Origin of the sequence: Anaeromyxobacter sp. SG66, assembly GCF_022690805.1 — a bacterium.
GTDB lineage: Bacteria > Myxococcota > Myxococcia > Myxococcales > Anaeromyxobacteraceae > Anaeromyxobacter > Anaeromyxobacter soli.
The window spans coordinates 1-183,058 of record NZ_JALCZC010000002.1; the positions used below are offsets into that span (position 1 = coordinate 1).

Consider the following 183,058-nt stretch of genomic DNA (forward strand, 5'->3'; position numbering starts at 1 on the left):
GACGCCGCGGAAGCGGCGAAGCCGCTCGCGGCGTCGCACGGGACCCGGCGAGCAGGGGTGGGCCCCCGACGAGCTTTGCTCGGCGGGGCGGGGGCGCAGCCCCCGTTCGACGTTCAGTGCAGCTTGTCGGCCTCGCTCTTCAGCTCGTTCCAGGCGGCGTCGAACTCCTTCTTCAGCGTCGGCTGGCGGTCGGCGCCCGCGTCGACGATCTCGTCGATGCGGTGATCGAGCTCGTCTCGGAGCGCCGCGAGGCGCGCGGCCCGGGGTTGCGACGAGGCGGACGGCGTTTGCTGCGGCTCTGCTGGGTTCGCCATGGGAGCTCCTCTTCGTTTCCTGGTCACTGCTCAATTGCGCCGTGCGGGCAGGCGACGCTCGAACAAGGTGGGCGTCGCGGGGGGGAGGATGGGATCGCCTGCACGGGCATGCCGCCGTCCTGGCGAGCGCCCGGTGAGTCCCTCGCGGTGCGTGGCGGCGCCGGCCTCGACAGGAAATGGACTGGGCCTCGCCGCCGAGGCTCGTCGAGGAGGGACAGCGCATGGCCGAGGAGAGGATCGTGCTCGTCACGGGCGCCACCGGGAGGCAGGGCGGCGCCACGCTCCGTCACCTCGCGGAGCGCGGCGGCTTCGCGCTCCGGGCGATGACGCGCAAGCCGGAGGGGGACGCTGCGAAGGCGGTCGCGGCGCTCGGGGCGGAGGTGGTCCGGGGCGACCTCGACGACGCCGCGTCGCTCTCGCGCGCGCTCACAGGCGCGTGGGGGGTGTTCGCGGTGCAGAACACCTGGGAGGCGGGCGTCGAGCGGGAGGAGCAGCAGGGGAAGCGCCTCGCGGAGCTGGCGCGGCGCCAGGGCGTGCAGCACTTCGTCTACAGCTCGGTGGGCTCGGCGCACCTCGCGACCCGGATCCCGCACTTCGACAGCAAGGCGCGGGTGGAGGAGTCCGTGCGGTCGCTCAGGTTCCCGTCGCACGTGATCCTGCGGCCGGTCTTCTTCATGGATAACCTCGTCTCGCCCGAGTTCCTGCAGGGAGACGCGCTCGTGAGCGCGCTCAGCCCGGCGACGAAGCTTCAGATGATCGCCTCCGACGACATCGGGCGGTTCGCGGCGCAGGCGTTCGTCGAGGCGGAGAAGTGGAGCGGCTCCGAGACGGACCTCGCGGGCGACGCCGTGACCCTGCCGGAGGCGGCGGAGGCGGTGAGCGGGTTCGTCGGGCGGAAGGTCGCCTACCGGCAGATCCCGATGGAGGTCGTGCGGGCGAACAGCGAGGACTTCGCGCTCATGCTGGAGTGGTTCGAGCGGGTCGGCTACTCGGCCGACATCCCGGCCCTCGAGGCGCGCTGGGGCATCCGGCCCCTGACGCTGCGGGAGTGGGCAAGCCGGCAGCGCCGCCGCTGAGGCGAGAGGCCGATCCCCGGAGCGTGGGGCCATCGCGCCCGGGCAAGGCGGCGGGTTTTCGATTAGGCTCTCGCGCCTTCCACTCCACCTTCACCTCCGAGCGCCATGGCCCAGTACGTGATGTCGATGCTCCGCGTGAGCAAGGTCGTCCCGCCCAAGCGGCAGATCATCAAGGACATCTCCCTCTCCTTCTTCCACGGCGCCAAGATCGGCCTCCTCGGCCTCAACGGCGCCGGCAAGTCCACCGTGCTGCGGATCATGGCCGGCGTGGACGAGGAGTTCGACGGCGAGCTGCAGCGCCAGAACGGCATCAAGATCGGCTACCTGCCCCAGGAGCCGAGGCTCGACGGCGACCGGAGCGTGCGCGAGGAGGTCGAGTCCGCCCAGGGCGAGGTGGCGGAGGCGCAGAAGCGGCTCGAGGCGGTCTACGCCGCCTACAGCGAGCCCGACGCCGACATGGAGAAGCTCGCCGAGGAGCAGGCGCGGCTCGAGGCGATCATCGAGAGCGCGGGCGCCGACACCGGCAACGCGCTCGAGATCGCCGCCGACGCGCTGCGCCTGCCGCCCTGGGACGCGACCATCAAGCACCTCTCCGGCGGCGAGAAGCGGCGCGTGGCGCTCTGCAAGCTCCTGCTCTCGAAGCCGGACATGCTGCTCCTCGACGAGCCGACGAACCACCTCGACGCGGAGTCGGTCGAGTGGCTCGAGCAGTTCCTCACCCGCTTCCCGGGGACGGTCGTGGCGGTCACGCACGACCGCTACTTCCTCGACAACGCCGCCGAGTGGATCCTCGAGCTCGACCGCGGCCGCGGCATCCCGTGGAAGGGCAACTACTCCTCCTGGCTCGACCAGAAGGAGCAGCGGCTCGAGGTCGAGGCCAAGCAGGAGAGCGCGCGCATCAAGGCGATGAAGCTCGAGCTCGAGTGGGTGCGGCAGAACCCGAAGGCGCGGCAGGCGAAGAGCAAGGCGCGCCTCGCCCGCTTCGAGGAGCTCTCCAGCGTCGAGTACCAGAAGCGCAACGAGACGCAGGAGATCTTCATCCCGGTGGCCGAGCGGCTCGGCGACAAGGTCATCGAGTTCAAGGGCGTCACGAAGGGCTTCGGCGACCGGCTGCTCATGGACGACCTGTCGTTCATCGTCCCGCCGGGCGCGATCGTCGGGATCATCGGACCGAACGGCGCGGGCAAGTCCACGCTGTTCAAGATGATCACCGGCGCCGAGAAGCCCGACGCGGGCGAGGTCGCCCTCGGCCAGTCCGTGAAGCTCGCGTTCGTCGACCAGAGCCGCGAGAACCTCGCGAGCGACAAGACCGTCTTCGACGAGCTCTCGGGCGGGCGCGACGTCATCCAGGTCGGCCGCTTCGAGATGCCGAGCCGCGCCTACATCGGGCGCTTCAACTTCAAGGGCGCCGACCAGCAGAAGATTGTCGGCGCGCTCTCCGGCGGGGAGCGCGGCAGGCTCCACCTCGCGAAGACGCTCATGACCGGCGGCAACGTGCTGCTCCTCGACGAGCCGTCGAACGACCTCGACGTCGAGACCCTGCGCGCGCTCGAGGACGCCCTGCTCGAGTACGCGGGCAGCGTCATGGTCATCTCCCACGACCGCTGGTTCCTGGACCGGATCGCGACGCACATCCTCGCCGCCGAGGGCGAGTCGAGGTGGACGTTCTTCACCGGCAACTACCAGGAGTACGAGGCCGACAAGCGGCGGCGGCTCGGCGAGGAGGGGGCGAAGCCGCGGCGCATCCGGTACAAGCCGATCAGCCGGTAGGCGCGCGGCGCGGCGCGCCTCACCGCGCGGGCGGCCGCGCAGCGCCGGGCCGGCGGCCGGGGCGAGCCGCTACTGCGTCTGCGCCCGGAAGTTGATCGTCCCGGTGGTGTGCGTGAAGTCCACGACGATGGTCCAGTCGCCCGCGGCGCCGGCCACGGTCGACACCGAGCCGGTCGCGCCGTCGAGCGCGCCCTGGTAGACCTGCGCGCCGGCGGCGTCACGCAGCGTGAGCGTCACGCTGCCGGCGCTGACGGCGCTCGAGCGGTCGACGGAGGCCATCGTGCCGGTGTTGTGCCACGTGTACGAGAGCGTCCCGTCGCCGTTCGCCACGCCCGTGAGCTGGAAGCCGAAGCTGTCGGCGACGTTCGTGATCTGCGGCTGGTACTGAGGCTGGACCGGCGCCGAGCCGGAGTCCGACCCGCCGCAGGCCGCGAGCGAGACCGCGAGGATCGTGGCGAGGGCGACGGACGGCAGGCGCAGGCGCATGAGTGACCTCCAGTGGAGGTCCCACGCTAGCGGCTCGATTGACGGGCATCAAGGGAGCGGAGGTGCGCGGAGAGCGCACCTCGCCGGCGCCACCCGCGCCCCGTGACGTCGCGTCCCGCGGGGCGCCCCGCGCGGCCGCTCAGTTCCGCGCCGGACCGACCGGCTGCGACGCGGAGTCCCCTCCGAAGACGTCGTGCACGTAGTCGTGCGACGAGAGCGCGGCCGGAGCGAGCGCGCCCGTGCGGACGCCCTCGACGATCTCCGGGCGCTCGAGGTCGAAGATCGCGTCCAGGATCTGCCCGCGCTCCCGCGCGTTCGCCTGCCCGACCACGAACAGCACGCGCGCGCTGTGCTGGACGTAGCGGGGCGAGAGGAGCTGGCGCTTCAGGAGCTCCATGATCACGTCGGCCTTGGAGCGGTCGAAGCGCGGCGGGTCGCCCCGACGGTCCTGCTCCGCGAAGAACTCCCGCGTCCACTCGAAGTGGTAGTCCCAGACCTTCTGGAACAGGTCGCGGGTGAAGCGCGTCCCGGCCTTGATCGGCTCCGCGTTCGCGCCGATGACGACGCCGTCCTCGGTGAGGGTCTGCCGCTGCAGGTGGCCGTCCTTCGTGATCGGCGCCTGGTGCTGGACCAGCGTCCACAGCCACGACACGTAGATCCGGTACGTGGCGAGGTCGTTCATGAACCGCTGCCGGAGCTCGTAGTCGTCGATGGCCGCGGCGAAGTTGCCGTTCAGGATCTGGAAGCCGTAGTTTGCGGCCATGTAGAACGAGTGCTGCACGTGCTCGATCGTCACGTCGCCCCTGGGCGGCGCGTAGATCGCCTCCCAGCGCTCGGCCGAGAAGATCTTCTCCGGCGCGTCGAGCTGCTCCTTGCGGACGATCGACGGCGTGATCCTGCCCTGCGCGTCGAGGAGCCCGCGCGACTGGAAGAGCTGCCGCTCGGCCGCGTCGAGGCCGCTCGCCACCGTCGGCACCGCCTTCCCCTTCACGTCGATGGTCTCGAGCTTCGCCTCGACGAGCGCCTGGAGGCCGGACAGCTCGGCGCGGAGCGGGCCGTTGCCCGCGGCGACGTACTCCGCCTCCGGGCTCGCCACCCAGCTCTGCCGGAAGGCGTCGTGGAGCGTGCCCTTCACCTTGCCGGCGAGGATGTCGGCGAGCGTCGGCTGCGCGTCCGCCGCGAGCGGCGCCTCGGGCATGAACATGAGGCCCAGGATGCGCTCGCGGAGCTTGTCGATCGTGATGGCGCGCAGCGCCACCGGGTTGTAGCGGGAGCGCCCGTACGGATCGCCGCCCTGGTAGATCATGACGGCGGCCATCCCGCCGATGGGCGCCGCGTTCGTGAGCGCGCCGCCCTTCATCCCCGCCATGAGCATCATGAGCGCGGCGTAGCGCTGGTAGGCGATCATGATCGGCGTCGCCATCCCGATGCTCTGCGGGTCCGGGAAGATCCCGGCGGGATCGTCCTTCCAGAGCTCGATCATGCTGCCGAGGTAGTCCCAGCGGCCGACGTTCATGCCGAGCAGCCGGCGGCGCAGCACCCACGCGATGCCGGGGAGGTAGCGGCCCGCGTTCCCCTCCTCGTACAGCATCTTCACCTTGAGCGTGCCCGCGGGGACGCCGATGAGCCCCTCCAGGCGCGAGAGCAGCCGCTCGACGATGAGCGCCTCGCGCGGCGTCTGGAGCTTCGGGATGTAGTAGTAGACGCCGCTGCCGGCGCGGGTGAGGGCGTCGTAGTTGTTGAGGGCCCACAGCGTCGTGATGACCACGAGCCCGGGCGCCGGCTCGCCGTCCACGAGGACGTGGTCGTAGCGCAGGTGCAGGCTCGGCGGCCGGGCGAGCCGCGTCGGCCACTGCGCCGGCGGCTTCGTGATCTGGTACGCGCGCTTCTTGCCCTTCTTCACCACCTCGTACGGGCGGCCGGTCCAGCGGCCCTCGTGGATCTCCTTCGCGTTCGCCATCGCGGCGAAGATGCCCACCGGCTGGTTCGTGGGGGTGCCGTCGGGCTGGAAGTGCGGCGGCGACGCGTCCTCGAAGTCCGGCATGTTCATCGGCGCCGGCGAGTTGAGCGCGTTGAACGCCATGTCGAGCGGGTGCCACGGCCCGGTGAGCTCGAGCCCCGGGTTCTTCGTCGGGTGGACGTGGTCGGGGATGGGCACCTCGTCGTTGAGGCGCCAGCGCCGCTCGCTCTCGCGGCCGAGGAAGTTGTCCACGAGGCCCTGGACGATCTCGCGGTACGTCCAGGCCTTGCCGCTCACCGGATCCTCGAACGTCTCGTCCCAGCGCGGCCACGCGTACTTCGTGCGGGCCGGCGCCGGGTCCTGCAGGAGGGCCCGGCGCGCGGTGAGGGCGGCGGCGATCGCGGGGCGCAGCTCGCGGGTCAGCGTCGCGATCGTCTGCTCGACGTCGATCTCGCGGCCGTTCACGCGCTGGGTCCCGAAGAGCTGCGGGAACTGCTGGAGGATGTCCGGACGGATCATGGGCTCTGGTCCTCTCTCTGCAGGCGCGCCTGCGCGATCAGGTGTAGTGGCACACACGCGCGCCATGGGCATGGACCAGGAAGGTTGGGTCCCTCGCGCCAGGCCGCGGCGGAGTCCGGCGAGACCCTTCCGGGCCCACCGGCCGGAGGCGCCGGGCTGCCAACGAGGTGGACTCCGCCCGCCCGCCGCCCCATTGCGCGCTGCGCGCGGCGACGGCCTCGTTACCTTCTGCCACCGTCGGGCGTGATCGCCCCCCATGACCACCATGGCTGCGAAGGCCCCAGCTCTCGAACCGAAGAACCGCGCGCTCGGACAGGCGCTCGACGGGCACCGGCGTGCGGTGTGGGGCATCTGCTACCGCATGACCGGGGTCGCGGCGGACGCGGACGACCTCGTCCAGGAGACGTTCACGCGCGCGCTCACGGCGCGCCCCGATCGGTCGGGCGAGCCGCTGCGGCCCTGGCTCGCGCGGGTCGCCGTCCGGCTCGCGATCGATCACCTGCGCCGCCGCCGCGTCCGCGGGTACACGGGCCAGTGGCTGCCCGCCCCGGTCCCGACGGACACGCCGGACCTGGAGCCGACGCCGGACGCGCGCTACGACGCCGCGGAGTCGGCCTCCTACGCGTTCCTCGTCGCGCTCGAGCGGCTGACGCCGCTGCAGCGCGCGGTGCTCCTCCTCCGCGACGTGCTCGGCCACTCGGTGCGCGAGGCGGCGGCGGTGCTCTCCACCACGGAGGGGGCGGTGAAGGTCGCGCACCTCCGCGCGCGGCGCGCGATGGAGGGCTACGACGCGGCGCGCCTGCCCGCGTCTCCGGCGCTGGAGGCGCGCACGCGGGCGGCGCTGGAGGCGTTCGTCGGGGCGATCCTCGCGGGCGACCTGGCCCGGGCGGAGGCGCTCCTCGCCGCGGACGCGCGCGCCGTCTCGGACGGCGGCGGCGAGTACCTGGCGGCGCCGCGGGTGCTCGAGGGCGCGCGCAACGTCGCGCGGTTCTTCGTCGGGGTCACGCCGCGAGGCGGCGGCGAGCGGAGAGCGACCTGGGTCCGGCTCAACGGCCTCCCCGCGCTCGTCGTGGACCTGCCGGCGGGCGGGCCGCGGGTCGCGCCCCGCATCGTGCTGCGCGTCGATCTCGACGCCGAGGGCCGCATCGCCCGCATCCACGCCATCGCCGCGCCGCGCAAGCTCACGGCGCTGCCTCCAGCTCCGCCGGCGCAGCCGGCTGCTCGCTGAGCGCGCCGATCGTCGCCGCCCAGCCCTCGCGCACGCTGGGATAACGGGGCGCCCACCCCGCGGCCTCGCGCAGCTTCCAGTTGGAGATCCTGAGCGAGCGCGCCAGGAGCTCGCCGAGCGAGCCGGAGACGAGCTTCACCCAGGGCGGAAGCAGGCGCGGCGGCGGGACGCCCAGGGCGGCCGCGAGCAGGTCGAAGTACTCGCGGCGGCGGACGGGCTCGTCGTCGGCGACGTCGTAGACGCCGGGGGGGACCCTCAGCGCCGCCACGACCGCCGACGCCGCGTCGTCGTGGGAGATCGACGAGATGAAGGCGTCGCCGGCGCCCGGCAGGGCGGCGAAGCCCCGCCGCGCCGCGGCCAGGAGCGGCCGCAGGTGGGAGGCGTCCGGGCCGTAGAACGCGGCGAAGCGGAGCACCACGCCCGCTCCCCCATGGCTCGCGAAGCGGGCCGCGGCGCGCTCGGCGTCCAGGACCGAGCGGTTGTAGCGGACCGGCCGGATGCGGGAGCGTTCGGCCACCCACGCGTCCCCGGCGTCCTCGTAGACGAGCGCGAAGGACTCCTGGACGAAGCGAGACGCCCCGCCGGCGAGCGCCGCCTCGCAGAGGTTCGCGGAGGCCTCGCGGCGGAGGCGGTCGTTCTCGCGCCACGCGAAGGGCAGGAGCATCCGCCCCGGCGACGGGATGTGCGTCGCGAGGTTCACGACGATCTCGTGGCCCGCGACGGCGCGCCGGACGGCGGCTGGGTCGAGCAGATCGAGCGCGATGGCGTTGGCCCCGGCGCGGACGAGCCGCTCGCGCGCCTCCGGCGCCCGCGCCACCGCGGTGACCTCGTGGCCGGCCGCGAGCAGCGCGGGGACCACCCGCCGGCCGATGACTCCCGTGGAACCCGTGATGAAGATCCTCATCCTGCCTCCTTGCGCCACCTCACGAGCGAGGAGGCGCGAAGGTTACGCGAGGCCCCGGCCGAGCCCCCGATCCGACCGGCCTCGAGGCCGTGCGGGATGAGCCCGGGGTCGCGGGACCGACGCGTCCGTGCTCGACCTCCGGCGTGCGCGCCGCGAGGGTCGCGGGCGCGTACACGGCGGTGACGCGGGTGGGGCCGCGCGCGCGCCGCGCGCGCCGTAACCTCCGGTGCCGCTCGCGCGTGGACACGGCATGGCGAGCACGATCGATGCGGAGCGGCCGGTCGGAGCCGGCGAGCGGCACGGGCGGCGGTTCGCTGCCGGCGCGCGTCCGGTTCGCGCCGGCGTCGTGGCGGGCACGTTCCTGGGCTCGAAGCTCGCGTCGCTCCTCGGGCTCCTGCCGGTGGGCGTCTGGACCGTGAACCACCTGTGGGACAACCTCGCCGCGCTGCGCGGGGGGGCGGCGTGGGAGCGCGCGGTCACCGAGCACTCGAGCCCGGCAACGCAGGCGGTGACGCTCGCGGTCGTGCTCGTGCCGCTCCTGCTCCACTCGGGCTGGGGCCTCGCGCGGCTCCCGCGGACGCGCGTGCCGCGCCACGTGGGCCGGTTCGCGACCCTGCGGCACGGCCTGCACCGGCTCTCGGCGCTGGGCCTCCTCCTGTTCCTGGGAGCTCACCTGTGGCTCGCGCTCATCCGGCCGCGCCTCCTCGAGGGCGGGCCCGAGCCGTTCGAGCACCTGGCTCACCAGATGCGGTTCCACCTGCCGACACTCATCGTGTACGTGCTCGGGGTGCTCGGGACGGCGTACCACCTCGCGAACGGCCTGCAGGCGGTCGGGGTCGGGTGGGGACTCCGCTTCGGGCGCGGGACGATGTCGCGCCTGAGCCTCACGTCGGGGGCGGCCTTCGTCGTGCTCCTCGCGATGGGGTGGACCGCGGTCTGGGCCCTGTGGCGGGCGGGGGGAGGGTGACGCTCCCGCCGTGCCCGCCTCACCGGCCTCGCCGCGAGCCTTTCGCACGCCGGCGCCGCGAGGCCGTCGCCGCGGGCCTCGCGCTCCGCCCGCGGGGGCGCGCGGGCCGGGAGAGCTCGAGCTCGATGCCGAAGATCTCCGCCAGCCGATCGTCCGCGACGAGCGCGGCGCCTGGCGGCGCCTCGGCCGCGACCGTCCCGGCGGCGCCGGCCTCCTCGACGAGCTCGGCCACCTCCACGCCGCGCAGCGTGAAGAGCAGCTCCGGGGCCTGGTCGAGGCGCGCGCCGACGCCGTAGAGCACGGCCGCGAGGTGCTTGCAGAGCCGGGCCTCGTCGGGACACGAGCAGCGCAGGTCGAGCTCTGCGCTCGTCGGGAACAGCCCGCGCTCGCGATCGCACAGCACCTCCATCACCGCGGAGGAGAGCCGCCCGGAGAGGAGCTCCACGACCGTGGCGATGCGGCCCGCGCAGGCCCGCCTCACGGCGCGCCAGCGCGCCGGCGACAGCGGGCGGATCCGCACCTCGGCCTCGTAGAGCTCGGTGCCGCTCACGAACGCGCTGACGAGCCCGCGCGAGATCGCGAGGTGCACGACCGAGCCGTTCCGCGCGTAGGCGCGGCCGCGCGGCAGGCGCGTCGCGAGGTCGGCGAGAGACTCGAGCTGGTCGCACCAGGCCCTGCCCCAGAACGTGGTGGCGAGGTCGCGCCCCTCGAGGACGACGGGCTGCGGCACGACCCCCTTGCGCACGAGGCGCTTGCGCGCGAGCTCGGCGCGCAGCCGGCGCTCGGCCGCCGTCACGTACTCGGGGAACCGGTCGCCGTCCTCGAACGCCACCGTGCGATCTTAAGCGGCGACCGGCGCGCGAGGCGAGCCCGCCGGGGCAGGAGCGCAGCCCGGGGCAGCCCCCTCATGATCAGAACTCCGCGCTGCGCAGATCGAGCGACACGAGGCGGAGGAGCTCCCGGTCGTCGAGCTCCGTCAGGCGGATCTCGTCCGTCCCCTCGAGGAGCTCCTGCGAGAGCCTCCGCTTGTCCTCGAGCATCGCGTCGATGCGCTCCTCGATCGTGCCCCGGCAGACGAGCTTGTGCACGAGCACGGCCTTCCTCTGGCCGATGCGGAACGCGCGGTCGGTGGCCTGGGTCTCGACGGCGGGGTTCCACCACCTGTCGAAGTGGACGACGTGCGAGGCCGCCGTGAGGTTCAGGCCCGTGCCGCCGGCCTTGAGCGAGAGGACGAAGAACGAGACGGTCTCGTCCTCCTGGAACCGCCGCACGAGCGCCGCGCGGTCCTTCACGGGCGTCTGCCCGTGCAGCACGAGCCCGGGGCGCCCGAAGGCGCTCGCGAGGAAGCGCGCGAGCGGAGCGGTCATCTCGCGGAACTGCGTGAAGACGAGCGCCTTCTCCTGGCGAGAGGCGACGGTCTCCGCGATCTCGGCGAGCCGAGCGAACTTCCCGCTCGCTGCGGGGGCGTACTCGCCGTCCCCGAGCCACTGCGAGGGGTGATTGCAGATCTGCTTCAGCCTGAGGAGGTACGCGAGGACGACGCCGCGCCGGCGCGCCCTGTCGCCGGAGGACACGGCCGCGAGCTCGCGCGCGAGCGCCTCGACCGACTCGGCGTAGAGCGCGGCCTGCGCCCGCGAGAGGGCGCAGAAGGCCTTCACCTCCGTCTTGGCGGGCAGGTCGGCGATGACCGCGCGGTCCGTCTTGAGGCGGCGCAGGAGGTACGGGCGGACGAGGGCCCTGACCGCGGCGTACGGCGAGGGCTGCGCGGCGCCGTCCAGGGCCGGCGCCGGAGGCGGGGGCGCGGCAGCGGCCGACGCGGTGCGCTTCAGGAACGCCGCGAACTCCTTCGCCGAGCCGAGGAGCCCCGGGTTCACGAAGTCGAAGATGGACCACAGGTCGCCCGGGCGGTTCTCGACGGGCGTGCCGGTCAGGGCGAAGCGGACGCGCGCGCGGATCGCCTTCACGGCGCGCGACTGCCGCGCCGCCGGGTTCTTCACCGCCTGCGCCTCGTCGAGCACCGCGAGGCCGAAGTCGGCCTGCGTCGCCCACGGCAGACGGGCGACCGCGCCGTACGTCACGACCACGAGGTCGTGCGCGGCGAGGGCGTCGGCGTCGAGGGCGGCGAGCGTCTCGCGCGGCGTGGCGGAGGGGTGCGCGACGAGCACCCGGAGCGACGGGGCGAACCGCTCGGCCTCCGCCTTCCAGTTCGCGAGCAGCGACGCGGGCACGACGAGGAGGTGGGGCCCTTCGAGGAGGCGGCGCCGCTTCAGGAGCAGGAGCAGCGCCAGGATCTGGACGGTCTTGCCGAGCCCCATGTCGTCGGCGAGGCAACCGCCGAGGCCGAGCCGCGCGAGCGTCCAGAGCCAGCGGACGCCCTCGCGCTGGTAGGGGCGGAGCGTGGCGTGGAGCGCGGCGCCGGGGTCGGCCTCCTCGGCGCCGCGGGCGCCCCGGAGCGACGCGAGCGTCTCCTCGAGCCACGCGCCCGCGCGGACCCCCGTCCACTGCCGGTTCGGGTCGAGGAGGACCACCTCCGCGCCGAGCTCGGCGCCGGCCACGAGGCGCATCGCCTCCACGAAGGAGACGCCCTCGGCCGCGGTCCGCTGCGCGTCCTGGAAGCGCTGGAGGACCAGGTCGAGCTGCTCGCGATCGACCTCGACCCAGCGCCCCTTGAACAGGACGAGCCCGCTGCCGGCGGCCCGCAGCGCGCGCAGCTCCGCCTCCGTGAGCTCGGCCTCGCCGAGCGTCAGGCGGACGTCGAAGTCGAGGAGGGCGTCGAGCCCCAGCGCTGCGGGCTTCGTCTCGCCGACGCGCATCGTCACGCGAGGCCGCGGCGCGTGCCGTCCGCTCCACCACGCGGGGACGCGCACGAGGACGCCGCTCTCCTCCAGGGCGGGCACCTCGCGCAGGAAGAGGTGCGCCTCGGCGGGGGTCCAGGCGAGGGGCTGGAAGAGCGCGCCGGAGTCGGCGAGGGCCTTCACGAGAGGGCTCCGCTCGGACGCGCGGTGGACGGGCTGGAGCAGCGCGAGGAGACGGCGCCGGTCGGCGGCGGAGGACGCCTCGCGGACGGCGTCGCCGAGGCGGCGGTGACGGGGCCTGCCGCTCGGGGCGAGGCCGGTCGTGTACGTCGCGAGGAACGCGAAGGGACGCTCGGGGTCCTGGCGGTTCTCGGCGAGGTGCAGGTGCACGCGGCCGACGACGCTCCAGGCCGGGTCACGCTCCGCGAGCCAGGCCTGCACCGTCCCCGCCGCGCGGGCGATCTCCTCGCGCCAGGCGGCGAGCGTGTCCGCCCAGAGCGAGCGCAGCACGGCGGGGGAGAGGTACTCGCCCCCGAGCAGCGGAGGCGCGGACGCGGCGAGCTGCTCGAGCTCGCCCGGGCTCGGCTCCGGATCGGCGTCCTCCCGCCGCTCCTCGAGGTCCGGGACGGCGCAGAGCGCGGCGACGAACGCGCGCGCGAAGTCGCGCCAGAACGCGAGCGCCGGCGGCAGCGCGGTGCGCGCCTCGCGGGCGCCGAGGTGGAGGAGGCCGGGGCCGTGGCCCCGCTCGAGCGCGGCCCGGATGCGGCGGGCGACGGCCTCGCCCAGGGCGTCCACCGGCTCGCCCGGGCGCAGGACGAGATGACCTGACGGGGTCAGCGCGACGGTGAAGGGCTCCACGGCCGCGGAAGATAGCGCGCTCGGGGGCCGCTCGCGCCTTCGCCGCGCACGCGAGCGCTGCTCGCTCCCGAGCGCGGAGGTACGATGCAGCGCATGCGGATCCCGGACGCCGTGCGCCGCCTCCTCGCCGTCGCGCTCCTCACCGCGGCTGCCTGCGGAGGCGGAAACGACCCGGCTCCGGGCGGCGACGCCACGCCGCCGCCGCTGGGCGCGCCGATCTCGCGCACCGAGGGCGCTGCGATCGCGGGGGCCGCGGGGTGGACCTGGATCCCGTTCGAGGACGCGTTCTGCACCGACGCGGCGCTGCAGCCGTCGGGGGAGTACCAGTTCGGGACGAGCACGACCGGACTCGCGCTGAGCTGGGGCTCGCCGGCGAGCACCGACCTCGTCGTGTTCCTCCAGGGCGGCGGCGCGTGCTGGGACTTCTTCACCTGCGGGGGTGCGCCGGAGCTCGTGCCCAAGACCGCGAGCAGCGGTCCGTTCGGGCCGGACGAGTTCGCGCGCGACATCTACGCGAAGTACCCGCGCTCGTGGGTGAGACGGGAGAACCTCCCGGCCGCCCTGCGCGACGCGACGATCGTGTTCGTGCCGTACTGCACGGGCGACGTTCACAGCGGCGACGCGGTCGCGACATACGCCTCACCCATCCAAGGCCGGCCCTCGGTCACGTGGCACCACGTCGGGCACGCGAACGTGCTCGCGTTCCTGAAGCGGCTCGGGGCCACGTTCCCGAGCCCCGCGAAGCTCGTCGTGTCCGGCTCCTCGGCGGGCGGCTTCGGCTCGCTGTCGAGCTACTCCGCCGCTCGACGCTACTGGCCGCACGCCAAGGGTTATCTCGTGGACGACTCCGGCCCGCCCCTCGCCGGCGCCGCGATCCCCGCGAGCACGCGCGACACCTGGTACGCGCGCTGGGGCATGGGCGCGTCGCTCGACGGCTTCTGCCCGGGGTGCCGGACGGACCTGTCGCAGGGCCTGCGCGAGCTCGCCGAGCGCTACCCGGGGGACCGCATCGCGCTCCTCTCGCACCTCCAGGACCTCACCATCCGGGGCTTCTTCGGGACGTTCACGCTCCTGCCGAGCCCGGCGTTCACGCCGATGCCCGCGGACCGCTTCGAGGCGGAGCTCCGCCTGCTCGGCACGAGCGTCATGGATCCGGCGACCTCGAACGCGAAGTACTTCTTCACCACGGGAGACGCGCACCCCACGCTCGAGGATCCGACCGTCGTCACGACGCCGGCCCCGGGGCTCGAGGCCTGGCTCGAGCTCATGCTCGCGGACTCGGCGGCCTGGGAGAGCGAGACGGACTAGGGCTCAAAGGGGGGCGCGACGCCGTGCTGCGCAGCCGACGGCGTGCCGGTCCGGGGCCGCGTGCTCAAGCTCGCCTGGACCGGGCTCGCTCGCGCGTCACCCGACCCCGGCGCCGTGCGTCTCTCCGGAGGAGGGCGAGGCGGTGGAGCGGATCGGCGATCACGCGGTCGTGGGGAACGGCCGGGCGGCCGCGCTCGTGTCGCGCGGCGGCACGGTCGACTGGCTGTGCTGGCCGCGATTCGACAGCCCTTCGATCTTCGCCGCGCTCGTCGACGACGGCGCCGGGCGCTGGACGCTCGCCCCGGCCACGCCGTTCCGCTCGGAGCGCCACTACCTCCCGGAGACGAACGTCCTCGTGACGCGGTTCATCACGGCGACGGGCGCGCTGGCGGTGACGGACTTCATGCCGGTCGCCTCGCAGAAGGAGCAGCGGCGGCTGCTCCTCCCGGACCACGAGCTCGTGCGGATGGCCACGTGCGAGCGCGGCTCGGTGGAGCTCGAGACCGTCTTCGAGCCACGGCCCGACTACGGCCGCGTGCGGCCGCGGCTGCGCGACGCCGGCGGGCTCGGCCTCCGGGCCGAGACACGGGCGGGCCTCCTCACGCTCCGCGCGGATCTCCCGCTCGCGATCGAGCCCGCCGGGCGTGCGACCGGGAGAGCGGTCCTGCAGGCCGGCGAGACGCGGCACCTGTCGCTCTCCTACGCCGACGAGTGGCCCGCGATCCTGCCGCCGCTCGGAGCGCCCACGCGCGAGGCGCTCGCGCGCACCGTTCGCTGGTGGCGCGCCTGGGTCGGGCAGCTCCGCTACGACGGGCCCGGCCGCGACGCGGTGGTGCGCAGCGCGCTCGCGCTGAAGCTCCTCGTGTACGCGCCCTCGGGCGCGGTCGTCGCGGCGGCGACGACGTCGCTCCCCGAGCGCGTGGGCGGCGATCTCAACTGGGACTACCGCTTCTGCTGGCTGCGCGACGCGGCGCTCACCGTGCGCGCGCTCTTCGGGCTCGGCTTCCGCGACGAGGCCGACGCCTTCGTGAGCTGGCTCCTCCACTCGACGCGGCTCACCCAGCCCGAGCTGCGGGTCCTCTACGACGTGCACGGCAACGCGCCACCGCGCGAGCGCACGCTCGAGCACCTCGCGGGCCACCGCGGGTCGCGACCGGTGCGGGTCGGGAACGGCGCCGCGGATCAGCTCCAGCTCGACGTCTACGGCGAGGTGATCGACGCGGTGACCCACTTCGTCCGGAGCGGCGGGACGCTCGACCGGGAGACGCAGCGGATGCTCTGCGCGCTCGGGGACGAGGTGTGCCGGAGCTGGCAGGGCGCCGACGAGGGGATCTGGGAGCCGCGCTCCGGGAAGGGGCACAACACCCACTCGCGCGTGCTGTGCTGGACCGCGCTCGACCGGCTCCTCGAGCTGCACGCGAAGGGGCACCTCTGCAGCGCGCCGGTCGAGCTGTTCGAGCGGAACCGCGCCGCCATCAGGCGCGACGTGGAGGAGCACGCCTGGAACGCGCGGCTCGGGAGCTACACCGCACGGCTCGGCGGGGAGGAGCTCGACGCGGCGCTGCTGCTCCTCGCCTGGTACGGGTTCGAGGACGCGCGCTCGGCGCGCATGCGCGCGACGTTCGCGCGGATCCGCGAGCGGCTCGGCGCGCGCGACGGCCTCCTCTACCGCTACCGGAGCGGCGACTCTCCCGGCGAGGGCGCGTTCGGGATCTGCAGCTTCTGGGGCGCCGAGGTGCTGGCGCTCGGCGCGGGCAGCGCAGCGGAGGCGCGCGAGACCTTCGAGGGGCTCTGCCGGCTCTCGAACGACGTGGGGCTCTTCGCGGAGGAGCTCGACCCCGGGACGGGCGAGGCGCTCGGCAACTTCCCCCAGGCGTTCACGCACGTGGGGCTCATCAACGCGGCGCTCTCGCTCGAGCAGCGGCTCCGGGGCGAGGCGCCGCTCACGCACGCGGTCCCGCCGCGCGCGGCGCTCGAGGAGGCGGACGCATGAGCGTCGGGAGCTGGCTGTTGTGGGGCTTCGTCGCGACGATCGTGCTCACGACGATCCTGGCGGGCACCCAGGGGCTGCGCCTCACGCGCATGAACCTCCCCTACATGCTCGGCACCATGTTCACCCCGAGCCGCGATCGCGCGAAGCTCCTCGGGTTCGCCGTCCACCTCGTGAACGGCTGGCTCTTCTCGCTCCTGTACGTGGCCGCCTTCGAGGCCTGGGGCCGGGCCACCTGGTGGCTCGGCGCGGCCATCGGCGTCGTGCACGCCGCCTTCGTCCTCACCGCCGGCATGCGGATCCTGCCCGGCCTGCACCCCAGGATGGCGAGCGAGACGCACGGCCCCACGGTGACGCGGCAGCTCGAGCCGCCCGGCTTCCTCGCGCTCAACTACGGGGTCCGGACGCCGCTCGGCGCGCTCGCGGCGCACGCGGTGTTCGGCGCGATCCTCGGGGCGTTCTACCGGCTCGCCGGCGGGTGAGCGCCCGCTGAGCGCGCGGGGGCGCTCAGCGCGCGGGCGCCTCCGGCGGGAGCGCGACGAACACGCCGAGCACGCCGATGAGGTTCCCAGCCTGGTCGCGCAGCGGCACCCGGCTCGCCAGGCAGTCGATGTCCCGGCCCGACGCGTCGCGCAGGGTCTCGCGCGCGTCGAGCAGCGGCGCTCCGGCGTCCATGACGCCCCGGTCCCGCTCCAGGAGGCGCGCGCGCTGCTCGTCGCTCCAGCCGAGCTGCGCGTCGGTCTTCCCGACGATCGCCTCGGCGGAGGGGAGGCCGAACCGCTGCGCGAAGCGGTCGTTGCACCCGAGGTAAACGGAGCGCCGGTCCTTCCAGTAGATGGAGTGCGGGACGTTCGAGAGGACGCTCTGGAGCAGCTCGCGCTGCTCGCGGACGTTGCGGAAGCTCGCCTCGACCCGCTCGGCCATGTGATCGAACTCGGTGGCGAGCTGCCCGATCTCGTCCTTCGAGCGCAGGCCGATGCGGCGCGACAGGTGCTTCTCGTCGTCCGCGATGTCCCGGGACAGGCCGACCAGCGTGGCGAGGGGCCGCGTGAGGGTGGCGGCGAGGAAGCTCACCCCGGCCACCGCCAGGATCACCACCACGAGCGACGCCAGCATGATGCGCCGGACGAGGGCGCCGACCTGCGCCTCGGCGGCCGCGGTCTTCTCGGCGATGGCGACCTCGATGTCGTCCACGTACCGGCCCGTGCCGATGATCCAGTCGAGCGGCCGGTAGCGCTTCACGAACGAGAGCTTCGGCGCCGCGGCGCCCGGGGTCCCCTCCGCCGTCGGCTTCGGCCAGGAGTACTCCACGAAGCCCTCGCCGGTCCTCCAGGAGATGTCCCGGAACGCCGAGAACAGGTTCTGGGCGCGGCCGTTCACCGCGAGCTCGAACTCCTTCGCGTCCATCGTCCGGCCGTCGAGCTCGGGCCGGATCGGATGCATCACCATGCGCGGGACCGGCGTCTCGGCGGTGCTGATCCAGAAGTACTCCGAGCCGTAGCGGATCTTGCGGATGCCCGAGGTGATCTCGGCGAGCTTCTCCCGCACCGCCTCGTCCACGTAGATGCCGGTCCCCACCACCCAGCCCCACTCCTTGAACAGGCGGACGTAGGAGAACTTGGGCATGCGCGGCAGGAGCGCGTTCCCGTCCGGCTCGGGCCAGCTGTACCGGATGAAGCCCGCCCCGCGCGCGGCGGTGAGCTCGACGGCGAGCTGGAACAGGTTACGGTCGTCGTCGCCCGCGCAGTCGAACTCGGGCGCGTCGAGGACCGTCCCCTCGAGCCTCGGGACGAGCGGGTGCATGAGCATCGTCGGGTAGGGCCGGCCGACGGTGTTGATCCACAGGTACCCCTTGCCGCCGTCGAACCGCATCGCGCGGAGCGTCTCGAGCGCGTCCGCCTGCGCGCGCGCGACCGACACCTCGCCCCGGCGCGCCCGCGCGAGGTGCTCGCGGAGGGTCGCGCCCGCGACGTCGAGGATCGCCTCGAGCCGCTGCCCGTACTTCTGCTCGAGGTAGCGCTCGTCCGCGGCCTCCCGGTACTGCGCGTCGATGAGCGCGTAGACGGTGTTCACCTTGTCGGTGAGGTCCTGCTTCACCTGCGCGGTCTTCTCGGCCCGGATGCGCGCGATGTCCTCCGCGGCCCGCGAGCGGATGCTCCCGACGGCGTAGCCCGCGAGGACACCCGCGGTGACCAGCACCGCGACGGAGATGGCCAGCTGCAGCTTGAGCTTCAGGGTCAAGAGCGCTCCGGGACCGGCGGTGGCGGGATTCTGGCCGACCCGCGAAGGCGGATCAACGAGGGGTTGTGGAGGCGCGTCGTGGGCTGGGATAATCGCGGGCGCTCGACAGATCGTCGCAGGCCACGCACGCCACGAAGGACGGGGGCAGGCAGAGCTCGAAGGAATCGGGGAGCCGATTCGTTCACGGGCGCCGGGGACCGCCGATGCTCGATCGCCTCCTCCACTTCGTGACGGGAAGCCCGGCGTTCCAGTTCTTGCGCTCGGTCACGCCGTTCGACTTCCTCCCGGACGCCGACCTCGAGCGCATCAGCGACGCGCTCTCCATCGAGTACCACCCGAGGGGGAGCACGCTCTTCGCCCAGGGGCAGTCGGCGGTGACCGACGTCTACGTCGTCATGAAGGGCTCGCTCGAGCTCCTCGACGACGCGGCCGCGCCCGGCTCCCAGGGGCGCGCCGCCGGCCTCGGCCAGACCTACGGCGGGGCGTGCGTCCTGACGAACGGCGGGATCGCCCTGTTCACGGTGCGTGCGGTGGAGGACACGTTCCTCTACGCGGTGCCGGGGGCGCTGTTCCTCGAGGCGTGCGCGAGGCACCGCGAGTTCCACGACTTCTTCGCCGAGAGCCTCGGGCCCCGCATGCTCGAGCGCGTGGGGGCGCGGCTGCGCCAGAAGTGGCTCCTCACCTCGCCCGATCCGGACTCCGTCGGCTTCAGCCGCACGGTCGGGGAGATCTGCGATCGGGAGGTGGCCTGGTGCTCGCGAGAGGAGTCGGTGCGGGAGGTCGCGCAGCGGATGGCCGTGCGGCGCTGCCACACGCTGCTCGTGCGCGACGCGGGCGGCGCGCTCGTGGGGCTCGTGAGCGAGCGGGACCTCGTCACGCGGGCGCTGGCGAGCGGCCTCGACGCGGCGCGGCCCGTCTCGGAGGTCATGACCCCCGCCGGCGAGGCGATGGCGGCCGGGTTGCCGCTCGCCGCGGCGATGGAGGTGATGGTGCGCTCCGGCGTTCGCTCGCTGCCGGTCGCCGGAGAGGGTGGGGAGATCGTCGGGCTGCTCGCGGACGACGATCTGCTCGTCGCGCACGGGAGCTCTCCGCTCGAGTACCTGCGGGACATCGCGCAGACCCGGCTCCGCAAGGACCTCGCCGAGAAGCGGGCGCGCCTGCCCCGGCTGGTCCGCGCGCTCATGCTCGAGGGGGCGCGGGTGGACAGCCTCACCTGGCTCATCAGCGCCGTGTCCGACGCCACGGTGAGGCGCGTGCTCGACCTGGCGCTCGCCGAGATGGGCCCGCCCCCCGCGCCGTTCGTGTTCCTCGCCCTCGGCAGCGAGGGGCGGCGAGAGCAGACCCTCGTGACCGACCAGGACAACGCCCTGGTGTTCGCCGACGTCCCCGGGCGCGAGGCGGAGGAGTACTTCCCGCGGCTCGGCGAGCGCGTCTGCACCTGGCTGAAGGAGGTCGGGGTCGAGTACTGCGACGGGGAGGTGATGGCGAGCAACCGGGAGTGGTGCCAGCCGCTGTCCGTCTGGAAGGAGTACTTCCGCAAGTGGGTGAGGGTCCCGGAGCCGGAGGCGGTGCTCAACTCCAGCATCTTCTTCGACTTCCGGGAGGTGCACGGAGACCTCGCGCTCGCCGAGGAGCTCCGCGGCCACGTGACCCAGCTGCTCGCGCCAAGGCCCGGGATGTTCTTCAACCTCCTCGCGCAGGCGGTGGTGGACAAGGAGCTGCCCGTCGGCCTCTTCGGGCGGATCTCGGTGGAGACGCGCGGGAGCCGGGAGGACGTGTTCGACATCAAGCAGCCCATCGCGCGCATCTGCGAGCTGACGCGGCTGCAGGGCCTCTGGAACGGCATCGGCGCGACGAGCACGCTCGAGCGGCTGCGGAAGCTCTCGCAGCAGGGCGAGGTGGACGCGCGGGTCTGCCTCGACATGAAGCACGCGTACTCGTTCCTCATGCAGCTGCGGCTCGCCCGGCAGGTGGCGGCGCTCGGCACCGGGGGCGTGCCGGCCGACAACCTCATCAGCACGCACGAGATCTCCACCCTCGAGCAGCGGTTCCTCGAGGAGACCTTCGGGCTCATCGGACGTGCCCAGGCGAGCGCGCGCAGGAAGTTCCTGCGCCAGGCGTGAAAGGGAGCGCAATGAGCCGAACCACCGGGATCGCGGCGCTCCTCCGGCTCGTCCGGCGCAAGGCCACCGGCGCGGCCGCGGAGGTCCGCTACGCGCGGCGCAAGACGCTCGGCGCGGAGGAGTGGACGCAGCCGATCCGGACGATGACGTTCACGGTGCTCGACTGCGAGATGACCGGGCTCGACCCCGCCAGGGACGAGATCCTCTCCATCGGCGCGGTGCGGATCCGCAACGGCCGGATCGTGATGAGCGAGCGCTTCTACCAGGTGTTCAAGCCGACCGAGGCGGTCTCGCCGAAGGAGGTCATCCTCATCCACGGCCTCGGCCCGGACGAGGTCAGCCGCGGCATGCCGCTCCTCGACGCGCTCGACCGCCTGCTCGCCTTCATCGGCGACAGCGTCGTGATCGGCCACTTCACGGCGGTCGATCTCGGCTTCCTGAACGCGGCGCTCGCGTCGCGGAAGGAGCGGTCGATCAAGAACCCCGCGCTCGACACGCGCCTCCTGTACGGCTGGTGGCGCCGGCGGACGTCGCCTGCGAGCCAGGCCTCGACCGACGCCGCCCTCGAGGACATCGTCATCGAGATGGGGCTGCCGCGCTACCCGGCGCACCACGCCTTCTACGACGCGCTCACCACCGGCATGGTCTTCCTGAAGCTGCTGGGGGACTTCGAGGCCTCGGGCGCCGTTCAGTTCCGGACGCTGTACCGGGAGGCGGGGGTGTACTGACGCGCGAGCGGGGAAGGATCACGTGCTGGCGAGCAGGGGCGGGGCGCAGCCGGCGCGCTCCCCGGCGAGATCATCCGCCGATCGCGTGCCGGTGTGCATGGAGGACGTGCTCGGCGATCTCCGCGACGCCCACGCCCCGGGTGACCTGCGCGAAGACCACCGGGCCGTCGCCGCGCATCCGCGCGGCGTCGCGGGCCATGAGGCCGAGGTCGGCGCCGACCGCCTCAGCGAGATCCGTCTTGTTCACCACGAGGAGATCGGCCTGCGTGATGCCGGGGCCGCCCTTGCGCGGCACCTTGTCCCCGCCCGCGACGTCGATGACGTAGATGGTGTAGTCGGCGAGCTCGCGGCTGAAGTGCGCGGCGAGGTTGTCGCCCCCCGACTCGCAGAACAGGATCTCGGGGTCGTGCGCCAGGGTGAGCTCCTCGAGCGCGAGCAGGTTCGCGGTCACGTCCTCGCGGATGGCCGCGTGCGGGCACCCTCCGGTCTCGACGGCGCGGATGCGCTCGGCGGGCAGCGCCTGGTTCCGGACCAGGAACTCGGCGTCCTCGCGGGTGAAGATGTCGTTCGTCACGACCGCGAGGGAGCGTGAGTGGCGCAGCGCGCGGCAGAGCGCGAGGACGAGCGCGGTCTTCCCGCTCCCGACCGGACCTCCCACTCCGACCGTGAAGGCGCGCCGCCGGAGGTCGCCGCGCGCGTGAGGGGCGCCGCGGTCCCGGAACGAGCCGGGCCCGGGGGCGTGATCGTGACCGGAGTGGAGCGAGAGCGCGTTCATGGTCAGCTCTGGAAGAGCCTCGAGTAGAGGCGGTCCTGGTGGGACTGCAGGAGCTCGAGGAGCGGCGAGGCCGCCGCGGCCTCCTCGGGTGGCCGACCGGCCGTCGCGGCGAGGACCGCGTCCGCGACCGCGCCGGCGCGGACGAGGGCGGCCTGGGCCTCGAGCGGACCGCAGAGGCCGAGCCGCACGCCGGCGGAGACGATCCCCCGCGCCGCGAGGAACAGGTGCAGCCGCGCGGCCTCCTCCTCGGACGCGCCGAGGCGGCCGAGGACCACCCCCGACACCGGGGCGAGGTGCCCCGCGAGGCCGGCGTGCCGCACCTCCTCCTCGAGCTCCCGCGCGGCGGGCCCGAGGGAGACCGCGGCCCGGAGCAGCGCACGCCCCTGCGCGCGGCTCGCGCGGTTGGCGACGTGCCCGGGGATGGCGGCGTCGCAGCGGGCGTCGAGCTCGGCGAGCCGCTCCGGCGCGCGCAGCGCCGCGACGACGAAGGGGACCGCGAGCGAGCCCGCCTGCCAGAGCGACTCGACCACGAAGGCGTCGAGCCCCGCGACGCCGGCGCAACGCCCGAGCTGCACGGCCGCCTCGAGCCCGCCGGAGTGGGCGAAGCCGCCGGTGGGGAACGCCGAGTCGGCGAGCTGCCAGGAGAGCCAGGGGGTCATCAGAAGAGGAAGTAGCGCTGGGCGAGCGGGAGGCGGGCGGCAGGCTCGCAGCGGAGGAGCACGCCGTCCGCGCGCACCTCGTACGTCTCCGGATCTACCTCCATCCGCGGCAGCGCGTCGTTGAGCTTCATGTCCTTCTTGCCGAGGGCGCGGCAGCCGTGCACGGCGACGAGCCGCTTCGCGAGCCCGAGGCCTTGCACCTCGCCCGCCTGAAGCGCCGCCCGCGACACGAACGCCACGCTCGTCGCCCCGAGCGCGCGCCCCAGCGCGCCGAACATCGGGCGCGCGAGGACCGGCTGCGGCGTCGGGATCGAGGCGTTCGGGTCGCCCATCTGGGCCCAGGCGATGAGCCCTCCCTTGAGCACCAGCTCGGGCTTCGCGCCGAAGAACGCGGGCCGCCACAGGACAAGGTCCGCGAGCTTCCCTGGCTCGACCGAGCCGACCTCTTCCGCGAGGCCGTGCGCGATGGCGGGGTTGATGGTGTACTTCGCGACGTAGCGGCGGATGCGGAGGTTGTCGTTGTCGCCGCGTTCCTCCGCCAGCCGGCCGCGCTGCCGGCGCAGCTTGTCGGCGGTCTGCCAGGTGCGGGTGACGACCTCGCCCACCCGGCCCATCGCCTGCGAGTCCGAGCTCATCATCGAGATCGCCCCGAGGTCGTGCAGGACGTCCTCGGCCGCGATCGTCTCGCCCCGGATCCGGCTCTCCGCGAACGCGAGATCCTCGGGGAGCGTGGGGTCGAGGTGGTGGCAGACCATGAGCATGTCGAGGTGCTCGTCGACGGTGTTCACCGTGTACGGCCGGGTCGGGTTCGTGGAGGAGGGGAGGACGTTCGGCTCGCCGCAGACGCGGATGATGTCCGGGGCGTGGCCGCCGCCCGCGCCCTCGGTGTGGAAGGTGTGGATCGTGCGGCCCGCGAACGCCGCGATCGAGTGCTCGGCGCAGCCGGACTCGTTGAGGGTGTCGGTGTGGATGGCGACCTGCACGTCGAGCGCGTCGGCGACGCGCAGACAGGCGTCGATGGCGGCCGGGGTGGTCCCCCAGTCCTCGTGCAGCTTCAGGCCCACGGCCCCGGCGCGGATCTGCTCCGCCAGCCCCTCGGGCGACGCGGCGTTGCCCTTGCCGAGGAGCCCGATGTTGACGGGGAGCGCGTCCGTGGCCTGGAGCATGAGGCCGACGTGGCGGGCGCCCGGCGTGCACGTCGTGGCGTTCGTTCCCGTCGCCGGACCGGTGCCGCCGCCGAGCAGGGTCGTGACGCCGCTCGCGATCGCCTCGTACGCCTGCTGCGGCGAGACGAAGTGGATGTGCGTGTCGATGCCGCCGGCGGTGAGGATGAGCCCCTCGCCGGCGATGCACTCGGTGCCCGGGCCGATGGTCATCCCCGGCGTCACCCCCGCCATCGCGTCGGGGTTGCCCGCCTTGCCGATGGCGCAGATCCGGCCGCCCCGGACGCCCACGTCGGCCTTGAAGACGCCGCCGTGGTCGAGCACGAGCGCGTTCGTCACCACGAGGTCGAGCACCTCGTCCGGCGGTGCGCCGGCCGCCTGGCCCATGCCGTCGCGCAGGACCTTGCCGCCGCCGAACACGCACTCGTCGCCGTACACCGTGAGGTCCCGCTCGACCTCCAGCACGAGCGACGTGTCGCCCAGGCGGACGCGATCGCCGGTCGTCGGGCCGTACACCTGGGCGTACTGTCGCCGATCCATTCGCCGCGTCATCTCAGCGCTCCTCCGCGTGGGCGAAGCCGCGCCGGCGGGCCTCCGCCACGACGCGCTCCCGGCCCTCCTCCGTGACCGGCCCCGGCGCGAGGGCGTTGCCGCCGCGGACCACGCGGCGCCCGCCGATCTCCACGAGCGCGACCGTGCGCGTCTCGCCGGGCTCGAAGCGGACCGCCATCCCGGCGGGCACGTCGAGCCGGCGGCCGTACGCGCGCGCCCGGTCGAAGCGCAGGAGCGGGTTCACCTCGGCGAAGTGGTAGTGGCTCCCCACCTGCACCGGGCGGTCGGCGAGGTTCGTCACGGCGAGCTGGATCGCCTCGCGTCCCTCGTTCAGCACCACCTCGCCGGGCGCCGGCAGCACCTCCCCCGGGCTCGCCTCCTCCGGTCCGCCGGGAGCTTCCTCCGCGAAGGCCGACAGGGGCGGGACCGGGAGGAAGGATCCGTAGAGCGCCAGCGCGAGGTCGCCGTCCTCCGCCGCGATGGGGTGGTGGACCGTGACGAGCTTCGTGCCGTCGGGGAACGTCCCCTCCACCTGCACCTCCGCGACGAGCTCGGGCACGCCCGGCAGCACCTGCCGCCGCCCGAGCATCCGCCGGCCGAGCGCCATCAGCTCGGCGACGCGCCGCCCGTCGCGCGCGAGCTCGAGGAGCTGGGTGGCGACGAGCGCGACCGCCTCGGGGTGGTTGAGGCGCAGGCCTCGCGCGAGCCGTTTCTGCGCGAGGACGCCGGCCTGGTGGAGCGTGAGCTTGTCGATCTCTCGTGGGGTCAGGTGCATCGTGCCTCCGGGTTCACGGAATGTGCGTAAACGGATCCACGCCGGTGACGGCCGCGACGAATGCGAGGCGCTCGCGCACGAACGCGAGCCCGTCCTCGATGCTCCGGCTCGCGATGCGCACGAGGACGCCGTCGCCGAGCGGGCTCGCCGCCGCGAGGACGGGCGAGTCCGGGGTGGCCGGCGACGACGCGAGCCGCTCCTGGAGCGCGCGGGCGTGGCGCGCGCTCGCCGGTCCGAGCGCGACCACGGTCGCGAGGAAGTCGACGCCGGAGAGCCGCTCGCCGAGGGGAGGACCTTCGCCGGGCACGAGGCGGAGCCCATCCGCCAGGATCGTCCGGCCGCCCATCACGACCTCGACGCGCGAGCGGTACTCGTCGAAGGCCCAGCGCTCGCCGCGAGCGACGCGGCCCGCGACCAGGGCGTCGAGCCAGAGAAGGCTCGCGCCGGGCGCGAGCTCGAGCCGTTGCTCCTGGCGGTACCGCGCGCTCGCGAAGCAGCTCACCGGCTGCGGCAGGACCGCGAGGACGGCGCCCGGGCCGACGCGCGCCCCGAGCCGCTGCGTCGCGATCGCCCCGCGCGAGCGGTAGATCTTGGTTCCCGCCTGCGTGGAGAGGAGCGCGGTAGAGTCCCCTCCGACCTCGACCTCGAGCGACACCTCGTCTCCCGCGAGGAGCCCGCCGCCATGGCTCGCGGAGATGATCCAGGCGCAGCGCCCCCGCGGAGAGGGCGAGAGGAGCTGGAGAGGGCTCGACGCCATGCACGCGACGATGGCGCTCGCGCCGCCCACGCGCGCCGTCGCGACCCGTCCCGCGCCGGCGCGGAGCCCGTGTTCCGGGCGCGGCTGCCCGATGGACGTGCAGCGTGCCTCGGGGAGATCGAGGATCGGCTCGGAATCCAGGCAACGCATCGGACACGGGCGGCATCGTGCAGGGCGCGCGCCAGTCCCCGGCCTCGCCAGGCGGGCTCACGCCAGGAGCCGCTCGATCACCGCCGGGTCGGGCGGCTTCGCCACGTGCCCGTCGAAGCCGGCGTCCGCGGCGCGCCGCAGGTCGTCCGGCTGCGCGTAGCCGCTGACGGCGATGAGCCGCACGCCGTCCGGGCCGGCGGCGCGGAGCGCGCGCGCGACGTCGTAGCCGCTCATCCCGGGGAGCCCGAGGTCGCACAGCACGACGTCCGGGGGGCTCGCCAGCGCCCTCGCGAGGGCGGTCGGGCCGTCGTAGGCCACCTCGGTGGTGTGGCCGAACAGCTGCACGATCTCCGCGAGCGAGTCCGCGGCGTCCGGGTTGTCGTCCACCACGAGGACGCGGAGGCCGTGGGGCACCGGAGTGATCCCGGCGGCCACCGCGACGGGCACGCTGGCCTCCGCGGCGAGCGGGAGGCGGACGACGAGCTCGGCGCCTCGTCCCGGCCCGGCGCTCTCGGCGCGGACCGTCCCACCGTGCAGCTCGGTGATGCCCTTGACGAGCGCGAGGCCGAGCCCGAGCCCGCCGTCGGTCCGCGCGAGCGAGCGCTCCGCCTGCACGAACGGCTCGAAGATCCGCTCGAGCTGGTCCGGCGCGATGCCGACGCCGGTGTCGCGGACGCGGAGCTCCGTCGCGTCCGCGCTCGCGCGAACCGAGACGGTGACGGCGCCGCCGCGGGGCGTGAACTTGGCCGCGTTCTGGAGGAGGTTCCCGAGCACCTGCCCGAGCCGCGTCGCGTCGCCGCTCACGAGGACCGGTCCGGCGGGGAGCTCCAGCGCGAGCTCGAGGCCTCGGCCCGCGAGGACGGAGCGAAGATCCTCGGCCGTCCGGCGCGCGATCCCGACGACGTCCACCCGAGCGCAGCGCAGCTCGATCTTGCCCTTCGCGATGCGGGTCACGTCGAGCAGGTCGTCCACGAGCCTCGTGAGGTGCTCGGTCTGCCGCTCGATGACCGCCCGCGCCCGGCGCGCCTGCTCTCCGGCGGGGTCGGCGTGCTCGAGGATGTAGATCGAGTTGCGGATGGGGGCGAGGGGGTTCCGCAGCTCGTGCGACAGCACGCTCAGGAAGGCGTCCTTGCGCCGGTCCACGTCGCGCAGCGCCTCCTCCGCCTTCCGCTGGCGGAGCGCTCCCTCGGCGAGCTCGCCGATGAATCGCACGAGCGCCCGGTCATAGGCGACGATGTTCTCGACGGCGGCGTGGTCGAAGACCGGCACGCGATCGAGCGCGGCGAGGTACGCCGCCTCGTCGTACCCGAACTGCTTCGCCTGCTGGACGAAGAAGCCGCGGTCCGCCGACTCCTCCACGTAGAAGAACTGGCCCAGGAAGAGCGTCGCGAGGTGCTCGCCCGCGACGACGATGGGGACGCCGATGTCCCGCAGCCCGTTCTTGCACAGGTACTCGCAGGAGGAGCCCTCCGCGAGGTGGCCCTTGATGTAGTCGTCGCTCTCCCGGCAGCGCTCGAGCGAGCGGGGATCCGCCCGGTGGAAGTGGACGCAGATGTCCTGCCAGCCGCAGCCGACGAGGACGGAGCCGTCGAAGGCGTCGATGATGCCGATGGGCATCCCCGTGGCGTTGTAGTTCGCCTCCGCGAGTCGCTGGACGACGGACATGTCCAGGAGCTCGGCCAGCCGGACGGAGGGTATTGAGGTTGGCGCCATCGGAGCATCAATCAAAAAAGGTGCGGTGATATTCCTACATTGCGACATGTAATCTCCGTCCGTGCAAGCAGGCGGGTCACGGGCAAGCGGGGAAGGTCCTGCGGACGCGGGTCACGACGCGCAGCGTCATGGGGGTTGCCGCGCACGTCCGGGGGTAGAAGCGCGCGCTCGGAGTGAAGCCCCTTGTAGGCTGGGGCGGAGCCTCGACCCGGGCGCATCGGGAGCTGCGGGCGCGGCCTAGCTTGCAGACATGAAGCGCGCGCTCGCGGCGGGGCTCGTGGTCGGGACGGGGTTGGGCGTGCTGGCGCGTCGCTTCTGGGACCGCCGGACCCGCTACGGCCCCTGGGGCTCGCTCGGGCTCGGCCTGCCCGGAGGGGTGGACGGGGTCGGCCTCGCCCTGACGCAGACGACCGCGACGTCGCTCGTCGACGGGAACCGCGTCGCGTGGAGGGACGACGCCGAGGTGTTCGACGCGCTGGAGGAGGCGATCGGCGACGCGCGCCGCAGCGTCCACGTGGACGTGTACATCTGGAAGCCGGGGGGCGCGGGAGATCGCCTGGCGGACCTCGCGTGCCGCAAGGCGCGCGAGGGCGTGCGGATGCGGATCCTCGTCGACCCCATGGGGAGCACCGGCTTCGACGAGGAGCTTCGCCCCCGGCTGAGCGAGGCCGGCTGCGAGGTGCGCTACTTCAGGCCGCTCAAGAAGCGGCCCTTCTCCCTGACGGGACGGAACCACCGCAAGCTCGTCGTGGTCGACGGGCGGGTGGGCTTCACCGGGGGTTTCGGCATCGCGCCCGAGTGGAGCAGCGGCGCGCCCGGCTCGCCCGTGTGGCGAGACTCGAACGCGGAGATCGAGGGGCCCGTCGTGCAGCAGATGCAGGTGGCGTTCGCGAACCACTGGATCGAGACGGGGGGCTGGATGCTCCCCGCGGTCGAGCTCGAGCGGCCGAGGCCGGCGGGGGAGGCGCGCGCCGCGTACGTGACGAGCACCGACGTCATCGGCCTCTCCCACGCGCGCTGGGTCACGCACATCGCGCTCGCGGCGGCGGAGCGGCGGGTGTGGATCGCGAACGCCTACTTCGTCCCGCCGCCGGCGGTGCTCGGCACGCTGTGCGCACGGCGCGAGATGGGGATCGACGTGCGGCTGCTCCTGCCCGGGCCGTACCAGGATCATCGCAGCGTGACGTTCATCCAGCGCCGCCATTACCCGCGGCTCGAGGCGAGCGGGGTGACGGTCTACGAGTACCTCCCCGCGATGATGCACGCGAAGACCATGCTCGTCGACGACCGGCTCTCCCTGGTCGGCTCCATGAACCTCGACTTCATGTCGATGGAGTGGCTCGAGGAGGGCGCCCTGGTGGTGGACGACCGCGCGTTCGCGCGCGCGTTCGAGGAGCGGTGGCAGGAGGACATGTCGCGCTCGCGGCAGGTGACCGGGCTGGGCGCGGAGGACGCGAACGGCCGCTTGCGACCCGCCGAGACCTCGACCTCGCCGCGCGCGCTCGTTAGCTCGACCAACTCGAACCAAGGAGGAGCGCCATGGCCACGGTGAGACCCATCCCGGAGGGGATGCACACGCTCACGCCGAACCTCGTCATCCGGGGAGCGGCGCAGGCGATCGAGTTCTACAAGCGCGCGCTCGGGGCGCAGGAGGTGGCGCGGATGCCGGCGCCGGACGGGAAGAGCATCTGGCACGCCGAGCTGCGCATCGGCGACTCGATGTTCTTCCTGAACGACGAGATGCCGGGCATGGGCACCGGGGCGCCGAGCGCCGCCGCGCCGGTGCCGGTGACGATGTGGCTCTACGTGCCCGACACGGACGCGGCGTTCAAGCGCGCCGTCGACGCCGGCGGGAAGCCGACGATGCCGCCCGCCGACATGTTCTGGGGCGACCGCTGCGCGGGCGTCGCCGACCCGTTCGGCTACATGTGGTCGTTCGCGACGCACCAGAAGGACCTCACGCCGGAGGAGATGCGGCGGGCGGGCGAGGAGTTCGCGAGGTCGATGGGCGCGAACCGCTGAGGCTCGGCGCGGCGCGGGCGCCGCCGGGAGGGGCGCTCGCGCCGTGACGGGACGTCAGCGCGGCCGCTCGAAGGCGCGACGCGCCCGCTCCGCCCGCGCGCGGAAGGCGCAGCCGTCGAGGTGATCGTTCACGATCCCGACCGCCTGCATGAAGGCGTAGAGGGTGGTCGGCCCGACGAAGGTCCAGCCCCGCTTCCGGAGGTCCTTCGACATCGCCACGGACTCGGGCGTCGTCGTCATCGCGCGGAGGTCCGCCCAGGCGAGCCGCTTCGGCCGCGAGGCGGGAGCGGGCTCGAAGCGCCAGAAGTAGGCGGCGAGGGAGCCGAGCTCGTCCCGGAGCGCGCAGGCGCGGCGGGCGTTGTTCACGGTGGACTCGATCTTGCCGCGGTGGCGCACGATGCCGGCGTCGGCGAGGAGCCGCGCCACGTCGCGCGCCCCGAAGCGCGCCACCGCCTCGAGGTCGAACCCGGCGAAGCCGCGCCGGAAGGCCTCGCGCTTGCGCAGGATGGTGAGCCAGGAGAGGCCGGCCTGGAAGCCCTCGAGGCAGACCTTCTCGAAGAGGCGCACGTCGTCCGCGGTGGGCTGGCCCCACTCCTCGTCGTGGTAGGCCAGGTACTCCGGAGCGGAGGCGCCCCACACGCAGCGGAGCTTTCGATCGGGGCCGGGGGTCAGGCCTTCGGGAGGGGTGGGCATCGCGGGCATGAGTCCTAGCGCGGAGGGAACGGACGGGCACGGCCCGGCGGCATCATGGGTCGGTTCCCGGCGCCGCTCGTCGAAAGGTGTTACGAAAGGGAGATGACCGCGTTCATCGCAGCCCTGCTGATGAACGCGATCCCCGGCTGGCGCGAGCTGTCGCGCCGTTCCTGGTGCACGAAGCAGCGAAGCCGCCTGCGCTCGCCCGATCGGAAGATCGTGTGGGTGCACGACGGCGAGAAGATGCCGTGGGCGCTCTGGGGCGTGGACCACGGCTTCTTCGAGCTCGAGTGGGCGGGCCGGCTGGCGTACCTGCGAGCGGTGGCGGCGGCGGTCGAAGCGCCGCTCGCGACGAGCTGAAAGCGGTCGCGATCCGCGGCCGTTCCTGGATCACCGCAGCACGCGCGACGAGCGTGGGCGCCTCTGCGCCCGGCCTGGACCCGTCCGCGCCGAGAGGACGTCGAATGGGAAGCCGATTCAGCAGCGGAAAGGGAAATCGCTTCAACGTGAAGCTCCCCGTGACCGAGGACCCGAACGGCAAGGAGACCGAGGCGCTGCACGTGAAGGAGATCGCCGAGAAGGACTACGAAACCGAGGTGGTCGCGACGGCGCTGCCGGTGGTGCTCGACTTCCACGGCGGCAAGGAGTCCAAGGCCTGCGAGACGCTCGCCCCCAGGTTCGCGGCGGTGGCGGAGCGTTACGCCGGGAAGGTCCGCTTCCTGAAGGTCAAGCGGGAGGCGAACCCGCGGCTCGCGGCGACGCTCGGCGTCACCGTCAGCCCGACGCTCGTCTTCCTCCAGGGCGGGAAGGAGAAGGGGGAGCGGTTGAGCGGTGAGGACATCCAGCGGACGGCGCTCAAGGCGCGCGTCGAGGCGATGCTGGGGACCCCGGCGGCGAAGTGACGGACGATCCGTCCGCCGCCTGCTTCGAGTCCCTCTGCAACGAAACCCGCGCACCATCGAGGTGAACCATGAGCTTCAAGGATCTGTCGAACAAGAGCGTCTCGCCGCACGTGGACACGCCGGCCCAGGCCGAGGCGAGGGCCCAGGCCGCCGCCGACCAGAAGACCAGGGCGGATGCCAAGGCCGCGAAGAACGCCACCCAGCGTGAGGCCAGGGCGCAGGAGGCCGCCGCGAAGCCGGCCCCCGCCGCGAACGAGGCGAAGGGCGGGCCGCCGCGCACGTAGCGCGGTGAGCGCCTCGCCACCGCGAGGCGCGGCGACTCGCGGCCGGCGGCTCTCGCGCTCGCGAGGGACCGGTGGCCTCGGCGCGCTTCGTCCCGGACGAGCGCGACCGGAGCCCGCGCCGCCGGGGCTCGCCTCGCCGCGAGCTACCCCTCCGCGACCCGCAAAGCTCCCGTCCGCTCCGACGCGAGCGCGAGACCGGGCTGCACCGGCCCGTCGCGGCCGTCCGTGCGGAAGAACCCGACGAGCTCGCGGAGCGCCTCGGCCTGCGCCGCCATCTGCTCGGCGGTCGTGGCGAGCTCCTCCGCCGCGGAGGCGTTGCGCTGCGTCACCTGGTCCACCGAGGCCATCGCGCGGTTGATCTGCCCGACCGCCGAGGTCTGCTGGGTGGAGGCGGCCGCCACGTCCTGCACCAGCGCGGCCGTCCGCTGGATCGCGGGCACGAGGCGCGCGAGCCGCTCGCCCGAGCGCTCCGCCACCTCCAGGCTGGTCGTGGCCACCCCGCCGATCTCCTTCGCGGCCTTCTGGGCGCGCTCCGCGAGCTTGCGCACCTCGCTCGCGACCACGCTGAACCCCCTGCCGTGATCGCCGGCGCGGGCGGCCTCGATCGCGGCGTTCAGCGCGAGCAGGTTCGTCTGGTAGGCGATCTCCTCGACGACGCCGATCCGCTCGGCGATGGAGCGCATCGCCGCGACGCTGTCGCGCACCGCGTCGCCGCTCTCGCGGGCGTCGCGCGCGGCGTCGAGCGCCACCCGCTCCGTCTCGCGGCTCCCGTCCGCGTTCTGCGCGATGGAGGCGCTCATCTCCTCGAGGCTCGCGGTCGTCTCCTCGACGGACGCCGCCTGCTCTCCCGTGCCGTGCGAGAGCGCCTGCGACGTCGCGGCGACCTGCCCGGAGGCCGCGAGCAGCCCGTCGGCGCCGGCGCGCAGCTGCCCGAGGACGCGCCCCAGGTTCTCGGTCATCCCCTGCATGGCGCGCTGGAGGTCCGCGATCTCGTCGTCCGACCGCGGCGCGTGGCCCGCGGCGGCGTCGCTCGCGAGGTCGCCGTCCGCGACGCGCCGGGCGAGCCTCGAGAGCTCGACGACCGGCGTCGCGACGCGGCGGTGCAGCAGGAACGCGAGCACCGCCCCGACGGCGAGCGCCGCCGCGAGCGCGGCGGTGAACAGCGCGCCGCGCCGGTGCGCCGTGTCTCGCGTCGCCGCGAGCGTCTCCTGGACCGCCGCCGCCTCGTCCGTGCGGAGCCGCTCCAGACCCGCGACGGCCGCGGCGGACGCCGCCTTGAACGCCTTCGTCCGCTGCCCTGCCTCGAGCCACTCCTGGTCGGCGGTGGCGCGCACCATGCGCTCGCCGTCCTCGACGACGGCGCCGAACAGCCGCTTCGCCTCGGCGGAGGCGGCCGTCGCGCCGCCCGCCGCCTCGAACCGGGAGAGCGCCTTCCCGAAGCCGTCGCGCGCGGGGCCGAGGTCCGCGAGGTCCGAGGTGCCGGCCGCGGCCTGGCCGGCGAGGAGCTGGAGCGCGGTCCGCGCGAACAGCTCCAGCTCGCTCGCCGCGACGGCGCGCTCCACGGCGGCGGGGACGGCCGCGCCGAGCTGCGTGGCGGTGGCCTGGTTCGAGGCGAGCCCGAACGTGCCGAGCCCCGCGACGACGAGCAGGAGCCCGGCGAAGGTGGCGGCGACGCGTCTGCCGAGGGTGAGTCGCAAGGCGTCCTCCCGTTCAGCGCGCGACCGGCAGGCCGTCCGCCTGCCAGCGCAGCATCCCGCCGTCGAGCCGCTTCACCTCGGTGCGCCCGAGCTGCCGGAGCAGGCGCGCGGCGATCGGCGCCTGGTGCCCGGCGTGATCGACGATGACGATGGCGCGGCCGGGCTCGACCTGCTTCAGGCGCGCCTCGATGTCGTCGAGCGGGATGCTCACGGCGCCCTCGAGGTGGAACGCGCCGAACTCCTGCGCGTCGCGGATGTCCATCGCGAACGGCGGGCGGCTCGAGGCGAGCGCCGCCTGGAGCGCGGCGGGCGCGATCGCGGGGGCGTCGAACGCCCGCATGCGCTTCCCCGCCGTCGGTCGGCCGGACTTCCCCCAGCCCGGCAGCCCATCCCTGTACTCGGCGACGTTGGTGTACCCCGCGGCGGCCGCGGCCTTCGCCGCCACCACGGTCTTCGTGCAGTTCGGGCCGTTGCAGTAGAAGACCACGAGCCGCGCGCGGTCCTTCACGAGGCGCGGCAGCTCGGCCTCCACCGCGCGCGCGGGCACGAGCACCGCGCCCGGGATGCGCGACTCCGAGAACTCGACGCGGGTCCGCGCGTCGACGAGCGTGAAGTCCCAGCTCGCGGGGGCGCCCTTCATCCGGGCGGCGAGCGCCTCGGTGGAGATCACGCGGTGCTCCTCCGCGCGCGCACCGGAGGCGAGCGCGGCGAGGACGGCGGCGAGGATTGCGATGCGCATGGTGCGGCTCCGTGGGGAGGGGAGGCGGAACGAGGCGCCGCGGCCGTCCCTCGGGGCGGCCGCGGCGCGGGTGCGGCGAGGACGGCGAGGGCTACCGGACGAGCGGGCCGGCGAGCCCGAAGATCGTCTGGACCTGCGACGGTGAGTAGATCTTCTGGTTGGAGCTCGCGTTCCAGCCCATCATCGAGAAGCGCAGCACATAGGCGTTGTAGCCGAGCGACACGAGGCCGCCGAGCGCCATGGAGGCGGTGTGGCCGGTGTGGCAGACGAGGATGAGCGGCGTGCCGTCGGTGGGAAGCTGCGCCAGGTTCTCCGAGCGGAAGAGCGCCGCGAGCGGCATGCTGATCGCGCCGGGGATGTGGCCGGCCGCGTAGTCGGTGGCCGGCCGGACGTCGATGACGAGCTGGTTCGCGCCGGCGTCGATCCGCGCCTTGAGGTCGGTGGCGAAGACGGTGCGGGCGCCGCCCGTGGCCGCGAAGAACTCGGCCAGGCGCGCGGCGGTGTTCGCGTAGATGCCGGGCGGGACGTCGAGCGGGCGGCCCGCGGACACGGAGGACGCGTACTCGCCCGCCCCCACCTCCTGGGCGAGCACGGGAGCGGCGAACGCGAGGGCGGCGAGGACGGCGACGAGCTTTCTCATGGGGTCGATCTCCTGGGCGCGGCTCGCCGCGACGGCGGGGATGAGCCGCGGTTCGCGCGGGAGTAGTGCACACGTCGCGTGTGGGTTGGAATGCGCGCCGGAGTGTTCATTTCCGTACGGTGAAAGGTCCCGAAATCTGCGCAGCGTTAACGGGTTAACGGTTCGTTAACGTTAACGCGCGCGGCAGGAGCGGCGCCCGCGCGGGCTCGGGCGCGCTCACTCAGCGTGCAATCGGCGTAGAGGGCGCGGGGACGCGCCGGCCGCGCCTCAGCCCTCGTCGGGGAGGGCTCCCTTCTGCGCGGAGGACTCGGGCTGGCTCCAGCCCTCTTCCTCGCGGGGATCGATGTCCTCCCACCCCTCCGCGCGCTCGCTCGCGGGGCGGTCGCTCGCTCCGCGGCGCTGCTCCCGCTCGCGCTCCGGCTCCGGCTCCTGCCGGCTCGGAGTGGCCCTGTCGTTCTCCGGCGCCCCAGCCATCGCTCACCTCCGCGAGCCGGCGCTCCGACCGCCGCCGGCTTTTGCCTCGTCTCGGCGCGCCGCGAGGTTCGCGGGCGCGAGACCCGTCCGCCTCGGGATCTATCGCGGCGCCTGCGGCCGCACCCCGAAGATGCGGGAGAGCTCGAACGCCGGGGTCTCCTCGAGCTGGTCGTAGCGGCACTCGCGCGGCGAGCGGTCCGGACGCCAGCGCAGGAAGTGGGTCGCGTGCCGGAAGCGATCGCCCTGCAGGTGGTCGTAGGCGACCTCGCAGACGCGCTCCACCCGCAGCGGCTCCCAGGAGAGGTCCTTGCCGCGGTTCCAGCGGCTGCTCGCGCCAGGCATGCGCTGCGCGGGCTCGGCGTCCGCGTCGGCCCACTCCGCCCAGTCGCGCCAGGGGTGGCCCTCCATCGCGTTCTCGCGCAGGGGCGAGAGCTCCTCCACGAGCTCCTTGCGGCGCGCGGTGGTGAAGCTGCTGCAGATGCCGACGTGGTGCAGCTTGCCGGCCTCGTCGTAGAGCCCGAGCAGGAGCGAGCCCACCATCGTGCCGGGCCCGTTCTTGTGCCAGCGGAAGCCGGCCACCGCGCAGTCGGCGGTGCGCGCGTGCTTCACCTTCACCATCGCGCGGACGCCGGGCTGGTACGTCGAGTCGAGCCGCTTCGCGACGACGCCGTCGAGCCCGGCCCCCTCGAAGCGCGCGAACCAGTCCTGCGCCACGGCGCGATCCCGCGTGGCGGGCGTCAGGTGCACCTGGGGCGCCGCGCCGGCGAGGCGCTGCTCGAGCAGCGCGCGCCGCTCGGAGAGCGGGGACGCGCGCAGGTCGCGGTCGCCCAGGGCGAGCAGGTCGAACAGCACGATGCCCGCGGGGCTCTCCTGCGAGAGGAGCTTCACCCGGGACGCCGCGGGGTGGATGCGGAGGAGGAGCGCCTCGAAGTCGAGGCCCGCCGGGCCGGCGATGACGATCTCGCCGTCCACCACGCACCGCTCGGGGAGGCTCGCGAGGAGCGGCTCGGCGAGCTCGGGGAAGTACCGGTTCAGCGGCTTCAGCTCGCGGGACTGGAGGTACACCTCGGGACCGTCGCGAAAGACCAGCGCGCGGAAGCCGTCCCACTTCGGCTCGAAGAGCCAGCGGTCCCCCTCGGGCAGGCTCTCCGCGGCCTTCGCCAGCATCGGCTCGACGGGGGGCGCGATCGGATAGGCCATCGCGGGGAGATAACGCCATGGGCGTGGCGAAGCGCGAGCCGCTCGAGCAAGAACACCCGCCAGAGCCATGTCACCGCGCAAGAAAGAACACTTGCAGATCGCCGGACGGGAGGTCGCCATCTCCAATCCGGACAAGCTCTACTTCCGCGAGGCGGGCGTCACCAAGCTCGAGCTCGTGCAGTACTACCTGAGCGTGGCCGAGGGCGCGCTGCGCGGCGTGCGGGGCCGGCCGATGGCGCTGAAGCGCTACGTCGACGGGGCCGAGGGCGAGTTCTTCTTCCAGAAGCGCGCGCCGGAGTCGCGGCCGCCCTGGGTCGAGGTCGTCGAGCTCAGGTTCCCCTCGGGTCGCAGCGCCGAGGAGATCGTGGTCCGGGACGCGGCGCAGCTCGCCTGGGTGGTGAACCTGGGCTGCATCGACCTCAACCCGCATCCGGTGCGCGCCGCCGATCTCGAGCACCCCGACGAGCTGCGCGTGGACCTCGACCCGATGCCGGGCGTGGAGTGGGACCAGCTCCGGCGCGTGGCGCTGCTCGTGGACGAGGTGCTGCGCGAGCACGGCCTCGTGGGCTGGCCGAAGACGAGCGGCTCGCGCGGCATCCACGTGAACGCGCGCCTCGAGCCGCGCTGGACCTTCACCGACGTTCGCCAGGCGGCGCTGGCGCTCGCCCGCGAGGTGGAGCGGCGCGCGCCGGAGCTCGCGACGAGCAAGTGGTGGAAGGAGGAACGGCACGGCGTCTTCATCGACTACAACCAGAACGCGAAGGACCGCACCGTCGCCTCCGCGTACTCGGTGCGGCCCACGGCCGACGCGCGGGTGTCCGCGCCCATCACCTGGGCCGAGCTGCCCGCCTGCGACCCGGCCGACTTCACGCTGCGCACGGTCCCGGCGCGCTTCGCGCGGCTCGGGGACGTGGGGGCCGGCATCGACGACGCGGCAGGCTCGCTCGAGCCGCTGCTCGAGCTCGCGGCGCGCCAGCGTGCGGACGGCCTCGGCGACGCGCCGTGGCCGCCGCACTACGCGAAGGGAGCCGAGGAGCCCGCGCGCGTCGCGCCGTCCCGGCGCAAGGGGGCGCCGCGCCGCCCGAGCCATCCGCTCGCCGTCGTCGCGCGCGCGGCGAGGAAGGAGGACGCGCTCGAAGGTCTCGAGCGCTGGAAGGCGCGCCACCCGGAGGCCGCCGCGCGCCTCGCGCCCGAGGACGTGCTCGTGGACGCGATGCGCGGCCGGTACACGACCTGGACCCGCGTGCGCGTGAATCTGAGGAACGTGCCGGAGGGCGAGCGGCCTCGCGACGAGCCGCCCGACCCGGACTTCGACCAGGCGATGTGGGATCCGCGCCAGTGAGGCCCGGGCGATCCTCGCGAGCCGTGCCTAAGACGCGTCCTCGAGATCGCCCGCGCCCTGAGGCCGCGGTCGTCTCACCTGCCCGGGGCGAGCTCCCCCTTGCGGAGCGCGCCGGCCTGCGCCGAACCCCCCGCGCGGCGTCCGAGGCGCCGAGCGCACGGGCTCGCCTGGAGGTCCCCGTGCGCTCGTGCACGCCTTCACGCGTTCGTCACCTGCGGTCGCGTGCACTCCCGCCGGCGCGGCGCTACGCTCGCCCGTCGAGGCGCGAGGTCATCGCGGAGGACGGATGGAGAGCCCGGCGCACGCCGTGCCCAAGGAGGTGCTCACCCCGCGCACCGGCGCCGACGTGGCGCCGGCCGGCGGAGCCGCGGGCGTGGCCGCCGACGCCGCCGCGGCGGTCGCGCGCGAGCTCGCGGCCCCCACCGCCAAGCTCGACCCTGCGCTGCTCGTCAACCGCGAGCTCTCGCTCGTCGCGTTCCAGTGGCGCGTCTTCGACGAGGTCCGCGACCCCGCGAACCCGCTGCTCGAGCGGGTGCGCTTCCTCTCCATCGTGTCGTCGAACCTCGACGAGCTCTTCATGATCCGCGTCGCCGGCCTCGAGCAGCAGGTGGCCTCCGGGGTGACGGAGCCTTCGTCCGACGGGCTGACGCCGCTGCAGCAGCTCGCCGAGCTGCGCCGCGAGACCTTGCGGCTCAACCGCGAGCTCGGCGTGGCGTGGCAGGACGAGCTCCTGCCCGCCCTCGACGCGGCCGGCCTCCACGTCCTCGATCACTCCCAGCTCGACCCGAAGCAGGCCGCGTGGGCGCGCGCCTACTTCGACGAGATGGTGATGCCGGTCCTGACGCCGCTCGCCTTCGACCCCGGCCGTCCGTTCCCCCACATCTCGAACCTGAGCCTCAATCTCGCCGTGGTCGTGGAGGACGAGGGCGTCGCCCGGTTCGCCCGCATCAAGGTCCCGGACACGCTCCCGCGGCTCGTGCCGATCGGCCGATCCAGCGCGGGCTTCGACGCGTCGGGGACGGCCCGCCGGCACCACGCGTTCGTCTGGCTCGAGCAGCTCGTCGCCGCGCACGTGGACCGGCTGTTCCCCGGGGTGCGCGTCAAGAGCGTGCACCCGTTCCGCGTCACCCGCGACGCGGAGATGGAGCTGCAGGAGCTGGAGGCAGCGGACCTGCTCGCCTCGGTCGAGCACGGGGTGCGCGAGCGCCGCTTCGGCTCGGTGGTGCGGCTCGTCGTGACGCCCGGCATGCCCGAGCCCGTCCGCGACCTCCTCGTCCAGAACCTCGAGATCCAGCCGCGGAACGTGCACGTCCTCGAGGGGCCGCTGGGGCTGTCCGGTGTGGGCGCGCTCGCCGCCGTGGAGCGCAGCGATCTCAAGTTCCCGCCGCTGTCCCCCGCCGTCCCGCCCGCCTTCGCGCGAGGCGACGAGGACGTGTTCGCCGCGATCCGGCGCCGGGACGTGCTCATCCACCATCCGTTCGAGTCGTTCGGGCCCGTCGTCGAGTTCCTGAGGGCCGCCGCGCGGGATCCCGACGTGCTCGCCATCAAGATGACGCTGTACCGCGTCGGGCGGAACTCGCCGGTCGTGGAGGCGCTCCTCGAGGCGAACCAGAACCGCAAGCAGGTGGCGGTGCTCGTGGAGCTGAAGGCGCGCTTCGACGAGGAGAGCAACATCGGGTGGGCGCGGGCGCTCGAGGCCGACGGCGTCCACGTCATCTACGGGCTCCTCGGGCTGAAGACGCACTCCAAGATCGCGCTCGTCGTCCGGCGCGAGGGCGACCGGCTCGCGCGCTACGTCCACCTGTCCACCGGGAACTACAACGCGGTCACCGCCACCGCGTACACGGACCTCGGGCTCTTCACGGCGGACCCCGAGATCGGCGAGGACGCGACGCAGCTCTTCAACTACCTCACGGGCTACGCGCACCCGAAGGTGTTCCAGCGCCTGCTCGTCGCGCCGGTGAACCTGCGCGAGCGGCTCGTCGAGCTCATCGACCGCGAGATCGCCCACGCGCGCGCCGGCCGCGGCGGGCACCTCGTGTTCAAGGTGAACGCGCTCGCCGACGAGCAGATGGCGGAGCCGCTCGTCCGCGCGGCCCAGGCGGGCGTCAAGGTGGACCTGCTCGTGCGCGGGATCTGCTGCCTGCGCCCGGAGGTCCCGGGCTACACCGAGAACGTGCGCGTCACGAGCATCGTGGGGAGGTTCCTCGAGCACAGCCGGATCTTCTGGTTCCGCAACGCCGGGGCGGAGGAGGTCTACCTCGGCAGCGCAGATCTCATGCGCCGGAACCTGTCGAGGCGGGTCGAGGTGCTGTTCCCGGTCAGGGATCCCGCGCTCGTGCGCCACCTGCGCGACGGCGTGCTGTCCCTCTACCTCGCCGACAACTGCCGGACGCGCCGCATGCGGCCGGACGGTGAGTACGAGCGGCTCCGTCCGGCCGAGGGCGAGCCGCAGGTGGACGCGCAGGCGCGGCTGCTCGCCTCCCCGTCGGCCCCGGTCGCGCCGGACGCTCGCGACTGATGCGCCCGGCGCTGCGCGGCGCGGATCACTCACCCAGCGCGGCGCCGTCCACGGACTCCACGCGGATGTCCGCCACGCGCACTTCCCCCACGTCCGGCTCGAGCTCGCGCGCGAAGAGCTCGGCCGCCTCGCGATCATCCCAGGCCAGGACGTGACCGACGTGCTCTGCGCCTTCGGCGCCATACGAGCAGACGAAGACGGATTCGCGCAGCATGCGAGCTCCTCGGGCGAGAACGAGGCCCGGTTCTAATCCGCGTCGCTCCGGGCGCGCCAGCCCTCGAGGTGTCCGCGCCGACCGTCACGAGTTCGTCACGCGTCCGTCGCATCGTTGCCGTGCCAGCGGGCCGTCGGCCACGGGCGAGCGTGGGCTCCCCCGTTCTCGGAGCAACGATCGGGTCATCGCCCGGCCGGGTTCCCGTGCCGACCGCCGGCCGTGCTCCGCGCCGTCCGGCCATCGAGCGCCCCGCTCCGCCGATCGCAGCGAAGCGGCGCCGTGCCCGGCGTGAGACGGCCGAGGAGGTCGCGGCGCGCGCGGACCGCGTCGCGCGTGCGGGCCACCCGCGATGATCCTCTGCGATCGGCCGGCGCGCGTGATGTGTCGGGCTTATTCGCGAGGATCGCGCTACACTTCATAGATGAATCCCCCGCGCGCCAGCTTCGCCGTTCGAGCGCACGTCGTAGGCATCGAGCAGATCGAGAAGAATCGCTACGTCGTCACGGTCGACGGGCAGCGGTTCGCGAGCTTCTGCTCCGAGAGCCGCGCGCGGGCGGCGGGCCGGCTCGAGGCGCGGCGGCTCGACTTCGTCGCCCACGAGGCGTCGGGCTCGCGGCGGTAGCGCAAGGGCGCGCGAGGCGAGCGGGGGAGAGCGGGGACGCGCTCCCCTCGTTATGTCCGGGCGATGCCAGAGAGCGTCACCGAGCTCGAGGAGCACCGCGCGGCCGTCACCGGGCACTGCTACCGGATGCTGGGCTCGGCCGTGGACGCCGACGACGCGGTCCAGGAGACGATGGTCCGGGCGTGGAGAGGCCTCGAGCGCTTCGACGGGCGCTCCTCGCTGCGCACCTGGCTCTATCGCATCGCGACGAACGTCTGCCTCGACGCGCTCGCCGATCGCTCCCGGCGAGAGCGTCCCGTCGAGGAGGGTCCCGCCGGAACGGTGGACGACCCGCTCGTCGAGCACCCTCGCACGCACTGGCTCGAGCCGGTCCCCGACGCGCACGTCGTGCCGTCGGACGCCGGCCCGGCGGAGCGGGCGGTGCTCCGCCAGAGCATCCGGCTCGCGTTCGTGGCGGCGCTCCAGCACCTTCCCCCGAGGCAGCGCGCCGCGCTCCTGCTCACGGAGGTGCTCGGCTGGTCCGCCGCGGAGGTGGCCGAGAGCCTCGACACCTCGATCCCGGCGGTGAACAGCGCGCTGCAGCGGGCGCGCGCCACGCTCGCCGCGCGCGACCTCGGCGAGTCGAGCGGCTCGCTCTCCGCAGCGCAGTCCGCGCTGCTCGCTCGCTACGTCGAGGCATTCGAGCGCTACGACGTGAACGCGCTCACCGCGCTCCTGCACGAGGACGCGACCCTGTCCATGCCGCCCTACACGCTGTGGCTCCGCGGCCCGGCGGCGATCCGCGACTGGCTCCTCGGCCGGGGCTGTGGCTGCCGCGGGTCGCGACTCGTCCCGACGGCGGCCTCCGGCTCGCCCGCGTTCGCGCAGTACCGTCCCGCCGAGCACGGGGGCCACGAGGCGTGGGGGCTCATCGTGCTCGAGCTCGAGGGCGATCGCGTCTCTGCCTGGACCTCGTTCCTCGACACCGCGACGCTCTTCCCGAGGTTCGGGCTTCCGCTCGTGCTCCCTCCGTAGGAAGCGGCGCGGAAGGGCGGCTCGGTGCGGCGGGCGCTCGCCGGTAGCTTCGCGCACCGGCTCCTGCCCTGGCCGACGGCATGAAGGCCGATGTCTGCCGGAGGTGCCGATCGGGGTGCACCGATGAGTCGGCGGCGCGCACGCGGTCCAGGGATCAGACGACATCGGGGTCGAGCTCGACGCGACGCGCGACTCCGACGAACCCCTGGAGGCAGACATGGCAACGAGGCGTCCCCGCAAGCTCTTCGTGAACCTGGCCGTGCGCGACCTGGACCGCTCGAAGGAGTTCTTCACCAAGCTCGGCTTCGAGTTCGACCCGAGGTTCACGGACGAGAAGGCCACCTGCATGCTCGTCGGCGAGGACGCGTACGTGATGCTCCTCACCGAGCCGTTCTTCAAGACGTTCACGAAGAAGGGCCTCTGCGACACGCTCCTGCAGAACGAGGCGCTCTGCGCGCTCTCGTGCGAGAGCCGCGCCGAGGTGGACGAGCTCGTGAAGAAGGCGGTCGCGGCGGGAGGCAAGCACGCGATGGAGCCGCAGGATCACGGCTTCATGTACGGCTGGAGCTTCTACGACCCCGACGGCCACCACTGGGAAGTGCTGTGGATGGACCCCAAGGCGCTCGAGCGCTGAGGAAAGGACGGATGCGATGAAGGGAATCACCCCGTTCCTGTGGTTCGACGGTAAGGCCGAGGAGGCCGCGAGGTTCTACACGTCCGTCTTCAAGGGCTCGAAGCTCGGAGCGATCACGCGCTACGGAGAGGCAGGCCCCGGGCCCAAGGGGTCGGTGATGACCGCGACGTTCGAGGTCGCCGGGCAGGAGTTCATCGCCTTGAACGGCGAACCGATCTTCAAGTTCACGCCGGCCATCTCGTTCGTCGTGAACTGCGAGACGCAGCAGGAGGTAGACGAGTACTGGGAGAAGCTCTCCGCGGGCGGCTCGACGAACCAGTGCGGCTGGCTCACCGACAGGTACGGGGTGTCCTGGCAGATCGTGCCGACCGCGATGGAGCGGCTCATGTCGGACCCGGATCCGGCGAAGGCGAACCGCGTGATGAAGGCGATGCTCCAGATGACGAAGCTCGACATCGCGGGGTTGGAGCGGGCTTACCGGCAGGGATAGTCGAGCCCGGCTCACGCCGTTGCTCGGAGAGTGGGAGCTCTCCGAGCAACGGCGCACTCGAGCCCGAGCCGCACGAGCGCTGACTAACGGTGACGTGGCGGTGCGGCGTGAGGGCCCGCGGCGACACCGCCCCCGCGGTGCGGCGCGGGCGCGATACCGCGCGAGGGGAAGCTGCCGCCGGACGGGGGCGGGGCGGGGCGCGCACCGAAGTAGGGGCCGGGACGGCCACCGTACGAGGGCCAGACGCCGCGATGTGGCCCAGGCCCGTAGTGCCACTGCCCCGGGTACCGCCACCAGCCATGCCCGTACCAGCCGAAGCGCGCCGCGCCGTAGAACCCGAAGTACGGCCACGGTCCGAAGCCCCAGACCCACGGTGCGACGACCCATGACCAGCCGTATGACGGATAGTAAACGTACATGTACGGCGCGCCGTAACCGGAAGGCGGCACATAGGTGAAGGCGTCCGCGTACGGCATCCAGATCCAGCCGTACTGCGCCGTGTAGACCCATTGGCCTTCCGGAACCGAGGAGGGCGGCGGCGGAAGCTTCGACGGAGCGGGCGGAGGAGCCTCTTCGAGCGGGGCGGTCGGAGGAGAGGGCGATTCCTGCTCCGTCTGCAGGCCGGACTCCCCAGCCTGCGCCAGCTCGGGGACCGTGGTGATGAGCGGACCCGCGCGTGCTGCGAGATCCGCGCCTTCGTCGTTCCCACTGGCGAGGCCGGGTAACAGCGCGAGCGCCGCGCTGAAGACGACAGCTCGAGGGTGCTTCGTCATGACCTCCCCGCCTGAAAGCATAGCGGGCAGCTCTCCTCCATGCAGTCTCGTTTGGCCGATGAGAGGGCGCAATTCGCCGCGGCGGGCGTGGGCCGCGAGAGCCGTGGCCAAGTTGGCTGTTGCGGGCAGGGCGCGCGCTTCGCATCTCTCCGCTCCGGAGGGCGTGCCATGCGGATCGGGATCATCGGCTCGGGGAACATCGGCGGGACGGCTGCGAGGCTGTTCACGGACGCGGGCCACGAGGTCGCGCTCAGTCATGCGAGCGGTCCCCACTCGCTGCGTGACCAGGTCGCCGCGCTCGGACCGCGCGCGAGGGCCACGACCGTCGAGGAGGCGTCGGAGTTCGGCGAGGTCGTGCTCATCGCCATCCCGTGGCGCAACCGGCGGGAGCTCCCCGCCGAGCGGCTGCGGGGCAAGATCGTCGTCGACGCGATGAACCCGTATCGTCCCGACTTCAAGCTCTACGAGCTGGGAGACTCGACGTCGAGCGAGGAGGTCGCGCGGGTCATCCCCGGCGCGCGGCTCGTCAAGGCGTTCAATCACCTGTACGCGAACGACCTCGCGACGCGTGGCAGGCGCGACCTTCCGCCCGAGGAGCGGGTCGCGCTGCTCATCGCCGGGGACGACCCGGACGCGAAGCGGGTGGTCGCGAACCTCGTCGAGGAGATCGGGTTCGCTCCGGTCGACACGGGCTCCCTCCGCTACGGCGGGCGCCTCCAGGAGCCGGGCAGCCCACTCTACGGCCGCATCGTGTCCGGCACCGACGCCCAGGCGGCGCTCCGGCGGGGAGGCGACGCGCGCAGCGGGAGCAGGTCGGGAGCCGCGCGGCAGCACTAGGTCTGGACTGCTCAGTGTCGCGGGAGCTGAGCACAGTAATCATGGAGACAGACCAGGAAGGAGACGCACGTGGTCCGGGCCGCCACGAGGTCATTCGTCGAGAGCATTCACGGCGTTCGCTATCAGGTGAAAGACGTCGCTCGCTCTGTAGCGTTCTATACGCAACATCTCGGGTTCAAGCTGGAGCACCAGCAGCTCCCCGCGTTTGCGAGCGTCTCTCTGGGTGACGCGCAGGTTCTGCTCAGCGGTCCAGGCGCGTCAGGCTCGCGGCCGATGCCGAATGGGCAGCAGCAGGAGCCGGGCGGCTGGAACCGCGTAGTGCTGAAGGTCGCGGATCTTCCCGTTTTCATCGCTGAGCTGAAGAAGGCAGGGGTTCACTTTCGCAACGAGATGGAAACCGGCCCTGGCGGTCGACAAATCCAAATCGAGGACGCAGATGGGAATCCCATCGAGCTCTTCGAGCCTGCTCGATGATGCCGCGCGTGATCGTGACCAGCGGAGCGGTCGGAGCGCTCGGGACCGCTCTCTGTCGCTACCTCGTGGAGCGCGGGTACCGGGTGGCCGGCGTCGGGCTCGCCCGTCACGCGGAGCGCCTCCGCAAGCTCGAGCAGGAGCTCGGGGCGCGTTTCGCCGGCTTCCCGCTCCAGGAGGACTCGACCGCGGCCTGGGACGCGGCCCTCGGCGCGGTGAGCGCGCGCCTCGGCCCGATCTCCGGCGCCGCGCTGGTCGCGGGCGGCTGGCGCGGTGGCCGGCGCTTCCACGAGGAAGGCGACGAGGGCACCTGGCGAAGCATGCTGGACGAGAACCTCGAGTCGGCCCAGCGGGCGCTTCGCGCGCTGCTGCCGCGGCTGGTCGCGCAGCACGCGGGCAGCGTGGTCGTGATCGGGTCCCGCAACGTCGAGCGGCCGTGGTCGGGCGCCGGCGCCGCCGCCTACACCGTCGCGAAGAGCGCCGTCGTCGCGCTCGCACGCGTGATCGCCGCGGAGGTCCTGGACGCCGGCGTTCGGGTGAACGCCGTCCTCCCCAGCACGATCGACACGGCCGCGAACCGCGGCGCGATGCCGGACGCCGACGCGGCGCGCTGGGTGGAGCCGGAGTCGGTCGCCGCGGTCATCGAGTTTTTGCTCTCGGACGCGGCACGGGACGTGAGCGGCGCGGTCGTGCCGGTCTACGGGCGCGCCTGAGAAGTCAACGAGCACGCCGCCGGGAGGCAGCGCGAGACCGCCGTCAGGAGGACAGCCAGGAGCGGAGCTTCGCGTACACCTCGGGTCGGCTCAGGAGGTCGAGGTGCTTCGTCCCATGGGCGATCCACCGGTGCGCCTCCGGGAACCCGAGCGTCAGCTCCGGTCTCGCGTGCACGCCGAGCGCGCTGTCGACGGGGACGAGGCCGTCGGTCGGGCGCTTCCTCGCGGCGCCCTGCACGGCCGCGCTCCCGGCGATCGCGTAGCACCGCGCGCCCTGCGGCAGCGGGAGCGGGACGCGGTCGTCGCGACCGTGCGCGAAGCGGTCGCGGCCTTCCCAGTGCGCGTCGAGGACGTTGCCGTGGCGCATGTCGGTGACGCCGGCGCTCCGGAGCTTGCCGAGCCGCGCGAGCGGCGCGCTGTACCGGCTGACGCCGAGCAACAGGTCGATCCAGTGGCCCCCACGCTCGAGCGGTGCGCCGTGGTGGGGCGTGCCGAGGCAGACGAGCGCGCGCAGCTTTCGCCGCCACGCGTGGCCCTCCGCCTCGCCGAAGTGGCACGCGCTGCGCGCCACGAGTCCGCCCATGCTGTGCGCCAGGAGGACGAGATCGTCGACCGGCGTGGGCCAGGCCGCGACGAGCTGCTCGAGCAGCCCGGCGAAGGCGCGCCCATTCACCGACACGTGCAGGCCGGAGTTGTAGTGGAGGTAGATCGGCGTGAACCCGAGATCGCGGGCGAGCGCCGCGCCGTGGTCGTGCCCGCGCCGGGTCCACTGGCGATCGTTCACGCACGAGCCGTGCACGAGGACGAGGAGCTTGCCGGTCGCCCGCGGGAACGCGAGCCGCAGCGCGTCGGGGTGGAGCTCCAGCGGGCGACCGTCGCTGCGGAGCCGCATCTCGATCGCGAGCGGGTTCCCGCTCGCCGCCAGGTAGTCGCCGAGGACACCGTTCAGGGCGGCCACCACCGCTTCACGTCCGAGCCCCGGCGGGCGCTCGCCGAGCAGCGGCGCGGCGAGGGGCTCGAGCCGGGCGAGGGCCGCGTCGATCCCGTCGCCGACGAGCCGCGTCACCCCGCGCACGCTCCCGTAGACCGGGCGGGTGAGGAGCTGGACGGGGCGCTCGAGCGGGCGGCCGAGGACGGCCGGGCCGGCGCCGATTCCGTGGTGCATCGCCTCGACGACGTCTGCGATGCGGTTCGTCGCCTCGATCACGAGACGACTCGCGCCCCGCAGGTCGAGGATCGGGCTGCGCGGTGCCTTCGGGGATCGTTCGCGCGGCGGCATCGCAAAGACGATAACCTACGGCTTCTCGATTGGCGCTCAACTCGGCGCGAGGTCGCGGCGAGCCGGCGGACGCAGGGCCCAGGACCCGCCGACGAGGCCGAGCTGGATCATCGGGTAGACGAGTGCGACGGCGCCATCGCCGACGGCCAGATGGGAGACGACTGCTCCCGTGTAGTTGAAGACCGCGCCGGCGTATGCCCACTCCTTGAGCCGGGGAAAGCGCGGGACGAGCAGCGCCACCGCGCCGAGAACCTTCCAGACTCCGAGGATGACCAGGAAATAGGCCGGGTAGCCCAGGTGCTCGATGACGCCGCGGACGTACGGTATTCGCAGGATGTCCCACACTCCTGCCAACGCCAGCTCCGTGGCGACGAGCAGGGTGGTGACCCAGTACGCGATGGCGCGCCTTCGCGAGGCGGCGCGGCTGTCGAGGTCCGGCATGACTCCTCCGACGTCAGGCGGATGAACGCTTCGCTCGGCGTCCGTGCCGCCCTGGGCGCAAGGGGAGCATTGGGCGTGCCGGTCCACCTCCTCGCACCAGGTGGATGACGGGCCGGCCTATCGGCGTCCGGGGTCGGGACCGTCGCCTTTCCGACAGGGACGTAAAGAATCCCTACGCGCCGAGAACGTGGATCACACGCTCGCCAACACGGTCGCCGTGCCGTTCATCATCACACTCGGCCGGTGTGCCGCGACGGCGTAGGCAGCGGCACGCCCAGCTGCTTCTCGAGGCGAGGCTGCCTGTAGCCAGCGTACGTGAACTTGCGCTTGATCTTGCCGGCGTCGTCGAAGTGGAAGACGTCCACGCCCTCCCAGCCGAAGCGATTGCCCACGAGCGCGCCGACGATGACCCGCCGGATCTTCCACGCGAGGCGCCTGGGCTTGCCGTGTGCGAGATCGTGGCGGCACACCCAGCGGATGACGATCTTGCGAGCCTTCTCGTCGACGACCCGGTCGCACTCGTCGAAGCGCATCGCGCCGTACACGAGCTCGAACTGCGGCACGAGCTCTTCTCGGATCGCGGCGCGCCCGACCCGCTCGGTGCCGCTGCCGGGGCGGTACACCGCGTCGTCTGCGAAATGCGTCATCACGCCATCGAGATCGAGCGCATTGAACGCGTCCATGTAGCCGTCGAGGGTTTCCGTGATTGACGGTACAGAAAGCACCATGACGGCCTCCCTCGGTGGTCGCCCAGGATTTTACGCCTCGTGCATTCGAGCGGTGTCGAGGCGGGAGGGAGCCGGAGGGGGCCACTCGAACGCGTTGGTTCCGTGAATGTCGTCACGACGTGGCGGCCGGCGCACCGCGAACGGCCGCGGCAACGCCCGGTCCTATCCTCCCTGCGAGGCGTTCTCAGAGCGCTCGGCGCCGCTCGCCCGCGAGCGTGGTGAGCCGCCGCCGGACGAAGCCGATGTGCTCCCGCAGCACGTAGAACTGGTCGGCGAAGGCGACGGGGAGCTTGAGCGCGTCGGCACGGCGCTCGATCGCGTCGAGCCGGTCGAGGAGCCCGGCCTGGTGCTCGGCCGCGTGGTCCAGCACGTCTCGCTCGAGCTCCAGGAGCGATCCGTAGATCCGGTACAGGCGGGCCCGGACGCGCCAGGCGTAGACCTGGGGCACGAGCCGGAACACCGGGACGAGGAGGAGCACGAGCGGCACCAGCACCATCAGGAAACGATCGGCGAGGCTCGCCGCCCAGAACGGCAGCATGCGGTAGAGCCAGCGCTTGCCGGACTCGTAGTAGCGCCGGGCATCGGCGCTGAGCGGCAGATCGTGCTCGCGGGCCACCGGGAACTCGCCCGCTCTCTGCAGCAGGAACGGACGGCCGTGGACCTCGCGCATCGTCTCGATCAGCAGGTCCGAGATGGCCGGGTGCAGGTCGGCGCGCGCAACCAGCTCCACCGACGACGCGACCAGATCGAGGTCCGTGGCGGGCATGTTGTGGGCGAGATCGTAGGCGCCCATCGGGATGACGACGCGATCGAGGTCCTGGAACTTCCTCAGGTACGCCTCGACCTGCGACAGCTGCAGCACGTGCACGCCCGGGCGCTCGATGATGCTGCGGATCACCCGCGGCGACGCCGAGTCGCCCATGAGGAAGGCGGCGTCGACGTAGCCCTGCTCGAGCGCGTCTCCGACGAGGTCGTCGTCGAGGTCGAGCATCGTGGTGGGCCCTCCGGGCTCGATGCCGTTGGCCTTGAGCAGCGCGAGCGCGAGCACCCGGGTACCGCTGCCCTCCGGCCCGATGACGAGCCGCTTCCCGGCGAGCGCCGAGAGCCGGTCGGGCGGCGCCGAGCCGTGCACGAGGATGTAGAGCGGCTGGCGCGAGATGGTGCCGAGCGAGGCGAGCTCGCGTCGCCGCTCTCCGGGCTGCGGGTCGGGCAGCTTCACCCCGACCTGGACGAAGCCCACGTCCACGCCGCCGTCCGGATCGGCGAGCCGCCTTAGGTTCTCGAGCGAGCCGTTCGACGGCCTGACCTTCAAGGTGACGCCGTTCGCGGCGAACGCCTTCGTGTAGCGCTCTGCCGCGCGCTGGAAGCTCGAGCCGTCGGGCCCGGTCGAGATCGTGATCGTGGACGGCGCCGCCGGGCGGACGAAGTGCAGCACCGCCCAGATCGCCGCCGAGAGCGCCAGCGCGACCGGCACCACGGTGACGAACAGGTCGCGCGAGGAGACGCGCAGGAAGCGGGCCCAGCGGTGAGGCTTCTCGATCTTGTCCATGGCGGCTCTCGCGCGTTTTCTCAGAGCCGCGGGCCGCCCGCAAGCCCGGGGGCGCAAAGCGCGCCCCGGGCTCCCGCTCACCATACCGAGACGACGAACGCGGCGGCGGTGGCGAGCCAGCCCAGGAGCAGGATCGGGCCGAGCGGGTAGACGTGCGGGATCTCCAGGCAGAGATCGCGGCGGGCGCAGGTGAGCTGCCGCCTGCCGAGGAGCTGGCACCGGAGGCACTGGAGCGCGCCCGGGCTCCGCTCCCGAGCCGTGCCGAGCGCCGGCCGCGTTCGAGCGAAAGTCCCGGCTCCGCCGAGCACCCCCGTCGGCGCCACGCCGGCTCCGTCAACCGTGGGACCCGCGGTGCTCGCCACGAGCTCCACCCACGGCGTGCAACCGTCCACCCCCGTCGGGGGGCACATCCCGTCCGCCTCACCCCAGCTGCCCCGATCCACCAGCACCCGTGTCGCCATGGTCGCATCCTCCTCGGTACGACGTGAGGATGCTCGGCGACTGGTCGTTGAAAAAGGACCGGATCCGACATTATCGATGTGCCAGTGCGCACCTGGTCTCTCGCCCTCGCGGTCGACCGCGCCGACCCCGCGCCGGTGGTGCGTCAGGTCGCGCGCGGGATCGCCTCGCACGTCGCCGCGGGGCGGCTCCGCCCCGGCGAGCGACTCCCCGGCTCGCGCGAGCTCGCGCGCATCCTCGGCGTGCACCGCAACACGGTGGTGGCCGCCTACGCCGAGCTGCTCGCGGAGGGATGGGTGCAGTCGTCCGGCGGCCGCGGAACCTTCGTCTCGCCCGAGATCCCGGCCGCGCTCCGGCGGCGGGCTGGCGGCTCGGGAGCTGGACATCGGAATCCCGGCTTCGCGCTCGGGCCGGCGCCCTCGCCGCGGAGCGCGATCGCGGCGCAGCCCGGCGTGCTCAGCCTCGTGAGCGGCATCCCGGATCTGCGGCTCGTGCCGGTGGACGCGATCGCGCGCGCCTACCGCCGGGCCCTGCGGCGCCCCGGGATCCTCGGCTACGGCGACCCCGCCGGCGAGGAGCGGCTCCGGACGGCGATCGGCCAGATGCTCCGCTCGACCCGCGGCCTCGAGCCGGATCCCGCCGGGCTCATGGTGACGCGCGGGAGCCAGCTTGCGCTCACCGTGACGGCGCGGGCGCTCTTCCGCCCCGGGGACGTCGTCGCGGTGGAGGCGCCCGGGTACGCCGCGGCGTGGGACGTCTTCCGGGCCGCGGGCGCGCACGTGGTGCCGCTCCCGGTGGACGAGGAGGGGCTCCGGGTGGACGCGCTCGAGGCGCTGACCCGGCGCGGGAAGGTGCGCGCCGTCTACCTGACGCCGCACCACCAGTACCCGACCACCGTGACGCTCCCCGCCGCGCGCCGCATCGCGCTCCTCCGCCTCGCGGCGGCGGAGCGCCTCGCCGTCCTCGAGGACGACTACGACAGCGAGTTCCACTACGACGGCGCGCCGGTGCTGCCGCTCGCCGCGAACGACCCGGCCGGCGTCGTCGTCCACGTCGGGACGCTGTCCAAGATCCTCGCGCCCGGCCTGCGCATCGGCTACGTGCACGCGGCGCCCGAGGTGATCCGGTGCCTCGCCGAGCACCGCCGCTACGTCGACCGCCAGGGCGACCGGGCGCTCGAGCTCGCCGTCGCGGAGCTGATCGAGGACGGGGAGCTGCAGCAGCACGTCTGGCGGATGCGCCGCCGCTACGCCGCGCGCCGCGACGCGCTCGCCGAGGCGCTGCGCGCGCGGCTCGCTGGCGCGCTCGAGTTCGCGGTGCCCGCCGGTGGCATGGCGCTGTGGTGCAGGACGGCGCCGGACCTCGACGCCGATCGCTGGGCCGAGGAGGGCCCGCGCGCGGGCGTGCTGCTCCACGCTGGGAGCGACTTCACGTTCGAGGGCGAGCCCTATCCCGCGCTGCAGCTCGGGTTCGCGCTGCTGGAGGAGCGAGAGCTCGGCGAGGCGGTGCGACGGATGGCGGTCGCGCTCGAGGCGGCGGGCGGGCCGGGGCATGCGGGGAGCGGCGGTCGCACGAAGGGGCGGCGGGCGTGACATGAAGGTCGGCCCGTCGATTCCGCTGGCGCGCCGCTCGTCCGGCGCGACGGCACCGGCCGCCGCGCTACGCGGCGGCAGTCGTCGCGAGCCGGATGCCGGCGCCGATCAGCACGACGCCCGCGATGAGCGACGGCCCGATGACCTCGCCGAGGGTCACGGCGGAGAACAGGATGCCGAGGCTCGGAGCCGCCAGGAGCGCCGTGGACATCGTGCTCGCCCGAAGGTGACGACCCGCCTCCACGACCGCCCAGTAGCCGAAGGCGGTCGCGACCGGCCCGACATAGGCGAGCGACGCCGCGCCGCCCCAGCCGATGGGCGGCAGAGAGCCTTCGCTCAATGCGGCGATGGGGAGGAGCAGGATGGCGGCGGCGAGCGCCTGCCAGGGAGCGAGCGCGAGCGCGGTCGCGGTAAAGTGGTGCCGGCGGACGAAGACGATCGAGATCGCCCAGGCGGCGGCCGCACCCATGAGCATGCCGTAGGCCAGGAGCTGACGGCTCCCGTCGGGATGCAGTGAGGGAGCGGCGATCGCGACGACCCCCAGCAGCCCCGCGCACACGCCGAACAGCCCCGGGCGCGACGGCCGCTCGTGAAGCCACCACGCGGACAGCGGCAGGACCCAGATCGGCGTCGAGAACGCCAGGACCGACGCGCGACCCGGGGGCAAGACCGTCAAGGCGAGCCCGGTCAGCGCCGAGTACGCGCCCATCTGGAACACGGCGGAGACCGCGATGAGCGGCCAATCCGACCGCGGTGGAACGGCGAGCTCGCGGCGGAGCGCGACGAGGCCGAACAGGCAGGAAGCGGCGAGCACGTAGCGCAGGACCCCGAACCAGATCGGCGGCACGGTCGTGACGCCGATCTTGATCACGGGCCAGCTGATCGCCCAGGCGAGGACGAGCAGCGCGAGCAGCAGGTGAGGGCGAGCCATGCGCTTCGTGGCCATGCGTTCGGCTCGAGGTCGCCGGAGCGTACGATGCGCTACCGCGCGGCGAGCCCTGCCGAGCCGGCGGGGAGCCCGCTCACGAGCTCGACCTGCTCGAGCGCGCCGTCGCTCTGGACCCCGTAACCCGAGATGGAGCCGTCGCGCCCGTTGCGCACGTAGAGGTACCCGCTCCCGCGGCTCATGGCCAGGTCGGCCGGGGCGTCGCCGGCCGAGGCCGCCACGCCGCTCGCATCGAGGAGCGCGAGCGTGCCGTCCGGAGCGATGGCGAAGGCGGAGATGTCGTCGGCGCCCGTGTTGGCGGAGTACGCGAAGCGGCCGTCGGCGGTGATCGCGATCCAGCAGGCGGCGATCTGGAAGTTCGGAGCGGACGCGGTGACCACGTCGAGGACATCGTCGCTCAGCCGGTAGGACGAGACGGTGCTCCCTCCCGCCTCGGAGACGACGAGCAGACCCCTCCGCGTGAACGCGAAGCCGAAGGGCGTCTGGCCGCTCGACTCGACCACCCGCGGGCCGTCGAGATTGCCGCCCTCGCCGACGGCGTAGACGCTGAGCCGGTTCGTGTTCTTCTCGGTCACCACCAGGAAGTCGCCCCCCGGATCGAACGCTATCTCGGCGGGTGCGCTGTCGGCTGCGCTGAGCGGCCGGGTGGAGCTCGGGATGGGCTGGAGGTCGCCGTCCTGGCCGATCCGGAGCCCCGTCACGCTGTTCGGCACGCCCGCGTTCACCACGAAGACGAGGTCGTTCACCACGGTGACGCTGATGGGCACGTCGCCGCCCGACGGAGCGCGGTCGACGAGCCGGAGCGAACCGCTGTCGGACACCGCGAAGATCGAGACGTCGTCGCTGCCGGCGTTGACCGCGAGGGCCCAGCGGCCGTCGCGCGAGAAGGTGAGCGCACCCTGCGAGCCGAGCGCGGCGCCGGTGCCGGTCCCGCCGGTCGAGAACGAGCCGGCAGGGGAGAGCGTGCCGTCGGGCGCGCGCGCGAACGTCACCACCGCGTTGCCGGCGGGATCGTTCGAGAGCGCGTAGACCGTGCCGGCATCGCCGGCGGATGCGGTGCCGGGCGCCTCCCCGGTCGTGGAAAGAACGGCTGCGGCGGCTTCCGCCTTGCCGCCCGACGCGATGAGGGTGGAGACGACGAGGGCTGCGAAGAGGGAGCTTCGTGGGTGCATGGTACCGACCTCCAGTTCGGGGTTCGGCTGAGCAGTGTGTCCCCGGGGTGGCGCGTTACAGGACGCTGCGCGGCGAGGGACGGGCCGAGCGAGCCGCCCACCCGACGACGTGGGTGCGAGACGATGGCGGGTTGACGCGGGGCGAGACGCCGCGTGAGTGCACGAACCGGAGCCGCTCCGTGCGGGGACCCCCGATGTGCTCCCGGGCGTGCAACCCGGATGCGCTACGCTTCGTCGTGTCCTTCGCTGCCGCACAGACCCGTGCGCAGCTCGCGAGACCTGCGGAAGCGATTCTCTCCTGCGAGCAGCTGCGCAAGGTCTATCGAATGGGCGAGGTCGACGTCCGCGCGCTCGACGGCGTGGACTTCCGGCTGCACGAGCGCGAGCTCCTCGTGCTGCTCGGCCCCTCCGGCAGCGGCAAGTCCACGCTGCTCAACATCCTCGGTGGCCTCGACGTCCCCACCTCCGGGCGCGTCTTCTTCGCCGGAGAGGACATGACCGCCGCCGACGAGGAGGCGCTGACGCAGTACCGGCGGCGCCACGTCGGGTTCGTCTTCCAGTTCTACAACCTGGTCCCGAGCCTCACCGCGCGAGAGAACGTCGCGCTCGTGACCGAGATCGCCGAGGACCCCCTCGAGCCGGAGGAGGCGCTGGCGCTGGTCGGGCTGGGCAACCGGCTCGACCATTTCCCGGCGCAGCTCTCGGGGGGCGAGCAGCAGCGCGTGGCGATCGCGCGGGCCGTGTCCAAGCGGCCGTCCGTCCTGCTCTGCGACGAGCCGACCGGCGCGCTCGACTTCCGCACCGGCATCCTGGTCCTGGAGGTGATCGAGCAGGTCAACCGCGAGCTCGGGACGGCGACCGCGCTCATCACCCACAACGCACCCATCGCCGACATCGCGGACCGCGTGGTGACGCTCGGAGACGGACGCGTGCAGAGCGAGCGCAGCTCCGGCCGTGTCGCCCGGGCGCGCGACCTGCGCTGGTGACGCGATGCTGATCTCGGCGCTCAACCGCAAGCTGCTCCGCGACGTCGGCCGCCTGAGGGGACAGGTCCTGACGATCGCGCTCGTGCTCGCGGGGGGCATCACCAGCTTCATCGGGCTCCGCGGCACCTACGCCGCGCTCCTGCGCGCGCGCGACTCCTACTACGATCGGGAGCGGTTCGCGCACGTGTTCGTGCTGCTCGAGCGGGCGCCCGAGTCCATCGCCCGGCGCATCGAGGTCCTGCCGGGCGTCGCCTCGGTCCAGACGCGCATCTCCAAGGAGGTGTTGCTGCCGATCGAGGGGAGGTCGCGACCGGCGTCGGGCCGGCTGCTCTCGCTCCCCGCCGCGGGCGAACCCGCCACCAACGCCATCCACCTGCGCAGCGGGCGCCTCCCCGAGCGCGACCGCGACGACGAGGTGGTGGTGCTCGAGGCCTTCGCGACGGCGCACGGGCTCGAGCCGGGTCACCACGTCCCCGCCGTGATCAATGGCAAGCTGCGCAAGCTCCGCGTGGTCGGCGTGGCGCTCTCGCCGGAGTTCATCTACGCGCTCAAGCCTGGGTCGATCGCGGAGGACGCGGCCGGCTACGCCATCCTGTGGATGAACCGAGCGCCGCTCGCGGCCGCCTACGAGCTGGAGGGCGCGTTCAACGAGGCGAGCCTCCTCCTGCAGCCGGGCGCCTCCGAGCCTGCCGTGTGCGCCGCGCTGGATCGGCTGCTCCTGCCGTACGGCGGCGACGGGGCCATCGGCCGCAAGGACCAGCAGTCGAACAAGATCCTCACCGGCGAGCTCGCGCAGCTGGAGGCGCTGGCGGGCATGGTGCCGATGATCTTCCTCGGCGTCGCCGCCTTCCTGGTGAACATGGTGCTCGGGCGGCTCGTCACGCTGCAACGCCCGGAGATCGCGACGCTCAAGGCCATCGGGTACGGCAACCACGCCCTGCGCGCTCACTACGCGGGGCTGGTCGCGGTGGTGCTCGTGCCCGGCACCCTGCTCGGCCTCGCCGGCGGCTGGTGGATGGGGGACGCCGTGCTGGGCCTCTACACGAGCGTGTTCCGGTTCCCCGAGGCGGCCTTCCAACCGAGCTTCTCGCTCGTCGCCACGGGCATCCTGATGAGCGGCGTCGCGGCGCTCGCCGGCGCGCTCGCCGCGGTCCGCGCGGCGGTGCGGCTTCCGCCCGCGGAGGCGATGCGGCCGCCCTCTCCCGCCCTCTATCGCAAGAGCCTCGTGGAGCGCCTCAGGCTCTCTGCGCTCGTCGGGCCGGCGGGCATGATGATCGTGCGCGAGGTCGAGCGCCGCCCGCTGCGCACGCTCCTCTCGTCCCTCGGCATCGCCGGCGCGCTCGCGCTCGTCGTGCTGGGCCGCTTCGGCATCGACTCCCTCGACAGCTACCTCGAGGCGACGCTGCGGCGCGAGCAGCGCCAGGACCTGGCGGTCTCCTTCGATCGGCCCGTCTCGCCGCGGGCGCTGCGGGAGCTCGCCGCGATGCCGGGAGTGCGCCAGGTGGAGGGCGTCCGCGCCATGCCGGTGCGGATCCGTCACCTCCATCGCACGCGCGACACCGTCCTCATCGGGCTGCCGGCCGGCGCGACGCTGCGCCGCCTCGTCGAGCGGGGCGGCCGGGAGGTCGCGCTGCCGCCGGAGGGCATCCTCGTCACGAGCAAGCTCGGCGAGGTGCTGGGGCTGCGCGCGGGCGACCAGGCCGAGGTGGAGATCCGCGAAGGCGCCCGGCCGGTGGTCCGACCCGTCATCGCGGGGTTCGTGGACGAGTCGGTGGGCCTGCAGCTCTACGCGCGCGAGGAGCTCGTCGCGCGGCTGGAGGGCGATCTCGGGGCGCTCGGCTCGGCCCTGCTCACGGTCGATCCGCTCGAGGCTGCTGCGCTGCAGGAGCGGCTCCGTCGGGTGCCCCGGGTCATCGACGTCTCCGAGGTGCGCGAAGACACCCGCCGCCTGCGCGACATGAACGCCTCGATGATGAACGTCTGGACCACCGTCGCCATCGTGCTCGCGGCCACGGTCATCTTCGGGGTCGTCTACAACAACGCGCGCATCGCCCTCGCGACCCGGGCCCGCGACCTCGCCAGCCTGCGCGTGCTGGGGTTCTCCCGGCACGAGATCTCCTGGATCCTCATCGGCAGCATGGCGATCGAGATGGCCATCGCCATCCCCATCGGCCTCTATCTGGGCCTCGCGTGGGGGCGGCTCTTCATGCGGTCCGTCGACCAGGAGCAGTTCCGCTGGGAGGTGTACGTCGCGCCCAGCACGTACCTCATGGCGGCGGCCGTCGGGCTGCTCGCGGCCGCGGCGAGCGCGCTGTGGGTGCGCCGCAACGTCGACAGGCTGGATCTGATCGGCGTCCTCAAGACGCGGGAGTGAGCATGGGTGCCATCGGCGAGCAGAGCACGCAGCCCACCCAGCCGCTCCCGGCCGACGAGCCGGCGGGTGCGCCGCCCGCGCCAGCGCCACCGGCGCTGCGCGGCACGCCCGGGGACGAGGCACGACACGCCCGCGAGCATCGACGGAAGCTCATGCGCGGGGCCCGGCAAGGGCTTCTCCTCGTCCTCGTCCTCGCTGCCGCCCTCGCCACGGTGCGGGCGCTGCGGCCGAGCCCCGTGCCGGTGGACGTCGCCACCGCGGCGCGCGGCAGCCTCGTGGTGGCGATCGAGGAGACCGGCATCGCCCGGGTCAAGGACCGTTACGTCGTCTCCGCGCCCGTCACGGGCACCGTCTCGCGCCAGCTCCTCGAGCCCGGAGACATGGTCGGCGAGCGGGACGTGGTGGCGGAGATCGCGGCGGTCCCCTCGCCCCTGCTCGACGCGCGGACGCGCTCCGAGGCGCAGGCGAGGCTGAGCGCCGCCGTGTCGGCGCTCGGGCAGGCGCAGGCGCAGGAGGGACGCGCGAGGGCGGCGGAGGGGCTCGCCCGGGAGGATCTCGCTCGCGCCCGGTCCCTGGCGGCGGGCGGATCGCTGCCGAGCCAGGGCCTCGACCGCGCCGAGTTCGAGGCGCGGATGCGCACGCAGGAGCTCTCCTCGGCGGTGTTCGCGGTGAAGGTCGCGGCCGAGCAGGTGCGCGTCGCGCGTGCGTCGCTGGGCGGGGAGGGCGCCTGGCGCGAGCGGCACGTGGACGTGCTCGCCCCCGCCTCCGGCCGCGTGCTGCGGGTGCTGCAGGAGAGCGAGGGCGTCGTGCAGGCCGGCACGCCGCTGCTCGAGGTCGGCGATCCGGGGGCGCTCGAGCTCGTCGTCGATCTGCTGACCACCGACGCCGTCCGCGTCCAGCCCGGGACGCTCGTGACGATCCTGGGATGGGGTGGCGACCGCGCGCTCGCGGCCCGCGTGCGCAGGGTCGAGCCGTCCGCGTTCACCAAGCTCTCGGCGCTCGGGGTGGAGGAGCAGCGGGTCAACGTCATCGCCGTCTTCACCGATCCGCGAGAAGCCTGGAGCGCGCTGGGCGACGGGTTCCGCGTCGAGGCGCGGTTCGTGCTGTGGCGAGGCGACGACGTGCTGAAGGTCCCGCAGGGCGCCGCGTTCCGCCAGGGCGACGGGTGGGCGGTGTTCCGCGTGGACGGCGGCAAGGCGCGATTGACGTCGGTGCAGATCGGACACCGCGGCGAGACGGAGGTCGAGGTGCTCGGCGGCGTCGACGCGGGCGCGGTGGTGGCGGTGCATCCCGGCGATCGGGTGAAGGACGGCGGCAGGGTAGAGGTGCGCCGGTAGGGCGAGAGCGCACCGGACCTACACCCCCCTCCAAGTACCTGTTGCCGCGAGGCACACGCGCAGCACGCGTGGCCGCTCCAAGTGCGCGATCTTGCTCGGGTAGGCTCGCTGGCTCGAAAGCTGCTGAGCCTGCCCGGAGAGAATACGCCCCGGTGGCAGCTCGTCGGATCTCAGGAGGACAGAATGCGCTACCTGCTCGTTGCATCGTCGCTGCTGCTCGGATCGCTGACCTTGGCCACCTCGGCCCAGGCTCAGGTCTCCGTTGGCGTCGGCATCGCGATCCCCAGCATCCAGATCGGCATCAACGTACCGGCCTATCCGGAGCTCGTCCCCGTGCCGGGGTATCCCGTCTATTACGCCCCTCGAGCGAGCTCGAACTACTTCTTCTATGACGGCGCCTACTGGGCGTTCCAGGGCGACGAGTGGTACGTGAGCAGCTGGTACGACGGACCGTGGTACGTGGTGGAGCCCGCGCATGTGCCGCTCTACGTGCTGCGCGTCCCGGTGCGCTACTACCGGCAGCCTCCCCCGTACTTCCGCGGGTGGCGCGCCGACGCGCCGCCACGCTGGGGCCACCGCTTCGGCCACGACTGGGAACGGGGTCACCGCGGGTGGGATCGATGGGACCGCCGCGCCGCCCCGCGCCCCGCGCCGCTGCCCGTCTACCAGCGGGGCTACGTGGGTGACCGCTATCCTCGCGCGCCCGAGATGCAGCACTCGATTCGCTCCGAGCAGTATCGCTATCGGCCGCGTGAGGAGGTGACGCGGACGCGCTTTGAGCCGTACGGCCGGGACCGAGGGCCCGAGCGGGCGCAGCCGTATCCGCAGCCGTCCGATCACCAGCGCTGGTCGGCTCCGCCGCCGCAGAACGATGATCGCGGGGACTTCCGTGGACGGCACGACGACGATCGTCGGGACGACCGTGGGCGCCACGACCACGGCCGGCGGCACGAGGACGAGGGGCGCGGGCGCGGTCACAGGGACTGACGCGCAACTGGAGTGAGCTTCACGCGGCGGGGAGCCCGGGGCACGGGGCTCCCCGCTGTCGTTTCGTGATCGGGGATCCCGGACGAGGCGGGAGCGTCGTCCGTCTATGTTCAGTGAAGCTGACGCGTGGCATCGGCTCCGAGGGCGCAGCACCGCTTGTACTTCTTGCCGCTTCCGCAGGGGCACGAAGCATTTCGGCCCGGACGCGGCTCGCGCGTCGCGGGCCGCCGCGCGGACTTCGCGGAGGGAAGCGCGTCGGGGCCGGGCTGCCACAGTCGAGCTGTCTCGCGCTCGATCCGGTCGATATGCGCGCGCTGTGCAACGGTCAGCGCCCCACCGAGCTCCTCGATCGCGTGCGCGATCGCGCTCACCTGCTCCGCCGCGCAGATGGCACAGTCGGCCTTCGCGACCAGGTCATCGGACTCGAGCGCGCGAACGAGGTGTGGAATCGCCCGGGCGTCGCCGTACCTCGCGAGGAAGGCGGCGCCACCGACGGGACTCTCGTCGAGCACTCGAACGAGAGCAGCGAGAATCCGATCGTCGCGAGCCTGCGTTCGGACCAGCGCCATCGCGAGCCGGGTGCGCTCCGCGACATCTCGCGCCGCGTGGAAGGAGGCGAGGAGGGAATCCAGCGATGGCTTCGGGCGAGTCGGCATGAGATCTCCGGCGAAGAGGTGAGCCTCCCGCGTCGTCCAATCTGCGGACGAAGGGTCCGCGGTCCCGACGGCGTGTCCGCCGCCATTCCGGTCCTGGAACGCGAAACGACTCGGACGGCGGGTGCATGAGCAATTCGCGTGCCGTCGGCAAACGACAGGACTGTGCTGACCTCGCGAACTGCGGTTATGATTCAAAGGGATGACCGTACGGATCCACATGCCGGAAGAGGCGCTGGCGGCGTTTTGCCGGAAACATCGCGTCAGCAGGCTCGCGCTGTTTGGATCCGTTCTACGAGACGACTTCCGGCCAGACAGCGATGTGGACGTTCTCGTCGAGTTCCAGCCAGGGGCCCGGGCCGGGTTCCTGAAGCTCGCCGAGATGGAGCTCGAGCTCGGCGCCATGCTCGGCCGGAAGGTCGATCTGAGGACACCGGGAGAGCTGAGCCGGTACTTCCGCGACGAGGTTCTAGCGAACGCCGAGGTCCAGTTTGCGACCTGACGACGTCATCCGGCTGCGGCACATGCTGGACGCCGCGCGCGAGGCGATGTCGTTCGCGGCTGGACGCTCGCGGGGCGATCTCGAGCGCGATCGCATGCTGGTCTTGGCGATAGTCAAAGACGTCGAGATCATCGGCGAGGCTGCCGCGCGGGTCAGCCCTGCGATGCAGGCATCACACCCGGAGATCCCGTGGGCGCAGATCATCGCGACGCGCAACCGTCTGATTCATGCGTACTTCGACGTGGACCTTCAGGTCGTCTGGGACACGGTGACGGATGACCTCCCGCAGCTCGTCCGTCTGCTGGAGCCTTTCGTGCCGTCGTAATGCGGCAAGGTGCGAGAACCCGCGCTGAGCGACTTCATTCACGGGTGCCGTCACGGACGACCCGCCCGCCGAAGCGACGAGTCCTGGTCGTCCGGGAAGCCCGCGTAACCTTCGGCTGCGCTCTCATCGTGCATGCGTCGAGGCTAGCGGCAGTACGGACACGCTCGATCGCCGCCATTGTCAACGTGAGCCGCGTGTCGTGTGGTGCGTCCTACTTCCCGCCCGAAAGCCGCTTCCACGCAGCCAGGTACCGCGCCATCCGCTCCGCGTCCGCGTCCCCGAACGTCGCGAGCCTGCGAACGTCCATGTTGTCGAGGAGATCTGCGCGCTTCACCGTCGCGGCGAGCTCATCGAGGGAAACGCGCTCGATGAACGCTGCGTAGTCCTCTCCGGGCCGCTTCGTCAGCGCAACGATCGCGGTCACCTCTCGCTCTGGGTACCCGCGCCGTCGCAGTTCGTCGGGCGTGATGTCCGTGTCCTCGAGCACGTCGTGGAGCACGGCGACGCGCCGCGCCTCGTCGGTGGTCATCGCGAGCATGACGCGGAGCGGGTGGAGGATGTACGGGGCGCCGCCCTTGTCGACGGCGTTCCGGTGCTTCCCGGCCGCGAGCGCGACTGCGTCCGCGACGGTGGGGGTCTGCATGGCGGGTCTCTCCTGTGTGCGGGTCAAATCTCGGCTGCCGGCAATCCACGGGCTCATTCCGCGTCACCTCCGAACTCGCGGACGAAATGCTCCTGCGCGGCGTTCTCGATCGCGCGACCGCGGGCTGCGCGCACGATGGCGATGGCCTCCGCGGGAGGCGTGCCGCGCGCGACGAGGCAGGACGCAGCGATGGTCCCCGCCCGCCCGACGCCGCCCCAGCAGTGCACGACCACGTCCTGCCCCCGCTCGAGCGCGTGCAGGATGCGGCCCACGAGCCGGCGGGCAGAGGCGAGATCCGTGGGCGCCCACATGTCCGCGATGGGATAGTGAATCCACCGGAGCCGCTCCCGGCGCGCCTCGCCGTCGAGGTCGCCGAGCTCCGCGATCTCGAACCGCTCGAGCAGGGTCACGAGCACCTTCGCACCGTGCACCCGCGCGATCGCCTCCACGTCCTCGCGCAGCCGGACGTCGGAGTCGGGGTCTCGTCCCGCCACCCAGCGGCCGGGCGCGCGCGTCAGGCCGAGCCGGCCCGGAAGAGCGAGCGCGGAGGCGGGAAGGTAGTCGACGCGAAGCGCGTACGGTTCCATGAGGTCTCCTTTCTCGTCGAGAGTGGGGCGAGGCCCGAGCCGACGCATGGCTCAGGCCGACGCCGGGCCGGGGATCGCGAACGCGGGCTCCTCCTGGAGCGCCGCCGCCTCGAGGCGCGCCTGCTCGGCGCCGGCCGCGTCCCCGGTCGCCTTGGCGACCGCCGCCTTCGCCTCCCACGCCTCGCGCGAGGCGGGGTGGAGCAGCGTGACGGCGTCGGCGAGCGCACGCGCCTCGGCCGGCTTCCCGGTGGCGAGGTGGTAGCGCACCATCGCGAGGTGCGACGGCACGTCGACGGTCCCACCCCGCTGCAGCAGCGCGTAGAGCCGATGCGTCGACGCGTCGTCCGCGGGGCGCTCCGGGTCGGCGAGCGCCGCCTGGATGCGGCCGGTGATCACCTCGAACGAGTGGCGGAACGGGGGCGCCAGCGGGTCCTTGCCGATGGCGATGCTGATCTGCTCGAAGGCCCTCTCCATCTCTCCCGAGTAGTCGCAGGCCACCGCGAAGGCCCAGTGCAGGTGGGCGGAGTCGAGCCCCACCTTGCGGGCCTCGGCGAGGACCTCGCGGTACACGCTCACCGCCTCGTCCGCCCGCCGCTGTTCCACGAGGTCGTAGGCGCGGCGCATCTCTCCCAGCAGTCGGTCCGTCGTCTTCCTGGGGGGCATCTCGTCGTCTCCTCGTGCGCCGTCGCGGCGTCGTCGGTTGCGGACCGGTCGATGCCGGCCCGGTGAACGCTTCAGGACTGCCGTGCCGGACGGGCGGGTGAACCCGCCACGTGCCCGGGGCGCTCGTCGCGGACGAGGGCGGTCGCGCGCGCGAGCGCCGCCTGCGCGCCGTCGAGGTCGCCACGTCGAATGCAATCGCATGCGATGGCGAGGTGCGAGGCGACGCCGAGCGGATAGCAGATCATTGCGCAATCGTCTTTCCCGGGACGCACGGGTCCCGTCCCGCTGCCGGGCAGCGGGTTCGATGGTCTGGGCGAGGACAGGGGCGCCGGCAGGAACACCCTACACGGCGCACGGACAGGCCGAACCGGGCGCAGGGTGCCCGGGCGACCCGTACGGCCGACGTGGCATCGCTGCGCCCGTGGGGCGCCGCGACGATCACGCCCGGGGTCCCGGTTACGTCGCTCTCTCGTGGGTCATGGGGCCTCCATCGCAGGCGGCATTGCCACATCCCCGGGAGGCCGGGAGCTGGCCGAGGGTCATCGGGCCGCCGCCCTCGCCTCGTCTTGATGGAATGACGTCGAACATCGGAGGCACGTATCTATACCATTCGTCGCGAAATGTCAATCTACCGAGCAATCACGCCCAATAGGGAGCTCACAGTTCGTCCCGGTGTCCCGCCCTCCCGGGACGAGCTGCAGAGCCAGCCGCTTCCCGGCCGGTGAGGTCCGGCTGCCCGGCGACTCCCATCACGACCCGCACCTCGTGCGTCCCGCCATCGTCGACGAGCGGGATCGCCCGCGGATCGACCGCCACGCCGTCCAGCTCCGCGAGGGCGACCCCGCGGCACCGCCGCTCGAAGTTGTCGACCGTGATCTCGTACCGCGTCGACCCGAGCCGCCACGTGATCCCGTAGCCGGGCCAGGACGCCGGGATGCAGGGATCGAGCTCGAAGGTCTCGCCGTGCCTCCGGAGCCCGAGGATGCTCTCGAGCCCGGCGCGGTACATCCAGCCGGCCGATCCCGTGTACCAGGTCCACCCCGCGCGACCCGCGTGCTCGGGGTGAGCGCAGACGTCCCCCGCTACGACGTAGGGCTCTCCGCGGTAGTGCGCGACGTCCGCGCCGGTGCGGGTGTGGTTCACCGGGTTCAGCATGTGGAACAGCTCGGCCGCCTCGTCGCCGCTCCCGAGCTTGGCGAGCGCCATCACGATCCACGCGGCGGCGTGCGTGTACTGGCCGCCGTTCTCGCGTACGCCGGGCGGGTAGCCCTTGATGTAGCCGGGCTCCTGCCTCGACCGATCGAAGGGCGGTGTGAGCAGCACGACGACCTGGGCTCCTCGACGCACCAGGTGCGTCCGGACCGAATCCATCGCGCGGTCGGCGAGACGCGCCGGGGCGGCTCCGGAGAGCACCGCCCAGGACTGGGCGATCGAGTCGATCGAGCACTCGTCGTTCTGGGCAGAGCCGAGCGGTGAGCCGTCGTCGTAGTAACCGCGCCGGTACCACTCCCCGTCCCAGCTCCGCTCGAGCGCCCCGGCGAGCCGGGCCGCCTCGGCGCGGTAGCGCCCCGCGCGATCGGCCTCGCCGCGCGCCGCGCAGAGCGGGGCGAAGTCCTCGAGGACCGCGTGAAGGAAGAAGCCGAGCCAGACGCTCTCGCCGCGCCCCTCCCTGCCCACGCGGTTCATCCCGTCGTTCCAGTCGCCGCTCCCCATGAGCGGCAGGCCGTGGACGCCCGAGGTGAGCCCGCGCTCGAGGGCGCGCACGCAGTGCTCGAAGAGCGAGGCGTCCTCTTCCGAGACGCGGGGCTGGGCGTAGGCGTCGTGAGCGCCCGGCGCGAGCGGCTCACCTTCGAGGAACGGGACGCGCTCGTCGAGCACGCCGGCGTCGCCCGTCGTGCGGACGTAGTGCGCCACCGCGTACGGCAGCCAGACGAGATCGTCCGAGCAACGGGTGCGCGTCCCGCGCCCGCTCGGCGGATGCCACCAGTGCTGCACGTCTCCCTCGCTGAACTGCCGCGCCGCGGCCCGGAGGAGGTGCTCGCGGACGAGCGCCGGCCGCGCCATCGCGAGCGCCATCGCGTCCTGGAGCTGATCCCTGAACCCGAACGCGCCGCCGGGCTGATGGTAGCCGGTCCGCGCCCACATCCGGCAGGAGAGGTCCTGCTGGAGGAGCCACCGGTTCATGAGGACGTCGAAGGAGTCGTCGGGCGTCCGGATCTGCACCGCACCGAGGGTGTCCTCCCACGTCCGCCTCACGGCGGCGAGCGCGGCGTCCGCGGCCTCGGCGCGGCCGTGGCGTCCGATGAGCTCCCGCACCTGCGCCACGTCTCTCCCCTCGCCGAGGAGGAACACGATGCGCCGGGTCTCGCCCGGCTCGAGCTCCATGGCGACGTGCAGCGCCGCGCAGGGATCGAGCCCCGCGCCGAAGCGAGCGGGGAGCTCCACGAGGCCGAGGGCGGCGGGGCGTGCCAGCGAGCCGTTCCGGCCGAGGAAGGCGGTGCGGTCGCCGGTCGCCGAGCGGAGCGCCTCGCTCGCGTGCGCGAACGCGATCCGGCCGGCGAACTCGTGGTTCCAGGCGTTCGTCGCGAGGACCGCGCCGGTCTGCGCGTCCTTCCGCGTGACGACGTGCTGGTTCTGACCGGCCTGCGGGGGGCCGAGGACCCACTCGCTGTACGCGAAGACGGAGAGGCGTCGCGGCGCGCCGCTCTCGTTCGTGAGCGTGAGGAGCGAGAGCTTCACCGGATCCGCGCCGTCCACGAACACGTCGAGGGCGTGGCGCACGCCGTTCGTCGCCCGCTCGAAGCGGGTCACCCCCGCCGCGTGGCGGATCACGAACCGGCCCGACGCGCCGGTGCGGGGCAGCGGCCCCGGCGTGGGCGACCACGCCTCGCCGCTCTCGTCGTCGCGGAGGAGGATGGCCTCGGAGGTCGGATCGCTCACCGGATCGTTGGCGAACGGCGTGAGCCGGTTCTCGCGGCTGTTCTCGGACCAGGAGAAGGACGACCCCGACGCCGTGACGACCGTCCCGAACACCGGGCTCGCGATGACGTTCGCCCAGGGGAGCGGCGTCTCCTCGGCCCCCTCGAGGACGATGACGTACTCCCGCCCGGCTTCGGCGAAGCCCCCCGTGCCGTTCCAGAGCGCGAGCGGCGGCACCTCGGGAGGCGCGCCGTGCTCGGGCGCCGAGCCGCGCCTCGCAGGCGGGGCGAGCGCGAGCGCTGCAGGCTCCGCCGGCGGGGGCGCGTGGCGCTCGAGCTGCTGCGCGAGCGATCCGGCTCCTCCCAGGAGGATCGCGCGGGCCACCGACGAGAGCAGGAGGCGTTCGGCCTCGCTCATCCGGTCTCCGCGCAGGAGGTACGCGCCGCCCGGCTTGTGCTTCCACGTCCGCCCGGGCCCCTCGTCGAGGAGCGCCGCGAGCCGCGCGTGCATCTCGTCGAGGTAGCTCACCGGGTGCTCGTTCAGGAGCACCACGTCCGCGCGGAGCCCCTTGAGGCGCCAGTACTCCTGGGCCTGGAGGACCTGGCGGACGAGGGGGAGATCCGCCTCCGAGACGATGCGCACGAGCAGGACCGGGAGGTCGCCAGAGACGCCGTGTCCCCAGAGCCCCTCCTGGCCGAGCTCGTTCCGGGCGAGGATCTCCGGCCCCGGCCGCAGCGACGCGTCGGCGTAGAGCACGCGCGAGGCGAGGCGCTCGAAGAGGAGGGCCTCCTCGCTCGAGATGCCGAGGTGGTGGAGCCTGCTGCGCGCGTGCGCGAACGCGAGCGCGAACGTGCGCGCTGCGGCGGTCGGGTCGTGGTAGCGCTGCGCCAGCGCGAGCGCCGTCTCCCGGCTCGTCGCCATTCCGGTCGCGAACGACAGCCTCACCACGCCGCCGGGCGCGAGCCGCACGCGCTGTCGCAGGCTCACGATGGGATCGAGCAGGATGCCGGTCGTGCCGGAGAGCGCGCGGCCGTCGAGCGCCTGCGGATCCTCCGGGTCGCGACCGCGGCCGAGGAAGCGTTCGCGGTCGCTCTCCCACTCCACCGGTCCCTGCGTCCGGCCCTCCTGGCCGATGACGTGCACCGCGAAGACCTCGGCGTCGTCCGGGGCGCGGCGCCGCCGCCGGCAGACGAGCGCGTTGCACTCCGGGACGTACTCCGACTCGACGAAGAGCTTGCCGAAGGCCGGGTGGGCGAGGTCGTCGGCGGTCGGCGCGAGGACGATCTCGGCGTAGCTCGTCACCTCGAGCTCGCGAGGGCGGTCGCCGAGGTTCGTCACCTCGAGCCGGCGTACCTCGACGTCGTCCTCGGGCGAGACCGCGACGTCGAGCCGGGTCGCGAGGTCGTCGTCCCTCCGCTGGAACGTCGCCTTGTCGATCGTGAACGTGACGACGTCGTCCCCGCCCTCCCGCGCGGTCGGCTGGTGCGTCGCGGACCACACCCGACCGCTCCGGACGTCGCGGAGGTAGAGGTACTGACCCCCGAGGTCGCGCGTCGCGTCCCGGCGCCAGCGCGTCACGGCGCGCTCGCCGCAGAAGCTCGCGCCGCCACCCGCGTTCGTGACGACGGCGGTGTAGCTGCCGTTCGAGAGGAACTGCGCGTGCGGGAACGTGGTGTCCGGCGAGCGGAAGCGGCGGGCGGCCGCCGGCGGCACCGGCGTGGCGACGCGCGCCGTCTCGTCCGGACGGGGCAGGATGACCGCCGCCTGGCGCGGCACGCGCTCCTGGAGGAGCAGCTCCGTCGCCTGCACGCGGCGATCGGCGTGGAAGCGCTCCACCATGCGGTTCCCCTGGAGCGCCCCCGCGATGGCCGCGAGCGTCATCCCCTGGTGGTGGGCGAGGTACGTCCGGACGATGGTGCCCGAAGGGCGGGCGCGCGCCGGGGCCGCGTCGGACTCCTCCGGATGCCGTGGCGTGTAGTCCACCGCGTCGAAGTAGCCGTACGCGCCGAGGAGGCCTTCGCGCTCGAGGCGGCGCAGGTTCTCCGCCGCCGCGGTGGGGTGGACGAGCGCGGCGAGCGCGGTCGCGTAGGGCGCGACCACGAGCTCGTCGGCGAGGCCCCGCTTCAGGCCGAGCCCCGGGACACCGAACGCCTTGTACTGATAGTTGCCGTGGTGATCGACGAGGTCGTAGGCGGACTCGGAGATCCCCCACGGTGCTCCGCGCGTCGCCGCGTAGTCCCGCTGCCGCCGCACCGCCATCCGGCAGCTCTCGTCGAGCAGGGTCTCCGGAAAGCTGCGCATGAGGAGCAGCGGCATCAGGTACTCGAACATCGTCGCGCTCCAGGACAGGAGCGTCGGGCTGCCGTGCACGCTCGTCACCGCGCGGCCCAGATGGAACCAGTGCTTCTCCGGCAGATCGCCCTTCGCGATCGCGATGAAGCTCGCGAGGCGGGCCTCCGAGGCGAGGAGATCGTAGTGGGCGGGATCGAGCCGCCCGGGCCCCTCCGCGTCCGCGGCGCGGTAGCCGATGGCGAGCAGGTTCCGGCGCGGGTCGTAGAGGAAGCCGAAGCTCATGCCGTCGGCGAAGGCCGCCGCGCGCTGCGCCAGGCTCTCCAGCCGCTGCAGCGGATCGCTCGGGCCCGCCTCGGCCGGCGCGGGGCCGCGCCCGAGCGCGCGCAGCCCCTCGGACACCGCGATGAGCGCGCCGGCGAGGTTGCCGCTGTCCACCGTCGAGACGTAGCGGGGCGGGAGCGGCGCGAGCGTCTTCGTGTCGTACCAGTTGAAGAGATGCCCCTCGAGCCGCTCCAGGCCCTCCATGGTCGTGAGGGTGGCGTCGATCCGCTCGATGAGCTCGCCGGTGGGGACGATGCCGAGGTCGTGCGCGGCGAGGGTGGAGAGGAGCCCCATGCCGATGTTCGTGGGCGAGGTGCGGTGCGCGATCCGCTCGGGCGCCTCCTGGAAGTTGTCCGCGGGCAGGTGGTGATCGCCCGGCCCCATGAACGCCTCGAAGTACTTCCAGGTCGTGCGCGCGACGCCGAGGAGGAAGCGCCGGTCCTCCTCGCCGAGCCCGGGGTCCCGCTCCCCGATCGGCTGCGAGAGCCGATGCGCGACGAGCGGCGCGACCGCCCACAGGAGGAGCAGCGGCGCGGCGGCGAGGAGCGCCCCCGGCCGCCACACCGCCACGAGGGCCGCGCTCGCGAGCGCGATCGCGGGGCTCGCCGCCATGGCGACGAGGAACGATCGTCTTCCGAGCCCGGTCCCCCGCGCGGCGCTCGCGGCGGCGGTCTCCCACTCGAGCAGGCCACGCCGCGTGATCGCGAGGCGGACCAGCGTGACGGCGATGGCGTGCACCATCTCGTAGGCCTGGTTCGCGAGGAAGGTGACCTGGAGCAGGACCCGCGCCGCCGTGGCCGCCCCGTCCTCGTACAGCCCGCGCACGAACGCCCGCATCGGCTGGTGCCGCCTCGGTCCGCCGAGGGCCTCGAGCGCGAGCGGGAAGAGCGGGAACGCGAGGGACGTCACGATGGCGGCGGTCCAGAGCACGGCGCTGCCCGGGAGCACGGTCCACGCGGCGAGGAAGAGGACGAGCGTCGCGGGCGCGAGCAGCGCACGCCGCAGGTTGTCGAAGATCTTCCAGCGCGCGATGAGCGGGAGGCGGTTCCGGGCGAGGCCCTGCGTCGTCCGCACGAACGGCAGGAGCCAGCCGAGGATCTGCCAGTCACCGCGCGTCCAGCGGTGCTGGCGGCGGGCGTGGGCGAGGACGCTCGAGGGGTAGTCGTCGACGACCTCGACGTCCGTCACGAGCCCGGTGCGGGCGTGGAGGCCCTCGAAGAGATCGTGAGAGAGGAGGGTGTTGTCCGGGACGCGCCCCGCGAGCGCCGCCGTGAAGGCGTCCACGTCGTAGAGCCCCTTGCCCGTGAAGCTGCCCTCGCCGAAGAGGTCCTGGTAGGTGTCAGAGACCGCGGTCGTGTACGGGTCCAGGCCGGTGTGGCCGGCGAAGATCCGGGCGAAGCGCGAGCCGGCCGCGCTCGACGTCGTGACGCTGACGCGCGGCTGCAGGATCCCGTAGCCCTCGGTGACGCGGCCGGAGCGGGGGTCGAGCACGGGGCGGTTGAGCGGGTGCGCGATGACGCCGACGAGCTTCTTCGCGCCGTCCCGGGGGAGGCGCGTGTCCGAATCGAGCGTGATGCAGTAGCGCACGCTGGGCAACACGCCGACGTCGCCGACCTGCACGTCGTAGCTCGTGTCGGTCATGCCGCGGAGGAGGCGGTTCAGCTCCTCGAGCTTTCCACGCTTCCGCTCCCAGCCCATCCACACGTCCTCTGCCGGGTTCCACTGGCGCGTGCGGTGGAAGAGGAAGAACCGATCGTTCTTCCCCTCGCCCAGCCGGGCGTTCAAAGCCTCGATCCCGCTCCGGGCGGCGGCGAGGATGGCGGCGTCCCCGGGCGCGTCGCGGCCCGCGGCGTCGGTGAAGTCCCCGAGGATCGCGAAGTGCACGCGGGGATCGAGGTTGCCGAGCGCGAGGACCTCGAGGTGCTCGAGCTGCCGCTCGACGCCCTCGACGCACGTGAGCAGCGTCGGGACGACCACGAGCGTGCGGGCGTCCTCGGGGATCCCCGCGGTGAGGTCCAGGCGGGGGAGCCGTCGGGGCGGAGCGAAGCGCGCGGCGAGGCGCTGGACGAGCGCGATGGCCACCTCGCTCGCGGGCAGGAGGAGGAGCAGCGCCACCCCGAGCTGCGCCCACGTCGAGCCGCCCGCGTGGCGCGCGTACGCGGCTCCCGCGAGGGCGAGCGCCGCCGTCGCGAGCGCGATGGCGCCGAGGTACGCCGCGGTCGCGTGCGCGAACGCGAGCCGCCGCAGGGACTTCCGCGGACCGGGCCGCCAGGCCACGTCGGCCTCGAGCTCGCGGCGTCCCTTCCCGATGAGGTGGTACCCGACGTGCGCGGCGCGCGCGCCGGGACCCTCGACCTCGGCGGCCTCCCGCGCGCTCTCGACCGCGCGCAGCGCGACGCGAACCTCGGCCTCCGCGGTGCCCCCGGCGAGCTCCTCGACCGCCTGCCGGTAGCGATCGCGGGAGAGGAACTCCATCCGCGCGTGGACGCCGGCGGGATCCCGCTGCAGCACCCGCTCCACCAGGCTGACGCTCTCGACGAACTCGGTCCAGTCGAGGGTGGAGCAGAGCCGCAGGCTCGTGATGACGTTCGCGACGGACACCTGGGCAACGGCCTCGCGCTGGTGCTCGCTCCGGATGGCCTCCTCCGCGGTCTGTCGGTCGAAGGCGAGGTGTGCGTCGAGATCGCCCCGGACGGCGGAGAGGCGCGGCCCGTACTCGCGCAGGCGCTGGAGGAGCTGCACGACGAACGCGGGGTGGAGGACGCGCGGCAGCGGCGGCGCGGAGCCCTTCCCCTCGGTCTCGAAGCGCGCCACGTACGCGTCCGCCAGGCGGCGGGCCGCGCGGGCGACGAGCGTCTCGTCCGCGAGCCGGCGAAGGTTCTCGACGAGCGCCAGCTTCAGCATGCTCGGCCAGGCCCAGAGCTCGCCGAGGGTGAGCGGCGCCACCGTCTGGAACGCGTCGAGCCAGCGCTGGAGCTGGGCGCGATCGAGGCGGCTGTCGCTGTGGCGGATGAGCTCGACGGCGAGCGCGTAGACGCGGGCGCTCCCTGCCTGCTCGCGGGCGGCGAGCTTGGGCAGCTCGCGGTAGTAGCGCCGCGGGAGGTTCTGCCGGACGTCGCGGATCTCGGACGCGACGAGGTGATAGTTGTCGAGGAGCCACTCGGCGGCGGGGGTCACGAACTCGGCGCGGCGCACGTCGCCGGCGAGTGAGCGGTAACCGTCCCGCAGGACCCGGACGTTGTCCTCGAAGCGCGGCAGGACGGTCCGCGCCGAACGGCCCGACGGATCCACCGTGAAGCGCGCGGCGAGCGAACGGGCGCGCTCGTCGAGGCGCTCGAGGCTGAGCAGCTCGTCGCGGAACGGCAGCAGGGGCGAGGCGAACGCGCCGCCGCGAGACCTGCGGAAAAAGGACGACTCGAACCTGGACGAACCGAACAACGCCCCTCCCGACCGGCAGCGGCGCGTCATCGGGACGATGCGGCGGGGCTGATGACATCAGTCTAACGGGACGTTCGGCGCGGCGCCCCTGCGATATTCGCTCCGGCGCGGTTCGCCGGAGGCAGGCAAGCGCGGTGGGTTGCCTCGTTCGGCTCTAGCTGACGATCCCGAACATCACTGCGGCGCGGCACTGGCGGCAGAGCCGCGCCGAAGTGCGTGCGCCACGAGTCTCGAGAGCCCGTGCGCAGCTGAGACGACGAGAAGAGGCGGCAGCGCCGCGCGCCGACGCATATACATCCAGCAGCAGTCGCCCCTCACCCGCATCTCGCTCGCGCCGTGGCGGCTCCCGGGAGCCAGCACATGGCGACGACTCACGCTCAGCGCGATCGCGCGAGCTCGGCTGCGCACGTCGCCGAGGACGCCACGCTGAAGAACGGGGCGGTGCTCACCCCGGACGACCTCGCTCGGCTGCTCGACCTGTCTCGAGCGCTCGCCGTTGCCTGCGAGCACGCGGACATCGCCCTCATCGCGGCCGAACGAGCGGGCGCGCTCACCGGCGCGTCCGTCACGCAGGTCATGGAGCTGCGCGATGACGCCACGCTCGCGTTGGTCGCCGAGGCGACGGGAGCTGCGGCGACACGTCGCGACGAGGAAGAGGCCTCGGTCGGCTCGACGGGTCCAGAGCAGCATGCCGCCCGCGCCGGCGCGCCGCTCTGGATCAGCTCGCTGGCGGAAGCACCGCAGCACTACCCGGGCATCGCGTTCGACGCGCTCACCGGGGGACCCTTCGGCGCGTCGTGGGCATTCCTGCCTCTCGTCGCGGACGATGAGACGAACGGAGTCCTGACCCTCTCGTTCGACGCGGAGCAGGAGTTCGACCCCCACGCGCGCGCATTTCTTGGCGAGGTCGCGGCAGCATGCGGGAACGCGCTCGCGCGAGGAAGTCTCTTCACCCAGGAGCGCGCACGCGCGAACGCCTCGGAGAAGGCGCTCGCTGCGTGCGGGGTCCGGCAGCGCCGCAGCGACAAGCAGTTCGAGGATCGCACTCACCTGTACGAGCGGGAGCGCTTCGCGCGAGCGCGCGCCGAGGCGGAGGCGGTGATCGCGGTGCACGCGGCAGACGATCTCGAGCGCGTCCAGCCATTCACCACCGCGCTGTTCGGCGCGGAGACCGCGAAGGACGTCGTCGCTGCGCTCGTGGACTTCGGTCCTGACGCATTCGGCGCTCTCGGCGTGGAGTTGACGCGGCGAGAGGTCGCTGGCGGAGGCCGAGACGGAGCGGGGCCGCAGGGTGCCGAGGCGGAGGTGGCAAGCCTCGAGGAGCCGCTCTGGCTCGATCCGAAGGAGCTGGCCGTGCGCTTTCCGGAGACCTCCGCGGCGTTGCTCGCCCGCGGCGCCGGCGCCTGGCTGGGAGTCCCTGTTCCGGACGAGGACCGCGACCACGCGGTGCTCTCGATCGCGTTTCCGAAAGAGCGTGCGTTCACGCCAGGGGACCGAATGCGCCTCCTCCTCCTCGCGAGCGAGAGCGCGTCGGTGCTGGCGCGATGCGCCGCGCGCGAGGTCGCCATGGCCCACGCGGACACCGCGAAGCCTGCGAGCGCGTTCGTGGTGCAGTACGAGGAAGACGGCGTCACGGGGCCGGTGACGCGCGTGCTGGGGGTCTTCTCCTCCGAGACGACCGCGCGCGAGGCGTTGCGCGAGCTCGACCTCGCGCGTTCCCTCGTGTGTCACGCGTCGATCACCTCGTGGAGCCTCGACGTGACCCGTCCGCTGACCTCGGTCGAGATCGACCTTCCGGGGTGACGGCGCGCACGCCGCGGCGGGGACCACCTGCCGCAGCGGAGCTCAATTCCCGGGCGCGAAGCAGGCGTCGCCAGCGCGGGCGCGCGACGTCGCGACGCCGCGCAGCTCGTCCATGAGCACCTTGACCGGCACGACGCCCTCGACGCGATAGGCGTTGCTGCCGACGGTGTAGAGCGGCTCCTCGTCCTCCGGGTTGTAGCCCGCCGAGCTGAGCAGCCCGTTGCAGATGCAGAAGTAGTGAGCGCCGTCCTCCTTCGCGAGGCAGCGATTGAACTTGCCGTCGCCGTCCTTGAGCAGCACGTACCCCTTGTTGCAGGCCGGCTTGCGCCTCCCCTCCAGCGTGGCGCGGAACATCGGCGACTGCTTCAGGACCCTGAACGGCAGGCCGCACGGCGATCCGGGATCGCGGGTCACCAGGATGTCGTCCTGGGTCGCGTTCACGACCGCCTGCTTGTAGGCGTCGTCGGCGGTGCTCTCCTCCGTCGCGAGGAAGCGCGTCCCCATCTGCACCCCGTCGGCGCCTTGCCGGAGGATGCTGACGATGTCGTCGTGCGTGAAGATGCCGCCGGCGGCGATCACCGGGAAGTCACCGTGCCGGAGCGCCATGTCCTTCACGGGCGGGAGTAGGGCCTCGAGCGTATTCGAGGGCAGGCCGATCTCGTCGAACTTGAAGCCGAGGTGGCCGCCCGCCAGCGGGCCCTCGAGCACGACGGCGTCCGGGCGGTAGCCGAGCTTCTCCCACTTCTTGATGATGATCTCGAGGGCGCGAGCCGAGGAGACGATCGGGATGAGGGCGGTGTCGCGCGGCGCCTGGATGGCGGGCAGCGACGTCGGCAGACCGGCGCCGGAGATGATGGCGTCCGCGCCGGCGTCGATGGCGCCCCGGACCGAGTCGGCGAAGTCGCGCTGCAGGGCGACCATGATGTTGATGCCCGCGAGGCCGCCCTGGGACCTGGACGCGGCGATCTCCTCGCGCACCGCCTCGTACGTGCCGACCTTCCTGCCGAGCCGCTTCGAGACCACCCGATCGATGGCCGCGCTCGACACGACGCCGAGCCCGCCCTCGCGGGCGACCGCGCCGGCGAGGGGGTGAAGCGACACGCCGACGCCCATGCCCCCCTGCACGATGGGCACGTTGAGCTTCTTGCCCTTCACGAAGAGTGGCGGAAGGACGGGCCGGGATCCCGGGCGAGGCTTCGTCCCCGGGGTTGCGTCTTCGATTCGCATGTCCGCTCCGTGCTGGTGAGGCGAGTCGATGCCGCGGCGGCTCGGAGCGCCCGGCGCAGGCCGGAGCGCCGCGGCGCGTACGGGTTACTGCGGAGTAGGTTACCATACCGTAACAAGCGCACCCCGCCCGGCGCAAGGGGCACACCGACGGGGACAGCGTTTAGGCGCCGTTACGATTGAGTAGGTTACTTAGTGGTAATACGATCCTCCCATGTCTGAACGGGGTCGACGACTCACCGCGGCGGCCCGTCGCGCCCAGCTCATCGACGTGGGGCGCGCGGTGTTCGCGAAGCGCGGGTACGAGGCGACGTCGGTCGAGGAGATCGCGGAGCACGCGAAGATCTCCAAACCCATCATCTACGAGCACTTCGGGGGGAAGGAGGGGCTCTACGCGGTCGTGGTCGATCGCGAGATGGAGTACGTGGTGCGGCGGATCGCCGAGGCCATCGGGACGGGCTCGCCGCGTCAGCGCGTCGAGCGCTCGGCGCTGGCCTTCCTCACGTACGTGAGGGATCACCCCGATGGATTCGCCGTCCTGGCGCACGGTGCGCCTGCCGCCTCGGCGACGGGTGGCATGTCGAGCCTCCTCAACGACGTGGCGGAGCGCGTCGGCGACATCTTCACCGCGACGTTCAAGGACGCTGGATACGACCCGAAGGCCGCGCCCATCTACGCGCACGCGCTCATCGGGATGGTGACGTCGGTCGGCCAGTGGTGGACCGAGACCCGCGAGCCCAGCGTCGACGAGGTCGCGAATCACCTCGCGGCGCTGGCGTGGATGGGCCTGCGCCACCTGCCCAAGAAGCCGACGCTCGCCGTGAGGACGTGATTCGTGGACGACGACTTCGTGCCCAACCGGCGCGAGGTCTCGAGCCTGCTCCGCGGCGCTGCGCGCCTGCGCGTCTTCCGAGAAGGCGCGCGAGGTGACGCCCTGACAACGGCGACGTCCGTCAGGAGACGCGCCTGCTGCGACGGACCGTCACGAGCTCGGCGATGACGACCTGCGCTGCCGCGGCGAGCGGCACCGCGACCACGGCCCCCACCACGCCCATGAACTCCACCAGGAACAGGATGGCGAGGAGGGTCACGAGCGGGTTCACGTGCGCCGTGCGGCGGTAGATGAAGGGCGCGAGGACGTTCCCCTCCAGCTGTCCGTAGATCACGAAGTAGATCGCGGCCGCCAGCGCGGTCCATGCGCCGCCGGTGACGAGCGCGAAGAGCGTGATGACCGTGCCGACCACGAGCGGGCCCGCATACGGGACGAGGCTCGAGGTGCCGCTCAGGATGCCGAGTGGAAGGAAGAACGGCACCCGGGCGATGACGAGGAACGTCGTCGTCAGGACCGCGTTGATCGCGCAGATCCCGAGCAGGCCGCCGAGGTAGCCGCCCACCGAGCGGTAGACCTTCGCCGCCATGCGCTCGTACCGCTCGCGATGGACGGGGGTCAGCTCCGCGAGGAGCGCCCTCACGAGGTCGCGCCCGAACACCAGCATGAAGATGGCGAGGAAGAGGAAGGCGAGGAGCCCTCCGAACGCGGTGACCGCGCCGCCGATCGCGGAGAGGAGCGGGTTCACCGCCCCGACCGCGGCGGGGCCGGACTCGCGCAGCCGCTCCTGCAGGTGCAGCCCGGCGTCGAGGCGCAGGAACCAGGGGGTGTGCTGCAGCTTCTCCCAGAGGGCTGGCAGCTCGGCGGCGAGCGCCCTCCCTTGATGCACCATCGGCGGAACCAGGAGGAACCCCAGCCCGACGAGGAGCGCCGTCACCACGACCATCACGGAGGCGATCGCCCAGCTCCGGCGCAGGCCCCGGCGCGCAAGCGCGTCGACCGCATGATCCATCGCGACCGCCGCCATCGCGCTGCCGAGGACGAGCGTCAGGGCGACCCGGGTCCTCATCAGGAAGAAGACGAGGCCGACCACCAAGACCACCCCGAAGCAGACGGTGAACACCGTCGTGAGGCTCACCTGGGACCGGGGATGCTGCGGCTCGGCAGTCGCCATGGCGTGAACCCTGGGGTGTCGCACCTCAGGTCCTCGGAGGTGCGCGGTCACTGCGTGTCATACGCCCTGAGCCTGTGCCGAGCGGAACGAACTTGCTCCGGTCAGCAGGGGCTGGTTCTCGCCGCCCCGAACGTCGTACGCACCAACACGCTCCGCGAGCGCCTCGACTCCGGCCGGGCAGGCCTGCGGTCGCTCTCCTGAGCTGCCCGCCGCTTGCCGTTGCGTGCTGCGCCGGACCGTGAAGCCTCGTCCCCGGCCAGTGCCTTCGGGCTCGACCTCGGCGAAGCCCCCGGCTCGCGGTAGAGATCGCGGCGGAACCGTGCCGAAACGCCGCAGTTGCGGTCCGTTTCGTCCTCGCCCCGTCCTTCGCGTGGCCACCCGTCGCATGCCTGTGCAAGGAGTCGGGCCCGTGCTCATCCGAGTAGGAGACGACGGCGAGGTGAGGCCATGAGCCCGGTGAGTGACGCGTCGAGATGGGTCACGCGGCTGCTGCGCTTCGCAGGGCGAACCCTGCGCGCGTTCTCGCGCAACCGCGGCATCCTGCTCGCCGGCGGGGTTGGGTACAACGCGCTGCTCTCGCTCGTGCCCTTCCTGACGCTGGTGGTGGCCGCGCTCTCGATCGTGTTCGACGAGGCTCGCATCATCGACATCCTGCGCCCGGAGCTCACGGCCCTCGTTCCTCAGCACGCGGACGCCGTCCTGCAGGCTGCGCGGACGTTCCTCGAGACCGAGGCGCCGACCCGCGCGCTCAGCGTGGTGAGCATGCTCTTCTTCAGCTCGATCGCGTTTCGAATGCTGGAGCAGGCAGTCGCCGCGATCTTCCACTCGTCGAGCCGCGCCGCGCACCGGAGCTTCTGGGTCTCGGCCCTGCTTCCCTATCTGTTCATGCTGGTGCTGATGGTCGCGCTCCTGGGCGTCACCGTGCTCACGGCCGCCGTCGACGCCCTCGGCGAGCACCACCTGCGGATGTTCGGCCTGCAGCGCCCGCTCGCGTCCGGGATCAAGCTGCTCCTGCGGGCGTCGGGGTTCCTGGGGCTGGTCGCCGTCTTCGCCGGCATCTACCGCGTGTTGCCGGTGGTCAGGATCTCGGCTCGGCGCGCGTTCGTCGGAGGCCTGGCCGCGGCGGCGCTATGGCGGCTCACCGCGCTGTTCGTGGTCTACTTCTTCACCAACCTCTCGATGGTCAACGTGCTCTACGGATCGCTCGCGACCGTCGTCGTTGTCCTGGTCTCGCTCGAGATCGTCTTCGTCATCCTGCTCCTCGGCGCGCAGGTCATCGCCGAGCTCGAAGCCAGCTCCGCCGCGGGAATGCGCTGGTACGAGAAGGCGGGCGAGGAGACGGGGCGGGCCTAGACGGCGCCCGCCGCTGACGAGGGCGACGCACCTCACTCGAGAGCACGGTCGCCGCGTCAGGTGGCGTGTCTTTGATGGTGCCGTGGTCGCGGACGTGGACCCTGGCCTGAAGCAGTTCGGGACGCGCATGCACATTGCGCTGACGCGCGCGCTGATGGCGGCGCGGATCGTGGCGCCTCATCCCGGACAAGGGCGCTGGCCGGGACTGGGGTGAACATGAACGAGACGGCGGGCGCGCGAATTGCGTCCCACGCCCGCCGACGCCTAACCGGCATCGTCGGGCCCTCCCCGTGCTCGGCGTCCTCTCGCGAATCAGATCACCCGTCAGCACCGCGCGTGCCTGCACCACGGGTGGGTCACGCGGGCCTCGGATTCGCGATATCGCACATCGAAAATCTGGCAGCCCGCGCGGGCGCACCGGGCGCGCAAGCGACCGATAATCGGTCCACTCGCCGCGGGCACGCCTGGTGCTGACGTGACCCGTCCGATCGCACGCCTCCGGGGATCCGCCCTGGCGCGATGTGGTCAGGAGGCGAGACCGCGGCACACGTCCCCACGCCGCGCCCGCCGCGTTCTCATCCGGACGCGGCGCGCGCGGCGCCCCCTTTACGGCGCGGCGCGGCCTCCGCAGCGGAGGTCGGCGCCGCCGAGATCGGAGACGCAATGCAGATGAACCGGATTCTCAACTCGCTCGCCGTCGGTGCGCTCGTCGCCGGGTTGACCACCAGTGGATGCGGTGACGGCAGCTCCCCGCCCGCGGCCAACGCGCAGGTCACCGCGGCCGTCCGCTCGGCCGCGACGGAGCTGTCACCTGGGGTCGCGCCCGAGCGGGCGGTGAAGACGTTCATGGACGTCCTCAATGAGCTGCGCATGGTCCCGGCGCTCGCCCCGCTCTTCGAGAACTACCGGGTCCCGCGGCCCGTGGCGCTCGAGGGTGACCACGGGAGCACCGGCCTCGTGCCGCTCCTCAGCGTCATCAAGGTCACCCGCGACCGCGAGGGGAACGTGGCGGTCACCAACCGCGAGACGGGCGGGCTGATCTTCTCGGCACCTCTCACGGACCTCGCCTCCGGCGTGTTCCATGCGGAGAACCTTCCGGCGGCGGTGACCCCTCCGACGGCGTGCGCGTACACCTACTCGGACTGGAGCGCCTGCCAGCCGGACGGGACGCAGACGCGGACGGTGATCTCCTCCGGCCCCGAGGGCTGTACGGGTACGCCCGTCCTCACGCAGTCGTGCACGTACGGCCAGCCCCCGGTGACCTGCTCGAGCTTCACCTACTCGGACTGGGATGCGTGCCAGGCCGACGGGACGCAGACGCGCACCGTGCTGACGTCGTCGCCCGAGGGCTGCACCGGCGGTAGCCCGGTGCTCTCGCAGCCGTGCACCTACATCCCCCCGGCGACCTGCGCGAGCTTCACCTACTCGGACTGGAGCGCCTGCCAGTCCGACGGGACGCAGACGCGCACGGTGCTGACGTCCTCGCCCGAGGGTTGCACCGGCGGAAGCCCGGAGCTCTCGCAGGCCTGCACGTACACGCCGCCCGCCGTCGAGTGCGCCTCCTTCACCTACTCGGACTGGAGCGCCTGCCAGCAGGACGGCACGCAGACGCGCACCGTGCTCACCTCGTCGCCGGACGGCTGCACCGGCGGCACACCCATCGTCCAGCAGGCCTGCACGTACACGCCCCCGATCGACGGCGCCGCGCTGTACGGCCAGTCCTGCGCGAGCTGCCACGGGCCGCTCGAGACGAGCAACCTGAAGGGCAAGGGCATCACCGTCCAGATGATCAAGGACAGGAACATGACGTTCGGCCTGACGGACGAGCAGCTGCAGGCGATCGTCAGCGTGATCGGTCGTTAATCGCCGGCGGAGCCGCGCGAGGCGGTCCGGGTCGCTCCACGAGCGGCCCGGATCGCCGCGCGCCTTCCGGTTAAACGACCTCGCTCGCTTCGACGCTGGTGCGTGCCTGGCCTTCGGATTCCTAGAATTACGAAACGCAATCGGCAGGCGGGCCAATCAGCACAATCGTGATTAGGCGTGGACGGGAGTTGTGGCGCAGGTGTACGCGACGGAACTCCCGTCCACGGCGGTCGCCGGACTTCGATTGGACACGCGGCCGTCAATGAGATCGTTCACGCTCACGGCCGTGCGACGGTGCAGCCGAACGTGAGGAGGCGTCATGAACCACCGAAAGCCGCCACGACAAAGAGTCCCGGACGCGGAGCTCGCGGGCTCAGGTGCGACTGGGGGACGCGATCCTCCCACAGCTGCTGGCGCTCCGGTGAGACCCGGAGAAGGAACAGCTCGCTCGCCTCACAAGGAGAACCGCGAACTGCGCGACGATCGGGAGATCCTAACAGAAGAGCGGCGGCCCTCTTCGCGAAGCACCAGAAGTGAAGTTCGCATGACGCGGAGAAGGCCTTCGACCGCACACGAAGCTCTGGAACGTGCTCGAGGTCTCGCGCGCCGGGTTCTACGCCTGGTGCGGCCGGCCGTCGTGGAAACGTAACCGCCCGACTGACGCCGTGCGGCGACCGTGAGCCGGCCGCGATCCTCGCCGTTCTCGCCGAGGCAAGGGGATGCGAGACGACGGCCGCGCGCGGTGGACGAAGCTGGTTGCGGGCTTCGAGTCAAGATCTGACGCAGCGTGGGTTCGCAAGCGAGCCGCGAGATCTCGCTGACGAACCTGCGGCGCTGGATCTACCGACTGCGGATGGAGTCGCGGCTGCTCGTGATGGACGAGCAGGAGCGCTCCGATCAAGGCGCCACCTGCTGAACGCGGAGGAGGGCTCGCGGCAGCTTTCGAGACGATACCGCGACAAAAGTTGCTGCGACCTTCCCGCCGCCATGCGAGCCTACGGCCGCCGCTGAAATGCCCGGCCGGTAAGGACTGGGTGTGTGCAGTGTCCACTGAGGGAAAACCATGACCGACGCGCGAGGGTCCCTTTGGCGAAAGTGGGACCTGCATGTTCATACTCCTGCGTCCTTCCACTGGAAAGGCGCGCGATTCTCGAATATGTCCCCGGCGCAGTCCGACGAGGCGTGCAAGGCCATCATCGACAAGGTGAATGCGTCTGACGTCGCAGTGTTTGCAGTCGTCGATTACTGGACGTTCGACGGATATTGTCGCATTCGAGATTACGAATCGCGATCCGGATACAAGCTGGCGAAGACGCTCCTGCCGGGGATGGAGGTGCGTGTCGAGGCCCCGACGGAATACCGGCTGAACGCCCAGATCATCTTTAGCGACCGCGCAACGCAGCAGGAACTGCGCGACTTCAAGTCGAACCTTCGCGTGCTGTTCCCGACCGGGAACCATCGTCCTCTTTCGGATGAGGCGCTAATCACGCTGACCCATGAGCTTGGCGAAGACAAGTTGAAGCAGCTCGGCGCCACTGAAGCGCTGCTGAAGGATGACGCAGGCCGACTAGTGCTCGGAGCGAAGGCTGCGCTCGTCACACGTCAGTCGCTGCATGAGGCGATCGCGCCCCTGCGCCGAAGCGGGAAGGCTGTTGTAGTTCAGCCTTACGATACTTCGGGAGGGGTCGAGAAGCTCGATTGGAAGACGCAGCCGGTGCTGGACGGCGTGTTTCTGCACTTCGCAGACATGTTTGAGACTCGTGACCAGGACAGTGTCGATCTGTTTCACGGCGCCGTTACGCCGAAGAACGAGAAGTTCATCCAGAACTTCCTCAAGGCTATAGGAGGGAAACCGAAACCGGCCGTATGCGGGAGTGACGCGCATGCTGTCGCTGATTACGGCCTGTTCCCGGGAGGGCGTGCCTGTTGGATAAAGGCCGATGCGAATTTCTTGGGGTTGTTGCAGACAATCAACGAGCCCGGCGCGAGAACATTCATAGGCGATGAGCCGCTGCACCTCAAAGAAGTGCGGCGGCGACCGATGAGGTATCTTTCTTCTGTCGAAGTCAGAAAGATCCCCGGTGCCACTGAGCCGGATGCTTGGTTCGATGCCCTGATCCCGCTGAATCACGAACTAGTTGCGATCATCGGTAACAAGGGCAGCGGGAAGAGCGCTCTCGCTGACATTGTCGGACTGCTCGGCGCATCCCATAACGAACGGCACTTTTCGTTCCTGCGTGACGCGAAATTTCGCAACCCTAAAGACAACAAGGCGCGCAGCTTCCGTGCGACCGCCACGTGGGAATCGCAGGAGACCACCACCCGCACTCTTGATTCACGTACCGGCCCGGGAGAAGTCGAGCGAGTTACGTACTTGCCTCAGAGTCGGTTGGAGGAAATCTGCAACGAGCTCGACGCAGGCGTGGGTAGCGCATTCGATTGCGAGCTCAAGGCCGTGATCTTCTCTCACATTCCCGTTGACAAGAGGCTTGGAGCTAAGTCGATCGATGAGTTGTTGAGCATTCGCAAGGGACCTCTCGACGACCGCATCCAGCAGCTTCGAGTGCAGCTCTCGCCACTAAACGAGAAAATCGCGACACTTGAGCAGGCCCTTACCCCCGAGTATCGAGCGAATCTGCAACGGAGGATCGAGGCTAAGGAAAAAGAGCTCGCGGCGCACGACGCGCTCCGCCCAGTTGTTGTCGAGCCACCGGAGAAGAACCCGGAGACGAAGGCGGCCGCTGAGAAGCTCATGGCCGACATTGAGGAGTCGCGACAGCGCGCTGCTGCGCTGGACGACGCGCTAGAGAAGTCGCGTCGTACCCTCGATGAGTTGCAGCGCCTGACCGAGAGAGCTCGGCAGGTACGCACACGGCTCGAGAACCTCCAGCGCCAGTTCCAGACATTCACGAACGCCGTCGCCGAAGACCTGGCGGCTCTCGAGATCCCGTTCGACGCGGTCGTCGACGTGAAGGTGTCGTTCCATGCAATCGACGAGAAGCTTGCGGCTCTCGTAGCTCGAAGTGCCGAACTCGAGCATGAGCTGGATGCCTCGCGTCCAGACTCATTCGCTTCACGCCGGGCAGCCGAGAGCGTCACGTTCGCGGCTCTCGAAGCGAAGCTCGAAGGTCCCGCGAAGGAGTACGAGCGGTACCGCACTGAACGCGAGGCATGGCAGGCAGCACGGGCGACGCTTGTCGGAAATGCACAGCTGGCAGGCTCGCTCGAGTTCGAGAAGGCGCGCTTGGCCGCGCTCGAGGTGGTGCCCGAGCGTCTCGCAGCTCTGAAACAGAAGCGGCTAGAGCTCTCGTTGCACGTCTATGACGCCATCACCGCAATCGCGCAACTGTATGAGGACGTGTATGACGCCGTTCAGCGGTTTGTGCAGGAGCAGCAAGGCGTCCTGCGCGAATTCCCGCTAAATTTCAGTGTGGCTATCCGCGAGAGCGGGCTGGAGGATGCTCTGTTCGCGCACCTGAATCGTGCGGCGACAGGATCGTTTGCAGGGCTGGAGGATGGTGCGCGGATGTTGCAGGGGATACTCGCTCGCCACGATCTCGGCTCGGCGGCGGGTGTCACTGCTCTTCTTCAGGAACTCGATGATCACCTGCACAGAGATCACCGCGTGGAACCGAAGCCCGTCACAACGCTGCACGCGCAGTTGCGAAAGAATCACAAACCGGAGTCGGTGTACGACGTAATCTTCGGGTTGACGTACTTGCTCCCGACCTACTCGTTGCGTCTCGGTAGCAAGGAGTTGTCGCAGTTGTCGCCGGGAGAGCGCGGTGCGGTGCTGCTCGCCTTTTACTTGCTCATCGATCGCAGTGACACGCCGCTAGTCATCGACCAGCCCGAGGAGAACCTCGACAACGAAACCGTTTACAGGCTTCTCGGGTCGTGCCTGCGCGTCGCGAAAGCAAGGAGACAAGTAGTTATGGTGACGCACAACCCAAATCTAGCTGTCGCGTGCGACGCTGAGCAGGTGATTCATGCCCGGCACGTGTCGGACGGTGGTAACAGGATTGAGTACAGCAGCGGGGCGATTGAGAACCCGGCCATCAACGCGGCGCTGCTGAACGTGCTCGAGGGCACGCGGCCCGCGTTCCAGAATAGAGAGTCGAAGTACTTCGACTGAGCAGGCGCGCGATAGCTCAGGGCCGCTCGCGCGAACGGCGGGCACCGCAAGCAGTGGCGGTGTCGGCGCTCCGTCGCGGCGGAGGCTGAGCGGTTCGCGCCAGAGCGCCTCCGTGTGCTCGAGCATGCGTCGGCGCGCGCGGTCGCCGTCGACCTAACCGCCTATTGTCTCCGCGGTCGAGTGGGGGCTGCGTCGACCGCCCCGAGCCAGACGTCCGCGTCGTTCCCGGCGAGCGGAGTGCGACGACGTCTGGCTCTGCGACGGACTGGTCAGAGCCCGATGGTACACGCATGCCGTGCCCACTGATCCGGAGATCTCGCAAGAACGGCCCTCCCGCCGCGACATCGTTGATGCGATCACGCATGAGATAGTTGACCAGGAAGCCATCGCCAAGCAGGGCGGCTGGACGCCGTGGGCTCTGCTCGCGTCAGGCGCCGCAGCGGTGTGGCTGCTGCTTGACCAGTTCAAGAGCGCGCGACCAACGCTGAGTGCCGCCGCCCTCGCTTACCTGAGTTGCTGGCTCGCGTTGCGTTCCGTTGCGCATCTGAAAGAGCTGATCAACATCAAGATGCCTGGAGCTGAGCACGACCCGCGAGTCTTGCTGACACGTCGGCTCCTCCAGTTCAGCCTGGAGGTCATCGCAACCATCCCCGCGTCCGTGTTGGCGGTTGTAGCGCTCGCGTTGACGCGGAGTGTTGTGCCGCGGTGGGCGAGCAACGGAGGCCTCGTCCTGGCATCGTTGGAACTGTGTGACGTCCCAGCCTTTATGGCGGTCAGTTGGAGCAATGTCCCCGCGCCGATGGGAGGAAAGCCGGCCCTCCGACGGTTCATTACTGCCGCGATGTTCACCTCTGTCGCGATCAGGCTCGTATTGGCGGGAGGTGTTCTTGTGGCGGTAAGTCGCGCCGCAGCGGCACCGCAGGGAATGACGGTCGAGGCAGCCCGCGTGGGCCTTCTGTGCGCCGCGTTCTGCTTTCTTCTCGAGAGGTTCGCTGCGACGCTTGGCAGTCGAGGCACAACTGATGAGCTCGTGGCGCTCCGCCGTTCAGTGCTCCTCCGCGACCTTGATGTACCGGATGCCATCCGCGCGTTCGAACAGCTACTCCTCGGCGTTCGGCTGGCTGACTACTTCGGAGAGCAAGTGCAGTCGCTTGTGGCCCGGGCACAGTCGGTGAGTGCGTTGACAATACGGCTAGTCGATGCTTGCGACCAGGGTTGCGGCTCGACGCCGGCTATGTCGAAACCAGGTGAGCTTCAGGTGCAGGCGGGTCGCGCCCTGGAGGAAGCCAAGGAGGTGCAGTCTCGAATGAACCGCCTCGCGTCCCGTGCGGAGTTACTTAAGGCAGTCGGCGACATTCCCGAGTCGACTCTGTCTACACTCCGAACGCTCGCACTCGATCTTGGCGAGGCGCGGAAGCGGCTCGAGTCGATATGGCCGAGCTGACCGTTTCGAGCCGTAAGCTCATTTCGCAGCGGGCGACCGACGGCCGAGCCGTCATCGGCACTTGATCACGACGGGTGTTCTATGGAAGCGGCTACGGCTTCGTCTCGAGAGGGAGCAAGTGTCGCGGAATGCGGATGCTGTTCCCAACTCGGATCGTGGCGAGTTCACCGGACTGGACGAGCTTGTACACCGTAGCCGTCGACATTCTCAGGATCGGCGTCACCTCGCGTATGGTGAGCAGCTGGTCTTTGCTGCTCGCCCCAAGTGGCAGTGGGTCCGGGGCTCGCCTGGTCCCAGCAGCAAACTAGCAGCAAACACGTTCGTTGTCAGTGGTGCCGGCTGGGCCGCCTGGACAGACGCGGGAACGCGCTCCCGAATGAGTGCGATAGCACGAAGCGCTACAATCGGAAAATGGCGCGAGGAGCATTTCCGGACAAGCGGTCTAAGATTTACGCCCGTCCGCCCGACCATACCGTCACGTGGTGCAACGCCGATGTGCCTCGGTCAACGTACCCGCTGGTCACAGCTGCGGAACCCCTATCGTCTCGAGGTAGCGATCGATCGCGTCGTAGTGCTCGGGGGGCCGAGTGTGATCGCGCGCGTTCCCGGGCGGCACAAAGATCACCATGCCTTGTCGCGCGCGCGTCAGCAGGACCCTGTACGCGTTCACGAGGTACCGCTGGTTCTCGAGCGATCTTACGTGCGTCCAGCGGTTGCCGCGGAAGTCGTGGTGACTCCAGCCTGAGCCGCTGACGCGCAGGTCGGCATCCCACGCGACGCACGTCCAGTCGAGCTCGAGGCCCTGGACCTGAAATTCCGTGGCGGCGTCCTCGAGGTAGAAGCTCGAACGCGTGTCATCTCGGCCGCTGAGGAACCAGTGAATGGGATCGACTGCGGCGCGGACATCGATCGCGTGGGGCTTAAGCCGCTGAGCCTTCGACGAGGTGAGAAGTCCGTACCGTTCGGAGCCGCGCGCGCGGTTCCGCGTCCAGTCCTTCGCGGCCTTGAGGTCTCGGGTCCTGAGTATCGGGTATCGCTCCGAGAACTTCGAGAAGGCGGACCTCGCGGCAGGCACGTCGGAGTCGAGCAGCGCTTTGACGAAGGATGAGACGTTCTCGGCTCGGAACGCGCGCATGGAAACCGCGAGGTGGAGGCAGTCGTCGAAGCTCGTTCGCGGTCGGGAGCGGGCTCGCTCGAGTGCATGCCCCGCCGCGTACTCACTGTCGGTGAGGCGAGAGGAGATGTGCATGTCCCACCCGGGAAACCGGGCCTGCACCGCATCGAGCCAGGCGTCGATGCCGGCCTCGCCCGTGTTGATTTCCTGGCCTCCGCCCACGAGGCAGACGACCACCGCCCAGTCGTGACGGTCCATGTATGAGACGAGGAACTCAGGCTCCGACTGGGAGAAGTGGTCGATTCCCTTCTTCTGCCGCATGAAGCGCGCGGTCATTTCCGCCGTCCACGCGCGCTGAGCTTCGTCGAAGATCGCGACGTGCTCCGCGGGAGGCCTCGTCGCCTCGGCGATCGCGTCGTCGCGGAAATGGTGGACGTTTTGGATGAACGCCTTGACGCTCTCGCCGACGTGCTTCTTGCGCGCCTTCTCACCGAGCTCCCGTCGACGGGCTACCTCGTCCCGTGTCAGCGCCTCGCGGAGGACCGCCACGAGTGGACCATTGCCGGAGAGGTAGACCGCGGGCGCCGTCCCATCCCCATCGTTTCGCCGCGTCGCGACGTTCAGTCCAACGAGTGTCTTGCCGGCGCCGGGGACGCCGGTCACGAAGCATATGACCTTGCGGCGCGTCCGGCGCGCCTCGTCCACGAGCGCTTCGATGTGGCGCGACGTGACGCGAAGGTTTTCCGCGCCAGCGTCGTGGCGGGCGATCTCGTCGACGGAGTGCTGTGCGTACAGCGCGCGTGCCGCCTCAACGATGGTCGGCGTGGGCCGATACGGCGCCGAGAGCCACGTGCGGAAATCGAGCGCGCTCGTTTCGAGTCCAGCTTTCGAAGCAAGCACCGCGTCGATGACCTGCCTCAACTTCGCCGTGGTGGAACAGAGCGGGCGATAGACGCCATCCGGATCCCGAGAGAGCGACAGCGGCGGTCCCGAGCACGCCTCGGTCGCGACGAGCACCGGGACGATATCCGCGCGATGGCTCGCTTCGTGAAAATTCTTCAGGTCGAGCGCGTAGTCCCAGACCTGCTCGACCGCGGCGGCATCGAACTGTGCGGACCCGACTTTGAACTCGATCGCGAAGACGACGGGGCCAGCGAGGAGGACGACGTCGATCCGCCGTCCCATGCGCGGGATGGTGAACTCGAACGCGACGGTGCCGGTGATGCCGCGGAGTGCCCGCCGGAGGACGTCGATCTGCTCACGCCAGGCCGCGACCTGGGTCTGCACCACGTCCCCACCGGCATTCACGGTGAGGCGACCGATGACGGTGTCCCCGCTCGCGGAGATGAACTCCTCGACGGGGGCGTCATACCACGCTCGCGATGTGGCCCGTTGGTCGGAAGAATTCGGCATCGGGATCATGGTGCCAGGTCGGAAGCAGGTCGGAACGTCGCGTGCGGGTCAGCAGAGACTCTTGATCACGAGCCCTTGCGCGTCCCGCTGGTCTTGCATCGCGGAGAGCGCCTTCTCTCGCCGGCGACATGTGCGTCACGCCGGCAGTGGCTCAGAACTGTCTAGTGAGCGGCGGCCAGGGTTCCTGTAAAGTCAGCGCTAAGCTGTAGCACGGCGACGGACACCTGTTGTCTGCTGGCGTGGCGAGCATGGCGGCACGCGATGACCTCCCCGTTCGACTCAGCTCAGCGCGTCGCCTCCAACTCCCTCGCCTTCGCCATCCGCGACGCCTTCCCGGTCTCCCCCGGCCACACGCTCGTCATCACGAAGCGCCCGGTCGCGACCTGGTTCGACGCGACGCGCGAGGAGCAGCAGGCGATCCTCGATCTCGTCGATCTCGTGAAAGGTGACCTCGACGCGCAGGAGCCGCGTCCCGACGGCTACAACGTCGGCTTCAACGCCGGCGAGGCAGCGGGACAGACCGTGATGCACCTCCACGTCCACGTCATCCCGCGGTACCGCGGCGATATGGACGACCCGCGGGGTGGCGTCCGGCACGTGATCCCGTGGAAGGGGAACTATCGGAAGGAAGCGCCCGCGCCGCTCGCGGTCGGCGGCGAGTGCGATCCGTTCCTTGCGCACCTCACGCCGCTGTTCGCGCGGGCGACCGACGTCGCGGTCGTCGCCGCGTTCGTGCAGGACAGTGGCCTCGATCGGCTCCACAACCTCGTCTCGTCGGCGATCTCGCGCGGCGCTCGTGTGCGCTTCGTCACCGGCGACTACCTCGCGATCACGCAGGCCGAAGCGTTGAGCCGGATGCTCGACTGGGAAGGCGCACTCGCGCCAGGGTTCCAGGCACGCATCATCGAGTGTGAGCGTTTGCCGGGGCGGACGCGCTCGTTCCACCCGAAATCGTGGCGGTTCGAGGGCCCTGGTGTCGGCGTCGCGTTCGTCGGCTCGTCTAACGTGTCCGAGTCGGCGCTCGTGAGCGGCGTCGAGTGGAACCTGCGGGTCGACCGCGGCACCGATCCCGCCGCTTACGACCGGACGAAGCACGAGTTCGACGCGCTGTGGGCGAGGGCGCGATCGCTCACGCTGGAGTGGGTCGCGAGCTACGCTTCGCGCGCGCGGAAAGCCGCGCTGCCGCCGCCGCCCGGCGAATCCGACGACGAGGCGCTGCCCGCCGCGCCGGAGCCGCACGAGGTGCAGCAGGAGGCGCTCGCGGCGCTGGCGGCGAGCCGCGCGGAGCAGCGCCGCCGCGCGCTGGTCGTGATGGCGACCGGGCTCGGCAAGACGCTCCTCGCCGCACTCGACGCCGAGGCGTTCCTGCACGAACGCGGCGGGCCCATCCGCGTCCTCTTCCTCGCGCACCGCCGCGAGCTGCTGGCGCAGGCGGCCGAGACGTTCCGGCGCGTCCTGCGCCGCACGATGCCGGAGCTGCGGGTCGGCTGGTTCGCGGAGGATCGCTCCGAGTTCGACGCCGACCTCGTCCTCGCGTCGGTCCAGAAGCTGTCGCGTGCCGAGCACCTCGACCGGCTCGCGTCGCAGCGCTTCGACTACGTCGTCGTCGACGAGGTCCACCACGCCGACGCGGCGAGCTACCGGCGCATCCTCGCCCGCCTGTCGCCCGGTTTCCTGCTCGGGCTCACGGCGACGCCCGACCGCGCCGACGAGGGCGATGTCCTTGGGCTCTTCGACGACCACCTCGCGTTCCGCGCCGGCCTCGACGTCGGCATCGAGGCCGGGCGGCTCGTCCCGTTCGCCTACTTCGGGCTGAAGGACGTCGTCGACTACGCGAACATCCCGTGGCGGAACCGCCGATTCGATGCCGACGCGCTCGCGGCGGCGGTCCAGACCGACCGCCGCATGGAGCGGCTGTGGGACGCGTGGGGCGAGCACCGCGGGACGCGGTCGCTCGTGTTCTGCGCGACGATCGCGCACGCCACGTACGTGCAGCGGTGGCTCGCTGCGCGCGGCGTCCGGGTCGTCGCCGTGCACTCGCAGCCCGGATCCGCGGATCGCGAGGAGGCGCTCCGGGGGCTCGCGGGGGGCGAGCTCGACGCGGTCTGCGCCGTCGACCTCTTCAACGAAGGCGTCGACGTGCCGCTCGTCGACCGCGTCGTGATGCTGCGTCCGACGGAGTCGCCGGTGGTGTTCCTCCAGCAGCTCGGCCGCGGGCTCCGGGTCGCAGACGGGAAGGAGAAGCTCACCGTCATCGACTTCGTCGGGAACCACCGCGTCTTCCTCGACCACGTCCGAACGCTGCTGTCGTTCGGCGACGCGATGGTCGGCCTCGCGGCGTTCCTCGAGAGCGGCACCGCCGAGCTGCCCGCGGGCTGCTCGGTGGACGTGGAGCTCGAGGCGGTCGAGCTCCTCCGAAAGCTCCTCCCGACGGGCGGGAGCGAGGTGCAGCGCGTCTATCGTGAGCTCTACGCGTCACGCGGCGAGCGGCCGACGGTCGGCGAGCTCTTCCGGATGGGCTACGCGCCGGGGACGCTGCGCGCGGCACACGGCAGCTGGTTCGAGTTCGTCGCCGGGGAGGGCCACCTCACCGATGTCGAGGCGCAAACCGTCGAGGCTGCGCGCGACTGGTTCCGCGAGCTCGAGACCACCGCGATGACGAAGTGCTTCAAGATGGTCGTGCTCGAGGCGCTCGTCGAGGCGGAGGTGCTGCGCGACGGCATGCGCCTCGCCGAACTCGCGCGGCGCAGCCACGAGCTCCTCGCGCGCTCACCGGAGCTGCTCCGCGACGTGGACGGCGTGAAGGAAGCGGCCGACGGCGCCTCGGCCGAATGGCGCGCGTACTGGCGCAAGAACCCCATCGCCGCCTGGACTGGCACCGCCGACCGGCCGGGGCGTTGGTTCCGCGTGGAGGAGGACCGACTCGTCCCGCGGCTGCCGATTCCAGACGGTCTCGAAGTTACGTTCGCGGAGATGACTCGCGAGCTCGTCGACTACCGCCTCGCCCAGTACCGCCGGCGTGGGGAGGCCGAGACTGGCGGCGACGCGTTCGAGTGCAAGGTCCTCTGGAACAAGCGCGATCCGATCTTGAAGCTGCCAGCGCGAGCGACGCGCCCCGATTTGCCGTCGGGCGAGCTCGACGTCCGTCTGCAAGACGGCCGCCCGTGGCGTTTCCGGCTCATGCGCGAGTTCTGCAACGTGGCCCGGCCTGCGGGCTCGGATCGCAACGAGCTGCCCGACCTGATGCGCCGCTGGTTCGGACCCTCCGCAGGGAGGCCGGGAACTGCGTTCCGCGTCCGGTTCTACCGGTCTCCCGACGGCTGGTGGGTCGAGCCCGCGGGGCAGGTCATCGAGCTGCCTCGGCGAGGGAACATCGTGGCGTTCCCCACTCTGCGCGCAGCCGCCGGTGCGCCGGACGGCCCGATCGCGAGCGCGCCAGAGGCCGAGGAGGTGCGTCTCCCCGTGAATGCGACCGGCGACGATCTGTTCGCGGTACGCGCTGCCGGAGACTCGATGGACGGCGGCCCGCACCCGATCCACGACGGCGATTGGCTCGTATTCCGGCTGGCGCGCGGTGCAGGGCTCGGGGCGATGGAGGGCCGCGTAGCGCTGCTCCAGACCGGCATCACCGGCGACCACGCGTACCAGGTGAAGCGCGTGGTCCAGGAGGGCGGCCGCTGGCGGCTGCGGTCCGACAACCCGGCGGCGGAGTCGTTCGACGCTACCGCGGAGACGATGCCCATCGCGCGGCTCGTCGAGACGGTGCGGCCGGAGTCACTCGCGCCGGCAGCGGGCGAGAAGCTCGGGTCCGCCGAGCTGCGGAACTGGTTCGCGATGGATGGTGAGCCGCGTACCGGACGCGTCGAGGGGCACCTGTTCATCGTGGTTGAAGGCGCGGGCTCGCTCACCGCGCCCGACCGCGTCGCCGTCCGCGTGCCGGACCGCAGGCCCGCTGAAACCGCGTTCGTCCTCGGGCGACGTGCCGCGGACTCCTGGCGCTACCTCGGCGTGGGGCGGTGGAACGAAGCCGAGAGCGCGTGGGCGATTCCGGACGTGCACTTCGAAACCTGGCGTGCGCTGGGGGCCGGGCGCAGCGCGTCGCGGCGGCTGCCCGCGGGTGCGCTGGAGCGCGCTGCGTCGTGCGTCGAAGCGGCGCTCACGGAGTCGCGCAACCGCAACGGCTGGATCGAGCGCAACGGCAAGCGCATGCGCGTGCTCGGGCTCGCCCCGAAGGGCGGGCTACGAATCGACGGCGGCGACCGCGGATTCGCCGAACGAACGGTGTCGCTAAACGATATCGCCTGGTGCCTTGTCGCGAAGGACGACATCGCCGAGAGCGGCGGCGTGCTGGACGAGGCTCGCGTGAACCGGCTCCGCTACCTCGAGGGCACGCCCAAGGGATCGACGAGGTGGATCGATACGGGGTGGGCGTTGTTGGTCGTGTGAGGTCCGTCACAGTCAAGTGACGGAGCGTCCGTGGTGCGTGTCTTCCGCACCAACACCGCTCGCCGCGTCGCGACGGCGGAGTCTTGATCGCGCGCATCATCGCGCGTGGTTCCCGCGCGCGAGCGGCAGCGCTCGTGTCTGCTGCTGGTGTAGCATCCGCTCCCTCGCACGGGTGAGCCCTGTGGGCGCCCATGCAGGCGGGGGGCACATGGACGTCTTCGCGCTTCGCGACCAGGTCGTCGGCGAGTACAGCCGGTTCGCCACGTCGTTCACCACCATCCGCGCGGAGGACCTCCGGCAGCGGATCGACGCGATCTACGCGGACGCGCGGTACTGGCCCGAGCCGCTCATCCAGATCAACCCGAACTACAAGCGCGTCACCAGCGTCCAGAAGCTGGTGGACGCGGGCGCGCTCCAGCCGCTCTGCGCCGACATCTTCCGCGCCGGACAGACGAAGGAGAAGCCGCGCGGCGACTCGCTCACGCTCTACAAGCACCAGGAGCAGGCCGTCGCGCTCGCGGCGCAGCGCGAGAGCTACGTCGTCACCACCGGTACCGGGTCCGGGAAGTCGCTCTGCTTCTTCATCCCGATCGTCGACGCCGTCCTCGCCGAGCGGCGCACGGGCGGTCCGCGGCGTACCCGCGCGATCGTCATCTACCCGATGAATGCGCTGGCCAACAGTCAGCGCGAGGAGCTCGACAAGTACCTCGCGAACGTGAACGGCCCACGCCCGGTGACCTTCGCCCGCTACACCGGGCAGGAGGACCAGGAGGAGCGTCGTCGCATCGCCGAGGATCCGCCGGACATCCTGCTCACGAACTTCATGATGCTCGAGCTGCTGATGACCCGGCAGGACGAGCTCGACCGCAAGGTGATCGGCAACTGCGAGGGGCTCCGGTTCCTCGTCCTCGACGAACTCCACACGTATCGCGGCCGTCAGGGCGCGGACGTGGCGCTTCTCGTCCGCCGCGTCCGTGAGCAGCTCGCGCCCGAGCACCTCCAGTGCATCGGCACCTCCGCCACGATGGCGAGCGAAGGGACGCTGGAGGACAAGAACCGCGTCGTCGCGCGCGTCGCGTCGAAGCTCTTCGCGGCAGAGATCCCGGAGAGCAACGTCATCGTCGAGACGCTCGAGCGCACGACGGACGCCGCGCAGACCGACGTCTCGGTACGTCCGAAGCTCGGGCCGGCGATCGACGCCGGCCTGCCGCGCGACGTGAGCGACGCCGCGCTGCGCACGCACCCGCTCGCGATCTGGGTCGAGACGCGGCTCGGCATCTCCTGGTCGGAGGTGGACCAGCGCTGGCAGCGCGCACGCCCGCTCACCGTCACCCAGGCGGTGGCCCAGCTCGGGGAGGAGTCCGGCCGCGACCCCGCGGCCTGCCGGAACGCGCTCCGCGAGCTGCTGCTGGTGTCGAGCCTGCCCGAGGTGGATCGACGCGGCGCCGGGAGCGACCGGAGCTTCTTCGCCTTCAAGCTGCACCAGTTCATCTCCGGCGCGGGTCACGCCTACGCAACGCTCGAGAAGCCGGGCGAGCGCGCCGTCACCGTCGAGGCGCAGCAGTTCCTCCCGGGCGCGCCCGAGAAGCGCCTGTATGCGGTCCACTTCTGCCGCGACTGCGGCCAGGAGTATCACCCCGTCCGCCTCGCTTCCGAGGGCGCCGACCGGCGGTTCCTCGCGCGCGACATCGACGACGCGCCGGTCCGGCGCGAGGACGACGGCGCCGCCGCTGCGGACAGCGATGACGGGCCTGATGACGCCGAGGTCTTCGGGTTCCTCACGCTTCACGCCACCGATGAGGCGTTCGAGTTCCAGGATCGCGACGAGGACTACCCCGACAACTGGATCGAGTACGACGCGCAGGGCAACGCCGTCCGCCTGAAGCCGCATTACCGTCGCTCGCGCGCGCAGGGTGTCCTCGTGGACGCCACCGGGAAGGTTGGCTCCGGCCTGCGCGCGTGGTTCATGCCCGGGAAGTTCCGGTTCTGCCTGCGCTGCGGAGCAACGCAGGCGACCGCCGCCCGCGACCGGAACCGCCTCGCCTCGCTCTCCGCCGAGGGCCGCTCGTCGGCGACGACGGTGCTCGTCGCGAGCGCGCTCCGATGGATGCACGGGGAGGGCTCCGGGCTCACGCCGCCCACGCGCAAGCTCCTCGGCTTCACCGACAACCGGCAGGACGCAGCGCTCCAGTCGGGCCACTTCAACGACTTTCTCTTCGTGAGCCTCCTGCGCGCCGGGTTCCTGGCGGCGCTCGACGCCGCAGGTGAGCAGGGGCTCTCGAGCGAGCAGCTCGGTGAGGCGCAGCAGCGTGCGCTCGGGTTCGATCGGCGCAATCCCGAGATCCGCGCCGAGTGGCTCCTCGAGCCGTCACTGCGCGGCCTCAACCTGGAGGAGGCGGAGCGCACGCTCCGGCAGGTGCTCGCGTACCGCATCTGGTTCGACCAGCGGCGCGGCTGGAGATACACGAACCCGAACCTAGAGCAGCTCAAGCTGCTGCGCGTGAGCTACCGCGGCCTCGAGGACCTCGCCGCGGACGAGTCGCTGTACGCGGACGCTCCCGACCTCCTGCGGGACGCGAAGCCGGCCACGCGCGAGAAGGTGTACCGCGCGGTGTTCGATCACCTGCGGAAGTGGATGGCCATCCGGAGCCAGGTGCTCGAGCCGACTGCCATCGAGCAGATGCTGAGCCGTTCCCACGCGCGGCTCCGGATCCCCTGGGGCTTCGGCCCGGACGAGCAGCCGCGCCGCGCCCGGTGGCTCTTCGTCTCGGCGCCGACACGCGCGACGACGCAGCTCCGCGACGAGGACCTCATCGTGCGAGGCGGGTCGCGGAGCGCCCTCGGGCGCCTCCTGCGCGACCCCGATCTCTGGGACGAGAACCCTGCCGTCCGGACGCTGAAGGCGAAGGAGCTCGACGCGCTCGTGCTCGCGCTCCTCTCCGCGGCGAAGGAGCACGGCCTGGTCTCGCAGGAGGTGACCTCCTTCGACGACCAGCTGGGCTGGCGGCTCGTGGACGCCGCCATCGTGTTCAAGCGCAACGTCCCGGGCGAAGAAGACCCGTCGAACGCGTTCTTCCGCGCGCTGTACCAGAGCCTCGCGGCGCTCCTGAAGCTCCCCGGGCACCCGCTGTTCGGCTTCGAGGCACGGGAGCACACCGCGCAGGTGGAAGGCGAGAAGCGGCAGGTCCGTGAGAAGCGCTTCCGGTTCGGAGACAAGGAGCGGGAGGAGCTCGCGGCGGGCGAGGCGCACCTGCGTGAGCTGGGCGAGGCGAACCGCTTCCTGCCCGTGCTGTTCTGCTCGCCGACGATGGAACTCGGCGTCGACATCTCGGCGCTGAACGCCGTCTACCTGCGCAACATCCCGCCCACGCCCGCGAACTACGCGCAGCGGAGCGGGCGCGCGGGCCGCAGCGGCCAGGCGGCGCTGGTCCTCACCTACTGCTCCTCGCAGAGCCCGCACGACCAGTACTTCTTCCGCGACCCCAAGGCGATGGTGCACGGCGAGGTCCGCCCCCCCCTCCTGGAGCTCGCGAACCGCGAGCTGGTCGAGAGCCACCTCCAGGCTGTGTGGCTCGCCTGTACGCGGCAGCCGCTCGACGCATCAATCTCGCAGCTGCTCGTCCTAGACGATGCCGCGCGCGAGCGGCCCGTCCGGCCCGAGCTGCTGAAGGAGATGGGGCAGCTGCGCGTCAACGCGGAGGCCACCACTCGGATCCGCCGCGTGCTCGATCTCCTCGCTCCCGACCTCACGGCGGAGGACGCGCCCTGGTACCCCGGCCGCGATGCCTTCACCGCCGAGGTGGCCGAGGGCGCACTCGCGCGCTTCGACGCGGCCTTCGACCGCTGGCGCGACCTGCTCCTCGCCGCAGAGGCGCAGCGGGACGCAGCGCGGAAGACGATCGACAGCTTCGCGGTGCCGCAGCGCGAGAAGGACGCGGCGCGGAGCCGGCACGCGCAGGCGCTCGATCAGATCCGGCTCCTGCAGCAGGGCACGAGCAGTCTCTCGAGCGACTTCTACACGTACCGCTATCTCGCGACCGAGGGGTTCCTGCCGGGCTACAACTTCCCGCGCCTGCCGCTCATGGCATACGTGCCGGCGACGACCGACGGGAGCGGGCGCCAGACGTACCTGCAGCGGCCCCGGTTCCTGGCGCTGTCGGAGTTCGGGCCCCGCAGCCTCGTCTATCACGAGGGGCGTGCGTATCGCGTCGTCCGCGCGCTGCTGTCGCTCGGGAGCAGGGAGGCGGTCGCACCCGACGCGCAGCTGCCCACCAAGTTCGTGCGCATCTGCCGCGTGTGCGGCGGCGGCCACTTCGGGCCGGAGCGCGGCACGTGTCACGCGTGTGGAGCATCGCTCGCGGATGCGGAGGTCGTGAATCACGTCTTCCGCATCGAGAACGTCGCCACGCAGCCCGCCGAGCGGATCACCGCGAACGACGAGGAGCGCCAACGCCAGGGCTTCGAGCTGCAGACGACGTTTGAGTGGGCGGTCCGGGACGGTCAGATCGACGCCCGCCCCGGCATCGCCGCCGACGCCGACGGAGAGGCGCTCCGGCTTGCGTACGGCCCCGGCGCGACGATCACGCGCCTGAACAAGGGCTTGCGCCGTCGCGCCAACAAGCGCCAGCTCGGGTTCCGCATCGACCCCGTCTCCGGCTACTGGGCGAAGAACGACGACGAGGACGGCGAGGGGAACGGCGAGGCCGCGGCGCCGCCGAGGCAGTGGATCGTCCCCAGCGTGCAGGACCGGAAGAACGCGCTGCTGGTGCAACCCGCGGGCGAGGCGCTCACCGCGGAGACGCTCGCGACGGTCCAGCACGCGCTCCTGCGCGGGCTGGAGGCGGTGTTCCAGCTCGAAGAGGGCGAGATCCTCGCCGAGCCGATGCCGACGCGGGACGAGCGAAGCGGGTTCCTGCTCTACGAAGCCACCGAGGGCGGCGCGGGCGTGCTCACGCGTCTCGTCGCCGACCCGGCGAGCATCGCCGAGGTCGCCCGCAAGGCGCTCTCGGTGATGCACTTCGACGTCGAGGCGTTGCCCGAGGAACCCCAGGCGCTCACCGACATCGCCGGTACGGCGTGCGTCGCCGCCTGTTACCGATGCCTCATGTCGTACTTCAACCAGCCCGACCATGAGCTCCTGAACCGGCGCGACGACGCGGCGAAGGCGCTGCTGCTCCGGCTCGCGCGCTCGACGACGACCTTGCGGGCGGGGCGCGCGGCCGACGATGCCCTGGAGCCGTCAGCCACCGTGGAACGGACCGGCGAGCTCGCCCGGTGGCTCGCGCTCGCGGCGGCGCGCGGCCTGCCCCCACCCGACCAGACCCCGCTCGTCGGCGACACCGCAACCTTCCCGCTCGTCTGGCGCGAGCACTACGCGGCCGCGGCGGTGGGCCGCCCCGTGCCCGGCGCCACGGGACGGCTCGCCGACACCGGCATCGAACTCGTCACCTTCGAAGGACCCGAGAGCGCGTGGGAGGAGCCGTTCCAGCGGCTCTCCTCGCTGCTCGGACGCTAGCGCATGGCCCAAGCCCAGTTCAGCCCCGGAAACCTCGTCCGCGCCCGCGGGCGCGAGTGGATTGTCCTCGTCGGCAGCGACGCCGAGACGCTGAAGCTCCGTCCCGTGTCGGGCTCGGAGGAGGACCAGACGCTCCTCTATCTCCCGCTCGAGCGCGAGCCGGTGACGCCAGCGACGTTCCCTTACCCGGCCGCTGCGCAGCTCGGCGGCCAGGACGCGGCGGTCCTCCTCCGGGACGCGCTGCTCCTATCGCTTCGGCGCGGCGCCGGGCCGTTCCGCAGCTTCGGGCAGCTCGCGGTCGAGCCGCGCGCGTACCAGCTTGTCCCGCTCCTGATGGCGCTGAAACAACCTACGGTCCGGCTCCTCATCGCCGATGACGTGGGCATCGGAAAGACGGTGGAGGCGGCGCTCATCGCGCGCGAGCTCCTCGATCGCGGCGAGGTCGAGCGGTTCACGGTGCTCTGCCCGCCGCACCTCGTCGAGCAGTGGACGGCGGAGCTGGAGAACCGGTTCAACCTGCGCGCCGCACCGGTGACCGCCGCGAGCGCCGGCCGGCTTGAGCGCGGGCTGCCGATCGGCACCAGCATCTTCACGGCGCATCCGTTCACGGTGGTGAGCCTCGACTACATCAAGAGCGAGCGGCGCCGGGCGGACTTCCTCCGCGCCTGCCCCGAGCTCGTAGTCGTGGACGAGGCGCACACCTGCGCCTCCACGGGCGCCGGGCGGCACCAGCGGCACGCGCTCCTGAAGGCGCTCGCCGAGAGCGGGCGGCACCTCGTCCTCCTCACCGCGACGCCCCACAGCGGCGACGACGAGGCGTTTTACCGGCTCCTCGGGCTCCTCGACCCCTCGTTCGAGCGGCTGAAGGAGCTCGCGGGCGCCGAGCGGGACCGGCTGCGCGAGCGGCTCGCGCTCCACTTCGTGCAGCGCCGCCGGCCGGACATCGCCGAGTGGAAGGAGGGGAACCTCTTCCCGCGCCGGGAAACGAAGGAGCTCACCTACCAGCTCACGGGAGCGTGGAACCGGTTCTTCGAGGACGTGCTCGACTACTGCGCCTCGGTCGTGTCCGCCGCGGGCGGCGACGAGAAGCGCCAACGGCTCTCGTTCTGGGGGACGCTCGCGCTCATGCGCTGCGTCGCCTCGAGCCCCGCCGCGGCGGCGCAGGCGCTCCGCACGCGCGCGGGCCTCGACGCCGGTGAGGACGAGGAGGCGCTGCAGGAGCGGCTCTTCGACGGCGCCTCCGACGCGCTCTCGGAGGACGACGTCGAGCCGCCCGCTGCGAGCGAGGCCGCGGTGCTGGGGGACCTGATCGCGCAGGCGGAGCGGCTCTCGGGGCAGTCGGGCGATCCGAAGCTGAAGCTCCTCACCGATCACCTGCAGGAGCTCCTCACGGACGGCTTCGCCCCGGTGGTGTTCTGCCGCTACATCGCGACCGCGCACTACCTCGGCGAGCACCTGAAGGACCGGTTCAAGGGAGTGACCGTCGGAGTCGTCACCGGCGAGCTCGCGTCGGAGGAGCGGAAGGACAAGGTGGAGCAGCTTGGGGACGCCGAGCGCCGGCTCCTCATCGCGACCGACTGCCTGTCGGAAGGCATCAACCTCCAGGAGCACTTCGACGCGGTCGTGCACTACGACCTGTCCTGGAACCCGACGCGCCACGAGCAGCGGGAAGGGCGCGTGGATCGCTTTGGGCAGCAGTCGAAGGTCGTGCGTGCAACGCTGCTCTACGGGGCGAACAACCCGGTGGACGGCGCGGTGCTGGAGGTGATCCTCCGGAAGGCCGAGAAGATCCGGCAGGAGCTGGGCGTGCCGGTGCCGCTGCCGGACGAGGGCCACACGCTCACCCAGGCGCTCATGAAGGCGGTGCTACTCCGCCACGCGAAGGGCGGGCGTCAGCGCGTGCTCGACTTCAGCGAGACGCCGGAAGCGACCCGGCTCGATCGGAGCTGGACGGATGCCGCCGAGCGGGCGAAGGCGAACCGAACAGTGTTCGCACAGCGACGCCTCAAGCCGGAGGAGGTGCTGCCGGAGTGGAAGAAGACGCTCGAGGCGATGGGAGGCGCCGAGGACGTGAAGCGCTTCACGCACCGCGCACTCTCCCGGCTCGGCTCGGGCCTCGAGGAGCTGCGGCGCGGCGCGCACAAGGCGGCGCTCGCGACGCTCCCCGAGGATGTGCGCGAGCGGCTCGAGGCCGAGGGGATCACCGGCGCGCCGCTCGTCTCGTTCGGCTACCCGCCGGCACCGCGCTGCCGGCCGATCCAGCGGAGCCACCCCCTCGTATCGATTCTCGCGGAGACGCTGCTCGAGCGGACCCTCGCCGACGCCGCGCACGGGAACGGCGACGGGAAGCAGGATGCGAGCGTCCTTGGTCGGACGGGATGCTGGGTCTCGGACGCCGTGAAGGAGCGCACAACGGTGGCGATCCTGAGGCTCCGGCACCAGCTCACGGAGCACCGGGGTGGCAAGGCCTCCACGCTGCTCGTCGAGGAGGCCGCCGCGCTCGGGTGGGCGGGCGCGCAGTCGCCGCGCGTCGTCGAGGGGCTGGACGCGCTCACGCTGCTCGTCCCTCCTCCGGCCGCGGACCCGCCCGCGAACGTCACCTCACGCGCCGTCGCACAGGCGCTCGAGCTCCTCGCCGCGCGCGCAGGGGAGCTGGACGCCTTCGCGCGACGTCGCGCGGACGCGCTCCTCGCCGACCACCGGCGCGTCCGGAGCGCCGCGGAGGCGACCGGCCGGTACGCGGTGCACGCGCTCCTCCCGGCCGACGTCATCGGTCTATTCGTCCTCCTCCCCAAGGTGAGCTGACCATGGCTCCGCGTCGAAAGCCCCGCGCCCGCGAGGCGCAGCTCGCGTTCGAGGCCCTCGCGATCGAGGGCGGCCTGCTCTCGCCCGAGTGGCTCGCCAAGGTGGCCCAGCTCGAGGCGGAGCAGCAGAGCCCCGACGACTACCGGGTCCTCAAGGGCCTGAACCTCCGCGACGAGATCGGCCGTTACTGGCGGATCGCGCAGGCAAAATGGGTGCACTTCCGGACCGGGCTCTCCGCCGTTCGTGCTGAGCGTAGCGAGCCGCAGGCGAGCGGAGTCGAAGCACGAAGCCAGGTGTTGGCAGACACCTTCGTCCTCGAGCTCCTCCGCGACGCCTTCGGCTTCGTTTCCCTCGAGCGCTCCGAGCCGGTGGTGGTCGGCGACCAGACCTACCCGCTCCGCCACCGTGCGCTCGGAGGGCGGGTCCCGGTGGTCGTCGCGCCCGCCGAGCTGGGCCTCGACACGCTCGCGCCCGCGTTCGGCGACGGGACGCGCCGGCGGAGCGCGTTCGGGCTCGCGCAGGAGCTGCTGAACGCCGACGAGAACGCGCTGTGGGGGCTCGCGAGCGACGGAGTCGCGCTCCGGATCCTCCGCGACAACGCGAGCATGACCCGACCCGCCTGGATCGACGCCGATCTGGGCCGGATCTTCGCCGAGGAGCGGTACGCGGACTTCGCCGCGCTGTGGCTGCTCCTGCACGAGTCGCGGTTCGGGAAGCGCGAGCACCCGGTCACCGACTGCGCGCTGGAGCGCTGGCGCGTCGCCGGTCGCGAGGAGGGGACCCGCGCGCGCGAGCACCTGCGCGAAGGCGTGGAGGAGGCGCTGGTGGCCCTCGGCCGCGGCTTCCTCGTGCATCCCGAGAACCAGGCGCTGCGGAGCGCGCTGCACTCCGGCGCGCTCACGAAAGATGCCTACTTCCAGCAGCTCCTGCGGCTCGTCTACCGACTCATCTTCCTGCTCACGGCGGAGGAGCGCGGCGTCCTCCACCCCGCCAACGCGGACGAGCTCGCCCGCCGGAGGTACGAGACCGGCTACGGGCTCCGCCGGCTGCGCGATCGCTCCGTGAAGCGCAGCGCGCACGACCGGTTCTCGGACGTGTGGGAGGGGCTCGGGATCGTGCTCCGCGGTGTCGCCCGCGGCGAGCCGCGGCTCGGGCTGCCCGCGCTCGGCGGACTCTTCGACGAGGATCAATGCCCGGACCTCGACGGCGCGAGCCTGGAGAACCGCGCGCTCCTCACTGCCGTGTTCCGGCTCTCCTGGCTCCGGGAGGAATCCGGCCTCTCGCGCGTGAACTGGCGCGACATGGGGCCGGAGGAGCTGGGGAGCGTCTACGAGAGCCTCCTCGAGCTGGTTCCGCAGATCCCGCAGGACGAGCGCGGCTTCTCGTTCGCCACCGGCGACGAGACGCGCGGGAACGCCCGCAAAACGACCGGCAGCTACTACACCCCCGACAGCCTGGTACAGGTGCTGCTCGACAGCGCGCTCGAACCGGTGGTGGAGGCGGCGATCGCCGCGCACCCGGAGAAGCCGGCGGAGGCGGTGCTCTCGCTGAGCGTCGTCGATCCCGCCTGCGGCAGCGGCCACTTCCTGCTCGCCGCGGCACGACGGCTCGCCACCCATGTCGCGCGGCTGCGCGCGAACGGTACGCCGTCCGCCGCGGAGTACCGGCAGGCGCTGCGGGAGGTGGTGAGCCGCTGCGTCTTCGGCGTAGACCTGAACCCGATGGCGGTGGAGCTGTGCCGGGTGAGCCTCTGGATGGAGGCGGTGGAGCCCGGCCGGCCGCTGTCCTTCCTCGACTCGCACATCCAGCAAGGAAACGCGCTGCTCGGGACCACGCCGGAGCTGATGGCGAAGGGGATCCCCGACGAGGCGTGGGAGCCGATCGAGGGCGACGATCGCGCGACGGCGCGGACGCTGAAGAAGCGCAACAAGGCCGCCGCGGAGGGACAGCGCGGCTTCGGCGCGCACTGGTCGGGAAAGGTGAAGGAGGAGGAGGCGCAGGTCACGCGCGCGGTCGCCGAGCTCGACGCGGCGCCCGACGCCAGCCTGGCAGAGGTCGCCGGAAAGGAGGCGCGCTGGAGCGAGCTCCAGGCTTCCGCCGCGTTCCGGCACCAGAAGTCGCCGACGCGTGGTGCGCCGCGTTTGTCTGGCCCAAGCCGCCGATCGAGGCGAAGAAGGCGCCGCCCCCCGTGGTCGAGGGCGCGCCGACGAACGACCTCTGGCGCCAGCTCCGGGACGGGCAGGGGACGCCGCCGCCGGTGACGGTGCAGACCGTCGAGAAGCTCGCGCGGGAGTACCGCTTCTTCCACTGGCATCTTGCGTTTCCGCAGGTGGTGGCCAAGGGCGGGTTCGATGTGGTGCTGGGGAATCCGCCTTGGGAGCGGGTGAAGCTTCAGGAGCAGGAGTTCTTTGCTTCGCGTGACCATGCAATCGCATCAGCACCGAATTCAGCTACACGTAAGCGCCTCATCGCGGCCCTCCCTCAGAACCATCCTGAACTGTGGGGGGAATGGTGCGTGGCGAGCCGCCAGGCGGAGGGGGAGAGCCATGTCATCCGGCACTCCGGGAGGTACCCGCTGTGTGGCAAGGGAGACGTGAACACATATGCGGTGTTCGCGGAGCACAATACGAGCTTGCTACGCCCTGCTGGGCGCGCAGGGTTTATCGTTCCGAGCGGGATCGCTACTGACGACACGACAAAGGACTTTTTCGGTCTGCTGGTGCGCCACTCGCGGTTGGGGAGTCTTTACGATTTCCGCAATCATGATCGGTTGTTCTATGATGTTGGCCACAGGCGTTTCAAGTTCTGCCTGTTGACCGCATTGGGCCGGTCGATCGCGGCACCTCGCGCCAAATTCGTATTCTTCGCCGAATCTGCGGCCGACGTTCGGGATCCAGGGAGGCTGTTCACGCTTTCGCCTGACGATATTGCACTCCTGAACCCCAACACTGGAACGTGTTCAACGTTCAGGTCTGCTCGTGACGCTGAGCTCAACCTTGCGCTGTACAGGAGGGCGGGCATCCTCTGGCGCGAGTCCGGCGAGCAGCATTGGAATCCGTGGGAAGTGCGCTTCATGGCGATGCTGCACATGTCTGCGGACTCAGGGCTCTTCAGGACTCAGGCGGACCTCGCAAAGGACAGGATGCAGCGTGACGGAAGTCGCTTCGTCGGAGAACGTGGTGTCCACCTCCCGCTTGTCGAAGCCAAGATGGTGCATCAGTACGACCACAGGTACGGGGATTATGCGGACAAGAAGCCAGGGTCGCTAGACACACAATTGCCGGATGTGCCGGAGGAGCGACTGAGGTCGCCCAACTATGAGCCGTTGCCCCGCTATTGGGTGGCAGAGACTGAGGTGCGGAATCGCCTTGCCGGCAGGTGGCAACGCGGGTGGCTTATGGGGTGGCGCGACATCTGCCGCAGTACGGACGAACGCACGGTGATTGCTTCTGTGATCCCGCGCGCCGCCGTGGGAGATAAGTTCCTCCTCATGCTTCCTGCGGCTGATGTGGCTGCAGCGGTGTGCTTGTATGGCAATCTGTGCAGCTTCGTTCTCGATTACGCGGCCCGCCAGAAGGTCGGTGGAACCAGTTTGAAGTACTTCACGATGAGGCAGCTTCCTGTGCTGCAGCCAGCCGTGTACGCGACTACAGCGCCGTGGCAGCCCAAGGTCTCCCATTGTGAGTTCGTTTCTTCGCGCGTTCTGGAGTTGAGTTACACCGCGTGGGATCTTGAGCCATTTGCCAACGATACCGGCTACTCCGGCCCGCCGTTCCGCTGGGATCCCGAGCGCCGCTTCCTGCTCCGCGCCGAGCTCGATGCCGCCTTCTTCCACCTGTACGGCATTTTGCGCGAGGACGCGGACTACATCCTCGACACCTTCCCGATCGTCCGGAAGAACGACGAGAGAGCTCACAGCGAGTACCGCACGAAGCGCGTGATCCTCGAGATCTACGACGCGATGGTCGAGGCGATCCGCACCGGCCGCCCGTACCAGACCCGCCTCGATCCGCCGCCAGCCGATCCGCGCGTCGCCCACCCGCCACGGACGACGGGGTCGCGCTCGTGAGCCGGAAGCAGGTGGATGGGCCATCCGCGACGCGCTGGGCGCGCTTCAGGAGGCTGCTGGCCTACTACCTCGAATGCATTCGGGAGGATCAGAGGCCCGGTTCGCGGCTCGCGGTTCAGGCGGCCCGCCCCGACTACGTCGTCCTGCAGCATGCGAAGGAGTGGAGCCTCCTCGAGGGCGCGGCTGCCGAGCCGCGCATCCGCCCGTCGGAGATGCATCTCGTCTCCCGAACGCAGCTGCGCCGGAACAGTGCGCAGCTGTTCTACGGGTATCCGGTGCTGGCGAGCTGGGAGCCGGACGCGGACGGGAACCCAGCGCCGTTCCTGCTGCCGATGTTCGAGCAGCCGGTGGAAGCGCATGCCGGGAACGGGTACCCGGCGTTCCGGCTCGTTCCCGACTGGCCGCGGGTGAACCGCGAGGCGCTCCAGCGGCTCTTTGGGTCCACGGAGGAGCAGAACGAGGTCCTCGAGCAGCTCGGGCTGGTCGAGTGGTCGAGCGATCTCCCCGAGGTGAGGCTCGCGGACGTGGTGCGGAAGCTCGCGCAACTTCCGGTCGAGCTGCCGGTGATCGAGCCGCTCGACCCCGAGGGCCTCGTGACCGCCGCGTGGCCTGGTACCCTGGGCAAGACCGGGCTGCTAAACCGCGGGATCCTCTTCGCGGCGGAGCCGTCCCGCTACACCGCGGGGCTCGAGCGCGAACTGAAGGAGCTCGCGGCCGTTCCGGACGCGATGCTGGACCGCACTGCGCTCGCGCCGCTGTTCTCCGACGATTGCCGGGCGGCGGCCGCGCCGGACCCGGTCACGCTCGTCGAGGTCCGCGGGTTGAACGCCGAGCAGCGGGGGGCCTGCGAGCGCGCGCTCCGGCAGCCGCTGACGGTGGTCACCGGACCGCCCGGGACCGGCAAGTCGCAGGTGGTCCTCAACGTCCTCGCGAACGCGTTCCTGCACGCGAAGCCGGTGCTGTTCTCGAGCCGCAACCGGAAGGCGGTTTCCGTCGTCGAGGAGCGACTGAACGGGCTCGTTCGCGCGCCGATCGTGCTCCGGCTCGGCAGCCAGGATGGGCTCGCGGAGCGCCTCGTGCACGCGCTGACTGGGCTCCTCTCGACGGCCGCGCACCCCATCGCCGGCGCGCTCCTCGCGCCGATGTACGAGGAGTATGCGCGTGTCCTCGAGCGGCGGAATCGGCTCGAGGCCCAGCTCGACGAGATCCGGCAGGCCCGGAACGAGGCCGGCCGGCTCGACAAAGTGCTCGACGAGTGGCGCCTGCGGTTCTCGGAGGAGGAGCTCGCGACCCTTGCCGGCGCCACCGGTCTGCCGTCGAGGGAGGCCCTGGATGAAGCGCTCCGGCTGCTCGCGCGGCACGCCGGCGGCTCGGGTGGGATGCTGCAGGCGATCCGGCGTCCGTTCGACCTCCGCCGCGCGGCGCGCCTCCTGACGGACGCGCGCGGTCCGCTCGAGCGCCTCGCGCGGCCGAAGCAGCGGCTCGACGCGGACGCCGTGGAGCCGTGGAAACGATACGCAGAGGCGCTCCGCGAGGCGACGCTCGCTGCCGACGCGGTGTCTTGCTACCGCCGAGCGCTCGAGGGGCTCGTCGGGCTCGGCGCCGTGGACGCCCTCGCGTTCGAGTGGAACGAGGCGCGCCACAAATCATGGAACCTCGGCCGGAACATCCTCGAGACGCAGCGCTCCGGCCTCGGGCTGCTGCTCGACGGGGAGACGCGGCAGATAGCCGGGCAGCTCCGCGCGGTCGCGCAGCGACTCCAAGACCAGCCCACCGGCAGCCGTACAGCGTCGCAGCTTCGCAAGCAGATCCGCGAGCTCCTGCCGCGGGTCACGCGCTTCCTGCCCGCCTGGGCGGTCACGAACCTCTCCGCCCCTGGCGCGCTGCCATTCGAGGCCGCGATGTTCGACCTCGCCGTGATCGACGAGGCGAGCCAGTGCGACATCCCGTCGGCGCTCCCGCTCCTGTTTCGGGCGCGGAGGGCGGTGGTCATCGGCGACCCGCAGCAGCTCCGGCATATCGCGACCATCCCGCCGGCGCGCGAGAACCAGCTCGCCTCGAAGCACGCGCTGACGGAGGCCGCGGACCAGCCCTTCACGTTCATTAACAACTCGCTGTTCGATCTCGCTGCCGGCACGCGCGGCGCGGACATGGTGGTGCTCCGGGACCACTTCCGGTCGCACCCCGACATCGTCGGCTTCAGCAACGAGCACTGGTACCGCGGTGGCTTGCGGGTGGTGACCGACCTGTGCGGGCTGGAGCTGCCTCCCGGCGCGTCGCCGGGAGTGCAATGGACGCAGGTGTCAGGGGAGGTCTTCCGCCCCGAGGGCGGAGGCGCCATCGCGCCGGCGGAAGCGGATCGCGTGGTGTCCGAGGTCGTCGCGCTCGTGCGGAGGACCGACTTCAAGGGCACCGTGGGCGTCGTGTCGCCGTTCCGGGGCCAGACGAACCGGATTCGCGAGAAGCTGGCCAGGCTCCTCGATCCTGCCGCCCTTCAGCGGGTCGATCTCATCGCCGACACCGCGCACGGGTTCCAGGGAGACGAACGGGACGTCATCGTCTTCTCGCCGTGCGTGGGCTCCCCGATGCCGCACGGGGCGCGACGATTCCTCGCGAAGACCGCGAACGTGTTCAACGTCGCGGTGACCCGGGCGCGCGCGCAGCTGCACGTCGTCGGCGACCTCGAGGCGTGCATGGTGTCCGGGATCCCGCACGTCGAGGCGTTTGCGCGACACGTCGAGCGGCTGCGCCGCCGCGCGGAGACAACGGACCCGTCCGTCGGCCCGTTCGAGCGGCGGCTCGAGGAGGCGCTGCGCGCGGCGGGGCTCGCGCCGGTGCCTCAGTACGCCTTCGGCCCGTACAGGCTCGATCTCGCGGTGGTCGAGGACGGTCTCCGGATCGACGTGGAGGTGGACGGCGTGCACTTCCACGAAGAGCTCGACGGGTCGCGGTGCCACGAGGACCTGGTCCGCGACGCCTACCTCTCCCAGCGCGGCTGGATCGTCGTCCGCTTCTGGGCTGTCGAGGTGCGCGACCGCCTCGAGTCCTGCGTACAGCGCGTGCTGGACGTGAGGTCGCGGCCGACGACCCGCCGGCCCCGGACCCCGCCCGTCCGTCCGCCGCCCCGGGAGCCCGTCCAGTGAACCGGACCACCATCCCAGCCGCGCTCCTGGAGAAGGCGGCGCTGGATAACGGTTTCGACCGCGAGCTGGGCGCGGGCGCCGGATGGGTCCGCTTCGACAGCACGCATGCGCCGCTCTCGATCTGGCTCGCCACGAACGACGAGGGCCCGCTCGTCGCGCTCTCGCGAGGGGACGTGGCGTACGCACTTGCCGAGCACGGCTTGACCTCCTCCGTAGCGTTGCCGCCCGGCGCGGTTGCCGCGCGCGTCGTCGCAGACGTCCCCGCGCTCCACCGGCTCCTCCGGCGCGCGTACCAGCTCGCGCGGACGCTGCCGAACGGGCTGCTCCATGCCTTCCAGCAGAAGACCGCCGAGCTGCCGAGGACGACCGAGGCGCAGCGGCTCGTCGTCCAGCGGGTAGGGCAGGATCTCTTCCGCGCCGGGCTCGTCGAGTACTGGGAAGGTCGCTGCGCGGTGACGGGCGTCGCAATCCCGGAGTTGCTCCGGGCGAGCCACATCAAGCCGTGGGCGGTGTGCGAGACCGACGCCGAACGGCTCGACGTCTTCAACGGGCTTCTGCTCGCCGCGAACTATGACGCGGCGTTCGACGCCGGGCTCGTGACCTTCGATGACGACGGGCGGCTCGTCCGGTCACGGCAGGTGTCCGCCGTCGATCTACGCTCGATGGGGATCGTTGAGGACGCCCGGGTCGCGCGGCTCACGGCCGAGCACCAGAGATTTCTCGCGTGGCACCGCGAGCATGAGTTCCGGAACGAGTGAGTTGACCCGATGGCCGAGTGCATCGCCGAGTACTGTGAGGTGGGGTTCGACCGGGACGCGGCAGCGCTCCGAAGTGCAGCTGGGGTGCGCGTCTCGATCGTCAGCCTGCTCCCTTCCTCGCATCCGGTGGGCAGCGCGCACGCGCGCGTGTTCGAGGACTTCCCGCGCAAGGAATGGTTCTTGTGGGGGTTCTACTTCCAGGCCCTGCTGGACCAGGCGCTGTACAGCGCCGCGCGTATCGATCTCGCGAGGTGCGAGCAGCCTTCTCCGCTGAAGCTTGGCGGGATCTTGGCCGCATACCATCTGAACCTGCACCCCGCGCTCCTGCTGCTCGCGGCCGCGACGCATTACGTCACGCCGGACGAGGTGCACCGCGCGATCGACGAGTTCGCGCAATTGACTCAGATCCAGCTAGACCGCGCAGAGCGCGTCATCGCGAGGGTCTCAGCGGAGCGCGGCGTCAACGAGGAGCGGGTCTGGTCCGAGATGAGCACAGGAGTTGCGCTCGCGTTCCTCCCCCGCGGTCTGCGGCCGTATTCGACGGCCCGCCCGAACGAAGCGCTGTACCGGTCTTGGACGGAGTTGGTCGCGCGAGCAGTGAACACGCGCGGTGAGGCGAGGTAGGAAGACTCCGCGTCCCGCAGCTCGGGGACTCGTGCCGCAGGCTCGTGAGCAGGCGAAGCAAACGCTGACGTGGTGTACGATGCGCGCCACAGCTGCTGCGCGGATCCGTCTGGATGAGCGAGGGGGACGCCATCGAAGTCACGATTGATGCGCCGTTCTGGCGAACGGCGCTCGGCGTCACGCTCGCTGAACTCCTCGAGGACTGGAAAGAGAGCGGCTGGATCGATCTGCCGCCGGGCGGTGACCCGTCGCCGACCCGGCTCACGATTCGACCGCAAGCTTCCCGCGACGCGTCGCTCGCAGGGCTGGAGCAAGCGTCCGACGAGGAGCTGGATCGTGCCGCCCGGAACTCGGACGTCCTCGCGCGACTGACGGGGGCTCCGGGCGGGACCGCGCGCGTCTCATCCACGTCGTACATCGGCGCGAGGTCGTTTCGATTCGAATCGACGTGGGAGCCCAGCTCAGCCCAGTCCCCCTCGCCGCACGTCCGCATCCGCGGCGAGGCGGTGCATCCGGAACGCCTTTGGCTGGACGAGGTGCTTGCGCAGCAGCCGGAAGCCGGGATCGACGGGGGGCACGCGCAAGTCGCCCTGCTCGCACGGCTGCGCCGCGCGGCCGACAAGCTAGACCGGTATGGCAGCGCCGTCCGGCTCACGTTTGACGAACACCTCCGCAAGCTCGAGATCGTCACCGTAGATCGCGTCTCGCTCGGCTGGGAGCCGCGGCAGCATGAAGGCTCCCGGCGATACGGCATGGGGGCATGGTTCACGAACGAACTCGGTGAACGCGAGGAGCTTCCAGTCACGGGAATCGATCGTGAGCAGCCGATCGTCCGGCTGGACCGAAATCGCGTTGCCGTCGTGACCGAAGACAACGCCGAGATCATCCGCAACGTTCGTCGCAAGGCGCTCGACAGGACAGAGTCGCGCGCTGCCGAGCTCATCGCCGATCCGCTGAAGCTTATCCCGGAGGGCGTCTCCACCGCAGGGATCGACCTGTCGGAGTACGGCGCACGCGTGGCGGGATTCGTCCCCATCCTCCGCGTCGGGCGACCCGCGGATGTTCAGTCGAGCGACGTCCTGTGGTTCCTGGAAGAGGAGGCGACCGGGCCCTTTCTCCGGATCACCGTCCGCGGCGACGACGCCGGCGCGACGCGTGTTCTCGAACTCGCAACGCCCGCCGACGCAGCGCGGTTACGCGACGAAATCGTGGAGGAGCTTCGGAAGGAATCGCCAGGCGTCATCGACCATGGCGGGCTGAAGGTCGTTCCGACCGAGGCTCTTCGCGGCGTTCTCGAGGCCGCGATCGAGCAGGTCGCCGCGAAGCGGAGCGACGCCCGCGCGAGTGGTGGCGGCTCGGCACGCCTCGGCGTGGTCATCGACGAACGGGTTGCTCTGGAAGGCGAGACCCGGAACGACCAGGCCAACGAGGTCCCTTGGACGAGGCTCGACGAGCTGCTCGCGCCCGGCGTCCAGCTGAAGAGCCACCAGCGCGAGGGGCTCGCGTGGATGTGGCGCCACTTTCGCGAGGGTGCTCCCGGAGTCCTGCTCGCGGACGAGATGGGACTCGGGAAGACGCTGCAGGTCGCGTGCTTCCTGGCCCTTCAGAAGTCGCTCTGGGATGGAAACCCGAAACCGGCGCTCGTAGTCGCGCCGGTGATGCTCCTCGAGAACTGGTCCGAGGAGCTCGCCCGTTTCTTGCGGGCCGAGGGGTGCCAGCCAGTCGTGACGCTGCATGGGCCGGCGCTCCGCGAGCTGAAGCGCAAGGACGGATCCCTCGATGTGTCTGCGATCGACCCGAACGCGACCGTTCTGACGAACTACGACACGCTCGATCGCCATCAGGTGTCGCTCCTGAAGGTGGATTGGCGCGCCGTCGTCCTCGACGAGGCGCAGTACATCAAGAATCCGGAGACTTTCAGATCGCGCGCCGCGCGCGCGCTGAAGCGCGATTTCGGCATCTGCTCGACGGGAACGCCCGTCGAAAACCGGCTGCTGGACCTCTGGACGCTCTTTGACTTCCTCAGTCCGGTACGGCCGCTGGGTACTCAGGCGGAGTTCAAGCAGCGGTTCGAGGTGGAGGGGCGGGCATCCCCGAAGGCGGTTGCGGACGCGCTGGAACATCCGTCCGAGGGATCGTTGCTACGCCGCCGCACCAAGGCGGGAGTGCTTCATGACCTCCCGCCGAAGACGTACGCGGTGCATCGCGCCGCGATGACGGACGAGCAGATGGCGCTGGAGCGGGTCATCGTCCAGCCCGGCGCCGGGACGGAGCGCGGGACTCTCGAAGTCCTCTCGCGGCTCCGGAGCCTGTACCAGCACCCGTGGCTGCTCCGGCCGACGCTCTTCGGCACCGACGACGAGGCTCCGCCAGAGCTCGACGACATCCTCGCCGCGAGTCCGAAGCTGAAGCTTTGCCTAGACATCCTGGACGGTGTCCGAGAGCGGCGCGAGAAGGCGCTCGTGTTCTCGCCGTGGATCAAGATGCAGCAGTTGCTCGTGTACGCGCTGCGGCTGCGCTACGGCGTCCACGCGCGGATCGTGAACGGAGAGGCGAACCTACGTCGCCAGGCGCTCCGGTACATCGCGCAGTTCTCCGAGGCGGACGGTTTTCATGTTCTCGTCTTGAGCCCGCTCGCCGCCGGAGCCGGGCTGAACATCGTCGCCGCGAACCACGTGATCCACTACGGGCGCTGGTGGAACCCGGCCAAGGAAGATCAGGCGACGGACCGGGCACATCGGATCGGCCAGAAGCTGCCGGTCACGGTGCACTACCCGATCCTCCACCACGCCGGCGATCCGGAAGGCGGGTTCGACGTCGCGCTCCACGGTCTTGTCGAGCGCAAGCGCGCGCTGGCACAGGATTTCCTCTCACCCGATGCGGATGTCTCCGTCGCGGACGTTCGCGATGTGCTTCGTCAGCAGAACGAGAACGTGCAATGACAGAGGTGCTTCACTTTCTGAGGGACCAGTGGACCCTCGTCGTCGCCGTCGGATTCCTGACCGCGCTGTTCGGCTGGTCATGGCGGTCGCTGGCCAGTCTCCCGACGCTCCTTCGGGACTCCTCGCAAGAGTTGGCCGACGCCATTCGTCGTGGCGTCCGCGGCGAGCCCGCGGCCGTGCAGCGGGAAGGCATCGGGGAGCTGATCGACGATGCCGTAACTGCCCTCCGGTCGAAGGAGACCGGGCATTACGAGGGGCGCATCGTCCTCTCCGAGCCGCTCGACGGTTTGCTCCAAGAGTGGGCAGAGGAGGCGAAGAGCAAGCGTGCGGCGCTCGTGTGGGGCGCGTCGTACACCGGCATCGCGCTCGTGTTCACCTTCGGGCTCATCGCGTGGGTGCTGTTCGTCGACGTGCGACATGCGATCAGCGCCGGTGCGACGCAAGCCCCTGCTACGGGCGAGGCCGTGCGAACGAGCGCGGCGCAGGCGACGGCGCTCGCCGATGCCGTCGCGAAAATGGGGTTCAAGTTCGTCATCTCATGCGCCGGTATCGTCGCGGCAATCGCGCACGGGTTCGTGCTGCGTGCGACCGACGCTCGCCTCGCCGCAGGTGTGCGCCGGCTACGGGAATTCCTCTCGGCGGACTTCATCCAGCACCGAGAGGTCGAGCTCCGGATGCGCGAGCAGCACTCGCGTGAGCTCGCGGTCCTGACCGAAGCGGTGCGTGAGTCGACGCGGGCGGTGCGTGACTCCTCCACGTCGATCACGGGCCGCCTCGAGCGCCTCCAGGCGATCGAGGTGAGCGTGAAGGACCTCGGCGAGGAGGTCACCCGAACGCTCGGCACGATGGTCCAGGACGCGATGGCGGACCACATCAAGACGTTCCTCGGCGACATCCGCGACGAGGCCGAGAAGATGCGGACGCAGATGGAGACGTCGCTGCGAGGGAATCTGGGGGAGCTCGCGAAGCAGCTTGGCACGTCGCTGGACGGCATTCAGAAGACCCTGCAGTCGCAGTCGAGTTCGGATCTCGAGAAGCTCCTCGGGAAACTGCAGGACGTCGTCACGGGCGGATTCTCGAGCGAGACCCGGAACATGGCGGGCTTGGTCGAGCAGCTGCAGAGTGTGATCTCGCAGTTGTCGAACGAGCTCGGCGGGGTGGGATCGCTGCTCCGTGACACGCTGGACGGGTTCCAGCAGCAGCACAACGAGCAGCAGGCGCTGCTCGCGTCCGTGACGAGCTCCACACAAGAGAACGTGAAGCGGCTCGGAGACGACCTCGTGAGAGAGGGCTCCGATGCCATGACTCGCGTGCTGACGGAGACCAACGCGCGGATCCTGCGCATCATGGCTGCGCTCGATGACGCCGCGACTACGAGCGCGGGCCGCAGCAGCGCGAGCGTCGCGCAGTTCGAGGCGCTCGCAGGAAAGGTCAAGGGCGTTACCGAGGATCTCGGGGCCTCGGCCGAGTTGGTGAGCGAGTTGATGCGCCAGGTCCAGGGGGCGCTGCAGGCGTCGAGCTCGGGCGTCTCGCAGATCGCGGACGCCGCCACCAAGCTGAAGGCGGCCGCCGACACCGCGAGCGCGACGATGCGCGCTTCGGACGACGCCCGGCGTGCGCTCGAGGCGTCCCTGCAGCAGCAGGCGCACCTTACGGCCCGGAACGCGTCGTCGCTCGAGAAGATGGAGAGCGTCTGGCCCCAGCTGCTCCAGGACGTCGCGCGCACGGTCGAGAGCACCACCGGAAACATGCTCGGCTCGTGGGAGAAGCTGTCCGACAAGCTCGCCGCCGCGACGACGCTCTATGGACAAACCGTGGGCGACCGGGTGGACGACCTCCAGGAGGCCGTCGCCAAGATGACGGAGCACGTGAAGCGACTTCCCGAGGCGCGGAGATAGCGGTGCGCCGCCCACGGAAGCTCCCGGACTTCGGGCATTCGATGACGGATCTGATGGCGAGTGTCGCCGTCACGTTCCTTTTGTTGGCGGCGATCTTCATGTTGCACGCGAGCGAGGCCAACCGCGCGCTCCAGACGAAGCTGCAGAGCGTGGATGACGTCCAGCAGAAGTCGGTCGTCGCCCTCGGAGAGCTCGTGTCGAAGCTGCACGCCGAGCCCAAGCTGCGCGATGCCGTGCAGACGGATCCTCACGACCGCTTCGTCCTGAGCGTTGAGTTTCCTGAGGACGCTCTCTACTTCCGGGTTGGAAGCGATGAGATCGTCGCGGACGACGTGGACGCGCTGCTCGAGCCGTTGAGGCGCGTGGTTCAGCTAGTGTGCGACGTCGATCAGCAGCTCACGAACAGCATCGTCCTCGAAGGACACACCGATCCGCAGGGTAGGCGAGGCGATGACGGGTATCAGTACAACGTGGGCCTGAGCGCCCGGCGCGCCCAGAAGGTGTACTTCGCGGTTCGCAAGAGGCTGCAGGACGACGAGAAGACCCGCGGCTGCATGGACACCCGGTTCACGGTTGCGGGGCGCGGCCCGGTCGAACCGAAGCGCTTCGCTGGCCGCTGGGACGCCCTAAATCGCCCGGCGGATGATGCCGCCGACCGCCGCGTCGTCCTGAAGGTCAGGTTCACTTCCGGCGGTGAGGCGCTGGCGCGCGCGGGGACGACGCCGTGACACCGGACGACGTTGCGGCCGCGCTTCGTGCTGCGCGCGATCGTGTGCACAACATCGGCCTCGACACCGGCCGGCGGCTGGATCAGACGCGAGAGGCGTTCGAACGACGCATTGCCACCGTTGGCCTCGCGGGGCGGCCGCGTGCGCCCAAGCCGGTCGAGGACCTCGCCGTCGTCGTTCGTCGCGTCCAGGAGGCGATCGCGCGTGGGACTGCGGAGGAAGTCACGCCGCGCGACGCGCGCGTCCTCGCGCGTAATTTTCGGTCAGTTGAACCTGACTTGCTCCGGGCGGTGCTCGCCGCCCGGCCGGGCGCATGGGACCGCTACCTCGCGACGCTGATGCGCGAGCGGCTGACGCTGCCTCCGCATGTCTGGTCCTCCTGGGCTCGGCTCGCCGGGGAAGCACCGGCAGATGTGGCGCTCTTCAACGGCACAATCAACAAAGCCGATCTGCTCGCGCCTGACCATCGGGCATCCGCGGATGCGGTAGCGCACGGAAGCCGCACCGTTGAGAGCTTCGCGCAGCTCGTTCGGCGCCTCTGTTCTCCAGGTCTGCTTGACCGGTCCTGGCCCTACACCTGTCTCGTCTTCGCCGCCTGGGCGAGGCTCCGGGGCGATCGATGGCCGTGGCTGTGGGCCGAGGTGCAGACGGACGTCTGTGTCGAAGCGATGATGCTGCCGCGTGTCGGTGAATCCTCGTGGTTCCGCAGCGCAGGACACGGGACACAGCCCTTCCCAGTCCGGATTCCGGAGACGATCGAGGCGAACGTCGCGTTCGCCGACGCATGCCTCGCGTTCCACCTTGGCGGCGGCACGGTGAATGAGGTCGCCGCCGACCAGCTGATCCGTATCCTTATCGCCGCGTGGGGCGATCCCCGGAGCGGCTGGCATGCGAAGACCAGCCCACAGGCGCGCGGGTGGAAGCAGTTCAAAACGATCGCGCCGACGACGTACGACAAGCTGCTCGAGCGGCTTTTCGCCGAGGATCTCGACCTGTTCTTCGAGACGATCGACTTCGACAAGGAGCGGCGCAAGTTCTGGCGGAAGCACCTCAAGAAACTCGTGGCAACGACGTTCTACTTCTCAGCGTCTACGAGGGAACTGCTGACGCGGAGGTTTCCGCCGCACAGCGACATGCATGAGAAGGCGAAGAGCGCACTCTCTCGCGCGCGGGATCTGACCGGCAGCGGCGGCCTCGATGCGCTCGTGCTGTTCTTCAAGAACGGTGTCATCGTCGAGTTCTCGAAGACGGGCAACGCGGCGTATCGCTACACGCACGAGGCGTTCGCGACGCTCACCCGCAAATGCGGCCCCCGCGCGACCGCGTCCGCCCTGAAGGACCAGCGGCTGGGAAACCAGATGTCGCACTGGGGCCCCTGGCAGGCGGAGTTCGAGGACGCGGTCACACGGATTACCTAACCCGAGGTTCGCGGCGGAGGGACTGTGGGAGACACCAGCCGGAAGCGGATGGGGGAGCTCGTCCGAAAATTGTTCGAGATCCTTATCGATCACCCGGAAGGCATGGCCGCGAAGGACGCGCTCGCGGCGACAGCCAACGCGGTGACGATGACGGAATGGGAACGTGGCGCCTACGCCAACGGAGCCCGCCGCTTCGAGAAGAATGTCCGGTTCGCGACGGTCGACACGGTGAAAGCTGGGTGGCTCGTGAAGACGAAGGGCACCTGGGTCGTGACCGACGCAGGGAAGGCGGCGTTCAAGAAGCACCGCGACCCCGAGCAGTTCTACCGCGAAGCGGTCCGGCTCTACCGCGAGTGGAAGAAGGCGCAGCCTAGTGAAGGCGGCGGCGACGATGCCGAAGAGACCGACGGACCGCCCGACGCCGAGCGCGCAGTCATCGAGTCGTTCGAGGAGGCTGAGGAGGCGGCGTGGCGTGGCATCGAGAACCTCCTGCAGAAGATGCCGCCGTACGACTTTCAGGAACTCGTCGCCGGGCTCATCCGGGCGATGGGGTACCACGTCGACTGGATCGCGCCGCCCGGGAAGGACGGGGGCGTCGACATCCTCGCCTTCACCGATCCCCTCGGGACCAAGCCGCCTCGCGTGAAGGTCCAGGTCAAGCGGGTGGACCGTAAGATCGACGTTGCCGACCTGCGCTCGTTCCTCGCCGTCCTCGGCGAGGGTGACGTCGGCCTGTTCGTGAACACCGGCGGGTTCACGCGCGACGCTCAGGATGAGGCGCGAAAGCAGGAGAAGCGGAGGGTTTCGCTTCTCGACATGGAGAAGCTGTTCGATCTCTGGGTCGAACACTACGGTCGACTCGACGAGTCCGCGAAGCGGCGGATGCCGCTGAAGTCAGTGCGGTTCCTCGCGCCGGCGGAGTGATCCACCGCCGAAGTCCGACCCGAGTGGCAAGCATCGGCGTGAAGAGGTCTTGGCGAACCAGTCACGGCGTTGTCGTGAGGGCACCATGCTCGACCATCGACGGAAGAGAGCAGAGGTACCGATAATCGAAATCCGGAGTCGCGATTATTGGTTCAAGGTCATCGAGATGCTCCAACAGAATTGGGCGCTCGTCGATGACGACGCGAGCGGATGCGCGACCATCTTCTTCTTCGACGACGGGGCCGGTGTCTTCGACCGACTCGTTCTCCCGAGCATGGCTGACGCGGACCGGGCGCTCATCAGGAACGGGTTCTCGCGCTTCGCAGAAGATCCCGAAGCGCAGACATTCATACGGGCTCCGGAGCCGCCGTTTCGGGAGCGCTCGCACCCGAACGGCCGAATCTACTCGTCGGGCCGGTTCTGGAAGTGATGTGCCGGAGGAGATCACTCCGATGACGACGCGCCATGCGCTCTACTACTGCGGACCTTTTGAGACGAACCGGCATTTGCTGGGGCGCGCCGCGGTGACGCCGAACTCGTACGTGAAGAAGGACGGTTCGACGCGAGCGATCCGCCGTCCCGAAGTGCCCGGGATCGCCTTTGGATACATGCAAGATTCCAGCGCTCCGAGCGACGGCTCGCGGGGGGTCTATTACGCCGTAGCCGCAGACGACCTCCTCCTCGCGTCGCCCGTCCGAATTCGCGATGGTGGTGAGCACCTGGGCGTGGGGAAGGATGGTCCGAGGTGGTTCGCTCCGAACCCGACGCGCATCGAGGACGAGCCGGCGCAGCGGCTTCTGCGCGAGATGGCGGAGCGCAACCCACGACAGCGCGAGTCGCTCCTCGCGCTTTGGGCCGCACTGCCGGAGCGTTCCGCCGGAACCGAGCGGGAGAAGTCGTCGACGATCGACGCGTTCGTCCCGCCGGGGAGCCTGTACGACCACCTCTCGCGCGCGTACCACGCTGCACTGTTCTCGCTAAACCAGCTGGGACCTGCTCTGAAGCCGCCGCGCGATCCCGGTCCCGGCACGGCGATGTACCCGGTCGATTTCTTCGATCGTGAGGCCGCTGACTACAACCCGACCCCGCAGCGTCGGGCGGAGCGGGCCAACCGGAAGGCCCTCGCAGAGCTAATCGCGACACGGCTGCCGCATCCGCGCGTCAAGGACAACTGGGGGTCTGGGGCGAGCGTGTACGAGGCCGCTGGCCAGATCTTCGCACTCGCGGCGCGGCTGGCGCGCGACAGCGGTGTTGATCCCGAAGTGCACCGGGCGCTTCACCCGCCGCTCGTGCGCGGCGAGTTGCCCTCCCCCCGCGAGCCGGATCGCGACGTCAACGAAGCGCTGCGCGAGTTCGATCAGAAGACCGCTGGGCTCCCACGCTCCACCGAGGCGGAGCGCCTCACGGTGCAGCGGATCGGACAGGACGTGTTCCGCGCGAGGCTGATGGCGTGGTGGGGTGGTCGGTGCCCGCTCACCGGGATGGACGAGCCGCGGCTACTCCGGGCCGGGCACATCAAGCCCTGGGCGGAGTGCGACTCGGACGCGGAGCGGCTCGATCCGTTCAACGGGCTCCTGCTGGCTCCGCACCTCGACGCGGCGTTCGACGCGGGGCTCATCACGGTCGACGACGACGGCGGGGTGCGTGGCGCCGGATCACTCTCTGCCGCCGCGCGGCAGGCGCTCGGCATCGACCGCCGCCTAGTCGTGCCCGGACTCGGGCTGGCCCACCAGCGATATCTCGCGTGGCACCGTGAGCACGTGTTCGAGGGGATCGCGTGAGCGCTACGAACCGCGGCGGTCGCCGCTCGCCGGCGGACTACTATGCGACGCCGGAGTGGTGCGTCCGCCGCCTCCTGGAGGCGGTCGACTTGCCCGGAGGGAAGTGGCTCGAGCCAGCCGCGGGCGACGGCGCGATTGTGCGCGCCGTGCGGCGCCCGGACGTCACCTGGGACCTGTGGGAGCTTCGCGACGAGGAGCGCTGGCGTCTCGCTTCAGCGGCGCCGGGTGCGGCGATCACGACGGGGGACTTCATCGAGGCTGCGCGCCGCGGTGCGTTCGAGCGGCGCCGCTTCGCGGTCGCGATCACGAATCCACCGTTCCGGCTCGCGCAGGAATTCATCGACGCTTCTCTGACGTGCGCGGATACCGTCGTGATGCTGCTCAGACTGAACTATCTCGCATCGAAGTCGCGCTGGAGCTTCATGAGCACACACGCGCCCGACGTGTACGTGCTTCCGAATCGCCCTTCGTTCACCGGGGGTGGAACCGATTCGATAGAGTACGCGTGGTTCGTGTGGGGGCATGACCGGCGACGCCGCGGGACGGTACAGGTCCTGGGGCTTCGCGAGGACGAGTAACGCACGAGGTCTTCAGTGCGTGGGAGGAAGGCCGATGCCCAGACCGACGCCGGCCGTGTCGCTCGAGACCAAGGAGATCCCGCAGGCGGACATGCTCGACACCGTGTTTCGCGTGCTCGAGCTCACCGCTGCCGGCGCCGAGATCACGCCTCAGGCACTCGGCGTCGTCGAGCGACAGGTCCTGTACTACGTGCACGCTGCGAAGGTGCTGGGGTTCCTCGACAAGGACGGTGAGCCTACCCCGGCCGGATGGCGCTGCCTTCCAGTGAATGCTGCCGCGCGGCTTCGCTGCGCGGCCGACGGGTTCGAGCGAAGCACCTGCGGAACGGCCTGGGCGCGCTGGGCGGGCAAGCGCAGCGTGGCAGACGTCGATCCCGCCTCAGCCGCCGAGTTCCTCGAGTCGGTGAGCCCGCTGTCATCGAGCACCGCGGAGCGCCGCGCGCAGACGCTGAAGGCCTGGCACGAACAGCTCTGGCCGCGAGCGGCACATGGACCGAGGCGCAGGCGTGAAGGGGGGAACGGGTGGGGACGGCACGCGTCTTCGAGATTCAGCAACTCCGGCAGGTAGTTCGTCGCGGTGACGTCGTCGAGGAAGTGCCGCAGGCTCTCGCGTGGTCGCCGGCCGCGGACGACGCGCTCGACGAAGCTCTCGTAAGCCTGAGCTGCGATGCGTTCAGGTTCCAACTCCGTGTCGAGAACGCGGTCCGGGATGTGGGGTTGCCGTGGGCGATCCTGCAGTTCACGCGAAACTACCGGCTGGCGGGCCATCTGAGCCAAGTTCGAGACGATCGGCGCGAGCTTTCCTTCTCCTCCATGTCGCTGACCGGGAACCACGACGTCCTCGCGGATGGCATCCCACCGGTTTCGACGGTGTTCGCGTTCACCAGAGCCGCGCTCGAGCGCGCCGCGGCGCGCAGTCCGCTGCTTGCGCCAGCGTGGGATGCGCTCGAGCGAGCTCCGGAGAACGCGCATTACCTATGCGTCGCGGATCCGACGGACCTGGAGTGGGTGCAGCGGCAGGAACTCGTGGACGACGACCTGTTCCGAGCGCAACTCGGGCATTCGGTCCCGACATGGCGCGGGTGGGGGGAGAAGGCATGACGCTGTCCGTCGCGAGGCTGGACGAGTGGTTCGTCGTCGTGGACGGCCGTACGCCAGTCAAAACTCCGGGGGGCACGCCAGTCGTATCGCATCACCGCGAGCTCGCGGAACACATGGCGCGGGACATCGCCGCGACCGGGCGAGATCCGACACACCGCACGAACATGTTCGCGCTTCAGGCCGGGTATCTCGATTTCGGCCTGACGGTGCCGCGGAGTGACCTCGAGGTCCCGGTCATCCAGATGTGGAAGTCTGACATCTTCGTGAACCGGCCTGCGGATCCGGAGCTGATGATGCCGCTCATGGCGCTGTGGGGCCTGGAGCGTCTCGGGCGTGCCGAGTTCGAGGAGGCGGTCCACCGACTCACGCTTCGCCAGCTGATGGTGCTCATGCAATGCGGCGCTCAGTACCAGAGCTCCGCGATCGGCCTGGAGCTGCTCTCGTCCGACCGCGATCCGACCGGCCTCGCGCTCGGCGCTTGCGCCCGGTACTGGGCGTACCTGAACCGGAACCTGACCCTGGCCAATGGCTATCTCGGGTTCGGAGGAGACGGCGGCCGGCACGATTCCGTCGACCGGGACGACGACTACTGCGATGAGCGGTGCTGCGTCGAGGACGGCCCGCCTGAAGACCTGCCCGAGCACTGCCCAATTCATCGTGTGTTCGTCACGATGCGCAAATGGGCGGCATATCCGGAAGAGCTTCCGGCCTAGCTGGGACCACTGGCGCCCACAAGAATCCGTCTCTTCCCCCGGTCATGCGGGCACCGTAGACGCCTTTCGTCAGGTGTCGACGAACGCGGATCCCTCCCAGCGACGCTCGCGTCGGGCGTCGCGGGTCAGGCCGCTTCGGCGTTTACCGCATCGGGGTGCGGAGCCCACACGTGCAGGCGGACCCGGAGGTCCGCGACCAGCCGCTCCGGAAGCGTGACGAATCGGAGACCTTCCTCGGTCCCCTCGGCGCCATTTGCGGCGTCGTCTCCACCGGCGTCGTCACCGACGACGTCGCCTCCGGTCAGCACCTCGAACACCTGCGCGCGAAGCCTGAGCTCCTCGTACATCCGCTCGTCGTACGTTCCGGCGAGGAACGGCACGCCGACGTCGAGGAACGGTCCGGTGCCCGACGGGTTCAGGGCCCGCTCGCGGAACGTCTTGCTGCCGATGCGATCGACACGGCCGGTCCGCTGCTCGAGGACGGCCGGGTTCCATGCGAGGTCATAGTGGACGACGAACCGGCAGTGCCGATGCAGGTCGATCCCCTCGGCGCCTACGGACGTGCAGACCAGGATGTCGGGGAGCAGCGGCGTGTTGAACCCGGCGAAGGCGCGCTCGCGGCCCTTCGGGTCGCCGCCCTTCACGAGCGCCACGAATCGCTGGTCGCGGAGTTTCGTCGCCTCGAGCAGCGTTGCCCGGGCGGATCCTTCCCAATCGTGTCGCCCACTCGCCGCGCAGAGGTCCTCGAGGAACACCTCGAGGCGGTGCCCCATGCTCTCGCGTTGGCGCGGCAGCGGCTTCCAGAGCTCCTCGACGAGGAGCTCGCCCCATGCCTTCTCGTGCCGCTCGGAGCGGCTCGGCAGCAGCCGCACGAGGACCGAGTCGCGCAGCAGCGCTCGCCGCAACGCCTCGCACGCGTGGAGTCGCTCGGCCCAGTCGAGCAAGCCGTCCCGGACGGTCAGCGCGGCGAGGTGCTGGTGAAGCCGACGGACGACATCCCGAAGCTGCTCCGGAACGTCGGACGGCGGCCCGCCGAACCAGAGGCTCGGGCCGCGGGCCGGGACGTCCAGAACCGACACGTCTCCCGCCCGCCGGGCGCGATCGCGGCGTTCCGCGAGCCGCCGCGCAAGTGCGTCCACCCTCGCCGGCGCGGGGTCCTCGTCAGTGACGGGGTACCTGGTGTGGACTCCGCGCATTGCGACCGCCTCGCCGCCGTCGTCCCCCTCGATCTCGTCCGAGTACGAAACGCCGTACGGCCGCTCCAGCCAGTCCGGGCTTGCAATCGCGCGCAACGCGCTCTTCACCACACCGGAGACGCGGTCCCCCAGTAGCCGGGTGGCGATCGTGTGGTCAATGGCGCGCTGCAGGAAGACGCGGTCCGTGCGCTCCTCGTCCAACGAGATTCCGTGACGTAGGCAAGCGCGCGCGAGGACCGGGAGATCCGCAGGCTGCAGCTCGAGCTCCTCGGAACGGAACGGCCAGTCGCCGAGCACTCCTCCGCCGCATGTCGCGAGGGACCACAGGACGCGGTCGAGCCCGAGCGGTGCGAGGTCGCCGTCGCGCCTGGTCACGCGCCCGCGGAGTGCCTTCAGCGCCTTCTCGCCTCCGAGACAGCGCTTTCGCCGTTCAGCGAGCTCGCGAGAAATCCGGTCGTGGAGAACATCGCGGATGCGCTCGGCGGTATTCGTCCGAAAACAGAAGATCAGCGTCTTCTCGCCCTCGTGCCACGCGGCGAGCGCGCGCTCCACGACGGCGGCGAGCTTCGGGTGCCGTGCATCGTGACGGCGGTCCACCATCTCCAGAAGCAGTGCGAAGTGCTCCGCGCTGTCCCTATGGGACGCGAGCCACTCCTTCACCTTCTTGCCCTCCGCCGACTCGAGGAGGGTGGAGTAGCAGCCGGTGAGCGCCGAGCCGAGCGAGGAGCGTCCCCGGTTCCGGTTCGCCTCGGACACACAGCGCATAAGGAGGTAGTGCGGCAGCTCTCCCTCGCCGGTCACGTTCATCCCCGCCGCAGCGTGCAGGACGTGACGGTCTGGGCGGGCGTCCGCGAGCGCCGGGTGGTCGTATTCCTGCCCCGAGCGCACGATTCGGTGATCGGTCTTCCTCCGGTGCCGAACGACGAGGTGTCCCATCTCGTGCGAGAGGTCCCGGTTGTGCGCGTACAGCCGGAGCGCCTCCGCCAGGAACGAACGCACGACCGGATCGAGCTGCGATGTCGCCACCGCGACGACCTGCTCCAGCTCGGCGGCGTTCAAGGCGCCGGGCGCCGCGGTCAGGTGATCGATCTCGGCGCGGGCGTCGAGGAGGGGCGCGGATCCCCAGTGTTCCGCGAGCGCTGCGGAAGGGACCGCGTGTAGCTTTGCCCAGGTCTTCGCGAAACGTCGGCTCGAGAGATCCGCCTGCTCGAGCACCGGCCGGAGCACCTCCTCACGATGCTTTCGCAGCCGTTCGATGCGTCCCGCGGTGGTGGTGCGGTCGCCCGCGGGCTGGAGCGCCTCCCCGATGCGGAGGATCTCGAGCATCTCGGCGGGCCGTAGTTGGAAGGGAGTTGCAGTGAGCAGGAGCGCGCGCCGCGTTCTCGAGGCGAGGTGCTCGGCGAAAAGGTCGTATCCGTTCGTTCCGTGCTCGGGGCCGTTCTTCCAGTTGTGGGCCTCGTCGACGACCACGAGCGGCACCGGGCTTCGGAGCAGCTTGAGCAGCACCTCCCGATAAACCCAGTTGAGCTCGTCCGTGACCCTGTCGAAGAGGCGCTCGCGGTCGCGCACGTACGGCTCGGAGATCTCGCGGCATATCTCCAGGATCTTCTGAATGCGCGACGGCGCACCGTCCGGCGAGGACCGGTCGAGCCGGCCGAGCGCCTCCACCGCCTCGTCCTCGCTGCAGGGGATCTCGGTGAGGTGCGCCTCGTCGACCTCGACGCTCCGCCCCCACCCCTCCGGCGCTCCGCGTAGCAGGCGCTCGCGACGGTCGTGCCGGAAAGCCGTGCCCCAGTACCGGAACAGTGCCGCGAGCAGGAACCTGCGCTTCGCGTCGTACAGCTGCAGCTTGCGGGGGCCGAACACCGTCATGGGGGCGACGATCACTCGCGCAGCGTGCTTCCCCCGCCTCCCGAGCGCGGTCACGAAGTCGTCGAGCCGATCGCATCGCTTCGGCTTGAACCACACCTGCGCTTCCGCGCGGTGCTCCGGGAGCACGCAGCGGCCCACGAACTCGGAGACTTCCCGCTCCCATTTCCGAAGCAGCGACTCGTTCGGCGGTCCGAGGATGACGACCTTCTGATAGCAGCCCTCGAGATCGGGCGGTGCGGAGCCGGTCGTCAGCCTCTCGAGCACGGAGTAGGCGACCGCGAGCGCGACGAAGGTCTTCCCCATTCCGACCTCGTCGGCGAGGATCTGGACCTCCCACCGCCGCCGCGAGTCGTCATGAAAGAGACGCTCGAGGAGCGCTCCGGCCGTCGCATGCTGTCGTGCAGCGTCCTCCGGGTTCTTCATGCGCGTCCGGTCCAGCCCGAGATCGAACGCATCGCTCGTCGAGATCACGCTCGGCCACCCCGCCTTAGAACGGCGTCCACGTAGCGCTTGAAGCTTTTCGATCCGAGCACGTCCGGGTGCGCCGTCACGAGGTCCTCCAACATCTGCTCGATGGACGTCCATGCCGACGCGACGTACGCGCGCCACGGCGAGTCCTCCTGGACGAGCGACGCGGCGTCACGCAGGCACGCGGCGATCTCCGCGAGCTGAAACCCTGCCGCAGTCGGAGTCCTCTCCGCGGCAAGCGCCGCCTGCTTCACCTGGCGCGCGAGCGCGACGGGGCTCACCGGTCCGTTCAGCGCGATCCGCATCGACGGCTCCGTCGCCCCGCTGGCACGCCGGAGATCGTCTCGAAGACCCTGGAGCGCCTCGACGAACTCGCGGACTTGGTACGCCTGGATGCGGGAAGTGTCGACGCGGGATTCGCAAGGGGGGTCGGGGACGTCCGGCCCGTCGTCGTCGCCGTCCCACTCGGGCGGGCGCGGGTACACGTCGGCGAGCGTGATCCGGCCCTGGTAATACGCGAGCAGCGTTCGCTCGTCGGGCGTGCCCCCGCCGGCGACCACCGGCAACTCGGCGCGCGCCGTCAGGTCGACGTTGACCGGGAACTCGGATGGTTCAGAGGAGGCCCACCACGCGACGCGCACGCGCGGATCGAGGAGAAGCCTCCGGAGTGCCTCCGGCATGACCTGCAGGTGGTTCACCTCCGGCGCACCGACGCCCGCCGAAAGCAGCTCCAGGTCGCCCGACCCGTCGCGCAGGGAGAACGTCCCGGCGAGCTTCGCGGGGTCGATGCGGACCACGAGCTCGAGCTCGGCAGGGGACGTGGTCGACGGTGCCAGGCGGACGTCGAGCAGGAACGTCGGAACCACCGGTTCCGGTTCAGCGGCCGCCGCGGGCAGAAGCGTCGCGGAGGTGAGCTGCACGGGAACACCGGTGGTCGGCGGGAGCAGGGCCTTCCCGAGTGCGCAACCTTCACGCGCGATCCGGATGCCCGCCTCAATGTTTGCCTTCGGGCCGAAGCCCCAGCCAGGTCCGGTGAAATTGGCCGACCCGGCGTAGGCGAGCTCCCACGCGCCGCCGTGCAAGATGACGATTTTCGCGTGCAGCTTCCGGAGCTTCCGCACGTCCGCGAGCCCGTCCTCGTCCTGCGGCAGCGGATTCACGGCGTGCACCCGCACCGAAACTCCGAGCGCGCCCGGGTCGAAGTCGCCGAGCGCCGGCAGCCGCGGCCTGAAGCCGCTATCGCCGACGGGCTCTGCGTCGACGAACAGGTCGACCTTGGCGTTCGCCGCGAGTGCGTCGCGGGCTCGCAGCTCCCGGACGAGTGTCGTGATCGGGCCGTGCTCGCCCTCGCCTGACCAGAAGGGGCTCACGATCGAAAGCCGCTCGACGCGATCCGCCGCGGGCCATCCCGCGAGGAACCGCGGCCACAGCGCCGCATCGCCGCCGCTCCAGAGGAACTCCACGGCGGCAGGTTCATCCGATGCCCAACGCTCCACCCGCGCGAGCGCGAGTGACCGGACTTTCTCCGCGGACTCGGACCACCAAGGCGCGAGGTAAGTCGGAGCGACGCTCAGCGCGTCACGAACGACGGCGGCGATCGCGGGCACCTTCTCGGTCGCGACGAGTGGCAGGGCGACCTCACGGTTCTCGCGATACCCGGACTGCGTCAGGTTCGCGCTCGCGACCTGCAGCGACACGGCGTGCTCCCGCACGACGACGAGCACCTTCGCGTGGAGCAGCTCGCCCTGCGGTCCGATCGCCGGACGGACGTCGAGCCGGAGGGATCGCGGGCGTCCCGAGTACCGACGCTGATCGAGGAGGACGGCGCCCGCGTCGAGCGCCGCGAGCGCGTTCTCGAGCGCGATCCGGGCGGTCCAGCTGCGATCGTTCCACGCGCCCAGCGCGAGCAAGGCCGGGAGGAGCTCGCTCTCGAAGAACTGCGGGTCGAACTCGTACGTCGTGGCAAAGAAGCCCAACACTTCGCCGTGCTCGGGAGCCGGCGCGAGCCGCTCGAGCAGGCGCCGAGGCTCCGCGGAGCTGCGGCGGCCGCTCACTGCGTCACCTCGTCGCCGGCGAAGAGCAGGGCGTCGGCGGACGCGGTCCGGTACTCGTGCGGCCGCACGTCATCGGGGCTGCGCGGCTCGCCCCTCACCTCCGACGCTCGTGCCAGCGTCAGCGACACGCACGTTCCCTGCACCTCCAGCCAAGGAGACTTCCGCCGTCCGCGGTCGAACTTCCCGTGCTGCACGTCCGCGTGGCGGGACAGCACCGCCAGCGCGATTTCCCCGGCGGAGCCGCCGGACCGCGAGGCCGCCGCGAGGAATGCTCTCACGTCCTGCATTCTCACCAAGCCCGTCTGGAACCCGGGAGCGGTCGCGGCGGAGATGCACGACTCTAGCTCCAGAGCGGCGCCCACGAGCCCCGACCCGACCGACGCGAGCACGTCGTCCGCGGCGAGATCGCGCAGCTCGACGGCACCCGCCGCCTCGCAGAGCCACAGCACGCGCTCGAAGCCGAGCAGCGCCCATCGGTAGCAGGCCTCGTAGGCGACGATTGCAGCAATTGCCTGCGCCAGGTCGACATCCGCCGCCGTGAGCCGCTCCCGGATCCGCGCCAGCCGCGCGAGCTCCGATTCACCATTCTTCGCACGCCAGCGCCCGAGGGCTCGCGCCATCCGACGGCGCGTCTCGTCGAGCTCGAGCGCCTGCAGCAGCAGGCGCGCCTCGCCCTCGCTCGCGGGAACCGCGATCCCTGCGCGGGTGCCCCAGCTCCTCAGGGCGTCGATGCCGACCTCGCGGTCAGGATCGCGTGCGGCCTCGCGCACGGTGTACGGGGTGCCGGTTTCGTCGAGGAACGCCGCGCCGAGCGCCTCGCCGTAGTCGGCGGAGAGGGTGAGCGAGGCACGGTCCACGAGCCGCATCCCCGCGGCGACGTTGCCGTAGATGCCAAGGACCCCGTACTGGACCTGCCTGCCCAGGAGTCGGAACCGCGAGCCCGTGCTGCGGCGCCCGTCGCGCGCGAGCGCATTCCGTTCTGCCTGCGCGTACCGCACGCCGCGAACGCCGAGCGGCGGCTCGCCCTCGGCCGCGAGGACGTTCGCGAGGGCCCACAGCCGTTCGAGTCGAAGGATGCACTCCTCGCGCGCGTCGCGGTCGACGGCGGATCGGCCCGACGGCGCGGGGGCGAGCGAAACTCCCGCGCAGAGCAACCCGAAGTACCGCGGCTGCCTCGCGACGTTCGTGAGGCCCGGGAGGATCTGATCGCCGAGAAAGTTGTACCCGCGGTCGAAGCCGAGCGGGTCGACGCTCGTGCCGGGGAGGTCAGACGGGTCGTAAGCCGTCAGGAAGGGGATGAACGCGTCGTCACGGGGCCGTGCCGCTGCCGTCGCCTGTCGTGCCATGTACCTGGCCACGGTAGCAGCCCGACGGACACGATTCGTGACGACGCTCAAGCGCAGGCGGGCTAAGCCTGCGCCTCTTCCTCGCCGGCCTCGACGGCGGAAGCGGCGCTCAGCAACAGCGCCTCCGCCTCGGGCGCGGGCAGCTCCTGGACACCCCGGAGCTTCCGCTGGATCGCACGGCTTCGGGTCGCGACAGTCTCGAGGGTGTTGGAGGCCTCCTGCAGCTTCTTGTCGACCTTTTCGATGACCTGACCGAACTTCCCGAACTCGGTCTTCACGGCGCCGAGCACCTGCCACACCTCGCTCGAGCGCTTCTGGATCGCGAGCGTTCGGAACCCCATCTGTAGGCTGTTTAGCAACGCGGCGAGCGTCGTCGGGCCAGCGACGACGACCTTGAACTCGCGCTGCAGTAGCTCGGTCAGCCCGGCCCTCCGCACGACTTCCGCGTACAGCCCCTCAGTCGGCAGGAACAGGATTGCGAAGTCGGTCGTCGTCGGCGGGTTCAGGTACTTGTCGTGGATGTCCTTCGCGCACGCGCGGATCCGCAGCTCGAGCGCACGGCTGCACTCCTCGACCGCTGCCGCGTCGCCCCGGTCCGCGGCATCCGCGAGCCGCTGGTAATCCTCGACCGGGAACTTGGCGTCAATCGGGAGGAGGACCTCGCCTGCGCCGTCCTCGTGGCCGGGGAGGCGGATCGCGTACTCGACCCGCTCGCCGGAGTTCGACCTCGTCGCGACGTTCCGCGAGAACTGCTCGGGCGACAGCATCTGCTCGAGGAGAGTCCCGAGCTGGACCTCGCCCCATGTGCCGCGCACCTTGACGTTCGCGAGGACGCGCTTCAGGTCGCCGACGCCGTTCGCGAGTGACTGCATCTCGCCGAGGCCGCGCTGCACGGCCTCGAGCCGGTCGCTGACGAGCTTGAAGGACTCGCCGAGCCGCTTCTCGAGCGTGCCCTGGAGCTTCTCGTCGACCGTCGCTCGCATCTGCTCGAGCCGGCTCGAGTTCTCCTGCTGGAGCGTCGTCAGGCGCTCGTCGACGGTTGCCCTCAGCGCCTCTAGCCGCTTCTCGTTCGAGTCCGTCAGCCGGTTGAGCTGCACCGCGAAACCTTCGAACTGGGTCCGCTCGAGGGAGGCGAGATCACCGACCTGCTTGATCAGCGCATCGGTGAGCCGCTGCACGGCGGTCGACGATTCCTTGCTCACCTGCGCCAGCGACTGCTGGGTCTCGGTCCGGCCCTGGTCCAGCTTCTTCTCGTTGGACTCGGTGAGCTTCGCGATCTGAGTGCCGAACGCCTCGAGCTGCGTCTGCTCGAGGGCGGCGAGGTCGGCCATCTGCTTCAGCACGGAGTCGTTCAGGTTCTTCAGTGCCGTCGTGAGCTCCGCGCGGAGGATCCTGGAGGAGTCGGCGAGCTCCGCGCGGCTCTGATCCAGCTTCTTCTCGGTCGCCTCCGTCAGCTTCGCGAGCTGCGTGGCGAACCCATCGAGTTGTCCCTTCTCGAGCGCCGCCAGCTCCGCCACTTGCTTCAGGACGGAATCATTCAGGTTCTTGAGCGAATTCGACAGCTCGGACCTGAGCGTGTTCGACGCGGTCGCGAGCTCGGCGCGAGTCTGATCCAGCTTTGCTTCGTTGGTGGTCGTCAGCTTCGAGATCTGGTCACCGAAGGCGTCGAGCTGAGCCTTCTGCTGTTCGGTGAAGTCGGCCATCTGGTTCGTGACCGAGTCGCTGACGTGCTTCAACGCCGTTCCGAGCTCGGATCGGAGTACGGCGGACGATTCGGCGAGCTCGGTACGGGTTTGGTCGAGCTTCGAGCTCGTGTCGGCGAACGACTGACGCAGCCTGCTGTCGACGAGTGACTGGAAGGACCCGAGCTTGTGCTCGACCGAGAGCGTCAGGGAATCGAGTCGCTCACCGAACGCAGCGATCGACCGGATGCTGGAATCGGTGCTGTCCTTCAGCGTCGACCGGATCTCGTCGCGGAGCTGGTGAGTCGCCGACGAGGCCTCATCCCGGTTCCGGGAGATTTCCTCCCGAACCGTTCGCTCGAGCCGATCGTGTGCTCGGTCGAGGCCGTCCAGTCGCTCGAGAATCGTTGAGCGGAGCGCCGCCGCGATGCGCGAAGGCAAGATCGCCAGAACTGCGATGATCCCTGCGACGGACAGGCAGCACAGTACCGTGATGAGCGTCACGAGTTCCCCCCTGAGATCATTCGATGCAGCCCACGGTACACGAGCGGCGGACACGCGTAGTACGCGGTCGCGGGCTCACGTTCCGGGCGGGCCGTGGCGCGGCAAAGTGCGTCAGGGGTTCCGCGTGCCGGTCTCCGAGGCGGCGGACGGTCCCCGCTGCGGCCGCGACGCGATGCCGCTGGTGCCGCGGGATTCGTCGGGCTGCGGCCGTCGCCCGTCGGAAGGTGAGGCGAGTAAGTGGCGCTCGGAAGAGTGGTGCTCGCGGCCACTCAGCCCCGGATCGCCTCGACCTGGACCCGAGTCCCCGCCAACCTTGCGCACACCATCGCTCGCGTGAGCGCGACGTACATCCTCACGCCGAGCTGCTTCAGCTCGGTGCCGGGCGCGGGCAGGTCGGTCACGATGACCGCCGGCCGCTCGAGGCCCTTCCAACGCAGGAACGAGTCCGCGACAAGCTTCTCCGACGCGTCCGGCGCGTCGGCGCGGACGAACTCGTGCCGGCCGATCTTCTCGCGCATGAAGATGGCGTCCTTCGCCGTCTGCCCGCGGAGGGAGACGATTCCGATGTCGCCCGGCGAGAGCCCCTCCGAGAGCATCCGGTCCACCTCGGCGCCGATCTTGTCCGCGACCGCGGTTGGGCTCGGGCTCTCGACGGCCCCGAGCACGCGCTCGTCCCACGCGGCCTTCAGCGCGGCGCTGTCGAAGGACTCGCCGAGCCATCGGCTCGCGAACGCCTGGATCCCCGGCGGACAGCGCTTCCCCGCGCGAAGCTTGTAGCGCGTCGCACCTGCGAACACGTCGGCCGGCGGCGTCCGCTCCGGCCAGAACGCCTGCCCCGGATCGTGGAAGGCCCAGAGGCGCTTCCCGGCCGGCGTGAGCGCGGACACGAGGAGCCACGCTTCCTCCTGAAGGTCCTGCGCCTCGTCGACGAGCACCGAATCCCAGTCGGGCGTCGCCCGATCGCCGGCAGCGAGGAGCGTCTCGCGCCAGTGCGCGCTGTCGGTGCTGTCGGCGGGCGCCGTCGTCGCGCCGGCATCGTGCACGGTCGACCAGGCGAACTCGCTCACCGTATGGACCTCGACCCCGGTCCCGGCGAGCCGCCGCTGCAGCCAGCGCTGGAGCGGCCTCGTGAAGCACAGGAGGAGCACGCGCCGGCCGGCGGCGGCCTCGCGACGGGCGGCCTCGGCGGCGAGGAGCGTCTTGCCGGAGCCGGCGCCGCCCTGGACCAGGACGCGCTCGTTCTCCGCGAGCCCGTCGAGCACGTCGAGCTGCGCCTCAGTGAGCGCGAACCGATCCTCGCCCAGCGCGTTCGCGCGCATCCCGAGGGTGAGCGCTGGGACCCACGTCTCGCCCCAAAAGTCGTGGATGCGATCGATCCACGACCCGACCTCGTCGACGCGGGGCGCGATCGCGCGCTCGAACAGCGTCGGGAGGGCCTCGCCGATCCACGGGAGCTGCGCCTTCCCGACGACCACGCCCGCGAGCATGTCCTCCCCGGGAGGTCGCTCGAACTCCGTATCCGGGAAGCACACCGCGGCGCCGATCGCCGGTGCCTGGCACGAGTGGGCCGCGAGCCGCCGCTGCAGGAGCTTCACGAACCCGAGCGCCTGGTGGAGCGGGGGCTTGTCCAGCGGCTGGCTCCGGCTGAACCACCGCCCGTCATGGACGGTAATATCGCCGCCCTTCACCTCGAGGACGAGCACACCGCGACGGGGATCCGCGACGACGAAATCGCCCTCGCCGAGCCAGGAAGAGCCATCCCTGAGCCGCAAGGAGTGCCACGCCGTCCAGCCCTTGGGCAGCCCCGTCCGCAGCGCCTTCCACACCGCGGCCTCCGCGTACGAGGAGCCGGGGCGCGGCGCCTCGCGCGGCCAAAGTCCTTGCACCGCCATCAGGCGCCGACCTTCGCAGGGACCGCCGAGTACGTGGACCGGAGCTCCTCCACGTGCGCGAGGAACGCGTCACGCACGTCCGCCGGCTCGACGACCTCCGCCTCGCCGCCAAATCCGAGGACCCAGCCGTACAGGTACGGTCCGGGCGTGAGCTTCGCGGTAACGACCACGCTGCCGTCGGGCTGCGGCTCCGCTCGCCAGCGCTCGGCCGCGAGCTTCGCGGCGACGCCGCGGAACCGGACCTTCACTGCTCGCTCCGTCCCCGACTCGAAGTAGAGCCGTCCCTTCGCATACCGCTCCGCGGGCGGTCCCTGGTGTCGCCCGAACACGCGGTCCCCGAGCACGACCGACACGACGCGGTCGAGCCGGTAGAGGTGCTCCTCCTGCTTCTCGACGTTCCAGGCGGCGAGATACCAGTGCCCTTCCTGGGCGAACAGGAGTCGCGGCTCGAGCGCCTTCCGCGTGGCGTCCGCGGTCGCGGTCGCGCGGTACTCCATGGTTACCTCGACGCGCCGGTCGATCGCCTCCTGGAGCGCGTCGGCCCACTCCCCGGGCGGCGACACCTGGAAGTCCGTCGCGCGCGCGAGCTCGTCGGCGCTGCCGCGCAGGTACGCCGGGATCGCCTGGCGCAGCTTGCGGCTGGCGGATCTCACCGCCGGTCCGCCGTCTCGCTCGAACGGGCGCAGCGCCGCGAGCAGCGCGGCGCCCTCGCGCAGCGCGAACCCGGGCGGCTCCACGAGCTGCATCGTGAGGGAGGCGTGGATACGATCGTTCTCGATCTCGAGCAGCAGCTCGTGTTCCGGGAACGCGGGTGCGAGGCTGAGCCCGTCGAGCGCCTCGAGGTCCTTCCGCACCTGGTCGACGGTGGTGCCCGTGAGCCGCGCGGCGGCGTCGAGGGTGAGCCCGCGCTCGCCGGCCTTCCAGGCCGCCGGGATGAGCACGAGCAATCGCCGCGTCCGCGCGAGGGCGTTGTCGCTCACGGCGCACCTCCGATCGCGCCGAGCATCTCCCGCGCGCGGTCGCGCGCGCGTGCGGGCTCGAGCACCTCGGCCTCGGCACCCCACGCCAGGCACTGACGCACGAGGCCGTCCACGTCGCGCACGACGAACCGAGCCACGCGAGCGTTGTCTGCCTGGGTCGAGAGTCGAGCGCTGGGGACGAGCCGGGGCGCGATCTTGGCGAGCGATCCCGTGAACCGGACCGCCGCCTCCAGCGGCTCGTGCGCGAGATAGTCCCACGGCTCCTGCCGCGACCACCGCCGCACGTCGAAATCGTCCGGCGGCCGGACGTAGCCAGCGCGCGGCGCGCTCTTCATCCCCCGCACGCGGCGCAGGTAGAAGACGCGGACCGCCTTCCGGGCGTGGCAGTAGGCGACCAGCATCCACTCGCCGCGACGCCACGCGTACCCGTACGGCGACACGTCGCGCTCGGTGAGCTCGTCTCGCGCGGGCACCCAGTACGAGAGGTGAAGCGCGCGCTGATCCTCGATCGCGTCCTGCACTGCGGTGAGCCAGCTCCGCAGCTTCGCCGGCGCTGCACCGTCGCGTCCGCGCGCGAGGTCGGACGCGCGGGGCGGCTTCCAACCCCCGCCGACCACCAGCTTGCGGAGCGCGGACTCCAGCTCGTCGTGGAGCGGGTGGTCGCCGTCCCGCAGCGACGCGCCGGCGGCGGTCGCGAGCACCGCGGCCTCGGCCGGCGTGAACGAGAGGCGCGGGAGATAGAAGGCGTTCGGCTCGACACGATAGGTGCCGTCGTCGTCCTCCGAGAACCGGAGCGGCACGCCGAGGCGCGCGAGGTCCCGCTTGTCGCGCGTCCACTTCTTCTCCTTCGATGCGTCGCTGCCGATGTAGTCGCGCGAGAACGCGGCGTACACCTGGTCGCGGGTGGCGGGGCCGTGGTGGAGGAACCACGCCGCGAGCTTGAGGAGGCGCCGCTCCGCGGCGCGCGCGTCGGGCTTCGGCATGTGCAGGCGCAGTGTACCCGACGGCCGATCCGCCCGCGCCTTCACGGCCACGCGGCGGGCGGCAGCGAGGCGTGCACCCACTCCGCTTCGGGACCCAGGGTCTTCACGAGGTCGGAGAGCACCTCGGGCCGACTCACGCGGACGTGGCAGGTGACGGTGCGTCCGGATCGTTCCGCGATCGCGCCGGGGAAGATCGCGGTCGCAGCCGAGGCGAGCGGCGCCGTGAGCCGTATCGAGGCGAGGTGCGCGACCGGGGCGCCGGGCGTGAGGTACTCGACCGACGCGAAGAAGGCCGCGTCGAAGCCGTACGTCGGCGGGGGCCGCGCGGGCCGGGTCGTGACGCGTGCGTCGAGGACACGGTCGAGCCGGAAGAGCCGCTCCGCGCGCCTGAGCCGGCAATGGACGAGCGCGTACCACCAGCCGTCCTGGAACGAGACCCCGCGCACCTCCACGTCGCGCGCCGTCGTCGCGCCGCCGGCGTCGCGGTACAGGATTCGTACGCGGCGGCTGTGTCGTATTCCGCGTGCGACCGTGAGCAGGACCGGGACCGGTGCCGCCGCGTTCGTTCCCTGCACGGCGCGTTTCACGGCAGCTCCGGAATCCGCGGGATCCGCATGTGCGAAGCATCCACCCGGGGCGGACACGGTCGGCGCGCCGCGGCGTTACGACGCGTAGCCTGCTCCCCGCGACTAAACGCGCGGAACGAACGCCCATGACATCGCTGGCCCGTATATGTCGAGCTCAATGCGATCAGAAAGTGCTGTGCACTGCGAGAGCGGTGCTCCGCTCGATTGCAGCGCGGCGGTCGCGTGTCCGGCGACTGGCTCTGCAAACGCGCTCTGAAATTACTCAGTCGAGCCACGCGCGCTGTCTTTCGACAAAACCGCCGTGGGCTTGCGTCGCCCGCGCCAACGTCCGTACGCCCTAATGGGAATAGCGCGTTTAGGGTGGATTGGCGGTGGTGGAGCTCGCATTCCGGCTTCGCGACACCGCTGACACAGTCCGCCGTACCGGCTCTCAGATGGCCCGATGCACCTCGGGTTCGAGCAGAACGGCCAGTCGCTGTCGCCGAAGTCCGACATGCCTTCTCCTCCGTGTGTCCCCGTCTCGAGAGCTTCTCCCGAATCTTCTCGGAAGCAAAACACCCGTCGAGGCGCATCCCTTCGGTGGGGTGGTGCTCGCCATCTCGCCTCCCAAACGACTGCGGGCGGACGTAGTCAGGCACGCTCGTACTGATCGGGAGCGCTCGGAAAAGCTGAGCCAAATTGGATTCACCCGTTTCGTGAACGGCGAGATGTCGCGGTCGCATCCTCCGGTCACCTGGTAGCGTTCGAACCCTCGGAGGAGATGCCGATGGCTGGCAATACCGACAGAGGTGCTGCGGCGCGGAAGGCGTGGGAAACACGACGCCGGAACAGTCGAACAACCCTCAAACCCGGACAGACGCTCGAAACAGCCCTGCTGAGCCCTGTCGTTGAAGGGCACGTCCGTGGGTGGGTAAAGGGGGACTCTGTCGTGTGGCGGCTGGACGACCCTGAGCGCGCGAGGCGATTGCTCGGCCGCGGAGTGGTAGCTCGAACGAGCATAGAGAGAGGCCGATTTCGTGAAGTAGGTCTTGTCGCGCGATCGGCTGGAACTCTCCTGCTTCCTTCGCGCCTACACACCGAAAGCGCTGCACCTGACCAGGCGCTCGCAGGCGCCCAAGCCATCCCGATCGCCGAGAAACCGTCTGCACCACAGACGTCAGCTGCTGCCTGGGCAGAACTGTGTGAGTGGCTGCGGGCAGTCTTGCCCGAAGCTGTCGCGCGCGGAGAGTTCGTCGTCATCGAGCGCGGTGGCTGGGAGCCTCACCCAGAGCCGTTCGCGTTCGCGATGTGCGCACCAGGGCCCCGTGGCTGGATGTCTCACGTCGAGGCGGCGCCACCGCCTGGTGAGGGTAGCCTATGGCCGCGAGTGAGCCAGCGTGATCAGAAGGGACAAACCGTCTCCGCGCCGGCAAGCATCGAGAATCTGCGGGGAGCGGCGGCTCTGCTCGTTGACGCCGTTGCACACTGGGCGGCGTCGCCGCTGGACATCGCCGTAACGTTCGGCACCTCTCCGCATGGTCCGTTTAGCGCGTCGAGCGGGAACGCGGCGAGGTCTTAGCCTCTCCAGGCCGGCTGTTGGCGTTTCTTACGCCCTTGCAGCATTCGGGATGGCACGGAGAGGCGACATCGGACCGAGGTCCACAGGTTCGTCGGCGAGATCGGGCCGTGCGACAACCTCGACCCGTACTCGCTGTGACCCGAGCACGACATGAATTACGACGTCATCGGCGACGTGCACGGCCACGCGGACGCGCTCGTCGCGTTGCTTCGGAAGCTCGGGTACCGCGAGCACGCCGGAGCGTGGCGCCATCCGGACCGGACCGGCGCCTTCGTCGGTGACTTCGTGGATGTCGGTCCGCAGCAGCTCGAGACTGTCGACATCATCCGCGGCATGGTGGACGCAGGCTTCGCGGTCGCCGTGATGGGCAACCACGAGCTGAACGCGATCGCGTGGGCGTTGGGCTACCGGGAACGTAACGACAAGAACCGCGCGCAGCACGCCGCGTTCCTCGCTGCGGTCGACGGACAGCCCGCGCTCCACCGCGAGCTCGTGGACTGGTTCCTGGACCTCCCGCTCTGGCTCGAGCTGCCCGAGTTGCGCGTCGTGCACGCGTGCTGGCACGAGCGCTTCCTGCGCTGGCTCGCGCCGCAGCTCCGGGAAGGGCAAACGCTCCCCGGAGATTTGCTCGCCGAGGCAACGATCGAGCCCGCGGAGCTCGCGGAGAAGGACACGCCGGAGCCGAGCGTCTTCAAGGCCGTCGAGGCGCTCGCGAAGGGGCTCGAGGTCCCGATGCCTGAGGGCCGCACGTTCCTCGACAAGCGCGGACAGCGGCGTGACCGCGTGCGCGTGAGCTGGTGGGACGCGGCGCGGACCACCTACCGTAGAGCGGCGCTGCTCGGACCCGCCGAGGCCGGGCAGCTCCCGGACACGCCCATCCCTGCGCACGCGTTTCTCGGGTACGACGACCCGAAGCCCGTCTTCATCGGCCATTACTGGCGCCGGGGCGTCCCAACACCACTCGCGCCGCGCGTCGCGTGCGTCGACTACAGCGTTGCCCTCGGAGGTCCGCTGTGCGCGTACCGGTTCGACGGCGAGCCGGAGCTCGTGCCGGAGCGGTTCGTGACGGTGGATCGCTGACGCGCGCCGTCCCATGTCCGTCCCCGTGCGACGCTTTGGAGCACGGAGGGACGGATGAGCGTGAACGAACGGTGGGTCGAGCTGCTCGCGAACGAGGGATACCGGCCGAAGGTGCAGGACGACGACGCCACGGTCGTCGAGTTCAAGGCCGAGCGGCTGAGATACCGGATCCTCCTGGAGGAGAATGATCCCGAGTTCGTCGGGGTCGTGCTCGACTACTCGGTCGAGTCCGGGCACGAGTTCCAGAAGCTCCTCGCGGTGGCGAACCACCTGAACGCGTCGATGAAGGTCGTGAAGACCGTCGTGCACCCCGACGGGGACGCGGTGCGCTTCTGCTACGAGGCGATCGTGAAGACCGCGCTCGAGCCGGGGCTGCTCGATCGCGCGCTCGCGTACCTGCGGAACACGTCGGATCAGTTCTTCGAGGAGGTCCGGAAGGAGCCGGTGGTGAGGGCCTGAGCGTGTCCGTCCCCCTCGTAACCTCGTGCACATGAAAACGACCGCCCGCCTCACCCACGAGAAGATCCGGTTCGACGAATCGAAGGACCTGCACCTCCTGCTGGAGCTCCAGGCGCCCGCCGTCGACTGGCAGTCGCGCCGGCCTCCCGTCTGCGTGCTGCCGGTCGTCGACGTGTCTGGGTCGATGCAGGGCGCGAAGCTCGCGTACGCGAAGCAGTCGGTCACGAAGCTCGTGGACCACCTCGCGCCCGGCGACTTCTGCGGCCTCGTCGTCTTCACGACCGAGGTGACGGTCGTCGCGCCGCCGGTCGAGATGACCGTCGCGCGGAAGGCGGAGCTGAAGGCACGCATCGTTGAGCTCCACGCGCAGGCGCAGACGAACCTCGCCGGCGGGATGCTCACAGGCCTCGAGCTCGTGAACGACCCGCGCATCCCGGAGGCGCTCCCACGACGCGTCATCCTCTTCACCGATGGTCTCGCGAACACGGGGCCCGCCACCGCGCACGGCGACGTCCTGCGCCTGCTCGAGGCGAACCTCGGGAAGGCGACCGTCTCCGCGTTCGGCTACGGCGAGGACGCCGACCACGAGCTCCTGCGCGACCTCTCCACGAAGGGGAAGGGGAACTACGCGCTCGTGCGGAACCCGGAGGACGCGCTGTCCGCATTCGCCCGCGAGCTCGGAGGGCTGCTCTCCACGTACGCGCGCGACCTCGAGCTCGTGGTGCGGCCCGCGCCCGGCGCGTCGCTCACCGACGTCGTTTCCGACGTGGACTCGACGCCGGTGGACGGCGGAGGCGTGCGCATCAAATTGCCCGACCTCCTGGGCGAGGAGCTGCGCCAGATCGTCCTCGGGGTACACCTCGACCGGCGCGACGCGCCTGGCGCGATGCGCGTCGTCGAGGTGAGCGGACGGTACACGCTCGTCGCCGTGGACACGCTCCGCTCGCGTGCGGAAACGTTCGAGCTCGCGGTGGACGTTCGCCGGGTGCCCGCGGGCGAGGAGCAGGTGGAGCCCACGCGCGACGTGGACGAGGCGGTCGCCGCCGCGCAGCTCGTGCGCGCACAGATCCAGGCCGAGGAGCGCGCCGCGCGTGGCGACTACGCTGGCGCCCAGCAGGTGGTCGGCGTGTTCTGCCAGGAGGCGATCGCCCGTGGGCACCAGGTGCTCGCGGACGCGTCGGAGCAGGTGCTCCACGATATCGCCGACTCGGCCGCGTTCGCGCGCAGCACCTCCACGCGCGCCAGCATGCGGAAGGGGTTCACGCGCGCGTCGGCGGGCATGGTCGCGCCGGAGGTGGAGGCGCTCCTCGAGCGGAGCGGTCGCAGGACGAAGAGCTCATCGCAGCGCGCGATGGAGGACGCGTTCGGCGCGCCGAAGCCGGGCGACGCGGACACGACGCGGCGCGCGACCAGCTCGCGGCCGTCGCTCACGAGAAAGCGCTCGAGGTCGTAGGCGGGGGAAGGGCAGGCCCGGCGCGTCGCGGGGGGCGGCGCGCCGGGCCATGCCTCTCCGTAGCAGGGGGAGGGGGCGATCCAATGGCATCCGGTTACCGACCGGGGCCCTTCGGGATCATCCTGATGCTGTGGGGGGTCCTGGTGCTCGCGGCGGAGTGCGGCAAGTGCACTCCCGCCCGGAGGAGGGCTCGAGTGGCGGCGCCCACGCCGGACGCGCAGCAGCATCGCGATCCCGGCGTACCGCGGCGTGAACGGCCGAAGCGCGAGGTGCCGGGCGAGGTGCAGCTGTGACTACGCCCAATGGATCGTGCCGGTCGCGGTGAACAGCAACCCGCCCTTTACCTCGCGCGCGACACCGAGCTCCTTCAGGATCCGCCCGTAGCTCCGGACCTGCTCGACGTACGCGGGGTGCGTCTCGTACACGTCGCCTTCCGGCGGCGCGTCGGTCTTGAAATCGATCACCGTGACGACGCCGTCCGCAGCGGCGGCGAGCAGGTCCACGTAGCCGGTGAGCAGCTTGCCTTCGCTGGCGAACGCGACGGGATACTCGAGCTGGAGATCCGCCCCCGGCGCACGGCGCAGGCCGGCGTCGGTGAGGGCCTGCAGGGCGCGCGCGACGTCCTCGGCGGCGTCGGTCGCGTACTCGTCGAGCGAAGTCAGGCGCGCGGCGCGCGCGACCGCCTCCGCCGGAGACAACGAGGGTTCGCGGAGTGCCGCGCCGATGGCGAGGTGAACGGTCTCACCGAACACCGCGCCGAAGCGGCCCGGGCGGTGGGCGCGGACGGCGCCGGCCTCCTCGTCGCGCTCCTCGACGATCCGGTGTGCCTCGCCCGATACCGCCGCGGGCGCGAAGCGCGGGCGCGCGGCGTCGGACGTCGTGGCCTCCCAGCGCGCCGACACGTCGTCGAACAGCGCGTCCGCGTCACCGGGCTCGCCGGGCTCGCCGGCGGGCTCGACCGCACCCCACTCCGGCGGCTCGGCGGGGTCGAACGGTGGGAGCACATCGAGCAGCTCCGGCGGCGCGCGCGCGGTGAGGGTCGTCTTCACGAACGCCCCGTCGCCCGGCGCGGCGACCGGCAGGACGAGGAGGTCGCGCGCGCGGGTCGTCGCGACATAGGCGAGCCGCCGCCGCTCGGCGGCGAGGTAGCGCTGCTCGCGCTCGGCGAGCCCGGCCTCGGCCGGCTCCTCCCACTCGAGCCCGTCGATCGCGAGCGTCCAGGCCGCGCCGTCGCGCTCCACCGCCCACGTGCGGCGCTGGTCGCGGCCGTCCCATCGCCGGCACGCGTCCCAGACGACGACGATCGGGAACTCGAGCCCCTTCGCCTGGTGGATCGTGAGGAACTGCACCGCCGCGCTCGCGACCGGCCGCGGTGGATCGAGCTGCACCGGCTCGAGCGCCCACTCGCGCACGCGCGCGGTCACGGCGTCGTAGTCGAGCCCCTCGGCGACCGCGATCGCGTCGAGCTGGTGGCAGAGCTCGCGCAGCCGCGCCAAGCGCTGGGCGCCGTTCGGCCCGAGCGCCACCACTCGCCCGAGGGCGGTCCGCTCGAGGAGGTCCCGCGCGGTCGCGCCGGGGCTTCGCTCGAGGCGCCGCCGTCGGAGCTCGACGACGAGCGCGCGCGCGGCGCGGATGCGCCGGATCGCCTCGTCCTCCGGCTCCTCCGCGCCGGGTGCCGACGCCGCGCGCTCGCGCGCGAGGTCGGCGAGCTCGAGCGCGAAGAGCGGCGGGCGCAGCAGCGCGGACTGGGCAACGCCGTCGTCGCGGTCGGCGATCGCGCGGAGCGCGAGCAGGAACCGGCGGTGGAGCGGATCGGAGAGGAACAGCACGCCGCCGCGCGCCGCGCACGGGATGGCCTGGCGGTCGAGCTCCTCGAAGAGCACGTCCGCGCCGTAGGTCGAGGCGGCGAGGATCGCGACGTCTCCGTAGCCAGCCGGGCGCGTCTCCCTGGTGACCGGATCGACGATCTCCCGGCGCTGCCCCTCGACCGTCCACCGGAGCCACGAGGCGAGCGCGCGCGCCTCATTCGCGCGGGTGACGTCCACCTTCTCCTTCTCACCCCGCTGGATCGGGAGCACCGCGACGCGCCCCGCAGCGGCGCCCGCGCGGCCCGCGAGGAGCGGCTCGTTCGCGACGGTGCCCTGCTCCTCGTTGAACACGGGCTTCCCGCCCTCGGTCGTCCCGAGGATCTCGTCGAAGCGATGGTTCACGAACGACACGATCCCGGGCAGGCAGCGGAAGTTCGCCGACAGCGAGACCTTCTCGCAGGGTCCCCGCTCCACGATCGCGCGGACGGCGGCGTACGTCGCGACATCCGCGCGGCGAAACCGGTAGATCGACTGCTTCGGGTCGCCGACGAGCGTGAGCCTCCCGGGCGCGACGACCACCTCGTCCCACGCCTTCGCGCGCGCGCCGTCCTCCGCCAGGAAGAGCACGACCTCCGCCTGCAGCGGGTCGGTGTCCTGGAACTCGTCCACGAAGAGGTGGTCGAAGAGCGCCTGCGCCTCGCGCCGGACGTCCATGTCGTCCCGGAGCAGGTCCCGGAGCTTCAGAAGTAGGTCGAGCTGGTCGACGGCGCGCCGTCGCGCCTTCACCTTCTCGTACGCGGCGAGCACTGCGGGCCGCGCCGCGACGAGGCGCCCGGCGAGCCAGCGATGGAGCGGGCCGACGAGGTCGTCCCGGAGTGGAGAATCGCGGACCGGCGTCTTCCGCTCGTCGCCGTCGAACGCCTTCCAGGCGTCCCAGCCCTCGGGATCGTCCACGAGCTCGACGCTCTTCCGCATCGAGTCGGGGTGGCGCAGCGCGCGCCCGAGCTCGCGCACGATCACTGCCGGATCGCCCTCCTCGAGGAGCGGCTGCATGGCGCGTGCGGCGTCGCGGAACCAGCGGGAGCCCGCGCCGCCCCCCTTCACCGGTTTCGCCAGCCGCAGGAACTCGTCGGCGTAGCGGCGGAACGCGGCGAGGTTCGCCTTCGGGGGTGGCGCCAACGCGGGGGTGACGTCCCGGGACGAGATGAACGCGCCGAAGAGCGCCTCGAGGCCTTCCTTCTGCGACCACCCGAGGTCCTTGGTCTCGACGCGCAGGTGCGCCGTCAGCGCGGCGTCGATCGCCGCCGCCGCGACCTTCGCGTCGGCCGGCGCGCACCAGCCCGCGAGCTCGTCGCCGAGCGTGCCCGACTCCGAGGCCTGCAGGAGGAGCGTCACTGCCTCGTGGACGAGCTCCGACTCGTCCTCGACGATCTCCACCTCGGGCCCGATGCCAGCCTCCACCGGGCGCAGCCGGAGCAGCCGGTCGGCGAAGCCGTGGATCGTCCCCACGTGCGCGGTGTCGAGGGTCCCGAGCGCGGCCGCAAGCCTGCGGCGCCGCACCGTGGTCAGGTCCGGCGGCGCGAGCGCCGCGAGCAGCGCCTCGCGGATCCGGAAGCGCAGCTCACCCGCGGCCTTGCGGGTGAACGTGATGGCCGCGATGCGCGAGAGCTCGAGCGCGGCGCCGTCGTCGCGCGGTGCGACGAGCTCGACGAGGCGCGCGACAAGGATCGTGGTCTTGCCGGTGCCGGCGCCGGCGTCCACGAGCACGTTCGTGCCGCGCGCGCGGATCGCGAGGTCGCGCTGGTCCTGGTCGGGCGCGGGCGGGCGCGGTTTCATCGGATCTCCTCGGTCCCGAGCTTCAGGTCGCGGAACGCGGCCAGCGGTCCGTCCTCGTCCGCGAGCGCCTCGGCAGCCACCGCGGGTGCCTCGTCGCCACACGCCGGGGTGAACGGGCACCACTCGCAATCCTTCGGGACGGGCGTGGACGGGAACGACCGCGCCGCGAGCAGCCCCGCCGAGATCCGCAGCCACTCCTTCGTGGCGGTGACGAGCGCCTTCGCGTCCTCGCGGAACGCGCGCTCGGGGTGGCCGCGGCCGTCCGCGTACGCGTACGCTGCCTGGACCTTCTTCGGGATGCCCCAGCGGCCGGCGAGCTTCGCGACGACGAGGCTGTAGAGCCCGAGCTGCACGTCGCGCCCCGGCACCGGTCCCGCTTCGTCCTTCACGCGCGGGTGCGGCTTCCCGGTCTTGAGATCTCGCACGAGCGTGACGCCGCCCTCGATGTCGACCCGGTCGACGTAGCCGCGGACGTGGAGGACGAGCCCGTCGCCGAGGTCGAGCGCGACCGGCTCGCGCTCGCCGAACGGGAGCTCCACGCCGTGGAACGTGCGGCCCTCGCGGCCTTCCCAGTCGTAGCGGAGGAACGACCGCAGGTCCTCGCGGAGCCGCCGCAGCTCGCGCGCGCGCGGCCCCACGCCCGCGAGCGGGTGCTCGCGCAGGAGCTCCGCGAACGCCTCCTCCGCGATCGCATCCGACCTCTTCAGCCAGGTCCCGAGCGTCCGGTCGCCGGCGACGAAGGCGGCGCCGTGCTCGCGGTAGAAGCGCTCGGCGGCGAGGTGGAAGAGGCTCCCGTATGCGAGCGCGTCGAGCTCGCGGACGGAGGGCGCCGCGGCGGGCTCGTCCCAGCCGAGGATCCGCTGCTTCAGGAAGCGGCCGGGGCAGGAGAGCAGCGTCCCGAGCGCTGACGCGGAGATCGGCCGCGTCGGATCGATCCCCGGGACGCGCGGGAACGGCGCGGTGGGATCGCACTTGCCCTCGACGCGCCGCCGCGCGAGCGCAGCGAGGCGCGCGAGATCGACCGCCGCCTCGGCGCGCCAGCCGGGTGGGAACTCGCGCACACCGTCCGCGATCCGCGCGAGCCAGCGCGCGTCGCCGACCGGGAACGAGGCGCGCCAGCGCGCCGCGTCGGTGCGGGCCGGCGCGAAGGCGTCGCGCCGGATCGCCTCCAGGTCCGGGATCGTTCTCGTGCGCTCGCCGGTGGCGGCATTGGGGCGCCCGAGCGCGGCCGCGGCCTCGATGAACACCGAGGAGGGCTCGCGCTCGGTGCGCGAGAGGTCGGCGCGAGGCGCCGAGAGCACGACGCGTGAGGCGGCGAGGATCACGCGGTGGAGCGCCTGCAGCTCCGCGGTGACGCGCAGCGCGGGGCCGGGCAGGCCGAGGCGCGCACGGAGCGCGCCGGGCAGGACGGGATCCTCGCGCGGCGCCGGAGGCAGCGTGCCCTCGCAGAGCCCGACGACGCGAACGGCGTCGAACGCGAGCCCCGCCGCGCCGGCGATCGTCCCGACGTACACCGCGGGGTGGCCGAAGCGCGTCCCGCGCTCGCGAAGCGACGAAAGATGGTCCTGAACCAGCTCGAGCGCGTCGGGTCCGCGAAGCATGTCGCCGATTGCACCGGCGCACGCACCGGCGAGCGTGGCGTCGAGCCGTTCCGCGACCGAAATGCCTTCGCCTGGAGCGAGGAGCCAGTCGCGGAGGAACCCATGCAGCGCTTCCCAGACGTCGCGCAGAGGCCTGTCCTCGACGCGGGCCCGCGCGACCTCCACGAGTGCGAGGAGCGCCGGGCGGACCGCACGGAGATTCTCGAGGGCGCGCTCGAGCCGCCAGCGCTCGCGCTCCGCGGAATCCTCGTCCGTCCGCTCGCGCGCGAGCGCGTCCGTGAGCTCCGCCTCGCGCGCGGCCGCGCGGCTCGCCCACTCGAGCGCCCCCTCCGGGCGCGCGCCGTTGCCGCCGACGGTGCCGAGCGAGAACGCGAGCTCCATCGCCTCTCCGTGGGAGAGGTGACCCCGATCGCCCTCGCAGCGGAGCGACGGGAGCACGGCCGCCAACGAGGCAGCAGAGAGGTGGTCGTTGAGCGCGCGCAGCACCGCGAGCGCGCGTGCGCCGGCCGCGGTCGCTGTGACGGGGAGGCCGCCGGCGACGTGCACCGGCATGGCCCCGCCGCGCCACGGCAACGAGCCGAGCCGTGACGCGACGAGCGGCGAGAGCGGGTCGAGCGACGGGACGAGCACCGCGATGCGCTCCAGCGGCGTCCCGCGGTCCGCGATCTCTCTCGCCACCCAGTCCGCTGCCGCGTCGAGCTCCTCGTCGACGCCCGCGTGCTCCTCGAGGGCCACGGTGCCGTCGGGCGCGGCGCTGCGGCGTCGGGCGGGATCCGCGAGCGCATCCACGTCACCGAAGAGGTACCGCGCGAGCAGGCCTCGCTCCGAGCCGTCGTCGGCGGGCGGCTCCGCGCGCGCCAGCGCGTCTGCCGCGGTGTCGCCGTACAGCGCGCGGACCCGATTGACGAGCCCCGGCGGGCGCGGGCTCGACGCCTGCACGGCGAGCGTGAGCGAGGGGATGGAGCGGAGGAACGCGGCCTGGACCGCGCTCTCGTGACCGGTTACGACCGCGAGGACGGGCCCGCGATGCGGCCACGCCTTGGCAAGCAGGCGGGTCGCCTCGCGGTATACGCGCGCACGGGAGAAGCTCGACGGCCCCGCGGCGTCGAGGCGGCTCCACAGGAGCGCGAGGTCGCGCGCCCGCGGTTCGTCCGTCGGCAGATCGGACGGGCCGAGCCCGGCGGACTCGAGCTCGCCGATGGCGCGCGCGAGCGCGACGTCCCAGCCGCGCGTCCGCCGGACGAGCTCGAGGTCGAAGTAGTCGAGGGGGAGGTCTTCCGCGAGGAGGGTGACGAGGCGCGCGGGACGCAGCTCGTCCTCGCCGAGCGTGAGCGGCACCGAGCCTGCGTGGAGCACCTCGGACGCAGCGGTGAGCGGGCCCAGGAACCGGGTCCCCGCGAGAGCGCGCGCCGCGCCGGCGCGGACAAGCTCGCAGCGGAGCGCGTGAGCGTGGCGCTCCGACGGCACGATCACAGTTCGCTGCGGGAGGGCGCCTTCCGCAGGCGGCGCGGCCACGGCGCGGGCCCAGTCGGCGAGCGTCCAGAGGATCGGGTGCGACATCGGCGGGTCTCTCCCCCGGTGATTCTGGCCGGGAGACGGACACGGCCGTCCGGCCGTCGAGCCGGGCTCCCCCGAAGCAAGGAGAACGGTACCATGGAGCCGCAGATCAGCGGGCGGCCGCCCCCCTGGAAAACCCGTAGGCGTGCTCGGGAAGACGACCATGACGTGCGGGTCGCGTCAGTGGGCCGCCGCGCCGCACATCCCGATGAAGAGCAGGATGAGCCCGAGCGCGTACAGGAATCCCCACAGGTGAAACGGCTTGAGCTCCTGAGGTGTCATCGCGCTTCCCGATCGACGCGGGAGTCAGCGACCGCGCTCACGCCAGGTAAGGCAGTGTAGTGAGCGTCGCGTGCATCCAGCACAGCAACCTCGCGCAGGATTCCACTCGGGCGCGGGCCATAGTGAGTTCGGTGTGGAGGTCCGCGTACGCCTGCATCTCCTCCGCGTCCCCGCGGTCGAGCACCTCGCGAACGAAAGCTTCATCCTCGCGCGCCACTCCGAGCTCCGTCTCCAGAGCCTGCAGGAGACACGCGCGCATTGCAGGCGTCGCTTGTCTGAACTCGACTAGCGCATCCGCTTCGATGTCTGAATCCGAGACGGTCACCGGGACGGCGCGAGCCACCACGCAGGCGTGCTTGAGCCACGGCGCGGTCGAATCGAATGGCACGAAGTACCCTTCGCGCGTACCGAGCAGGAAGATGTGGTTGCCGCAGGAGCGGCACGACTTCTCGCGAATGAACGGCTGCCGTTCGACGAAGTGCATTGTGGTCCTCGCATGTCGGAGCATGGCTGGACCGTAGCAGGTGGCCCCCATGACCTCGTCAAGGCCCCAAAGTCATGGGCGGCACCCATCTTTCCTGCGGTCGCTGCGCGCCGACGAGCTTCGGGGACGTGGACCACCTACCGACTGCGTTCGGCTCGCTCCCGTTCTTTTTGAAGACGTTCCGACCGTATCCGTCGCGAACGTTCGCGAGGCGATCCCGGTTCCGGTGTTTCCGCCCATCCCGGCGGCGATGACGACGACGGTGGGATGACCGAGCGCGGCTTAGAGCTCGGGGCGCAGGGCATTAGCCGACTAGCGTATTGGCCACGGAGTCACTGGGCGAGCGGCGCACGGAACGCGCACCTTTCGCCGGCGCGGCACACGCGTCGAGAGCGGACGCGTCCGTGTCGATTGCGAGCAGCTCGGCGCGGGGCCCGGCTCTGTGATGCGGCGTAGCGACTGCAGCCCGGCCCCGCCGATCCCGACGACCTCCACCAACATCCCGCGATGGTACTCCGCTCACCGACACGAGCTGTCGTGCGGTGGCGGTTACAGTCACTGCCTACCCCGCGTAGGCGCCCGGCGGGGATCTTCCGCGACGCGCGATTCCACCGTCTCGCCGAGTGCTTCACCGCCGCTCCGGTGCTTTCAGCTGAGGAATCGTCGACTTGCCGCGTCCCGCCGCTCGCGGGCGCAACAGAGTTCCCCAAGAGAATTGCACCGGAAATGCGATTCTCACCTTCGCTGGCGTGATCCCTCGCAGCGAACAACGTTCTCCAGGCACGCACGAAGATCCCCGGTGATGGTCTCGTGATCGCGATGAAACTCGTGGCGTCGTCTGTGCGGTGGCGTCTCGTTGATCCGGGGATCTCTTCGCCGCGATAACTCGCGCGGGCGTGTCCCGGGCGTGCGAGAGCCCGGTGGGGAACGCCGTCCGGTGTTCCCCACCAGCGCGTTTCGGGATCTCCCAGCCGAATCCGACATCTAGCTTGGATTTCTCTCGGGCGCCGCTGTTGGGGATCTCGCACCGGCAGTGCGGGGGAACTCGAATCGTTCGATGGGGATCTCTGCTCAGCCCGTTTCGACGCGGTGCTGGAGTGCTCACGCACACCCTGGCCGTCCCCGTCCTCATGCGCCGAGAGTGGGCGAGCTCGCGCTGGGTGAGCTCGCCCATTGCCGTGTTCCGGAATCATGAACCGGCCCTATTGCTTTCCACGAACTCGACGCTTGAATGGATCAGGTGGCCATTGCGCCACCAAACACTCCAGGAGCACACTCATGAAGACGAAGGTGAAGGGCGCCGGGCCGATCAGTGTCGACGCGATCTTCGAGAAGTCCTCGAAGCAGCTCCGGCGCGCCGCGAAGGCGTGCCGCGTGAACAAGGGCGGGCTTGCCTGCGCCACGCTCGACTTCGCGGCGGCGGCGATCGACAACGCCGACGCGATCACGGCGGCGCTCGCGGAGCGCAGCAAGACGGTGCCGCGCACGCTGCATGGCATCGACGAGGTGGTCGTGGTCCAGCCCGCGAACCTGCTGGGCGAGCCGATCGCGGCGGACGCTCCGCGGCTCGCGGACGGCGGCGTCGACGGCGAGGAGGAGGGCTCGGACGATGTGGCCTAGCCTCACGACCGCGAAGAAGGACGCCGCCTGGTTCTGCCTGCCGTGCGCGTTCGAGCGCGATCGCGACTACAGGGCGCCGGCGGCGCCCGACGTGCACTGCTCGGCGTGCGGCGGGGTCGCGAACCCGTGCGAGCTTCTGCGGGTCGAGATGAAGGCGCTGCGCGGCGAGCTCACGGCGATGACTTCGGCGCGGACCGCCGACCAGGCGCGGCCCGCGAACGGCGAGGTCGACACGATGACCGCCGGCGAGGCGGTCACGTATCTCCGCCTGCCTTCCATCCGCGCGCTGTACCAGGCCGTCCGCCGCGGGCAGGTGCCGGTGCACCGTCTCGGGTCGCGGCGGATGCGTTTCTACCGGGCCGAGCTCGACGCCCTGCTCGCGCGTCGGTAGGCGGCTGGCGCGGGTCGCCGGGCGCCAGCACGGCCCGGCGACCCGCGGTAGAATCGCCACCGACGCCCGCCTGCCAAGGAGAAGCTCATGGGCGTCTTTCAGTACGAGAAGGACGGCCGAACGCTGTTCGGCCTCGATGCATGGATCAAGCTGCCCAACGGGCAGCTGAAGCGGGTGAGGACGAAGATCCCCACCCTTCAGCACGCGAAGATGCTCCTTGCGAAGCTCGAGATCGACGCGTTCGAGGGCCGCTGGTTCGACCGGCAGCTCGAGGCGAAGATCACGGTCGCGGACTGCTGGAAGGCCTGGGAGCCGATCACGCGCCGCGACAACGACAGCTGGCGGTCCGACGTCGATCGGGCGCGCCACCTCGTCGAGCACCTCGGTGAGCGACGTGCCGCGAAGCTCACGCGCAAGGACATCGAGGAGTACCGGGAGAAGCGCTTCAGGGAGCCCACCCGCCGCGGTGGACCTCCGGCCCCGGGCACCGTCGACCGCGAGATCGCGCTCCTGAAGCGCTGCATCTCGTACGCGGTCGAGTGCGGGACGCTCGTGCGGAACCCCATCGCCGGGGTGCCGCTCCTCAACGAGCCGAACACCCGTGACATGGTGCTGAAGCCCGTCATGCTCGAGCGGGTTTTGAAGGCGGCCCCGCCCGCCTTCGCCCCCGTCATCGAGTTCGACTACGAGACCGGGCTCCGCAAGACCGAGCTCCGCTTCCTGCGCTGGGAGCAGGTGGACCTGACGCTCGGGTGCATCCGCCTCTCGGCGAAGGAGACGAAGACGAACGAGGCACGCGTCGTCTACCTCACGAGCCGCGCGCTCGAGATCCTCCGGCAGAACCCGCGCCAGCTCCACTCACCGTACGTGTTCGTGAACCCGGACACCGGCCGGCCGTGGAGCGAGCACAACAAGATGCTCCGCCGCGCCTGCGCTCGCGCCGGCTACGCGGGCATCTGGTTCCACGACCTCCGCCGCTCGTTCGTCACGAACGCGCGCCGGAGCGGCGTGCCGGAGTCGGTCGTGATGAAGCTCTCGGGCCACAAGACCCGCTCCGTCTTCGACCGCTACAACATCGTCGACGAGGGGGACCTCAAGGCCGCCGTGGAGCGCATCGACGCGGCGCGTCGGGAGGGGGCCGTTCCGGCGCTTCGGGGCGAATTCTCCACCCGAAGGGACTAGACAAGAGCTGGCCAGAAAGCCAGCCGAAGGGGTCAACGCGGTGCGGCAGGAGGCGGTAAGAAGCTCCAAAAAAGCACGAGGCCTTGCGCGGTTGAGCACGCAAGGCCTCGGATTTACTAGCGGGCCCTAGAGGATTTGAACCTCTGGCCTTCGGATTCGTAGTCCGACGCTCTATCCAACTGAGCTAAGGGCCCTTGAAGCCTATTCGACTGTGCCGGCCGCGATGCGCTGGGCCGGGTTGCTGCACGACTGACTGGCGGAAAGGGAGGGATTCGAACCCTCGATACAGGTTACCCCGTATACTGGTTTAGCAAACCAGCGCCTTCGGCCTCTCGGCCACCTTTCCGAACCCTCGTTCTCCTTCACCTGGCGGAGGAGGAAGGATTCGAACCTTCGGAGGGCGTGAACCCTCTGCGGTTTTCAAGACCGCCGCCTTAAACCGCTCGGCCACTCCTCCGAATCCGTCCTCGTTCCGAAACCTTGCCAGCGGGCGCCTTCCGGCGCGCGCGAGCGGACGGCCCATATACGGCACCGGCGGGCGGGGATCAAGGGGAGAAGCACGGCGGCGGGTGGGAGGCGAGGGGAGGGGCTCGGGTCCCTCGATTTCGCGTAACGGCGGGCGGTTCGGAGGAGGGGTCCCTCGACTCCGCTCGGGCCTGCGGCCTCGCCACGCTCGGGACGAACGGAGGAGGGGAGGGCAGGCGCCCGCTACCTCTCCACCCCCCGCGGAAACGCCTGCGCCGCGATGTGCTCGAGCCCGCCCATGTACGGCCGGAGCGCCTCGGGCACCACGACCGTCCCGTCCACCTGCTGGTACTGCTCCAGGATCGCGACCACCGTCCGGCCGATGGCGACGCCCGAGCCGTTGAGCGTGTGCGCGAGCCGCGGCTTCCCGCCCTCGCCGCGGTAGCGCACGCGGATGCGGCGGGCCTGGAAGTCCTCGCAGTTCGACACCGAGCTGATCTCCCGGTACGCGTCCTGGCCCGGGCACCACACCTCGATGTCGTAGGTCTTCGCGGACGAGAAGCCCATGTCGCCCGCGCAGAGGAGCGACACGCGGTGGTGGAGGCCGAGGCGGCGCAGCACCTCGCAGGCGTCGTCCACCATCTTCTCGTGCTCGGCGTAGCTCTCCTCCGCCTTCGCGAACTTCACGAGCTCCACCTTGTGGAACTGGTGCTGGCGGATGAGGCCGCGGGTGTCGCGGCCGGCGGCGCCCGCCTCGGCGCGGAAGCACGGCGTCCAGGCGCAGTACGAGATGGGCAGCTGGTTCGCCTCGAAGATCTCCCCCCGGTGCATGTTCGTCACCGGGACCTCGGCGGTCGGGATGAGGTAGAGCGGCGACTCGCCCTGCGTCTTGAAGAGGTCCTCCTCGAACTTGGGGAGCTGCCCCGTGCCGGTCATCGTCTCGGCGGTCACGAGGTACGGCGGGAGGATCTCCGTGTACCCGCGGCTCGCGTGCACGTCGATGAAGAACGCGGCGAGCGCGCGCTCGAGGCGCGCGGCGGCGCCCTTGTAGATCGTGAAGCGCGAGCCGGAGAGCTTCGCGGCCTGCTGCCACTCGAGGATCCCGAGCGCCTCGCCGAGCTCCCAGTGCGGCCTCGGCGTGAAGTCGAGCTTCGCCTTCTCGCCCCAGGTCGAGACGACGCGGTTGTCGTGCTCGTCCTTCCCGTCCGGCACCGACTCGTGCGGCGGGTTCGGCACGAGCAGGAGGACCCGCTCGATCTCCGCCTCGACCTGCCCGAGCTCCTGCTCGGTCGCCTTCACCGCGTCGCCGAGCACGCGCAGCTCCGCGCGCGCCTTCTCCCCGGCGGCCTTGTCGGTCCGCATGAGCTCGCGGATCCGGCCGTTCGCGTCGCTCTGCTCCTTCTTCTGCTTCTCGAGCAGCACGTTGAGCTCGCGGCGGCGCGCGGCGAGCGGCTTCACGGGGGCGATCGCCTGGACGGCCGCCTCCCCGCGTCGGGCGAGCTTCCTCTCGAAGCTCTCGAAGTCCTGGGCGACGGCCCTGAGGTCGAGCATGGTGATCCTGTCTCGCCCCGAAAAGGAGCGTGAAATCGGCCGGTAGGAGTAGCTTTTAACTTCTGTGCGGGCAAGGGGTCTCATGAGCCGTGGCCCGCGCGAACGGCATGCCTGACGACGGAGACAGGACGCGACGACCGGCGTTCCGGGTGCTCCCCGGCGGCGCGGCGCGAGCGTCCCCGGGCGAGGGCGCTCCCGACGACGCGCTCCTCGCTGCGTTCCTCGTCGGCGACGACGACGCGTTCGGCGACCTGGTCCGCCGCCATGAGCGGCTCGTCCTCTCCATCGTGCGTCGCTACGCGCGCACGCCGGAGGACGCCCGCGACCTCGCGCAGCGCACCTTCCTGCGCGCCCTCGAGGCGGCGCGCCGCACGCTCCGCCGCGGCGAGCGCGAGGGCTTCGCCTTCCGCCGCTGGCTCGTGCGCATCGCCGTGAACCTCGCGAAGAACCACCTGCGCGACGAGCTGCGCCTCGGGCGCACCTCGCTCGAGGCGCTCGGGCCGAGCGAGGCCCACCCGGCCGTCGCGGTCGAGGCGCTCGAGGAGGCGGAGCGCGCCGCCGCGGTCCGGGCCGCCGTCGTCCGCCTGCCGCGCCGCATGCGCGAGGTCCTCACGCTGCGCGTGGACGCGGAGCTGCCGTTCGCCGAGATCGCCGACACGCTCGGCATCAGCGAGAACGCCGCGCGCGTGAGCTTCCACCACGCCACGCGAAAGCTGCGCGCCGCGCTCGCCCCGGAGGGCCAGCCATGAGCTCCGCGCCCGCCTGCAGCGAGTACGACGTGCTCCTCTCGCTCCACGCGGCGAACGCGCTGCGCGGCGAGGAGCGCGCCCGCCTCGAGGCGCACCTCGCGAGCTGCCCGGCCTGCCGCGACGACGTCGAGGCGAGCGCCGAGGTGCTCCGGCTCGCGCGGCTGCCGGAGCCCACCCCGGCCGAGCGGCGCGTCCTCGCCGACCTGCCGGAGCGCGCCGTCGAGGCCGTGCGCCAGGGCGAGCGGCGGCGCGGCGTCCTCCGGCGCATCGCGTTCGCGATGGGCGCGGTGGCGGCGCTCTCGCTCGTGCCGCTCCTGCCGTTCGTGACCGGGGAGCGGCGGCCGCAGCTCGGCGAGCTGCCGCGGGTGAGCGACGTCGCCGGCCACTCCGGCACGGCGGTCGAGCTGCGCGGCCCGGCGCTCGCGCTGGGCGGGGCCGCCGGCGACCGCGACCACCCCGAGCTCGCCTCCGCGTCCGTCGCGGGGGCGGGGCAGGCGACGGCCCAGGTCCAGGCGGCGTCGTGGCAGGAGCCGGATCCCGATGAGCTCTGGGAGGACAGCTCGGTCCTCCAGTCCCTCGCCGAGGGCGAGGAGACGACGTTCGCGGCGGAAGCCGCGGTGCAGTGAGGCACGGCCACCCCGGCCGCGGCCCGTTCGACAAGGAAGGGAGAGACGTATGAGGAAGCTCCTCATCGCGGCACTCGTGTTCCCGCTCGCCGCCTTCGCGCAGGCGGGGCAGCCGCAGAAGCAGCAGCAACCGCCGCCGAAGCCGGGCGGCGCGCAGCAGGCGCAGCCGCCGGGCCCGGGCCCTGGTGCCGGCCCGATGCGCGGGCAGGGGCGGGGCATGGGCATGGGCCAGCCCGATCCGGAGCGGATGGAGCGGCGCATGCGCGTCGCGCGCACCCTCGGGCTCGCCGAGGCGCTCGACCTCGAGCCGGCCGAGGCGGTGAAGCTCTCCGACCAGCTCGCCAGGTCCGACGAGAAGCGCCTCGCCGCGCACAAGCAGCTCATGGAGGCAAACCAGACCCTGCGCCGCGCGGCGTCGGGCGAGAAGGTCACCGCCGCCGAGGTCGATCAGGCCATCCAGCGGCTCTACGCCACCCGGGGCCAGCTCGAGTCGATCGATCGCGACGCGACGCAGGCGCTCGTGAAGGACCTCACCCCCGACAAGCGCGCCCGCGCGGTGCTCTTCCTCGAGCGCTTCCAGCGGCGATTCGGGCACGGCCCCGGCCCTGGCATGGGGATGGGCATGGGCGGCCGCGGCATGATGATGCGCGGTGGCGGCATGGGGATGCCCGGCATGGGCATGGGCGCCGGAGGGATGGGCGGCGGGATGGGGATGGGGATGATGGGCGGTGACTGCCCGAACCCGAACTGTCCGATGAGCGGGCCGGACGGAGACGACGACAACTAGCTTGCGGTCCGGAGTCTCCGCGCCCTCTTCCCGCGAGCAGCGGGGAGAGGGCGCTCGTGTCTGGGCAGCTTGGCGACGAACGCGAAAGACGCGGCAGCGGAAGGTGAGGCGGCGTCGTGTAGTGCGGCAGAGTGTCACACACCCACGCGATATCGCCCACCTCCGCCTCCATTGGAGAGTGCCAAGCATCCCCGCAGTTCGGAGCACTCCCTCGCATGCGCCTCGCCGCACTCGTCGTCCTCGCCGTCCCCTCCCTCTCTCTCGCCGCCGACCCCGCCATCATCCTGAGCCCGAGCGCCGGGGACCTCACCGAAGGCTCGCTCCAGGTGACCGTCCAGCTCTCGAAGGGCTTCTATGATCAGGTCCTCGTCCCGAACCCGCTCGCCGACGCGCAGCTCGCGGTCGTCGTGGACGGCTGCAGCACGCAGACGTTCTCGATCCAGAACGCGGCCGACGTGACGCCCGTCGCGAGGAACGCGCAGGGCAAGCCCGTCGGCGGCTGGCTCTGGAACGTCAACGCGGACCTGTCCGGCTGCAACTGCACGACGGGCAACGTCCGGACGCACCACTGCGACGGCTGCGGCCGCTCGTTCGACACCTGCAGCGGCGGCTCCGCGGCGTGTGCGCCGAAGAACGTCACGCTCGTGCTCACCGCCACGAACAAGCCGGGCAACTCCGCCTGCACCTCGTCCTCCTACGAGGGCCAGCTCGTGTGCAGCGTGGTGGGCGTGACGCTGCAGCCTGTCGAGGGCGCCAGCAGCGAGCAGTGGGTGCCCGCCAACTTCTGGGACACGACGAGCGGCACCCCGGTGTGCATCTCCCGCTCGAACAGCGGCATCCGCGGCCCCGCCTGCAAGCCGGTCGAGAATCAGGGCGGGAACGCCTGCCAGTAGGCGCCACGGCGCCGTCTTTGGGGGAGCCCCGTCCGTAAGGCGGGGCTCTCGCCTTTGGCGGCCGGGACGAGTCGAATCCGGCGGAGAGCGACGAATCGACGCCCCGGCCGGTCGCCCCACGCGCCACCGCGCCCGATCGCCATTATCCTTGCGGCGCGCATGTCCCCGACCGACCCTCGTCCCACGCTGGCCGTCGTCACCGGCGCATCTGCCGGCATCGGCGCCGCCCTGGCCCGCGACATCTCCCGCCGCGGCCGCCCCGTGCTCGCGATCGCTCGCCGCATCGAGCGGCTCCAGACCCTCGCCGCCGAGGCGCGCGCGCTCGGCCAGGCCGAGATCATCCCCTTCACGGTCGATCTCGCCCGGGAGGGTGCGCCCGAGAAGGTCGCCGAGGCCGCGCGCGAGCACGGCGGCGCCGCCTGGCTCGTGAACAACGCCGGCTTCGGCGCCTACGGCCAGTTCGAGCGGCTCGACCCGGCCCGGGTGCGCGAGATGATCCGGCTGAACTGCGAGACGCTCGTCCTCCTCTCGCACGCGCTCCTGCCCGACCTGCGCGCCGCAGGCGACGGCGTCCTCCTCAACGTCGCGTCGGCCGCGGCCTTCCAGGCGACGCCCTACATGAGCGTCTACGGCGCGACGAAGGCGTTCGTGCTGTCGTTCTCGGAGGGGCTCGCCGAGGAGCTTCGCGGCACGGGCGTGTACGTCGGCGCCTACTGCCCGGGGCCCGTCTCGACCGAGTTCGGTGAGGTCGCCGGGGTCGGGAGCCGCTTCGCGCGCGTGCCGGGGCTGCTCACCGCCGACGAGGCGGCGCGCGAGGCGCTCGCGCAGATCGAGCGGCGCGCCGTCGTCCACGTCCCCACCGCCGTCTACCGCCTCACCTCGACCGCCGTCCGCTTCATGCCGCGCGCGGTCGTCCGCCGTCTCGCCGCGCTCGCGCACCGGGAGGAGAAATGAGCCGCCGTTCCCCGAAGGACCGCGATCGCGACCGCGACGCCGCGCAGGGCATTCCGCCCGCGTACGAGGGCGCCGAGGTGCTGACCGCGCTGCTCGCCCGCGCGGGCTCGCGCCACGACGCCGCCGAGGTCGCCGAGGCGTTCCGGCGCGCGCAGGCGGCGGGCGAGCCGCGCTCCGCGGTGATCCCGGGTGTCTTCTCCGGCGAGCCGCACTTCGCCTCGCCCGACGAGGCGCGCCGGCTCTACGCGAACCTCTTCGGCCTGTGGGCGCGCGTCGCCGCGGGCGGCGGCCCCGAGGAGGAGTCACCGCCGCCGGCGAACGTGGTCGCCGCGCAGGAGCCCCTGCCGGAGCTGCCCGACCGCGGCTCGCAGAGCGGCACCGAGCTCGCGCCCGAGCTCGTGGAGGCCGTCTGGCGCCATCTCGCCGCCCAGGCGCCGCGCGAGGTGCAGCGCCGGCGCGATCGCTTCATGAACGTGCAGCCCGACCTCGTCGCCTGGCTCGAGGCCGCGCCGCTGCCCGAGTCCGGCGCGGGCGCCGCGCAGGAGCTGGCGTTCGAGACCTGGGTGATGTTCGACCAGGCCTTCGGCGATCGCCTCGCCGCGGTGGACTTCGGCGCGCTGCGCACGCTGGAGCAGGAGCCCGCCGCGCTCGAGTCGTCCCAGCCGGCCCTCGCCTCGTACGTCTCCGAGCAGCTCGATCTGCTCGCGGAGGACGACGAGACGTTCACGCCCGAGGCGCGGGCCCAGGTGGAGCGGACGCTAGCCATGGTCGCCGGGGCGCTGGAGGGGGCGGTGAGCGAGCTGTCGTGACGGCATAAGCGCCGCCGCGGAGCCGCTGAACGTTGCTGCTCCGGGGCAGCGCCGTCAGTTGTAGAGCGCGAGCGTGGCCAGGACCGCGGCGACGCTGAGCGTCGCGGCGAGCGCGCGCGTCCTCGCACCCCACGCCGGCTTCAGCAGGAGGAGCGGGGGAGCGAGGATCGCGAGCTCGAGCGCGGCGGCGAGCCCGTTCCGGAGCAGGAACCCGGCCGACCGGTATCCCTCTGCCGACCGCGCGTAGTACGCGATCGGGAGGAGGCGGACCGGCGCGAGGAACCCGCGCTCGTCGAAGGGCGCGAACGGCCGGATGGGCGGTCCGGCGCCCATGAGGAAGTCGAGGAGCAGGTGCGACAGGGCTGCGACGAGCAGCACGGCGAAGAGCCGCCCCAGCGGAGCGCGCACGAGCGGACGCGCCGCGAGCGCCAGCAGGCCCGCCGACGCCGTCGCGAACAGCAGGCTGTGCGAGAGGCCGCGGTGCGACGCCGCCCCCGGCCCGCACAGCAGGAAGAGCACGTCGAGGTCGGGGAGGAGCGCAGCGGCGATCGCGAGCGCCACGACCGCGCGCGGACGCTCCGCGCGGAGGCGATCGCCGGCAGAGGCGGCGACGACGGCGGCGGCGAGCGAGTGTCCGACGAAGGTCGACATGGTCAGTACCGGAGGAAGCCGACCGCGAGCACCCACGCGGTGACCGTCGCGGAGAAGATCGCGCCGACGGCGGGGTTGCGAGCGGCGCGGTCGAGCAGCGCGCTGACCACGGCGCAGAACGCGCCGATCGCGACGACGAAGAGCGTGAAGCGGCCGAGCCGCGGGCCCGCGAGCGGGAGCACGGCGGCGGCGGCGCCATACAGTACCGCCACAGCGGCTGCGGTGCGCGCACGGGGCCGGACGCCGACCTCGTCCGCCCCCGCGTGACCGACCACACCCTGCACGAACGCGAAGAAGGGGAAGAGCGCCGCGGCGAGCACGACCACCGCTGCGCGCCGCTCGGGGGCGGAGTCGAGAAGCGACACGTGGTACAGCTCGCGGTCCACGCCGGCGAGCGCCGCGACGTACACCAGCGCCGCCGCCAGGAGCGCCGGCGGCAACGCCCGGACGAGTTGCTGCGCTCCCGGTCCCGGCGCCCGCCTCCACCGCGCGAGCGCGAGCGCGTTCGCGGCGACGCCGGCCACCGCGAGCAGCGACGCCACGCGCTCTCCCTCCCCCAGCCGCACGAGCGCGAGCGGCGTCACGGCGTGCGCCGTGAGGAGCCCGATCCCGATCGCGAGCACGCCGATCGCGACGAGCCACGCGCGGCTCGCCACGGGCGGACTGCTCGGCTCGGCCGCCGAGGCGCACGCGCCCGCCCGTGCGACGAGCACCGAGAGGAGGACCGCCCCCGCGAGCGCGAGGAGCGCGAGGGCTCCGGCGAGGCGCGGCGTCACCACGGCCGCGGCAGGGTCGGCGGTCGGGCGGAGCGCGGGCTCGAGCCAGGCGAGCGTGTCGCGCATCACCGCCGGGCTGACGAGGAGCGAGAGGTGGTCCGCTCCGGGGACCACCTGCCAGGCGCGCGCGTCGCGCCGCGCGAGCTCACCGCTGCGCTCGCCTGCCCGCTCGAGCGTGCCAGCGGAGGCGTCGCGCAGCATGTCCTCGGCGAATCCCGCGATGAACCCGTAATCGTGCTCGGCGGTGACGACGAGCAGGTTGCCGGTGGCGGGCGAGAGCCCGCCCTCGTAGCCCGGCCCGATCATCACGAGCGTGGGGCGCCCCGGGTCCTGGCCCGCGACGCGGGCGAGGACGCTCGCACCGTACGAGTGGCCCACGAGCCCGACGCGCGCTCGCGCCACCCCGCGCATCGCCGCGATGGCGTCGAGCGCCTCCCGCGCGGCAGCGACCGCGCGCGCGTCCGAGTAGGGCTCGCGCGAGGCCCCGTGGCCAGGCAGGTCGATCGCGTAGGCGTCGACCCCGCTCGCGGCGAGCCGCCTCGCCAGCGGCACCATCATCGACTTGTTGCAGTGGAACCCGTGCACGAGGAGCGCGACGGGCCGCGCGCGATCGGGGACGCCGCGCGTCACCTCGAGCACCGGCACGCGCGAGGGCGAGGGGATCACGAACGCGTGCACCTCGACGGCGCCCCCCATCGCGCGCCACACGACGGGGGCGGAGAGCAGCGCGAGCCCCACGAGCCAGGCGGCGATGAGACGCCCGCCCTGGCGACCGCGCCGTGGCCGAGCTTCCCCGTCGAGCGTGTCCGCGGTCCCTGTCATCGCTCAGCGCCCGCTCAGTACACGAACGGCAGGAGCCGCCAGCGCGTGCGCGCCCGGTAGGCGGCGTACTCGGGATCGCGCGAGAGGAACTCCTCCTCGCCGCGGATGCGGACGAGCTGCGCGGCGAACGCGGCGATCGCCACCGCGACATTCCTCACGGTGAAGTTGCTCGCGACGTAGCCGAGGTGCGCGACCATGTACGAGGCGTAGAGCGGGTGGCGCACGAGGCGGTAGGCACCGCCGGAGCGAATGCCGCGGTTCGCCGGCAGGAGGCCCACGCTGCGGTTCAGGGAGATCAGGCCGGCGACGCCGAGCGCGGTTCCGATCGCCTGCACCACCTGCGCGGCGAACAGATCGTTCCCATCGGGCGCGGGGCGCAGGAGGAGCGGCAGGTACGTCCCGGCGAGCGTGCTCACCCACGCCGAAGGCGAGCTCGAGGTGGCCGCTGCCTGGCGCCGGACGACGAACAAGATCGCGAGCAGCGTCTCGAACAGGCCGATGAGCAGCACGCTCGCGCGCGGGCGATCCTGGAAGCTGTGGACGTGCGTGAGGGCGAACCCGCCGTAGAGCGCTGCCAGCGCGACGTTCGTGAAGGCCGTCCAGAGCCCGGCGCTGGTCACCCGATCGCTCATGCGCTCCGATGCTAGCACGCTGTGTACGGGCCCCGAACGGTGGGGCCCCCGCAGAAGGTCCCGCCTTCGCGACGCACCCGACGGGCCTAATACGAGGCCCGGAACCTGTTGGGTCGCGTTCACTCGCAGAGCGAGCAGGGACGCGCGCTGATCCGCGCGTCCAGCAGGCAGAACGTTCGCTTTCGACCGGCGACGAACGATCGTCTCGAGCGAGTGTCCCGAGGTCCCAGGACTCCCGATGAACGGCAACCGTCCGCACCTCCGCAGAGCAGTCGAGAGCATGTGGGGGAAGTAACCGAGCAGGCGCCGCGGCGACGACCGGACGAGCTTCTTCGCCTCGAGAGGCGACGACGCCGTGCGGACGCCGAATGGGCCTGGGAGGAGCGACCGCCCGCAGAGGTTTCCCGGCGCTCGCGGGCGCTCGGGGATCGCTCCGCACGCCCGGCTGGGGGCGGGCGCGAGCACGGCACACCCAGCCGGTGTGGACCATCGCGACGGGGGCACCGTTCGCGTGAGTGAAAGGGGCAGGCAATGACTCAGATGCTGAGGAAGCTGTGGAAGGACGAGGCGGCGCCGACGGCGGTCGAGTACGGCGTGATGGTGGCCCTGATCGCGGTCGTGATCATCACGGCCGTGGGCCTCCTCGGGACGAACCTGAGCACCACGTTCAACAGCGTCGCCGGCTCGGTCTCGGCGCCGTAGCGGTCTTCGTGATCCTCGACGCGCCGGCCGAGGCGTCCCGCGGCCGGCGCGAACGGACCCCATGAGCTACCCGCTCTCGCACTTCGCGCTCCTGAGCGCCCTCCTCGCGATCGCGTCGGCGTCCGACGTGGCGCACCACCGCATCGCCAACGCCCTCACCGTCGCGCTCGCCCTCGCGGGCGTCGCCGCGCAGGCGGCGGTGCACGGTGGCAGGGGCGCGGCGGGTGCGGTCGGCGGGATCGTGATCGTCGGGGCGTTGCTGTGGCCCGCGTGGTCGCACCGGATGGTCGGGGGCGGGGATCTGAAGCTGGGCGCGGCGGCGGCCGCGTGGGTCGGGCTGGAGCGCCTCCCCGCGTACCTGCTCGCCGCGGCGATCGCGGCGGGCGTCCTTTCGCTCGTCGCGTTCGGCGCATCCTCGCTGCGCGCGCGGAGCGAGATGCGGCGGAACCTCGTGGCGGTGGCGCTCGGCGCTGCCCCCACTCGTGTGTCGCTCGCGGCGGAGCACGGCCGCGCGCCCGTCCCGGCGGGCGCGGCCCTCGCCGTCGGCGCGCTGTTCGCCATCCTCACGGGGGGCACGCCATGAAGGCGCGAACGGGTCGCGCGTGGGCTCGGGGGGCTGCGGCCGTCGAGTTCGCGCTCGTGGTCCCGGTGCTGATGCTGCTCTGCCTGGGTGCCATCGAGTGGGGTTTCCACTTCTTCCAGCGCGAGATCATCGTCAACGCCGCCCGGGAGGGCGCGCGCGCCGGGAGCATCGCCGACTCGGATCCGGCCGGCGTCGCCGAGGCCCGGGCGAGCGAGTACCTGGGCGTCGCTGGGATCGACGCCTCGACCTGCAGCTTCGACATCCCTGATCCCATCGGCTCCGTGAGGGTCGCGGTCGACTGTCCGGGGGGATCGTTCACGCTTCTCTTCAACGACATCATGCCGGCGCGGATCGTCGCGACGGCCGAGATGCGCCGCTGAGCGCAGCAGCAGGGGGATCGACGATGACGAGCTCGGGCGGTGGCGATCGGGCGGGCAGCAACCTGCGGCGGGCGGCGGAGCGAGGCGCGAGGCGCACCGGTCTTCGAGCGGCGCTGTTCCTCGGGATCGCCGCGATCGCGGCGATGGCGACGGCGGTGCTGTTCACGCGCTACCTCGAGGCGAAGGCGTCGGCGGCGCGGGTCCCCACCACGAAGGTCGTCGTCGCCGCGGTGGACATCCCGTCGGCGACCACGCTCCGGGCGGAGTCGCTCGCCGTCATCGAGTGGCCTTCCGGCTCGACGCCGCAGGGGACCTCGGCGGATCCGGCCGCGCTCGTGGGCCGCGTCGTGACCTCGGCGACGACGAAGGGCGAGCCGATCCTGGCGGGCCGGCTCGCCCCGCCCGGCACTGCCGCCGGCCTCGCGGCCATCCTGCCGCCCGGGATGCGCGCCGTGGCCGTCCGCGTGGACGACGTCGTCGGGGTCGCGGGGTTCCTGCACCCCGGTGACGCGGTGGACGTGATCGTCACGATGAAGCCGTCGGACGCCGCGGGTCAGCCCCCGATGTCCAAGATCGTGCTCCAGAACGTGCGCGTGCTCGCCGTCGGCAAGGAGGTCGAGCGCGCGGACCGCAACTTCGACAAGGCGATGCCTGCCACGGTCGCGACCCTCATGGTCGACGGCGAGCAGTCCGAGAAGCTCGCCCTCAGCGCGAGCAAGGGCCAGATCCTCCTCAGCCTCCGGAGCGGCGCGGACGAGGACATGCTCGCCACGCCCGGCATCACGCCCCCCATCCTGCTCGCCGGCGGCCGCGAGCCGGAGCGTCCCGCCGCGGCGGCGCCCACGGCGGGCTCGCCCGGCCCGAAGGTCACCGCGGTGTCCTCGCGCCACCGCGCGCGCGCACCGGTCGTCGAGGTGAAGCCCGCGCCCGCCGAGAAGCAGACGGTCGAGATCCTCCGCGGCGACATGTTCGAGCGCCGCGACTTCACGAAGGAATCGCGCCAATGATCCCCCACCGCGCCCGTGCGCTCCTCGCCTCGCTCCTCGTCGTCGCCGGGCCCGCCGCCGCGCAGGACGGGGCGCAGACCACCCCCGCGCTGCGCATCGATCGCGAGATGGGGGCCGCCCGCGAGATGACGCTCGAGGCGGGCCAGAACCGGCTCCTCATCCTGTCGGAGCAGATCGGTCGCATCGCCGTCGCGAACCCCGAGGTCGCGGACCTGAAGGTCGTGACGCCGAACCAGGTGCTGCTCACGGCGAAGGGGGTCGGCACCACGGACCTCACGCTCTGGAACCGTGACAACCAGCCGCTCGTGATCGCGCTCCAGGTCGGACGGAACCTCGAGGCGCTGCGCACGCAGGTGAAGCAGCTCTTCCCCGGCGAGACCGTGAACATCACCTCGAGCGGCGACCTCGTCGTCCTCTCGGGGCAGGTCACGGACGTGCGGCTGCCGGAGCGCGTCGCGGAGGTCGCCCGCCTGCACGCGGAGAAGGTCGCGAACCTCATCCAGGTGTCGGGCGTGCAGCAGGTACAGCTCCAGGTCCGGTTCGCAGAGGTCGCGCGCACGGGCCTGCGCGAGCTCGGCGTCAACTTCTTCCACAAGTCGGACGACTTCAAGACGGTCGGCGGCCTCTTCAGCAACCGCACGCTGCCCGGAGACTTCCTGAACACGGCACAGAATCCCGCGATCCCGAGCACGGGCCCGCGAGGCCTCGCCGGAAACGGCTTTCCGCCGGACGTGCCGTCGGGGACGTTCCAGAACGCGTTCTCGGTGTTCCTGTCGCACATGGGCGACTTCCCGTTCAGCGTCATGCTGAACCTGCTCGAGCAGAACAACCTCGCGAAGTCGCTCGCCGAGCCGACCCTCGTCGCGCTCTCCGGTCAGGACGCGCGCTTCCTCGCGGGCGGCGAGCTGCCCATCCCCATCGCGTCCTCGTTCGGCCAGACGTCGGTCGAGTGGAAGCGGTTCGGCATCCAGCTCCAGTTCACGCCCACCGTGATCGGCGACGCCATCCACCTCTCCATGAAGACGGAGGTGAGCGACATCGATCCGAGCCTCGCGGTCACGATCGCGGGCACGAGCGTCCCCGGCCTCACCTCGCGCCAGAGCGAGACGAGCATCCGCCTCGCCGACGGCCAGAGCTTCGCGATCGCGGGGCTCGTGGCGGACCGGATCCGCTCGCAGATCGCGAAGTTCCCGCTCCTCGGCTCCATCCCGATCGTCGGCGCGCTCTTCCGCTCGCAGGCGTTCCAGCGCGACGAGAGCGAGCTCGTCGTGGTCGTGACCGCCCACCTCGTGAAGCCCGTCGCGCCGCACGAGCTGCCACGGCTGCCGACCGAGTACGAGATGAACGATCCCGGCGACCTGCCGTTCTACCTGCTCGGCAGCCAGGGCACTAGCGCCGAGGTCGCCGACCGCAGGCAGCCGCCGAGCGCAGAGCGTGGCGCGTCCGGGCAGAGCGGCTTCAGCCAGTGAAGGGAGCGACCATGGACACGATCCCGTTCTTCGTCACCGGGCTCGAGGCGAGCGTGCAGACCGCGCTGCTCTCGGCGCTGGACGATCTTCCCCTGCAGAACGTCAGCGACGCCGCCCGCGCCGTCGCCGAGCCCGGGAAGCCCGCAGTCGCGGTGGTGGGCCTGAACGGCGACCCCGAGACGGCGTTCCGCTCGATCTCCGGGCTCGCGGCGGGCGGCGTGCGCGTCGCGGTGGTCGGCGCGGCGAAGGACCCGGACCTCATCCTGCGCGCGATGCGCTCCGGCGCGCGCGAGTACGTCGTGGCCGGCGAGGCCGAGCGGCTGGAGCTGGCGGTCCGCTCGCTCGTGCGCCCCACGCCCACGGCCGCGGCGAGCTCGGTGACGGCGTTCTTCCCAGCCAAGGGGGGCATGGGCGCCACGACGCTCGCCGCTAACTCCGCGGCGTCGATCGCGGCTCGCGGCGCGCGGGCGTGCCTCGTCGACCTCGAGCTGCAGCTCGGGGACGCGATGTCGCTGCTCGACCTGCAGAGCACCTACACGGTGTCCGACGTTCTCGCGAACCTTCGCCGGCTCGACCGCGACCTGCTCGACAGCTCCATCGCGCGGCACCGCGCCGGGATGAGCGTGCTCGCGCAGGGCGACCGGCTCGACGAGGCCGACAAGATCGACGCCTCCGCGATCACACAGCTCATCGGGTTTCTGCGCCAGCACTACGGGAGCGTGGTCCTCGACGGGATCCACGGCTTCGACGAGCTCTCGCTCGCCGCGCTCGACGCGTCCGATCGCGTCGTCCTGGTCGTGACGCAGGAGGTCCCGGCGGTGCGGAACGCCCAGCGCACGGTCGAGATCTTCCGGAAGCTGGGCTACGACGACTCGAAGCTGCTCCTCGTCGTCAACCGCTACCAGGCGCGCTCGAACGTCACGCGCGAGGTGGTCGCCGACACGGTCCGGCTGCCGGTCACGGCCACGGTCACGAACGACTTCGCGCTGCTCGCGAAAGCGGTCGGGCGCGGCGCGACGCTCGCCGAGGTGGGAGCCCGCGCCCCGATCACGCGCGACGTCGAGGCGCTCGCGGCGCTGCTCGACGCCGAGGGCGCGAAGTCCTCCGCGCGCACCTCGTGGTGGCGGCGGCTGACGGGAGGCGGACGTGGGACTCGGTGAGCGGTTGCGCCAGCGCGCGAGCGCGGCCCCGGCCGCCGCGGCGCTCGCGCCGGAGTCGGCGCCGGAGGTATTCCACGACCTCAAGACCGAGCTACATCGTCGCATCATCGACAAGCTCGACCTCCAGGCGTTCGAGCGGCTTCCGGCGGAGCGCCGCCGGGAGGAGCTGCGGGCGGTGCTCTCCGGCGAGATCGGTCGGTCGGAGCTGCCGCTCAACCAGCTCGAGCGGGAGCGCATGGTGGGGGAGCTCCTCGACGAGCTCACCGGCCTCGGGCCCCTCGAGCCGCTCCTCGCCGACGGGACGATCTCGGACATCCTCGTCAACACCTACTCGACCGTCTACGTCGAGCGGCGCGGCAAGCTCGAGCTCACGCAGGTCCGGTTCGGCTCGAACGGGCACCTGCAGCAGATCATCAACCGGATCGTCGCCCAGGTCGGCCGGCGCGTGGACGAGACCTCGCCGATGGTGGACGCTCGCCTCGCCGACGGCTCGCGCGTGAACGCGATCATCCCGCCGCTCGCGATCGACGGCCCCATCCTCTCGATCCGGCGCTTCGGCGTCTCCCCCCTCAAGGTCCGCGACCTCGTCTCGAACGGCGCGCTCACTCCGGAGGCGGTCGGCTTCCTGGGCGCCTGCGTCAAGGCGAAGCTGAACGTGCTCATCAGCGGCGGCACGGGCGCCGGCAAGACGACGCTCCTCAACGCGCTCTCGTCGTTCATCCCCGACGCCGAGCGCATCGTCACCATCGAGGACTCCGCCGAGCTCCAGCTCCAGCAGCGGCACGTGGTGCGGCTCGAGACGCGCCCGGCCAACATCGAGGGGAAGGGCGAGATCCTCGCGCGCGACCTCGTGAAGAACGCGCTCCGCATGCGCCCGGACCGCATCGTCGTCGGCGAGGTCCGCGGCGGCGAGGTGCTCGACATGCTGCAGGCGATGAACACGGGCCACGAGGGCTCGATGACGACCGTCCACGCGAACACGCCGCGCGACGCGCTCTCCCGCATCGAGGCCATGATCGGCATGAGCGGCGTGCCGCTCAGCGAGGGCGCGACCCGCGCCACGATCTCTCGCGCGCTCAACATCATCGCCCAGCTGAACCGCGGTACCGACGGCCGCCGTCGCATCATGTCGATCGCGGAGATCACCGGGACGGAGGGCGCCGCCATCACCATGCAGGAGATCTACCGGTTCGAGCAGCGCGGCGTGGACTCGACCGGCAAGGTCATCGGCGAGTTCATGGCGACCGGCATCCGGGCGCGGGCGATGAGCCGGATCGCGCAGTTCGGCGTGGACCCCGCGGCCATCGCCGCGCACGTGCTGGAGGAGCGCTGATGCGCGAGCTCCTGATCGCCGCGGTCGCGCTCGGCATCTTCGCGGGCGTGGAGGCCATCTACTACGGCTTCCAGTTCGTCGGCGACCGGCGCCGCGCCGAGCTGCGCCGGCGGCTGCGCGCCATCGGCAGGGAGGGTGCGCTCGACGCCGAGCTCCTCCGCCGCGGGCGCATCGCGCGCCAGGCGTGGGCCGAGGGGCTGGTGACGCCGCTCCCCGGCGTCAGCTACCTCGAAACGCTCCTCGAGCAGGCCGACTCGCGCTGGACCGTGGCGCAGCTCTTCGGGATCTCCGCCGCGGCGGCGGGGACGGGGCTGCTGCTCGGCCTCGTCCTCCGGCTCGGGCTCCCCATCGCCCTGCTGCTCGGCGTGGCGGGCGCCGGCGCGCCGCTCCTGTCCGTCCTCTCGGCCAGGAGCCGACGCAGTCGCAAGATCTCCGAGCAGCTCCCCGAGGCGCTCGAGATGATGGCGCGCTCGCTCCGGGCCGGGCACGCGCTCACCTCCGCGTTCCAGGTGGTCGCCGGCGAGATGCCCGAGCCAGTGTGCATCGAGTTCGCGCGCGGGTACGACGAGCAGCGGCTGGGGCTCTCGCTCGAGCAGGCGGTGCTTCACATGGCGGATCGCTGCCCCGGGAACTCCGACGTGAAGATCTTCGCCGTCTCGGCGGTGATCCAGCGCGAGACAGGCGGCAACCTCGCCGAGATCCTCGAGAAGATCTCGGACACCATCCGCCAGCGGTACCGCTTCTACGGCAAGCTGCGCGCCCTCACCGGTGAGGGTCGCGCGTCGGCGTGGGTGCTCGGCGTGTTGCCGATCATCGTCGCGCTCGCGGTGTCGGTGATGAACCCCGGATACCTGCGCACGCTGGCCGAGAACCCGTCGGGCCACTGGATCGTGGGCTACGCCCTGGCGAGCTGGGCCGCGGGGATCGTGTGGCTCCGAAGCCTGACGCAGCTGGAGATCTAGCGCATGCCGATCGACCCGCTCACGCTCGCGATGGGATGCCTCGCCACGATCGCCGTCGCGTCGCTCGGGGCGGCAGCACGCTCGTTCCGCGCCGGCGCCGATCCCGCGGTGCGGCGGCTTCGCGCGGCGTCGCCGGATCCCCACGCGCCCGCCGCGGCGGTGGTCTCGGGCGAGCGGCTCGACGTCGGCGCGCCGGAGGCGTCGCGCGGGAACACCTCGCAGGGTGACGAGGACGCGGCATCACGACTGCGCCGGCAGCTCGTCTGGGCGGGGTTCCGCTCGACGCGGGCGCCTCACCTGTTCGTCGCCTCCAAGGCGGTGCTCTCGTTCGGCCTGCTGTTCGGGTTCCTGTTCGTGAACGCCTCCCGGGCCGAGCCCGTGCGGTTCGCCCTCGGCATCGCGATCTGGCTGGCCGGTGCGGGCTTCTTCCTGCCCAACCTGTGGCTGTCGTCGCGCATCACCAAGCGTCTCCGCCAGATCGATCGCGCCCTCCCGGACGCGCTCGACCTGCTCGTCACGTGCGTGGAGGCGGGCCTGGGGCTCGACGCGGCGCTCCAGCGGGTGTCGGCGGAGATCGCGCTGGCGTGGCCGCTCCTCTCGAGCGAGCTGAGGCTCACGTTCCTGGAGGTGAAGGCCGGCATCCCGCGGATGGACGGGTTCCGGCGGCTCGCGGCCCGGACCGGCTCCCCCGAGCTGCGCGCGCTCGCGGCGACCCTCACGCAGACCGAGCTGTTCGGCACGAGCATCGCGTCTGCGCTGCGGGTCCAGGCCGAGGGCATCCGCATCCGCCGCATGCAGCGCGCGGAGGAGCGCGCCGCGTACGTCGCCGTGAAGATGACGCTGCCGCTCGTCCTCTGCATCCTCCCCGCGCTGTTCGCGGTCATCATCGGCCCCGCCGCGGTGAACATCATGAAGACCCTCATGCCCATGCTCGGGGGACATCGATGAACCGGTCGCGCTCGCTCGCGGTGTCCTCCGCCGTCATGCTCTCCGCCGTCCTCCTCTCCGCCTGCGCCACGACGCGTCGCGCCTCCCAGGAGGGAGTGTCCGGCGTCAGGCTCGCGGTCGCGCGCGATCTCGTCGATCGCCGCCAGTACGGCGACGCGCTCGCCGCCATCCAGGCCATCCACGAGAGCGAAGGGCGGTCGGCCGCGACGTTGACGCTCCGTGCACGGGCCTACCGCGGGCAAGGCAACACCGGCGACGCCGAGGACGATCTGCGCGAGGCGCTGCGCATGGACCGCGACTATGCCCCGGCCCACGCGGCGCTGGCGATCATGGACGACGAGGCGAAGCGCTGGGCGGACGGGGAGGGGCATCACCGGCGCGCGGCGGAGCTTGCCCCGCAGAACGCGGCGTACCTGAGCGACTGGGGCTGGGCCCTCTACCGGCAGGGGCGCACGCAGGACGCGCTCGCCCGCCTGCAGCAGGCGGTGCGGCTCGATCCGATGCCGGCGCGCTACCACAACAACCTCGGCTTCGCGTACGCGCGGGCGGGCGACTTCACGCGCGCCGCGCAGCAGTTCGCCTCCGGCGGCTCGCCGGCAGAGGCGAAGAACAACCTCGGCTACGCGTACGAGCTCGCCGGAAACCTGCCGCAGGCGTTCGCGGCGTACTCGGACGCCGTGCGGCTCGCCCCGGGCTTCGCCCGCGCGCGCGCAAACCTGGAAGAGGTCGCCAAGAAGCTCGACCGCGCGGTTCCGTCGGAGCCCGCGCGGCCGGAGAAGGTGCCCTCGGGGAGGATGCAATGAAGACGCTGGTTTTCACGGCGCTCGCCGCCCTCGCGGCCGGGTGCGCGAGAGAGCACCTGACGGAGACGCATGGCCGGGCCATGCGGGAGATCTTCGTCGCGCAGCAAGCGAACCCCGGCGCGCCTCGCGTGCCCGCGCCCGCGGCGCTCAACGGCCTCGACTCGCAGGAGGCGACGATCATCGCGGAGACCTACCGCAAGAGCCTCGCGCCGAAGGGAGAGAAGGTCGAGGAGCCGCAGGTCCTCATGCTGACCCCCCAGACCACTCGCGACCGGCAGCGGCCGCTCGCGCCGTCGGTGCCCCCCAGCCGGTGAGAGGGACGTCATGCGCGCGCGAGGAACGAGGCGGGAGCGCGGAGCGGTCGCGGTGATCGTCGCGATCATGCTGCTCGTGCTCGGCGGGTTCATGGCGCTCTCGCTCAACGTCGGGCACCTGATGTCCGTCCGGGGGGAGCTGCAGAACGCGAGTGACGCGGGCGCGCTCGGGGGCGCGTGGGATCTGGACGGCACGGCCGAGGGGGTCGCGAAGGCGCGCCTCGCCGCGTTCGACTACACGGGCCGGCACTCGACGGACATCCAGCAGCTCAAGAACTCCGACACCACCGTCGAGTTCGGGTACTGGAGCGTGAACTCGAAGAAGTTCTTCCCCATCTCGGACCCCACCGCGACCGTCGACCTCCTGCACGCCACGAACGCGGTGCACGTCACCGCCACCCGGGCGGGCAACAATCCCGCCCCGGTGTTCTTTCCGGTGTTCGCCGGAGGCAAGAACACGGCCGACGTCGGCGCCGACGCGATCGCCGTGCGGGGGGGGCCGTGCGAGGAGAAGTGCGGCCTGCCGCTCGCGTTCGCGAAGTGCCAGATCCTGAACGCGACCGGCGGCCTCAAGACCTGCGAGGAGGGCCTGCCGCTCTACTTCCACAGCGACTCTTCCGACAACATCGGCTTCACCGTGCTGAACCAGTACCCGGACGTCAGCACGAGCTACATCCGCATGATGCTCGACGGGTTCAAGACCGACCCCCCGACCTGCGGGTCGCCCATTTTCGCGGATCCGAACGTCCTCATCGAGGTCTCGAACGGCTCGAACCTGAACCCGACGATCGACGACTTCGCGTTCCTGGTGGGCAAGGGGCCGTATCCCGTCCCCATCATGGACCTCCCCTGCGAGGCTCCGCCGCCGAGCGGGACGTGCTCGACCACCGGGGGGACGGACTCGAAGTTCGTGAAGTCCGCGCCGCTCGTCGCGTTCGCGAGCGTGACGGTCGCCTACGCAGGTCTGGTGAAGAACTTCCCGAAGGACCAGCCGCTCCCGCCGGGCTCCGAGTGCTGGCAGAAGAACTCCAAGGTGCTGGTCCTGACGCTCCACTGCGACGTACCGACGAAGGCGACGGCCGGCTGCGAGTTCTTCGGGCTCCTTCCTCCCCCTAAGCTCGTGCACTGACCGGCGCAGGAGGCCGTATGAGCCGACTCCTTCACGTCGCCCTGCGCGCGCTCTGGGCGGACGAATCGGCGCCCACGACCGTGGAGTACGCGATCATGGCCGCGGGGATCGCCGTCGCGATCTTCGTGGCTGTGGGGTCGCTGGGCGGGGCGGTGAACGGGCTGTTCGATCAGATCGCGACGACGTGGCCGTGAGTCTCGCGGCCCCAGCCGTGGTTTCTGCCGAACGTGACACGAGCGCCCCCACGTCTGGCGCGGCGTTCGTGTTCGTCTCGACCTGGGCGCTGCTCGCGCTCGGCGCAGGCTCGAAGCTGCTGCAGGACCCGGGCACGCTCTGGCACACGCTCACGGGCGAGCGGATCCTCGGCGGGGGCTTCCCGCACCAGGACTGGCTCAGCTTCACGTTCGGCGGCCATCCGTGGATCGCCCACCAGTGGCTCGGCGAGTGCCTGATGGCCGCGCTCCACCGGATCGGCGGGCTCGACGCGCTCGTCGTCGCGACCGCCGGCGGGATCGCGCTCCTCTTCGCCTGGCTCCATGCCCGCCTCGTCGCCTCGGGAGTGAGCGCGCTCTGGGCCGTCCTGGTGGTCGCGCTCACCGCGGTCGCGACCTCGCATCATTTCCACGTGCGGCCGCACATGCTCTCCTTGTTCGCGTTCGCCTGGCTGTACGGGAGGCTCGCGGACGTCGACGCCGGCAGGCGAAGCCTCGCCGCGCTCTGGCCAGCTCCGCTCGTGTTCCTCGCATGGGTGAACGCGCACGGGGCCGCCGTCGGGGGCCTCGCGACGCTCGCCCTGTTCGCGCTCGCCTGGCTCGGCGCCGCGGCCGTGGGGGCGCGGTCCCCGATCCGCGGAGCGCGCGCGGCCGCGGCCATCGCCGCGCTCCTCGTCGCGTGCGTCGCCACCGTGCCGCTGACCCCGTACGGCCTCGACACCGCGCGCACGTGGTCCGCGATCCTCGATTCGCAGGCGCTGCCCCGGCTCATCATCGAGCACGCCTCGCTCGTGCGAACGGGATCGTGGCAGGTGCTCGCCCTCGCGGCGGTGTACCTGGCTGCCCTCGCGGGCGCCTCGCGCCGCGACCTGCGCGCGACGAGCCTCGTGCCGCTCGTCTGGCTCGCGCTCGCGTTCGACCGCATCCGCCACGCGCCGTTCTTCGCCGTCGCCGCGGCGATCGCGCTCGCCGAGCTCCTCCCGAACGCCCGCTGGGTGGAGGCGCTCGCGCGCCGCGGCTTCCGGGTGCAGGGCAGCCCGGGGTCGATGCCGGGGCGTCGCTTCGCCTTGGGTGCGCTCGCAGCCATCGCGGCCGCCGTGATCGCGGTCGGAGCGCTCTGGGCGCGCTCGCCGGATGGCGCACCGGTGCTCGCTCGCCTCGACAAGAACCGCTGGCCCGTGGAGCTCCTGCCCGCGCTCCGTGCCGCGGCGCGCGACGCGCCCTCGGGTGCGCCCATCCTGAACGACATGCCCTTCGGGGCTTTCGTCGCCTACGAGACCCCCCGGCTGCGCATCTTCGTGGACGATCGCTGGGAGCTGTACGGAGACGACTTCATGCTGGGGTACGTCCGCGCAGAGCCGAGCTGGCTCGACGGGTGGGTGGCCCGCTCGGGCGTGAGCCTCGCGCTCGTGCAGAACGGCTCTCGCCTCCAGCACTACCTCGAGCGCGACGGCCGCTGGAGCGTGGTGGCGACCTCGAGCGCGGGGGCGCTCTACCGGCGCGCATCACTGGCGCGCACCGTGACCGCTCCGCGTCGGGGCCAGCAGCCGGTTCGGTGAGGACCCGCTTGCAGGCGGCGGGCTAGCGATACGTCCGCTCGCAGCGCGAGAAGCGAGGCTTTCCGGGACCGGCGAAGGGATCGAGGCAAGCGAGCTCCAGCGTGCCGCCCGCGGGGAGGATGGAGGCGCAGATCGTCCCCGCCGGCCGGCCGTCCGTGCAGGGGCGCAACGTCCAGATCGGGAAGGACAGCTCGGGAGCGCGGTAGCCGCCGAGCTCGATGTCGGCGAAGTCGCCCCGAGCGGCCACCACGATCCCGTTGCCGGGTGCGGCCCGGATCCGGAACGCGGTGGACGAGGGCTCGTAGTTCCCCCACGCGAAGCACCGGCCCGCGCACGCCCGGTCGACGACGTGGGTGAACGGCGCGACGCGGGAGGGCGGAGAAGCGATGGCCCCGACGATGCGTGACCCGCGCGGCAGCTCTCGCGCGGCCGCGTTGACCTGCCCCTGGAACGAGGAGAGGGCGGTCCAGTCGAGCGAGAGGGTCGCGACCCAGCACGCGGCGAGGGCGATCGTCGCCGCGAGCTGGCGGCCCGAGCGCGGCGCGCACGCCGCCACGCCGGTCCACGCGATGCCCACGAGGACGGAGCTTCGCTGGACGAGGTAGCTCGCGGGTACGTCGAACCCCGGGAACAGGATCGCGTCCGGGAGGATCACGCCGCTGGCCGTGGCGAGCACGGCGACGGCGAACACGGGGTGCTCGAGCGCGGCGTTCCCGACCTCACGGAGCCAGCGCCGGATCACGACCGCCCACAGGGCCAGCAGCGCGAGCATGAACAGCCGGTACTTCGCGTCGAACACCCAGAGCTGGTCGGCGCCCGAGACGGTGGCCCACTGGTCGGTCGAGTAGAGCGAGCGGCGCGAGATGCCAAGGGCCGCCGCCGCCGCGGCCTCGACTCCGAGCGCGGCCGCGAGGAGGACCCCCGGGCGCGCGACCCGTTCCCGTACGGCGAGCGCCAGCGCGGTCGCCGCCCCGACCCCCGCGACCGGCAACGGGCTCCCGGTCACCGCGAGCGCGAGGAGCGGGGCCGCCAGGCTGAGCCGCACGGGCCAGCGCGCGCTGGACAGGACGGCCGCGCCCGCGAGCAGCGAGAGCGACGCTGCGGCCGTCCAGTTCGACAGGCCCATGTGGAAGTTCCACCCGAGCGCCAGCATCCCGAGCACGGGGAGCCATTCCCAGGCGGGCCGCGCCGACAGCGCCCGGCAGAACAGGAACGAGGACCAGAGCGAAAGGTGCGCTGTCGCGACGAGGGCGACCTTCTCGACCTGGCCGGGAGTGAGGACGCGAACGAGGGCGCCGAGCACCCGGTCCACGAGCACGTTAGTCGTGGGGGCCGCGAGCCAGAGCCCGCCGGCCTCGCCACGCTCGATGAGCAGCGCGAGCCAGGCGTTGTAGACGTGGCTGTGCAGGTCTCCCGACGGGAACTCGGAGACGAGCAGGGGCGGCAGCGTGACGAGCGCGACTACCACCGCCGTGATCCCGGCACGCACCGCGAGCGCGGGCGCCTGGTCGACGCGTCCCGTGGGTCCGGCCTGCACGCCCTCATCATCCCATGGTGCGATCGGCTTCATCAACGTGGGTCGCTTCAGGGCCGTGCGCGGTCGAGGTCCGAGGCGCAGCGATCGACGTTGCCCGACCCGACGAGACGGACGAACGGATCGACGCAGCTGGGCACGAGGACCTCGCCCGGCGTCGCGCGCGACGCGCAGAGGCGTGCGTCCGGACCGCCGCGGCGGCACGGACCGATCTTCCATAGCTCCAGCGGCGGCGGCGGAACGCGATAGGCGCCCGCGTCGAACGCGAGGAACGCGTCGGTCGTTCCGATGACGAAGGGATTCTCGGCGGAGGCCCTCATCCGGAAGGCGCGCGTGGGCGCCTCGTAGTTCCCCCACGCGAAGCAGCGCCCGGTGCAGGCGAGGTCGAGCGACCTGTGGAGCGGGTACCGGCCGGGGCCGAAGACCGTCGCCACGACGCGCCCTCCCGCCGGGACGTCGTGGACGGCGGCATCCATCGCCTCGTGAAAGGCAGACAGCCTCGCCCAGTCCACGAGCACGAGCGCGGTCCAGGAACCCGCGACGGCGCACAGCATCGCGAGCCGTCGCGGCGAGAACCGGGCCTGGGCTGCGACGGCGATCCACCCGACGCCGGCGAGGAGGGAGGCGCGTCGCGAGAGATAGAACGCGGGGACCTCGTACCCAGGGAACAGCAGCGTGTCGGGAGTGCCCGCGGCGCACGCGGCGGAGAAGAGCGCTACCGCGATCGCAGGGCCGGCGAGCGCCCCCTCGCGCTGCGCGTCGCGGATTGCCCAGGCGAGCACCGCGGCGAGGAGGAGCGTGAAGAGCGCGTACTTGGCGTCGAACACCCAGAGCTGATCCGCGCCCGAGAACGCGAGCAGTTGACCGCTCCGGTAGGCGCCGATCCCGGAGGCCACCACGGCTGCTCCGACCGCCAGGGCGCCGCCCGCGGAAGCCACTACGATCGGCACCGGGCGCAGCCCCGGACGCCGGAGCAGCCAGACGATCGCGCCGGTCGCGAGCCCCCAGGCTGCCGGCAGCGGATTGCCGATCGCCGCGAGGGCCAGGATGAGCAAACCGGCGACGAGGCGTCGCGCGTGCACACGCGCTCCACTGAGGAGGCCCACGGCGAGCAGCGACAGGGCCGCAGAGGCGAACCAGTTCGATAGGCCCGTCTGGAACGCCCATCCGACGGTCAGGACGGCGAGCGCAGGCAGCCACTCCCAGCACCGTCGCCCGGAGACGTTCCGGACGAAGAGGAACGCCGACCCGAAGAACAGGTTGGCGAGGACGACGAGCACGACGCGCTCCGCGCCGCGGGGAGACAGGACGAGGAGCAGCCCTTCCAGCGGTACGTCGACGAGTCGGTTCGTCCAGCCCGGCGCGAGCCACAGCCCCGGCGCCTCGCCGCGCTCGACGAGCGACGCGAGCCACGCATTGTAGACGTGGCTGTGCAGATCGCCCGCGGGGAAGTACGGCACCAGCGCCGGGGCGTTCACCACGGCGAGGGAGACGAGGAAGATCGAGAGATCGACGCGCGAGAGCCAGCGCTGGCGAGGGGGAGCCGTCGTGCCCTGCGGCTCCATCGCGATCAGGCCGGCAGCCCGTCCAGGAACGTCTGCAACGCCCGGTTGAACCCCTCCGTCGCCTCCAGGTTCGCGAGGTGCCCCGCCTTCTTCAGCTTCACGAGCTTCGCGCCCTTCACCGCCTTCGCCATCTTCTCGGACTCGGCCGGCGGCGTGAGGGAATCCTCCTCGCCCACGATGACGAGGGTCGGGCAGGTGATCTTCGCGAGGGTCGGGGTCGAGTCGGGGCGCTGCGCCATCCCGCGCTGCGCCGCGGCCACGCCGGCGGGCGTGCCGCGGCGGATGAGATCCCGCACCTCCTTCACGACCGCCGGATCGGGGTCGGGCCGGAGGAGCTTCGGGACCATCTCGTCCGCCACCCACCCGAGCCCCTTCTCGAGCGCGGTCTTGGCGAACTTCTCCCGCCCGGCCTTCCCCTCGTCCGTGTCGGCCGGCGCCTTCGTGTCGCAGAGCGCGAGCCCGCGGAAGAACCCCGGGATCTGCCGGTACAGCTCGAACGACAGGTAGCCGCCCATCGACAGGCCTGCGACGGCCGCGCGCTCCACGCGAAGGTGCGCGAGCAGCGCCCGCACGTCCTCGGCGAGCACCTGCATCGTGGACGCCTCGCCGCGCGGAGTGGACTGGCCGAGCCCGCGGTAGTCCGGCGCGACGATCCGCCAGCGCCCCTCGAGCGCCGCGATCTGGCGCTGCCACATGCCGGAGTTGAGCGGGAAGGCGTGCAGGAGGAGCAGCACGTCCTTGTTGCCGGTCCCGGCGTCGCGGTAGTTGAGCTCCGTGCCGTTCACGTTTGCGATGGGCATGACTCAACGTTTATCCCGTTTCGGCCCGGTTGCCGGACGTCCCTGCGGGGCCGGGCCGCCTTGGCCCCGGCCTCGGGCTTCGGCAGGCTCGGCCCGAGCGGGCAGGGGGCGCCAGCCGTCACCGGCGATACCGAGCGGCCAAGTTCGTCCGGGGCGGTTATGAATGAGGCCGCCGTCGCGACCGGCGACGGAGCAAGGAACGGGATGGTGAACCAGGATACGGCTGCTCGTCCGGCCACCCAGGCGGGGACGAGCGAGGGCATCGGCTACTTCGCGCGCTTCGGAGTGACCGAGCGGATGATCGCGCAGACGCTCGCGACCGCGCTCGCGCGGGGCGGCGAGCACGCGGACGTCTTCTTCCAGCACCGCGTAGGGTCCGATCTCGGCCTCGAGGACGGCGCGGTGAACCGCGCCTACGCGACGGTGGAGCTGGGCGTCGGCGTGCGGGTCGTGAAGGGCGACCAGACGGGCTACGGCTACACGGAGGACCTCTCCCTGCCGGCGCTCCTCGAGTGCGCCCGCACCGCCGCGGCGATCGCGGACGGCCCCTCGCGGCCCATCCCGGAGCGGCTCCACGTCCGGGCCGGCCTGCCCGATCGGTACCCGCTCATCCGCCCGTGGGAGGAGATCCGGCCCCAGGAGAAGCTGCCGCTCCTCGCGGGCCTCAACGAGCGCGCGTTCGCCGCGGACGAGCGCATCAAGAAGGTGAACCTCTTCCTGCGCGACGAGTCGGGCGCGATCCTCATCGCCGACTCCTCGGGCCGCATCGTCGAGGACCGTCAGCCGATGACGCTCCTCTACCTGTCGGTGCTCGCCGAGGCGAACGGCCGCCGCGAGCAGAACGGCTACAACGTCGCCGGCCGCGCAGGCTTCGACTTCTACTCGCCGGAGCGGCTCGACCGCGTGGTGCGCGAGGCGGTCGCCCGCACCACCATCCTGTTCGACGCGGTGACGCCGCCCGCCGGCGAGATGCCGGTGGTCCTCGCCGCCGGCTCCTCCGGCATCCTGCTCCACGAGGCGATCGGCCACGGCATGGAGGCGGACTTCAACCGCAAGGGCGTCTCGATCTACGCCGACAAGATCGGCAAGCGGATCGCCCAGCCCTTCGTGCAGATCGTGGACGACGCCGCCAACGCGGGCGCGCGTGGCGCGATCAACGTGGACGACGAGGGCAACGACGCCGGCACCACGCACCTCGTGCAGGACGGCGTGCTCACGACCTACTTGCACGACGCCATCTCGGCGCGCCACTTCGGCGTGCGGCCCACCGGCAACGGCCGGCGCGAGAGCTACCGCCACGCGCCGCTGCCGCGGATGCGCTCCACCTACATGCTGCCCGGGCCGCACCGCACCGAGGAGATCATCCGCTCGGTGAAGAAGGGCATCTACTGCATGAACTTCTCGAACGGCCAGGTGAACATCGGCGCGGGCGACTTCACGTTCTACGTGAAGAACGGCTACCTCATCGAGGACGGCAAGCTCACGCGGCCGGTGAAGGACGTGAACATCATCGGCAACGGCCCGCAGGCGCTCGAGCGCGTGGACATGGTCTCGGACGACCTCGCCATCGACGAGGGCGGCTGGACCTGCGGCAAGGACGGGCAGAGCGTGCCCGTCTCGCAGGGCCTCCCCACCGTGCGCGTCTCGTCGATGACGGTCGGCGGCCGCGGAACGTGATCCTCTTCGCGCCCGTGGCTCGACCTGCTCGCCACGAGCGGACCCACGCGACTCCTCTGCTCCGCTCGCCCTGAGCCTGGCGAAGGGCGAGCGGAAGAACGGAAGAACGGTCCTCCATGTCCGACCTCCTCGACATCACCCGCCGCGCCGCCGCGCTCGCGCGCGAGAAGGGCGCGACCGACGCGTCCGCCGGCTCCTACCGCGCCCGCCACGTCGAGGTCGCCTGGCGCGACGGGAAGGTGGAGAAGGTCTCCGAGGCGACGACCCGCGGCCTGGGCCTCGACCTCTACGTCGACGGCCGCTACGCCGCCGTCTCGACGAGCGACCTGCGCCCCGACGCGCTCGACCGCTTCGTCGAGGACGCCGTCGCGCTCGCCCGCACGCTCGCGCCGGATCCGCACCGGCGGCTGCCCGACCCGGAGCTCTACCGCGGCCAGGCGAACGTCGATCTTCAGCTCGAGGATCCCGACTACGGGAAGGTCGACGCCACGCGGCGGCGCGCCGAGGCGGAGGCGATCGAGGCTGCCGCCCGCGGCGTGCCCGGCGCGAGCGCGATCCTCTCGGTCACCACGAGCGTCTCCGACACGCGCTCCGAGAGCGCCCTCGTGCAGACGAACGGCTTCGAGGGCGAGCGGCGGGGGACCGACTTCTGGATCGGCGCCGAGGTGACGGTTCTGGATCCCGACGGTCGCCGGCCGGAGGAGTACGCGGCCTCGGGTGGACGGTTCCGGAGCGCGATGGAGGCGCCCGAGGCGATCGGCCGCCGGGCCGCCGAGCGGGCCATCGCCCGCATCGGAACCCGCAAGGGCGAGTCGGCGGTGCTCACCATGGCGCTCGACAACCGCGCGTCCGGCAGGATGGTCGGCATGCTCTTCGGCCCGCTCGCCGCGGCGGCCATCCAGCAGAAGCGCTCGTTCCTCGAGGGCAAGATCGGCGTGCAGCTCGGCAGCCCGCTGCTCACCGTGAAGGACGATCCGCTCGTGCCGCGCGGCCTCGGCTCGCGCCTCTACGACGGGGAAGGGATCGCAGCGCGGCCGTTCCCGGTGTTCGAGGAAGGCGTGCTGCGCAGCTACTACGTCGACACGTATTACGGGCGGAAGCTCGGCCTCCCGCCCACCACCTCGCGCAGCTCGAACCTCGCGTGGGCGCTGGGCGGAAGGTCGCAGGCACAGCTTCTCACCGACCTCGGCGAGGGCGTGCTCGTCACCGGCTTCCTGGGCGGCAACTCGAACGGAACGACCGGGGACTTCTCGCTGGGCGTGCGCGGTTTCCGCGTGCGCGGCGGCCGGCTCGCGGAGCCCGTGGGTGAGATGAACGTCTCGGGCAACCACCTCGAGCTGTGGAAGCGGCTCGCCGCGGTGGGTGACGATCCGTACCGCTACTCGGCGATGCGGACGCCGACGCTCGTCTTCGAAGGGGTCCAGTTCGCCGGTACGTGAACACGGACGGGGAGTCCGAGGTCGCTCGCCCGGACCCGGAGTCAAGGGACTGGCCCGCCGGCGGCGCGTGCACGTCCTCGCCTCGCGTTCGCCTGGACGTGCCGCAGGGGAGCCCGCGCAAGGCGCGCGCTCGATCGGTCCCTGTCGAGGACAGGCGCCGGACTTCCATGAGCCGTTTGGGGCATACCCGCGCCTCCGCGCGGCGCCGATTTGCCTCCCGGTCCAACCATCCGTAATTCTTATCCAGAATGGTCTCCGTACTTGTGGTGGACGATGAGAGCGACATCCGCGAAGCCGTGGCGGAGGTCCTGGCGGACGAGGGCTACGTGGTCCACGGCGCCGGGGACGGCGCCGAGGCCCTTCGCAAGGCGCGCGCCGTCCATCCGAACATCGTCCTGCTCGATCTCATGATGCCCGGCATGAACGGCTGGGAGTTCCGCGCCGCGCAGAAGGGCGATCCGGAGCTGTCGGACATCCCGGTGGTCGTGCTCTCCGCGCTCGGCCGCGTGGCCGGCATGGACGCGGCGGGCTTCATCCAGAAGCCGTTCGATCTCGACGAGCTGCTCGACGCGGTCCGCGAGTACGCCGACGGTCACGCGGGCGGCAGCGGCGGGCGGATCGACTCGCCCCACGCGCCCATGTAGCCGCGCCCTCAGCGCCGCGCGTCCTCCATCAACCAGGCGATCGCCGCCTCGGCCTCGCGCTGCAGCGCCGCGAGATCCTCCGTGAAGAGGTGAGTGGCGTTCGGGACCGCCGCAATCCGGCGCGGGCCGCGCGATCCCGCGAGCGCGAGCCGCACCTCGTCCGGCGTGCCGAACTCGTCGTTCGACGCCTGCACGATCGCGACCGGCTTCTCCACCGAGGTCACGAGCGCCGTGTCGCGGACGAGGTCGACATCGGCGGAGCGCAGGGCGAGCCCGGCGAGGAGCAGGCCGCGCACGCTCGCGTCGGCGCCGCCCGCGAGCACCGCCATCCACGCGCCGAACGAGAAGCCGCCCGCGAGGCGGGGGAGCTCCGGCCGCTCGCGCGCGAGCCAGGCGAGGGCCGCGCGCGCGTCGTCTGCCTCGCCCCGGCCGCGGTCGTAGGTGCCGGCGCTGCGGCCCACGCCGCGGAAGTTGAAGCGGAGCGCGACGCCGCCCGCGGCGCGGACCGCCTTCGCGAGCCGGTGGGCGGCGTGCGTGTGCAGCGTGCCGCCGAAGCGCGGGTGAGGGTGGCACACCATCGCCGCGAAGCGCGGCGCGCCGCCCGCGGGGAGGCCGAGGGGCTCCTCGACGAGCGCCTCCAGCCGGCCGGCGGGTCCTGGGATGTCCACCTGCACTGGAGCGCCTCCGGGGAGCGCGGCGCGAGGCCGGCCCGAGCGCCGGCCCGCCGTCGATCAGGAGAGCAGCGACTCGAACAGCCGCCGCCCGTCGTCGCGCCCGAGGATCGCCTCGGCCGCGCGCTCCGGGTGCGGCATGAGCCCGACGACGTTCCGGCGCGGCCCCCCGCAGATGCCGGCGATGTCGCGCGCGGCGCCGTTCGGCGCGCCGCCCACGTAGCGGAACACGACGCTGCCCTCGCCCTCGAGGCGGTCGAGCGTCTCCGCGTCGGCGAAGTAGTTCCCCTCCGCGTGCGCGACCGGCATCGTGAGCGTCTGGCCGGCGAGGCCGCGGGTGAGCGGCGTCTCCCCGCCCTCGACGCGCAGCGTGACGTCGCGGCAGATGAACTTGAGCGAGGCGTTCCGCATGAGCACGCCGGGCAGGAGCCCCGACTCGCAGAGGATCTGGAAGCCGTTGCAGATGCCGAGGACCGGCCGGCCCTGCTTCGCGAACTCGACCACGTCCTCCATCACCGGCGAGAAGCGCGCGAGCGCCCCGCAGCGGAGGTAGTCGCCGTAGCTGAAGCCGCCGGGGAGGATCACGGCGTCGAGCCCGGCGGGGAGCCGGTCCTTGTGCCAGACGTACTCGGCCGGCGCGCCGCAGGCGTGCTTCACGACGTGGTAGACGTCGTGGTCGCAGTTCGAGCCGGGGAAGGTGACGATCCCGATCTTCATGGTCTCTCGCTCGGGTCGAGCGCCGTGGGCCGCTCGTGCTGAAACTGACGAGGCACGAGCGTCGGCCTCACAGCTCGATCCGGAAGTCCTCGATGACCGTGTTCGCGAGGAGCTTCTTGCACATCTCCTCGAGCCGCCTGCGCTCCTCCGCCTCCGGCGCCTTCTCGTCGATCGTGACCTCGATGTACTTCCCGAGGCGGACGTCGGAGACCTCGCCGTAGCCCATCGCGTGGAGCGCCCGGTTCACCGCCGAGCCCTGGGGGTCGAGCACTCCCCGCTTGAGCGTGACGTACACCCGCGCCTTCTTCGCCATGCGCGGCTTTATAACAGATCCACCCCCGCCGCGTTCCCGCCCTTTTGCTAGGGTTCCGGGGCCAAATGCCCCCCGCCCCCGACCTCCGCCAGTTCCTCCTCCTCGCCGCCGCGGCCGCCGCGCTCCTCGCGGTTCGCGCCGTGGTGGCGGCGCTCGAGGCGGCGCTCGTCGCGGTCGGCACGCCGCGCGCCCGGGAGCTCGCCGACGCCCCCTCGGCCGGCCGGCGCGCGCGAGCGCTCGCCGCGCTGCTCGCCGAGCCGGAGACGACCGCGTTCACCTTGCGTGCGCTGGTGACCCTCGCGACCGTCTTCGCGGGCGTGCTCGCCGCGGCGGCGGGCGCCGCCCTCGCGCCCGGCGCGACCTGGCTCGCCGCCGCGGCGGTGGCCGGCGGGGTGGGGCTCCTCTCCCTCCCCCTCGCCGCGGGCGCGCGCGGCCTCGGCGCGGCGCACGGTGAGATCCTCGCGCT

Annotated in this window: 145 protein-coding genes, 3 tRNA genes and 1 riboswitch; of the genes, 87 read left to right on the forward strand and 61 right to left on the reverse strand. The window is 71.6% G+C overall.

Features of this window, described 5'->3' with window-relative positions:
* Positions 1 to 113: 113 nt before the first annotated feature.
* The gene (locus MNZ39_RS00825; RefSeq protein WP_242333179.1) at positions 114 to 314 is read right to left on the reverse strand and encodes a hypothetical protein; all 201 of its coding nucleotides are present in this window, start codon (positions 312 to 314) and stop codon (positions 114 to 116) included.
* 221 nt (positions 315 to 535) lie between these two features.
* Between MNZ39_RS00825 and MNZ39_RS00830 the strand changes: the two genes are divergently transcribed.
* Positions 536 to 1,390, forward strand: coding sequence for an NmrA/HSCARG family protein (locus MNZ39_RS00830; protein ID WP_242333182.1), 855 nt, complete (start codon positions 536 to 538; stop codon positions 1,388 to 1,390).
* 105 nt (positions 1,391 to 1,495) lie between these two features.
* Positions 1,496 to 3,160 carry an energy-dependent translational throttle protein EttA gene (ettA, locus tag MNZ39_RS00835; protein WP_242333184.1) on the forward strand — a complete coding sequence of 555 codons (1,665 nt, stop codon included), beginning with the start codon at positions 1,496 to 1,498 and terminating at the stop codon, positions 3,158 to 3,160.
* Between the two features lie 69 nt (positions 3,161 to 3,229).
* Here ettA and MNZ39_RS00840 read toward each other — a convergent pair whose 3' ends face one another.
* Positions 3,230 to 3,646 carry a hypothetical protein gene (locus MNZ39_RS00840; RefSeq protein ID WP_242333186.1) on the reverse strand — a complete coding sequence of 139 codons (417 nt, stop codon included), beginning with the start codon at positions 3,644 to 3,646 and terminating at the stop codon, positions 3,230 to 3,232.
* A 139-nt stretch (positions 3,647 to 3,785) separates the two neighbouring features.
* Positions 3,786 to 6,125, reverse strand: coding sequence for a malate synthase (locus MNZ39_RS00845; RefSeq protein WP_242333188.1), 2,340 nt, complete (start codon positions 6,123 to 6,125; stop codon positions 3,786 to 3,788).
* 265 nt (positions 6,126 to 6,390) lie between these two features.
* On the opposite strand from MNZ39_RS00845, the gene MNZ39_RS00850 reads away from it, so the two are divergent.
* Positions 6,391 to 7,353, forward strand: coding sequence for a sigma-70 family RNA polymerase sigma factor (locus MNZ39_RS00850; protein ID WP_242333190.1), 963 nt, complete (start codon positions 6,391 to 6,393; stop codon positions 7,351 to 7,353).
* On the opposite strand, the gene MNZ39_RS00855 is transcribed toward MNZ39_RS00850, so the two are convergent.
* The gene (locus MNZ39_RS00855) at positions 7,307 to 8,257 is read right to left on the reverse strand and encodes an NAD(P)-dependent oxidoreductase (RefSeq protein WP_242333192.1); all 951 of its coding nucleotides are present in this window, start codon (positions 8,255 to 8,257) and stop codon (positions 7,307 to 7,309) included. The two genes, MNZ39_RS00850 and MNZ39_RS00855, sit on opposite strands and share 47 nt — an antisense overlap.
* 250 nt (positions 8,258 to 8,507) lie before the next feature.
* Here MNZ39_RS00855 and MNZ39_RS00860 point away from each other — a divergent pair, with 250 nt between their 5' ends.
* Complete coding sequence (locus tag MNZ39_RS00860) at positions 8,508 to 9,224, forward strand: succinate dehydrogenase (protein WP_242333194.1); 717 nt, start codon at positions 8,508 to 8,510, stop codon at positions 9,222 to 9,224.
* A 19-nt stretch (positions 9,225 to 9,243) separates the two neighbouring features.
* Here MNZ39_RS00860 and MNZ39_RS24770 read toward each other — a convergent pair whose 3' ends face one another.
* Both MNZ39_RS24770 and MNZ39_RS00870 read right to left on the reverse strand, forming a co-directional pair.
* Positions 9,244 to 10,056, reverse strand: a complete 813-nt coding sequence (locus MNZ39_RS24770) for an SWIM zinc finger family protein (RefSeq protein ID WP_242333196.1) — start codon at positions 10,054 to 10,056, stop codon at positions 9,244 to 9,246.
* Between the two features lie 79 nt (positions 10,057 to 10,135).
* A complete protein-coding gene (locus tag MNZ39_RS00870) occupies positions 10,136 to 12,877 on the reverse strand; it encodes a DEAD/DEAH box helicase (protein ID WP_242333198.1) in 2,742 nt (913 codons plus the stop codon).
* Between the two features lie 84 nt (positions 12,878 to 12,961).
* Here MNZ39_RS00870 and MNZ39_RS00875 point away from each other — a divergent pair, with 84 nt between their 5' ends.
* The 3 genes from MNZ39_RS00875 (at position 12,962) to MNZ39_RS00885 (ending at position 16,657) form a co-directional block, all read left to right on the forward strand.
* On the forward strand, positions 12,962 to 14,185 hold the full coding sequence (locus tag MNZ39_RS00875) for a pectin acetylesterase-family hydrolase (protein WP_242333200.1): 1,224 nt from the start codon (positions 12,962 to 12,964) through the stop codon (positions 14,183 to 14,185).
* A 142-nt stretch (positions 14,186 to 14,327) separates the two neighbouring features.
* Entirely contained in the window at positions 14,328 to 16,178 is a 1,851-nt protein-coding gene (locus tag MNZ39_RS00880; protein WP_242333202.1) for a glycoside hydrolase family 15 protein, read from the forward strand.
* Positions 16,175 to 16,657 (forward strand): hypothetical protein, encoded by a 483-nt coding sequence (locus tag MNZ39_RS00885; RefSeq protein WP_242333204.1) that lies wholly within the window; start codon positions 16,175 to 16,177, stop codon positions 16,655 to 16,657. Before MNZ39_RS00880 ends, MNZ39_RS00885 begins: the two co-directional genes overlap by 4 nt.
* 25 nt (positions 16,658 to 16,682) lie before the next feature.
* Here the strand turns inward: MNZ39_RS00885 and MNZ39_RS00890 are convergent, their stop codons facing one another.
* Complete coding sequence (locus tag MNZ39_RS00890) at positions 16,683 to 18,416, reverse strand: cache domain-containing protein (protein WP_242333206.1); 1,734 nt, start codon at positions 18,414 to 18,416, stop codon at positions 16,683 to 16,685.
* A gap of 203 nt (positions 18,417 to 18,619) precedes the next feature.
* Between MNZ39_RS00890 and MNZ39_RS00895 the strand changes: the two genes are divergently transcribed.
* Both MNZ39_RS00895 and MNZ39_RS00900 read left to right on the forward strand, forming a co-directional pair.
* Positions 18,620 to 20,539, forward strand: a complete 1,920-nt coding sequence (locus MNZ39_RS00895; RefSeq protein WP_242333208.1) for a DUF294 nucleotidyltransferase-like domain-containing protein — start codon at positions 18,620 to 18,622, stop codon at positions 20,537 to 20,539.
* 11 nt (positions 20,540 to 20,550) lie between these two features.
* Complete coding sequence (locus tag MNZ39_RS00900; RefSeq protein WP_242333210.1) at positions 20,551 to 21,267, forward strand: PolC-type DNA polymerase III; 717 nt, start codon at positions 20,551 to 20,553, stop codon at positions 21,265 to 21,267.
* A gap of 70 nt (positions 21,268 to 21,337) precedes the next feature.
* On the opposite strand, the gene ureG is transcribed toward MNZ39_RS00900, so the two are convergent.
* Genes ureG through MNZ39_RS00930 form a run of 6 tightly spaced genes read right to left on the reverse strand, consistent with a single transcriptional unit; the run spans position 21,338 to position 27,763 of the window.
* Entirely contained in the window at positions 21,338 to 22,042 is a 705-nt protein-coding gene (gene ureG / locus MNZ39_RS00905) for an urease accessory protein UreG (protein WP_242333212.1), read from the reverse strand.
* A 2-nt stretch (positions 22,043 to 22,044) separates the two neighbouring features.
* Positions 22,045 to 22,701: an urease accessory protein UreF gene (locus MNZ39_RS00910; protein WP_242333214.1), complete on the reverse strand. Its 657-nt coding sequence runs from the start codon at positions 22,699 to 22,701 to the stop codon at positions 22,045 to 22,047.
* A complete protein-coding gene (gene ureC, locus MNZ39_RS00915; protein WP_242333216.1) occupies positions 22,701 to 24,416 on the reverse strand; it encodes an urease subunit alpha in 1,716 nt (571 codons plus the stop codon). The genes MNZ39_RS00910 and ureC overlap by 1 nt, the downstream gene beginning before the upstream one ends.
* A gap of 1 nt (position 24,417) precedes the next feature.
* On the reverse strand, positions 24,418 to 25,191 hold the full coding sequence (locus MNZ39_RS00920) for an urease subunit gamma (RefSeq protein WP_242333218.1): 774 nt from the start codon (positions 25,189 to 25,191) through the stop codon (positions 24,418 to 24,420).
* A gap of 13 nt (positions 25,192 to 25,204) precedes the next feature.
* Positions 25,205 to 26,098: an urease accessory protein UreD gene (locus tag MNZ39_RS00925; RefSeq protein WP_242333220.1), complete on the reverse strand. Its 894-nt coding sequence runs from the start codon at positions 26,096 to 26,098 to the stop codon at positions 25,205 to 25,207.
* A 57-nt stretch (positions 26,099 to 26,155) separates the two neighbouring features.
* Positions 26,156 to 27,763, reverse strand: coding sequence for a PocR ligand-binding domain-containing protein (locus MNZ39_RS00930; protein ID WP_242333222.1), 1,608 nt, complete (start codon positions 27,761 to 27,763; stop codon positions 26,156 to 26,158).
* Positions 27,764 to 28,061: 298 nt separating this feature from the next.
* On the opposite strand from MNZ39_RS00930, the gene MNZ39_RS00935 reads away from it, so the two are divergent.
* Both MNZ39_RS00935 and MNZ39_RS00940 read left to right on the forward strand, forming a co-directional pair.
* Entirely contained in the window at positions 28,062 to 29,363 is a 1,302-nt protein-coding gene (locus MNZ39_RS00935) for a phosphatidylserine/phosphatidylglycerophosphate/cardiolipin synthase family protein (RefSeq protein ID WP_242333224.1), read from the forward strand.
* Complete coding sequence (locus MNZ39_RS00940; RefSeq protein ID WP_242333226.1) at positions 29,351 to 29,833, forward strand: VOC family protein; 483 nt, start codon at positions 29,351 to 29,353, stop codon at positions 29,831 to 29,833. Before MNZ39_RS00935 ends, MNZ39_RS00940 begins: the two co-directional genes overlap by 13 nt.
* A gap of 54 nt (positions 29,834 to 29,887) precedes the next feature.
* On the opposite strand, the gene MNZ39_RS00945 is transcribed toward MNZ39_RS00940, so the two are convergent.
* Complete coding sequence (locus MNZ39_RS00945; protein WP_242333228.1) at positions 29,888 to 30,526, reverse strand: DNA-3-methyladenine glycosylase I; 639 nt, start codon at positions 30,524 to 30,526, stop codon at positions 29,888 to 29,890.
* A gap of 102 nt (positions 30,527 to 30,628) precedes the next feature.
* On the opposite strand from MNZ39_RS00945, the gene MNZ39_RS00950 reads away from it, so the two are divergent.
* From MNZ39_RS00950 to MNZ39_RS00960, 3 genes are all read left to right on the forward strand, one after another.
* Complete coding sequence (locus MNZ39_RS00950; RefSeq protein ID WP_242333229.1) at positions 30,629 to 30,886, forward strand: hypothetical protein; 258 nt, start codon at positions 30,629 to 30,631, stop codon at positions 30,884 to 30,886.
* A 104-nt stretch (positions 30,887 to 30,990) separates the two neighbouring features.
* Positions 30,991 to 31,428, forward strand: coding sequence for a co-chaperone YbbN (locus tag MNZ39_RS00955; RefSeq protein ID WP_242333231.1), 438 nt, complete (start codon positions 30,991 to 30,993; stop codon positions 31,426 to 31,428).
* Positions 31,429 to 31,496: 68 nt separating this feature from the next.
* Positions 31,497 to 31,712 (forward strand): hypothetical protein, encoded by a 216-nt coding sequence (locus MNZ39_RS00960; protein ID WP_242333233.1) that lies wholly within the window; start codon positions 31,497 to 31,499, stop codon positions 31,710 to 31,712.
* A 143-nt stretch (positions 31,713 to 31,855) separates the two neighbouring features.
* Here MNZ39_RS00960 and MNZ39_RS00965 read toward each other — a convergent pair whose 3' ends face one another.
* The 5 genes from MNZ39_RS00965 to MNZ39_RS00985 all read right to left on the reverse strand — a co-directional run bounded on the left by MNZ39_RS00965 (position 31,856) and on the right by MNZ39_RS00985 (position 36,462).
* The gene (locus MNZ39_RS00965) at positions 31,856 to 33,409 is read right to left on the reverse strand and encodes a methyl-accepting chemotaxis protein (RefSeq protein WP_242333235.1); all 1,554 of its coding nucleotides are present in this window, start codon (positions 33,407 to 33,409) and stop codon (positions 31,856 to 31,858) included.
* A 13-nt stretch (positions 33,410 to 33,422) separates the two neighbouring features.
* Positions 33,423 to 34,148 (reverse strand): rhodanese-like domain-containing protein, encoded by a 726-nt coding sequence (locus MNZ39_RS00970; RefSeq protein ID WP_242333237.1) that lies wholly within the window; start codon positions 34,146 to 34,148, stop codon positions 33,423 to 33,425.
* Positions 34,149 to 34,239: 91 nt separating this feature from the next.
* The gene (locus MNZ39_RS00975) at positions 34,240 to 34,788 is read right to left on the reverse strand and encodes a rhodanese-like domain-containing protein (RefSeq protein ID WP_242333239.1); all 549 of its coding nucleotides are present in this window, start codon (positions 34,786 to 34,788) and stop codon (positions 34,240 to 34,242) included.
* Between the two features lie 267 nt (positions 34,789 to 35,055).
* Positions 35,056 to 35,262 carry a hypothetical protein gene (locus tag MNZ39_RS00980; RefSeq protein WP_242333241.1) on the reverse strand — a complete coding sequence of 69 codons (207 nt, stop codon included), beginning with the start codon at positions 35,260 to 35,262 and terminating at the stop codon, positions 35,056 to 35,058.
* Between the two features lie 99 nt (positions 35,263 to 35,361).
* Positions 35,362 to 36,462: an ATP-dependent DNA ligase gene (locus MNZ39_RS00985; RefSeq protein ID WP_242333243.1), complete on the reverse strand. Its 1,101-nt coding sequence runs from the start codon at positions 36,460 to 36,462 to the stop codon at positions 35,362 to 35,364.
* A 91-nt stretch (positions 36,463 to 36,553) separates the two neighbouring features.
* Here MNZ39_RS00985 and MNZ39_RS00990 point away from each other — a divergent pair, with 91 nt between their 5' ends.
* Positions 36,554 to 37,804: a DNA polymerase domain-containing protein gene (locus tag MNZ39_RS00990; protein ID WP_242333244.1), complete on the forward strand. Its 1,251-nt coding sequence runs from the start codon at positions 36,554 to 36,556 to the stop codon at positions 37,802 to 37,804.
* Between the two features lie 286 nt (positions 37,805 to 38,090).
* Positions 38,091 to 40,325 carry a polyphosphate kinase 1 gene (gene ppk1, locus MNZ39_RS00995; protein ID WP_242333246.1) on the forward strand — a complete coding sequence of 745 codons (2,235 nt, stop codon included), beginning with the start codon at positions 38,091 to 38,093 and terminating at the stop codon, positions 40,323 to 40,325.
* A gap of 25 nt (positions 40,326 to 40,350) precedes the next feature.
* Here the strand turns inward: ppk1 and MNZ39_RS01000 are convergent, their stop codons facing one another.
* Positions 40,351 to 40,539, reverse strand: a complete 189-nt coding sequence (locus MNZ39_RS01000; protein WP_242333248.1) for a hypothetical protein — start codon at positions 40,537 to 40,539, stop codon at positions 40,351 to 40,353.
* Between the two features lie 421 nt (positions 40,540 to 40,960).
* On the opposite strand from MNZ39_RS01000, the gene MNZ39_RS01005 reads away from it, so the two are divergent.
* The 7 genes from MNZ39_RS01005 (at position 40,961) to MNZ39_RS01035 (ending at position 46,093) form a co-directional block, all read left to right on the forward strand.
* Positions 40,961 to 41,161 carry a hypothetical protein gene (locus tag MNZ39_RS01005; protein WP_242333250.1) on the forward strand — a complete coding sequence of 67 codons (201 nt, stop codon included), beginning with the start codon at positions 40,961 to 40,963 and terminating at the stop codon, positions 41,159 to 41,161.
* Positions 41,162 to 41,224: 63 nt separating this feature from the next.
* Positions 41,225 to 42,175: a sigma-70 family RNA polymerase sigma factor gene (locus MNZ39_RS01010; protein ID WP_242333252.1), complete on the forward strand. Its 951-nt coding sequence runs from the start codon at positions 41,225 to 41,227 to the stop codon at positions 42,173 to 42,175.
* Positions 42,176 to 42,392: 217 nt separating this feature from the next.
* Entirely contained in the window at positions 42,393 to 42,809 is a 417-nt protein-coding gene (locus MNZ39_RS01015) for a VOC family protein (protein ID WP_242333254.1), read from the forward strand.
* Between the two features lie 16 nt (positions 42,810 to 42,825).
* Positions 42,826 to 43,299 carry a VOC family protein gene (locus tag MNZ39_RS01020; protein WP_242333256.1) on the forward strand — a complete coding sequence of 158 codons (474 nt, stop codon included), beginning with the start codon at positions 42,826 to 42,828 and terminating at the stop codon, positions 43,297 to 43,299.
* A 941-nt stretch (positions 43,300 to 44,240) separates the two neighbouring features.
* Positions 44,241 to 44,909, forward strand: coding sequence for an NADPH-dependent F420 reductase (locus MNZ39_RS01025; protein WP_242333258.1), 669 nt, complete (start codon positions 44,241 to 44,243; stop codon positions 44,907 to 44,909).
* A 69-nt stretch (positions 44,910 to 44,978) separates the two neighbouring features.
* A complete protein-coding gene (locus MNZ39_RS01030) occupies positions 44,979 to 45,383 on the forward strand; it encodes a VOC family protein (protein WP_242333260.1) in 405 nt (134 codons plus the stop codon).
* Positions 45,383 to 46,093 carry an SDR family oxidoreductase gene (locus MNZ39_RS01035; RefSeq protein WP_242333262.1) on the forward strand — a complete coding sequence of 237 codons (711 nt, stop codon included), beginning with the start codon at positions 45,383 to 45,385 and terminating at the stop codon, positions 46,091 to 46,093. Before MNZ39_RS01030 ends, MNZ39_RS01035 begins: the two co-directional genes overlap by 1 nt.
* 43 nt (positions 46,094 to 46,136) lie before the next feature.
* Here MNZ39_RS01035 and MNZ39_RS01040 read toward each other — a convergent pair whose 3' ends face one another.
* From MNZ39_RS01040 to MNZ39_RS01060, 5 genes are all read right to left on the reverse strand, one after another.
* Positions 46,137 to 47,300: a triacylglycerol lipase gene (locus MNZ39_RS01040; protein ID WP_242333264.1), complete on the reverse strand. Its 1,164-nt coding sequence runs from the start codon at positions 47,298 to 47,300 to the stop codon at positions 46,137 to 46,139.
* 108 nt (positions 47,301 to 47,408) lie between these two features.
* Positions 47,409 to 47,813 (reverse strand): DoxX family protein, encoded by a 405-nt coding sequence (locus tag MNZ39_RS01045; RefSeq protein ID WP_242333266.1) that lies wholly within the window; start codon positions 47,811 to 47,813, stop codon positions 47,409 to 47,411.
* 230 nt (positions 47,814 to 48,043) lie between these two features.
* Positions 48,044 to 48,541 carry a nuclear transport factor 2 family protein gene (locus MNZ39_RS01050; protein WP_242333268.1) on the reverse strand — a complete coding sequence of 166 codons (498 nt, stop codon included), beginning with the start codon at positions 48,539 to 48,541 and terminating at the stop codon, positions 48,044 to 48,046.
* Between the two features lie 184 nt (positions 48,542 to 48,725).
* A complete protein-coding gene (locus tag MNZ39_RS01055; protein WP_242333269.1) occupies positions 48,726 to 50,090 on the reverse strand; it encodes a TAXI family TRAP transporter solute-binding subunit in 1,365 nt (454 codons plus the stop codon).
* 77 nt (positions 50,091 to 50,167) lie between these two features.
* Positions 50,168 to 50,551 carry a hypothetical protein gene (locus MNZ39_RS01060; RefSeq protein WP_242333271.1) on the reverse strand — a complete coding sequence of 128 codons (384 nt, stop codon included), beginning with the start codon at positions 50,549 to 50,551 and terminating at the stop codon, positions 50,168 to 50,170.
* An 84-nt stretch (positions 50,552 to 50,635) separates the two neighbouring features.
* Here MNZ39_RS01060 and MNZ39_RS01065 point away from each other — a divergent pair, with 84 nt between their 5' ends.
* Positions 50,636 to 52,141 carry a PLP-dependent aminotransferase family protein gene (locus MNZ39_RS01065; protein ID WP_242333273.1) on the forward strand — a complete coding sequence of 502 codons (1,506 nt, stop codon included), beginning with the start codon at positions 50,636 to 50,638 and terminating at the stop codon, positions 52,139 to 52,141.
* A gap of 67 nt (positions 52,142 to 52,208) precedes the next feature.
* Here the strand turns inward: MNZ39_RS01065 and MNZ39_RS01070 are convergent, their stop codons facing one another.
* Positions 52,209 to 53,087, reverse strand: coding sequence for a DMT family transporter (locus tag MNZ39_RS01070; RefSeq protein WP_242333275.1), 879 nt, complete (start codon positions 53,085 to 53,087; stop codon positions 52,209 to 52,211).
* 35 nt (positions 53,088 to 53,122) lie between these two features.
* Positions 53,123 to 54,259 carry a beta-propeller fold lactonase family protein gene (locus MNZ39_RS01075; protein ID WP_242333276.1) on the reverse strand — a complete coding sequence of 379 codons (1,137 nt, stop codon included), beginning with the start codon at positions 54,257 to 54,259 and terminating at the stop codon, positions 53,123 to 53,125.
* 326 nt (positions 54,260 to 54,585) lie between these two features.
* Between MNZ39_RS01075 and MNZ39_RS01080 the strand changes: the two genes are divergently transcribed.
* The 4 genes from MNZ39_RS01080 (at position 54,586) to MNZ39_RS01095 (ending at position 59,943) form a co-directional block, all read left to right on the forward strand.
* A complete protein-coding gene (locus MNZ39_RS01080) occupies positions 54,586 to 55,245 on the forward strand; it encodes an ABC transporter ATP-binding protein (protein WP_242333278.1) in 660 nt (219 codons plus the stop codon).
* Between the two features lie 4 nt (positions 55,246 to 55,249).
* A complete protein-coding gene (locus tag MNZ39_RS01085) occupies positions 55,250 to 57,619 on the forward strand; it encodes an ABC transporter permease (RefSeq protein ID WP_242333280.1) in 2,370 nt (789 codons plus the stop codon).
* A 2-nt stretch (positions 57,620 to 57,621) separates the two neighbouring features.
* On the forward strand, positions 57,622 to 58,956 hold the full coding sequence (locus MNZ39_RS01090) for an efflux RND transporter periplasmic adaptor subunit (RefSeq protein ID WP_242333282.1): 1,335 nt from the start codon (positions 57,622 to 57,624) through the stop codon (positions 58,954 to 58,956).
* A 183-nt stretch (positions 58,957 to 59,139) separates the two neighbouring features.
* Positions 59,140 to 59,943, forward strand: coding sequence for a hypothetical protein (locus MNZ39_RS01095; RefSeq protein ID WP_242333283.1), 804 nt, complete (start codon positions 59,140 to 59,142; stop codon positions 59,941 to 59,943).
* A 110-nt stretch (positions 59,944 to 60,053) separates the two neighbouring features.
* On the opposite strand, the gene MNZ39_RS01100 is transcribed toward MNZ39_RS01095, so the two are convergent.
* Positions 60,054 to 60,599 carry an SEC-C metal-binding domain-containing protein gene (locus MNZ39_RS01100; protein WP_242333285.1) on the reverse strand — a complete coding sequence of 182 codons (546 nt, stop codon included), beginning with the start codon at positions 60,597 to 60,599 and terminating at the stop codon, positions 60,054 to 60,056.
* Between the two features lie 199 nt (positions 60,600 to 60,798).
* Here MNZ39_RS01100 and MNZ39_RS01105 point away from each other — a divergent pair, with 199 nt between their 5' ends.
* Both MNZ39_RS01105 and MNZ39_RS01110 read left to right on the forward strand, forming a co-directional pair.
* Complete coding sequence (locus tag MNZ39_RS01105) at positions 60,799 to 61,098, forward strand: nucleotidyltransferase family protein (RefSeq protein ID WP_242333287.1); 300 nt, start codon at positions 60,799 to 60,801, stop codon at positions 61,096 to 61,098.
* Complete coding sequence (locus MNZ39_RS01110) at positions 61,088 to 61,423, forward strand: DUF86 domain-containing protein (protein ID WP_242333289.1); 336 nt, start codon at positions 61,088 to 61,090, stop codon at positions 61,421 to 61,423. The genes MNZ39_RS01105 and MNZ39_RS01110 overlap by 11 nt, the downstream gene beginning before the upstream one ends.
* 211 nt (positions 61,424 to 61,634) lie before the next feature.
* Here the strand turns inward: MNZ39_RS01110 and MNZ39_RS01115 are convergent, their stop codons facing one another.
* The 4 genes from MNZ39_RS01115 to MNZ39_RS24655 form a co-directional block, all read right to left on the reverse strand.
* Positions 61,635 to 62,066 (reverse strand): GTP pyrophosphokinase, encoded by a 432-nt coding sequence (locus MNZ39_RS01115; RefSeq protein ID WP_242333291.1) that lies wholly within the window; start codon positions 62,064 to 62,066, stop codon positions 61,635 to 61,637.
* Positions 62,067 to 62,119: 53 nt separating this feature from the next.
* Positions 62,120 to 62,653 (reverse strand): cyclin-dependent kinase inhibitor 3 family protein, encoded by a 534-nt coding sequence (locus MNZ39_RS01120; RefSeq protein ID WP_242333293.1) that lies wholly within the window; start codon positions 62,651 to 62,653, stop codon positions 62,120 to 62,122.
* A 51-nt stretch (positions 62,654 to 62,704) separates the two neighbouring features.
* On the reverse strand, positions 62,705 to 63,316 hold the full coding sequence (locus MNZ39_RS01125) for a tetratricopeptide repeat protein (RefSeq protein ID WP_242333295.1): 612 nt from the start codon (positions 63,314 to 63,316) through the stop codon (positions 62,705 to 62,707).
* A gap of 484 nt (positions 63,317 to 63,800) precedes the next feature.
* Positions 63,801 to 63,892: riboswitch (SAM riboswitch) on the reverse strand.
* An 81-nt stretch (positions 63,893 to 63,973) separates the two neighbouring features.
* Entirely contained in the window at positions 63,974 to 72,286 is an 8,313-nt protein-coding gene (locus MNZ39_RS24655) for a GH36-type glycosyl hydrolase domain-containing protein (RefSeq protein ID WP_305037311.1), read from the reverse strand.
* A gap of 360 nt (positions 72,287 to 72,646) precedes the next feature.
* On the opposite strand from MNZ39_RS24655, the gene MNZ39_RS01140 reads away from it, so the two are divergent.
* Complete coding sequence (locus tag MNZ39_RS01140; protein ID WP_242333297.1) at positions 72,647 to 74,089, forward strand: GAF domain-containing protein; 1,443 nt, start codon at positions 72,647 to 72,649, stop codon at positions 74,087 to 74,089.
* A 42-nt stretch (positions 74,090 to 74,131) separates the two neighbouring features.
* Here MNZ39_RS01140 and MNZ39_RS01145 read toward each other — a convergent pair whose 3' ends face one another.
* Positions 74,132 to 75,316, reverse strand: coding sequence for a nitronate monooxygenase family protein (locus tag MNZ39_RS01145; protein WP_242333299.1), 1,185 nt, complete (start codon positions 75,314 to 75,316; stop codon positions 74,132 to 74,134).
* A gap of 211 nt (positions 75,317 to 75,527) precedes the next feature.
* Between MNZ39_RS01145 and MNZ39_RS01150 the strand changes: the two genes are divergently transcribed.
* A complete protein-coding gene (locus tag MNZ39_RS01150; protein WP_242333301.1) occupies positions 75,528 to 76,145 on the forward strand; it encodes a TetR/AcrR family transcriptional regulator in 618 nt (205 codons plus the stop codon).
* 121 nt (positions 76,146 to 76,266) lie between these two features.
* On the opposite strand, the gene MNZ39_RS01155 is transcribed toward MNZ39_RS01150, so the two are convergent.
* Positions 76,267 to 77,316 carry an AI-2E family transporter gene (locus MNZ39_RS01155; protein ID WP_242333303.1) on the reverse strand — a complete coding sequence of 350 codons (1,050 nt, stop codon included), beginning with the start codon at positions 77,314 to 77,316 and terminating at the stop codon, positions 76,267 to 76,269.
* Between the two features lie 447 nt (positions 77,317 to 77,763).
* On the opposite strand from MNZ39_RS01155, the gene MNZ39_RS01160 reads away from it, so the two are divergent.
* Positions 77,764 to 78,669: a YihY/virulence factor BrkB family protein gene (locus MNZ39_RS01160; RefSeq protein ID WP_242333305.1), complete on the forward strand. Its 906-nt coding sequence runs from the start codon at positions 77,764 to 77,766 to the stop codon at positions 78,667 to 78,669.
* A gap of 575 nt (positions 78,670 to 79,244) precedes the next feature.
* Here the strand turns inward: MNZ39_RS01160 and MNZ39_RS01165 are convergent.
* Positions 79,245 to 79,517 (reverse strand): hypothetical protein, encoded by a 273-nt coding sequence (locus MNZ39_RS01165; RefSeq protein ID WP_242333307.1) that lies wholly within the window; start codon positions 79,515 to 79,517, stop codon positions 79,245 to 79,247.
* On the opposite strand from MNZ39_RS01165, the gene MNZ39_RS01170 reads away from it, so the two are divergent.
* The 4 genes from MNZ39_RS01170 (at position 79,516) to MNZ39_RS01180 (ending at position 86,111) form a co-directional block, all read left to right on the forward strand.
* Positions 79,516 to 80,532 carry a cytochrome c gene (locus MNZ39_RS01170; RefSeq protein WP_242333309.1) on the forward strand — a complete coding sequence of 339 codons (1,017 nt, stop codon included), beginning with the start codon at positions 79,516 to 79,518 and terminating at the stop codon, positions 80,530 to 80,532. The genes MNZ39_RS01165 and MNZ39_RS01170 overlap by 2 nt on opposite strands.
* A 787-nt stretch (positions 80,533 to 81,319) precedes the next feature.
* The gene (locus MNZ39_RS24180; protein WP_255840672.1) at positions 81,320 to 81,448 is read left to right on the forward strand and encodes a hypothetical protein; all 129 of its coding nucleotides are present in this window, start codon (positions 81,320 to 81,322) and stop codon (positions 81,446 to 81,448) included.
* A gap of 147 nt (positions 81,449 to 81,595) precedes the next feature.
* Positions 81,596 to 84,667 carry a TrlF family AAA-like ATPase gene (locus MNZ39_RS01175; RefSeq protein WP_242333311.1) on the forward strand — a complete coding sequence of 1,024 codons (3,072 nt, stop codon included), beginning with the start codon at positions 81,596 to 81,598 and terminating at the stop codon, positions 84,665 to 84,667.
* Between the two features lie 295 nt (positions 84,668 to 84,962).
* Complete coding sequence (locus MNZ39_RS01180; protein WP_242333313.1) at positions 84,963 to 86,111, forward strand: hypothetical protein; 1,149 nt, start codon at positions 84,963 to 84,965, stop codon at positions 86,109 to 86,111.
* A 91-nt stretch (positions 86,112 to 86,202) separates the two neighbouring features.
* Here MNZ39_RS01180 and MNZ39_RS01185 read toward each other — a convergent pair whose 3' ends face one another.
* Positions 86,203 to 86,382: a helix-turn-helix domain-containing protein gene (locus MNZ39_RS01185; RefSeq protein WP_308197184.1), complete on the reverse strand. Its 180-nt coding sequence runs from the start codon at positions 86,380 to 86,382 to the stop codon at positions 86,203 to 86,205.
* A gap of 249 nt (positions 86,383 to 86,631) precedes the next feature.
* A complete protein-coding gene (locus MNZ39_RS01190; protein ID WP_242333315.1) occupies positions 86,632 to 88,638 on the reverse strand; it encodes a DUF2075 domain-containing protein in 2,007 nt (668 codons plus the stop codon).
* Between the two features lie 261 nt (positions 88,639 to 88,899).
* Here MNZ39_RS01190 and MNZ39_RS01195 point away from each other — a divergent pair, with 261 nt between their 5' ends.
* The 19 genes from MNZ39_RS01195 (at position 88,900) to MNZ39_RS01285 (ending at position 122,081) form a co-directional block, all read left to right on the forward strand.
* Entirely contained in the window at positions 88,900 to 93,084 is a 4,185-nt protein-coding gene (locus tag MNZ39_RS01195) for a DEAD/DEAH box helicase family protein (RefSeq protein WP_242333317.1), read from the forward strand.
* 208 nt (positions 93,085 to 93,292) lie between these two features.
* Positions 93,293 to 98,599, forward strand: coding sequence for a DEAD/DEAH box helicase (locus MNZ39_RS01200; RefSeq protein ID WP_242333319.1), 5,307 nt, complete (start codon positions 93,293 to 93,295; stop codon positions 98,597 to 98,599).
* Positions 98,600 to 98,602: 3 nt separating this feature from the next.
* A complete protein-coding gene (locus MNZ39_RS01205) occupies positions 98,603 to 101,404 on the forward strand; it encodes a helicase-related protein (protein ID WP_242333321.1) in 2,802 nt (933 codons plus the stop codon).
* 2 nt (positions 101,405 to 101,406) lie between these two features.
* Complete coding sequence (locus tag MNZ39_RS01210) at positions 101,407 to 103,665, forward strand: N-6 DNA methylase (RefSeq protein WP_242333323.1); 2,259 nt, start codon at positions 101,407 to 101,409, stop codon at positions 103,663 to 103,665.
* Positions 103,593 to 105,473, forward strand: a complete 1,881-nt coding sequence (locus tag MNZ39_RS01215) for an Eco57I restriction-modification methylase domain-containing protein (RefSeq protein ID WP_242333325.1) — start codon at positions 103,593 to 103,595, stop codon at positions 105,471 to 105,473. Before MNZ39_RS01210 ends, MNZ39_RS01215 begins: the two co-directional genes overlap by 73 nt.
* Entirely contained in the window at positions 105,470 to 108,616 is a 3,147-nt protein-coding gene (locus MNZ39_RS01220) for an AAA domain-containing protein (RefSeq protein ID WP_242333327.1), read from the forward strand. The genes MNZ39_RS01215 and MNZ39_RS01220 overlap by 4 nt, the downstream gene beginning before the upstream one ends.
* The gene (locus MNZ39_RS01225; RefSeq protein ID WP_242333329.1) at positions 108,613 to 109,374 is read left to right on the forward strand and encodes an HNH endonuclease; all 762 of its coding nucleotides are present in this window, start codon (positions 108,613 to 108,615) and stop codon (positions 109,372 to 109,374) included. Before MNZ39_RS01220 ends, MNZ39_RS01225 begins: the two co-directional genes overlap by 4 nt.
* 9 nt (positions 109,375 to 109,383) lie before the next feature.
* Complete coding sequence (locus MNZ39_RS01230) at positions 109,384 to 109,998, forward strand: hypothetical protein (protein ID WP_242333331.1); 615 nt, start codon at positions 109,384 to 109,386, stop codon at positions 109,996 to 109,998.
* 113 nt (positions 109,999 to 110,111) lie between these two features.
* Complete coding sequence (locus tag MNZ39_RS01235) at positions 110,112 to 112,940, forward strand: DEAD/DEAH box helicase (RefSeq protein ID WP_242333332.1); 2,829 nt, start codon at positions 110,112 to 110,114, stop codon at positions 112,938 to 112,940.
* A 5-nt stretch (positions 112,941 to 112,945) separates the two neighbouring features.
* Positions 112,946 to 114,838, forward strand: coding sequence for a hypothetical protein (locus MNZ39_RS01240; protein ID WP_242333334.1), 1,893 nt, complete (start codon positions 112,946 to 112,948; stop codon positions 114,836 to 114,838).
* 41 nt (positions 114,839 to 114,879) lie between these two features.
* The gene (locus MNZ39_RS01245; protein ID WP_242333336.1) at positions 114,880 to 115,566 is read left to right on the forward strand and encodes an OmpA family protein; all 687 of its coding nucleotides are present in this window, start codon (positions 114,880 to 114,882) and stop codon (positions 115,564 to 115,566) included.
* A complete protein-coding gene (locus MNZ39_RS01250) occupies positions 115,563 to 116,984 on the forward strand; it encodes an EH signature domain-containing protein (RefSeq protein WP_242333337.1) in 1,422 nt (473 codons plus the stop codon). The genes MNZ39_RS01245 and MNZ39_RS01250 overlap by 4 nt, the downstream gene beginning before the upstream one ends.
* Before the next feature lie 48 nt (positions 116,985 to 117,032).
* Positions 117,033 to 117,908 carry a restriction endonuclease gene (locus MNZ39_RS01255; protein ID WP_242333339.1) on the forward strand — a complete coding sequence of 292 codons (876 nt, stop codon included), beginning with the start codon at positions 117,033 to 117,035 and terminating at the stop codon, positions 117,906 to 117,908.
* 85 nt (positions 117,909 to 117,993) lie between these two features.
* Positions 117,994 to 118,338: a hypothetical protein gene (locus MNZ39_RS01260; protein WP_242333341.1), complete on the forward strand. Its 345-nt coding sequence runs from the start codon at positions 117,994 to 117,996 to the stop codon at positions 118,336 to 118,338.
* 22 nt (positions 118,339 to 118,360) lie between these two features.
* Positions 118,361 to 119,689, forward strand: a complete 1,329-nt coding sequence (locus MNZ39_RS01265; protein ID WP_242333343.1) for an HNH endonuclease — start codon at positions 118,361 to 118,363, stop codon at positions 119,687 to 119,689.
* On the forward strand, positions 119,686 to 120,267 hold the full coding sequence (locus tag MNZ39_RS01270; protein ID WP_242333345.1) for a hypothetical protein: 582 nt from the start codon (positions 119,686 to 119,688) through the stop codon (positions 120,265 to 120,267). Before MNZ39_RS01265 ends, MNZ39_RS01270 begins: the two co-directional genes overlap by 4 nt.
* Before the next feature lie 34 nt (positions 120,268 to 120,301).
* Complete coding sequence (locus MNZ39_RS01275) at positions 120,302 to 120,835, forward strand: hypothetical protein (RefSeq protein WP_242333347.1); 534 nt, start codon at positions 120,302 to 120,304, stop codon at positions 120,833 to 120,835.
* A complete protein-coding gene (locus MNZ39_RS01280; RefSeq protein WP_242333349.1) occupies positions 120,790 to 121,368 on the forward strand; it encodes a hypothetical protein in 579 nt (192 codons plus the stop codon). Before MNZ39_RS01275 ends, MNZ39_RS01280 begins: the two co-directional genes overlap by 46 nt.
* A complete protein-coding gene (locus tag MNZ39_RS01285; protein ID WP_242333351.1) occupies positions 121,365 to 122,081 on the forward strand; it encodes a hypothetical protein in 717 nt (238 codons plus the stop codon). The genes MNZ39_RS01280 and MNZ39_RS01285 overlap by 4 nt, the downstream gene beginning before the upstream one ends.
* Positions 122,082 to 122,206: 125 nt before the next feature.
* Here MNZ39_RS01285 and MNZ39_RS24775 read toward each other — a convergent pair whose 3' ends face one another.
* The 8 genes from MNZ39_RS24775 to MNZ39_RS01325 all read right to left on the reverse strand — a co-directional run bounded on the left by MNZ39_RS24775 (position 122,207) and on the right by MNZ39_RS01325 (position 135,645).
* Complete coding sequence (locus MNZ39_RS24775) at positions 122,207 to 125,620, reverse strand: helicase-related protein (protein WP_242333353.1); 3,414 nt, start codon at positions 125,618 to 125,620, stop codon at positions 122,207 to 122,209.
* Positions 125,617 to 127,341 (reverse strand): hypothetical protein, encoded by a 1,725-nt coding sequence (locus MNZ39_RS01295; RefSeq protein WP_242333359.1) that lies wholly within the window; start codon positions 127,339 to 127,341, stop codon positions 125,617 to 125,619. Before MNZ39_RS01295 ends, MNZ39_RS24775 begins: the two co-directional genes overlap by 4 nt.
* Before the next feature lie 326 nt (positions 127,342 to 127,667).
* On the reverse strand, positions 127,668 to 129,029 hold the full coding sequence (locus tag MNZ39_RS01300; protein WP_242333360.1) for a hypothetical protein: 1,362 nt from the start codon (positions 129,027 to 129,029) through the stop codon (positions 127,668 to 127,670).
* A 50-nt stretch (positions 129,030 to 129,079) separates the two neighbouring features.
* Positions 129,080 to 131,203, reverse strand: coding sequence for a DNA recombination protein RmuC (gene rmuC, locus MNZ39_RS24780; protein WP_242333362.1), 2,124 nt, complete (start codon positions 131,201 to 131,203; stop codon positions 129,080 to 129,082).
* A gap of 269 nt (positions 131,204 to 131,472) precedes the next feature.
* Entirely contained in the window at positions 131,473 to 133,095 is a 1,623-nt protein-coding gene (locus tag MNZ39_RS01310) for a nuclease-related domain-containing DEAD/DEAH box helicase (protein WP_242333367.1), read from the reverse strand.
* Positions 133,095 to 134,075 (reverse strand): YafY family protein, encoded by a 981-nt coding sequence (locus MNZ39_RS01315; protein WP_242333369.1) that lies wholly within the window; start codon positions 134,073 to 134,075, stop codon positions 133,095 to 133,097. The genes MNZ39_RS01310 and MNZ39_RS01315 overlap by 1 nt, the downstream gene beginning before the upstream one ends.
* Positions 134,072 to 135,058 (reverse strand): YafY family protein, encoded by a 987-nt coding sequence (locus MNZ39_RS01320; protein WP_242333371.1) that lies wholly within the window; start codon positions 135,056 to 135,058, stop codon positions 134,072 to 134,074. The genes MNZ39_RS01315 and MNZ39_RS01320 overlap by 4 nt, the downstream gene beginning before the upstream one ends.
* Before the next feature lie 41 nt (positions 135,059 to 135,099).
* Positions 135,100 to 135,645, reverse strand: coding sequence for a YafY family protein (locus tag MNZ39_RS01325; protein ID WP_242333373.1), 546 nt, complete (start codon positions 135,643 to 135,645; stop codon positions 135,100 to 135,102).
* Between the two features lie 1,708 nt (positions 135,646 to 137,353).
* Between MNZ39_RS01325 and MNZ39_RS01330 the strand changes: the two genes are divergently transcribed.
* The 4 genes from MNZ39_RS01330 to MNZ39_RS01345 all read left to right on the forward strand — a co-directional run bounded on the left by MNZ39_RS01330 (position 137,354) and on the right by MNZ39_RS01345 (position 140,488).
* Positions 137,354 to 138,283: a metallophosphoesterase gene (locus MNZ39_RS01330; RefSeq protein ID WP_242333375.1), complete on the forward strand. Its 930-nt coding sequence runs from the start codon at positions 137,354 to 137,356 to the stop codon at positions 138,281 to 138,283.
* A 54-nt stretch (positions 138,284 to 138,337) separates the two neighbouring features.
* Positions 138,338 to 138,742 carry a YbjN domain-containing protein gene (locus MNZ39_RS01335; protein ID WP_242333377.1) on the forward strand — a complete coding sequence of 135 codons (405 nt, stop codon included), beginning with the start codon at positions 138,338 to 138,340 and terminating at the stop codon, positions 138,740 to 138,742.
* A gap of 31 nt (positions 138,743 to 138,773) precedes the next feature.
* A complete protein-coding gene (locus tag MNZ39_RS01340) occupies positions 138,774 to 140,195 on the forward strand; it encodes a VWA domain-containing protein (protein WP_242333379.1) in 1,422 nt (473 codons plus the stop codon).
* Between the two features lie 83 nt (positions 140,196 to 140,278).
* Positions 140,279 to 140,488: a hypothetical protein gene (locus MNZ39_RS01345; RefSeq protein WP_242333381.1), complete on the forward strand. Its 210-nt coding sequence runs from the start codon at positions 140,279 to 140,281 to the stop codon at positions 140,486 to 140,488.
* Here MNZ39_RS01345 and MNZ39_RS01350 read toward each other — a convergent pair whose 3' ends face one another.
* From MNZ39_RS01350 to MNZ39_RS01360, 3 genes are all read right to left on the reverse strand, one after another.
* Complete coding sequence (locus MNZ39_RS01350; protein WP_242333382.1) at positions 140,489 to 143,839, reverse strand: exodeoxyribonuclease V subunit beta; 3,351 nt, start codon at positions 143,837 to 143,839, stop codon at positions 140,489 to 140,491. It abuts the gene before it with no gap.
* Complete coding sequence (locus MNZ39_RS01355; protein ID WP_242333384.1) at positions 143,836 to 147,000, reverse strand: PD-(D/E)XK nuclease family protein; 3,165 nt, start codon at positions 146,998 to 147,000, stop codon at positions 143,836 to 143,838. The genes MNZ39_RS01350 and MNZ39_RS01355 overlap by 4 nt, the downstream gene beginning before the upstream one ends.
* Before the next feature lie 316 nt (positions 147,001 to 147,316).
* The gene (locus tag MNZ39_RS01360; RefSeq protein WP_242333386.1) at positions 147,317 to 147,763 is read right to left on the reverse strand and encodes a hypothetical protein; all 447 of its coding nucleotides are present in this window, start codon (positions 147,761 to 147,763) and stop codon (positions 147,317 to 147,319) included.
* Between the two features lie 1,278 nt (positions 147,764 to 149,041).
* On the opposite strand from MNZ39_RS01360, the gene MNZ39_RS01365 reads away from it, so the two are divergent.
* The 3 genes from MNZ39_RS01365 to MNZ39_RS01375 all read left to right on the forward strand — a co-directional run bounded on the left by MNZ39_RS01365 (position 149,042) and on the right by MNZ39_RS01375 (position 150,956).
* Positions 149,042 to 149,383, forward strand: a complete 342-nt coding sequence (locus MNZ39_RS01365; RefSeq protein ID WP_242333388.1) for a hypothetical protein — start codon at positions 149,042 to 149,044, stop codon at positions 149,381 to 149,383.
* A complete protein-coding gene (locus tag MNZ39_RS01370; protein ID WP_242333389.1) occupies positions 149,373 to 149,774 on the forward strand; it encodes a helix-turn-helix domain-containing protein in 402 nt (133 codons plus the stop codon). The genes MNZ39_RS01365 and MNZ39_RS01370 overlap by 11 nt, the downstream gene beginning before the upstream one ends.
* 87 nt (positions 149,775 to 149,861) lie before the next feature.
* Positions 149,862 to 150,956 (forward strand): site-specific integrase, encoded by a 1,095-nt coding sequence (locus MNZ39_RS01375; RefSeq protein ID WP_242333391.1) that lies wholly within the window; start codon positions 149,862 to 149,864, stop codon positions 150,954 to 150,956.
* A 120-nt stretch (positions 150,957 to 151,076) separates the two neighbouring features.
* Here MNZ39_RS01375 and MNZ39_RS01380 read toward each other — a convergent pair.
* From MNZ39_RS01380 to serS, 4 genes are all read right to left on the reverse strand, one after another.
* Positions 151,077 to 151,150 (reverse strand) — tRNA-Arg (locus MNZ39_RS01380).
* Positions 151,151 to 151,210: 60 nt separating this feature from the next.
* Positions 151,211 to 151,302, reverse strand: a tRNA-Ser gene (locus tag MNZ39_RS01385).
* A gap of 21 nt (positions 151,303 to 151,323) precedes the next feature.
* Positions 151,324 to 151,413, reverse strand: a tRNA-Ser gene (locus MNZ39_RS01390).
* A 251-nt stretch (positions 151,414 to 151,664) separates the two neighbouring features.
* On the reverse strand, positions 151,665 to 152,972 hold the full coding sequence (serS, locus tag MNZ39_RS01395; protein ID WP_242333393.1) for a serine--tRNA ligase: 1,308 nt from the start codon (positions 152,970 to 152,972) through the stop codon (positions 151,665 to 151,667).
* A gap of 107 nt (positions 152,973 to 153,079) precedes the next feature.
* Here serS and MNZ39_RS01400 point away from each other — a divergent pair, with 107 nt between their 5' ends.
* From MNZ39_RS01400 to MNZ39_RS01425, 6 genes are all read left to right on the forward strand, one after another.
* Positions 153,080 to 153,721: an RNA polymerase sigma factor gene (locus tag MNZ39_RS01400; RefSeq protein ID WP_242333395.1), complete on the forward strand. Its 642-nt coding sequence runs from the start codon at positions 153,080 to 153,082 to the stop codon at positions 153,719 to 153,721.
* Positions 153,718 to 154,347 (forward strand): zf-HC2 domain-containing protein, encoded by a 630-nt coding sequence (locus MNZ39_RS01405; protein ID WP_242333397.1) that lies wholly within the window; start codon positions 153,718 to 153,720, stop codon positions 154,345 to 154,347. The genes MNZ39_RS01400 and MNZ39_RS01405 overlap by 4 nt, the downstream gene beginning before the upstream one ends.
* 49 nt (positions 154,348 to 154,396) lie before the next feature.
* A complete protein-coding gene (locus MNZ39_RS01410; RefSeq protein WP_242333399.1) occupies positions 154,397 to 155,134 on the forward strand; it encodes a hypothetical protein in 738 nt (245 codons plus the stop codon).
* 215 nt (positions 155,135 to 155,349) lie between these two features.
* Positions 155,350 to 156,027: a hypothetical protein gene (locus MNZ39_RS01415; protein ID WP_242333400.1), complete on the forward strand. Its 678-nt coding sequence runs from the start codon at positions 155,350 to 155,352 to the stop codon at positions 156,025 to 156,027.
* Between the two features lie 159 nt (positions 156,028 to 156,186).
* The gene (locus MNZ39_RS01420) at positions 156,187 to 156,981 is read left to right on the forward strand and encodes an SDR family oxidoreductase (RefSeq protein WP_242333402.1); all 795 of its coding nucleotides are present in this window, start codon (positions 156,187 to 156,189) and stop codon (positions 156,979 to 156,981) included.
* A complete protein-coding gene (locus tag MNZ39_RS01425; protein ID WP_242333404.1) occupies positions 156,978 to 157,790 on the forward strand; it encodes a hypothetical protein in 813 nt (270 codons plus the stop codon). Before MNZ39_RS01420 ends, MNZ39_RS01425 begins: the two co-directional genes overlap by 4 nt.
* A 54-nt stretch (positions 157,791 to 157,844) precedes the next feature.
* Here MNZ39_RS01425 and MNZ39_RS01430 read toward each other — a convergent pair whose 3' ends face one another.
* From MNZ39_RS01430 to MNZ39_RS01440, 3 genes are read right to left on the reverse strand one after another with little or no spacing between them, the layout of a single operon-like run.
* Positions 157,845 to 158,441 carry a metal-dependent hydrolase gene (locus MNZ39_RS01430; protein WP_242333406.1) on the reverse strand — a complete coding sequence of 199 codons (597 nt, stop codon included), beginning with the start codon at positions 158,439 to 158,441 and terminating at the stop codon, positions 157,845 to 157,847.
* Between the two features lie 2 nt (positions 158,442 to 158,443).
* On the reverse strand, positions 158,444 to 160,039 hold the full coding sequence (locus tag MNZ39_RS01435; RefSeq protein WP_242333408.1) for an alpha/beta fold hydrolase: 1,596 nt from the start codon (positions 160,037 to 160,039) through the stop codon (positions 158,444 to 158,446).
* A 14-nt stretch (positions 160,040 to 160,053) separates the two neighbouring features.
* Positions 160,054 to 160,671 (reverse strand): isoprenylcysteine carboxylmethyltransferase family protein, encoded by a 618-nt coding sequence (locus tag MNZ39_RS01440; RefSeq protein WP_242333410.1) that lies wholly within the window; start codon positions 160,669 to 160,671, stop codon positions 160,054 to 160,056.
* Between the two features lie 540 nt (positions 160,672 to 161,211).
* On the opposite strand from MNZ39_RS01440, the gene MNZ39_RS01445 reads away from it, so the two are divergent.
* From MNZ39_RS01445 to MNZ39_RS01510, 14 genes are all read left to right on the forward strand, one after another.
* Positions 161,212 to 161,373: a Flp family type IVb pilin gene (locus MNZ39_RS01445; protein ID WP_242333412.1), complete on the forward strand. Its 162-nt coding sequence runs from the start codon at positions 161,212 to 161,214 to the stop codon at positions 161,371 to 161,373.
* 61 nt (positions 161,374 to 161,434) lie between these two features.
* The gene (locus MNZ39_RS01450) at positions 161,435 to 161,956 is read left to right on the forward strand and encodes a prepilin peptidase (protein WP_242333414.1); all 522 of its coding nucleotides are present in this window, start codon (positions 161,435 to 161,437) and stop codon (positions 161,954 to 161,956) included.
* The gene (locus tag MNZ39_RS01455; protein ID WP_242333416.1) at positions 161,953 to 162,336 is read left to right on the forward strand and encodes a TadE family protein; all 384 of its coding nucleotides are present in this window, start codon (positions 161,953 to 161,955) and stop codon (positions 162,334 to 162,336) included. Before MNZ39_RS01450 ends, MNZ39_RS01455 begins: the two co-directional genes overlap by 4 nt.
* A 23-nt stretch (positions 162,337 to 162,359) precedes the next feature.
* Entirely contained in the window at positions 162,360 to 163,343 is a 984-nt protein-coding gene (gene cpaB / locus MNZ39_RS01460) for a Flp pilus assembly protein CpaB (RefSeq protein ID WP_242333418.1), read from the forward strand.
* Entirely contained in the window at positions 163,340 to 164,812 is a 1,473-nt protein-coding gene (locus MNZ39_RS01465) for a type II and III secretion system protein family protein (protein WP_242333420.1), read from the forward strand. The genes cpaB and MNZ39_RS01465 overlap by 4 nt, the downstream gene beginning before the upstream one ends.
* A gap of 11 nt (positions 164,813 to 164,823) precedes the next feature.
* Complete coding sequence (locus MNZ39_RS01470; protein ID WP_242333421.1) at positions 164,824 to 165,972, forward strand: AAA family ATPase; 1,149 nt, start codon at positions 164,824 to 164,826, stop codon at positions 165,970 to 165,972.
* Positions 165,959 to 167,305 (forward strand): CpaF family protein, encoded by a 1,347-nt coding sequence (locus MNZ39_RS01475; RefSeq protein ID WP_242333423.1) that lies wholly within the window; start codon positions 165,959 to 165,961, stop codon positions 167,303 to 167,305. The genes MNZ39_RS01470 and MNZ39_RS01475 overlap by 14 nt, the downstream gene beginning before the upstream one ends.
* On the forward strand, positions 167,305 to 168,267 hold the full coding sequence (locus tag MNZ39_RS01480) for a type II secretion system F family protein (RefSeq protein WP_242333425.1): 963 nt from the start codon (positions 167,305 to 167,307) through the stop codon (positions 168,265 to 168,267). The genes MNZ39_RS01475 and MNZ39_RS01480 overlap by 1 nt, the downstream gene beginning before the upstream one ends.
* Before the next feature lie 3 nt (positions 168,268 to 168,270).
* Positions 168,271 to 169,215, forward strand: coding sequence for a type II secretion system F family protein (locus tag MNZ39_RS01485; RefSeq protein ID WP_242333427.1), 945 nt, complete (start codon positions 168,271 to 168,273; stop codon positions 169,213 to 169,215).
* Positions 169,212 to 170,018 carry a tetratricopeptide repeat protein gene (locus tag MNZ39_RS01490; protein ID WP_242333429.1) on the forward strand — a complete coding sequence of 269 codons (807 nt, stop codon included), beginning with the start codon at positions 169,212 to 169,214 and terminating at the stop codon, positions 170,016 to 170,018. The genes MNZ39_RS01485 and MNZ39_RS01490 overlap by 4 nt, the downstream gene beginning before the upstream one ends.
* The gene (locus MNZ39_RS01495) at positions 170,015 to 170,332 is read left to right on the forward strand and encodes a hypothetical protein (protein ID WP_242333430.1); all 318 of its coding nucleotides are present in this window, start codon (positions 170,015 to 170,017) and stop codon (positions 170,330 to 170,332) included. Before MNZ39_RS01490 ends, MNZ39_RS01495 begins: the two co-directional genes overlap by 4 nt.
* A gap of 10 nt (positions 170,333 to 170,342) precedes the next feature.
* Positions 170,343 to 171,461 (forward strand): TadG family pilus assembly protein, encoded by a 1,119-nt coding sequence (locus tag MNZ39_RS01500; RefSeq protein ID WP_242333432.1) that lies wholly within the window; start codon positions 170,343 to 170,345, stop codon positions 171,459 to 171,461.
* A gap of 17 nt (positions 171,462 to 171,478) precedes the next feature.
* Complete coding sequence (locus MNZ39_RS01505; protein WP_242333433.1) at positions 171,479 to 171,655, forward strand: Flp family type IVb pilin; 177 nt, start codon at positions 171,479 to 171,481, stop codon at positions 171,653 to 171,655.
* A 17-nt stretch (positions 171,656 to 171,672) separates the two neighbouring features.
* The gene (locus tag MNZ39_RS01510; RefSeq protein ID WP_242333435.1) at positions 171,673 to 173,232 is read left to right on the forward strand and encodes a hypothetical protein; all 1,560 of its coding nucleotides are present in this window, start codon (positions 171,673 to 171,675) and stop codon (positions 173,230 to 173,232) included.
* A gap of 22 nt (positions 173,233 to 173,254) precedes the next feature.
* Here MNZ39_RS01510 and MNZ39_RS01515 read toward each other — a convergent pair whose 3' ends face one another.
* Genes MNZ39_RS01515 through MNZ39_RS01525 form a run of 3 tightly spaced genes read right to left on the reverse strand, consistent with a single transcriptional unit; the run spans position 173,255 to position 177,131 of the window.
* Positions 173,255 to 174,769: a hypothetical protein gene (locus tag MNZ39_RS01515; protein WP_242333437.1), complete on the reverse strand. Its 1,515-nt coding sequence runs from the start codon at positions 174,767 to 174,769 to the stop codon at positions 173,255 to 173,257.
* Between the two features lie 47 nt (positions 174,770 to 174,816).
* Positions 174,817 to 176,331 (reverse strand): hypothetical protein, encoded by a 1,515-nt coding sequence (locus MNZ39_RS01520; RefSeq protein ID WP_242333439.1) that lies wholly within the window; start codon positions 176,329 to 176,331, stop codon positions 174,817 to 174,819.
* Between the two features lie 5 nt (positions 176,332 to 176,336).
* Entirely contained in the window at positions 176,337 to 177,131 is a 795-nt protein-coding gene (locus MNZ39_RS01525) for an alpha/beta fold hydrolase (protein WP_242333441.1), read from the reverse strand.
* Positions 177,132 to 177,335: 204 nt separating this feature from the next.
* On the opposite strand from MNZ39_RS01525, the gene MNZ39_RS01530 reads away from it, so the two are divergent.
* The 3 genes from MNZ39_RS01530 to MNZ39_RS01540 all read left to right on the forward strand — a co-directional run bounded on the left by MNZ39_RS01530 (position 177,336) and on the right by MNZ39_RS01540 (position 180,891).
* Complete coding sequence (locus MNZ39_RS01530; RefSeq protein ID WP_242333443.1) at positions 177,336 to 178,808, forward strand: TldD/PmbA family protein; 1,473 nt, start codon at positions 177,336 to 177,338, stop codon at positions 178,806 to 178,808.
* 116 nt (positions 178,809 to 178,924) lie between these two features.
* Complete coding sequence (locus MNZ39_RS01535; protein ID WP_242333445.1) at positions 178,925 to 180,247, forward strand: TldD/PmbA family protein; 1,323 nt, start codon at positions 178,925 to 178,927, stop codon at positions 180,245 to 180,247.
* A 248-nt stretch (positions 180,248 to 180,495) separates the two neighbouring features.
* The gene (locus tag MNZ39_RS01540) at positions 180,496 to 180,891 is read left to right on the forward strand and encodes a response regulator transcription factor (RefSeq protein ID WP_242333447.1); all 396 of its coding nucleotides are present in this window, start codon (positions 180,496 to 180,498) and stop codon (positions 180,889 to 180,891) included.
* Positions 180,892 to 180,899: 8 nt separating this feature from the next.
* Here MNZ39_RS01540 and MNZ39_RS01545 read toward each other — a convergent pair whose 3' ends face one another.
* From MNZ39_RS01545 to purS, 3 genes are all read right to left on the reverse strand, one after another.
* Positions 180,900 to 181,559, reverse strand: coding sequence for an alpha/beta hydrolase (locus tag MNZ39_RS01545; RefSeq protein ID WP_242333449.1), 660 nt, complete (start codon positions 181,557 to 181,559; stop codon positions 180,900 to 180,902).
* Between the two features lie 63 nt (positions 181,560 to 181,622).
* Positions 181,623 to 182,279, reverse strand: coding sequence for a phosphoribosylformylglycinamidine synthase subunit PurQ (purQ, locus tag MNZ39_RS01550; RefSeq protein ID WP_242333450.1), 657 nt, complete (start codon positions 182,277 to 182,279; stop codon positions 181,623 to 181,625).
* Positions 182,280 to 182,346: 67 nt separating this feature from the next.
* Positions 182,347 to 182,592, reverse strand: coding sequence for a phosphoribosylformylglycinamidine synthase subunit PurS (gene purS, locus MNZ39_RS01555; protein WP_242333452.1), 246 nt, complete (start codon positions 182,590 to 182,592; stop codon positions 182,347 to 182,349).
* Between the two features lie 65 nt (positions 182,593 to 182,657).
* Here purS and MNZ39_RS01560 point away from each other — a divergent pair.
* A partial coding sequence (locus tag MNZ39_RS01560; RefSeq protein WP_242333454.1) for a CNNM domain-containing protein occupies positions 182,658 to 183,058 on the forward strand: 401 nt, incomplete at its 3' end.

Coding starts and splice junctions, on each gene's coding strand:
- MNZ39_RS00825 (WP_242333179.1), bottom strand. CDS start 314: ATGGCGAACCCAGCAGAGCCGCAGCAAACGCCGTCCGCCTCGTCGCAA.
- MNZ39_RS00830 (WP_242333182.1), top strand. CDS start 536: ATGGCCGAGGAGAGGATCGTGCTCGTCACGGGCGCCACCGGGAGGCAG.
- ettA (WP_242333184.1), top strand. CDS start 1,496: ATGGCCCAGTACGTGATGTCGATGCTCCGCGTGAGCAAGGTCGTCCCG.
- MNZ39_RS00840 (WP_242333186.1), bottom strand. CDS start 3,646: ATGCGCCTGCGCCTGCCGTCCGTCGCCCTCGCCACGATCCTCGCGGTC.
- MNZ39_RS00845 (WP_242333188.1), bottom strand. CDS start 6,125: ATGATCCGTCCGGACATCCTCCAGCAGTTCCCGCAGCTCTTCGGGACC.
- MNZ39_RS00850 (WP_242333190.1), top strand. CDS start 6,391: ATGGCTGCGAAGGCCCCAGCTCTCGAACCGAAGAACCGCGCGCTCGGA.
- MNZ39_RS00855 (WP_242333192.1), bottom strand. CDS start 8,257: ATGAGGATCTTCATCACGGGTTCCACGGGAGTCATCGGCCGGCGGGTG.
- MNZ39_RS00860 (WP_242333194.1), top strand. CDS start 8,508: ATGGCGAGCACGATCGATGCGGAGCGGCCGGTCGGAGCCGGCGAGCGG.
- MNZ39_RS00875 (WP_242333200.1), top strand. CDS start 12,962: ATGCAGCGCATGCGGATCCCGGACGCCGTGCGCCGCCTCCTCGCCGTC.
- MNZ39_RS00885 (WP_242333204.1), top strand. CDS start 16,175: ATGAGCGTCGGGAGCTGGCTGTTGTGGGGCTTCGTCGCGACGATCGTG.
- MNZ39_RS00895 (WP_242333208.1), top strand. CDS start 18,620: ATGCTCGATCGCCTCCTCCACTTCGTGACGGGAAGCCCGGCGTTCCAG.
- MNZ39_RS00900 (WP_242333210.1), top strand. CDS start 20,551: ATGAGCCGAACCACCGGGATCGCGGCGCTCCTCCGGCTCGTCCGGCGC.
- ureG (WP_242333212.1), bottom strand. CDS start 22,042: ATGAACGCGCTCTCGCTCCACTCCGGTCACGATCACGCCCCCGGGCCC.
- MNZ39_RS00910 (WP_242333214.1), bottom strand. CDS start 22,701: ATGACCCCCTGGCTCTCCTGGCAGCTCGCCGACTCGGCGTTCCCCACC.
- ureC (WP_242333216.1), bottom strand. CDS start 24,416: ATGACGCGGCGAATGGATCGGCGACAGTACGCCCAGGTGTACGGCCCG.
- MNZ39_RS00920 (WP_242333218.1), bottom strand. CDS start 25,191: ATGCACCTGACCCCACGAGAGATCGACAAGCTCACGCTCCACCAGGCC.
- MNZ39_RS00925 (WP_242333220.1), bottom strand. CDS start 26,098: ATGCGTTGCCTGGATTCCGAGCCGATCCTCGATCTCCCCGAGGCACGC.
- MNZ39_RS00930 (WP_242333222.1), bottom strand. CDS start 27,763: ATGTCCGTCGTCCAGCGACTCGCGGAGGCGAACTACAACGCCACGGGG.
- MNZ39_RS00935 (WP_242333224.1), top strand. CDS start 28,062: ATGAAGCGCGCGCTCGCGGCGGGGCTCGTGGTCGGGACGGGGTTGGGC.
- MNZ39_RS00940 (WP_242333226.1), top strand. CDS start 29,351: ATGGCCACGGTGAGACCCATCCCGGAGGGGATGCACACGCTCACGCCG.
- MNZ39_RS00945 (WP_242333228.1), bottom strand. CDS start 30,526: ATGCCCACCCCTCCCGAAGGCCTGACCCCCGGCCCCGATCGAAAGCTC.
- MNZ39_RS00950 (WP_242333229.1), top strand. CDS start 30,629: ATGACCGCGTTCATCGCAGCCCTGCTGATGAACGCGATCCCCGGCTGG.
- MNZ39_RS00955 (WP_242333231.1), top strand. CDS start 30,991: ATGGGAAGCCGATTCAGCAGCGGAAAGGGAAATCGCTTCAACGTGAAG.
- MNZ39_RS00960 (WP_242333233.1), top strand. CDS start 31,497: ATGAGCTTCAAGGATCTGTCGAACAAGAGCGTCTCGCCGCACGTGGAC.
- MNZ39_RS00970 (WP_242333237.1), bottom strand. CDS start 34,148: ATGCGCATCGCAATCCTCGCCGCCGTCCTCGCCGCGCTCGCCTCCGGT.
- MNZ39_RS00975 (WP_242333239.1), bottom strand. CDS start 34,788: ATGAGAAAGCTCGTCGCCGTCCTCGCCGCCCTCGCGTTCGCCGCTCCC.
- MNZ39_RS00980 (WP_242333241.1), bottom strand. CDS start 35,262: ATGGCTGGGGCGCCGGAGAACGACAGGGCCACTCCGAGCCGGCAGGAG.
- MNZ39_RS00985 (WP_242333243.1), bottom strand. CDS start 36,462: ATGGCCTATCCGATCGCGCCCCCCGTCGAGCCGATGCTGGCGAAGGCC.
- ppk1 (WP_242333246.1), top strand. CDS start 38,091: ATGGAGAGCCCGGCGCACGCCGTGCCCAAGGAGGTGCTCACCCCGCGC.
- MNZ39_RS01000 (WP_242333248.1), bottom strand. CDS start 40,539: ATGCTGCGCGAATCCGTCTTCGTCTGCTCGTATGGCGCCGAAGGCGCA.
- MNZ39_RS01005 (WP_242333250.1), top strand. CDS start 40,961: ATGAATCCCCCGCGCGCCAGCTTCGCCGTTCGAGCGCACGTCGTAGGC.
- MNZ39_RS01010 (WP_242333252.1), top strand. CDS start 41,225: ATGCCAGAGAGCGTCACCGAGCTCGAGGAGCACCGCGCGGCCGTCACC.
- MNZ39_RS01015 (WP_242333254.1), top strand. CDS start 42,393: ATGGCAACGAGGCGTCCCCGCAAGCTCTTCGTGAACCTGGCCGTGCGC.
- MNZ39_RS01020 (WP_242333256.1), top strand. CDS start 42,826: ATGAAGGGAATCACCCCGTTCCTGTGGTTCGACGGTAAGGCCGAGGAG.
- MNZ39_RS01025 (WP_242333258.1), top strand. CDS start 44,241: ATGCGGATCGGGATCATCGGCTCGGGGAACATCGGCGGGACGGCTGCG.
- MNZ39_RS01035 (WP_242333262.1), top strand. CDS start 45,383: ATGCCGCGCGTGATCGTGACCAGCGGAGCGGTCGGAGCGCTCGGGACC.
- MNZ39_RS01045 (WP_242333266.1), bottom strand. CDS start 47,813: ATGCCGGACCTCGACAGCCGCGCCGCCTCGCGAAGGCGCGCCATCGCG.
- MNZ39_RS01050 (WP_242333268.1), bottom strand. CDS start 48,541: ATGGTGCTTTCTGTACCGTCAATCACGGAAACCCTCGACGGCTACATG.
- MNZ39_RS01055 (WP_242333269.1), bottom strand. CDS start 50,090: ATGGACAAGATCGAGAAGCCTCACCGCTGGGCCCGCTTCCTGCGCGTC.
- MNZ39_RS01060 (WP_242333271.1), bottom strand. CDS start 50,551: ATGGCGACACGGGTGCTGGTGGATCGGGGCAGCTGGGGTGAGGCGGAC.
- MNZ39_RS01070 (WP_242333275.1), bottom strand. CDS start 53,087: ATGGCCACGAAGCGCATGGCTCGCCCTCACCTGCTGCTCGCGCTGCTC.
- MNZ39_RS01075 (WP_242333276.1), bottom strand. CDS start 54,259: ATGCACCCACGAAGCTCCCTCTTCGCAGCCCTCGTCGTCTCCACCCTC.
- MNZ39_RS01080 (WP_242333278.1), top strand. CDS start 54,586: ATGGGCGAGGTCGACGTCCGCGCGCTCGACGGCGTGGACTTCCGGCTG.
- MNZ39_RS01085 (WP_242333280.1), top strand. CDS start 55,250: ATGCTGATCTCGGCGCTCAACCGCAAGCTGCTCCGCGACGTCGGCCGC.
- MNZ39_RS01090 (WP_242333282.1), top strand. CDS start 57,622: ATGGGTGCCATCGGCGAGCAGAGCACGCAGCCCACCCAGCCGCTCCCG.
- MNZ39_RS01095 (WP_242333283.1), top strand. CDS start 59,140: ATGCGCTACCTGCTCGTTGCATCGTCGCTGCTGCTCGGATCGCTGACC.
- MNZ39_RS01100 (WP_242333285.1), bottom strand. CDS start 60,599: ATGCCGACTCGCCCGAAGCCATCGCTGGATTCCCTCCTCGCCTCCTTC.
- MNZ39_RS01105 (WP_242333287.1), top strand. CDS start 60,799: ATGACCGTACGGATCCACATGCCGGAAGAGGCGCTGGCGGCGTTTTGC.
- MNZ39_RS01115 (WP_242333291.1), bottom strand. CDS start 62,066: ATGCAGACCCCCACCGTCGCGGACGCAGTCGCGCTCGCGGCCGGGAAG.
- MNZ39_RS01120 (WP_242333293.1), bottom strand. CDS start 62,653: ATGGAACCGTACGCGCTTCGCGTCGACTACCTTCCCGCCTCCGCGCTC.
- MNZ39_RS01125 (WP_242333295.1), bottom strand. CDS start 63,316: ATGCCCCCCAGGAAGACGACGGACCGACTGCTGGGAGAGATGCGCCGC.
- MNZ39_RS01140 (WP_242333297.1), top strand. CDS start 72,647: ATGGCGACGACTCACGCTCAGCGCGATCGCGCGAGCTCGGCTGCGCAC.
- MNZ39_RS01145 (WP_242333299.1), bottom strand. CDS start 75,316: ATGCGAATCGAAGACGCAACCCCGGGGACGAAGCCTCGCCCGGGATCC.
- MNZ39_RS01150 (WP_242333301.1), top strand. CDS start 75,528: ATGTCTGAACGGGGTCGACGACTCACCGCGGCGGCCCGTCGCGCCCAG.
- MNZ39_RS01155 (WP_242333303.1), bottom strand. CDS start 77,316: ATGGCGACTGCCGAGCCGCAGCATCCCCGGTCCCAGGTGAGCCTCACG.
- MNZ39_RS01160 (WP_242333305.1), top strand. CDS start 77,764: ATGAGCCCGGTGAGTGACGCGTCGAGATGGGTCACGCGGCTGCTGCGC.
- MNZ39_RS01170 (WP_242333309.1), top strand. CDS start 79,516: ATGGACGTCCTCAATGAGCTGCGCATGGTCCCGGCGCTCGCCCCGCTC.
- MNZ39_RS01165 (WP_242333307.1), bottom strand. CDS start 79,517: ATGAACGTCTTCACCGCCCGCTCGGGCGCGACCCCAGGTGACAGCTCC.
- MNZ39_RS01175 (WP_242333311.1), top strand. CDS start 81,596: ATGACCGACGCGCGAGGGTCCCTTTGGCGAAAGTGGGACCTGCATGTT.
- MNZ39_RS01190 (WP_242333315.1), bottom strand. CDS start 88,638: ATGCCGAATTCTTCCGACCAACGGGCCACATCGCGAGCGTGGTATGAC.
- MNZ39_RS01195 (WP_242333317.1), top strand. CDS start 88,900: ATGACCTCCCCGTTCGACTCAGCTCAGCGCGTCGCCTCCAACTCCCTC.
- MNZ39_RS01200 (WP_242333319.1), top strand. CDS start 93,293: ATGGACGTCTTCGCGCTTCGCGACCAGGTCGTCGGCGAGTACAGCCGG.
- MNZ39_RS01205 (WP_242333321.1), top strand. CDS start 98,603: ATGGCCCAAGCCCAGTTCAGCCCCGGAAACCTCGTCCGCGCCCGCGGG.
- MNZ39_RS01210 (WP_242333323.1), top strand. CDS start 101,407: ATGGCTCCGCGTCGAAAGCCCCGCGCCCGCGAGGCGCAGCTCGCGTTC.
- MNZ39_RS01230 (WP_242333331.1), top strand. CDS start 109,384: ATGGCCGAGTGCATCGCCGAGTACTGTGAGGTGGGGTTCGACCGGGAC.
- MNZ39_RS01235 (WP_242333332.1), top strand. CDS start 110,112: ATGAGCGAGGGGGACGCCATCGAAGTCACGATTGATGCGCCGTTCTGG.
- MNZ39_RS01245 (WP_242333336.1), top strand. CDS start 114,880: ATGACGGATCTGATGGCGAGTGTCGCCGTCACGTTCCTTTTGTTGGCG.
- MNZ39_RS01255 (WP_242333339.1), top strand. CDS start 117,033: ATGGGGGAGCTCGTCCGAAAATTGTTCGAGATCCTTATCGATCACCCG.
- MNZ39_RS01260 (WP_242333341.1), top strand. CDS start 117,994: ATGCTCGACCATCGACGGAAGAGAGCAGAGGTACCGATAATCGAAATC.
- MNZ39_RS01265 (WP_242333343.1), top strand. CDS start 118,361: ATGACGACGCGCCATGCGCTCTACTACTGCGGACCTTTTGAGACGAAC.
- MNZ39_RS01275 (WP_242333347.1), top strand. CDS start 120,302: ATGCCCAGACCGACGCCGGCCGTGTCGCTCGAGACCAAGGAGATCCCG.
- MNZ39_RS01285 (WP_242333351.1), top strand. CDS start 121,365: ATGACGCTGTCCGTCGCGAGGCTGGACGAGTGGTTCGTCGTCGTGGAC.
- MNZ39_RS01310 (WP_242333367.1), bottom strand. CDS start 133,095: ATGGCGGTGCAAGGACTTTGGCCGCGCGAGGCGCCGCGCCCCGGCTCC.
- MNZ39_RS01320 (WP_242333371.1), bottom strand. CDS start 135,058: ATGCCGAAGCCCGACGCGCGCGCCGCGGAGCGGCGCCTCCTCAAGCTC.
- MNZ39_RS01330 (WP_242333375.1), top strand. CDS start 137,354: ATGAATTACGACGTCATCGGCGACGTGCACGGCCACGCGGACGCGCTC.
- MNZ39_RS01335 (WP_242333377.1), top strand. CDS start 138,338: ATGAGCGTGAACGAACGGTGGGTCGAGCTGCTCGCGAACGAGGGATAC.
- MNZ39_RS01340 (WP_242333379.1), top strand. CDS start 138,774: ATGAAAACGACCGCCCGCCTCACCCACGAGAAGATCCGGTTCGACGAA.
- MNZ39_RS01345 (WP_242333381.1), top strand. CDS start 140,279: ATGGCATCCGGTTACCGACCGGGGCCCTTCGGGATCATCCTGATGCTG.
- MNZ39_RS01350 (WP_242333382.1), bottom strand. CDS start 143,839: ATGAAACCGCGCCCGCCCGCGCCCGACCAGGACCAGCGCGACCTCGCG.
- MNZ39_RS01355 (WP_242333384.1), bottom strand. CDS start 147,000: ATGTCGCACCCGATCCTCTGGACGCTCGCCGACTGGGCCCGCGCCGTG.
- MNZ39_RS01360 (WP_242333386.1), bottom strand. CDS start 147,763: ATGCACTTCGTCGAACGGCAGCCGTTCATTCGCGAGAAGTCGTGCCGC.
- MNZ39_RS01365 (WP_242333388.1), top strand. CDS start 149,042: ATGAAGACGAAGGTGAAGGGCGCCGGGCCGATCAGTGTCGACGCGATC.
- MNZ39_RS01370 (WP_242333389.1), top strand. CDS start 149,373: ATGTGGCCTAGCCTCACGACCGCGAAGAAGGACGCCGCCTGGTTCTGC.
- MNZ39_RS01375 (WP_242333391.1), top strand. CDS start 149,862: ATGGGCGTCTTTCAGTACGAGAAGGACGGCCGAACGCTGTTCGGCCTC.
- serS (WP_242333393.1), bottom strand. CDS start 152,972: ATGCTCGACCTCAGGGCCGTCGCCCAGGACTTCGAGAGCTTCGAGAGG.
- MNZ39_RS01400 (WP_242333395.1), top strand. CDS start 153,080: ATGCCTGACGACGGAGACAGGACGCGACGACCGGCGTTCCGGGTGCTC.
- MNZ39_RS01405 (WP_242333397.1), top strand. CDS start 153,718: ATGAGCTCCGCGCCCGCCTGCAGCGAGTACGACGTGCTCCTCTCGCTC.
- MNZ39_RS01410 (WP_242333399.1), top strand. CDS start 154,397: ATGAGGAAGCTCCTCATCGCGGCACTCGTGTTCCCGCTCGCCGCCTTC.
- MNZ39_RS01415 (WP_242333400.1), top strand. CDS start 155,350: ATGCGCCTCGCCGCACTCGTCGTCCTCGCCGTCCCCTCCCTCTCTCTC.
- MNZ39_RS01420 (WP_242333402.1), top strand. CDS start 156,187: ATGTCCCCGACCGACCCTCGTCCCACGCTGGCCGTCGTCACCGGCGCA.
- MNZ39_RS01425 (WP_242333404.1), top strand. CDS start 156,978: ATGAGCCGCCGTTCCCCGAAGGACCGCGATCGCGACCGCGACGCCGCG.
- MNZ39_RS01430 (WP_242333406.1), bottom strand. CDS start 158,441: ATGTCGACCTTCGTCGGACACTCGCTCGCCGCCGCCGTCGTCGCCGCC.
- MNZ39_RS01435 (WP_242333408.1), bottom strand. CDS start 160,039: ATGACAGGGACCGCGGACACGCTCGACGGGGAAGCTCGGCCACGGCGC.
- MNZ39_RS01440 (WP_242333410.1), bottom strand. CDS start 160,671: ATGAGCGATCGGGTGACCAGCGCCGGGCTCTGGACGGCCTTCACGAAC.
- MNZ39_RS01445 (WP_242333412.1), top strand. CDS start 161,212: ATGCTGAGGAAGCTGTGGAAGGACGAGGCGGCGCCGACGGCGGTCGAG.
- MNZ39_RS01450 (WP_242333414.1), top strand. CDS start 161,435: ATGAGCTACCCGCTCTCGCACTTCGCGCTCCTGAGCGCCCTCCTCGCG.
- MNZ39_RS01455 (WP_242333416.1), top strand. CDS start 161,953: ATGAAGGCGCGAACGGGTCGCGCGTGGGCTCGGGGGGCTGCGGCCGTC.
- cpaB (WP_242333418.1), top strand. CDS start 162,360: ATGACGAGCTCGGGCGGTGGCGATCGGGCGGGCAGCAACCTGCGGCGG.
- MNZ39_RS01465 (WP_242333420.1), top strand. CDS start 163,340: ATGATCCCCCACCGCGCCCGTGCGCTCCTCGCCTCGCTCCTCGTCGTC.
- MNZ39_RS01470 (WP_242333421.1), top strand. CDS start 164,824: ATGGACACGATCCCGTTCTTCGTCACCGGGCTCGAGGCGAGCGTGCAG.
- MNZ39_RS01480 (WP_242333425.1), top strand. CDS start 167,305: ATGCGCGAGCTCCTGATCGCCGCGGTCGCGCTCGGCATCTTCGCGGGC.
- MNZ39_RS01485 (WP_242333427.1), top strand. CDS start 168,271: ATGCCGATCGACCCGCTCACGCTCGCGATGGGATGCCTCGCCACGATC.
- MNZ39_RS01490 (WP_242333429.1), top strand. CDS start 169,212: ATGAACCGGTCGCGCTCGCTCGCGGTGTCCTCCGCCGTCATGCTCTCC.
- MNZ39_RS01495 (WP_242333430.1), top strand. CDS start 170,015: ATGAAGACGCTGGTTTTCACGGCGCTCGCCGCCCTCGCGGCCGGGTGC.
- MNZ39_RS01500 (WP_242333432.1), top strand. CDS start 170,343: ATGCGCGCGCGAGGAACGAGGCGGGAGCGCGGAGCGGTCGCGGTGATC.
- MNZ39_RS01505 (WP_242333433.1), top strand. CDS start 171,479: ATGAGCCGACTCCTTCACGTCGCCCTGCGCGCGCTCTGGGCGGACGAA.
- MNZ39_RS01520 (WP_242333439.1), bottom strand. CDS start 176,331: ATGGAGCCGCAGGGCACGACGGCTCCCCCTCGCCAGCGCTGGCTCTCG.
- MNZ39_RS01525 (WP_242333441.1), bottom strand. CDS start 177,131: ATGCCCATCGCAAACGTGAACGGCACGGAGCTCAACTACCGCGACGCC.
- MNZ39_RS01530 (WP_242333443.1), top strand. CDS start 177,336: ATGGTGAACCAGGATACGGCTGCTCGTCCGGCCACCCAGGCGGGGACG.
- MNZ39_RS01535 (WP_242333445.1), top strand. CDS start 178,925: ATGTCCGACCTCCTCGACATCACCCGCCGCGCCGCCGCGCTCGCGCGC.
- MNZ39_RS01540 (WP_242333447.1), top strand. CDS start 180,496: ATGGTCTCCGTACTTGTGGTGGACGATGAGAGCGACATCCGCGAAGCC.
- purQ (WP_242333450.1), bottom strand. CDS start 182,279: ATGAAGATCGGGATCGTCACCTTCCCCGGCTCGAACTGCGACCACGAC.
- purS (WP_242333452.1), bottom strand. CDS start 182,592: ATGGCGAAGAAGGCGCGGGTGTACGTCACGCTCAAGCGGGGAGTGCTC.